This window comes from Pseudarthrobacter sp. MOO14 (assembly GCF_058267675.1).
Genome location: NZ_CM177849.1, coordinates 341,831 through 566,825, shown reverse-complemented (window position 1 = coordinate 566,825; position 224,995 = coordinate 341,831). Strand labels below are relative to the sequence as shown.

The following is a 224,995-nucleotide window of genomic DNA, read 5'->3' as shown; positions in this document are numbered from 1 at the left end:
TATGCGGCATGCTGATCCAAACCAGGGCCACTATTCCGCAGCCGAACTCGAGCGGCGCGGTTTCCTTACCGGACTCATTACCCAGAACGTCGACCGGCTGCACCAGGACGCGGGCAGTTCAAACGTCGTCGACCTCCACGGCCGGTATGACCAAGTGATCTGCCTGGACTGCGGGCGGACGTATTCCAGGCGCCTCCTTGCCGGTGTTTTCGAGGAACTCAACCCCGGCTTCCTGGAGCGGGCGGCAGCTTCCGGACTCGTGGAAATGGCGCCCGACGCTGACGCCACCGTCGAGGACCAGGCGCTCATCCACAGCTTCGTGGTGGCGCTCTGCCCTGCCTGCGGCGGAACGCTGAAGCCAGACTTTGTCTACTTCGGTGAAAACGTGCCCAAGGACCGGGTGGAGCGGTCCTACGCGATGGTGGACGAGGCAGCCGCCCTGGTCGTGGCCGGTTCTTCCCTGACGGTCATGAGCGGCCTGCGGTTCGTGCGGCACGCCGCCAAGCAGTCAAAACCGGTGGTCATCATCAACCGGGGTGCCACCCGCGGTGATGACAAGGCAACCATCAAACTCGAAGCCGGGGTCAGCCAGGCATTGGGCTACCTGGCAGCTGAACTTCCTCCCCTGTAGTGCGGGAAGGCCCCGGGCGGGCCGATTCGCGTTTGCGGTCCAACGTCGGGTAGAGTTTATGTTCGTTGGTTGCGGCGTTACCGCCGGAAACCGCGCAATTTGGGTCTTTAGCTCAGCTGGTAGAGCGCCACGTTTACACCGTGGATGTCATCGGTTCGATCCCGGTAGGACCCACTCATGTGAAACCCCGTTGTCCCGCCTTCCCGGTGGGGCGGCGGGGTTTTTGCTTTTCGGTTTCCAGTCCCGTTGTCAGTGCCCTGCCATACGTTGCAGGGATGGAACACGTCATAGTGCACACAGACAGCGAGGGAATGCCGACGGCGGTGGTGAGCCGCGGCAGGGAATGGGCGGTGGGTGCTGCGCCGGTGAGGTGGTACGAACGCGTCAATTGGTGGGAGACCAGCCGCCGGATGCCGAAGGGCAACAGCGGCGTGGATGTGGAGGTCCTGCAGTTGCAGGTGCGGCTGGGTAACAACAGCCGGTCCGCGTTGACCACCATGTATCTCCAGCGTGACGGCCTGGGCGGCGGCTGGCGGCGCAGGGAGTCGGCAGCGGATGCGGCCTGACCGGCCCCGCTTGGTCCGCCGGCTTCGGGGCATTGGAAAACCCTCCACCGCGACTATTGGGGGATGCCGCGGTGGAGGGCCTGGGATGAATATACCGTGAACTCCCGGAAACAAAAAGTCCCGAGGCGCCCGCGTTATCGCCCAGGCGTCGGCGGGCACGGCAGGTCCGCCCAAGCCAGCCACTATGATGGGTTGTGTTCAGCTGAATGGACAGAGCTGATGAGTGCATGCGCCTACCGAAGGAGAATCATGGCCGATTCCCGCACCCCACGTTCCTCCGACGGGCCTGCAAGCGCTTCGCCTGCGCCTGCCGTTACCCGGGCTGCCGCCGTCCTGGAGGCACTGGCTGCGTCCGCAGGGGGACGGCTGACCCTCAGTGACCTTGCCCGCGAGCTGGGAATCCCGAAGTCCTCCACCTCCAACCTGCTGTTGGCGTTGGAGGACGCCCGCCTCATCAGCAGGCAGGGCTCCGAATTCATGCTGGGGCGCAAGCTGGTTGAACTTGGCGCGGCGTATCTCAGCCGCATGGACGAGGTCCAGGAGTTCTACCGGTACTGCGAGCAGGCGCCCACCCTTTCCGGTGAGACGGTGCGGATTGCCATGCTGGACGGGACCAATGTCATCTACCTGGCACGCTACGAGGGGCATCCGGCCGTCCGGCTCACCTCCAACATCGGCGACAAAATGCCGGTCTCCCTCTGTGCTGTGGGCAAGGTCTTGATCGCCAGGCTTCACGACCACGACATCGACGCCTTGTTCCCCGATGACGCCGAGCTGCCCGTCCTCACCCCTAAGTCCCTGCGGACCGGTCGCGAGCTCAAGGATCAGCTGCGGTCCATCCGGGAGCAGGGCTACGCCTTCGAGGACGAGGAATCCACTACGGGCGTGGTCTGCCTGGGCGTGGCCGTCCCCACCCGCGGCTCCCACGGACCCAGCCTGGGGTTGTCGGTGACGGCGCTGAAGGCAACCTATACCCCCGAGCAGGGTGCGCAGATGGTCAAGGAACTTCAGGAACTTGCACGGTCCTTGGGTAATCCCATGAGCTAGGAAGGCGTCCCGCAGGGACCGTGCATGTACTTTTTGGCTTAACCGCTTGCCTGTTGTCCAACTTGCTGTACTCTGTTCAACATAGTGATCGACATCTCGGGTGTCGTTGCTGACCCGCCAGGCCAACGGGGGCCTGGCGCGTGATGAGGGAGTTCTTGTGACAACTCGTACTAATGCACCGCAGGCCGCGGACGGCACCGCCGTCGACGCCGACCAGCTGCGAAGGGCAACTCTTGCAAGTTCCGTGGGGTCCGCACTGGAGTACTACGACTTCTATATCTACGGCCTGGCGTCCGCGCTGATCTTCGGCCCGCTTTTCTTCGCCCCGCTGGGTGAAAGCGGCGCCGTTATTGCCTCCTTCGCCACCTACGGTGTGGGATTTGCGGCCCGGCCCTTCGGCGGCATCGTCTTTGGCCACATTGGTGACAGGTTTGGGCGCAAGATGGTCCTGATCCTCACCATCGGCCTCATGGGAATGTCCAGCTTCGCCATTGGACTCCTGCCCACTTTCGACCAGGCCGGAATGCTGGGTGCGGTCCTCCTCGTGAGCCTCCGCATCATCCAGGGCCTTGGCGCCGGAGCTGAACAGGCGGGTGCCACCACGCTGATCTCCGAGGTGGCACCGCGCCGCCGTCGTGGTTTCTTTGCCGCGCTGCCCTTCGTTGGCATCCAGCTGGGCACCCTCTTGGGCGCCGGAACATTCGCCTTGATGGCCATGGCCGACAAGTCCGTCCTGCAGGGCTGGCTGTGGCGTGTGCCGTTCCTTGCCAGCATCATCCTGATCGGCATTGCGGTGTTCATCCGCCTTCGCCTGAAGGAGACGCCGGTCTTCCAGGAACTGGAAAAGCACAAGGCTGTGGTGAAGAACCCGGTGTCCCAGATCTGGCGTCATTCCAAGAAGAACGTCCTGGTGGGGATCGGCCTGCGTATGGGTGAAAACGGAAACTCCTCCATTTACTCGGCCCTGCTGGTTTCGTTCATCAGCATGCCTGCCGGTGTCTTCCCGGGCGACAAGTTCATCGGACCAACCGGACTGCTGATCGCGGCCGGCTTTGCCGCCGTCATGGTGGTCGCATTCGGTGCCTTGTCCGACCGCTACGGCCGCGTCCCCGTCTACCGCTACGGTGCCCTGTTCCAGGCGGTCATCGCGCTCCCGGCCTTCTACCTGGTGACCCTCGGCAATGTCACGCTCGTCTGGGTGGTCATGGTGGTGGGCATCGCCCTCGGCGTCCAGGCCATGCTCGGGCCGCAATGTGCCCTTCTGCCCGAGCTGTTCGGTTCCCAGCACCGCTTTACCGGAGTTGCCCTGAGCCGCGAACTCTCGGCCGTCCTCGCCGGCGGCTTCGCCCCGATGATCGGCGTCGCCCTGCTGGCGGCCACCAACCACTCCTGGCTGGTTCCCGCCCTGTACTCCCTCGTCCTCGCTGTGATCTCGTTCATCACCACGTTCTTCACGCCGGAAACCGGCGGCCGGGACCTGGTCCTCGTCGAAGACGCCAGCTGACGCCGGCCTGACGCCCGGTCCGGATCATCCGGGCCGGGCGTTTGGCGTGTGCGGGAGACAAGCCGGCCGGCATCGCGGAGGTCGGGAGGTTCCGAGGGGCGCCGTTGATGCTGCGGCCTGATGGGCAGCAGTCCGGCGCCACAAAAAGAACGGCCGCTGCATCCCCTGGGCAGGGGATGCAGCGGCCTTGCCGGTGCCTTGGCCAAGGGTCAGTAGAAGTGGACCGTGTCCACGAGGTGGGGGAGTTCGCCGCCGTCGAGGAAGGTTCGCAGGTTGCTGCAGAAACGGTCGGTGATCAGCCTGTTCTCCGCGGCGCTCAAAGCTGACGTATGCGGCGACACCAGAACCTTCGGGTGGCCCCAGAGCGGGCTTTCGAGGGGGAGCGGTTCCACTGCGAAGACATCAAGGCAGGCGTAGGAGACCTGGCCATTATCCAGGGCCTCGAGCAGCGCGTCCTCATCCACCACGGTGCCGCGTCCGACGTTGACGAAGACGGTGCCGGGTTTCATGACAGCAAATACGTCCCGGTTGAACAGCTTCTCCGTATACGGGGTGCCCGGAAGGGTGTTCACCACGGCATCGGCGGTGGCAAGGAGGCCGGGAAGGCCGTCGTTTCCGGTCACCTGGTCGATGCCTTCCAGGGGCTCCGGGGTCCTCTTGGTTCCGCTGACGGCCATGCCCAGGGCGCGGGCAAGCCGGGCCGTCTCAAGGCCGATCTCACCGAGCCCCGCAATGACCAGCCGGGAACCGCTCACCAGCCGCGTGGGAGTGCGGAGTTCCGGCCAATTCCTGGCCTGCTGGTCCAGCGCCAGCTCGGCGGTGCGTTTGAACCCGTTCAGGATGCCCATCGCTGCGAACTCGGCCAGGGGAAGCGCGTGCACGCCGGCGGACGTTGTGACCTTGAACTTTTGCAGTGTCTGCTGGTCCAGGCCAGACGCTTTAACCGCGCCGCCTGCGCCGGCTGCCATGGCGTGGACCCACTGCAGGTGTCCGTTGTCCGTGGCAATCCGGGCCAGGCCCGACGGGCTTTCGTTGGGGAATCCGTAGAGGACCTGTGCGCTGTTCAGCATCGCCCAATAGCGTTCTTCCTGTTCCGGGGTCCGCCGGAAATCCGGATCTCCGGCGTGGTCCGCCGGGAAGCGCTCCGGCGGCAGGAGGTCGGGCTCGTACAGGACGGTCACGGACGGATCAACGGCCCTGATCCGGTCCACCAGCTCGGCTTCGAGCGGCACGGCAATGGCCACGGTAGTTATGGAAGTCATGGTGTTCATCATACTGAATCATGGCTAGGATATTGAACAAATCTTTAAAGCACGATGACGTGAGGCTGGGTAAATGGAGGACAAACGCGCAGGCTTTGCAGGCCTGGGATTGATGGGCGGACTGATGGCGGCAAACGCCCTCCGCAGCGGATGGCAGGTCACGGGCTGGAACCGGTCTCCAGGGGCAGCGGCCCGGTTGCGGGACCTCGGCGGAACAATTGTCCCCGCGGTGGAAGACCTGGGCCATCTTCCCGTCATCGTTTTCATGCTTCCAGACCTGCCACACATCGAGGAGGCGGCGGCCGGGCTCCTTGCCCGGTGGAAAAAAGAGCCGCCGGCGCCCCAGACCGTCCTGCTGGTCATGAGCAGTGTCTCGCCCACCGCCGTCCAGGTTTTCGGGCGCCGCGTCACCGAGCTCACCGGCGGGCGCGCCCAGGTTGTCGACGCCCCGGTCAGCGGCGGCACCAAGGGCGCCGCGGACGGCACCCTCGCCATCATGGCCGGCGGCGAGGAGTCCGCGTTCCGCAGGGCAGAGCCGCTCCTGCAGGCCATGGGCACCACCGTCCGCCGCCTTGGTCCCCTTGGCGCAGGGTCGCTCGCCAAGGCGTGCAACCAGCTGGTCGTGGGGACGACGACGGCGGCGCTCGCCGAGGCTGCCGAACTGGCAGAGCGTTCCGGGCTCGAACCGGCGGCGCTCTTCGACGTCCTGTCGGGCGGTTTGGCCGGCAGCAGGGTGCTGGATATCGTCGGACCGCGCCTGGTCAGCAAAGACTACGCCCCCACGGGCCCGGCAAAATTCATGCACAAGGATCTTTCCTTCGTGCTCGACGCAGCCCGCGCAGCGGGAACGGCAACCCCGATCGCCACGGCCGCCGCCGAACTCTACGCCGAGCTGAAGCGCCAGGGCCTTGGCGACCAGGACCTCGCAGTAGTGCGCCAAACCATCTCCAACCTCAGCCATAGGGCCGCAGTTGCGGCGGAAGGAACAGCTGCTCCATGAGTTCACTTTTTGATTTGTCGGACCGGGTTGCGTTGGTCACCGGGTCGAGCCGGGGGATTGGCTCGTCGCTGGCCCGGGCGTTGGCGGACGCCGGTGCAACGGTTGTGTTGAATGGCATCAACGGGGAGCGGCTCAAGGAGGCCGAGGCGGCGATGGCCGCCGATTATGCCCCGGGCCGGGTGCATAGTGTCGCGTTTGACGTTACCGATGGCGAGGCGGCAGCCCGGGGTATCGCGTGGATCGAAGAGCATGTGGGTGCGTTGGAGATTCTGGTGAATAATGCCGGGATCCAGCATCGGGTGCCGATGCTGGACCTTGAGGTGGCGGATTGGGAGCGGGTGATTTCCACGGACTTGACCAGTGCGTTCCTGGTGGGGCGGGAGGCGGCCCGGTGCATGATTCCGCGGGGCCGGGGCAAGATCATCAATATCTGTTCGGTGCAGACGGACCTGGCCCGCCCCACGATTGCCCCGTATGTTGCGGCCAAGGGCGGGCTGCGGAACCTGACCCGGGCGATGACGGCCGAGTGGGCCGGGTCCGGCCTGCAGGTCAACGGGATCGCGCCGGGGTATATCCACACCGAGATGACGCAGAACCTGGTGGATGACGAGCAGTTCAATGCCTGGATCCTGGGCCGGACCCCGGCCCGCCGCTGGGGCACGCCGAGGGACCTGGCCGGGCCGGTGGTCTGGCTGGCCTCGGACGGGTCGGATTTTGTGAACGGGCAGACCATTTTCATCGACGGCGGAATGACGGTGGTGGTCTGATGCCCGCGAACACACCCGTCCAGGCAGGGGCCCACATGCTGCCCGGCTCCGGGCCGGCCGTGGTGGCCCACGCCGCGGGGGATCTCCGGGTCGATGTGGTCCCGCTGGCCCGGCCGGCGGATGACCAGGCCGTGGTTGAGGTCTTGTATGGCGGGATCTGCGGGTCGGACCTGCATTACTGGCTGCACGGGGCGGCCGGGGAATCCATCCTGAAGGCGCCCTTGGTGCTGGGCCACGAAATCTCCGGTGTGGTGGTCCGCGCCGCGGCCAACGGCCAGGGGCCGCAGCCCGGAACCGCCGTCGCCGTCCACCCCGCCACCCCCGGTCCGGGCGCGGCCCGGTACCCTGTGGACCGGCCCAACCTCTCACCCGGGTGCACGTACCTGGGCAGCGCCGCCCGCTACCCGCACACCGACGGCGCCTTCAGCCGGTACGTGAACCTGCCCGTCCGGATGCTCCGGGCCCTGCCCGAGGGCATCGACCTGCGCACAGCCGCCCTGGTCGAACCCGCGTCCGTGGCCTGGCACGCCGTCTCCCGGGCCGGGGACGTGGCCGGGAAGACCGCGCTGGTGATCGGCTCCGGCCCCATCGGTGCCCTCGCCGTCGCGGTCCTCAAACGCGCCGGAGCCGCGCACATCACCGCTGTGGACCTCCATCCCAAGCCGCTGGAGATCGCCAAGGCCGTCGGCGCGGACCAGGTCATCAACGCCGCAGACACCGAAGCGATCGCCGCCGTGGAGGCCGATGTGGTGATCGAATCCTCCGGCAACCACCACGGACTGGCCTCCGCCATCCGCGGCGCGGTCCGCGGCGGGACCGTGGTCATGGTGGGGCTGCTGCCCACCGGCATGCAGCCGCTGCCCATCTCGCTGGCCATCACCCGCGAGCTGGACCTCAAAGGCTCCTTCCGCTTCAACGACGAAATCGACCAGGTCATCGCGGCGCTTGCCGACCGGTCCCTGCACATCAGCCCCGTCATCACCCACCAATACCCCGTGGAGGACGCCCTGCACGCCTTCGAGGTCGCCAAAGACTCCACCAGCTCCGGCAAAGTCCTCCTCAGCTTCGACGGGAACGGAAGCAGCTGACCGTTACTGCCGGACGGGGATGAACACCCGCGGTTGCTCCGTCCAGGTGTCAGCCATCTGTGACATGGTCCGCCGCATGATCCGGTCCGATGCCTCGCGGGCAGCGGGAGCGTCGCCCTTGGCGATCGCGTCTGCCACATCTTCGTGCCACTGCAGGGCGGCCTGGTGGGGATGGTCCGGCATCAGGCCGTGTACCGTCCGGCCCGTCAGTGTTTCGGCCACCTGCCCCATCAGGTTGGCGAACATCTCGTTGCCGGAGCCGGAGAGCAGCAGCGAATGGAAGCGGATATCCAGTTCCAGGAAGCGGGCAACCTCGCCCTTGTTGCCGGCCTCCCGCATGGCGCGGGCAACATCCACGAGTTCCAGGCGCAGCGGCGCCGGCGCGTTCTCTGCCGCCAGTTCGGCGGCTGCAGGTTCGACGGCGGCACGGAGTTCGGCGAGGGAGCGAAGCTGGGCTCCGCGCGCATCGCTGGCCAGCCGCCACCGGATCACCTGCGGGTCAAAGGGGTTCCAGCGGCTTGAGGGCAACACCCGGATCCCCACCCGCTTGGTGGTTTCCACCAGCCCCAGGGACTGCAGGACGCGCACGGCTTCACGGATTACGGAGCGGGAAACCTTCAGTTCATCCTCCAGCTGCTCGGCGAGCATGACGTGTCCGGCGGGGAGATCCCCTGAGATGATCCGGGTGCCCAGGTTCTCGATGGCACGGTGGTGGAGGCTGCTGGTCATGCTGTAAGCCTAGTTGCTGGCGGATGCGGGATTGCCGGCTGACCCGGACGGCCGGGACAGGGGAGTGCGGCAGTCCTAGACTGGCAGCGACACAATCGGTTTCATGACGCGGACGTTACTTTCGCGTCACCGCCAGAATATATATGCTTTATTCCGACCCCCTGATATGCCCCGGCGTCCCACCCCGCACCGGAACCTGGATCCGGGGCAAACAATGAATTGGAGTTATTGATGTCTGCACACATCGGTGTCACCGGCCTCGCAGTGATGGGCGCCAACCTTGCCCGCAACCTCGCCCGCAACGGGTTCACGGTTGCCCTGCACAACCGGTCGGTGGAAAAGACCGACGCACTGCTGGAGAAGCACGGCTCGGAGGGCGATTTCATCCGGACCGAATCCTTGCAGGAGCTGGTCAATTCCCTGGAGAAGCCGCGCCGGGTGCTGATCATGGTCAAGGCCGGAAAGCCGGTCGATTCGGTGATCGAGCAGCTGGAACCGTTGCTGGAACCGGGCGACATCATCATCGACGCCGGCAACTCACACTACGAGGACACCCGCCGCCGGGAAGCCGCGCTGGCCAAGAAGGATCTGCACTTCGTGGGCGTCGGCGTCTCCGGCGGCGAAGAGGGTGCCTTGAACGGTCCGTCCATCATGCCCGGCGGCTCCAAGGAGTCGTACAAGGCCCTGGGTCCGCTGCTGGAAAAGATTTCGGCAAAGGTGGACGGTGAGCCCTGCTGCGCGTGGATTGGCACCGATGGCGCCGGCCACTTCGTCAAAATGGTCCACAACGGCATCGAATACGCCGACATGCAGGTCATCGGCGAGGCCTTCGACCTCCTGCGCTCCGGTGCCGGCATCGAACCGGCCGAGCAGGCAAAGATCTTCTCCGAGTGGAACCAGGGCGAACTCTCGTCCTTCCTGATCGAGATCTCCGCCGAGGTCCTGGGCCACGTCGATGCCAAGACCGGCAAGCCGTTCGTGGATGTCGTCGTCGACGCCGCGGGCCAGAAGGGCACTGGACGCTGGACCGTGATCTCGGCCCTGGAGCTCGGTTCCCCCGTGTCCGGCATCGCCGAATCGGTCTTCGCCCGTGCGCTCTCCTCCCAGGCTGCCCAGCGCAAGCTTGGCCAGGAGCTGCTGGCGGGCAACGAGGCAACGGTTGAGATCCCCGAGACGTTCGTTGAGGATGTCCGCCAGGCGCTCTACGCCTCCAAGCTGGTCTCCTACGCGCAGGGCCTGGACATGCTGACCTCGGCAGCCAAGGAATACGGCTGGGACCTCAAGCTGGACGAAATCGCTTCCCTTTGGCGCGCCGGCTGCATCATCCGCGCGGAGCTCCTCAAGGACATCACCAAGGCCTACGCTGCTGAGGAGAAGCCCGCAAACCTGCTGTTCGCACCGGCGTTCACCAAGGCCATTGGCGACGCCCTCCCGGCGTGGCGGCGGGTAGTAGCCACCGCCGTGCAGCTCGGCATCCCGGTGCCGGTGTTCTCCTCCTCGCTGGCGTACTACGACGGCCTGCGCCGCAAGCGCGTTGCCGCCGCCCTGATCCAGGGCCAGCGCGACCTCTTCGGCGCCCACACCTACGGCCGTGTGGACACCGAAGGCACGTTCCACACCCTCTGGGGCGAGGACAAGTCCGAAATTTCGGCAGTCGACACGCACTAGCCCACAGGTCTTCCGGCGCGGCGGCCGGCGCTTCCCGATACTCTGGGGGCGCCGGCCGTCGGCATTTTCGGCCGCACCGCCCCTCATCCGCGCAGCCCGCCCTCCCTCCGGGGCGGCGTCCCAAGGAGTCCGCCATGAACCAGCCCGTCGCTTTCGTTACCGGTGCGTCCACTGGAATCGGCTTCGAAGCTGCCCGGAAGCTCGCAGCCCGCGGATTCACCGTGTACGCCGGTGCCCGCCGGGTGGAGAAGATGGAACCGCTCAAGGCCGACGGCGTCCGGACCCTGGCGCTCGATGTGACGGACGAGGCGTCGATGGTCGCCGCCGTCGGGGAAGTCTTGTCGGCCCACGGCCGGATCGACGTGCTGGTCAACAACGCCGGCTACGGATCCTACGGCTCGCTTGAGGACGTCGAATTGGCGGAGGGCCGCCGGCAGTTCGACGTCAACCTGTTTGGCTTGGCACGGATGACGCAGCTCGTGCTGCCGGCCATGCGGGCCGCCGGCCGGGGGCGGATCATCAATATCTCCTCGATCGGCGGAAAGATGTACGAGCCCCTGGGCGCCTGGTACCACGCCACCAAGTTCGCCGTTGAGGGCCTTAGCGATTCGCTCCGGGTAGAACTCAAGCCACACGGCATCGACGTCTCCATCGTCGAACCGGGCGGCACCCAGTCCGAGTGGGGCGCCATCTCCGCGGAGGGCCTGCTGGCGAATTCGGGGACCGGACCGTACGCCGCCCAGGCCAAGGTGGTGGCGGCAGCGCTGGCTTCAACCGACGGTTCGGCGTTGTCCTCGCACCCCGCCGTGATAGCGGACGCAATCGTTCATGCCGCCACCTCGCCTCGGCCCAGGACCCGCTACCCGGTGGGCAAGGGCGCACGGGCCATCCTGCTGCTGCGCCGGCTGCTTCCGGACCGCGCCTTCGACACCGTGCTGTGGAACATCTACAAGCGCTTCCCCGGCTAACAGGACAGCGGGCCAAGCTAGGGCCCGAACTTCGTCCAGGCAACGCCGGACCCTAGATCCGGTACTCGATATCGTATTCGGCCGGATCCACTGCGGGTTTGGTTTCCCGCTGCGCATCGCGGTGCCGCCACTTGGCAGGAACGCCGGTAACGATCGACTCCGGCGGCGCGTCCTTGACCACGACCGCGTTGGCACCGACCGCGCTGTCCCGGCCAATGGTAATGGGCCCCAGGATTTTGGCTCCCGCACCGATCGTCACGCGGTCCCCGATGGTGGGGTGGCGTTTAATCCGGGCCAGAGAGCGGCCGCCCAGCGTGACGCCGTGGTAGATCATCACGTCCTCGCCAATTTCCGCGGTCTCACCGATCACCACCCCCATGCCGTGGTCGATGAAGAACCTGCGGCCGATGGTGGCACCCGGATGAATCTCGATGCCGGTGGCAAACCTGCCCAGCTGCGACAGGAGCCGTGCCGGAAAACGCAGGGCAGGGTTCTGCCACAACCGGTGGGTCAGCCGATGGATCCAGATGGCGTGCAGGCCGGAATAGGCGAAAAAGTTCTCAAAAGAACCTCGAGCCGCCGGGTCGTGGGACCGGGCGGCCTCGAGGTCTTCTTTCAGTCTTGCGAAAAAGCCCACAAAGTTCTTTCTACAGGAAACGGGCGGGCAGCTCAGTCTGCTTAGCCCCGGATGTCGTCATAGAGCACGGTGGAGATGTAACGCTCACCGAAGTCGCAGACCACGGCCACGATCAGCTTGCCCGCGTTTTCGGGGCGCTTGGCCAGTTCCAGCGCACCCCAGACGATGGCGCCCGAGGAGATGCCGCCCAGGATGCCTTCCTTGATGCCCAGCTCGCGGGCAACCCGGACCGAGTCCTCAAGCGAAGCGTCGATGACCTCATCGTAGACGGTGGTGTCCAGCAGTTCCGGAACAAAGTTCGCGCCGAGGCCCTGGATCTTGTGCGGGCCAGGAGCGCCGCCGTTCAGGATGGGGGAGTCCTTGGGTTCCACGGCCACGATCTGCACGCCGGGCTTGCGCTCCTTCAGCACCTGTCCGACGCCGGTGATGGTTCCGCCGGTGCCGACGCCCGCCACGAAGATGTCAACGGCACCGTCGGTGTCGGCCCAGACCTCTTCTGCGGTGGTCTTCCGGTGGATCTCCGGGTTGGCTTCGTTGGCAAACTGCTGTGCCCAGATGGAGTTCTCCGTGTTGGCCACGATCTCCTGGGCCTTTTCCACGGCTCCGCGCATACCCTCGGAGCCCGGGGTCAGCACGATCTCGGCGCCGAAGGCGCGCAGCATGACGCGGCGTTCGGTGGACATGGTTTCCGGCATGGTGAGGATGACCTTGTAGCCGCGCGCGGCACCGACCATGGCCAGGGCGATGCCCGTGTTGCCGGAGGTGCCCTCGACGATGGTGCCGCCGGGCTTCAGTGCACCCGACTTTTCCGCGGCGTCGATGATGGCGACGCCGATACGGTCCTTGACGCTGTTGGCCGGGTTGTAGAACTCCAGCTTGACCGCAACGGTGGCGTCCAGTCCCTCGCTGAGCCGGTTCAACCGAACCAGCGGGGTCCCGCCGACCAGTTGCGTTACATCGTCATAGATCCGTGCCATGTACATACGCCTATCTCTAAGGGGTGAATACTGAGGTCAGCCTAACGAGGCCGCGTAACGCAGGCTAAGCGTTAAGCCATGCAGAGTAATATTTCCTGGCCTTGGCCAGCTTGGGGTTGATGATCACCTGGCAGTACCCCTGTTCCGGGTGCTTGGCGTAGTAGTCCTGGTGGAATTCCTCCGCCACGTGGAACCGCGGCAGGCGGCTGACTTCGGTGACGATGGGGTGCTTCCACAGCGCCTGGTTGCGTTCGATCGCTTCCTCGAACAGGATCTTTTCCTCCGTGGTCTCGTAGAACATGGAGGAACGGTACTGGGTACCCACGTCGTACCCCTGGCGGTTGAGCGTGGTGGGGTCGTGCAGGGCAAAGAACATGTCCAGGATGACTTCGGCCGGAATGACCTCCTCGTCGAAGGTCACGGCCACAACCTCCGCGTGGCCGGTGGTGCCGCTGCACACCGAGTAGTAGTCGGGATGGGGATCGTGGCCGCCGGTATAACCGGACACCACCGAGGTGACGCCCCTGGTCTTCTGGTAGACAGCGTCGAGGCACCAGAAGCAGCCCCCGCCAAGAACAAAAGTTTTCATGACCTCTTCAATGGTTGACGGCCCCGGATGATTCCCGCCGGCCCTTCCCGGCACCGCAACATGCGGCGCCGGGAAGGCGATGGGGTAAAACTAAGACTATGGAACCTGTGGACACCGACGTTACCGGCCAGGCAGATCACGACGGCGAAGCCTCCTCCGACGCGCTGGGCCACGACAGTGCCCCCGAGGCTCCCACCCTGGCCGAATTGTTGCTTGCCGTTGAGGAACTGTGGCCCGAATCGCTGGCGGAGAACTGGGACGAAGTGGGGCTCGTGGCAGGCCACCCGTCCGCGCCCGTCAGCAAGGTGATGTTCGCGGTGGACCCCACCCTGGAGGTCATCGAAGAAGCCGTTGAGTGGGGTGCCGGCCTCCTCATTACCCACCATCCGCTGCTGCTGAAAGGTGTCACGTCGGTGGCGGCAACCACGGCGAAGGGACGGGCTGTCCACCGGCTGATCGAGTCGGGGACGGCACTGCTGACCGTGCACACCAACGGCGACTCCGCCGTCGGCGGCGTTTCCGATGTCCTGGCCGACGCGCTGGGACTGCAGGATGTTGCCCCGCTCACCGCGGCGGCCAACGGGCTGCCGGAGGAAGGCATTGGGCGGGTCGGCGACCTGGCGGACGCCATGAGCCTGGGCGATTTCGCTGCACGGGTGTTCGGCATCCTTCCCTCCGTCGCCGGGGGTGTGCGCGTTTCCGGGGACAAGGACGGCGTGGTGCGGCGGATTGCAGTGTGCGGCGGCGCCGGCGATTCCCTGTTCAACGAGGTCAGGGCCAGCAACGCGGACGTGTACGTCACCGCGGACCTTCGCCACCACCCTGCGTCCGAGGCCCGGGAAGCTGCCCTCAACGGCCGGCCCTACCTGGTGGACGTCTCGCACTTTGCCAGTGAATGGCTCTGGTTGCCGGCCGCCGCCGCAGCCTTGGGCAACGTCCTGGCGGACCAGGGGCACGACCTGGAGATCCGGGTCAGCACCACCAACAGTGATCCTTGGGACTTCATCCTCACTCCGGGCTGAGCCCGGCAGCGAGGCAACGGTTCAGCCCAGGCGATAGAGTCTAGGAAGCGCCCATAGGGTGCCCGGCCCCTGGCCGGAAAGGATCAAGCGGAGGTAACAGTGGCGAAGGCAGCACCGGCGGAACAGTTGAAGTTGCTCGAACTGCAAGGACTGGACGCCAGGCTGACCGGCCTCGCCAACCGCCGTCGGACGCTCGAAAATGATCCCCGGATCAAGGACCTCGAAGCGGCCCTGTCCGTGGCCAACGGAGAACTGGGCGCGGCCAAGGTGGCCGTGCATGACGCCGAAGCCGCGCTCAAGCGGGCGGAAGCCGACGTCGAACAGGTCGCTTCGCGCATCGAACGCGACGAGGCCAGGCTCAACAGCGGAACCGGGCTCTCCAAGGACCTTGTGGCCCTGCAGAAGGACATTGAATCGCTGAACAAGCGGCGCTCAGACCTCGAAGACGTGGAACTGGAAATCCTGGAGCGGCTGGACGCGTTGCGGGAACGGCAGGCCGCCCAGCAGGCGATCGTTGATGACATCCAAGGCTCGTTCGGCACGATCCGGGCAGAGCTGGACGCAGCCCTCGCCGAGGTGGCCGCCGAAGCCGAAGGGCTCGTGGCCCGGCGCGCCGAATTTGCGGCAGGCCTTGACGCAGGCATGCTGGCCGTCTACGAAAAGACCCTCGCCAAGCGGGGCGTGGGCGCCGCGCGGCTCTTCCACGGGACATCGGAGGCCTCGGGGATGAAACTCAGCCCAGGCGACCTTGCCGAGATCAAGGCGGCCGCGGCGGATGACATCGTGTTCTGCCCGGATTCCGGCGCCATCCTGGTCCGCTCGGACGACTGGGCCTGAACCGCCGGCGCCTCAGCCCGGCAGGATGATGTTCAGGGCATGGGGCCTGCGTGCCGTACCCGGCACCAGCTCCGCGTCCCATTTTTCGCGCGCAACCTTCAGCAGGTCCGAGGCCGCAGCCGGAGCCTTCCCGCGGCGGGCCAGGAGGTGCCGGGCCAGTTCGCCGCGGGTGTGCTTGGCGAAATGGCTCACCACTTTCCGGACTCCTGCGGCTTCGGTAAAGACGTTCACCGTGACCGTACGCTCCGGCGGCGCCGCCCAGGCGGCCGCGTAGGTGCTCGAACGGCAGTCAACCACCAGATGGCCCTCCGCGGCGCGGCCCAGCGTGTCATCCAGCTGTGCCTTCCAGAACGAAGCCAGCCGGCCGACGTCGGGCAATGCCGTCCCCATGGAAAGCCGGTAGGCGGGCACGCTGTCGCCAAAGCGGATTGCCCCCCACAGCGCGGAGACCACCAGCACGGACTCGTCGGCCTTGCGCCGCTGCGCGGGCGTCAGGCTCCGGTATCCCAGGGCGTCATACAGAACCCCCGAGTAGATGCTGTGTGCCGGCGCGGCCGGCTCAGCGTGGAGGCGGGTGTTGCGTTCGACGTCGTCCCGCAGCGAGGCGCCCACGCCCAGCAGCGAGAGGGCGTCCGGGTGCCCGCTGACCGCTTCCAGCGCCGCCAGGACCTTGGTGCGGCAGGGATTGAGCTCAGGGAAACTCAGCGAGGGCCAGTCGACGGCGGACCCGCGGCGCGCGGGTGTCTTGCCTTCGGAAGGGGGTAGCAGAATCAGCACCGTCCGATCCTACCGGCGACAAAAGCGGTCGGAGGCGCCCGGTAGACTGGATCCGGATGGGACAGCCAGACGGCCGCGCGCCACGCAAGTGGCTCGAGGAACGTCCGGGCTCCGCAGGGCAGGGTGGTGGGTAACGCCCACTCGGGGTAACCCGCAGGCCAGTGCCACAGAAAACAGACCGCCTGCATGTCCGGCCTTGGCCGGAGAGGGCAGGTAAGGGTGAAACGGTGGTGTAAGAGACCACCAGCTTCCCGGGTGACCGGGAAGGCTAGGTAAACCCCACCCGGAGCAAGGCTAGACAGGACACGTTCGAGGGCTGCCCGCCCGAGTGTCCGGGTAAGCCGCTGGAGGGTGCCGGCAACGGTACTCGTAGATGGATGGCCGTCGCTCCCTTGCCGGCAACGGCAGGGGAGAACAGAACCCGGCGTACCGGCTGTCCCATCCGCAAAACCGGGTTTGACCTTGGGCGCTGTGTTGGGGATGCTGGACCGTGCCCGTTATTACTGATCTCCGGCCGGCCGCCGGAACGGCCGGAACCCTGCCCGGCCTGCGCTCCCAAATTGTCGCCTTTGCGGGCTTCCTTGGACTGTCTGCTGCGGCGTGGGTGCTTGCCTCGATCCCCATCATCCTCAATTCCACGGGCTGGTATGCCGGCTCGCTCAAGGCGCCGTGGATGCCGCCGTCGCTGATGTTCCGGATCACCTGGATGGTGCTGTACGTCGGGGTGGCCGCCGCGGCGTGGCTGGTCTGGCGCAAAGGTGGATTGACCGGCCCGGCCCTGGCAGGGTACTCCGTCCAACTCGTGCTCAACGCCGCGTGGCCGGTGGCGTTTTTCGCGATGTACCCCATGGCAGGCGCCGCGGCTTTGTGGGCGGCATTCCTCGTCATCTGCACCCTGGCCGCGACCCTGGCGTTCCTGATCGTCCGGTTCGGCCCGGTGGACGCCACCGCAGGGCTGCTGGTGTTGCCGTACTTCTCCTGGGTGGTCTTTTCCGCCAGCCTCAACTTGTATGCTGCCATCCACAACTGAGCCCACGGGGTGAGCCGTGTGAGTGATTTCACGCAGCGCAGGCGTGTTCGGGGGGCTGCGCCAAATTAGAATGGATCCCGGACGCAGGAGTTCTACCGCCGAAAGTTGCGTTCGCAGCCGGCGGTTTTTCTTTGCACGCGATCCAGGTGCCTGGGGGCCGACCCCTGCAGGTGCCGGTGCCCCTGGACATCATCAGGTGGCCTACATCTGTGTACGAGGACGTACACGGCTGACCCGAGGAAGGTATTTCAGTGAGCCAGACGTCTGATTCTTGTCTTGATACGTGGATGGGCCGGGAGGCCCTCGCCGAGGCCATGATCCCGGTGATCGGCAGGCTGTACCGGGAAAACAACGTGGTGACCAGCATCCACGGCCGGAGCCTGATCAACAAGTCCACCATGAACATCCTCAAGGCACATCGCTTCGCGCGCCGGATGAGCAAGGACGAACTGCTCCTGGAGGACACGGCACCGCTGCTCAACACGCTGGCCGGGCTGGACCTGGGCGCCGCCGCGATCGACATCGCCCGCCTGAACCAGAAATTCAAGGAAGAGGGCAACGGGGCCACCCTTGAAGAGTTCCTCCGCGCCGAACTCGCCGAGATCGTTGGCAAGCGTGGCGGCGACGAACGCACCAGCACCGATGTGGTGCTCTACGGCTTCGGCCGCATCGGCCGGCTCCTGGCACGCCTGCTGATCGAAAAGGCCGGTGGCGGCCACGGCCTGCGCCTGCGCGCCATCGTGGTCCGCCGCGGGTCCGACAACGACCTTTCCAAGCGGGCCAGCCTGCTCCGCCGGGACTCGGTCCACGGTTCCTTCGAGGGCACCATCCGGATCGATGAAGAGGCCAACACCATTACGGCCAACGGCGTCCGTATCCAGGTGATCTACTCGAACGATCCCGCCACCATCGACTACACCGCCTATGGAATCAAGGATGCCCTGGTGGTGGACAACACGGGCCGCTGGCGCGACGCCGAAGGACTGTCCCAGCACCTCCAGAGCAAGGGTGTTGCACGCGTCCTGTTGACGGCTCCGGGAAAGGGTGAACTGAAGAACATTGTCCACGGCATCAACCACCGGGACATCGACGACTCCGACCGGATCGTTTCCGCAGCCTCCTGCACCACCAACGCCATCACTCCGGTCCTGAAGGCCATCAACGACAAGTTCGGCGTGATCCACGGGCACGTGGAAACCGTGCACTCCTTCACCAACGACCAGAACCTGATCGACAACTTCCACAAGGGCGACCGCCGCGGACGCTCGGCCGCGCTGAACATGGTCATCACCGAAACCGGTGCCGCCAAGGCGGTGGCCAAGGCCCTGCCCGAGCTCCTGGGCAAGCTGACCGGCAGCTCCATCCGCGTTCCCACCCCGGACGTCTCCCTGGCCATCCTGAACCTCAGCCTGGAGAACGGCACCACCAAGGATGAGGTGAACAACTACCTGCGCGAGATGTCGCTGCACTCGGACCTGCGCAAGCAGATCGACTACATCGACTCGCCCGAGGTGGTCTCCACCGACTTCGTGGGTTCCCGCCGCGCCGGCATCGTTGACGGCCTGGCCACGGTGTCCACGGACAAGAACCTGGTCCTCTACGTCTGGTACGACAACGAATTTGGCTACAGCTGCCAGGTGGTCCGGGTCATGGAGGAGATGGCCGGCGTGAACCCGCCGTCGTTCCCTGCCAAGGAAAGCGCGGCCGCCCTGGCCGCCATCGCCGTCTGACCAAAAGCGACACGTCCTGCCAATTCCCGGCTGGTTCACTGGAATCAGCCGGGAAACCGGACCAGACTGGTGGCATGGACAACGAATCGACGCTTCAGCACGAGACCACCCTCGAACACGCACTCGACGTGGCGAAGGCCAACCACAAGGAAGCCCTCAGGCTCCTGGAGGGCGCCCGCGCCGCCCACCAGGCCGGGGACGCCAGCGAGGAGCGCGTCCGCCAACTCGAGGAACTCCTGGCCACCGCGGAGGAGGACCTCCGGAGGGTCACGCGCGAGCAGTAGATGCCGCGGGCGGGTGAGGGATCACCCGTCCTCCACAGTGTGGATATCGGCCGCCGGCCGGGCTCCCCGTCCTAGGCTCGTGGGGTGCCTCCCACTAGTGATCCGGTATCACCGCCGTGACTGTCAGCTGGTCCGACTATCGCCGTGCCCGCCGCCGGTCCCGGCAGGCTTGGGGTCTGCTGGCCGCCTTCGCCGTCTCAGCGGTGGCCGCGCTTTTCTGGTTCTTCACCGCCGGACAGTTCGCGGCAGCCGGACCTGCGGCCGCCGGGCCGACGGAGGCGCCGGTGTTCGATGCCGCCTGGATGAAGCCGGTGGCGGAGCCCCATCCGGTACCGGGAGGGGCCGCCGTTTCTGCCCTGGATGGCCTGGCCGTGAAGGGCAGGGCGCCGAATACGGGCTACAGCAGGGAAGCCTTCGGCCAGGCGTGGCTGGATGCGGACCGGAACGGGTGCGATACCCGCAACGACATCCTGCGGCGCGACCTCGCGGGAGTCATCTTCGCCGACGGTTCCACGTGCCAGGTATCGGGCGGTCATTTCCAGGAGCCGTACACCGGACACGCCATTGAATTCCGCCGCGGCGCCGACACCAGCAGCGCGGTGCAGATCGACCATGTGGTGGCCCTGGGCGACGCCTGGCAAAAGGGAGCACAGGGCCTGACCCCGAAGGAACGCCAGAGCCTCGCCAACGATCCGCTCAACCTGATCGCCGCCGACGGGCAGGCGAACCAGAAAAAGGGTGCCGGTGACGCCGCAACCTGGCTTCCGAAAAACACTGCGATCCGCTGCCACTATGTAGCCCGGCAGATCTCCGTCAAGGCCGCCTACGGCCTGTGGGTGACTGCGGCGGAGAAGGATGCCATGAAGAAAGTGCTGGCATCCTGCCCCGGGCAGCCAACGATCACCGCCGGCTGAGGGGCGGCCCGGGAACCGCTTAGTGGCCGAACGGGTCGGGATCGACGCCGGGCATCCAGGTCAGCCCTGGCACGCCCCACCCGTTCTTCTTGGCCTGTTTCAGGGCCTTCCGGGCGTAGCGGTCCATCAACCGGTTGACGTACAGCTTGCCGTCCAGATGGTCGAATTCATGCTGGATGACCCTGGCAAACCAGCCCGTCGCCTCGAACTTCACCGGCTCGCCGAAACCGTCGAAGCCTTCCACCCGGGCCCACTCGGCCCGCTTCAGCGGGTACTGCTCGCCCGGGAAGGACAGGCAGCCCTCTTCTTCCTCGTCCGGGTCCGGGGCGGCGCCGGAAACCTTGGAGAGGGTGAGGACAGGGTTCACCAGCACACCGCTCAGTGGCGCGCCGTCGTCGTTGGCGTACTTGTAGACGAAGATCCGCTTGCCCACGCCGACTTGCGGCGCCGCGAGACCCACGCCGTTGGCGGCGTCGTTGGTCTCGAACATGTCGGCAATCAGGCTGCGCAGATCGTCGTCGAAAACCTCGACTTCGGCTGCCCGGCGGTGCAGGACGGGCTCGCCCCAGATGGTAATCGGCAGAACGGTCATAGCATTAGTCCTTCGGCTTCGGGGCCGGCAGCGCCGGCGTCCCTGCACGTATCTTGGTGGGACACAACAAAGGAGGCCGCACCGGATATCCGGTGCGGCCTCCTTGTTGACGGCTGCAAGTGCCGCCCCGTGAGGGTGAGCGACGGGGGTTGAACCCGCGACCTCCTGGACCACAACCAGGCGCTCTGCCAACTGAGCTACGCCCACCATGTGTTTCAAGGTCAGGCCGTGTTACCGGCTCCCTGGAAACGCAACTCAAATAGCTTACCTGCTCGGAAGGGGTGCTTTGTCCACTTTCGGCGATTTCCGCGAAATTTCCTCCAAACGTGGCGCAGATTACTCGCCGGCAGGGTTGGCAGCGTCGCCGCTGGTGATGCGCCTGGCGATCTTCTGGGCGGTGGCGCTGTCAGGGCCCGGCGCCGGCACGAACACCGCTTCGCGGTAGTAGCGGAGTTCATCAATGGAGTCCTTGATGTCGCCCAGTGCCCGGTGGCCGCCCTTTTTCGCCGGTGACTGGAAGTACGCCCGCGCGAACCAGCGGCGGGAGAGTTCCTTGATGGTGCTGACGTCAATCACCCGGTAGTGCAGGTGCTCCACGACGGCGGGCATGTCGCGGGAGAGGAACACCCGGTCGGTGCCCACGGAGTTGCCGCCCAGGGGAGCCTTCCGCGGATCCGGAACCCACGCGGAGATGTACTCCATGACGGCGGCCTCAGCCTCCGCCATGGTCTTGCCGTGGGGGAGTTCCGCCAGGAGCCCGGACTTGGTGTGCATGTCCCGGACGAAGTCGGACATCTGGGCGACGGCCGCGTCCTCGGGCTTGACCACCACGTCGACACCGTCCCCGAGGATGTTCAGTTCCGAATCGGTGACCAGGGCTGCCACCTCGATGAGGGCGTCGTTCTTGATGTCCAGGCCGGTCATTTCGCAGTCGATCCAGACGATTCGTTCGTTAGATATAGGCACCGGACCAGCCTACCGTTACCGCCCCGGACGCCCCGCCGATGCTAGGATTTCGGGTACGCGGCGGGTCGCCCCGCCGCCTTCGAAGATGTTCCGGCCGCCCACGCGGTCCGCCGGGTAACAGCGGAAACGCAAGAAGATTGGACATTCCTGAGATGACGGCGCCTGTGCCCGCAACGGGGGAGATGGCGGCGGCTGGTACTGCCCCGGCGGGCGGTGCCGAGGTGGACAATCCCCGCTCTCCACTGCTTGCCGGCTTCCTCGGGTCGATGTTCATGATGTTCGGTTCCGCCGGCGTGGGCTGGCTCGCGCCGGTCTCCGAACTCCGCCGCATGCCGCTGTTCATCTGGATGCGCACCGAAGCGCCGGGCGTGGCCCTGTCCATCGTGCTAGTCGCGGCAGGGGGCATGCTGCTGGTGCGCGCCTGGCTGCGGCTCGGCCAAAAAGTCCGGGTGTGGGGCGGCCAGGCCCGTCGCGCCACGTTGGCGGCGGTGGTGGCGTGGGGGCTCCCCATGATGTTCAGCGTCCCGTTGTTCAGCCGCGACGTCTATGCCTACATCGGCCAGGGGCGGCTGATGGTGGAAGGGTTCAACCCGTACGAAAACGGCATTTCCGCCCTGTCCAACTACTTCCAGCTGGGAGCCGACAAGCAGTGGACCGAAGCTCCGGTTCCCTACGGCCAGCTGTTCCTCTGGATCGAGCAGTTCGTTGTGTGGGTGACCAACGTCCAGCCGGAAGCCTGCATCATGCTGTTCCGGCTGGTTGCCTTGGCCGGCGTGGTGCTCTGCGTGATCTACGTGCCCCGGCTCGCAGAGCTGCACGGCATCAACCCGCACAGGGCCTTGTGGCTCACCGCGGCCAACCCGCTCTTCCTGACCAACTTCATTGCCAGCGTGCACAATGACTCACTCATGATCGGGCTGGCCCTTGCCGGGCTCTACTACTCCGCGACCCGCCGGGAGGTCCGGGGCGTCGCGCTGGTCACGCTGTCCATCGCCGTCAAGCCCATCACCATCGTGTTCCTTCCGTTCATCGGCCTCCTCTGGGCGGGCAGGAACGCGGGGTGGCTGCGAAAGATCGCATTCTGGGCGCTCACGGCCGGCCTGAGCCTGGCGTTGCTGGCCCTGATGAGCCTGGTCAACGGCTTCGGCTTCGGCTGGATCAACGGACTCTCCGCCCCCGGCAGTATCTCCATCTGGTATGCCCCGGTGGGCCTGCTCGGCATGGTGGTGGGGTCCCTTGCCAACGCGTTCGGCCTCGACGGCTCAGTCCCGGCGGGCTGGGTGTTCGACGCCGGCAAGCTGCTTGCCGTGGCCATCCTTGCCTGGCAGATCCTCAAGGGCGACCATGACCGGCTGATGCGCCGTCTCACGCTCGGCCTGGCCGCCGTGGTCCTGCTGGCCCCCATCATCCAGTCCTGGTATGTAGTGTGGCTGATTCCGTTGTTCGCCGTGACGGGCATTCGTAATGACTGGCAGGTCAAGGCCCTGTACTTCGTGGTGTCGTTCTTCATGATCTACGCAATCTCGGACCAGCTGGACGTCTTTCCCTACCTGCAGACCCAGGACCTGGGCTTCGCCCTCCTGCTGGCCCGGATTGCGGCTGCCCTGACCGCCTTGCTCTTTGGGCTTTACCTGATCTTTTGGGATCCCGGCACCCGCCGGCTGTTCCGGAAGTCGCACGAGCCCGTCGTCGAACGTCCCGTCATTTAGCGGGGACGCTGCGGCCGGCCGGCGCTGATCCTCCGCAGGGCCTCCCTGCGGGACAACGGACTCATCTCCTGCCCGTGCAGGGCGACGAATTCCTGCACCCACTCCGGCGCCGTTTTGGCGTACTCGCGCAGCGCCCAGCCGATCGCTTTGCGGATAAAGAATTCCCGGTCCGCCAGGTTCGGTTCAATGACATCGGCAAGCAGCACCGTATCGGTGGCTTCCTTGGCCCGCAGCTGCGATGTGATGGAAGCGCGCCGAATCCAAAAGTCCGGATCACGGCTCCACGTCCTCAGCACCGCGGACATCTCGGCCGGGTGAGCCAGCAGCAGGTTGCAGATCCTGCCGGACACGCCGTCTGCGAAATCCCACCATGCTCCGGTGCGGATGATTTCCTCGTACACCGGCAGCGTGTCCAGGTCTTTGGCAACCAGCCGGTTGCCGGTCAGGTCGATGGCTGCATAGCGTTCTTCCCGGAACGCTGCCGTGCGCCACAGTTGCAGCGCTGTGGCGCGCAGCCCGGCGGCTGATGCCGGAGGAAACTCTGCCGTAGCGTGCGCCGCGATCCGCCGGACATCCGGGACCCGGACACCCAGCGACGGAACGGAAGACTTCATGTACGCCTGCGCGCCGGCGGCACGATCGGGGTCGGACAGCTCCCACAGTGCGCTCCTGACGGCGGCGATAAGGTGCTGGTCGGGTGCCGCTTCCATGGGGCAACTCTAGCCAGCCGGATTCCGTTGCGATGACGTATGCTGTTTTAGCGCTAACAAAGATCATCGCGGAGGAAGCCATGCCCGGAACCGAAGTCCGCATTACCCACGGACCCTACACCGCCGTCGTGACCACCCGCGGTGGCGCCCTCCGGGAGCTGCGCTGCGGGGACCGGAACCTGGTGGTGGGCTTTGGGCCGGAGGGCGGGGTCCCGGACTACCGGGGCGTCATCTGTGCACCGTGGCCCAACCGGCTCGCTGACGGTGCCTATTCGTACGCCGGCCAGTCCTATTCGGCCGCCATCAATGAGCCGGAGCGCGGATCGGCCCTGCACGGGCTGGCCATCCATCAGGCCTGGGACATTGTGGAGGCATCGACGGACCGGGTGGTGTTGGGCTGCCGCGTTCCGGCCGGGCCGGGCTACCCGGGCAGCCTGGAACTCACGGTCGCCTATTCCCTCTCCGATGTCGGCCTCCGCGGTACGGTCACCGCCGTCAACACCGGTACCCGGGCCGCGCCGTATGGAGTGTGCCCCCATCCCTACCTTGTCGCCGGCCCTGCTCCACTGGATGACTGGTCCCTGGAACTTCCGGCAGCTGCCTACCTCGAGGTCACCCCGGACCGGCTGCTCCCGGTGGCCATCCGGCAGGTGGAGCAGGATGCTTTCGACTTCCGCCTCCCGCACAGGTTGGGACCGGTCAGGATCGACCACGCTTTCACCGGTATCTCCCGCGACGCTGCCGGACTGGCGCGCGTGCGCGTCATGGATCCATCGGGCACGGGCGTGGAGCTTGAATGGGGGCCGGAGTGGCCTTGGGTCCAGGTGCACACGGGAGACAAGCCTGTCGGTCCGGACCGGCTGGGCCTCGCGGTTGAGCCCATGACCTGCCCGCCGGACGCGTTCAATTCCGGAACGGACCTGATCCACCTGGAGCCGGGAGAGTCCCACTCGGCGGGCTGGACCATCCGCGCGGTGGACCGGCGGGGCTAAAGGCGGCCGGCTGCTGCGGTGAGGGTTGCTGCGGCCGTGGGCTCCGCCCAGCCGGCACGAACCAGCCAGGACGCGCACAAGGACGTCCACTGTCCGGGGCCGGGGTCACCGGCTGCCAGTCCGAGTCCGTGCCGCCCTTCCGGGAAGACGTGCAGTTCGGCAGGAACGCCGGCGGCGATCAGCGCCTTGGCGTAGTTCAGGCTGTTGGCCACCGGGACAGCGTCGTCGTCCGCGGTGTGCCAGAGGAAAGCCGGCGGGGTCCGGGCTGTCACGTTCCGGTCCGCGGAGAGGTCCGCAAGAAGGTTCGACGGCGGCAGCCCGCCCAGGAGGTTGTCCACCGACCCCTGGTGCGTGTCCTGGATCAGCGACACCACAGGGTAGCAAAGGACCGAGAGGTCCGGGACGGCGGCATCGACGTCGAGGTCCCGGTTGCCGGTGGCTGCTGCGGTGGACAGCGTGGCCGCCAGATGGCCGCCGGCCGAGAATCCCAGGACGCCCACACGCTCGTGGTCAACGGCCAGGCCGTGCGGTCCGCTCCGGATGGAGAGCATGGCCTCCTTGGCGTCTTCAAGGGGCGCCGGGTGGCGGTCCGGCGCCACCCGGTAACGCAGGACGAAAGCGTGGATACCCAGCGCTGCGAGCCATTCCGCAACCGGCTCCGCCTCGTGGTCCGCCTGGCGCGCGTAACCGCCGCCGGGCAGGACAAGGATGGCCGGGCGGGGGCCCGCGGCTTCAGTGCAGGCCGGAACCGCGGTGATCCTTCGCGGCATCATACGGCGGCGGCCTCGGTGCTGCGCCGCAGCGTGACCTCGCCGGTAACGGCTTCGTCGGGCGCTGCTTCCTGGTCCTGGCCGGCCGGGCGGGGGCGGGTGGCCCTGGTTGCCAGCCGTCCAATATCTTCGAGCGGCAGGCGCACGGTGGACAGGGCCGGCCGGAAGTCCCGCAGCGTTTCGATGTCGTCGAAACCTGCGATTGACGCGTCGCGGGGAATCCTCAGCCCCTCGGACCGCAGTGCTGCTGCGGCGCCGATCGCCATCACGTCGTTGACCGCGAAAATGCAAAGCTTCGGCGCGGCAGGGTTGCCGGCGGAGGCTGCCTTGATCCGTGCGGCCAGTTGCAGGCCGGCCTCGTAGCCGCCCGAACGGTTGAAAGCGCTCCTGAGCACCTCTGCCGGGCGGTGTCCGGCGCGTGCCAGGCCTTCCTGGAAACCCCGGACCCGGTCATCGGAGGTGTACAGGCCGTCGGGCCCGCCGATGATGACGAAGTCGCCATCCCAGCCGGCGGCAAGCTCGGTGGCCAGCCGGCCCGCAAGCTCCTGGTTGGGGACTTCGACGACGTGGTAGCCCTCCAGTGCGGTGGCGCCCACCACGGGATGCCCCACCACTGCCACCCTGCCGCCGTTGCGGCAATAGCGGTCCAGTTCGGCGGCCAGCTGTGCGTTGCCCTCCTGGTCCTCGGCGCGGCAGGAGCGCGAACCGGCGATCACGATGGAGTCGGCACGGCGGGCGGCGAAGGCGGCCACGGCCTCCTTTTCTTCAGCGGGGCCGCCCCCCGTCGTGGCAAGGAGCACCATTTTCCGCTGTTCCCGAGCGGCATCCTGCACGCCGCGGGCAATGGCGGCGAAATACGGGTCGGCGATGTCGTGGACAATCAGGCCGATCAGGCCCGAGCTGGATTTGGCAAGGCCCTGGGCTTGCGCATTGGGGATGTACCCCAGTGAGTCCGCCGCCTGGCGGACGCGCTCGGCAATGTCCTTGCCTGGGGTCCGGGCGGAGCCGTTCAGCACGCGGGACGCCGTGGCAGGCGAGACGCCGGCGAGGCGGGCAACCTCGGTAAGGGTACTAGCAGCCACAGCATCTCCTGGTGGTCGGGGCGGCCTGAACGGCTAAGGACATTATGACAGTTCAAACTACTTCCGGAAAGCGCTTGCCAAGCGGAACGGCGCGGTGCATCATGGGAACAGAGGGAATGCGCTTTCCCGATTCTTCTTGAGTACACCTTGCTCACTCACCGTGGAGGACACATGGGCTTCGAAACTAAAACGATCCGTATTGCCATGAACGGCATCACCGGCCGCATGGGCTACCGCCAGCACCTGCTGCGGTCCATCCTGCCCATCCGCGACGCCGGCGGCTTCACGCTGGAAGACGGCACCCGGGTCCAGGTGGAGCCCATCCTGGTGGGCCGCAACGAAGCCAAAATCCGCGAGCTGGCGGAGCAGCACAAGGTGTCCGAGTGGACCACGGACCTGGACGCCGTGATCAACGACCCCACCGTGGACGTCGTCTTCGACGCGTCCATGACCAGCCTGCGCGCCGCCACGCTGAAAAAGGCCATGCTGGCAGGCAAGCACATCTTCACGGAAAAGCCGACGGCAGAAACCCTGGAGGAGGCCATTGAACTGGCCCGCATCGGCAAGGAGGCCGGCGTGACGGCCGGCGTTGTGCACGACAAGCTGTACCTTCCCGGCCTGGTCAAGCTCCGCCGTCTGGTGGACGAAGGCTTCTTCGGCCGGATCCTGTCCATCCGCGGCGAGTTCGGCTACTGGGTCTTCGAAGGCGACATCCAGGCGGCCCAGCGCCCGTCCTGGAACTACCGCAAGCAAGACGGCGGCGGAATGACCACCGACATGTTCTGCCACTGGAACTACGTGCTCGAAGGCATCATCGGCAAGGTCAAGAGCGTCAATGCCAAAACCGCCACCCACATTCCGGCACGCTGGGACGAAGCCGGCAAGGAGTACAAGGCAACCGCCGACGACGCCTCCTACGGCATCTTCGAGCTCGTTACCCCGGCCGGCGACGAAGTCGTCGGCCAGATCAACTCCTCCTGGGCTGTCCGGGTATACCGCGACGAACTGGTGGAATTCCAGGTGGACGGCACCCACGGCTCGGCCGTCGCCGGCCTGAACAAGTGCGTCGCCCAGCAGCGTGCCCACACTCCCAAGCCCGTCTGGAACCCCGACCTTCCGGTGACGGAGTCGTTCCGCGACCAGTGGCAGGAAGTACCGGCCAACGCCGACCTGGACAACGGCTTCAAGCTGCAGTGGGAGGAATTCCTCCGCGACGTCGTCGCCGGCCGTGAACACCGCTTTGGCCTGCTCTCCGCCGCCCGGGGCGTCCAGCTCGCCGAGCTGGGCCTGCAGTCCAACGACGAACGCCGCACCATCGACATCCCGGAGATCACGCTCTAATGACTTCCCTCATCCTTCCCTCCGAAGACGGCGGCACCAGGGAGTACCGGCTGCAGGGCGGCGCCACGTGGGCCCGCCCCACGGCACCCCTGACCGCACGCCGGGCGTACGCCGCCGCCCACGTCATCCCCGAAGTCCTCGCCGACAACACCCCGGGTACCCCCGCGCGGCTGGACTGGGACGCCACGCTGGCCTATCGCCACGAGCTGTGGTCCTACGGCCTGGGCGTGGCCGACGCCATGGACACCGCCCAGCGGGGCATGGGCCTGGACTGGTCCGCCACCCAGCAGCTCATCAAGCGGACCGGGGTGGAAGCTGCCTCCGTGGTTTCGTCCGGCAACGCGGCCACCGCCGGCAAGTCCGTCCGCGACCTCGTCTCCTGCGGCGCCGGCACCGACCAGCTGGACATCGACGCCCTGCCCTCCGGCGAGGCCGGCATCAAAGCCGTCCTTGAGGCCTACCGCGAGCAGATCGCCGTCGTCACCGAGGCCGGGCCCAAGGTCATCCTCATGGCCTCCCGCGCCCTGGCAAAAGTGGCACGCGGCCCCGAAGACTACCTGGAGGTGTACTCCACCCTGCTGCAGGAAGTGGACCAGCCGGTCATCCTGCACTGGCTGGGCACCATGTTCGATCCCGCCCTCGCCGGCTACTGGGGATCGGACGACGTTGCCACGGCCACCGAAACGTTCCTCGGCCTCATTATGGACAACTCCGCCAAGGTGGACGGTGTCAAGGTCTCGCTGCTCGATGCCGGCCACGAGGTGGCCCTGCGGGCGGCCCTGCCCGAGGGCGTCCGGCTCTACACCGGCGACGACTTCAACTACCCGGAACTGATCGACGGCGATGGCAGCCACCACTCCGACGCCCTGCTGGGCATCTTCGCGGCAATCTACCCCGCCGCTTCGGTCGCCCTGCAGAACTACGACGCAGGCAACGCCGCCAAAGCCCGCGAAATCCTCGACTCCACGCGGGAACTGGGCAAGCACATCTTCAGCGCCCCTACGTTCTACTACAAGACGGGCATCGCGTTCATGTCCTGGCTCAACGGCAAGCAGCCCGGTTTCCAGATGGTGGGCGGCCTGCATTCGGGCCGCTCGGTCTGCCACCTGGCCAGGACCTTCGAGCTCGCGGACCAGGCCGGACTGCTGAAAGACCCCGCACTGGCGGCCTTCCGGATGTCCGACTACCTGCGCATCAACGGGGTGGGCGTATGAGCGACTTCGCGCGCCTGTCCATCAACAGCGCCACCACCAAGAAGTGGACGCTCGCCCAGGTGGTGGAGGGGTGCGTCAACGCCGGCATTCCCTCGATCGGCCCCTGGCGGGACCGGGTGGAGGAGGCCGGCCTGGACAAGGCGGCCCGCCTGATCAAGGATGCCGGCCTGCGTGTATCCTCGCTGTGCCGCGGCGGGTTCCTCACCGCGGCGGACGCCGACGGCCAGGCGGCTGCGCTCGCGGACAACCGCGCGGCGATCCTTGAGGCTGTGGCCCTGGACACCCGGGAACTCTTCCTGGTGGTCGGCGGCCTGGCCCTGGGGGAGAAGGACGTCGTGGCGGCGCGGCAGCGCGTTGCCGACCGGCTCGCCGACCTGGTCCCGTTCGCTGCGGAGCACGGCGTACGCCTGGTGCTGGAGCCGCTGCACCCGATGTATGCGGCCGACCGTGCCCTGATTTCCACATTGGGGCAGGCGCTGGACCTCGCCGCGCCGTTCGATCCCTCAACGGTGGGCGTCGCCGTCGACACCTTCCATGTCTGGTGGGACCCGAAACTGAAGGCGCAAATCGGGCGCGCCGGCCGGGAAAACCGCCTCGCCTCCTACCAGGTGTGCGACTTCAACATGCCCATCGCCGCGGACCCGCTGCTGTCCCGCGGGTACATGGGCGACGGCGTGGTGGACTTCGCCACGATCGGCACCTGGGTGCGGGACGCCGGCTACACCGGAGACATCGAGGTGGAGATCTTCAACCAGGAGATTTGGGACACGGACGGCAATGCCGTCCTGGCCACGGTCAAGGAGCGGTACGCGGAGCTCGTCCTCCCGTTCGCCTGACCGGATACAGACCGTGGGCTCCTGCCGGCGTTTTCCGCAGGCAGGAGCCCGCGCCCCATATGGAAGGACCCGGACCGCCGCAGGCGGTCCGGGTCCTTCGTGGTTTCGCGGACCGACCTAGGCGTGCGCCAAGGCGACGCTGCGGTAGCGGGCCAGCACGCCGGCGTCGTCCGTTCCCACGGGCAGCTCGACGGCGTCCGCGGACCAGGCGGGGAACTGCCCGGTGAGTGCGGCGGCGGCCTGGCGGGCCGCTCCGTCCGCGACATACTCGCCCGGGAGGGGAACCGTGACACGGGTTCCCAGCAGGCGCGCTGCGACGTCCTGCACTGCGTCGGACTGGGCGCCGCCGCCCACGAGGAGGATCCTCCGCGCGGCCACGCCCTGGTCCTGCAACGCTGCCAGGCCGTCAGCCAGGGAGCAGACCACGCCTTCGACGGCGGCGCGCGCCAGGTTGGCGGGGGTGTAGTTGGCCCGCGTGATGCCATGCAGGGTGCCGGTGGCGTCCGGGAGGTTGGGCGTCCGTTCCCCGTCGAAGTACGGGACCAGGGCCAGGCCTCCGGCGCCCGGTTCGGCAGAGAGTGCCAGCCTGTTGAACTCCGCCAGGTCGACGCCCAGCAGGGCGGCGGTGGCATCGAAAACACGCGTGGCGTTCAACGTGCACACCAGCGGAAGGTAGTGGCCGGCTGCATCGGCGAACCCGGCCACCAGTCCCGATGCATCCGCCGGCGCCGTGTCCGAGACGGCAAATACGGTTCCGGAGGTGCCCAGGGACATGACGACGTCGCCCAGGTCCGCTCCGGCGCCGAGCGCGGCGGCCGCGTTGTCCCCGGCACCGGCTCCGAGCAAGGAGCCGGCGGGGGTGCGGCCCGCCTGTTCCAGTGGCCCGAGAACCTTGGGGACGGCGGGGACGTGTCCCAGCGCGGATGCCAGGACGTCCGGCAGGTACCGGCCCTCCGCCGACGAGTAGTACCCGGTGCCCGAGGCATCAGAGCGGTCCGTTGCCAGTGCGGCCAGGCCCGACGCGCCGCTGCCGGGCCCGTAACCGGCGAGCCGCCAGGTCAGCCAGTCGTGCGGGAGGCATACGGCCGCGACCTTGGCGGCGTTGTCCGGCTCGTTCTCCGCAAGCCAGCGCAGCTTGGTCACTGTCAGTGAGGCCACGGGGACGGTGCCCGTGGCGTTGGCCCAGTACCGAGCGCCGGCAACGGGGTCTCCGCTGCCGGCGCCGTTGATGAGCTCCACCGCTGCCCCGGCGCTGCGGGTGTCGTTCCACAGCAGTGCCGGACGGACCACGTCACCGTCTGCGTCGAGGCAGACCATTCCGTGCTGCTGGCCGCCGACGGAGATGGCGGCCACGTCATCCAGGCCGCCCGCTTCGGCAACGGCTTTTTGCAGCGCCGTCCACCAGTGGTCCGGATGGATCTCGGTGCCGTCGGGGTGGCCGGCGCGGCCTTGGCGGAGCAGTTCTCCGGTGTCCGCGTCGCGGATTACCACTTTGCAGGACTGGGTTGAACTGTCGATCCCTGCGACGAGTGCCATGGCCTAGCGGGCGCCCAGGAGGTGTTCGATGGCAAGCTGGTTGAGGCGGACGAACGCGAAGGAGCGCTCGGCGGCCTTGTCGGCGTCGAAGTCCTCGAAGGAGGCGGCGTCGGCGAGCAGGTCCGCGGTGCTTTCGCCGGCGTTGAGCGTGGGCTCGCCGAGTTCGAAGACGCCGGAGGCCTTGAGCGCCTCCTGGACTTCGGGGTTGGCGCGGAAGGCGAGGGCCCGCTCCTTGAGCAGCAGGTACATGGACATGTTGGCCTTCGCGGATTCCCAAACGCCGTCGTAGCCGTCGGTGCGGGAAGGCTTGTAGTCGAAGTGGCGCGGGCCGTCGTACTTCGGTCCACCCCCCGGGAAGCCGTTTTCGAGCAGGTCCACCGTGAAGAAGGCGCTGGTCAGGTCGCCGTGGCCGAAGACGAGGTCCTGGTCGTACTTGATGCCGCGCTGTCCGTTGAGGTCGATGTGGAAGAGTTTGCCGGCCCAGAGGGCCTGGGCGATGCCGTGGGTGAAGTTCAGCCCGGCCATCTGCTCGTGGCCGGTTTCCGGGTTCAGGCCCACGATGTCGCCGTGTTCCAGTTGGGCGATGAAGGCCAGGCCGTGTCCGACAGTGGGCAGGAAGATATCGCCGCGGGGTTCGTTGGGCTTGGGTTCCAGTGCGATCCGCAGGTTGTAGCCCTTGTCCTTGATGTAGCCCGCTGCGGTGTCCACGCCCTCCTTCATCCGGTCAAGCGCGGCGGCCAGGTCTTTGGATCCGTCGTACTCGCTGCCTTCGCGGCCGCCCCACATGACGAAGGTTTCGGCGCCGAGTTCCGCGGCGAGGTCAATGTTGCGCAGGACCTTGGAGAGGGCGAAGCGGCGGATGGAGCGGTCGTTCGAGGTGAAGCCGCCGTCCTTGAACACCGGGTGGCTGAACAAGTTGGTGGTGACCATTGGAACCTTCAAGCCGGTCTCTGCCAGGGCTGCGCGGAAGTTCTTGTGGATCAGCTCCCGCTCGGAGTCGGTGGCGTCAAAAGGGACCAGGTCGTTGTCGTGGAAGGTGATGCCATAGGCGCCCAGTTCGCTGAGCCGGTGGACTGCTTCCACGGGATCCAGCGCGGCGCGGGTGGCCACGCCGAACGGGTCGGCGCCGGTCCAGCCGACGGTCCAAAGGCCAAAGGTGAACTTGTCAGCGGGGGTGGGGGAGTGAGTCATGATGCGTCCTTGCAATCGAGTGCTCCGCCGGATGCGAAGCTTTAGTTTATTGCCTGAACTATATGGGTGGACGTAGGGTGGGGTCAAGGGTCCGGCGGGCACATGACGGCCGGGCCCACGTGCTGACGGAGGAGCTTTGTGATGGTGATACCGGCACCTGCCGTGGCGGGATCCGGGGGGTCGGCCCCTGGAAGCGTGGGTGACGTCCGGCGAAGCAACCTGGCCTTGGTGCTGGGGCGGATCGCCGAGTTCCCGCGGGGGGCCCATCCCAGCCGTGCCCAGCTGGCAGCCGCTACCGGCCTGACCAAGGCATCCGTGTCCAGCCTGGTGCTGGATCTCCTGGATGCCGGCATCATCCGCGAGATCGGCTTCAACCCGCAGGGGCGCGGGCGGCCGGGTGTCGGGCTGGAACTTAACCCCGGCCGGGCAGTGATGGGGATGGAGATCAATGTGGACTACATCTCCGCTGCAGTGGTTGACTTGGCCGGAAAAGTGCTGGTCCGTGAAGTGCAGGAACGCGACAACCGCAACAGCGTGGACGGTCCCGTCATGGCGGCGCTCGCCGTTTTGGCCGCCCGGGTTCGGGGTGCGGCCGGGGGACACGGCGTCGAGGTCCTGGGCGGCGGGCTCGCCGTGCCCGGGCTGGTGGACCCTGCCGCCGCACGGGTGCTCACGGCACCCAACCTGGGCTGGGCCGGCGTCGACCTTGACCTTGGCGCCCTCCTGCCGGAAGCGCCGTTGGGGGTTGCCCTCTTCAACGAAGCCAACGCTGCGGCCTTGGCCGAGCTGCGGCACCGGCCCGATAGGGCATCCGATTTCCTCTTTGTCTCCGGTGAGGTGGGCGTCGGTGGCGGCCTGGTGATTGGGTCCGAACTCTTCACGGGCCCCGGCGGCCACGCCGGCGAAGTGGGCCACATCGTGGTGGACCCCGACGGCGCGCGATGCTCATGCGGCGGGACGGGCTGCCTGGAAACCGTGGCCGGCCAGGATGCCATCTTCGAGGCGGCGGGGATTGGACCCGTGGAACATTCGCGTTCGGCCGCCATGGCCAAGCTCCTCCAGGCGCTGGACGCACGGCAGCCCGGGGCGTTGGCCGCCGTCGAGCGTGCGGGGCGCTGCCTGGGCATAGCGCTCGCGTCAACAGCCCGGGTGGTCAATATTGCCTCTGTCGTCCTCGGCGGCCACTTCGCCGTCCTCGAACCATGGCTCCGCAGTCCGCTGCTTGAGAGCCTGCAAAAGTACGCTCCAGGCAGGTACGCGGCCGGCCAGGTCTCGGTATCGGCCGTGGGGGAGTCGGGGGCGCTCCTGGGTGCTGCCGGCAGTGTCATCCGGTCGCTCGTCGAAGCGCCGCACAAGCTGCTGGCATAGCAAGGGTTAATGCAAAAAACGCCCCGGTCCGAAGACCGGGGCGTATCCGGGTGCCCCAGGAGGGAATCGAACCCCCGACCGGCGGATTAGAAGGCCGCTGCTCTATCCCCTGAGCTACTGAGGCAATGGGTTCCGGCCTGTACGCCGGCGCCTCGAAAAGTTTACCTTGCCGGAGCTGCCGGCGCTGTCATCCGTCACGCACTGTCCCTCCACAAAGGCGCCTGCACCCTCGTTGTCCACATACACCAACCTCCCCCTCCTTCCGTCCGCCGCCGGGCGCAATGCTGGTCATGCCTGCACAGGGCAGCACCATTGAGACAGGACGAAGAGATGAGCGAAACGATCACCATCCGGGGCTTCGTGGCCACCGAGATCACGAGTTCCACCACGCCGGGGGGAGTGGCCACGGCCTCTTTCCGCGTCGGTTCCACCAGCCGCCGTTTCGACCGGGAAACCAAAACCTGGCATGACGGCCACACCAACTGGTTCACCGTCCAGGGCTACCGCCAGCTCGCGGGAACCCTTGGATGCAGTATCAGGAAAGGACAGCCCGTCATCGTGGTTGGCAAACTGAAGATCCGCACCTGGGAGAAGGACGGGCGCATCTACCACTCCACCGTCATTGACGCCGACACCGTGGGGCACGACCTTTCGCTGGGCTCGGCCAACTTCATCCGGACATCGTCACGGCCGGCGCTCTCGCTCGTGGAACAACCACCAGCCCCCGAGCCCGGCCCCCACCCGGGCTTGGACCAACTCCCGGATGAGCCCGAGGACAGGGACGACGAACACCCGGACGATGAAGGCCATCTGTCAGTGGTCATCGAGGACAGTGATGGTGCCATGGCCTCGCTTGACCTCGAAACGGGGGAACTCGCAGAAGTCTAGGAACCACGCATCAGCCTTCAGCGCGTCCCATCAGGTCCCGGGCGGGCGGAGCGGCGGCACCCCCCCCCCGGCCGTCCACCGCCCGTCCGCTTACGGGGCCATGGCAGAATGGCACCATGCGGCACACCCTTTCCCACCGGCAGTACAACCGGGCCGGTGCAGCGCTGGCGTGCGCCGTCCTGGCCACACTCTTGACAGGGTGCGTTGCCGGTCCTGCATCGAACGATCCCGCCATGGCCCAGCCCGGCAACCCGGCTCCGTCAGCTGCCGCCCAGGCCACGCAGGGACAGTCCGCGCGGCCCCAGGCCTCGGCGGCCACTGGTGAAAACAGCGGCGGGGCGCTCGCGGACACCTCCGGAGCTTCGTCGCAGGCCGCCGACGCCGCGGCCACCGAGACGGTGAAGCGGACGGTCACCGACGCCCTGACCAAGTTGGCCGCCGGTGCCCCCAAACCCGCCACGGGGCAGGTAAGCGACGCCCTGGCGGGAGCCGGCATTTCACCGGGCGTGCTCCAGGTCTCGCAAAGCCGCACGCCGACCGGGCTGGAAGCGGATGCCATCGAGGCGGCGGTGCTGCAAGGCAAGGACTGCGTGATCGGACAGGTCCGGGAAGGGGCCGTGACCGTCACCGTCCTGCCCGTCCTTGCCAGCGGGAAGTGCTTCGTCGGGTCCTGATCGATCCGAAGGATCCCTGCAAATGTGAGATCTGCCCGCCGACCCACTAGATTTGAGACCATGGCGGAATTTATCTACACAATGACCAAGGCCCGCAAGGCCGTTGGCGAAAAGCTCATCCTTGATGACGTAAGCATGTCCTTCTTCCCGGGTGCCAAGATTGGTGTTGTGGGCCCCAACGGTGCCGGTAAGTCCACCATTCTCAAGATCATGGCCGGGCTGGACACGCCCTCCAACGGTGAGGCCAGGCTCAGCCCCGGATACAGCGTGGGCATCCTGCTTCAGGAACCGCCGCTGAACGAGGAAAAGACCGTCCTGGGCAACGTCCAGGAAGGCGTTGGCGAGATCTACGGCAAGATCCAGCGCTTCAACGAGATCTCCGAGGAAATGGCCAACCCGGACGCCGACTACGACACCCTCCTCGAAGAGATGGGCAAACTGCAGGAAGCCATTGATGCCGCCGACGCCTGGGACCTCGACTCCCAGCTCGAACAGGCCATGGACGCCCTCCGCTGCCCGCCGGCCGACGCCGACGTTACCAACCTTTCCGGTGGTGAGCGCCGCCGCGTGGCACTGTGCAAGCTCCTGCTGCAGAAGCCGGACCTGCTGCTCCTCGACGAGCCCACCAACCACCTGGACGCCGAAAGCGTGCTGTGGCTCGAGCAGCACCTTTCGAGCTACCCGGGCGCCGTCCTCGCCGTCACCCACGACCGGTACTTCCTCGACCACGTGGCCGAGTGGATCGCCGAGGTGGACCGCGGACACCTCTACCCCTACGAAGGCAACTACTCCACCTACCTGGAGAAGAAGCGCGCCCGCCTTGAGATCCAGGGCAAGAAGGACGCCAAGCAGGCCAAGCGCCTCGCGGAGGAACTGGACTGGGTCCGCTCCAACGCCAAGGGCCGCCAGACCAAGTCGAAGGCGCGTCTGGCCCGGTACGAGGAAATGGCTGCGGAGGCCGACCGCACCCGCAAGCTTGACTTCGAAGAAATCCAGATCCCGCCGGGACCCCGCCTCGGCGGCGTGGTGCTGGAGGCAAAGAACCTCCAGAAGGGCTTCGAGGACCGGACCCTCATCGACGGGCTGTCCTTCAGCCTGCCGCGGAACGGCATCGTGGGCGTCATCGGCCCCAACGGTGTTGGCAAGACCACGCTGTTCAAGACCATCGTGGGCCTGGAACCGCTTGACGGCGGCGACCTGAAGATCGGCGAGTCGGTCAAGATCTCCTACGCGGACCAGAGCCGTGGCGGCATCGACCCCAACAAGACCCTGTGGGAGGTCGTGTCCGACGGGCTGGACTTCATCCAGGTCGGCAACGTGGAGATGCCCTCCCGCGCCTACGTTGCAGCATTCGGCTTCAAGGGCCCGGACCAGCAGAAAAAGGCCGGCGTCCTGTCCGGTGGTGAGCGGAACCGCTTGAACCTTGCCCTGACCCTGAAGCAGGGCGGCAACCTGCTGCTCCTTGACGAGCCCACCAACGACCTCGACGTCGAAACCCTCAGCAGCCTGGAAAACGCTCTGCTGGAGTTCCCCGGCTGCGCCGTCGTCGTTTCCCACGACCGGTGGTTCCTCGACCGGGTGGCCACCCACATCCTCGCCTACGAGGGTGACGAGGAAAACCCCTCGAAGTGGTACTGGTTCGAGGGCAACTTCGAATCCTACGAGGAGAACAAGGTCGAACGCCTCGGACCCGACGCTGCCAAGCCGCACCGTGTGACCCACCGCCGCCTCACCCGCGACTAAACCGCGGCCGACAAAGCGGCCTACCCACGAAGACATAAGGGCGGCACCCGAGAGGGTGCCGCCCTTATGTCGTCCAGGGATTCCCTATGACCCGGATTCGGGCGTTCCCGCCGTGTCGAGCGGGACCCGCACCATGCCCTCCTGGGCCACGGAGGCGACGTGCTGGCCTGCCCTGTTGAAGATCCTGCCGGTGGCCAGGCCGCGGGCGCCCTGGGCGCTGGGCGACTCCTGGACGTACAGCAGCCAGTCGTCCACCCGGGCGGGACGGTGCCACCACATGGCATGGTCCAGGCTGGCAACGTTCATCCCGGGGGTGATCCAGCTCAGTCCGTGCCTCCGGAGGATTGACTCGAGCAGGGTGTAGTCGCTGGCATAGGCCAGGGCCGCCCGGTGCAGGTTGGGGTCGTCCGGCACGGGACCGAGGGTCTTCATCCAAACGGCGTTGCGCGCCTCGCGCGGACCATTGGCCGAAACGTACAGGGCAGGGTCTACATGCCGGATGTCGAAGGGCCGCTCATACGCCCAATGCCGCGCCACCGGATGGTCGAACTTGCCCAGCAGGTCCGCAGTGCTGGGAAGCGACTCCGGATCCGGGATCCCGGCCGGCATGGCGGCCGCGTGTTCAATGCCCTCCGCTTCAACCTGGAAGGAAGCAATCATGGACAGGATCGGCACACCGTCCTGGTAGGCATGGACACGCCTGGCCGAAAACGACCTGCCGTCCCGCAACCGCTCCACACCGAACGTGATGGGCTTGTTGGCGTCGCCGGGCCGCAGGAAGTAGCCGTGCATGGAATGGACCAGCCGGTCCGGATCAACCGTCCTGGTGGAAGCAACAAGCGACTGCGCCAGCACTTGGCCGCCGAAGACCCTGTGATGCGGCTGCCGCTGGGAGGGGCCGAGGAAGATGTCCTCGTCCGTCCGGGCGCCTTCGAGATCACCAAGGTCCAGCAGTTCGATCAGCGATGAGGTGGGATCGCCGCTGGGGGGCGCCAGCAGTCCGGCTTCGGCTTCAGTCATGGTCCGACTCTAGACGGCGGCCGCGGAACCACTCAACCTGCCCGCAGCCGGTAGTGTTCTTGTTGTGTCTGATCTCCTCACTTCGTCCTTCCGTTTCGCCGATCCCAGGGATCTTGCGGACCTGAAGACGTTCGCCACCCGCGCCAAGGCAATTGACGACGGCGCCATCCGGCTCCAGGCCGCCGGCTCCGTCCTGGCGGCCTACGTGTGCGTCCTGCGGCCCCGGCTGCTTGGTGAATCGACCCCCACCATCCTGGGCCTGCGCACCATGGCGCTGGCGGAGCCGTCAGCGACAGACGTCACGGTGCCCCTGGCGGCCGTCCTGGACCGGCTTGCCCGCGCCGGCGCATCCGACGTCGACCTGCCGGTTCCGCCCACCACCGTCACCGAATCCTGGACCGGGGTAGGCGCCCCGCGTGGCGGATGGGAGCCGCTGGGCGCCATCAGCGACGCCCGCCTGCGGGAGGCCGCCGAGTCGGGCATCGGCGAAGTGGCGGGCATCGTGCCGGACAAGCCCGGCGCCCTGATCGTCAACAACGCCCGGGCTGCCGTGTGGGGACGCGAACTGGACCACTCCGGCCTGCCGGCCGGCGCAGCTTTCGCAGCACTTGCCCTGGGGTTCCTTGCCGACGGCGAACAGGCACTCTACCGTGCCGGCCGCTGGTTCAGGCTCAGTGGCCCGCGCGGGCACGTCCTGGCGCGCACCGGCAGCGGCCTCCTGTAAACCCGGGCTCCCGGCGGGCGGGCATCACGCGCCGGACGGACTGTTCACCATGGACAGGGCCGCACGCTCCATGTACTCCCACAGTGTTCCCTCATAGAGCGGCGGCAGGTCCAGGGTGTCCACTGCCGCGCGCATGTGGAACAGCCACCGGTCCTTTGCCTCCGGCGTGACCTTGAAGGGCATGTGCCGCATCCGCAGGCGCGGATGCCCGCGCTCCTCACCGTAGGTTGTGGGTCCGCCCCAGTACTGCTCAAGGAACATCAGGAACCGGCGCTTTGCCGGAGCCAGGTCTTCCTCCGGGTACATCGGCCGAAGCAGCGGATCGGCGGCGACCCCGTCGTAGAAAACATCAATGAGCTTCACGAACGTCTCGTGGCCGCCCACGGCTTCGTAGAAACTGTCGGTGTACGCCGGCTGGCTGAAGGGGTCGTTCTGCATCAGCTGGGGCCGCTGTGGCTGGAGGGGGCCCGGGACCCCGGGGCGTGGTTCGATGGGAAGAGTCATGCTACTCGCCGGCTTTCTGGTCAGTCTTTGGGGTCTCCACGTGGGCAGAGGCCTGGTCGGTGGTACCGTCCTCGGACTCATGCAGCGGAAGGTAACGGCCCTGCGAGCGGTTTCCCACGCGCAGGATCTCGCCATTGCGCAGGTACCAGATGGCGCCGTCGTCGGAGCGGACCCGCGTGATCCGGAGCCCCATGGACTCCACGACGCCCACCACCTCGCTGGTTTCGATGACATCGCCGATGCCGTACTGGTCCTCGATGGTGATGAAGATCCCGGCCAGGAAGTCGCGGATCAGCTGCTGGGCGCCAAAGCCGATGGCCACACCCAGGATTCCCACGCTGGTCAGCAGGGGAGCGATGTTGATGTCCAGGTTCTGCAGGACATACATGCCGGTGATGACTGCCACCAGGACCCCGACGATGCTGTTCAGCAGCGACCCGATGGTTTCCGCCCGCTGGACGCGCCGTTCGTGGTCCAGGGCCCTGAGGGCAGGTGCCACCCACTTGAACGTGGGTTTCTTGAAGAAATTGCTTCCGGACGCCACCCGCTTGGTGATGCGCGAGATGATGAAGGTGGCAACAAGCCAGACGCCGACACCGACACCGACGCTGATCACTATGCCCGGAACGCTGACGCCGCCGGGCTGGCTGGAGACCGGGGGAATGATGGACAACATACTGACCATGGGGGGAAATAGCTCCTTGGGGGTTTGCGCTGTTCTCTTTCAACCCTAGCGCCGTAGCGTGGAGCAATGCGCATCCTCATCCTGGGCGGTACGGCCTTCCTCTCCAAGCACATTGCCGCGCAGGCGTTGGCCGCGGGACACGCCGTCACCTGCCTGGCCCGGGGAACCGCGGGTGGACCGCCGCGGGGCACGGCATGGGTGCAGGCGGACCGGTCCGCCGGCGCTGCGGCATATGCCCAGGTGGAGGGCGAGTGGGATGCCGTGATCGAGGTGGCGCGGGACCCCGGACCTGCCCGCGGCGCACTCAAGGCGCTGGCCGCCCGGACGGGGCACTGGACCTTCGTTTCCAGCTGCTCGGCCTACGCGGACCATTCGGTTCCGGGCGCGGCGGAGGACGCACCCCTCCTGCCTCCGCTCGCTCCGGGGATCCCGTCCGCGCCGGAGAACTATGGAGAGTCCAAAGTGGCCATCGAGGCGGCCACCCTTGAGGCGACTGCCGGGAACGCCCATCTGTGCCGCGCCGGCCTGATCAGCGGCCCCGGCGACCCGTCCGACCGATACGGCTACTGGCCCGCGCGCTTCGCCCGTAACCAGGAGCCGGTACTGGTCCCGGATATTGCCGCCCATCCTACCCAGGCCATTGACGTCCGGGACCTGGCCGCCTGGATCCTGGCCGCGGCCGTACAGGGCACCACCGGTGCTTTGAACGCCTGTGGGGAAGAGGTGCCGTTCGGCGCCCTGGTGGATGCCTGCCGGGAGACAGGAGGCCACCAAGGTGCCCTGGCCCCTGCCGCCGAAGCGTGGCTGGTGGCGCAAGGGATCAACTACTGGTCAGGCCCGGACTCCCTGCCGCTCTGGCTCCCGCCCGGCCACGAGGGTTTCATGGCCCGGAGCAACCAGGCCGCCAGGGCCGCAAGAATGGTGCTGCGGCCCTGGCGGGAAACCCTGGCGGACACATTGGCCGACGAACGCGCCCGGGGGCTGGACCGGCCCCGCAAGGCAGGCCTGTCGCCCGAGGTGGAGCAGCGGCTGATCGCTATGCTCCACCAAGGCGGTGCCTAGCCTGCCACCGTAACGGGCTGGTGCCCCACCGGGAAGTTCACGCTCCGGGCAATGAAGCACACCTGGTTCGCCTCATGGTGCAGCCCGCCGGCCAGCTCAACCTGGCCGGCGTCGGCGACGGTGACCCTGGGGTGCAACGTCACTTGTTCGAACTGGCCGCTGCCGTCGCGGTTGAGCCGCATTACCCCGGAGGCCTCGTCCCGATAGTCAGTGACCACCACGCCATGCTTCACGGCCACGTGCAGGTAGGACAGCATGTGGCACTGTGCCAGGGCCGCCAGGAGGAGCTGTTCGGGGTTGTACCGTTCCCGGTCCCCATGGAATGTCGGGTCCGCCGAGCCCTTCAATACCGGCAGGCCCGGGATGAGCACGTCATGGTCCCGCGAGTAGCTCCGGTACGACGACGTGCCGCCACCCCGGTTGCCGGTCCACTGGACCGTCAGCGTGTAGGTGTGTTCGCCGATGCTCACCCCGCGCTGCCGTCCGGCAGCACGTCGGCTGCGCGGGCGCGCAGGGCCCGGGCCACGCCGTCGCGGTTTTCCAGCATCATCCGCCGCAGCGCGGCGCTTTCCGCGGGCAGCGACGCCAGGAAGGCGTCGGTCTGGTCGATGGTGGCCTGCGTGGTCAGCAGCGCCGGGTAGAGGCCGACGACGATCTGCTGGGCGAGTGCGTGGGTCCGGGTCGCCACGATGGCCGGCACCGCCGCGAAATACTTCTCCGCGTACGGCTCCAGCAGCGACCGGTCCCGGACCCGCATGAAGCCGGCCACGGCCGATCCCTGCAGGGCGTTGGACAGGTCACCCTTGACCACGATCGACTCCCAGGCGGCCGCTTTGGCCTCCGCCGTGGGAAGCGCGGCCTTTGCCAGGGCCGCGGCGTTCTGCCCGCTGGACGTGTTGTCCCGTTCCAGCTCGGCGTCGATGCCCTCCTGGCCCATCCGGCCGCCGGCCACCAAGGATGCCACGAGCTCCCACCGGAGGTCCTGGTCGACGGCCAGCCCGTCCAGGACCGCTGAGCCGTCCAGCAGGGCCGCTACCCGGTCGAGCTGGGACGCGCTGCCGGCAAGGAGGGCAAAGGACTTCACGAACTGCAGCTGCGCGTCGGAGCCGCCGGGGACTTCCGATGCCAGCTCCCACAACCTGTCTGCGGCTGCCACCATGGTGGCTTCGCGGTGTTCTTCCGTCACGTAGAAATTCAGGGTGGTGGCCAGCTGGCGGAGCTGGACCAGGATGACGGACGAATCGGTCTCCGCGGCCACATTGGCCAGGATCAGCTCCACGTACTTCCGTGCCGGGGCCTGGCCGTCCCGGGCCGCATCCCATGCCGAGTTCCAGACGAGGGTGCGGGGCAGGCTGGCCTCGAAGTCCTTGAGGTGTGCAGTGGCGGTGGCCAGGGATTTCGGGTCCAGCCGCACCTTGGCGTAGGCGAGGTCATCGTCGTTGACGAGGATCAGGTCCGGCTGCGCCAGGCCGGCCACGCCCGCCACCTCCGTGCGTTCGCCGTCGACATCCAGCTCCTCGCGGTGCACCCGCTCCAGCTTTCCGGCGTCGTTGAGGTTGTAGAACCCTACGGCAAGGCGGTGCGGCCGGAGGGTGGGCCACTCCGGAACGGCGGACTGCACGATCGCCAGGGACTTCAGCGTCCCGTCCTGGTCCACCTCCAGCTCGGGGGTGAGGGTGTTCACGCCCGCCGTCTCGAGCCACTGCCGGCCCCAGCCGTCAAGGTCGCGTCCGCTGGCCTTCTCCAGCTCCACCAGCAGGTCGCGCAGCTCGGTGTTGCGCCAGGAGTGCTTGGCGAAGTACTCCCGGACGCCGGCCATGAACTGTTCAGGACCCACCCAGGCCACCAGCTGCCGGAGCACCGAGGCGCCCTTGGCGTAGGTGATGCCGTCGAAGTTGACCTCGACATCCTGCAGGTCGTTGATCTCGGCGAAGATCGGGTGCGTGGTGGGCAGCTGGTCCTGGCGGTAGGCCCATGACTTCTCCACGGACGCGAACGTGGTCCAGGCACTGGTGAAGGACGTGGCCTCCACCGCGGCCAGGTGGGACATGTACTCCGCAAAGGACTCGTTGAGCCAGAGGTCGTTCCACCACCGCATGGTCACCAGGTCCCCGAACCACATGTGGGCCAGCTCGTGGAGCACCGTAATGGCGCGCCGCTCGATCTGCGCGCCGGTGACCTTGCTGCGGAAGACGTAGCCCTCCAGGATGGTCACCGCGCCGGCGTTTTCCATGGCGCCGGCATTGAATTCCGGCACGAACAGCTGGTCGTACTTCTCGAACGGGTAGGGGCAGCCGAACTGTGCTTCGAAGAACCCGAAGCCCTGCCGGGTCAGTTCGAAGATATTGTCCGCGTCCAGGTACTGCATGAGCGACTTCCGCGCGAACACGCCCAGCGGGATGACGCGTCCGTCCGAGCTGGCCACCTCGCTGCGGACGGACTGGTACGGTCCGGCGATCAGCGCGGTGACGTAGGACGACAGGCGCGGGGTGGGCGCAAAGGCCCATACGGACCTGGCTCCGCCGTCCTCTGCGGGCGGGGCCTGCACCGGCTCCGGGGTGGGGGAATTGGACACCACATCCCAGTGCGAGGGTGCCGTGACCGTAAACGCGAAGGTTGCCTTCAGGTCGGGCTGTTCGAAGACGGTGAACATGCGGCGCGAATCCGGAACCTCGAACTGGGTATAGAGATAGACCTCGTTGTCCACCGGATCCACGAACCGGTGCAGGCCTTCGCCGGTATTCATGTAGGGCATGTCAGCCACGACGGTCAGCTCGTTGTGCTCCTCCAGCCCGGGCAGTTGGATCCGCACGCCGTCGGACATGGTTGCGGGATCGAGGGCGCGGCCGTTCAGCGTCACGCTGTGCACGGTCCGGGTCACAGCATCAATGAAGCTGGACGATCCCGGCACGGCCGTGAATTTCACGGTGGTGGTGCTGCCAAAGACCTCTCCGCCCCGGGTCAGGTCGAGGCTGACATCGTAGGACTCGGCGGTGATCAGTTCGGCGCGCTCACGGGCTTCGGCGCGCGTCAGGTTCATACCTGGCAAAGGAGGGCCTCCAGAGAAGTTTCGGTTGCCGGCCGGTGGTCCCGGTTCCGGCACTGTGCTGCATTCTTTCATCCTTGCAGTCCTTGGCAAGTTGCCCGGGTCACAGCTTGCCCGGGTCACAGCGCGCCGCGGCCCCGGCCGCGTCATTTCCTCCCGGGGTTGCGGGGGTAGCGTTGGACGCATGGGAAAGCTGCTGGATTCGGTGGATGCCAAGGCGCTGCGCTTTGCCCTCGGGTTCCCCGTCGCGCTCGCCGCCGCCTTCGCCTTCTGCGCCTGGCTGCTCCGGCCTGACCTTCCAGACCCGCTCGCGGTGCGCTGGACGGCCGACGGCGGTGCCGCCTTCGCCCCATTCGGCGCCTATGTGGGCGCAGGGGCCGGGGCGATTGTGGTTGCCGGCTGGGTGGTCCTGCTGCAGGCGGTGCCCCTGGGCAGGCCCGTGCTGATGCGCCGGATCATGATGGGCACCGGCTTCTTCCTCAGCCTCTTTATCACCTCGGCCCTGGCGGCAGGCCTCATCGGCCAGGTGGGACTCGCTGACGCCCGGCAGTCACGCGTGGACATGACCGTCCTGGCGCTCGGGAGCGGCGCTGCTGTTTCCCTGGGCGTCACCATGGCCATGGTCTACAAGGCTGACCGGCAGTGGTCCCCGGACGACGACCGTGCCCTGCAAACCGCCATCGCCAGGGAAACGGACCCGGATCTCGCCTTGGACACCATCCGGTTGTGGGTGCACGCCCGGAGCTCGGTCTTCGTCATGATCGGCATCGCCACGCTGTTCCCGGCAGCGCTGCTCGCCGTCGTGCTGCCGTGGCTCGGGATCCTGCTGGTCCTCCTGGCCGCTGTCAGCACGGCGTTCCTGTTCGCCCGCGTCAAAGCTGACCGCGGCGGCCTGAAGGTCCTGCTTGCCGGAGTGGTACCTGTCATGGATGTCCCCGCCGGCGCCATTTCGGCCGCCAGCGCAGCCGAGGTGAGGGCCGCTGACTACGGCGGGTGGGGCTACCGGCACCATCGCGGCACCGCGGCGATGCTGGTCAGCAGCGGGCCCGCCGTCGTCGTGCGCAAGACGGACGGCCAGCGCCTGGCCGTAAGCGGCGGCACCCTGGACTCTGCGGCACGGCTGGCCGATGTCCTGACCAGGGTCGCGGCCAGGGCACGGCGCGGGGGCGGACCGCCGGCGGTTGGGCAGCCCGGGTCCTGACCCCGGAGCAGTCCTAGTATCCTTATCGGTGTTGTTCCGGCCCCCACCCGGCCGGCCGCCAGCCCACCGAACCGAACGGATCTTGCTCGTGACAACTTCCCCTGCCTTCCCGCGGGTCCACATCGCTACCGACCACGCCGGGATGGAGCTCAGTGCCCACCTGGTGTCCCACCTGACGGGCAAGGGGTACGAGGTGGTGGACCACGGGCCCAAGGTCTACGACGCCCAGGACGACTACCCCTCCTTCTGCATTAACGCCGCCCTCGCCGTGGTCGCCGACCAGCAGGCAGGCGTGCACGCCTTGGGCATCGTGCTGGGCGGTTCCGGAAACGGTGAGCAGATTGCCGCGAATAAGGTCAAGGGCGTACGTGCCGCCCTGGCGTGGAACCTTTCCACCGCCACCCTCGCCCGCGAGCACAACGACGCGAACGTGGTGGCGGTGGGCGGCCGCCAGCACTCGGTGGAAGAAGCCACCGAACTGATTGAGGCCTTCCTTGCCGAGCCGTTCAGCAACGATGAGCGCCATGTCCGCCGGATTGGCAAGATCGCAGCCTATGAGGCCACGGGCGAGGTCATCGAGTAGTGCCTGAGGGACATTCGGTCCGCAGGCTCGCCCGGCAGTTCGGAGACGTCTTCCTTGGCGAGACCCTGGCTGTTTCCAGCCCGCAGGGCAGGTTTGCCGGGGGAGCGGCCCTGCTTGACGGGCACGCCCTCGTCGCCGCCGAGGCACACGGCAAGCACCTGTTCCTCCACTTTGACAACGCGTTGGTACTGCACGTCCACCTCGGCCTGTACGGCGCCTGGAGCTTCGGCGGCGACAGAACTTTCGCCGGCGCCTCCAGTATTGGCGCGCCCCGCCGGGTGGGGGAGCGGGAAGCCTTTTCCGGCGGGGATGACGACGGCGGCGCAGCGTACGAGGGTCCGCCGCCACCGGTGGGGGCCGTCCGGGTCCGGCTGGCCGGGAGCCATGGCTGGGCGGATCTGCGCGGGGCAACCACCTGCGAAACCATTACCGCCGCGGAGGCGGACGCCGTCCTGGCCCGGCTCGGACCGGATCCGTTGCGGAACCTGCGGGGCGACGCGGGCCGGTTCGCGGCGAACCTTCGGGCCCGGAAGACGCCGCTGGCTGCGCTGCTGATGGACCAGAAGATCATTGCCGGGGTAGGCAACGTCTACCGCGCCGAAGTTCTGTTCCGGCGCCGGCTGGATCCGTGGCTTCCCGGCGGCGCCGTCGCGGACGGCGATGCCCGGAAGCTGTGGCGTGACGTCGTCGCCGTCATGGCCGACGGCGTCGCTGACGGGCGGATCATCACCACGCCGCCAAAGTACTGGAAACTCAACGGAACCACGGCGGCCAAGGCCGCTGCGGCCGGGAATCCCGTGCCGCCCAAGGGCGCGCACTTCCCCGCCCGCGAGGACGTCCACTTCGTCTACAAGCGGCAGGGCCTGCCCTGCAGGGTGTGCCGGACCACCGTGCTCGTCACCGACCTCGTGGGGCGAAACCTCTACTGGTGCCCCTCCTGCCAGCGGCCGGCCGAGTAGGAAAAACGAAGAAGGCCCCTCCATGGAGGGGCCTTCTTGTATTTATGGAGGGGACGACGGGAATCGAACCCGCGTAATCAGTTTGGAAGACTGAGGCTTTACCATTAAGCTACGTCCCCGAAGGAAGATCCGCTTTTCGCGGAAACTCCGGGCTGGCTGTTGAAGCCGGATACAACTAAACCTAATCCATGGCCTACGTGTCAAATGTGCATTCGCGACGCGTATCACCGTAGACTTGCCTGTGCACTTACGGGGTGTAGCTCAGCTTGGCTAGAGCGCCTGCTTTGGGAGCAGGAAGTCGCAGGTTCAAATCCTGTCACCCCGACTCTGCGGCCAGGACCAGCAGGCCTGGACATCCAACGCGTTTTGCAGAAACCCATCCCACAACCCAGGAGTACTTAGACCGTGAAGAGCGCTGTCGAGAACCTCACCCCCACGCGGGTCAAGCTCAATGTTGAGGTCCCCTTTGAGGAACTGAAGCCCAGCATCGACTCGGCCTACAAGACCGTTGCCTCGCAGATCCAGGTCCCCGGGTTCCGCAAGGGCAAGGTTCCCGCCAAGCTCATCGACCAGCGCGTCGGCCGCGGCTACGTCCTGGAGACCGCCATCAACGATGGCCTCAACGGCTGGTACCAGGCTGCCGTGCAGGAATCCGGCATCCGCCCCCTGAGCCGTCCGGAGGTGGAGATCACCGAGGTGCCCGATCCTTCCGCAACCGATGGCGGCCTGAAGTTCGCCGCTGAGGTTGACGTCCGCCCCGAAATCGAACTCCCGGATTACTCCGGCATCGAGGTCCAGGTCGCCGCCGCGGAATCCTCCGAGGCTGACGTGGACAAGGCCCTGGACGAGCTGCGCGGCCGCTTTGGCACGCTCAAGTCCGTTGACCGTCCGGCCGCCGACGGCGACTTCCTGACCATCGACATCACCGCCACGATCGACGGCGAAGAGGTTGACTCCGCTGCCGGCCTGTCCTACCAGGTGGGTGCCGGCACCATGCTCGAGGGCATGGACGAGGCCGTCACCGGGCTCAGCGCGGATGAGGACGCCATTTTCGACACCACCCTGGTGGGTGGCGACCACGCCGGCGAAGCCGCCCAGGTCAAGGTCGTCGTGAAGGCCGTCAAGGAGCGTGAACTGCCGGAGGCGAACGATGATTTCGCCCAGCTGGCCTCCGAATTCGACACCCTTGCCGAGCTCCGCGAGGACCTCGCCAAGCAGGCTGCCGACTCCAAGATCGTCGAGCAGGGCGTCGAAGCCCGCGACAAGGTCCTCGACAAGCTCGTCGAGCTGGTTGAGGTCCCCGTTCCCGATTCGGTGGTCGAAGAGCAGCTTGAAGCCCACTTCCAGGAGGGCAACGGCCACGGCGACGGCGAACACGACACCGAAGAGCACCGCGAAGAGGTCCGCGCCAACACGGCCCGCGCCTTCCAGAACGAAATCATCCTCGACGCCATCGCGGAGAAGGAAGAAGTCAACGTCAGCCAGAACGAGCTGATCGACTACATCGTCACCACCGCCAGCCAGTACGGCATGGACCCCAACCAGTTCGCCCAGATCATCGATCAGAGCGGCCAGGTCCCCATGATGGTCTCCGAGGTCCGCCGCCGCAAGGCACTGGCCGTCGTCCTGGGCCAGGCCACGGTGACCGACACTGAGGGCAACGCAGTCGACCTGAGCGACTTCGTCCGCCCCGGCGGCGAGGAAGTTCCTGCTGCGGAAGCCACTGAAGCTGACGCCACCGACGCGGCGGAAACCGAAACTGCCGAGGCAGCGGAAACCACTGCCGAGGCCAAGGCATAGTCCTTCCCAGCCGCAGCGAACGGCCCCTGGATCCTTCCGATCCGGGGGCCGTTCGCGTTGGGCGGCAAACCGGAGCGGGGCGCTGTCCGCCGATCGTGCGCCGTCAGCGAACAGCAGTCAGTGCGCGAACAAATCATCCGGGAAACCGGTTAGTGTCCAAGTAGTGATTTTCAGTGATGTCACCGTCACCAGTGAGAGGTAAATAAACATGTCACAGCACTCAGAGGCCCCCCGGATGGCGACCGTCGATCCTGCAGCCCAGGACAACTACATTTACAACCGCCTCCTCAAGGAGCGGATCATCTGGCTGGGCTCGGAGGTGCGTGACGATAACGCCAACGCAATCTGCTCGCAGCTGCTGCTCTTGTCCGCGGAGAATCCCGAAAAGGACATCTACCTCTACATCAACTCGCCCGGCGGATCCGTGACGGCAGGCATGGCCATCTACGACACCATGCAGTTCATTCCCAACGACGTCGTCACCGTGGCCACCGGCCTGGCAGCCTCCATGGGCCAGTTCCTGCTGTCCTCCGGCACCAAGGGCAAGCGCTACGCCACGCCGAACGCACGCGTGCTGATGCACCAGCCCTCCGGCGGCATCGGCGGCACCGCCTCGGACATCAAGATCCAGGCCGAGCTCATCCTGCACATGAAGAAGGTCATGGCGGAACTGACTGCCGAGCAGACGGGCCAGACCGTGGAGACCATCCTCAAGGACAACGACCGCGACAAGTGGTTCACCGCCACCGAAGCCCTTGAATACGGTTTCTTCGACAAGATCGCCGCGCACGCCGGGTCGGTTTCCGGCGGCGGCGGAACGTCCAACGGATCCTCCGGCGAATCAGCCCCGCAGAACTAACCGGCATCCAGAACCCCTTCGATCAGGAGTAAACACAATGAACTACAACTTTGGGTGGTCCGCCGGGAATCTTCCGTCCAGCCGCTACGTCCTGCCGCAGTTCGAGGAACGCACGCCCTACGGCTTCAAGCGCCAGGACCCCTACACGAAGCTCTTTGAGGACCGCATCATCTTCCTCGGCGTGCAGGTGGACGACGCATCTGCCGACGACATCATGGCGCAGCTGCTGGTGCTGGAGTCCACCGATCCGGACCGTGACATCACCTTGTACATCAACTCTCCGGGTGGCTCGTTCACGGCCATGACTGCCATCTACGACACCATGCAGTACATCCGTCCCGAGATCCAGACGGTCTGCCTGGGCCAGGCCGCCAGTGCGGCGGCCGTTCTGCTGGCCGCCGGTACCCCCGGCAAGCGGCTGGCACTGCCCAATGCCCGCGTCCTGATCCACCAGCCGGCGCTCTCCGGCGGCCAGGGCGGCCAGGCCTCCGACCTTGAGATCCAGGCGGCAGAGGTCATGCGGATGCGCTCCTGGCTGGAGGACACCTTGGCCCACCACTCCGGACGCACGTCGGAGCAGGTCAACAACGACATTGAGCGCGACAAGATCCTGACGGCCGCTGAAGCGCAGGCCTACGGCCTGATCGACCAGGTGCTCGATTCCCGCAAGATCAAACCGCAGGCGATCACGCGGTAGCAGTGCCATTAGCCGGTGCGGCCAAGTTCATTTGGCCGCACCGGCCTTTTCATTCCACCCTTGGCGTCGAATGTGACCTAGAGTGGAAGATGTCACAAACCGGTCCCCGCTGGCCGGAAGAGATTTTTCAGCAACGGCGCAGGGCTGCCTGGCAGCAGGATACTAAGGGGTTCACATATGGCTCGGATTGGCGAGAGCACTGATCTGCTGAAGTGCTCTTTCTGCGGAAAGAGCCAAAAGCAGGTCCGCAAGCTCATTGCCGGGCCCGGTGTCTACATCTGCGATGAATGCATCGAGTTGTGCAACGAAATCATTGAAGAGGAACTCGCCGAAGTCGCGGACCTGGGCAGCTTCGAACTTCCAAAACCGCGGGAGATCTTCGACTTCCTGCAGGAATACGTCATAGGCCAGGAGCCCGCCAAGCGTTCCCTCGCCGTCGCGGTCTACAACCACTACAAGCGCATCCAGGCCGGGCACGCGCCCAAGTCCGGGAGCCTCGGCGACGCCGGGCACCATGACGACGTCGAGATCGCCAAATCCAACATCCTCCTCATCGGTCCCACCGGCTGCGGCAAGACCTACCTTGCCCAAACCCTGGCCAGGCGCCTGAATGTTCCGTTCGCCGTGGCAGATGCCACCGCTTTGACGGAGGCGGGTTACGTCGGCGAGGACGTCGAGAACATCCTGCTTAAGCTCATCCAGGCTGCGGACTACGACGTCAAGAAGGCCGAGCAGGGCATCATCTACATCGATGAGATCGACAAGATCTCGCGGAAGAGCGAAAACCCTTCCATCACCCGGGACGTGTCCGGCGAGGGCGTCCAGCAGGCACTCCTGAAGATCCTGGAAGGCACGGTGGCGTCGGTCCCGCCGCAGGGCGGCCGGAAGCATCCGCACCAGGAATTTATCCAGATCGACACCACGAACGTCCTGTTCATCGTGGCCGGTGCCTTCGCCGGGTTGGAAGAGATCATCGGCTCGCGCTCCGGGCGCAAGGGCATCGGGTTCGGCGCCCCGCTCAACGAGGCCAGCAAGAAGGTCGACTCATACGGCGAAGTCATGCCGGAGGACCTGTTGAAGTTTGGCCTGATCCCCGAATTCATCGGCAGGCTTCCTGTCATCACCACCGTCTCCAACCTGGATCGTGACGCCTTGATCCAGATCCTGTCCACGCCAAAGAATGCCTTGGTGAAGCAGTACCAGAAGATGTTCCAGATTGATGGCGTGGAACTGGTGTTCGACGACACCGCCCTGGACGCCATCGCGGAGCAGGCCCTTGAGCGCGGCACCGGTGCCCGCGGCCTTCGCGCCATCCTGGAGGAAGTCCTGCTTCCGGTGATGTTCGATCTGCCAAGCCGCGAGGACGTTGCCAGCGTGGTCATCACCGAGGATGTGGTGCTGCGGGGCGCCGAACCCACCCTGATTCCGCACGCGGCCAAGCGCCGCAAGTCTGCCTGACCGAGAGGATTTTCGTGACTGCACCCGCCAAGAACAAAGCCGATTTCTGGTTCGACCCCCTGTGCCCGTTCGCGTGGATTACGTCCCGCTGGATTGGCGAGGTGGAGGCCGTCCGTGACATCGAGACCGAATGGCACGTCATGAGCCTGGCCGTCCTGAACGAGGGCCGCGATCTTGAGCCGGCCTACCGGGAATCCATGGACAACGCCTGGGGTATGGTCCGCGTGATCATCGCGGCCCGCGAAGGGCACGGCCCGCAGGTCATCAAGCCGCTGTACGACGCCATGGGAACCCTGATCCACGAGCGTGGGGAGAAGGACCGGTCGGAGGTCATTGCCAAGGCCCTCGCCGAATGCGGCCTCCCAGAGTCCCTCGCCGAGGCCGCGGCCACTGACGCTTTTGACGCTGAGCTCCGGGCCAGCCACGAGGAAGGTATCTCCCTGGTGGGCCAGGACGTTGGGACGCCGGTGGTGGCCTTCAACGGAACAGCCTTTTTCGGCCCCGTCCTGACCCGCATTCCGCGCGGCGAGGTTGCCGGGCAGCTGTGGGATGCCACCACCGCGATCGCCGGCTATCCTCACTTCTTCGAGCTGAAGCGCAGCCGCACTGAGAGCCCCGAGTTCGACTAGAACCCGGTTCGATTGCATGCCAAGGGCCCCGGGGGAACTACATGACAGTAGTTCCGCCGGGGCCCTTGCACGTGGCCCGGCACGGGAGAACAATGGTTCTTACCCACTTCGAAAGAAGCGGGACGCAGGAACCAAAGATTCAGTGATATGCAATTTCGACGCAGCCATCGGCAAAGTCGAATGCAAGCTGCCAGTGACGGAGCAGTAAGACCTGGAAACTCAGCGGATCCTGCCAGACCATCGGACAAACGTCACCAGATGGCCGAAAAGTCGAAGCCCCACCAACGGCAAAACGCTGATGGGGCTTCCCCTTTGCCCTGGAACCAGGGCGGCCTGACGGGACCGGGTGTCAGGCCTTGGCGGGCTCGTCGCTCGCGGCGAGGGCAACGTCGGTGACCGCAAGATCCCCGTCACCCACCACCAGGGTAATTTCGCGGGCGTTTGATGCCGCCTTCAAATCCGCCAGCCCGGCCCGCAGCTGTGCCGTCAGGGCCTCAGTTGCGGTGATCGTGGCAGACAGCACCTCGGTCCGCTGCTTGACCTTCGCCTCGGATTTGGCCTTGCGGACTCCGCTGAGGGCAATCCCCACCGTGGCCAGCATGGTGGTGTCACCGCCGGGAATCTCCAGCGCCGACGGCCATGCTGCGCGGTGGACTGAGCCGCTGCGCCACCAACTCCAGACTTCCTCCGTGGCGAACGGGAGGAAGGGGGCAAAGAGCCGCAGCAGGGCGTCCAGGGTGGTTGCCAAAGCGGCCAGCACCGACGCCTGCTCTGATTCGCCGGCGGCACCGTAGGCGCGGTCCTTGATCAGTTCCACGTAATCGTCCGTGAACTGCCAGAAGAACGATTCCGTGAGTTGCAGGGCCCGGGCATAGTCGTAGTTCTCAAACGCCTTGGTGGACTGGGCAACGACGTCGGCAAGTTGCGCCAGCAGTGCGCGGTCCAAGGGGTTGGTCAACACCGAAAGATCGTCAGAGAGGACAGAGTTTTCGGTGGCGCCCAGGTTCAGCACGAACTTGGAGGCGTTGAGCAGTTTGATGGCCAGGCGCCGGCCGATCTTCATCTGCGCAATCTCATAGGCGGTATCGGCCCCGAGGCGCGCAGAGGCGGCCCAGTAACGGACCGCATCCGAGCCGTACTCATTCAGCACATCCGTGGGGACAACGACGTTGCCCTTGGACTTGGACATCTTCTTGCGGTCCGGGTCCAGGATCCAGCCGGAGATGGCCGCGTGCTTCCAGGGCGCACTCTCCTGGAGGGCGTCGGCGCGGACCACAGAGGAAAACAGCCAGGTGCGGATGATGTCATGGCCCTGGGGGCGGAGGTCGAACGGGTACACCTTCGCGAAGAGGTCCTCGTTGCGGCTCCAGCCGCCCACGATCTGCGGGGTCAGGGATGACGTGGCCCAGGTGTCCAGGACGTCGGCATCTCCGGTAAAGCCGTTTGCCTGGTCGCGCTGCGTCTCGTCGAAGCCGGGCGCGGCGTCCGCTGCCGGATCCACGGGGAGCATGTCGTCCGAGGGGAGGATGGGGTGGTCGTAATCCGGGTTGCCCTGCCCGTCCAGCGGGTACCAAACCGGAATGGGCACGCCGAAGAACCGCTGCCGGGAGACCAGCCAGTCGCCGTTCAACCCGGCGATCCAGTTCTCGTAGCGGGACCGCATGAACGAGGGGTGGAAGTCGATCTCCTTGCCGCGGCCGATCAGGCGTTCGCGGCGGTCCTCGTCGCGGCCGCCGTTGCGGATGTACCACTGGCGTGAGGTCACAACCTCGAGCGGCTTGTCGCCCTTCTCGAAGAAGTTCACCGGGTGGGTGATCTTCTTCGGCTCACCGTCCAGCAGGCCGGCTTCCTTGAGCAGTTCCACCACGGCCTCCTTCGCGGAGAACGCCGTCTTGCCGGCAATGGCCGCGTACGCCTCCTTGCCGGACTCGCTGGTGATCCACTCGGGGGTTTCGCCGATGATGCGGCCGTCACGGCCCATGATGGCGCGCGTGGGCAACTGCAGTTCGCGCCACCAGGTGACGTCGGTAAGGTCGCCGAAGGTACAGACCATGGCGATACCCGAGCCCTTGTCCGCCTTTGCCAGCGGGTGGGCCTTGACCTCCAGTTCGACGCCGAACAGCGGCGACGTCACGGTCTTGCCGAACAGCGGCTGGTACCGCTCGTCGTCGGGGTTTGCCACCAGCGCGGCGCACGCGGCCAGCAATTCCGGACGTGTGGTCTCGATGAAGATCTTTTCGCCGTCTTCGGTGAAAAAGGGGTAGCGGTAGTACGCGCCGGGAACCTCGCGGTCCTCCAGCTCTGCCTGCGCCACCGCCGTGCGGAACGTCACGTCCCACAGGGTCGGGGCCTCGGCCATGTAGGCGTCGCCGGCGGCCAGGTTGGCCAGGAAAGCGCGCTGTGACACGGCACGGGAGGTGTCATCGATGGTGCGGTACGTCAGGTCCCAGTCGACGGACAGGCCCAGGGTCTGGAACAGGTTCTCGAAGACCTTCTCGTCCTCAACAGCCAGTTCCTCGCAGAGTTCGATGAAGTTCTGCCGGGACACGACGTCGAAATCGCGCTGGTTCTTGGCTGGCTGGGCCGGTGGCCGGTAGTCGGCGTTGTACGGAACAGCGGGGTCGCACCGCACGCCGTAGTAGTTCTGCACGCGCCGCTCGGTGGGCAGGCCGTTATCGTCCCAGCCCATGGGGTAGAAGACGTTCTTGCCCGTCATGCGCATGTAGCGCGCCTGGACGTCCGTCTGGGTGAAGGAGAACATGTGCCCCACATGCAGGGAACCCGACGCGGTGGGCGGGGGAGTATCGATCGAGTAGACCTGCTCCCGGGTGGTGTCGGGGTTGAACTTGTAGGTTCCTTCGGACAGCCAGCGCTGGGTGAGCGTGGCTTCCAGGCCTTCGAGGGCCGGCTTGTCCGGAACGTTGATGGGGGCGGTGGTGGGCGTGTCTGTACCCTGCGTGTCTTCAGCCATTGGGCAATTCTTTCATGCCCGCTTCAATCCCACCCAACCAACGCCGGGCCGCCCGGTCCCGTTAGGGTGGTGCCATGACTGAGGACTTGCAGAAAAAGGCAGCATTGGTGACCGGAGCGAGCAGCGGAATCGGGGAAGCATCCGTCCGTGCCCTGCGCGCAGAAGGCTGGACAGTCTTCGCCGTCGCGCGCCGGGCAGACCGCCTCGCCACCCTGGCGGGTGAGACAGGCGCCATGGCCATCCCGGCCGATATCGCAGAGGACGACGACGTGTCCCGGCTTCTTGCCCGGGTCACCGATGCGGGCGGCATCGATACGCTCATCAACATCGCCGGCGGCGCCCGCGGCGCCGACAGGGTAGGAGATGCCAGCACGGAGGACTGGGAGTGGATGTTCCGGGTCAACGTCCTGGGAACCATGAAGCTGACCCGCGCTTTCCTGCCGATGCTCCGCGCCACCGGCCGGGGCACCGTGCTCAACCTGACGTCGACGGCGGGACTGGACGCCTATGAGGGCGGCGGCGGCTACAACGCGGCCAAGTTCGGCCAGCACGCCATGACCAATGCCCTCCGCCTGGAGGAAGCGGAGCACAACCTGCGCGTCATTGAGGTGGCGCCGGGCCTGGTGCAGACCGAGGAATTCGCGCTTAATCGGCTGGGCGATGCGCAGGCCGCCGGGAAGGTCTACCAGGGGGTGGAAAAGCCGCTGACCGCGGCGGACGTCGCGGACGTGGTCCGATACGCCGTCTCCGCCCCGCACCATGTCAACCTGGACCAAATCGTTGTCCGGCCTGTGGCGCAGGCCGCGACACACAAATTGATCAGGAAGGGCTAGGAGCCCCCGACGTGCAGGGTGGCAACCACCGCCGCATGGTCGGTGCCCGGAACCGGCTGGACTGAATAGTTCGTGGCTCTGATGTCCGGGCTGGTCACCACATGGTCCAACGTGATCCCGGGCAGCCGGTAGTCGCGCATCGGCCAGGTGGGCACGAGCCTCGTTCCCAGCGAGGCGGCCACGTCCACGAGGCTTCGGGTCCGGCCGGTTCCTGCCAGCAGCGACCGGAATTCGTGATGGTCGCAGGTGGCGTTGAAGTCGCCGGCCAGCAGCAGCGGTCCGGAGCCGGTGTCCACCCTCCCCACGGCCGAGAGGTCGCTGCGCCATTGCCTGACGGCCGCGCCTACGGGCGCCAAGGTGTGAACGGCCACCACCCGCAGGGCCGTCCCGCTGTCATCGGCCAGTTCGAGGCTGGCCACGGGCATGGTGAATTGGGTGCCGGGCAGCACTCCGGACTCTTTGAGCTTGTAGGTGGAATAGATGGCGGCGCCGCCTGCGCCCTCCCTGGCGTGGGCAACGCGGTGGGGGAGCAGCTGGTCCAAGCCGGCCGCCGTCAGCCTCCGTGCCAGCGCGGGCGTGTACTCCTCCACGGCCAACAGGTCCACGCGCCGGTCACGGACCATCCCCACGATGCTGGGTGCGTCCGCACCGCCCAGTTCTGCGTTAATGGTCATGGCTACCAGCGTGACCGGCGCTGCGGCCTCGACCGCAGGCTCCCTGATGTCCAGTGGAACAAGCCACAAAACCTGGACCCCCAGCAGGATGGCTGCCACAGCCTGCTGCCAGCGGCGCCGCCCCGCGAAAGCCAAGGCAAGTGCTGCGGCGCCCGGGACTGCGAGCCACGGAGTGAAGGCCACCAGTTGCACCCCAAGCACCGGCCAATCGGCTGGTATTGCACGGAGGGCTGTTCCCGCCGCCACAGGCAGGACCGCTGGAAGAAACAGCCACCTGCACACCGCAGCCGCCCGCGCGCCGGGGGAAGAACCTTTCGATGCTGTCATGGGGCGAGTCTAGGCACCCCATGCCCCGGGTGTGATCGTGTTGGACATGGAGGTGGGCTGGCCGATCCTGCGATGCCGGCCAAATCACCCACCAGCGGCAACCGGATGCAGCCGATGGCACCGTGCCGCCACCCCGGCCTTCGGAATGGCACTGGACGCGGCGGAAATAGTAGACTGGCCAGTGGCTATGACCCGGCAATCACCGGTGAGCTTCCGGAAGAACACGCTGCCGCCCGTCAACGGCGGCCGCGCCAGTAGAACCGGACGGGTAAGCCCGTCACAGCAGTCAACGAGAGGCCGGTGCGGCGCCCGTTCCGCGAGGGACACGCAGTGCCGGTAAGTGAGGTGGTACCGCGGTGAGCGTGCAGTCCCAGGACGGCACGGACGCCGTCCTCGCATCCTGAACGGAACAGCCGGCCCGCGCCGGAGGTTCACCGCGCCCAACCCAGGATGTCGAACATGACGTTTTACCCCAAGGCCTCAGCCTCCAGCACCCCAGCCAGCGGCAATGCCGGCGTTTCCGCCTCCGTGAAGTTTCCGGAGATCGAAGAGCGCATCCTGAAGTACTGGGACCAGGACGGAACGTTCCAGGCCAGCATCGACCAGCGCAGCGCGGATACCCCCGGCGGCGAGCCGGGCAGCAATGAATTCGTGTTCTACGACGGCCCGCCGTTCGCCAACGGCCTGCCGCACTACGGCCACCTCCTCACCGGTTACGCCAAGGACCTCGTGGGCCGCTACCAGACCCAGCGCGGGCGCCGCGTCGAGCGCCGCTTCGGCTGGGACACGCACGGACTGCCCGCCGAGCTCGAAGCCATGAAGCAGCTGGGCATGACGGACAAGACCCAGATCGAAGCCATGGGCATCGACAAGTTCAACGACGCCTGCCGGGCATCCGTCATGAAGTACGCCGACGAATGGCGCAGCTACGTCACCCGCCAGGCACGCTGGGTGGACTTCGACAACGACTACAAGACCCTGAACGTCGAGTACATGGAGTCGGTGCTCTGGGCCTTCAAGCAGCTGCACGACAAGGGCCTGACCTACAACGGCTACCGCGTCCTGCCGTACTGCTGGAAGGACGAGACCCCACTGTCCAACCACGAGCTGCGCATGGACGACGACGTCTACAAGAACCGCCAGGACCAGACGGTCACCGTCACGTTCCCCATCCTGGCCGGCGACTCCGCGCTGTCCAAGCAGCTCGACGGCGTCCAGGCCCTCGCCTGGACCACCACGCCCTGGACGCTGCCCACCAACGCCGCGCTCGCCGTCGGCCCCGCCATCACCTACGCGGTGCTCCCCGCCGGACCCAACGGCGTCAAGGCTGCCTCGGCCGAGGCCCCGGTGACGGGCAGCTTCCTGCTGGCGGCAGACCTGCTGGGCAACTACGCCAAGGACCTCGGATACGGCAGCTTCGAGGACGCCGAAGCGGCGGTCGTTTCCACCCACACCGGTGCCGAACTGGAAGGCCTGGAGTACCGGCGGCTCTGGGACGACTTCGCCGACAACGAAAAGTACGGCATGGAGAACGCCTGGCGCTTCCTGGTGGCCGACTACGTCACCACCACGGACGGTACCGGCATCGTGCACCAGGCTCCGGCCTACGGCGAGGACGACCAGAAGGTCTGCGAGGAAGCCGGCATCCCGGTGGTGCTCTCCGTTGACGAGGGCGCAAAGTTCCTGCCCCTGTTCAAGCACGGCGACCTCCACGACATTGCCGGACTGCAGGTCTTCGAGGCCAACAAGCCCATCACCCAGGTGCTCCGCGCCCAGGGCCGGCTGGTCCGCCAGGCGAGCTACGAGCACAGCTACCCGCACTGCTGGCGCTGCCGTAACCCGCTGATCTACCGGGCCGTGTCCTCCTGGTACGTCGAGGTCACCAAGTTCAAGGACCGGATGTCCGAACTGAACCAGGAGATCAACTGGATCCCCGGCAACGTCAAGGACGGCCAGTTCGGCAAGTGGCTGGACAACGCCCGTGACTGGTCCATCAGCCGCAACCGCTACTGGGGCAGCCCCATCCCGGTGTGGCAGTCCACGGATCCCGACTACCCGCGCACCGACGTCTACGGTTCCCTCGCCGAACTCGAAGCGGACTTCGGCCGCCTGCCCCTGAACAAGGACGGCCAGGTGGACCTCCACCGCCCGTTCATCGACGAGCTCACCCGGCCCAATCCGGACGATCCCCGCACCCCGGAAGAGGGCCAGTCCGTGATGCGCCGGGTCGAGGACGTCCTGGACGTCTGGTTCGACTCCGGCTCCATGCCCTACGGCCAGGTCCACTACCCGTTCGAGAACGAAGCCTGGTTCAACACGCACAACCCGGCAGACTTCATCGTGGAGTACATCGGACAGACCCGCGGCTGGTTCTACATGCTGCACATCCTCTCCACGGCGCTGTTCGACCGCCCGGCGTTCCGGAACGTCATCAGCCACGGCATCGTGCTGGGCTCCGACGGGCAGAAGATGTCCAAGAGCCTGCGCAATTACCCGGATGTCTCCGAAGTGCTGGACCGCGACGGCTCCGACGCCATGCGCTGGTTCCTGATGTCCAGCCCCATCCTCCGCGGCGGCAACCTGATCGTCACGGAGCAAGGCATCCGCGACGGCGTCCGCCAGGTCATCCTGCCGCTCTGGAACGTGTACAGCTTCTTCACGCTCTACACCAACGCCGCGGACGGCGGCCGGGGTTACGACGCCACGCTGCGCTACGACGGCTACGCGGACACCCTGGACCAGTACCTGCTGGCCAACACCGGCGACCTGGTCCGGAACATGACGGCCCAGCTGGACTCTTATGACATCTCCGGTGCCTGCGACTCGCTGCGCAGTTACCTGGACATGCTCACCAACTGGTACGTCCGCCGCAGCCGGCAGCGGTTCTTTGATGAGGACAAGGACGCCTTCGACGCCCTGTACACGGCCCTCGAGACCGTCACCCGTGCCGCGGCGCCCCTGCTGCCGCTGGTGTCCGAGGAAATCTGGCGCGGCCTGACCGGCGGCCGGTCCGTGCACCTGGCAGACTGGCCGGACGCGGGCCTCTTCCCCGCAAACCCCTCCCTCGTCGAAGCCATGGACCGGGTCCAGCAGATCTGCTCGACAGGATCCTCGCTCCGCAAGGCAGCCAACCTGCGCGTCCGGCTGCCCCTGCAGGAGCTCACCGTGGTGGCACCGGGTGCCGGTGCGCTGGACGGTTTCGCCGCCGTCGTCGCCGATGAACTCAACTTGCGCGCAGTCCGCCTGCTCGACGCCGAGAACGCGTCCCCGGAGGAATTCGGCATACAGCAGAAGCTGGTAGTCAACGCCCGCGCCGCCGGCCCGCGGCTGGGCAAGAACGTCCAGGCCGCGATCAAGGGCGCCAAGTCCGGCGATTGGTCAGTGGACGACGACGGTGTGGTCACCGCGGGCGGGTTGCGCCTGGAGCCCCAGGAGTACAACTTGGAGACCGTCGTGGCGGATTCCGATGGCGGTGACGGCGGTTCCAAGGCCGTGGCCGTGCTGCCCGGTGGCGGCTTCGTGGTGCTGAACACCGAAGTGACCCCTGAACTTGAGGCCGAAGGCCTGGCCCGCGACATGGTCCGCGCCATCCAGCAGGCCCGCAAGGATGCCGGACTCAATGTCAGCGACCGGATCCGCACCACGGTAACCGCCGCGCAGAACGTCGTGGCCGCCCTGCTGGCGAACGCCGAACTGGTCAAGGGCGAGACCCTGACCGTTGACCTGGCTGCCGAACCGGCAGACGTGGACGAACCCGCCGTCGTGGTGGAAAAAGTGGAGGCCTAGGACATGACCGACGAATTTTCGGTGGAAAGCGTCTACGCGGAACTGCTGGGCCGGGCGCCGGAAAACAAGATGGAGCCTCGCCTGGCTCCGCTGTTCCGCGCCATGGAGGTCCTCGGCGAACCCAACAAGGCGTTCCCGATCATCCACGTGACGGGAACCAACGGCAAGACCTCCACGTCGCGGATGATCGAGTCGGTGCTCCGCGCCCATGGCCTGAGCACGGGGCGGTACACCAGCCCGCACCTGTCCAAGGTCACCGAGCGGATCAGCATCGACGGACACCCCGTGCCGGATGAGACGTTTGTGCGGATCTGGGACGAAATCCGGCCCTACCTGCAGATTGTGGATTCGGAACTGGAAGCCGAGGGCCAGCCGCGGCTGACGTACTTCGAATGCCTCACCATCCTTGGCTTCGCCATCTTCGCTGACCAGCCGGTCAACGTGGCCGTCATCGAGGTGGGCCTGGGCGGCATCACCGATGCCACCAACGTCGGGGACGGCCAGGTGTCGGTGATTACCCCGATCTCCTTGGACCACACCGACCTGCTCGGCGACACCACGGAGGACATCGCCCACGAAAAGGCAGGCATCATCAAGCCGGGCGGCTACCTCATCAGTGCCGCCCAGCCCATCGACGCGGCCCAGGTCCTGCTGGAGAAGGCCAAGGAAGTTGGCGTGCCCTTCCGCTTCGAGGGGGTGGAGTTCGGTGTCGAGTCACGCACCGTGGCCGTGGGCGGCCAGATGGTCACCATCCAGGGCATCGCCGGGCGCTACCCTGACCTGCTGGTGCCCCTGCATGGATCCCACCAGGCCCAAAACGCCGCCGTGGCGGTCGCCGCACTGGAGGCGTTCTTTGGCGGCGAAAAGGAACTTGACTTCGAGGTCCTGCAGGAAGGATTCGCTGCAGTGACCTCGCCCGGCCGCCTGGAAGTGGTGCGCACGGCGCCCACCATCGTCGTGGATGCCGCACACAACCCGGACGGCATCCGGGCCTCCGCCGCCGCCCTGCAGGAAGCATTCACGTTCACCAAGCTGGTTCCGGTAGTGGGCGTACTCAAGGAGAAGGACGCCGAAGAGATCCTGCGCGAACTCAAGGAATCCCTGGGCGGCCTGGCAGACGAGTACTGCTTCACCCAGTCCAACTCCCCGCGCGCAGTTCCGGCAGCCGAACTCGCCGAGCTCGCCATTGACCTTGGCTTCGGCGAAGACAAAGTGCACATCGCCGAGAAGCTGGACGACGCCCTGGAATGGGCTGTTGAGCGGGCCGAAGCCAACGACGACCTCTCCGGCGCCGTCCTGGTCACGGGCTCCATCACCCTGGTGGCTGAGGCACGGATCCTGCTCGGGAAGACTGAGGCGTAATCCATGGCCAGACTGACAAAGGCACAGCGCGAGTGGCGCCCCGGGATGCCAAAGAAGCGACGCTCCACCAAGGTCATGTTTGCCTCGACGGTGCTGCTCCTGGAAGCGTTCGTCATGTTTTTCGCCACCCTCGCGGTGTTCGGCCTGCGCCGGGAGGAGTTCCCGCCCGCCCTCATTTTGGGCGTGGGGCTTGCCCTGAGCGCCGTCATGGTGGTGGCCTGCGCGGTCCTCAATAAGCCCTGGGGCGTGGCGCTGGGGTGGATCCTGCAGGTCATCCTGATCCTGACCGGGATCTTTGAGCCGGCCATGTTCCTGGTGGGCGCCCTGTTCGCCATTGCCTGGTGGTACGGCATCCGCACGGGCATCCGGCTTGACCGTGAAGCTGCGCAGCGCGCCCGCGAGCAAGCTGAATGGGAAGCCTCCCACCCGGACCAGGCCGCCGGCCCGGCCCAGCCATAGTCCCCGTAGACTTGACCTGAAACCCCACCCGAACCATTGGAGCAGTTGTGACCACAGAGCGCACCCTCGTCCTGATCAAGCCCGACGGCGTCGCCCGTAACCTGACCGGCGCCATCCTGGCCCGGATCGAAGCCAAAGGCTACAGCCTTGTTGAGCTGAAGAAGGTTGACGCCACCCGCGAACTGCTGGAGCAGCACTACGAAGAGCACGTGGGCAAGCCCTTTTACGAGCCGCTGGTGGAGTTCATGCTCAGCGGCCCGGTCGTGGCAGCTATCTTCGAAGGCCACCGCGTCATCGAGGGCTTCCGTTCACTGGCCGGGACCACCGATCCCACCACGGCGGCGCCGGGCACCATCCGGGGCGACTTCGGCCGCGACTGGGGCCTGAAGGTCCAGCAGAACCTGGTGCACGGCTCGGACTCCACCGAATCCGCCGGGCGCGAGATCAAGATCTGGTTCCAGGGCTGACAGGCCCCGGAACAGAAAGAAGCCCTTGGTTCTTCGGAACCAAGGGCTTCTTTCGTCTGCGGCCTAGAAGCCGGAGGTACCTGCGAACACCTGGATGAACGCAAAAAAGATGGTGGCGATGACGGCAACATACAGCAACGCCGTGATGATCCAGCCGGAGTCACCGAGGATGCGGGTTGCCCGGGCGGGCAGGGGGATCACTCCTGCTGTGATGTTCCTGATGGTGGTCCAGACGAAGAGCGGGATCATGGCCGACCACACGATCATGCAGAACGGGCACAGGATGTGGATGGAGTACAGCGCCTGGGACCACAGCCACACGACGAATGCGAAGCCCAGCGTGACGCCCGCCTGCAGGCCAACCCAGTACCAGCGGGCGAAGGTGGCGCCGGCGAGCAGGGCCATGCCTACGGTAATGATGATGGCGAAGGCCACGATTCCGATGAACATGTTGGGGAACCCGAACAGTGAACTCTGCCAGGTCTGCATGACCTGGCCGCATGAGATCCACGGATTCACATCGCAGACGGTGGTGTGGTTGGGGTCCTTGAGAACCTCGAGCTTCTCCAGGACAAGGGTTCCGGAGGCAAGCCATCCCACAATTCCAGTGATGACCAGAAGCCAGCCGAACGGCCGGTTCCGGGTCATCCGGGGAAGGTTTTCGGCAGCAGCGGTGCGCGGCGCAACGGCTCGATCGCTTTCGTGGGCGCTGACGGGGGAGATGCTGGGCATGGGTGTGGCGTCCTTTTCATCCGGTGCTCCTGTGCCTGATTGTAACGCCGGTGGCTGGTCCCGCCACCCAGGAAGGCAGGAGCAGCGCGGGCCTCCGCGGCGATCCGGCCCGGGTATGAGAGAATGAACGTGGCTGGAAGCCGATCCACATTCGGACTCCGGTCCGGTGGTTTGTTCCCAAGACCGCCAATGATGAGCAGGGCAGGCTTCGGAATTCTCCGGCACTCCCGCGACTCCATTGAGCGGCACCTGGTTGTGGCACGCAGAACAACGGGTTTCAGAACATCCACCGGCTCCTGTGGGCTGCCGCACCCCAATGACGGTGCGAACCCGGGAGCATCCATTTGACTTCTGTCAACGCCTGCGGGTTTTGACAATATGTGCCCCAATGGGTGCCGGATGTGGCGGTACGTCAGGGGCAGGAGTGTAGCCACATATGGATATTGATCGAGAACTGGCCGTTAACGACGAAGCAGTGGCCCCAGCGGCCGCTGCTGCACCGAAGAGGGCTCCACGGGTCCGGCGCAAGGCGGCGCCCAAGGCTGCCGAAGCCGTAGCGGGCGAAGCTGCCGCACCAGAGCCTGCGGCCGACGCGCCGGTGGAAGAACCAGCCGCGGAGAAGAAGGCCCCGGCCCGCCGCACCCGCGCCCGGAAGAAAGCCGACGCCGCCGAACCCCTGCCCGCGTTCGCCGACGACGCTGCGTCCACCGCCGCCGCAGCCGTTGCCGCGGTTGAGGTATCCGCACCGGCGCCGGCCGATGAGGGCCCGGCTGCCGGCCCCGCCCCGGATGCCGCGGCGGACGTCGAAACGAAGCCTGTGCGCCGCCGTCGGGTAGCCACCCGCAAGGTCGCTTCCCCGGCTCCGGCCCCGGAAACTGCAGCGGCGGAAGCTGCTGCCGCCGCTCCGGTGCAGGACGCCGTGGAAGAAACCGCAACGGAGGAAACCCCCGAGGCGTCTGTTGCTGCCCCGGAAGCCGCCGCCCCCGCCGTCGAGGAGGTCCCGCAGGCGCCGGTGCAGGCACAGGAGCCCGCCGCCGCACCTGCAGCTCCCGAGGCCGGAAGCGACGCCGCGTCCACGGCGGCAGCAAGCCCCTTTGGTTCGCTGTTCCTGGAACCAGGTTCCGCCACGTCAGTCCTCTTCCAGGCGCCGGACCTGAGCACCGTGGTCCGCCCCGCGACGCCCGCGGCGGAAGAGACCGACGAGGAAGAGGCCGACGACGCAGACGATTCCGCCAGCCGCCGCCGGCGCCGCAGCCGTGGCCGCCGTGGCCGCAGCCGCATCGGCGAGCGGACAGATGAAGACGTCGAGGGCGGCACCGGTGACGCCGATGCCGAAGACGAAGCCGACGAGGACGCCAACGGGCCGCTGGAAGACGGCGTGACCTCCCGCCGTCGCCGCCGCCGCCGCCGCGGTGACCAGGACCTGGAGTTGACCGGTGGGGAAGGCGACGATCCGCCCAACACGGTGACGAGGGTCCGTGCGCCGCGCGCGGTCAGCGAAGCGCCGGTCAACAACCGGGTCACCAGCGTCAAGGGCTCCACCCGCCTTGAGGCCAAGAAGCAGCGCCGCCGCGAATCCCGCGACACCGGCCGCCGCCGCACCGTGATCACCGAAGCCGAGTTCCTGGCCCGCCGCGAATCCGTGGACCGCCAGATGATCGTCCGGCAGCGCGACGACAGAATCCAGATCGGCGTCCTCGAAGACGGCGTCCTGGCCGAGCACTTCGTGTCCAAGACGCAGCAGGACTCGCTGATCGGCAACGTCTACCTGGGCAAGGTCCAGAACGTGCTGCCGTCCATGGAAGCTGCTTTCGTGGACATCGGACGCGGCCGCAACGCCGTGCTGTACGCCGGCGAGGTCAACTGGGAAGCCGTCAACCTCGAAGGCAAGCAGCGCCGGATCGAAAACGCCCTGAAGTCCGGCGACACTGTCCTGGTTCAGGTGACCAAGGACCCTGTGGGCCACAAGGGCGCCCGCCTCACCAGCCAGATCTCCTTGCCCGGACGCTACCTGGTGTACGTGCCCGGCGGCTCCATGACCGGCATTTCCCGCAAACTGCCGGACGTCGAACGCAACCGCCTCAAGCGCATCCTCAAGGACCGCCTCCCCGAACACGCCGGTGTCATCGTCCGCACCGCCGCAGAGGGCGCCTCCGAAGAGGAACTCACGCACGACATCAACCGGCTGCGCGCACAGTGGGAAGGCATCGAAAGCCAGTCCACCTCCACCAAGGTCCTTGCCCCCGAACTGCTGTACGGCGAACCGGACCTGACCATCAAGGTGGTCCGCGACGTCTTCAACGAGGACTTCTCCAAGCTGATCGTCTCCGGCGAGGAAGCCTGGGACACCATCGAGGCCTACGTCACCTACGTCGCCCCGGACCTGGTGGGCCGCCTCGAGAAGTGGACCAAGGACCAGGACATCTTCTCCGCCTGGCGGATCGATGAGCAGATCCACAAGGCACTCGAGCGCAAGGTGTTCCTGCCCTCCGGCGGTTCCCTGGTCATCGACCGGACCGAAGCCATGACCGTGGTGGACGTCAACACCGGCAAGTTCACCGGCAGCGGCGGCAACCTCGAGGAAACCGTCACCAAGAACAACCTCGAAGCTGCCGAGGAAGTGGTGCGCCAGCTGAGGCTGCGCGATATTGGCGGCATCATCGTGATCGACTTCATCGACATGGTGCTCGAATCCAACCGGGACCTGGTCCTGCGCCGCCTCGTCGAGTGCCTGGGCCGCGACCGGACCAAGCACCAGGTTGCCGAGGTCACGTCCCTGGGCCTGGTCCAGATGACCCGCAAGCGCATGGGCACGGGCCTGCTGGAAGTCTTCGGCGAGCAATGCGAGGCGTGTGCCGGACGCGGCGTCGTGACCCATGACGATCCCGTGGAGCACCGCCGCGCCAACATCGTGGCGGCCGAACACCACGTCCAGCGCGCCGACAACCGTCCCGAAGCCCGCGGGGAGGCCCACCGCCCCGACGGACAGCGGACCGATGCCGGCCAGCCCGGTGCACGCCCCGAGCGGAAGCGCCGCCGTGGACGCGGCGGCCAGCAGGCCGAGGCAGTACCGGCGCCGGCAGTGCACGTGCACACTGTGCAGCCGGATCCCAGTGACGCCGAGCGGCACGCCAAGGCTGAAGCCACCCGGCTTGCGTTGGCCAACATCGCCGCGGCGGCCCACGCGGCGCACCTCCACGACGACGAGCTGGCAGCTGCCCGGCACGCGCCGGCGGAGCAGGCTACGGCCCCGCAAGCACCGGTCCAGCCTGCACCGGCAGCTGACGGGGAAAAGCACGACGCCGATACGCACGGGCGTCCCGCGGCGGTCCTGACGTTCGGCGGCGAGAAAGTCCCGCTTCCGTTCGTGGAGCACGCGGAGGAGCAGCAGCCCAAGCCCGCCCTGACGCTGGACCGGCTCGCGGAAGCATTCGCGCACCTCGGCCAGCCGGTTTCCGCCGTCGAGGACGCTCCGAAAAATCCTGCAGCGGCTGAACCGGCAACGGAACAGGCCGCACAGGAGCCCCGGCCGCAGGGCAGCGAAGCCCCTGCGCGGGCCGCGGAAGCACCGGCTGAAAAGGACTACTCCGACCACACGCTGGAGCAGACAAGGCAGCGCAGGCCGCGCCGCCACCGGGCCGCCAGCCGAGCCCAGGGCGCCGCGAACGAAACCGCCGTCCAGCACCATGAGAACGTCCAAGCCGCAACTACCGGGCACTCACACGCAGCCAAGGCCCCCGAGCCCGCGAACCAGCAGCCTGCTGATAGCGGCAAGCGTTCCGAGGAACCCATCATCCTCGGCGTGGGCGTCCCGGCTTCGGAGCTCTAAATTCCGGCAAGCCACGGCGTCGAAAGGTGAAGTCCCCGTCTCGTGGACCATTCCCCCCGAAAGTACAGGGGGAACAGTGCACGGGGCGGGGACTTCCTGCATCTGGCCGCTGTCACCTTTAGCCGGGCACCGCGCCACCGGCTAGGCTGGGAAACCGACACGGGGTGCCGCGCAGAAGGCCGGCTGAGATCCACACCCGTTGAACCTGTCCGGCTAGTACCGGCGAAGGGATGTCTGTTGTCTTCGACCCTCTCCATGCCCCTGCCAAGTGCCTCCACTGACGCCTCCGGCACCCCTGCGGGCCGCGACATCCCACGGGTCCTCTCCATTGCGGGCTCGGATCCATCCGGCGGAGCAGGAGTCCAAGCGGACCTGAAGAGCATTGCAGCGCACGGCGGATATGGCATGGCCGCCATCACGGCACTGACGGCGCAAAATACCCGTGGCGTTGTGGCCGTCCACGTCCCGCCTGCTGCGTTCCTGGCGCAGCAGCTCGATGCCGTCAGCGACGACATCACCATCGACGCCGTCAAGATCGGCATGCTCGGCGACGAAGCGGTGATCCGCACGGTCCAGCAATGGCTCGACAAGGTGCGTCCCGCCGTCGTAGTCCTGGACCCGGTGATGGTGGCCACCAGCGGCGACCGCCTGCTGAAGGAAACCGCCGAAGCCGCCCTCCGCGACCTGCTCCCGCTTGCCCACCTCATCACCCCCAACCTGCCCGAACTGGCCATGCTGGTGGGCGAAGAGCCAGCGGGGGACTGGGAAGGTGCGCTGGACCAGGGCAGGCGCCTGGCGGATGCCACCGGCGCCACCGTCCTGGTAAAAGGCGGACACCTGTCAGGCGAAGGCTGCCCGGACGCCCTGGTGAACACCGCCGGTGTGCTGGCCCGGGACGTGGTGGAAGTGCCCGGCCCCCGCGTCAACACCCGCAACAGCCACGGGACGGGTTGTTCGCTGTCCTCTGCCATGGCCACGGTCCAGGCCCGGTTGGGCGACTGGGAAGGGGCGCTGCGGACGGTCAAGCCCTGGCTGGCCGGAGCGCTTGAGGATTCCGGCAGGCTGGAGGTCGGCCACGGGAACGGGCCCGTGCACCACTTCCACCATGTGCGGCCCCACCTGCCGGAAGGCGGCTTCGCGGCCAGGCTCTGGGCCGAAGCCCGGCAGGACCTGGCGGATATTTACGCCCTGGACTTCATCCAAGGCCTGGTCTCCGGCGAACTGGCGGAAAAGGACTTTGCCTACTATCTGGCCCAGGACGCCCAATACCTCAACGGCTACTCCCGGGTCCTGGCCCGTGCCAGTGCCCTGGCCCCCTCCGAAGAGGAGCAGCTGTTCTGGGCGGGCTCGGCCCGGCAGTGCCTGGAGGTTGAATCGGAACTGCACCGCTCGTGGCTCAGCACCCGGCCCGGGCAGACGGGCCTGGGACCCGTCACCAAGTCCTACGTTGACCACCTCACAGCCGTCTCGGCGTCGGGCAGCTATGCCGTCCTTGCCGCCGCCGTCCTGCCCTGCTTCTGGCTCTACGCCGAGGTTGGCAGGACACTGCACGCCCGGTTCCTCGCGGCGGGCGAACCGGACGGGCACGCGTACGCCGCGTGGCTCCGCACCTATGCCGACGAGGGCTTCGCCGAGGCCACCCGGCAGGCCATCGCCATGGTGGATGCGGCCGGACGGAAGGCCTCCGACCATGAACAGGCCGCCATGGTCACGGCGTTCAAGCAGTCCTGCCGGCTCGAAGTGGAATTCTTCGACGCGCCGCGCATTCACTCCTGACGTCCAACGGCGGCGCCCCGGCTACAATGGATACGCACGGTTGCGGCGCTGCATGCCATGCTGTGGTTACTATCACAGCCGGCCCTCCGGAACCAGCCTCATTTGCGGCTGGAGACGGATTTAGCGTATTCTGGATCTTCGGTGCTTACGCCAACACTTGGGTTATGACCCCACGGCGTTGAGGCACAGCGAGAAACCAGGCTTTTATTGAGTCGGTTCCGCACGCAAATTTTGTTATAAACGTCGAGAGAAGTGAGTTCCCAAGTGGTGTACGCGATTGTCCGCGCAGGCGGCCGCCAAGAGAAGGTTTCCGTTGGAGACTTCGTTACCCTGAACCGCGTCGCCGGTGGAGCCGGCAGCACCATTGAGCTGCCCGCACTGCTCCTGGTTGACGGTGACAAGGTCACCTCCGCAGCCAAGGACCTGGCCAAGGTAACTGTTACGGCTGAAATCCTCCAGGACCTGCGTGGTCCTAAGATTGTCATCCAGAAGTTCAAGAACAAGACCGGCTACAAGAAGCGCCAGGGTCACCGCCAGGAACTGACCAAGGTCAAGATCACCGGCATCAAGTAACCACCGGTTACTGTTCAGGCATTTCAACAGATTCCCCAGAATTTAGAGGCAGGCATTTCAGATGGCACATAAAAAGGGCGCGAGCTCCACTCGCAACGGTCGCGATTCCAACGCACAGTACCTCGGCGTCAAGCGCTTCGGCGGCCAGGTCGTTTCCGCAGGCGAGATCATCGTCCGCCAGCGTGGCACCCACTTCCACCCGGGCGCCGGCGTAGGCCGCGGCGGTGACGACACCCTGTTCGCACTGACCCCGGGCGCCGTTGAATTCGGCACCCGCCGCGGACGTCGCGTGGTCAACATCGTTGCTGCTGCAGCCGCAGAGTAACAACCAGTTTTGAAGCGGTGGAGCGGGCCTGAGGGCCCGCTCCACTGTTCTTTTAACCGCATTACAATCGTTGTGGCGTCCCCGGGCGCCGCGTAAACAGCATTCTGAGGAGATCCACGTGGCCAGCTTTGTAGACCGGGTAGTACTTCACGTATCCGGCGGAACCGGCGGCCATGGATGCGTTTCCGTCCACCGTGAGAAGTTCAAGCCCCTTGGCGGGCCCGACGGCGGTAACGGCGGCAACGGCGGCGACGTGATCCTCCGGGTGGACCACCAGACCACCACCCTCCTCGACTACCACCACGCGCCGCACCGGCACGCCAGCAACGGCGGGCCCGGCATGGGCGACTGGCGCGGCGGCAAGAACGGCGAAACCCTGGTCCTTCCCGTTCCCGACGGCACCGTGGTCAAGTCCAAGGACGGCACCGTTCTGGCCGACCTGGTGGGTGAAGGCACCGAATATGTGGCCGCCGCCGGCGGCATCGGCGGACTCGGCAACGCAGCCCTGTCCTCCCAGAAACGCCGTGCTCCCGGTTTTGCCCTGCTGGGAATCGAAGGCGAATCCCGCGATGTGGTCCTGGAACTGAAGTCCATTGCAGACATCGCGCTGGTGGGATTCCCGTCCGCGGGCAAGTCCAGCCTGATCGCCGCGATGTCTGCCGCCCGGCCCAAGATCGCCGATTATCCCTTCACCACCCTCATCCCCAACCTGGGCGTCGTCCAGGCAGGCGACGTCCGCTTCACGATTGCCGATGTCCCCGGCCTGATTGAAGGCGCCAGCGAAGGCAAGGGCCTCGGGCACAACTTCCTGCGCCACGTTGAGCGCTGCGCCGCCCTGGTGCATGTGCTCGACTGCGGCACGCTCGAATCCGACCGCGATCCACTCTCGGACCTCGCCATCATCGAAGGCGAACTCGAAAAGTACGCGGTGGACATGAGCTACGCAGGCTCCGACGGCCAAGTGGTCCCCCTCAACCACCGCCCCCGCCTCGTCGCACTGAACAAAGTGGACCTGCCCGACGGCAAAGACATGGCAGAATTCGTGCGCCCGGAACTGGAATCGCGCGGCTACCGCGTCTTCGAGGTCTCCGCCACCAGCCACGAGGGCCTGCGCCAGCTCGGCTTCGCCATGGCCGAAATTGTCCAAGCCGCCCGCGACGCCGTCGCCGCCGAACCTCCCAAGGTCCAGCCGGTCGTGCTCCGGCCGCGCGCCGTCAATGAAACCGGGTTCAAGATCCGCCGCGAGGAAAAGAACCTGGAGCCGCTGTTCCGTGTCCTCGGCGAGAAGCCCGAGCGCTGGGTCAAGCAGACCGACTTCACCAACGAGGAAGCCATCGGCTACCTTGCCGACCGGCTGGCCAAGCTGGGCGTGGAAACCGAACTGTTCAAGCAGGGCGCCAAGCCGGGGGATACCGTGGTCATTGGCGAGGACGACGGCGTTGTCTTCGACTGGGAGCCCACCATGATGGCAGGCGCGGAACTCCTGGCTTCACCCCGTGGCACGGACGTCCGGTTCGCCGATATCGGCGACCGCCCCACGCGCAGCCAGAAGCGTGAGGAACAGCAGGAACGCCGCGACGCCAAAGCCGCCGCCCGTGCCGAACTCGAGGCCGAGCGCAAAGCCGGTATCTGGACCGAGTCCGTCAGCGGACGCCGTGCTGCCCGCCCCGTCCAGGACAGTGGAATGGAAGCGGACGATGACCTCTAGGGTCGTGGACGCGGCGCCGGTTGCGGGCTCCGCGGACAGAAGCCTGCTGGCAGATGCCCGCCGCATCGTGGTGAAGGTGGGGTCCTCCTCACTGACCAGCATCAAGGGCGGCATTTCCGAGGAGTCGCTCACCGCGCTGGCCGACGCCCTCGCCGCCAAGCGCAACGCGGGTGCCGAAATCATCCTGGTCTCCTCCGGCGCCATCGCCGCCGGGTTGGCCCCGCTGGGGTTGGAAAAGCGTCCCCGGGACCTGGCCACCCAGCAGGCGGCGGCCAGCGTGGGCCAGGGCCTCCTGATGGCCCGTTACACCCAGGCGTTTGGCGCCCACGGCGTCACTGTCAGCCAGGTCCTGCTCACGGCCGAGGACCTGATGCGCCGCAGCCAGCACACCAACGCCCTCCGCGCCATGGACCGGCTGCTCAGCCTCGGAGTGGTCCCCGTCGTGAACGAAAACGACACCGTGGCCACCCACGAGATCCGCTTCGGCGACAACGACCGGCTCGCCGCCCTGGTGGCACACCTGGTGCGCGCCGACGCGCTTGTGCTGCTGTCCGACGTCGACGCCCTCTACGACGGTCCGCCGGCCCACGGTGCCAAGCGCATCCCGCTGGTCACCGGAGCGCAGGACCTCGAGGGCGTGTCCATTGGCAAAGCAGGCAAGGCCGGGGTGGGCACCGGAGGAATGATGACCAAGGTGGAAGCCGCCAGCATGGCGGCAGGCTCCGGCATCCACGCGCTGGTGACATCCACGCCCAACGCCGCCGCCGCCCTGAACGGCGAGGACGTCGGCACCTGGTTCTCCGTGAACGGCTCGCGCAAGCCCGTCCGCCTCCTCTGGCTGGCACATGTCGCGTCCGTGCAGGGCCGCCTGGTCCTGGACGACGGCGCGGTGCGGGCCGTGCGCCACCATCACACGTCCTTGCTGCCGGCGGGCATCTCGGCGGTGCATGGCGACTTTGAAGCGGGCGACGCCGTCGAACTGGCCGGTGCCGACGGCACCGTAGTTGCCCGGGGACTGGTGAACTACTCATCCCAGGAGCTGCCGCACATGCTGGGGCGCTCCACGAGGGAGCTGGGCGAGGAACTCGGCAGCGGCTATGACCGCGAAGTTGTTCATGTAGATGACCTGGTGCTGGTCCAGGCCCCCGGCTCGCCTAAACTTGGACTATGACTGACGCCCTGATCCACGCTGCCGTTGATACCGGAACCACTGCTGACCACGCGCAGACGGGCCCGGCGGCAGGACAGGAGACAGGGGTGCCGGCCGCCGCAGCGGACGTCGAAGCGGCAGTCCACGCCATCGCGGACCGATCCCGCCACGCCGCCCGCGGCATGGCCACCGCCAACCGGGCATGGAAGGACCGCGGCCTCCGCGCCGTGGGCGCGGCCCTGCAGGAGAACGTGCAGGCAATCCTCGCAGCCAATGCCATGGATGTCCGGCGCGGCCGGGACAACGGCACCTCCAAAGCGCTCCTGGACCGGCTCACCCTCACCGAAAGCCGTGTTGACGGCCTGGTGGCGGCCCTCGAGAACCTGGCCAACCTCCCGGACCCCGTGGGCAACGTTGTCCGCGGCCAAACCCTCCCCAACGGACTGCGCCTCCGCCAGGTCAACGTGCCCATGGGCGTTGTGGCAGCCATTTACGAAGCACGCCCCAACGTCACTGTGGACATCGCCGGCCTGGCGCTCAAGAGCGGCAACGCCGTCATCCTGCGCGGCGGCAGTGCAGCAGAAGCCACCAACCAGGTCCTGGTGCGGGTACTGCGCGAAGCCCTCGAATCCGTAGGCCTGCCGGCCGACGCCGTCCAGACCGTGGACCAGTTCGGCCGCGCCGGCGCCAATGTCCTGATGAAGGCCCGCGGCCGGGTGGACGTGTTGATTCCCCGCGGCGGCCGCGACCTCATCCAGACGGTGGTGACCAATTCCGCCGTGCCGGTCATCGAGACGGGAGAGGGAAACGTCCACATCTTCCTGGACGAATCCGCTGACGAGACCATGGCGGTGGAGATCCTGCTCAACGCCAAGACCCAGCGGCCCAGCGTCTGCAACACCGTCGAAACCCTGCTGGTCCACTCCGGCGCGACCGTGCTGCCCGCCGTCGCAACAGCCCTTCGAAACGCCGGGGTCCGATTGCATGTGGACCAACGGATCGGTGCAGCCTTGCCCGCCGGGATCGACGCGGAGCCGGCCACGGACGAAGACTGGGCCACGGAATACATGGACCTGGACCTTGCCGTGGCCATGGTGGACAGCCTCGACGAAGCCGTGCAGCACATCCGCACATGGTCCACGGGCCACACCGAAGCGATCCTCACCAACAACCTCGCCAACGCTGAACGGTTCATCGCAGAGGTGGATTCCGCAGCGGTCATCGTCAACGCCTCCACACGCTTTACCGACGGCGGTGAACTCGGCCTGGGCGCCGAGGTGGGGATCTCCACCCAGAAGCTGCACGCCCGCGGCCCGATGGGACTGACCGAGCTGACCACCACGAAGTGGATTGTCCAGGGCGAAGGCCAGGTCCGCGGGTAGCAACGCGGTAACATAGACCAGAACCTTAGAAAGCAGCGGAAGGTTCCGCTGCCTGAAAATCCTTGACCATAGGGGAGAAAATGCTGCTCCAGCAGATCGTCACGTCCATCGCCGCGGCAGGCGACGCAGCCCATGAGGAGCCCGCCCCGCTGCTGGCAGAGCCGTGGGTCTTCGGCGTGTCAATGTTCGCCATCCTGGTGGTCCTGATGTTCATCACGCTGTCCTACAACAACCTGGGCAACCGGCACGCGGCCACCGAAGAGCACGCGGATCCGCACCGCCAGCACCCCAACAAGCACGATCGCGGGCAGGGCCACTAACATTTCGCACAACCTGCACCGCAATGGTGCCCGGGGAAGGCTGCGGCTTGGTGTCATGGGTGGGACGTTCGATCCCATCCACCATGGGCACCTGGTGGCGGCCAGCGAGGTCGCGGCCGAATTCGACCTCGACGAGGTGGTCTTCGTGCCTACCGGGCAGCCATGGCAAAAGTCCCATAAACAGGTCAGCGAGCCTGAGCACCGTTACCTGATGACCGTGATCGCCACGGCCTCCAATCCACGTTTCACCGTCAGCAGGGTCGACGTGGACCGGCCGGGTCCCACGTACACCATCGACACCCTGCGCGACCTCCGGGCCCAGCGGCCGGACGCCGACTTGTTCTTCATCACGGGTGCTGACGCCTTGGCGCAAATCCTGTCCTGGAAAGACATTGACGAGCTCTGGTCGCTGGCCCACTTCGTGGGAGTCACCCGCCCGGGGCACGTCCTGGACGGGATGGGCCGTAAGGACGTCAGTCTCCTGGAAGTGCCTGCCATGGCCATTTCGTCCACGGATTGCCGTGCCCGCGTGGCAGCGAACCATCCGGTGTGGTATCTGGTCCCGGACGGGGTGGTGCAGTACATCGCCAAGTACGACCTCTATGCCGATCCGCCGGCAGGCGCGGATGAACCACTTTCCGAAGCACGCGAACCAGCCAGTACTGAATGAGTTCTCAATGAGTCAGGAACAGCCTCCCATCCGCAGCCGCCGGGAACTCCGGAAGGCCAGGGACGCCCAACAGGGCACCCCGGCCACCACGGAGCAACGCCCGCCTGCCGCGAATCGGCCGGCCGAGGGTGCGCCCGAACCTGCCAGGCGGGCACCTGCCGCGCAGGACCCTGCGGTCCGCCCTGCTTTGACCGCAAGCGCCGAGCCTGCCGCGCGTCCAGAGGCTGTTCCAAGCCAGTCCGCCCCCCAGCGCTCATCCCAGATCCGTGCCCGCGACCGCGCCGCATTGCGCACCATCAAGGAGCTCGAAGAGAAGGAGGGGCAGCTGTCCGCCGGCGGTCCGCCCACCCGGCGCCAGCTGCGGTTGCAGCAGCTCAAGGAGCAGGCACTGACGGCCGCGAATCCAGTGGTTCCACCCGCGGCCGGCCCAACCTCCCCGCCGGCCGCCGGAGCGCCTGCGCCCACGGCCAAGCCCGCCGGCGGAAAGAACAGTGCGCCAGGTGACACCGTCAACCCGGGACCTACGACGGAAGCCGGCAGTTCCGCCCCGGACGGCATGACCGTGGAGCAGGCCTTGGAAGCACGGGCCCTCATCGCCGCACAGGCGCGGAACCAGATCGCCAAAATGGAGCACATCGCCTCCCAGGACCCCGAAGCGGTGGACCCGGAAATCCTCGCCGAACAGATCGCGCTGGCCGAGAGGGCCGCTGTCATGAACCGGCGGGCGATGGCCCGGCAAAAACTCGCCGAACAGGCGGGAGGCCAGGCCCAGGCCGCGGATCCAGCGAAGCAGGCAGCGGCTGCGGGCACCCAGGACAAATCCGGCCCATCCACTGCCAGCAACCTTGCCATGGTCACGCCGCTTGAGTTCGTCCAGGTGCCCGGCGTGGAGCGCCCGGTGATGAAACCGCCGGCAACTTCGCATGTTCCGGTCACCACCCGGCCCGGTACGAAGGTCCAGGCTGGCGGCAAACGCCGGCCGGCAGCCCGTACCAAAGCAGCGCCAGCCGAGTCCGGCACCGGCCGGTCCCAGGTGATTGCCAGGGCCGAAGCGGCCGCAAAGGCGGCCGGCCGGCCCAAACCGGCTGCGCGGCCGGAGGGCCAGTCCGAAGACCTCTTCGAAGACCTGCCCCGGGTACCCGCACGGTCCGCCTACGGCCTTGATCCGCTGGACGCCGCAACAGCAGGGCTCACCAGGGCGCGGCGCAACCGGGTCCTCCAGTTCTGCATCCTCGCGTTCGGGATCCTGGCACTGGTTGCCGGCATCATCCTGATCGTCACCGGCATGTCCCGCTGATCCCACCAGCGGCAACAAACACTTTACCCAAACAAGGAGTCCCGTGACTGCAACACAAACGTCCATCGCCATGGCCCGTACGGCCGCCAAGGCTGCCGCTGACAAGATAGCCCACGACATCGTGGCCCTTGACGTGAGCGAACGGCTGGCCCTGGCCGACGTCTTCCTCATCGCCTCTGCACCCAGCGAACGCCAGGTCAACGCGATAGTGGACGGCATCGAGGAAGAACTTGCCAAGCAGGACCTCCGCCCGGTGCGCCGCGAGGGCCGCTCCGGTGGCCGGTGGGTGCTCCTGGATTACTCGGACATCGTCATCCACGTCCAGCACGAGGAAGACCGCGTGTTCTACGCCCTCGAGCGGCTCTGGAAGGACTGCCCGGTGGTGGACCTGCAGCTCGGCGACGACGTCCCCGCCCAGGCCGGTGCGGTGGCCGACGGCGAGTAGGCGAGACGCCAGATCCCTGAATATTCCCGATTTGGAATTTTCGGAATTGCTGTTCTAAGATATTTGAGTTGCTTCGGGGGAGACCCCGAACAAAGCTTCTCGGAGCGGCAACATTCCGGGGCTGTGGCGCAGCTGGTAGCGCACCTGCATGGCATGCAGGGGGTCAGGGGTTCGAGTCCCCTCAGCTCCACCGGACATCCGCCGGAACCATCACGGTTCCGGCGGATTTTTTTGTACTGCTGTGTTCACGGCAGCCGCCGTCAGCTTCCGGCGGCGGTCAATCGCCGCCGGTGCCGCGGGAAAAGCCCGATTGGCGTCCAGCGGAAAAGTGCATTACTCTGGTCAGGTTGCTCCGGGGAAATCGACCGAAGGGACGCGAAGTACGGGGCTGTGGCGCAGCTGGTAGCGCACCTGCATGGCATGCAGGGGGTCAGGGGTTCGAGTCCCCTCAGCTCCACCGTGCAAAGTAGGAAAAAGGGAACCATCACCTGGTGATGGTTCCCTTTTTCATTGCTCCCTGGAAGCGGGCCGGCCCCGGTGCAAAACCCTTCCCGCGCAGGTCAAACCGGCGTACAACTGATCATGGAGGGCACAGCGTCCCGCCGCTGGTCTTCATTCACCAGAGTCCAGCCCCGGGACGTCGCTGACGAGGAGGTCGCAGATGTCCCAGGCGAATGATTCCGGCTACGGTGCGAATGGCGAAGGGGTTCCCCGCGGAACGCCGCTGTCGCGTGACACAGCCATCCGGGGACCGGCCAGGCCGGCTCCGTATATTGGGGCCGGCCTCCTGCTGGCGGCAGCCATTCTCCTCCCGCTGATGCCGCAGCTGTACTCCTTTGACGCACCCCGGCTGGGCGGCATGCCGTTTTTCTACTGGTACCAGCTGGCATGGGTGCCAATTTCCGCCGTGCTGACCGGCACAGCCTATTGGCTGGTCACCAGGGAAGACCGACGACGGCGGGCTGAGGCACGGGCCGGCGGCCCGCCGAGGGCGGGTGGCGCCTCCGCCCGGCCCGGCCGGGGAGGGGACCGGCCATGAACGGGCGCGAAATCAACTGGACCGCCCTGGTCATCGTTGTGCTGCTGTTCGTCGTCGTGGCCGTGATGGGGTTCCTCGCTGCCAAGTGGCGGCGCGGATCCGAAGTGGAGGGCCTGCACAGCCTTGACGAGTGGGGCCTGGGCGGCCGCGGGTTCGGAACCTGGATCACCTGGTTCCTGCTGGGCGGGGACCTTTACACCGCCTACACCTTTGTGGCGGTCCCGGCGGCCATGTGGGCCACGGGCGCGGTCAGCGGCTTCTTCGCCGTCCCCTACACGATCGTCCTCTACCCGATCATCTTCATCATCATGAGCCGGCTGTGGTCGGTCTCCCACCGCCACGGCTACGTCACCTCGGCCGACTTCGTGGGCGGCCGGTACGGCAGCCGTTGGCTTTCCCTGGCGGTGGCAGTCACCGGAATCGTAGCCACCATGCCGTATATCGCGCTGCAGCTTGTCGGCATCAAGGCGGTGCTCACGGTCCTGGGCCTGGGCAGCTCCGGCAACGTGCTGTTGACCGACCTGCCATTGATCCTGGCTTTTGTGGTCCTGGCCGCCTACACGTACACCTCGGGGCTGCGTGCACCGGCGATGATCGCCGTGGTCAAGGACCTGCTGATCTACCTCGCCGTCATCGTGGCCGTGATCTACCTGCCCATCAAGTTTGGTGGCTGGGACACGATCTTCAATTCCGCGCAGGCCAAACTGGGCACCGTCAACCAGGCCACGGGCAAGCCGGCCGGCGTCTTCATTCCAGGCGCCGCCAACTACTCCGCATACTGGTCACTCGCCCTTGGTTCAGCCATGGCACTGTTCATGTACCCGCACTCCGTGACGGCCGTGCTGGCCTCGAAGGCACGGAACACCATCCGCCGCAACGCCGCGATCCTCCCGCTGTATTCGCTGATGCTCGGCTTCCTGGCCCTGCTGGGATTCGTTGCCATCCAGGCCGGGACCAAGCCCATCGACCTGGATGGATCGGTCAACCCGCAGCTGGTGGTCCCTCAGTTGTTCCTTGACCACTTCCCGGCCTGGTTCGCGGGAATCGCGCTGGCCGCCATCGCCATCGGTGCCCTGGTGCCGGCAGCGATCATGTCGATCGCCGCCGCGAACATGTTCACCCGCAACATCTACCGCGACTTCATCCGGCCCGACGTGGACGCCAGGACCGAAGCGAAAGTATCCAAGATCGTCTCCCTGGTGGTGAAGGTGGGCGCACTGGTCTTCGTCATCGCCATGGACCAGTCCGCCGCCATCAACATGCAGCTGCTGGGCGGCATCTGGATCCTGCAAACGTTCCCGGCGGTAGTGGCCGGCCTGTACACCCGCTGGTTCGACCGGTGGGCCCTCCTGGCCGGCTGGGCAGTGGGCATCGTGTTCGGAACAGTCTCCGCCTATAACGTGGTCAACCCTGTCACCAAGGCGCACTTTGGTGGCTCGGTGGCCGCCTTCCCGGGGACGGACTTCAGCGTGTACATCGCGGTGTCCGCGTTCGCGCTCAACCTGGTGGTCGCCGTCGTCCTGACTGTGGTGCTGCGGGCACTGAAGGTCCGGACGGGGGAGGACCTGACGCGGCCCACGGACTACGCCGCCGATGAGACCGACCCGAAGGTCGTGCAGATCGAGCAGACCCAGCATTACACCCAGCCGGGCGGCCCGTCGCCAGTGGCTTAGCCGCCCATCCGGGCCTGGTGTCACAACCAGTCGTGGCGGCGCAGTGGCGGCTCAGCCCCGCCCGGCCGGCGGGCAAGGACCTGGTTGACGCCGGTCAGCCCGTTTTCGAAGCCCAGGGCGCTGGCCGCCATGTAGAGGCGCCATACCCTGGCGCGCCCCGCCCCGGCGAGGGCTACAGCTTCGTCCCAGTTCTCTTCCAGCCGCCGGACCCAGGCCCGGAGGGTCAGGGCATAGTGGCGGCGAAGGGCCTCGACGTCGAGGACTTCGAACCGGGCTGTTTCCAAGGCGGCCACCATCTCGCCCAGGCTGATCATTTCCCCATCGGGGAAAACGTACCGGGGAATGAACGAGTCGGGATCGGGGCTGGTGGGGCCGGCATTCCAGGAGATGGCGTGGTTCAGCAGCCGGCCGCCGGGCTTGAGCAGCCCGAAGAGCGCTGCGGCGTAGGAGGGGGTCTGGGCCCGGCCCACGTGCTCGGACATGCCAATGGAGCTGATGGCGTCGAACGGTCCGTCGTGCACATCCCGGTAGTCCTGCACCCGGATCTCCACGCTGCCGGTGAGGCCGGCATCTGCAGCCCGCTTGGCGGCCAGGGCGGCCTGTTCCGTCGACAGCGTCACCCCCACCACGCTGACCCCGTACCTGGCGGCCGCGTGGAGGGCGAAGCTGCCCCAGCCGCACCCCACGTCCAGGACCCGCATCCCGGGCTGGAGGCCCAGTTTGCGGCAGACCAGGTCCAGTTTGGCCTCCTGCGCGGCGTCCAGGCCCACGTCCGGCGCCTGCGGATCCGGCGCGCCGGCGGCCGGCCATACCGCGCAGGAATAGACCATGGAGGATCCCAGCACCAGGGCATAGAAATCATTGCCGACGTCGTAGTGATGGGAGATGGCGGCAGAATCCCGGCCCCGGGAATGCATCCGGCCCTTCCGTGCAATGCGGGCCTCCTCCGGCGGCGGAACCGGGTTGGGACCCACCGCGCCCAGCCTGACCGCAGTCCGTGCCAGCAGCAACAGTTCGCGGGCAGTGGGCGGACGGAAGGGGCCGGGCTCGGCAAACTTCCCTGCCGAGCTCAGTGCCCCGAAGGCCGCGAACACGTCTCCCGGAGCGTCGATCTCACCCGCTACATACGCCCGGCTCAGTCCCAGTTGCCCCGGTGACCACAGCATCCGCCGGAGTGCCCGGCGTGACCTGAACTCCAAGACCGGGGCGTCCGCGGGCCCGGCCTCGGAGCCATCCCAGGCCCTCAGGCGCAAGGGGATCCGATCCGTCCCCAGCACCACCCCCAACGCTGTTGCCAGCCGGTCAGCATGTCCCGTGGCCTTGGTGGCTCCCGCAGTGTCCATGGGCCCACCCTAAGGCTGTGCTGCCCTCCGCGACTATCATTGGGGAGTGATTCCTGAGCCGACCGATGTGGTGGTCATCGGGGCGGGCCAAGCCGGCCTGTCCGCCGCCCTACCACCTGCAGCGCCGGAGATTCGATTTTGCGGTGCTCGACGCCGAGGACGGTCCGGGCGGTGCCTGGCGGCATCGGTGGAAGAGCCTGCGCATGGCAACGGTCAACGGAATCAGCGACTTGCCGGGGATCCCCAAACCGGACGTCGATCCAACCGAGCCCAGCTCCCAATTCCTGACCCGCTACTTTGGCGGCTACGAGGCCGCCCTGGGCCTTGCCGTGCACCGGCCCGTCAAAGTGCGTGCTGTCCGGCGGGAAGACGAGGACCCGGCCGGACGGCTGAGGGTGGAGACGTCCGACGGCGTCTGGAGCGCCAGGGCCCTCATCAACGCCACAGGCACCTGGAGCCGCCCGTTCTGGCCCATCTACCCGGGCCGGTCCTCATTCCGCGGCCGCCAGCTGCACGTTGCCGACTACGTCTCCGCCGCTGAATTCACGGGCAAGCACGTGATTGTGGTGGGCGGCGGCATCTCCGCCGTCGGCCTGCTGGACGAGATTTCCCGGGTGACGTCCACCAGCTGGTTCACGCGCCGGGAACCGGTCTGGCGGGACGCCCCTTTCGATGCCCGGGCCGGGCACGACGCAGTGGCCCTGGTGGAGGACCGTGTCCGCCGGGGCCTCCCGCCGCAAAGCGTCGTATCGGCGACCGGACTCATCTGGACTCCGGCGCTCCGCGCAGCACGGGAGCGCGGCGTCCTTGACCGGCAGCCCATGTTCACGTCCATCGAACCGGACGGAGTCCGCCGCGCCGATGGCAGTTTCCTGAAGGCGGACGTCATCCTGTGGGCCACCGGCTTCAGGGCCGAACTGGAACACCTTGCCCCGCTCCACCTCCGCGGACCGGGCGGCGGGATCGCGGTGGAAGGAACCCAGGTGGCAGCTGAGCCGCGCGTCCACCTGGTGGGCTACGGTCCGTCGTCGTCCACCATCGGCGCCAACCGGGCCGGCCGGGCTGCAGTGGCAGCCATCGCGGCACTGCCCGGGATGGCTCCGGCGGCGGAAACGGTAACGTGGGGGTGACTCCGGGGAACCCGGGGCCGGCACGGACGACAGAAGGCGGCAGGACAGCGGTGGCAGCACATACCCTGGCGGAGATTTTCGATGTCCTGCGCCGGCGGCCCGATGTTGAAGCGCCCAACCTCCACGCCTGGGACGCCACGGACCGGCTGCTCCTGGACACCGCTGTGCAGCTTGGCCGGTCCGGCAGCACCATTGCCGTCATCGGTGACCGTTACGGCGCCCTGACCTTGGGCGCCTCCGCAGTCCTCGCCCCGGCCTCCCTGCGCGTGCACCAGGATCTGGTGACGGGGGAGCGGGCGCTGCGGTTGAACGCCGCGCAATGCGACGCACAGTTGCCGGGATACGCCGGTGACGGCACGGAGTTCGTCCAGCTGCCCCTCGGGCCTGAGCTCCTGGCAGGCGCGGAAACTGTCCTGCTGCAACTGCCCAAGACCCTGGCGGAGCTGGAGGAGATTGCGGCTGCCGTCGCCCGCCATGCGGCCCCCGGGGTGCTGCTGCTGGCCGGCGGCAGGGTCAAACACATGTCCCTGGGCATGAACGCGGTCCTGGAACGCTTTTTCGCGTCCGTCCAGCCGCAGCTCGCCCGGCAAAAGTCGCGGCTGGTCCTGGCCGCCGGACCAAAGCCGGCCGCACCGCCACGCTTTCCGGTGGTGGAGCACCTCGCTGAGCTGGACCTTGACGTTGCCGCCCACGGCGCTGTCTTCGCCGGCGCCAAACTGGACATCGGCACCCGATTCCTGCTGACGTTCCTGCCCGCCATGAAACCGGCACGGCACGCCGTCGACCTCGGCTGCGGCACCGGCATCCTCGCCGCCATGTACGCCCGCCAGTTCCCTGGCGCCGCCGTGACGGCCACCGACCAGTCCGCGGCCGCCGTGCAGTCGGCCCTCGCCACCGCACGGGCGAACGGCCTGGCGGACCGGATCACTGTCTTGCAGGATGACGCGCTCAGTACCTTCCCCGACGGCGCTGCCGATGCCGTCCTGCTGAACCCGCCCTTCCACGTTGGCGCCGGCGTCCACGCGGGCGCCGGGATCAAGATGATCGAGGCGGCAGGACGCGTCCTGGCCGCCGGCGGGGAGCTGTGGACGGTCTTCAACCGGCACCTTGCCTACCTGCCGGCGCTGGAACGGCACGTCGGACCCACCGTCGTGGAAGGCATGAATCCTAAATTCACCGTCACGCGAAGCGTCCGCCGTCCCCGCTGATCCGGGCCGGCGGCTGCCACCCGTTGACCGGCGCCCACCGCCAACCCGCCGCTGACGTGGACCGTTCCCGCGCCGCGCCGCCGCCCGGCCATGTGGGCGGGCGCCCGCCCGTAACGTACGATTCAAAGCATCACCGTATGCAGGTAGCCGAAGACGTTTAGGGGACACCGTGTCTGAGATCCGCCAATCTTCTCCGAGGCGCGGAACCAACTTGCCCAGGATGGGGGATTTCAACCTCACCGTCATCCTCGACGCGATCCGCAGGACCACCGGCGGTTTGAGCCGCGTGGAACTCGCGCAGATCGTGGGCCTGTCCCCGCAGACCATCTCCAATATTTCCCGGCGCCTGCTGGACCAGAACCTGATCGTGGAAGCCGGCAAAGAGGGCAGCGGACCGGGCAAGCCACGCACCATCCTGCGGCTCAACCCTGGCGGAATGTACGCCTTGGGTGTCCACCTTGACCCGGCAGTGACCACGTTCGTGGTCCTGGACCTCGTGGGGGCGGTGGTCCGGCATTCACGCATCAAGACCCCGGGCGGGAACGATCCCTCCGCCGTCATCACCACCATCGCCGCGGAACTGGCGCAGCTCGTCACCGATTCCGGCGTGGACCGCAGCCGCATCGCAGGCGTGGGCGTGGCCGCTCCCGGCCCCATCGACCTGGACAACGGCACCGTGGTGGACCCGCCGCTGCTGCCGGGCTGGGACCGGGTGGAACTGCGTGAGGCGCTGGCCAGGGCCACCGGCTACTCGGTGCTGGTGGACAAGGACGTCACCAGCGCGGCCGTGGCGGAAACCTGGGCGGGCGGCCCCAGCGGCGCGGGGAGCTTCGTCTTCATGTACATGGGGACCGGCATCGGCTGCGGCATCGTCCTCAACGACGAGGTCATTCGCGGAACCTCCGGCAATGCCGGCGAGATCGGCCACATCGTGGTGGATCCGGACGGCCCTCCCTGCGACTGCGGCCAGCGGGGCTGCGTCAAATCCTCCTGCATCCCGCAGGTGCTGGTGGCAGAGGCGGAAGCGGCCGGCATCCTGGAAGGGCCCCCCGCCAGCAGTGCCGCCGAAATCAAGCAGAGCTTCGCCGATCTCTGCGCACGCGCCTACGGCGGGGACGAACGGGCCTCCGCCATCCTGGACAAGTCAGCCGTCCTGGTGGCACGCGCAGTTTCAGTGGTCACCAACACCCTGGATGTTGAACGGGTTGTCTTCGGGGGACCGTTCTGGACGTGCCTGTCCCAACGCTACCTGGAGCTGATCCCGTCCCTCCTGGATACCAACAGCGCCGCCCGCCTGATCCACCCCATCGAGGTTGTGGGCACCGGCGTAGGCGAGGACGTGGGCGCCATCGGCGCAGCATCGCTGGTCCTGGAACATACCCTCGCGCCCCGCGCCCAGCGGCTGCTGCTGGAAAGCTGACCGGACCATGCTTCGCCGGGTATCCGCCACGGTGTCCCTGCTGGCCGCCGCAGCACTGGCCCTCGCCGGCTGTACTCCCGCCGATCCTGCAGGCGGCAAGACGATCAAGGTGGCCTACCAGAAGACGGATTCCTTCACCGCACTGGACACCATGTTCCAGGACGCCAAGAAGGAGTTCGAAGCAGCGCACCAGGGCATCACAGTTGAACTCCAGCCCATCCAGGCAAACGACGACGACTACGGCACCAAACTGGCCCTCGCGCTCAGGTCGCCTGCCACCGCCCCCGACGTTTTTTACGAAGACACTTTCAAGGTCCGTTCGGACGTGGATGCCGGGTACCTCTTGAACCTGGACAGCCGGCTGGCGGCGTGGGAAGACTGGGACAAGTTCGACGCCGGCGCGAAGGAAGCCGGGAAGGCGGACGACGGCGGCACCTACGCAGTGCCGCTGGGCACCGACACACGGGCCATCTGGTACAACAAGAAAGTCTTTGAAGCCGCGGGCATCGCGCTGCCCTGGCGCCCGGCCACCTGGCAGGACATCCTGGACACCGCCAGGAAGATCAAGGCCTCGAACCCCGCCGTGATCCCGTTCAACATGTACGCCGGCAAAGGCACCGGCGAGGGAACAGTGATGCAGGGGTTCTACGAGCTGCTCTACGGCACCGGTGCCGGCCTCTATGACCAGGATGCGAAAAAGTGGGTCGTCGGCTCAGCAGGCTTCAAGGATTCACTCGCCTTCCTCCAGACGCTTTACCAGGAGGGCCTCGCAGTGCCGCCTGCCGATGCGCTGGACCCGAACGTCTGGAAGAAGGTGTTCGGGGACTGGTTTCCGAAAGCACAGTTGGGCGCCACCGTGGAAGGCTCCTATACGCCGTCGTTCTGGCAAAAAGGTGGAAGCTATGAATGGCCGGCGTACGCGCAGGACATGGGCGTGGCCCCGTTCCCCACGCAGAACGGCGGGGCACCGGGTGCCGTGAGCATGTCCGGCGGCTGGACCTTGGCCGTGGGCGCGGAAACCAAGCAGCCTGACCTCGCCTTCACGTTCCTGACCACGGCGCTGAATGCAAAGAACTCCCTGCAGTTCACGGTCGCCAGTTCACAGATCGCCGTCCGCACCGACGTCGCAGCCGATCCGGGCTACCAGTCCGCCAACCCCTTCGTCAAAGACGTGTCCAGCCTGGTGTCGGTGACCCGATACCGCCCCGCCACCTCGGACTACCCCCGGATCTCCGCTGCCGTCCAGGAGGCCACCGAAGCCGTCATCACGGGCAAGAGGACCCCGGAGCAGGCGGCCGCCGACTACGACACGGCCGTGGCAGGCATCGTGGGCGGCGACAAGACCGTCCGGAAGTAGCGGTGGCACGCCACCACCAACGTCGGCAGCTCGCCCGCTACCTGCCGGTCCTGCCGGCCGTCCTGCTGCTTGCTGTCTTCCTGGCGGGCCCGGTGCTGTGGGCGTTCCAGGCCTCGCTGACCAATGCCGGACTGACCGGCCGGCATGCCAGGAACCCGGAATGGGTGGGTCTGGAGAACTACCAGCGGCTGTTGCAGGACCCGGTGTTCCCGCTCTCGCTGGCCCTGACGGTGCTGTTCGTGGGCGGCTCCGCCGTTCTGGGCCAGAACGTCCTGGGACTGGCCCTGGCGGTCCTTCTGCGCCGGGCACGGCCCGCAGTCTCGGCGGTGGTGGGTACCGCCGTCGTTGCCGCCTGGGTCTTGCCCGAAATCGTGGCGGCTTTCGCTGCCTACGCCTTCTTCAGCCGCGACGGGACGCTCAACCAGTTGCTCGGTGGGATGGGACTGGCGGAGGTCGACTGGCTCTACGCCGTGCCCATGCTGGCCGTGATCATGGCGAACGTGTGGCGTGGCACCGCCTTCTCCATGCTGGTGTACCGCGCGGCGCTGGGCGGGGTACCGGCCGAGCTCACCGAAGCGGCACACATGGACGGTGCCGGCGCCTGGCAGCGGCTGGTGTTCATCACCCTGCCGGTGATCCGGGGCAGCATCGCCACCAACCTGATGCTGGTCACGCTGCAGACCCTGGCCGTGTTCACCCTGATCTGGGTCATGACCGCGGGCGGTCCGGCCAACGGCAGCTCCACATTGCCCGTCATGGCCTACCAGGAGGCCTTCAAATTCGGCGATATCGGCTATGGCACGGCGGTCGCTTCGGTGCTGATCCTGATCGGGGCAGTGTTCGGGGCCGCCTATCTTCGACTCTTGCGGGAGCAGAAGCCGTGACCGCCGCACGGACTGCCCTCCGGCCACGGGCCCGCCGCCGTCCGCGGGGGAGCGCGGTGGCGGATGCCGTCCTGCTGGTGATCGGCGCGTGCTTCGTGCTGCCGCTGCTGTGGCTGGTCCTCGGTTCGCTGGACCCGGCCGCCGGGCATGGCACCAAAGTTCCGCTGCGGCCTGCCCTGGACAATTTTTCCGCAGTCCTCACCCCGGAGCTGCTGTTCCGGCCGCTGTGGAACAGCCTGGTGCTTTCTGCAGGGACCGGTGCCGTGACGCTGGCAGCGGCCGTATTGGCTGCCTATCCGCTCTCCCGTTTCCGGTCGCGGTTCAACACCCCGTTCCTGTACGGCATCCTGTTCGGCACCTGCCTGCCGGTGACGGCCATCATGGTTCCGGTGTACGGATTGTTCGTTCAGCTTCAGCTGTTGGATTCCTTGCCCGCCACAGTGCTGTTCCTGTCCGCGACCAGCCTGCCCATGGCCATCTGGATGACCAGGAACTTCATGGATGCCGTGCCCTTGGCCGTGGAGGAGGCCGCCTGGGTGGACGGGGCATCCCGGCTGGCTGCCTTGCGTTCAATCGTGCTGCCGCTCATGGGCCCGGGCCTGGGCGTGGTGTTTATCTTCGTGTTCATCCAGGCCTGGGGGAACTTCTTCGTACCGTTCGTGCTCCTGCTCTCTGAAGCCAACCAGCCGGCGGCGGTATCGATCTTCAGCTTTTTCGGCCAGTACGGGGCCGTGGCGTATGGCCAGCTGGCCGCCTTCTCCATCCTGTACTCCCTGCCGGTGCTGGCCCTCTACGGCATCGTGGCGCGCGGCGCCGGCAACCCGTTGGCGCTGTCGGGAGCTGTCAGGGGTTAGTCGATGTCCTCCAGCACCACCCCGAAGGGGAGGGTATCGTCCAGGTGGGCTTGGTGTCCGTGGTGGGTGTCCACTACGCGGACGCCGTGCAGTTTGTCCGCCGCGGACTGCATCAGGACCGGCCTGACGGTGTCGACGAACAACTGGTTCTTGCCGGCGAGGTACTCCTTGTAACTGTCTGGAAGCTCGGTCATGGCAAAAGGATAGACCTGCCTGGCCCGCATGGGGAGGGGTGCCCATTGCCGTTCCGGGCCCCGCGGTCTTGGATAGGATGGCGGGCGGGACACGGCCGGCCCGGCCCGCGACTCCATCACCGTCACCAGGGGGAATACCAGTGCTTTCGACCAGCGTGCCCGCAAGAATCGAACCGGCGGAGCTGGCCAGGGCGCAGCAGGTGGTCGCGAACATTTCCCGCAGTTTCGACGCCAAGGTGGTGGGGCAGTCCCGGCTGCGCGAATCGCTCCTGGTGGGCCTGCTGACCGGCGGCCACATCCTCCTCGAAAGCGTCCCGGGACTGGCGAAAACCACTGCGGCGCAAACGGTGGCCGAGGCCGTCAGCGCCGAGTTCCGCCGCATCCAGTGCACCCCGGACCTGCTGCCCAGCGACATTGTGGGAACACAGATCTACGACGCCGCCAAAGGAACTTTCGTCACCCAGCTGGGTCCGGTGCACGCAAACATCGTGCTGCTGGACGAGATCAACCGCTCCAGCGCCAAGACCCAGAGCGCCATGCTGGAGGCCATGCAGGAACGCCAGACCTCCATCGGCGGCCAGGACTACCGGCTGCCCTCGCCGTTCCTGGTCCTGGCCACCCAGAACCCGATCGAGCAGGAAGGCACCTACCAGCTCCCCGAAGCCCAAATGGACCGCTTCATGCTCAAGGATGTGCTGGACTACCCCTCGCCTGCGGAGGAAGCGGAGATTATCCGCAGGATCGATGCCGGCATCTTCACCGCGGACCAGAAGCCTGCTGCCGCCGCCTCCCTCGACGCCATCACCGAAATCCAGGCCCTCGCCAGGCGTATCTACATTGATCCTGCGGTGATCAACTACATCGTGGGGCTGGTGTACGTGACCCGGCATGCTTCGCAGTACATCGACTCCCGGCTTGCCGGATTCATCGAATTCGGCGCCAGCCCCCGCGCCAGCATCGCCTTCAGCCAGGCGTCCCGCGCGGTGGCCCTGTTGAATGGCCGCGACCACGTCATCCCCGAGGACGTCAGGTCGCTGGCCCACCGGGTGCTGCGGCACCGGCTGATCCTGAACTTCGACGCCGTGGCCGAGCAAGTGCCGGTCGAATCGGTGATCGACGCCATCGTCGCAGCCGTCCAGACCCCCTGACCCCGCATGCCAAGCCTGCTCCAGCGCGTGAAGTCGAAGATGGCCATCTTCGCGCACCGGAAAGCCCGGGGAATGCTCGACGGCGAATACGGTTCCGTCTTCCGTGGCCGCAGCCTCGACTTCGATGACCTGCGCGCCTACGTTCCCGGTGACGAGGTCCGCGACATCGACTGGAAGGCCTCGGCGCGCCACGGCTCACCCCTGATCCGGCGCTATGTGGCAGTCCGGAGGCAAACAGTCCTCCTCGTTACCGATACCGGGCGCAACATGGCTGCGGAGGCCAAATCCGGGGAGGCAAAGAAGGACATTGCCATCCTCGCACTGGGAGTCCTGGGCTACCTTGCCCTCCGCCATGGTGATGTGGTGGGCCTGGTCTGCGGCGACTCTTCCACCACCCGGTCCCTGCCCGCTAAGGGCGGTGAGGAGCACCTGGAGCGGCTGCTGAGGCACGTCGACACCAACACCAGGCTGGACGGCCCCCCGAGCAGGCTCCAGGACCAGTTGCAGCACGTGGCCGGCAACGTCAAGGGCCGCCACCTGTTGTTCGTCGTCGCGGATGAACTGCCCGCTGATGACGCCACGGGCCAGCTCCTCCGCAGGCTCCGCGCGCAGCACGAGATCCTCTGGCTGACGGTCCGGGACGCGGACCTGGCGCCGTCCAGCCAGGAAATACGGGAGTCTTCCACAGCCGATTCCTACAGCGTCGCCGATTCCGCGGTCCTGGCCTGGCAGCCTGCGGCGACGGCCGGCGTGGCGGCCGCCTATGCCACCGCGGCCGCCCAGCGCGATGCGGAGCGCAAGGCCATGCTGCGTGCTGCGGGGATCGTTGAGGGGGATGTGGCCGCCAGCGACGACGTCATGACCGGCCTGTTTGCCCTGCTGGAAAGGCACCGGCGTGCAGGCTGACCCCGGATTCTACGGACCGCTGCCGTACAACCCCGCATGGGTGTGGTGCGGAGCGGCAATCCTGGCCCTGGTGGCCGGCTGGTACGCCTTCGTGTGGTTAAGCTCCCGTGCCGGCCCCGCTTCCGGTTCCGCACCGGCGCGTCCCGCCCTGACAGACCTCCCGTCGCTCAAGGCCGCCTACCTGCAGCGCATCCGTGACGTGGAACGCGATGCTGCAGCAGGCACCCTCGACGCCCGGGCCGCGCACCAGCAGATCAGCATGCTCCTGCGCGGATTCGTCCGGGACGCCACCGGGGTGGACGCCACCCGGATGACGCAGCAGGACCTGGCGCAGCACCCGCTTCCTGCGGCCGCGGACGCCGTCGAAGCCCTCTACCCGGCCGAATTCGGGCCCGGTCCGCTGCCCTCCGTGGGCGCCTCCGCGGCACGGACTTCGGCGGTGGTGCGCGCATGGAGTTGATGTTGTGGTGGGTGCTGCTGCCGGCTGCCGCTGCCGTGGCGTGGGCCGTGTGGGCCGGGCTGCGGCGCAACGGACGGGAAGACGTTCGACGCCGTCCGGTGGCCCACGCGGACCGGCTCACCGCGCTGCCGGAATACCAGGCAGCCCTTCGGCGGCACCGGAGATGGCTGCTCGTGGCCGGGACCGCGTGTGCCCTGCTGCTGGCCTCGACGGCGGTGGCTGCTGCCCGCCCCGTGGACGTGGCAACCACCAGGCCGGAGCAGCACAACCGGGACATCATGCTCTGCCTGGACGCATCCGGCTCCATGAGCAACGCCGACGCCGCAGTGGTGGACGTCTTCGCCGGCCTGGCCAGGAAGTTCGACGGCGAGCGGATCGGCCTGACCATTTTCGACAGCAGCGCTATCCAGGTGTTCCCGCTGACGGACGATTACGCTTACGCCCAGGAGCAACTCCAGGCCGCCAAGGACGCTTTCGACGGCAAGCCCGGCAGCTCCGGATTCCTGGACGGCACCTGGAGCGGCCGTGGTTCCTCGCTGATCGGCGATGGCCTGGCGTCCTGCCTGAACAGTTTCCAGGGCGCCACCGGCCCGGGTGCCGCCGGACCGCAGCGCTCGCGGTCGGTAGTGCTGGCCACTGATAACTTCCTTTCCGGCAAACCCATCATGACCCTGGAGCAGGCGGCGCAACTGGCCAAGGAAAGGTCGGTGCACGTCTACGCACTGAATCCGGGAGACGTTGACTACGGCGCCGGGACGGACCAGCCGGGCGCCCGGCTGCGGGCTGCGGCGGAGTCTACGGGCGGCTCCTACTACGCCCTGGACAGCCCTGACGCCGTGGCCGGTATCGTGTCCGGCGTCGAAAAGACCAAGGCTGCTGCAATCCAGGGAGCGCCGCGGGCCGTGCTGACGGAGGTTCCCGGAGTACCGCTGGCCACCGCAGCTCTGTCTGCACTGGTACTCTGCGCTGCACTGTGGCAGGTGCAGCCACCGCTGAGGCGCGGCCGGCATGGCACGCCGCCACGTCCCGCCGGGCCGGGGCGCCGTGCATGGTTCAGGCGTTCCGCCGTCGTCCTGCTCGTCGGGGCAGCAGCCCTGCGGCCCGGCCTGCCCGGCGGTAACGTGCCGGCCGCCTCGACGGACCTCAACGTGTTCTTCGTGGTGGACACCACCACCAGCATGGTGGCCGAGGACTACGGCGGCGCAACCCCGAGGCTGGAAGGCGTCCGCAAGGACATCAAGGCCATTGCGGAACAGCTGCCGGGCGCGCGTTTTTCAGTCATCACCTTCGACACCACCGCCCATGTCCGGATGCCGTTGAGCACCGATACCCTGGCCCTTGAGACCATCACCGACGTCCTCGAGCCCCAAGTCACCGCTTACGCCAAGGGCAGCAGCATCACCGCCGCCAGGCAGGTCCTCGCAGAGCGGCTGGCCGCCGCCCGGGACAGCCACCCCGGCCGCCCGCGGCTGGTGTACTACCTGGGTGACGGGGAACAGACCAGTGGCACGGAACCGGAGGCAATGGCTTTCGACGCCGGACTGGTGGCTGGGGGAGCGGTCCTCGGCTATGGCACGGCGGAGGGCGGCCGGATGAAGGAAAACACCGGCCTGGACGCCGGCGACGGCTCTGCCGGCGGCGCTGGGACAGGACCGCACGGCGGATATGTCCAGGACAACGGCGCAGGGGACGCACGCTCCGTCATCGACGAGGGACGGCTCCGGACCATTTCGGCGCAACTGGGCGTACCGTACGTGCATCGGGACACGGGCGCCCCGGTGGCGGACATGATGCGGCAGGTGCACCCGGGAAAGGCGGAACACTCGGACGGCGACGGTTCCGTCGCGGCCCGGACCGAGGTGTACTGGCTGTTGGCCGCCGGTGCGTTCCTGCTGGCCCTGCCCGAAGCGGCGGCGGTCCTGCGCCGGCTGCGCGGGCTCCCGCGGCCGGCACGGGCGGAGGCCGTACGGTGAGGCCTCCGGTCCGCCGCCGTCGCCTGCTGCTCTGGTCGCTGCTGCCGGTGCTCCTGGCGCTGTGCGTGGCGGCAAAGCTCCTCAGCCTCGGCGTCCTCGCCGAGCATGCTGCCGTACGGTACGCGGCCGGGGACGCTTCCGGCGTGGACGCCGCCGCCGGTGGCCTCGGCGTGGCCAACGTGGTGGAGCCGCACAAAGCGCCGTTCGCCGCCGGCGGCGCTGCGGTGCTGCGCGGAGACTACGGGGCCGCCCGGACCGACTTCGAAACGGCGCTCCGCACCGTCCCGGCCGGTTCCGGGGATGAATGCCTGATCAGGGTCAACCTGGCCCTGGTGATCGAACGCCTTGGTGACGAACGGCTGGAGGCCGAGGATCCGGCGTCGGCCGCTGCCCTGTACCAGGCCGCACTGGCCGCGGCGAAGGAGGCACCGGGTTGCTTGTCGCCGGACGCGCCAGCCGGGGCCGGTGGACGGTTGGGGCAAGCCGCCGAACGGCTGGAAGGAAAGCTTAGCTCGGCCGCCCAAGGGCCAGGCCCAACAGCGGCACCGTCGGCGGAGCCCGCGCCTGACCCTTCGGCAGAGGCGCGGCAAAGCCAGCTGGACCAACTTCGGGACAGTGCGCGGCAGGCCGAGCGGGAACGGAACAGCGGCCGTGAACGCGAGCAATACCTGGACGACTCCAGCGGAACGGCGCCGGACCGGCCCTGGTAGGGCTGGTCCGCCGGCGAAGGAAATTCTGCAGAGGGTGTGGAACACGCCGTAAAACTGCGTCTTATTCGGTTGCCGACTTGAATGAACCCTCCGTGCCCCCATAGAGTCGTAGACAAGTTACCGCGGTAACGTGTCAGCGATCCTCCGTTCCGGAGGGTGTGGGTGCCCCCATGTGGGCCTGACATTTGCTCACGGACTACTTCATTCCAGGCGTAACAGTCGCGGCTGCGTCCTCAATGGAGTCCCTCCGTGTTCCCCAAACTCAATTCATTGAGGGTTTCCCTGTAGATTTACCGGCAGGCAACCCCAGTGGCCCAAAGCCAAGGACGCAAATGTCACCACCAAGCCTCATTGAAGCACACCCAAACCTCTCGGACACCGCCCCGGTGGCACTCTCCTATGAGCTGTTCCCGCCGCGCTCCCCGGCCGCCGCCGAGACGCTCTGGACCACCATCCGTGAACTCGAAACCACGGCGCCCGACTACGTCTCCGTGACGTACGGTGCCAGCGGATCCAACCGTGATACCGCCGTCGAACTCATTAACCGGCTCCTGCTCGAGACCACCCTCCGGCCGCTGGCACACCTGACCTGCGTTGGAAACACGCCGCAGGAGCTGGCCGGAATCATCGGCGAACTGCTGGACATCGGAGTGCGGGGCATCCTCGCGCTGCGGGGCGACCTGCCCAAGGACGGCGTCCGGCCCTCCGACGGTGCACTGCGGTACGCCCAGGACCTGATCGAGCTGATCAGGCGGGTGGAGCAGCGGCGTTCAGCCCTGCTCTGCGCCGGAAAGATCGCCGTCGGCGTGGCCGCGTATCCCTCCCGGCACCCGGAATCGCCCAGCGAGGAACACGACGTCGAGGTGCTGCTGGCCAAGCAGCGTTCCGGCGCCGACTTCGCCATCACCCAGGTGTTCTTCGAGACCGAGCAGTACGCGAACCTCCTCACCAGGGCACGCCGCGGCGGAGTCACCATCCCGATCATCCCCGGCGTCATGCCGCTCACCAGCCTCCGCCGGCTCACCCGGCTCGGTGAACTGGCCGGCGTCGAACCGGCACCCGCACTGATGGAACGCCTGGCCGCCGCCGACAGCGACCTCGAACGCCTCCACATCGGCGTCGACGCCACGGTGGACCTGGCCAATGCCGCCCTGGATGCCGGAGCCCCCGGTATCCACCTCTACACCTTCAACGAGCACCAAAGCGCGCTCGAAGTGCTGGACAAGCTGGCCCTGCCGCGCCACAGCCGCCTGGGCACCCGCCGGGACTCCGCCGCCCGGCCCCAGCTCGCCAGCTGAGCACTTCCCGGCCGAACCCCACAGACCACCCCCGCACGCTCCACACTTCCTAGGAGAACTCCATGCCTGAACTGACCGCGCCCAAAAACACCCCGTTCCCGTCGGCATCGCTGCTCGGCTACCCGCGCATCGGCCGCCGCCGCGAACTCAAGAAGGCCGTTGAAGCTTACTGGGCAGGCAAAATTGACGCCGCCGCCCTCGACGCCGCCGCCAAGGACATCCAACTGACCATCGCCCGGCGCCTGCAGGACCTTGGCCTGACCGAAGCCGCCGCCGTGCCGGGGACGTTCTCCTATTACGACCAGGTCCTGGACACCACCGCCCACCTGGGCGCCGTCCCGGCCCGCTTCGGCAAGCTCCTCGACGCCGAGGGCCGCCTGGACATCGACGCGTACTTCACCCTGGCCCGCGGCAACAAGGACCAGCAGCCGCTGGAAATGACCAAGTGGTTCGACACCAACTACCACTACCTGGTCCCGGAGATCGGCCCGGAGACCGAATTCACCCTTGCCTCCACCGCCAAGGTGGACGAGTTCGCGTTCGCGCTGGAGAACGGCATCGAGACCCGCCCCTACATCGTGGGTCCGGTCACCTACCTGCTGCTGTCCAAGGCGTCAGACGACGCACCGGCCGGCTTTGCGCCGCTGTCGCGGCTGGCGGACATCCTCCCCATCTACGTCCAGCTCCTCGAACAGCTCGCTGCCGCCGGCGCCAGCTGGGTCCAGCTCGACGAGCCCGCCCTGGTGGTCGACCAGGACCTCCCTGCGGCCCAGATCGAAGCCGCGGTTGCCCGGGCCTACGAGGTACTGACCGCTGCGGCCAACCGCCCGCAGATCCTGGTCTCCACCCCGTACGGTTCCCTCGACGGACAGCTTGGCACCCTTGCTGCCACCAACATCGACGCCCTGCACATCGACGTTTTCAAGGGCGCCGTTCCGTCCGCCGCGGTGCTGGCAGGACTGGGCAACAAGACCCTGGTTGCCGGCGTCGTTGACGGGCACAACATCTGGCGCAACGACCTCGCAGCGTCGGCGGCGAAGCTGGACGAGCTGAAGGGCGCCGCCGCCAAGGTCGCCGTCTCCACCTCCACCTCCACCCAGCACGTTCCCCACGACGTCGAGGAAGAAACCCAGCTGTCCGCGCAGCTCCGCAGCTGGCTGGCGTTCTCCGACCAGAAAGCCGCCGAAGTCAAGATCCTGGCGTCCTGGCTGGCCGACCCCGCGGCCGCACAGGCAGCCATCGATGACGCCACCGCCGTGATCGCTTCGCGTGCCACCGCCCACGGTGTCCGCCGCCAGGATGTGCGGGCCCGCACCGAAGCATTGACGGCTGCCGACTTCAGCCGTTCCGAATACGCCGTCCGCGAAGCCGCCCAGGAAGCGGCGCTGCAGCTGCCGCCCCTGCCCACCACCACCATCGGCTCCTTCCCGCAGACCTCGGAGATCCGTTCCGCCCGTGCCCGCAACACCAAGGGCGAGCTGAGCGACGACCAGTACGAGCGGCTCATGAAGGACGAGATCAAGCGCGTCGTGGACCTGCAGGAAGAGCTGGGCTACGACGTCCTGGTGCACGGCGAGCCCGAGCGCAATGACATGGTCCAGTACTTCGCCGAGAACCTCGAAGGCTTCGACGTCACGGTCCACGGCTGGGTCCAGTCCTACGGCTCCCGCTGCACCCGCCCGTCCATCCTGTGGGGCGATGTGACCCGCACCGCCCCCATCACGGTTAAATGGGCGGAATACGCCCAGTCCCTCACCGCCAAGCCCATGAAGGGAATGCTGACCGGGCCCGTCACCATCCTGGCCTGGTCCTTCGTCCGCGACGACCAGCCGCTGGGCGAGACCGCCAACCAGGTTGGCCTGGCGCTGCGCGATGAGATCGCCGACCTCGAAGCCGCCGGCATCAAGGTCATCCAGGTGGATGAGCCCGCCCTGCGCGAGCTGCTCCCGCTGCGCAAGGCGGACCAGGCCGGTTACCTGAAGTGGTCCGTTGACTCCTTCCGCCTGGCCACCGCCGGTGCCGCAGACGCCACCCAGATCCACACCCACCTCTGCTACTCGGAGTTCGGCGTGATTATCGACGCGATCGACGGCCTGGACGCCGACGTGACCTCCATCGAAGCAGCCCGCTCCCGCATGGAGGTTGTCCACGACCTCGAGTCCCACGGTTTCGGCCGCGGCGTTGGCCCCGGCGTCTACGACATCCACTCGCCGCGCGTTCCGGGCGAAGCCGAAGTCACCGAGCTGCTGTCCACCGCCGTCAAGCACGTCCCGTCCCGCCAGCTTTGGGTCAACCCGGACTGCGGCCTGAAGACCCGCGGCTACGCCGAGACAGAAGAATCCCTGCGCAACCTGGCCAAGGCAACCCAGACGGTCCGCGCCGGCCTGCTGGAAGCGGCCAAGTAGGAAGTTTGAGAAGCGGGCAGGCGGCCGGTCACATCACGTGGCCGGCCGTCGCCGGTTTCTTCATCCGCCATGCGCCGACCGTCAGCCACACCGCCGACACCACGATGGCCGCAATGCCCACCAGCGTCGGGACCGCATTGTCGGCGGAGAACCCGGATTCCCCGATAATCCACCCTTGCGCCATATAGGCCAGCCCGGCCAGCGCCATCGCATAACCGGCTGTCCGGGACATTCGGTGCGAAGCGGCCACCACGAAACCCAACAACACCAACGCCGTGCCCAGCAGGATACTTTGATAGCTGCGCATGCCCCATTCCAGCCAGCGGATGCCCTCAGCCGTGGCGAACCGCGAGGCCTTCGCCGGTTCGGGCGAGGCAGCCCAGGCGTCCACGGCCTGTTTCAGGGCCACCCCGTCCACCGCCTGCAGGGCCGCGTACAGCGCAATGGCCGCAGCAGCGAAAAGGGCACCAAAGCGTGCGGTCCACGCGAGCGACCGGCGCTGGCCACCGAGCACGGTGCCCAGGCAAACCAGGCCCGCGCCCACCAACGCCATGCCCACGAACTGGCCCAGATGCACGGCGGTCCAGATTCCACTGTTGGCGTAGGCGGTGAAGGATGCCACGTGATCATTCGCGTCGTGGGATTCGGCGTGCAGGACGCCGGCGAGGATCGACACCACGACGCCGGCCAGCAGCAGCGAGGACGCCAGCCGCCGGGTTCCGCGACTGTCATTAAACACATCCATGGCGCCTGCACTCCTTAGTGCCGGGGTGTCACAACAGCGCCGGCAACCTCACGACTCCCAGACGATCTCGTCGTCGACCACGCCGTCCTGGTCAGCGCAGGCCACCAGGACCTCATCGGTGAAGTGCTCGCCGAGGGTGAAGTCCAGGACAAAGTAGCGTTCGGGCTGGCCGGGGTAGATGCCCACATGGCCGAGCTTCAGTGCTTTGAGGAACACCTCATTGGTGAGCTGGCTGCGGTCCTGGACACCGAACACCTTGTGCAGATGTTCTTCCTTGAGCGCGTTGCAGTGGAAATGCAGGTATTCCTGCGGGCTGGTGCCCTCCTGCTCAAGTTCCTCGGCGATCATCTCGCGGACCTCGTCCACCAGTTCGGGCAGGAAACGCAGCCGGTATTCGACTTTCCGGAGCGCGGCTTCATCGAAGTGGTCGTGGGCATTGATGTTCAGGTCGAGTTCCAGCGGGTGGCCGCGCAGCTCGTGCCGGGCGGCGAAGAGATGATCCATGCCGTGGTTCAGGTCGATCTCTCCAAAGTGCTGGCTCGCTACCTTGTTCATATTCTCAACATAGACCCGAAGTCCGGCCCATTCCAGCGTTCGGGGCTAATTCACTGCGGTGCGCATGCCGGCAAGGGTTTCAGCCAGCAGGTCGACGAACAGCTGCACCCGTGCCGTTTTCCGGTCATTGATCAGAAGCGCGAACACGTTGCGTGCCAGCCGGATCTCGGGGACGTCCAGCACCACCACCCCAGCTGGTTTGTTCCGCAGCGCGAGCTCCGGGACAAGGGCGGCGCCCAGCCCGGCAGCTGCCATTTCCAGGCTTGCGTGGAAGTCGTCGCTGTGCGCCACCACGCGCGGGTGCAGGTTGCAGCCGGCGAAGAGCCGCTCAATCACCATGGCATCACTGGTGCCGGGGTGGTGCATGATCCATGGCATGTCGGAGAGATGGTCCGCTGCCACCTTCGCGTCGGCGCGGAATCCCCAGCCGGCAGGCAGCACCACCCGGAAGTCGTCGTCGCCAATCCATTGCCGGTTGATCGTGTTGGGCCACGCGAAGCCGGTCTGGCCCACCTGGAACACCACCGCCAGGTCGAGGTCGCCGCCCGTCCGCAGCCCCTGGATGGTTTGGCCCGGTTCAGCCACGGACACCCGCAGGTCAATGCCCAGCTTCTTCCAGGCCGGATTTTTCAGGATCCGGGGCAGGACATAGGTGGCGAGGCTGGGGAAGATTCCCAGCCGGAGCTCCTGGCTTCCCGTGTCCTGTGCCCTGGACGCGGCCGCCATCAGGGCTTCGATGTCCGTGAGCACTTTCGCGGCGTGGCGGGTCATGACGACGGCGGCTTCCGTAGGGACCACGGCCCGCGCCGAGCGCTGGAAGAGCGTGACGCCGGTGTCCCGCTCCAGGGCGGACATCTGCTGCGAAACAGCGGAGGCAGTATAACCAAGTGTCGCGGCGGCCGCGGCGAATGAGCCAAGCCGCGTGACCTCCAATAAGGTCTTCAAGTGCACGGGGTTTACCACCAGCCCACAGTACTGCACCCATCCGCCGCCGCCACGGTACCGAATTGCCCTCTGTACACCCGGTCCGGCGGCAGATGTCCAACAGAGGAGCACGAATTGTCACCTAATCCAGCAGTAGATGCAGGCGGGCGACGGCGCATCGCCGTCATCGGCAGCGGCGTGGCCGGACTTACGGCCGCCTACGTGCTGAACCGGCAGGACAACGTCACCTTGTTCGAGGCAGATTCACGCCTGGGCGGCCATGCCCACACCCACGACATGCGCCAGCCGGACGGCAGCGCCATCGGCGTCGATACTGGTTTCATTGTTCACAATGAACGGACCTATCCCACGCTGCTGCGCTTGTTCGCCGAACTGGGCGTGGAAACCCAGGACTCGGAGATGAGCATGTCCATCCGCTGTGACGGCTGCGGACTCGAATATGCCGGCGCCCGGGACGGCGCACGCGGCATCATCGCCAAACCGTCGAGCCTGCTGCGCGGCCGCTACCTGCTGATGCTCCTGGAGGTCACCCGCTTCTACCGGAAGGCGCGCGAACTGCTCAGGACCGCGCCGCCGTCGGCCGTCAGCGGCGAGGTGGACGTTCCCGACCTGACGCTCGGCGCCTTCCTGGAGCGGGAAAAATTCAGCCCCTACTTCATCTCGCACTTCATGACCCCGGTAGTGAGCGCCGTCTGGTCCTGCGACCCCACCACCGCATTGTCCTACCCTGCGCGGTACCTCTTCACGTTCCTCGGCCACCACGGGATGCTGGGCATCAAAGGCTCACCGCAGTGGCGCACCGTCACCGGCGGCTCCGCCCGCTACGTCGAAAAGCTGGCTGCGACCCTTCCCGATGTCCGGTTGGAAACCCCGGTCACTGCCCTTCGGCGGACCCCTGACGGTGTGGAACTGGCAACTGCCGCTGGGCTGGAAGCCTTCGACGCCGTCGTCATCGCCACCCACCCGGCGCAGGCACTGGGGTTCCTGGCCGACGCCACGCCTGCGGAGAAGGAAGCGCTCGGCGGCATGCCGTACTCGGTCAACCACACCGTCTTCCACCGGGACCCCGCAGTCCTGCCCGCGGCGGAGAATGCCAGGGCTTCATGGAACTACCGGCTTCCCGGCTGCGACGCCCGACCGGACAAAGTCCTGGTCAGCTACGACCTGACGCGCCTGCAGCGGCTTGAACCGGCCGACGGCAGGCCGTACCTGGTCAGTCTTGGCGAGTCCGAACTGATTGCCGACGTCGCCGTCCTGGACAGGATGGTCTACGAGCACCCGCAGTACACCCCCGAGTCCCTGCAGGCCCAGCAGGCCATCAAGGCTCTCAGCAACGACCGGATCGCCTATGCCGGGGCCTATCTTGGCTGGGGCTTCCACGAAGACGGCGCCCTCTCCGGGGTCCGTGCCGCGGAGCAGCTCGGCCGCACCTGGCCGGTGGCCAGGGCCGATGACGGCGGAAACTCCTCCGGCGAGGGGGAGCGGGAACTGCTTGCCGCGGAACCGGCGTGACCATGGGTGCCGCCATCTACCGCACCGCCATCGCGCATGTGCGGCAGACCCCGCTGAAGAACGCGTTCACCTACCGCAGCTACAGCTGGTTCGTGGACGTGGATGACATGCCACGCCTGCCCCGCCTGCTCCGGCCACTGGCGGAATTCCGCGCGGGAGACCATCTGGGCGATCCCGGGGCCAGCTTCAGGGCCAACGTGGAGCGTTACCTGCGGACGCAGGGAATCGAGCCCGACGGCGGCCCCATCCACATGCTGACCAGTGCCAGGGTTTTTGGCTACGTCTTCAACCCGCTGACGCTTTTCTGGTGCTACGGCACCAACGGAGAGCTGCGGTGCGTGGTGGCCGAGGTCCACAACACCTACGGCGAACGGCACTGCTACCTGCTCCGGACAGACCCCTCGGGACGCGCGTCAGTGCCGAAGGCTTTCTACGTTTCACCCTTTAACGACGTTGACGGCGAATACCGGATGAAGCTTCCCGCCCCCGGAGAGCGGCTGGCGGTGTCAATCGTCCTGGAACGCGAAGGGCACCGACCCTTCGTGGCAACCATGGACGGCAAGCGTAAACCGGCCACCATCCGGAACATCCTCGCGGCAGCCGTTGCAGTGCCTGCCGCGCCGATGCTGGTATCCGCACTTATCCGGATTCAGGGCGTTAAGCTCTGGGCAAGACGCCTGCCCGTCGTCGCCAGACCACATCACCCCCCACAGGAGGCAGTTCAATGACAATGACGGACGATAACGGCACCGCCTCGGCTGAGCGGCCGGCGGACCATCACGGTTCCGCCGCACCGTACACCGTGCCGCGGCCACCCGCGTCCATCGATGCGGGCATCTGGCCGGGAATCGCCGCCGTGCCTTCGGGTTTCAAGGCGAACGGTGCCGCGCGGATTGCGGACGGGATCTTCAAGGCCGCGGTGCGGCGCCTTCCGCTCGAGGTGCGCTATCCCGATGGCCAGGTGCTGGGTTCTGCCCCGGCCGGCTCGGGCGCACCCGTCATGACCATCCACCGGCCCGCGCAGTTTGCCCTGCGGCTGGGCGACGGGGGCTTGATCGGCCTGGGCGAGTCCTACATGGCCGGCGACTGGGATGCAGACAACCTGACAGCAGTGCTGGAGGTCTTCGCGGATCGGGCGGGCACCCTGATACCGGCTCCGCTGCAGAAACTGCGGTCCATTTTCCTGCCGCGCCAGCCGCGGACGGAACGCAACTCCCTGAAGAACACCCGCTCCAATATCTCCCGTCACTACGACCTCTCCAACGAACTGTTCGCCACGTTCCTCGACGAGACCATGTCCTACTCCAGCGCGCTCTTCCCGGCATCGGGAAGCGCCGTGAAGGACATGCCGTGGGAGGGCTTCGCCGCCGCCCAGCAGGCGAAGATCGACCGGCTGCTGGACAAGGCCGGCGTCGGACCCGGAACCCGGGTGCTTGAGATCGGCACCGGGTGGGGCGAACTGGCGCTGCGTGCAGCCGCCCGCGGCGCCACCGTCTACTCGGTCACGTTGTCCAGCGAGCAGCAGGCGCTGGCCCGGAAACGGGTGGCGGAGGCAGGCTACGCGGACCAGGTGACCATTGAGCTGAAGGATTACCGTGCCGTGGAGGGCGAATACGACGCCGTCGTTTCGGTCGAGATGATCGAGGCCGTCGGTTACGAATATTGGGCCACGTACTTCCAAACCATCGAGCGTGTCCTTGCCCCCGGCGGAAAGGTGGCCATCCAGGCCATCACCATCGCGCATGACCGGCTCCTGGCCACCCGGACCGGATACACCTGGGTGCACAAATACATCTTCCCGGGCGGCGTGATTCCGTCGGTGCGGGCCATCGAGGAAGTCACAGAGAAGCGGACCGGACTGCAGGTGCGTGAACGCCTTGCCTTCGGCGAACACTACGCCGAGACGCTGCGCCTCTGGGAGGAACGGTTCATGGCGCGGAAGGACGAGGTTGCTGAACTCGGCTTCGACGCCGTCTTCCAGCGGATGTGGCTCTTCTACCTTTGCTATTCAAGGGCCGGTTTTGCCTCGGGCTACCTGAACGTCCAGCAAATTGTGCTGGACCGGAGGAAGAACGCTGCCGTCAACGGAGGCCGCTGATGACCGCTGCACTTGCCGAAACGATCGCAGAGGTGCTGCGGCCCGTGGTGGGCGGGGACCTGCCTGTCCGCCTGAAGGCCTGGGACGGTTCGGAAGCGGGGCCGGTGGACGCCCCGGTGGTCCGGCTCAACAGCCCGGACGCCATCCGCCGGTTGCTGTGGAACCCCGGCGAACTTGGCGCCGCACAGGCTTACGTCACGGGTGAACTGGACATTGACGGTGACCTCAATTCGGCGCTGCAGCAGCTGTGGGAAGTGGTCCGGCAGCGCCGGTTGTCCGGCATCCGCCTTACGCCCGGAGTCATCGCCGGCATCGGCAGGATCGCCCGCTCGGCCGGGGCCCTGGGGACACCGCCGGCGCCCCCGGCAACGCAGGCCAAGGTCCGGGGACGGCTGCACAGCCTGATCCGTGACCGCGCCGCGATCAGCCACCACTACGATCTCAGCAACGACTTCTACGGCCTGATCCTGGACCCGCAGATGGCCTACTCCAGCGGTTACTGGACGGAAGCTCCCGGTCCCGGCTACGGCGTCGAGGATGCCCAGCGCGACAAGCTGGACCTGGTGTGCCGCAAGATCGGGCTGGAACCGGGTATGCGCCTGCTGGACGTTGGCTGTGGATGGGGTTCCCTCAGCCTGCATGCCGCGCGGCAGTATGGAGCCAAGGTAGTTGGTGTCACTCTCTCCGTGGAACAGAAAGCATTCATCGACGCCCGGATCAACGAGTACGGCCTGGCGGACCAGGTGGAGATCCGGGTACAGGATTACCGCGAGATCCCGGACGGGCCATTCGACGCCGTTGCCTCCTTGGAGATGGGCGAACATGTGGGGCAGAAGAACTATCCCGTTTACGCCCAGGCCTTGTTCGAGAACCTGGCGCCGGGCGGGAAAGTGCTGGTACAGCAGATGTCCCGGCGCGGCCGCCACCCCGGCGGCGGTCCGTTCATCGAATCATTCATCGCGCCGGACATGCACATGCGCCCGGTGGGGGAGACGTTGAACTTCCTCGAGGGCGCAGGGTTTGAGGTGGAGGGGGTCGAGGGCATGCGCAGGCACTACGTCCGCACCCTTGACGCCTGGTACGCGACGTTCGAGCAAAACCTGGACCGGGCCGGGGAAATGATGGGCCCGGAAGTGGTCCGTGTCTGGCGGCTGTACCTGGTGGGGGCCCTCCGCAGCTTTGCCGAAGGCCGGATGGGCGTAGAGCAGATCCTCTGCAGCAGGCCCGCCCCGCTGTAGCGGCTCCCGCCGCTTCCACCGGCACCAGGCGGGGGGTGCGATTGGTCACCTCAAGGGGTTCCGAAGGTCACTTCGGGACCCCTTTTCCGTGCCCGGAAGCCCTGTGGACAACGCCGCGACACGCCGTCGATTTCGCGACACGCTGGCCGTTAATTGTGGCTAAGTAGTCCACAGGGTGTGGACGGAACTTCCAAAAATCCCGGGATCCCGGCCATTTTATGGGGCCCTGCCTGTGGATTAACGGTGCATTAAATGACATACTTGTAATACATCATCTTGGGGTCCAAAAGAGGCGCCTGCACTACATGTAGTATCTACATACGGCTTGGACGGGGACACCGCACCAGCAAGAGATTTCAACTAAGGGGACAGCGACAATGACCGTAACGGTTTACACGAAGCCTGCGTGTGTTCAGTGCAACGCCACCTACCGTGCGCTCGACAAAAAGGGCATCACCTACCAGAGCGTCGACATCTCCCAGGACGCCGAGGCGCTGGAGCGCCTGAAGGCACTGGGCTACATGCAGGCTCCCGTTGTGGTCACCGACCAGGACCACTGGTCAGGCTTCCGCCCGGACAAGATCGAGGAACTGGCACTGTCCGCCGTTTCCTCCGTAGCCTAAGGTTTCCGCTTTTCCCGACAGCAACAAGCTGAGGTGACGTCCATGGTGGCACCCACAGCACAGCGTGACCATGCGGCTCAGCGCATGGAGGCGTCCGCATTGGCCGGTGCACAGGCTGATGCAGGGCCGGTCAGTACCGGCAGCCAGCTCATCTACTTTTCCTCCGCATCCGAGAACACCAGCCGCTTCGTCAGGAAGCTAGGCCGTGAGGTGGCCCGGATCCCGCTCTACGCGAAGGACGCACCCCTCCTCGCCACCCGGCCGTTCGTGCTGGTGGTGCCTACTTACGGTGGCACCGGGGGAGAGGGGTCCGTTCCCAAGCAGGTCATCCGGTTCCTCAACAACCCGCAGAACAGGCAACTGCTCCGCGGCGTGATTGGTGCCGGCAACACGAACTTCGGGGACAACTACTGCATGGCCGGTGACATCATCGCCGCCAAGTGCAAAGTACCCCACCTTTATCGATTCGAACTTATGGGAACGCCGGAAGACGTCACCCGGGTCAACCAAGGATTGGACACGTTTTGGACACGACTGTCGCAGACACAGAAGTAACCAGGGCCGGGAAGCCCGAGATGCCGGCCGCCTACAAGGGCCTGGGCTACCACGAGCTGAACGCCATGCTGAACCTCTACGGTCCCAGCGGCGAAATCCAGTTTGAGGCGGACCGCGAGGCCGCCCACCAGTACTTCCTGCAGCACGTGAACAACAACACCGTGTTCTTCCATGACCTGGAGGAGAAGCTCGACTACCTGGTGAAGAACCAGTACTACGAGCGCGAAACGCTGGACCAGTACACGATGAACTTCATCCGTGAACTGTTCAACCGTGCCTACAAGAAGAAGTTCCGCTTCGAAACCTTCCTCGGTGCCTTCAAGTTCTACACCTCGTACACGCTGAAGACCTTTGACGGCAAGCGTTTCCTGGAGCGCTACGAGGACCGTGTGTGCATGGTTGCCTTGCACCTGGCCCGCGGCAACGAGCAGCTCGCCCTGCAGATGGTGGACGAGATCATCGAGGGCCGCTTCCAGCCGGCCACCCCCACCTTCCTGAACGCCGGCAAGAAGCAGCGCGGCGAGCTGGTCTCCTGCTTCCTGCTCCGCATCGAAGACAACATGGAGTCGATCGGCCGCTCCATCAACTCCGCGCTGCAGCTGTCCAAGCGCGGCGGCGGCGTGGCCTTCGCCCTGACCAACATCCGCGAGGTGGGCGCGCCCATCAAGCAGATCGAGAACCAGTCCTCCGGCGTCATCCCCGTGATGAAGCTCCTCGAAGACAGCTTCTCCTACGCCAACCAGCTCGGAGCCCGCCAGGGCGCCGGTGCCGTATACCTGCACGCCCACCACCCGGATATCTACCGCTTCCTGGACACCAAGCGGGAGAACGCGGACGAGAAGATCCGAATCAAGACCCTCTCCCTGGGCGTCGTCATCCCGGACATCACGTTCGAGCTGGCCAAGAAGGACGAGGACATGTACCTGTTCTCGCCGTACGACGTCGAACGCGTCTACGGCATGCCGTTCTCCGACGTCTCGGTCACCGAAAAGTACTACGAGATGGTGGACGATTCCCGGATCAAGAAGACCAAGATCAAGGCGCGCGAGTTCTTCCAGACCCTCGCCGAAATCCAGTTCGAGTCCGGCTACCCGTACATCATGTTCGAAGACACCGTGAACCGGGCCAACCCGATCGACGGCAAGATCATCATGTCCAACCTGTGCTCGGAGATCCTCCAGGTCTCCCAGCCCACCACGTACAACGATGACCTGTCCTACGCCGACACCGGCAAGGACATCTCCTGCAACCTGGGCTCGCTGAACATCGCCAAGACCATGGACTCGCCGGACTTCGGCCTCACCATCGAGACTGCGATCCGCTCGCTGTCCGCCGTCTCCGACATGTCCAACATCACCTCGGTGCCGTCCATCGCCAAGGGCAACGACCAGAGCCACGCCATCGGCCTGGGCCAAATGAACCTGCACGGCTACCTGGCGCGGGAGCGGGTCCACTACGGCTCCGAAGAGGGCCTGGACTTCACCAACATCTACTTCTACTCGGTGGTGTACCACGCGGTGCGCGCCTCCAACCTGCTGGCCATCGAAACCGGCCAGACGTTTGGCGGCTTCGAGAAGTCCAAATACGCCTCGGGGGAGTTCTTCGATAAGTACACGGAGCAGGAATGGGTTCCGCAGACCGAGAAGGTCCGCGAGCTCTTCAAGAACGTGCACATCCCCACGCAGGCTGACTGGCGCGAGCTGAAGGCTTCGGTCATGGAGCACGGCATCTACAACCAGAACCTGCAGGCCGTGCCGCCCACCGGCTCGATCTCCTACATCAACAACTCCACCTCCTCCATCCACCCGGTGGCGTCCAAGATCGAGATCCGCAAGGAAGGCAAGCTGGGCCGCGTGTACTACCCGGCGCCGTACCTGACGAACGACAACCTGGAGTACTACCAGGACGCGTACGAGATCGGCTACGAAAAGGTCATCGACACCTACGCCGCCGCGACCCAGCACGTGGACCAGGGCCTGTCCCTGACGCTGTTCTTCAAGGACACCGCCACCACGCGCGACATCAACAAGGCCCAGATCTACGCCTGGAAGAAGGGCATCAAGACGATCTACTACATCCGTCTCCGCCAGCTCGCGCTGGAAGGGACCGAGGTGGAAAATTGCGTTTCCTGCATGCTGTAACCAGAATCGGTTGAGTTCTGCTTAGGAGAGAGATGGAAACGACGACGGCGGCGGGCGGCTTGGTCTACGGCATCCGGCTTCGGCGGGAGGTCGAGTACCGCTACGTCGGTATCACCACCAAGACGGCCAGTCGTCGTTTCCATCAACACCTCCGGGCAGCAGCGGAGGGCCGAAAAACGCCGTTCTACGATTGGGTCCGCAAGCACGATCCCGCCGACCTGATCGCGGACGAACTGGATTGGATCGAGGGCTTGCAGGATCTGGGCCGGGCCGAGATGGAGTGGATCAGCTTCCTGCGCCGCGAGGGTGATCGCCTGCTGAATCTTTCCGATGGCGGACTTGGTCCCACGGGCGTCATCTGGACGGACGAGATGCGGGCGGCAGCCAGTGTACGTGGTACCGGGCGTAAGGGGTCGAGCCGGCCGGGTGCAGCGAACCCCTTCTACGGCGGAAAGCACAGCGTGGAGCAGCGCAGCAAGTGGTCACAGGACCGCAAAGGTACGAATTCCGGGACCGCTAACCCGAATTACGGCAGGTTCGGGCCGGACCATCCAGGGTTCGGACGCACTGTCGGCGAAGAAGCCCGAAGGGCACTTTCTGAAGCCAGGAAGGGCGCCGGGAATCCGAACTTCGGGAAGAAGGCCAGCGAGGAAACCCGTGCGAAAATGTCAGCGGTTCGGAAGGGCCGTCCAATGCCTTCCAGCCAGCGCAGCGCACACACTAGACATCACACCAACAAAGGCATCGAGAAAGCCGACTGCAAGTATTGCGTCGAGGACTCAGCCAAACCAAGTCTCTCTTCAGAAAGCGAGTCGGAGTCATGACCGAAAAAGTGAAGCTTCTCAGTCACGTCGAGGCCATCAACTGGAACCGCATCCAGGACGACAAGGACGTGGACGTCTGGAACCGCCTGGTGAACAACTTCTGGCTGCCGGAGAAGGTGCCGCTGTCCAACGACGTCCAGTCCTGGAACACGCTGACGCCGGCCGAGCAGCAGCTCACCATGCGCGTGTTCACCGGCCTGACCCTGCTGGACACCATCCAGGGCACCGTTGGTGCTGTCTCCCTGATCCCGGACGCGCTGACTCCGCACGAGGAAGCCGTGTACACGAACATCGCGTTCATGGAGTCCGTGCACGCCAAGAGCTACTCCTCCATCTTCTCCACCCTGGCCTCCACCAAGGAGATTGACGAGGCTTTCCGGTGGTCCACCGAGAACGAGAACCTTCAGAAGAAGGCCCAGATCGTCATGGACTACTACCAGGGCGACGATCCCCTGAAGCGGAAGGTGGCCTCCACGCTGCTGGAGAGCTTCCTGTTCTACTCGGGCTTCTACCTGCCCATGTACTGGTCTTCGCGGGCCAAGCTGACCAACACGGCTGACCTGATCCGCCTGATCATCCGCGACGAAGCCGTGCATGGCTACTACATCGGCTACAAGTTCCAGAAGGGCCTGGAGAAGGTTTCCGAGGAGAAGCGCCAGGAGATCAAGGACTACACCTTCGAGCTGCTCTTCGAGCTGTACGAGAACGAGGTGCAGTACACCCACGACCTTTACGACGGCGTGGGCCTAGCCGAGGACGTCAAGAAGTTCCTGCACTACAACGCCAACAAGGCGCTGATGAACCTCGGCTACGAGGCCATGTTCCCGGCCTCCGTCACCGACGTAAACCCGGCCATCCTGTCGGCGCTGTCCCCGAACGCGGACGAGAACCACGACTTCTTCTCCGGATCCGGTTCGTCCTACGTGATCGGCAAGGCTGTCAATACTGAAGATGAGGACTGGGACTTCTAAATCGGGTGTGAGAGAAGCTGGTTGGCGGTTTGCGGCTGGTTATGAGTTGACGACTTAGTTGGCACCACTGACAAGATGGTTGGCGCTGTGACAAACAGGGGCGCGGCGCCAACTATCTTGGCCAGCTTCAGTCGCTTGGCCACTTTGACCTTGGCTTGTAATCGGCGCCGCGCCCGGTGTACGTCCACCGGCAGTTCACACTGAAATGTTTCCGCAACCGGTGCAAATGGCAATCAGATCCGGGGATGGCCGCCAGCCCCGCCGCGCTGCGAAAGATCATGAATCCGTTGAGCCTGCATTCTCGTAGTCTCCGAAGCAAGATCAGCTCAAGCACCTTGCACGGGGGCCAGTCGGGTGGTTCAGTGCAGGCATGTCAGCAGCACCGACCGGGCCTCAGAGTAGTAAGCCGGTTGCCTCTAAGGAGGAAGCCCGGCGCAGGATCAACCGAGTCGCGTACTGGTCGCTGCCCTTCATGATCGCCTTCGGGGTCTGGAATCTAATTCCGAACCGTCCTGATGCTTGGCGATTTGCAGTTATGCCCGTCGAGATCGTGTTTGTCGTCGTCTACGGAACGGCCGTTATCCGGTTCTCACTGTGGCAGCGTGACGAATACTGGCGGGAACGGGGCCGGGACCCCAAGCACCCGGAGAGGTTTCCGAAAGACCGGCCCGGAGGTGGTCCGGGCTAGGGCAGGTGCATTCACCGTATGGGGACGTTGCCAGACCAGGGGACGAGCTGGCAGTCGGGAGCGGAATCGCCAGGTTCAAACATAACGGTCGATCCAGGGAATCCAGGGCGGCTCGCACCGGCGGCTCCGCTGGTCGGTCGCAGCGAGCGATCCCCCAATCCCTCCTTGCCCGGCCCAGTCCAGCGACGGGCCTGCATGTACGTGGGGGACGGCGCTGCCGGGGCTAGACTCGATTCATAAGCGAGCTTGGGGGAAGCAACGCATATGCGCATGGCAACAGGTTGTTTGGTATCCGCAGTCCTCATCGTCGCGCTGGCCGGATGTGAGTACACCGGCCCGGAGAGCGCGCCGGTCAGTTCCCAGGCCCAGGCCGGCGGCACGCGAATGCTGTCCTTTGAGGAAAACGTTGATGAAGTTGCGCGCGCACTCATGGTTTCTTCGGATGAACCAGGGATGCCGACGGTTGGGGAACCATTAGGGAAACTATCGGTTGACCTCGCGCCAGGGGACTACGTGATCAAGAGTGCATGTGCTGGTGTTCACGGTGTCACAGTCTCCATTGTCCAAGGCGAGAAGCCAACGATAGGGGTGCCCTACACGTGTGACTCTGTCTTGGAGCGATTTGTCCGGCACGCCGGCGGCCCGATCACCATCAGTACCGTCTCGCCCGTGGACAAGCCTGCCGCCGCCGGTGTCATGCTTGAACTCAACACTGATCCGCGCGCGTCAGAGTTTGAGGACATGTCGGAATGGGTGGCTCGGCAGCTTCAACCCAAACTGCCTGGACAGTTGGCGGGTGCCGCCAGCTCAAGCTCGCCCACGAGCCAAGGATTATCGGCAGAACCGGGCAGCTACGAAGTGCAGTTCCTTTGCGACGGAGCGGCCGACGTTGAGTTTTCAGTGGCCAGTTGGACAGGGGCGGAAGTTTTGAGCCCGATGAGCATCCCTTGCAACGGAAACGTCTTCAAGGCCCCTGTTGAGCTCCGGACTCGGGGAGCAGAATTCAGCATGGTCCCGAGCAGCGGGACCAAAACCCGTTATGCCTTCAAGCTTGTTCCGAACCCGTAGTCGCTTCCGGCGGAAGTGGTGCCGTCCGCCCGTGTGGTCGGGGGCCAGCTGATGGGCGGAGCTCTTCGTCCGGATAATGGTCTGCCTATCGCGTTTCGAGTGGGTCGGAATTGGACATGGGGGGAGCCCGGAGGGAGGCGTGTGCTGCAGCCGGCACACCAGCTTCCGGCCCACCTTGATTGGACTTACGCAATCACTGGTGAGCTCCTTCGCGAGGTCCAGAGCGAGATAACCAGGGCTGTACCCCAAAGCAAGAACAGGGGATCCCACAACCATGCGTGTCCAATCATCGCGTTGAGGTCATAGCCACCTGAAGGATGGATCAACCCTCCTAGGACGGCACTGCTGACGACGGTGTTCACGCCCCCGTAGCTGACCAGGAGCAGGCCTCCGGCCCAGCTCACCGCACGCCAGAATCTTCGCCAGGGCATACGGTCATAGGCGACGACGACGGGGATCGTCGCTGCCAGCAACTTTCCTATCCCAACGAGGCCAAGCACTAGCCCTGCCTCAAGCGGGGCCTCCACGGACAGCTGGACCGCCCATTGGCCCACCGTGGCTACAAGCCATCGCCCACCCAGAGCCCAGTACAAGCTGAATCCGGCATGGACGATACCGGCTATGCATGCCAACCAAGCCAACGATCGGCTGAAGGACATGTTTCTCTCAAGCGTCACCTGGATCACTGTAGCTAATTGCTGAAGATCGGCGTCGGCTTGGAGGGCGCCGAGACGAACTGCGGCGCGCCGACAGCGGAGTCTCGAAGCTGGGCACCGACCAACGTGGTGGACGATTCTGGCATGCCCATGCGTGCCGCTGGGGGAAAAATGGGGCGCCAAGCCCGGACCATTCTTCGTCGCTCTCGTCCTGCGGGCGCGGCGGGGTGGCTCCGGGACGTGCAGGTCCTGGAAAAAGCCACGGTCGTCCTTGGTCCACGGGCGGCGACCAACCAGCGGAACGACGGCGTGAGCCGCCCTGGATCCCCTCATCCGTCCGGGACGGATGGGTAGCATTTCAGCCTCTATGCTCATGGCAGGACGACGACTCGCTTTGCGAACTTGGGGGATCTGATGAAACCTAAACTTGGGATGCCGTGGCCGTTGATGTTATCTGGCGGGTTACTCTTTCTCTCCGTCGCGGCCATGGTCCTGCTTGGCCAAATGGGGCGGCCCTACTTTGTTTATGCGGGGGGTGTGGCGGCGGGCGCCACTGTACTGTTGGGAACCTGCCTTCTTGCCGACGTCCGCGGATCGGCGCAATGGCTGGGGCAGGTCGCTCAGAACAATGCCTCGCTGTATGCAAAGGGGTCGGCTCCCGACAGCGGTGTCTACCGGATAGTGGGCGCAGGGATTGCTGTGCTGGGGGTTGCCATCGGCGTGGTCCTCCTGCTGAATCTGCCGTGGTGACTCGATCGGGACCGCCAACCTGCGACGAAGACTAGGACAAGCGCATGCAGGGTGGGCTGGTGTTCCTCTATTAGCCTGTGGCGCCTACATTTCATGTCCGCCGCCGCCCACCGTTTGACGGGCTTTCTGTCGCCGTTCGTCGGCTTGGAGGATGCCGTCACGGACGGCAGCGCGGATGATGCCGTAGAGGATGTAGAAGAACACTGCCACGAAGACGACGGACAGGACCAAGCTGTCGAGTGCCATTACTCTCCGTCACCTTCCGGCCAGTACTGCCGGGCGCCGGCCGCGGCATCGCGGAGTTGGGTTCCGTCAAGGTCAATGGAGGTTTCGGGCATGCCCATGTCGGTCCATTGGGTGACCAGGCGCATGGCTCCCGCCGGCGGCAAGGGCCACAGCCAGAGGGTTCCGCTGGCCGCCATCTCGTCGTCCCCGCCGCTGCCGCCTTGGCCTTGAAAGAGAACCACCGGCGGCTCCGGCTGGGGTGCGTCGGGTGCAGGGTGGGGTCTGTTCAGCATCGCCCCGGTGGAGGCTTTGGAGCCGTCAGCAAACTCCACTCCGCAGAGAAGGGCCGCGAGAGGCATGTTGGCCTTGGCCCACCGGGCGTGCGGCTGGCTGAAGAAGGAAGCGTTGAGCTCAGCCCATTCTTCGTCGTTCTCGTCATGCCGACGCAACTTCCACGACAGATCAAAAAGGCAACCCGTGGAATACACCTTGACGGCTTCAACAGCCATGACGAACGTTGGCGACATATGAAGGAAACGGCCAACCCCCACCACCGCGGGCAGCTCATGCCGCGGGGCGCCCGCCCATACGGGCGGTACGTAACGGATGGTACGGCCCCGGGGTGGTAATTCGGGTACGGGCAGGTCCTGGAAGAAGGTCAAGGCGGTTCCTTGGGGTGCTGGCGTCGACTGACCAGCGGAACAGCAGTGCGAGCCCGCCGTGGATCCCCCAATCCGTCCTTACGCGGCCCAGTCTACCGGCCGGTCTTGCCGGATCCACCGCGAGGACCTCGCGTCTTGACTGTCGGCTGGCGGCGCTTCGGTACGAAGGGACCGCTACGTCCGTGCTGCAGCCATATCAGATGTTCGCGACTCCAGGTCCGGGGCGCGTGATGTCTTCGCGCAACTCCGGACCGTGAGAACACGAAAAGGGTGCGCCCCGTTCGCTGAGCGCACCCTTTCGATCCTCCACAACCCGGATCCCCATCCGTTACCCCTATCATAAGCATGCTGATAGTTAGCTGGTCAAGACATGGCAAACTTGTAGCGTTGGCAAAGACTGCCCGAGAACGTAGCTGACTTGGTCACGGCCCACGGCCCACGGCCCACGGCGCAGAGATCACGGCCGATGATGTAGAGATGGCCCTGGAGGCCGTTCAGCGCGAGCGGGGCAGGACTCCGAGCGCGCCGAATTATGGGACGATGCCGACGAACCGGAATGGCGCGAATCGCTTGACGATTTGGTGGAGCGGCTCCGCGCAGCCCTGCGCTATCGTCGGCTGCAGGCCGGGAAGCGGGCGTGGCGAGGAGTCCGCCGCCGGAAGGATGCGGATAAGGGGTGCGCCCGTTCACCGAGCGCACCCCCTTTATCCCCTCACAGCCGTCTCCCGTCGGCTGCATCTATCATAAGCATGCTTAGCTTTGTTCGCGCAATACCCATTGTCTCTGAATGGCGACATCGACAAAAGAGCTTGGCCCTTGACGTGAAACGCGGGGGAGGAGGCCGGGTTCGCCAAACGATACGCTGGGATCATGACAATGGGGGAAACGGCGCAGGAGCCGCTGGTACACATTCAAGACTTCAGGATGGACTTCGGGGACACCACGGTCATCCGGGACCTGTCCTTTGATGTCCACGCCGGAGAGACCTTCGGGTTCCTTGGCAGCAACGGTTCCGGGAAGACCACCACCCTGCGGGCGCTCCTGGGTATTTACCGGCCCACGGCAGGGACGTTGCACATCGGCGGGAAGGTCTTCGAGCCCAGGGACGGGGCCAGCCTCGGATACCTGCCCGAGGAGCGCGGCCTGTACAAAAAGGAACACGTCCTGGACGTGATGGTGTACTTCGGCCGGCTCAAAGGATTGTCAAAGGCCTCGGCCCGGTCCTGGTCCGAGGCCTACCTGGAACGGGTCGGACTGGCGGGCAAAGCCAAGACCCGGCTCGACAAACTCTCCAGCGGCCAGCAGCAGAAAGTCCAGCTCGGGGTTACCATCATGAACAACCCGGGACTGCTGATCCTGGACGAGCCCACCAAGGGCTTCGATCCGGTCAACCGGCGGCTGCTGATGGACATCATCGAAGAGCACAAGCGGGCCGGGGCGACCGTCATCATGGTCACCCACCAAATGGAGGAAGTCGAGCGGCTCTGCGACCGCGTCATCCTGCTCAAGGACGGCGTCTCCCGCGCCTACGGAACAGTGGAAGAGGTACAGGAAGAATTCGGCGGCACCGTCTACCGGGTCACCCACGACGGTTCGCTGCCTGCGTCGGCCCTGTTCGACGTCGTATCGCAGGAGAACGGCCGGGCTGAACTCTCGCCGCGGCCCGGGGCAACGGAGGAATCCGTTCTCCGCGCGCTCGTGGACGCCGGCGCCGGGATCCGGTCCTTTACCCCGGCAAGGATTTCCCTGGATGAAATCTTCATCCAGGTTTACGGCGAACAGCATGAACTGGCGGAAGGCTGAGATGGCAATGGGACAGCACAACCTCGGCACCGTCATCTCCTTCGAGTTCTTCCGGACCATCAAGAAGCGCGGATTCGTGATCGCCACCCTGGCGCTCCCGGTCATCCTCGTGCTCATCTTCGCGCTGGTGTACGCGTCCAACGCCAGCACCAAGGACACCGCGGCCGCACAGAAGAGCGCAAGGTTCGCGTTCACCTACACCGACGCGTCCGGAATCATCGTGCCAGCTGCTGCGAAACTGGCCGGCGGGACGGTAGCCGGCGACCCGGCGGCTGCCATCGCAGCTGTAAAAGAGGGCACCTCGGAGGCTTACTTCGCCTACCCGGCCGACCCTGCGAAGGAATCGGTGAAGGTTTACGGGGCTGACAAAGGCATGTTCGAGAATGATAAATACCAAGCAGTGGCCAAAGAGCTTCTGGCGGTCTCAGCCCAGAACCAGGTGGGCTCACCCGAGCTGACCGCTGCCCTGACTGGAGCCGTTAAGTTTGACTCGCAAACGTTCAAGGACGGCAGCGTCGCGCCAGGCGTCGGCGGAATCATCCCGCCTTTGTTGTTCCTGGTCGTCTTCTACATTTCGATGATCCTTCTTTCGAACCAGATGCTGAACTCCACCCTGGAGGAGAAAGAAAACCGTGTCACCGAGATGATCCTGACCACGCTGAACCCAACCACACTCATTACCGGCAAGATCATCTCGCTGTTCGCCGTCGGGCTGGTCCAGATCCTGGTGTTCCTGGCGCCAGTGGGACTGGCTTACCTGTTCTTCCGGGACCGCCTGGCCTTGCCGGAGGTTGACTTGTCCTCCTTGGTCTTCGAACCCGGCCCCATGATCACCGGTGCGCTGCTCACGCTGGGCGGGTTCACGGTCTTCACCGGCGTCCTCGTAGCCATCGGGGCGATCATGCCAACCGCCAAGGAAGCCGGAACCGTCTTCGGTCCCCTCGTGGCGATGATGTTCATCCCCTTCTACACATTCAGCCTGATCATCTCCAATCCGGGTGCCCTGATCGTCCAGATCTTCACCTACTTCCCGCTGACCGCTCCCGTCACCGCCTTGCTTCGCAACGGGTTCGGAACCCTCAACCCTGTTGAAGCGACCATCGTCGTCGTCGAACTCTTCGTCGTCGGGACCCTGATCCTTCGACTGGCCGTCCATCTGTTCAGGTACGGATCCATTGAATACGGCCGCAAACTCTCCATTGCCGGAACGTTCCGCCGCAACGAGCTGGCCGCCACATGACCCTGGTCCTGGCTCGGGGAAAGGTGCCATGACACCCGGTGCCGCCGGCGACGTCCTGATCAGGAGCGGCGTGATCCTGACAGGCCGGGCGCTCTTCAAGGGCTGGGCCATCACCACGACATTGTGGCTCATCGGCCTGTATATCGTGCTGGCCGCCACCTCGCAGGGGTTCCTGCTCGACCTTGCCATGATGGTCCTGATGTACGGGTATGGCATCGCGCTGGTGACGGGAGTCCCGCTGGCATGGATCCTTGGCCGCCTGCTCCGACCCATCCGAAACCAGTGGATCCATGTTGCCGCGTTCTTCATTGTGCCGACACTGGGCTTCTGGGCGCTGGGATCCGTGCTCGGCTTCGGTTGGTCCGTCGGTGCCCTCGGCCTGTGGGCAACCGTTGGGCTCGCCGCTGCCCTGGGTCGACTGGCCGTCTGGCGGGATGTGGCCGTCAGATGACCGCGGGCCGGCCCGCCGCCCGGGAAGTGAGGCATTGAGGAGCCGCTCAAGCTGGGGTGTCATCCTTCTCATCGGTGCAGCCCTGTCGGTAACGGGTTTCTGCATACTTGACGATGCATTTTGGGCCGCCAGGCGCGAGCACCAACTGTTGTTTGTCGGCGCCCCCTTGAACTCCCTGGCCGCTTGGCTTCTCGTCGTGGCGGTTCCCATCGGCGCCGCAGGCCTGCTGCTCCTTCTTCCGGTGCTGATCGGCCGTATTCGCGGGAGAGCGGTGCGACGGCTCGCCGGATGGGCCACCGTAGGAGGGGCCGCAGCGGCTGCGACCTGTTTTGGGGTGGGTGCCGTTTTCGCCCTCCTTGGGGCCACGGGGATCGGGGATACGGTCAGGCTGGAAGCCGTGGACGGACCGTCGGTGCTCGTTACCCAGGACGGATTCGACGGAGACGTGGTGGACATTTATACGGAGAACGGCAGCTTCTACTACAAATGGGCCCGCAGCGCCCCGGAGTTGTCCGGGTGGCCGCGGGTAAGGGACCGGGAGTGCAGGCTCGACGCGGGTGAGGCGGTGCTGCGGCTGGTGTGCGGGGAGAAGACGGTGAAAATCGACGTCGAAGAACCGGCCAGGTGAAACCGGGGGCCAGGAGCTGCCTCTATGACACACGCCAGCCGGTTACCCGCACTCCAGCCACCGCCCCCGTCCAGGGTGTGTCACCGTGTGCAGGCAGGGAAAGGTGCGCCGAAACATAGCCCTGTTGCAGTGTGATGACCTGTGACGTGGATCCCGGGCAATCAACGGTGATTTCGACAGGCCAGAGTGTGACTTTGGGATTCTCCTGGCGGATGTAGATCGTAGCGTTTGGGGCGCCGATGCAGGCAGCCGTGACGGTGTATTCTCCAGCCGTGATGACCTGTTCAGTGGTGCCAAAACCGCTGGCGGGCCCGTCCAAGGGCCCTTCTTGAAAGAGCAGGGCGTCCCCCGGGACAGCCTTGAGGAGTCCGTCCAAATCCCGATAGTTCCCCACCTCGCGCTCAAGGACCTGGGGGTCGGGGCTTGCGACGGATTGCGCCGTCACGGCTGTGGCCGTGCCGTCAGTTTCGGTGCCGGGGCCGTGCGCCGGATCCGGGTAGTCGTAGGAACACCCGGCCGTTCCGGCCGCCGGCACCAGAAAGCAGAGGCTCATAGCCAGCCGGCGCCGGAAGCCTGTCATTCGCACGCTTCCATGGTGGGCGCGGCCACCGGTGAACGCAACCAACACCGGCGGACAAGGTGGGGCTGGACCGGCGGCGTTTGGGGGGGGCGGCACCCATGGTCTCGTGGATGCTCCGGCCGCCGGTCCTGTCCTGGTGCCAAGATCCTGCCCTCGCCGGCAGGATCTTGTTTTCAACGGTAGGACTGGAACCCCAACGGCCGCCCACGATCCCCGCAAATTTGGCTCAAGATTCGGACCCGGGGCGCCGGCGATCAGGGCGGCAGCGCGCCGGTGCCGGCCCCGGACCAAGCCCTCAGCGCAGCCCGGCGAGTGCCGCAGAAATTGCCGAAAGCCGCCTGGTCGAGGCAAGTCCCAGATGATACACGTGCAGTTCGTCGGCGCCGGCCGCATGAAGTGCGCCCCACTCGCCGGCCAGCCCGCCGCCGTCGGGCGCCTTTGGCGGCAGCGCCAGGACGTACGCGCCGGTGCGCACACCGTTGGCTGACATGGCTTGGACCGTCAGCGCACCGTCGTCCGGGTTGCCCCAGCAAGGCACGACGGCGGTCACGTCACCACGCTGCCTCCACAGCCGGCTCCTGCGCAGCGCCTCCACCGGCAGGAACGGTCCCGTGTTCCAGGGATCCGGGGACGCGTGCAAGGAGATTTGGGGATTGGAGCCGGAGGCTGCAACGGCCGTCAGGCACTGATCAAGAAGCGCTGCGGCGGCGTCCCACCTGACCTCCAGCAGCGGAAGGAAGTCCTGCGCCCCGGCCGCTGTGGCTGCGGTGAGCCCGGGATCCTCTGATTCCATGACTGCTGCCCGCACCCGGTCCTGCTCCACGTCAGCCGGCAGGCCGCGAGCCTCATGGGAAGCCTTGCATGCCTCGCAGAAACACAGCGACAGCAGAGCCTGCACCCATGGTGAGTACTCCGCGCCCTCCGTCTTTTCGTGCCTGTTCTGGTGGCTGAATCCCAGCGGCCCCACAGCTTCCAGGATGAGGCCGTCGGGCTGCCCGTGGGCCAGGACCTGGGCCACGATGCCGGCGGCGTAACCGCGGACCTCCGGGTGCGAGGGGCACAGGGCATAGCTGTAGACCTCGCCGAAGGCGTTGCGCACGCACATGCCGGGGTTGTTGCCCCCGGCTGCGCTTGAGTGGGTCAGGACCGTCCATGCGTCCACCGGGATGTTGGCGGCACGGAGTACCGAAGCGGCCTCACCGAACGCGTTGTCCGTGCCCGTCCATTCGCTCGCACTGCCCGGGACGATGGGGTTGGCTGCGAACACATCCGCGGCGGGAACATAGAGTGCCGCGGATTGGGCGTCCACCACGCGGCGGCCGGGGTGCCTTGGCGTGCCGGCCCGCACCGAATGGTAAGCCGCCGCAAGCGCCACGCGATCCACGCCGCTGGCCTTGATCCAGTGAACGGCTCCGGGGTCACCCAGCACGTCCCAGGGATAGAGGTAGCCGGTGGCCCGCGGCGCCTGCGTGCCTACCACCGGGGGAGGTCCGCCGTGAAGTCGGGAACGAAGCGCTGCATGTATCCGGTGTCATCGCGGGCCGTCATCCGGGCGTCCAGGTACTGCTGGTGCAGTTCGGCCAGTTTGTCCCGGTCCAGTTCCACGCCCAATCCCGTGCCTGTGGGAACCCGGACGCTGCCGTCCTCGAAGCGCAGGGCGCCGGGCTTGACCACATCGTTGTGCCCGTTCCAGGGATAGTGGGTGTCACAGGCGTAGGTCAGGGCCGGGGTGGCCGCGGCCACGTGCACCATGGCGGCGAGGCTGATGCCCAGGTGGGAGTTGGAGTGCATGGACAATCCTATTCCGAACGTCTCACAGATGGCTCCGAGCTCCCGGGTGTGGCGCAGGCCGCCCCAGTAGTGGTGGTCGCCGAGGATGACCTGGACTGAGTCCAGTTCGACGCTCCGCTTGATGTGCTCGAACGCAACGACGCACATGTTGGTGGCCAGGGGCATGGTGGCTACGGCGGCCACCTGCCCCATTCCCTCAAGGCCCGGCGTCGGGTCCTCCAGGTACTCCAGCAAACCCTCGGTTTCCCGGGCAACCCACTGGGACGTCTCCACTGTCCATGCTGTGTTGGGGTCGAGCCGCAGCGGCATGTCCGGAAACGCCTCGCGAAGGGCCCTGATGGCTTCGATTTCCTCCGCCGGCGGGAAGACTCCGCCCTTGAGTTTGATGGACTTGAACCCGTAATCGGCAATCATCTTTTGTGCCTGCCTGACGATGCCCGCGGGGTCCAGCGCCTCACCCCACTCGTCGCCGATGGCAGGTTTGCCGTCCATGGCCGGATGCTCCTTCCACTTGTAGAAGAGGTAGGCGCTGAAGGGAACTTCGTTGCGGACGGTGCCGCCCAGCAGTTCACTGACAGTCCGGCCCGTGGCGTGTCCCTGGATGTCCAGCGCGGCAACCTCGAAGGCGGAGAAGACGGCTGCCCGTTCGAACGCGGACAGGGCGGGGTCGAGGGCCTGGTTGATCAGCTGTTCCATCCGGGTGGTCTCGAAGACATTCACGCCTTTGATGGCGTTGGCCCCTACAGCAAGGTTGTCCAGCCGGCTGCGGCCGCCGGCGCATTCGCCCAGCCCCAGCAGGCCGTTGGCTGTCCGGACCTCAATGACCACCCGGTGGACCAAGGGTTCGTGCACTCCGACGGCGTTCAGCAGCGGAGGGTCTGAGAACGCAATGGGCGTGATGGTGATATCTGTGATGATGAGGTCCGCCGCTACGGGTGTGGACGCTGCGTGGATGGTGGTGCTGGTTTTCATAAGGTTTCTTTCGTGGAATGGGCGGCGGGGGAGTGAAGGGTATGCCCTACCCCTTGGTGGCGCCCGAAGTGATGCCGCGGATCATGGAGCGTTGCAGGAAGAGGTACACCAGGAGGCTGGGAATCATGGCCATCAGGGCGCCGGCCAGCAGCACGCCGGGGCCCACCGTGGTGTCATTGCGCAGCACCGAGAGCGCGACGGTCAGGGTGTAGTCGCTGGGGTCATTGGCGGCGATGAGGGGCAGCAGGTACTGGTCCCAGACCATCATGAAGCCGAAGATTCCGATGACGCCGAGGGCGGGTTTGCAGAGCGGAAGGATGATGGTGAACAGCATCCGGAATTCGCCCACTCCATCCAGCCGGGCGGCTTCCTCGATCTCGCCCGGGATCTCCTTCATGAATTCGCTCATGATGAAGATGGAGAAACCCCAGATGCCCACCGGGAGGATGACGGCCAGGACGGAACCGCGCAGGCTGATCCCCAGCAGCGGCAAGTCTCCAAGGACCAGGGACAGCGGGATGCCGATGATCTCTTCCGGCAGCATCATGGTCATCAGGACCAGGAGCAGCACCAGCGCCTGTCCCCGGAACTTCCTCCGGCTCAGGCTGTAGGCGGCGAACACCGATACTGTCATCTGCAGCAGGAGTCCGCCGCCGGCCACCACCAGGGAGTTCAGCAGGTAACCCCACAGCCCTTGTTGCGTGGCCGCCTCAAAATTCCGCAGCGTGAAGCTCTTGGGCAGCAGCGATATGTCCGTGGGGCTGGAATTCCGGTCAAAGGCACCGGAAATGATGGCCACGAAGGGCAGCGCAAAGATGCAGAAGACCAGCACGCAGAGCAGGACGCGGAGGACCATGTTCGGCCCCAGCCGGGGAGACCAGCCCAATGCGGTGTCGAATCGCGCGCCGGCGGAAGGCTTGGCTGGGCGCGCCTTGGGGCGGGAAACGGTATGGGTCATCGTACGGCCTTCCTTTTGCCAACAAGCTGTGTCCCCACCGTGAGCAGCAGGGTGACCACCAGCAGTAGGACGGCGGCCGCAGACGCGACCCCGATGTCATTGCGTTGGAATCCGAGAGAGTACATGCGCGTCATCCAGACTTCGGTGGACCCGGCGGGACCGCCGCCGGTGAGTACGTAGACCTCGGTGAAACTTCGAAGGCTCCGGATGGCGGCCAGGGTCAGGACAATCACCAGCGATGGGCGCAGGGCCGGCAAAGTGATATAGCGCAGACGCTGCCAGACGCTGGCTCCGTCCACCCCCGCCGATTCGTAGAGGGAACGGTCCACGCCGGTGAGGCCGGCGAGGATGATCACCATGTTGTAGGGTGCGCCGCTCCAGATGCCGACGACGGCGATGGACCACAGTGCCGTGTCCGTACCGTTGAGGAACTGCAGCGGACCGAGTCCCAGCCAGCCCAGGATATTGTTCAGCGGTCCGTCAGCGGTGGGAAAGTACAGGATCCGCCAGATCTCGCCTACGACGGCCAGGGCCGTCACAACAGGCAGGAAGATGGTGGTGCGCAGGATCCACAGCGACCGGGCCTGGCCTTCAAGGAGGAGGGCCAACGCGAACCCGACCACGAGGGCGCCCAGCGTCTGGGTTACGCCGAGTACCACCGTGTGGCCCAGGGCTTCCATGAACCGGGCGTCCGTCAGGACGCTGATGTAGTTGTCCATGCCGACAAACACGTCCCCCAGGAACGGCTGGACCTTGAAGAAGCTCAGCCGGATGCCCTCGACCATGGGGATGAACTTGAAATAGAGGCCCAGCACGGCCGCCGGCACCAGGAAGAGCCAGATGGCCAGGAGTTGCTTGCCGTTGCTGCGCTTCCTGCGCACCGGCACCTGCCCCGTGTCCGGAGCTCCGGTCAGCGACCGTGCTGGTTTGGTTGGGGCTGTGGTCATGACTTCGCGTTCTGGCTTGTCAGTTCGTTGTTGATGGCGGTGTCAAGGTCCTTGAGGCCGGACGACACGTTGTCTGCAGCGCAGTCGGAGGCGATCTTGTTCAGTGCTTCCGCGGCGGCCTGCTTGATCGGGACGAAGTTGATGGCGGACGGGAAGGCCTTCGAAGAGTTCTTCAACGCATCCTGGACCACGGCCCAGCGCGGATCGTTGTAGACGGCGGCGGCATCGACGCCCGAATTCACGGGAACCCGGACGATCGGCTGCTTGCCGGCGGTCATGCCCGCCTTCTGCCCCTCCGCCGAGACGAGGTAGTCGATGACCTGCTTGGTCTGGTCCTTCTTGCCATTGGTGGCAGTGACGTAGATGTTCTCGCCTTCTGCCAGGACGGTGTTGTCCTTGCTGCCCTTCGGGGTCTCGATGACCTCGTACTTGTCCTTGCCGAGCGAGGCATCGAACGAGGAGAAGTTGTAGGGGCCGGTCAGGATGATGCCTGTTTTGCCGGTCTGGAAGAATGGGGTCGCGGCGCTCGTGGCCGCGGTGAGGGCGCCCGGCTGGGTGTTGCCCGGGGTGCAGAACTGCTGCTTGATCCACGTGACGCCCGCTTGGGCGCCGGAGGCGGAGGCCGAGTACTTGCCGTTGCCGTCGTCCTTGAGGTAGGCCCCGCCGTCCTGCCAGAGGTAGGAGGAGGCCCACCAGCCGAAGTAGCCGCGCTCTGTGGAGCCGGGAACAGTCATGCCATAGGTGTCGGCCTGGCCGTTGCCGTCGGGGTCCTGCGTGGCGAAAGCGGTTGCGAGCTTTGCCAGGTCCTCCTGCGTCTTGGGGATGGGCAGGCCCAGCTTTTCACGCCAGTCTTTGCGGATCATCGTCACCATGGTCTGGCGGGAAAACGGTACGCCGTAGGTGGAGCCGTCCAGGCCTTGTGTTTCCTTCCACAGGGAGTCCGGGATCGTGTCATTTCCTGCGACGGAGGACTTGTCAATCTTCTGCAGGTAGCCCTGGGATGTGTAGTTGCCCAACGCAGCTGAGTCGTTGATGACGATGTCGGGCAGTTTCTTGGACGCCGCCCTGGTCTGAAGCTGCTGGTCCAGGTCCGGGACACCCTGGAAGTTGACCTGCACACCCGTCTTGGCGGTGAACTCCTTGAACAGTGCGGAGTAAGTGGTGGCGGCATCGGTTCCGGCTCGCGCCCACACCTCGATGGGTTGTCCATCATCCTTCGCCGCCGGTGCCGAGGATCCGCTGCCGCAACCGGTCAGCAAGGCAGCCGAAGCTATGGACAGCGCCAGCGCCGCCCGGGAGCGGGACTTGAATTTCGAATCCACTCTGATTCTCCTTTTTACATATATAAATGACTGTTACTATGTGAAACGTACTTCACGAGAGTATGATCATGGTCACAGGCTGTCAACCACTGGAGGAAATCTTGGCCGCACGATCGAAGCCCGTCACTGTTGCCGTCACCGGAGGGGCGGGAATGATGGCCACGCTGCTGCGGCCTTATCTGGCAGAGGCCGGATATGCCGTCCGCCTGCTGGACCTGGCAGAGGCTGCCGACCCCCGTGCGCACGAGTCGGTATACGTGGGATCGGTAACGGACCCCGACTTCATGAACGCCGCCCTGGCCGGAGTCACCGGGGTTGTGCATTGGGGCGGCCTGCACCGAGAGATGACGTGGGAGGAAATTGTGTCCACCAACATCACGGGCACCCAGGTGACGCTTGAAGCGGCCCGTCGCAACGGCGTCGACCGTGTCCTCCTGGCCAGCTCCACGCACGCCGTGGGATTCCATCCCACGCACGCGGCGGCAGAGGATGCTGTCCTGGCGCCGCGCCCGGACACCTACTACGGCGTCAGCAAAGCCGCCGTGGAGGCGCTGGGCAGCCTGTACGCCGACAAGTTCGGCATGAAGGTGGTCAGTGCGCGCATCGGCACCGGCGGTGCGCGGCCGGACAACCTGCGGACCCTTGGTTCGTGGCTCTCCCCGGCGGATTCCTTCCGCCTGGTGGAGGCGGCACTCAGCGATGCGGGCGCGCCCGGCCACCATGTGGTGTGGGCGGTATCCGCCAACAGCCGGGGATGGGCGAACCTGGAAGCCGGCCGTGCCATCGGATTTGAGCCGCGGGACAATGCGGAAGAATTCGCCGGCGACGTTGACACCACGACTCCCGATGAATGGGCTGCACTCCTTGGCGGCGCCTGGGCGGGCAGTGACCATAAGGTGGGAATAGACAACTACCCGCACCTGGCCGTCAAATGAGTTGCGGCGAGCCGGGACTGTGGCGACAGGGGGAGCACTGATGGCATCACTCGAGGTCCAGGAGAGTCCGCGCGGGGAGGCGCCGGGCGGCGACGTGAAACTGGTAAAGTCCGCCGAGCGCACCATCGCGATCCTCGAGCTGGTCGCTGCGGCCCCGCAGCCGCTGACAACCGCCGAGATCTTCAAACTGACCGGCTATCCGCGCTCCAGCCTGCACTGGCTGCTGCTGACTTTGCTTGAGCTGAACTGGATCGAGCAGACGCCGGAGGGCGCCTACCGGATCGGGACGCATGCACTCCTGTGCGGCACCGCGTACCTTGACCGTGATCCTGTGATGGAACATGTCTCCGGCATCCTGGAAAAAGTCCGCAACGCGACCACTTTCACAACCCACTACGCCCGCCTGGACCGTTCCGACGTCATCTACCTGGCCACCCGGCAGGCAGTGGACCGCCGCCGGCTTTCCTCCCGGGTGGGCCGCAAGCTGCCGGCCCAGGTGACTGCGCTGGGAAAGGCCATCCTGTCCGAATACACCGACGAGGAAGTAAGGCAACGGCTTGGTCCGGGACCCTACGCCCCGCTGACCCCCAACACGGTGCCCGACTTCGGGGCCCTGCAGGCAGAGCTCGCCGAATTCCGGAAAACCGGGCACGCCGTGGAGTGGGAACAGAACACGGTTGGGCTGTGCTGTGTCAGTGTGGTGGTCCCGTACCGCATCCCCGGCACGGACGCCATGAGCTGCTCCATGCCGATCGAGCTGGCCACCGATGACGTCATCGAAAAGACCGTGGAGACCCTGCACTCAGCGGCCGGCGAACTGGCCCGCACTTTGCGCGCCGCAGGCATCCGCTAGGCCTTCCCTCAGGGCCTGGCCGCCGATCCGCCGGGCCCCTGGCGGCAGCAGGGCGCTACGCCTCCCCGGCCCCGGCGTACAGGGCCAGCAAATCCCGGCTGAACTCGTGGGGCGAGGTTTCGCAGGGGCTGTGGCCACCCCGGTACACCCCGATCCGCGCCTTGATGGCCTGGGCAAACTGCCGGTGCAGGCTCAGCGGCCACAGGTCGTGGTCACCGACCGCTACGAACTTGGGCAGGGATGCCCCGGCCAGCTCCTGCCGGACATCCGGAACATGCTGCATGAGGGTGTAGATGTCCCGGATTGAGGCCCGCCGGGTGAAACGGAATCGATAGTTCACGAACCGCTGCCTGCCCCGCGGGACCCTCGCCACCCGGCCGCTGCGGATGCCCCAGATGAGCAGGGCGGCCCCTGCCCGGCCGTTCACCCACGTGCTGAACCGGCCGATCCTGCCCACTCCCTTGAAGCCATGTCCCGGTTCGGGCGGGCAGGCCAGCAGCGTCAAGGACCGGAAAAGCCCGGGCCGCTCCACATAGGCGAGCTGGGCGATGATGGCGGCGAACGAGTACCCAACCACATGGGCCGGCGTTGCCGTCGTCTCCAGGACGGCCACAAAGTCATCCACGAACAGCCGGTAGTCGTAATGGTTGCGTGGCGGAACCAGATTCTCCGGGCCGGCCCCGGCTGACTGGTATTGGCCTGCAAGGTCGTAAGCGAGAACAAAGTAACCCGCCGCGGCGAGGTCCGGCATCATCAGGGAAAAATCCTCTTTCGACCCCGTGGCGCCGGGGACCAGCACGACGCAGGGATCATCCGGATCGCCCAACGCGACAGCCGCAAGCTTGCCGCTCGGCACGTCGATGGTAAAGTCCACCGAGCCTGGCGGCGGGACTGCCCAGTCGACGTCGCCGAGCCCCGCATCCAGCAGTGCGGCCGCGTCCGCCCGGGCACGACCGAGGTCCCCCGGGTCTTCCCCGTTCCCGCTCCGGCCAGGCTTTGCCATGGTCCCAACATAGTCCGGTAAACCCTACGTGGGGCTGCCCCCGAGAATCCGGCGTGCATCGGCCTGCGCTTGGAGTTGGGCCGTGCTGACCACGTCACCCGCCACGTTGCCGCCGGCGGAGGCCATGGTGCGCAGTTCCGCAACCGTCCGGGGCGGGTTCTCGCTGTGCGCGACCACGTGGCAGTTCCGGCACAGCGGGACGAGATCGGCTACGGGGTCAAGCTGATAGCTGTTCCCCAGCATCTCTGCCGGAACCAGGTGGTGCACGGCAACCATGGCGGCACCGGCCACTCCGTAGGTGGCTTCAAAGGAAAAGCCGCAGGCCGCGCAGGACGTGCCGTGGAACGCCAAACACAACCTGCGCGCATCCGGGTCCCGCTCGTAACGGTTCACTTGGACGTGGCGGACGGCAGAAGGGTGAAAGGTTCCACCGGGGAGTTCATCGGGATCCGTCATCGCAGGACCTTGGATACGCCACAGCCTGTGAAGGGCCGGCTCGGACTTGGGCGGGACTTCCACCAAGGAGTGCGCGGACTCACCGGCAAGGAAACCGCCCGGAAACGCGGACTCAATGATTTCAGGGCCGGTCTGTTCACCCAAGGGCAGCAGCGAGTCGAAGACCACCGTGATGAACCAGCCAGTGTCTGAGGCATGGTCGGCTGCGGGGACCTGGTAAGGCTCGGACTCCACCAGCCCATGGCCGATCAGGCCATTGCCCTGCCCGCCGCCGCGCAGCAGCAGCCAGGCGTCCGTTCCCGGGATTGCTTCCGGCCGGGAATCGAGTTTCCACCGGTCCACGAACCTGCCGGATTCCATGACCTGTTCGACGGCGGCACGATAGTCCCGGCGATGCAGGTCATCGGCGTCCACGGCCAGTATTACTGCAGCCACCGTTCACCTTGCCTTGGCGCGCGGGGCCGGCCCCCACCGTGCAGCGGGATTTAGATCGGTTCCTTGGCCAGCGCCTTGGTCTTGGCGGGTGTTTCGCGCCCCAGCCTTTCATCGAGCGTGACCCGGAGCCTGGCCGCAGCGACCTGGACCCGGCGCTCGGCGGGGGTTGCCTTCTTTGTGGCCGAGGGGGCAGCGGCTTCCCGTGCGGGGTGGACATAACGCTGCTCAGGCGCCGTTGCGCTCATGGTCCAACCTCCTCGGCATTTTCTTCGTCTTTCGTTTCATTCTCGCCCAAGATGGCGCGGCCGTCCACGCCGGCCGCCTCCTCCCATGGGCCCGTGTCCGTCTCAGTGTCCTCTCCGTTCTCTTCCCCGGAGACGCTCTTCCAGGCCATATCGAACAGCTCGAGCTCCTCGGTGCGCGCGAGCCCGCTCCGTGCCAGCACCTCCAGGGTGGCCAGCCCCAGCGCTTTGGTTCCTTCGCCCGGGTCCAGGGCCCTGTCCAAGGCCCACGGGGTCCGCCGCCACCACTCGGCCCGGCGGGACTTTTGGCCCTTTGTCCGGCTTGGTCCTGGTTCCATCCTGATTCCACGCAGTAAGGAGAGGGACATGGGTACTCTGGCCAGCCGGATTGGTGCGATCGTGCTTGCGCTGGGTGCCCTCCTGGTGGCGGTGCCGGCGGCGAGCGCCGCGGGTGCGCCCGTGGCCATCGTTGTGGAGGACACCGCAGGGGTGCTGGACCAGAACACGCTGGTCCCCGCCGTCGAAAGTATCCAGTTCTACGAACCCACCCGTATCGCAGTCTTCACCTACAACGGAACCGCCGCGGACAACCTTAACGAAAAGGTCCTCGCGTTTGCCCGGTCCCGGCATCCGGAATGGATCAGTGCGGATGGGCAGAAATGGGCGGACGGGTTGTTCATTTTCGCGCTCGATCCTGTGGGCCGCCACGTGGGCACATACATGGGTGAGGACCGGAAAGTGTCCTTGGAGCAGCGTAGCGACATCCAGGACGCGTCGAAGGAACTCTTCCGTGACGCCCAGTGGACCGACGGCACCGTGGCCGGCATCCGCCGGGCCGCCGAGCTCATCAACCAGCCATGGTACCGCTCTGCCGGGTTCCTCATCACAGTGGGGGTAACGGGCGGGCTGGCGGCGCTGGGCGCAGCCGCATGGCTTACAGTCCGCGGCGTGACACGGGCCAGGTGCCGCAGGCAGATTGATCGGGGGGACCGCAGCTATTCCAACGTCAGCATGGACCTGGAGGTCACGGAGCTGAACGCGGGCACCATCCCCGAATCGTCGCGCTATGGCAGCCAGGTCCTGGAGAAGCACCGCACTTTCCTGAGCCGGTACGCAGCCACCACGGACTTGTCCAACCAGGTGCATGCGCTCCCGCGGCGAGCGCTGAGCCGGCGGAAAAGCCTCAACCTTGCCCGCGAATTCGCCGACAACGCAGCCCGGCTGGATGCCCTGGATGACGTCATCGCGGACAGCAACGCCCTGCTGAACCGCGCCGCCACCTGGGCCACGGCCTGGGACCGGCAGCTTGCACCGTTCCGCGAGGACTTAGCCGGGCTGGAGCAGCTCCTGAGCAAGAGGCACGGGCAGGGCGAGTCCGCCAGCGCGGCGGCCCTGAGGTCCTTCAGGGACGAAAGCCTGCGGGAGATCGAGCGCTGGACGGCTGACCTGGCCGACGGAACAATCACGCCGGAGCAGGCACTGGACCGGCTCTACGATGCCCGTTCCCGGCTGTCGGAGCTGTTGGAGCAGCACGCCGAAACGGTCATCCAGGGGTTCGCCAGGAATGAGAACGAGGCGCGCTTGATGCGGGAGAAAATGGACGCCGCCCATGAAGGGCCCACCCACCACGGGCAGCGCAGGTACGAACCCAGCATCCTTGGCACGTGCTATCCCACATACCAGTTCTTCTCCGTTGCCACCTTCAACTCCGGGTTCAGCACCGGCATCGGCAGTGTCAACTCGGCCAGGGGCGGCGGCAGCACCACCGGGTACGGCAGCACCGGCGGGAGCTTTTCCGGGTCGGGCAGTTCGTCAAGCTTCTAGTTTCGGGGGCGGTATCCGGGGGCCTACGCGACGCTGCGCGCACCCAACCGGCCGATTCCGCGCCGGATGCTGTACCGGGTGGGTGCTGCGGGAGCGAGGACGAGTCCCGCTGGTGGCACCACGTCACGGATCAGTCCGGTCCCGGCACATTCCCGGACTTCTTCTATGGCTGCGGCCGCCGACCGTTTGTCCGTGAACGGGCCGGAGACAGCCAGAACGTGGCCGTCCGGCATCACAAGCCGGAATCGGATCCGGGAGTCGTCATCTGCAAACAGTTCGAACGTACCTGCCATAAGCCTTCTGCTCCTCAGGGATTCCTGCCTCGGTCGGGGATGGGTTGGCCGTTGTCCGGCCCTCCGGCGCGGATGTACAACCACAGCGGTGTTCCGGCCCAGACCACCATCCCAGAGGACACGGCCCGCGTTTAGGGGCCCAAAGTCCCGGTTGGCCGGTTCCGGCTGCCGGGCAGGGCCCACGGCAGGGCGCCGAATACCAGGGCCACCAGCGGCAGGCTCCCGTCAAAGAGCAACACGCCCAGGCCTCTTCATGCCTGGGCTCCGCCATATGGGGAGCCGGCGTAGACAGCACCATTCGGCCCGGCTGTCAGGCGGTTCCGTTGGTTCACCCAAAGAGGTACCAAGTGCCCTGTTCTGTGGCGCCGGTCCTTGCACGTTTCCCGGGCCGCCGCTGAACCGGACTCCTCCCGAGGAACAGTGGGCCCCGGGCCTGCAGGCCAGCCTCCGCCAACTGCGCCGGGACATAGCCCGTGACGGGTGGCAACTATCTGCCCGCGGCACACAGCCCTGGGATCTGACCTTCAGCCGTGCCAGGAGTTGATCGACGGCGTCTGCCCTGCCTTAGGCAACGGGCCAAACCACCTTGGTCTGCCACGTGGCCGGATCCGGCTGCTTTTCCGGATCGCTCAAGTAGTATTCCCACACCATCCCGCCCGGGGTGGCGCCGTCTTCCTCCATGCGCTGCCGGATGGCATCGTAGGTGGTGCCCAACGTGTCATACGGGCCGCTGTGGATGGCCTCATACGCATCGGTGTCGGGAAGCGTCCCGCTGGCCACCTCGTCTGTTCCGTGAAAGCGTCCCGCGACGGGGAAACCCGCTTCGACGTCCACTGATTCGCCAGGCATACCGTGGTACAGCGCGAACGGCGGGCCTGCAGGGCTGGCGCCCTGCATCTGGACAGCCGCCATGACGGCACCGAAGGCCCTGCCAAAAAAGCCTGTCAGTGCGTCCATCGGGACGCGTTCGCGGACCACTGCCACAGCCTGCTCCGCAACGTGGGTCTTCCGCGGTTCCTGCCCATTTCCGTTCATGCCACCAGCATTGCCGCGAAGTTGGTTACATGACAGGGCCAAAGGTCACACCGCCACAAGGAGCGACGAGCCCGGTGCCGGGTCCAAATGCCCTACCCCAGGCAGTGCCGGACCGGTAGGTTCGGCTCTATGCGTGAACACCATCGGTACACAGCTTTGAAGTGTCCTGAATGAGGAAGCCGGCCGCCCCGCCCACGGCGTCGGGCGGGCGCCTCGATGGAGTTGACCCCGAAGGGCCCGCAAAGTCCCCCGCGGAGAAGGCGTGGCGTTTCACCAAGCAGTATCCCGTCGTCGCGCTGACGTGCCTGGTGCTGGCGGCCACGCTGGTGCTGATGCAATCCGGCCTGGAACTGCAGGTCCGGATCCTGGCCTCTGCCTATGCCGCTGTGATCGTGGTACTGCGTTCCGCCGGGATGGTCCGCGCCCTGCGGGAAGGGCGCTGGGGGATCGACCTCCTGGCGCTCATGGCGATCGGCAGCACCGTGGCAGTGGGCGAATACCTGGCCGCCCTGGTGGTCATCCTCATGTTGACCGGCGGGGAAGCGCTCGAAAACTTCGCCCAGGGACGTGCCGCCCGGGAGCTGCGGTCCCTGCTGGACCGGGCACCCCGCTTCGCGCACCGCGAGCGAGCCGGCACCGTGCTCGAAGATATCCCGATCGGCGAGGTGGTGCCGGGGGACGTGCTGATGGTACGCCCCTCCGAGCTGGTGCCGGTGGACGGCACGCTGCTGTCTGAAACGGCCAGCCTTGACGAATCTTCGCTGACGGGCGAGAGCCTTCCCGTGGAACACGCACGGGGGCAGGTGCTGCTCAGCGGATCGGTGAACGGTGTGGCAGCAATCCGCATGCGGGCATCGGCCACCGCGGCCGACTCCCAGTACAGCCGCATCATCGCCCTGGTCGAGGAAGCATCAAACAGCCGGGCCCCGGTGGTGAGGCTCGCTGACCGGTACGCCGTCCCCTTCACCCTCCTGGCACTGGCCATGGCCGCCACGGCCTGGATCCTGTCAGGTGAAGCGCTCCGCTTTGCACAGGTCCTGGTGGTGGCTACGCCCTGCCCGCTTCTGATCGCGGCGCCGGTGGCTTTCCTGGCCGGCACCAGCCAGGCCGCGCACAAGGGCATCATCATCAAGAACACCCGGACCCTCGAGCAACTTGCGAAGGCGCAGACAGCGGTTTTCGACAAGACCGGAACCCTCACCTCCGGGCGTCCCGTCCTTGACGAGGTCCGGGTGGCCCCGGGCAAGGGCGGGTCCCTGGGCAGCCACCGGATCCTGCAGCTGGCTGCCTCGGCTGAACAATACTCCTCGCACGTCCTGGCAGGCTCGGTGATCGAGGCGGCACAGTTGGCCAACCTGGAGCTCCTGCCGGTACAGCAGGCGGCCGAAACTGCCACCCACGGGGTGGAAGCTGTCTGCGGCGGCCGGCGCGTGGTGGTGGGCAAAGCAGCTTTGGTCAGCAATGTCTCGACCGGGTTCCGTGAAACACCGGTCCACAGCGGCCAGCTGGCCATCCACGTGGCCGTGGACGGCGAGTACGCCGGTGCGCTGGTCATGAAGGATCCGTTACGCCGCAACGCCGTGGATACCCTGGCACAGTTGAACTCCCTGGGAGTGCGGAACACCATGCTGCTGACCGGGGACGCGCAAGCCACCGCGGCGCACATTGCCGAGGAAGCGGGAATCGGCCGCGTGCAGGCGGAATGCCTGCCGGAGGACAAAGTCAACACCGTGGCCGCCATCAGGGAACGCCCGGTCATCATGGTGGGCGACGGCGTCAACGACGCGCCCGTCCTGGCCGCCGCCGAGGTAGGAATAGCCATGGGCGCCAAAGGCGCAACGGCCGCCAGCGAATCGGCCGATGTGGTAATCATGCTCGATGACCTGTCCAAGGTGGCCCAGGCCGTCGCCATCGGCAAACGGACGGTAGCCGTGGCCCTGGTGAGCATCTGGACCGGGATAGGGCTCAGCCTGGTCCTGATGGCCATCGCCATGACTGGGTACATTCCCGCCGTCGCCGGTGCCCTCCTGCAGGAGCTGGTGGACCTGGCCACCATCCTGAACGGCCTGCGCGCCCTCCACGGTGCCGACCCGACGCGGATGGCAGGCTCCAGGCGCCCTTCGCCTGCTGCCGGCGTTGTCCGCCCGTCAGCATGACTTTCGGCCCTTCCGCCCAAATGCACCAGCGGCCAACGTGGTGGTATGAACGCAGAAACAGTGGCCAAGCCCGTCATCGTTGGCGTGGACGGTTCCGAATATTCCTCCGCCGCCCTGCGGTATGCCGGCAAGCTGGCCGCCCGCCTGGGGACCCGCCTTGAGGTCATCACATGCGTCGGGATGCCCGACTACCTGGTGACCTCACGCCTCGAGGGGGCAGACCGGCAGTTCACCGCGAGACTGGAGGACGCCGCCGAACGGCTCGTGGAGGACGCCCTGGGCCGGGCCTTCCCGGGCGAGCGGCCGGCGAACGTCGATGTGGACGTCAAATTCGGGCCACCGGCGAAGGTGCTGGTGGACGAAAGCCGCCGGGCGCAGATGCTGGTGGTGGGCAGGCATGGAGAGGGCGGCCTCCTTAAGCAGTCCATGGGGTCCGTCACCAAGGCGTGCGCAGCGCACTCCGCCTGCCCGGTGCTCCTGGTGGGCCAGGAGGCGGACGCTGTGTGAGGACCGCGGAGGGCCTGACATCTGCAAGGGCCGCGCAACTCCTGGAACAGGCCGGCCCCAACCAGCTGCCCACTGAAAAACCCGTCCCGCAATGGCGGAAGCTCTGGGCCGAGATGACGCACTTCTTCGCCCTCATGCTCTGGTGTGCCGCCGGGTTGGCCTTCATTGCCGACATGCCCCAGCTGGCGGTGGCGATCGTCGTCGTCGTGATCGTCAACGGCGTGTTTGCCCACATCCAGCAAGAACGCGCCCAGCACGCCGCAGCCAAGCTGCGCGCCCTGCTGCCGGCCGACGTCATGGTCCGCCGGGACGGGAAGGTGCAGACCGTCCACGCCAGCGCACTGGTGGTGGGCGACGTGGTCCTGCTCGCTGCCGGAGACCGGCTCCCCGCCGACATGGCCCTCATGCTGGCCTCGGCATGCGCGGTGGATGAATCGATGCTGACCGGCGAAAGCGAATCGGTCTCCAAAGCGGCGGGAGACCGGGTCTGGGGCGGCACCTTCATGGTCAACGGTTACGGGGAAGCGACCGTCACGGCGACCGGCGCCAACACCAGGCTGGCCGGAATCGCCGACCTCACCAGCAAAGCGGTTTCGCCCCCCACACCACTGTCCCTGGAACTGCGCCGGATCGTCCGGGTCACCGCGGCGATGGCGCTGGGAATCGCCGCCGTCTTCTTCATGGCCTCATTGCTGGTGGGTTTCCAATGGCGCGATTCGTTCCTCTTCGCCATTGGCGTTGCCGTGGCGCTGGTACCGGAGGGGCTCCTTCCCACCGTGACTCTCTCCCTTGCCATGGGCGCACAGCGGATGGCTGCACGCAACGGACTGGTGCGCAACCTCGAAGCAGTCGAAACGCTCGGGTCCACAACATTCATCTGCACCGACAAAACCGGCACCCTGACCCAGAACCGGATGAACGCCGTCGAAGTCTTCACCGCGGACGGATCCGTCCACGTGACCGGCGACGGGTATGGCCCCGACGCCGACGTGCAGGGACACGGAATGGACAAGGCGGCCGCCGCCGCACTCGCAGCACGGGCGGCGTCGCAGGGCCGGGCCGAGCTGCACGGCGGGCAGTGGCGCGCGCAAGGAGATCCGATGGAAGCAGCCCTGGACGTCCTGGCCCGCAGGCTGACTGGAACCGGACCCGGGGCAGCCCCTGCGCGGCGGTTGCCTTTTGACCCGGTGCGGCGCCGGGAATCTGCCCTTGTGGGAGCGGACCTGTTCTGCAAGGGCGCCCCCGAAACTGTGCTCCCGGTGTGCGGCTCGGTGCCGCCGCACGTCAAGGAACATGTTGAAGTGATGGCATCACGTGGCTTGCGCGTCATCGCCGTCGCGCGGCGGAGACTCGGGGGAGTGCCGGCAACATGGCAGACCGGCACGCCGGCCGACCTTGAAACCGGGCTGGAATTCCTCGGCCTGATTGGCCTCCAGGATCCGCCTCGCCCCGATGTGGGCGACGTGATTGGGATTGCGCGCCGGGCCGGCCTGAAGATCGCCATGGTTACCGGTGACCACCCGGGGACCGCGGCAGCGATTGCCCGCCAAATCGGCCTGACGGGATCACCCGAATGTGTCCTTGAAGGTTCGGACCTTCCCGCGGACGACCAGGTTCTGGGGGCCCTTTTGGACCGGGACGGGGTAGTAGTCAGCAGGGTATCGCCCGAGCAGAAGCTCCGCGTCGCCAGGGCCCTGCAGGCCCGCGGGCATGTGGTGGCCATGACCGGCGACGGCGTCAACGACGGCCCTGCCCTCCGCGAAGCCGATATCGGCGTGGCCATGGGGCTCAGCGGGACCGACGTGGCGCGGGAGGCATCGGACCTGGTGCTCCTTGACGACCACTTCGGCACCATCGTCGCAGCCATCGAGCAGGGCCGTGCCACCTACGCCAACATCCACCGCTTCCTCACCTACCACCTCACTGACAATGTGGCGGAACTGACCCCCTTCGTCATTTGGGCACTTTCCGGCGGGCAGTTTCCGCTGGCGTTGGGGGTGCTCCAGATCCTTGCCCTGGACATTGGCACCGACCTGCTGCCGGCCCTGGCGCTCGGGGCGGAGGCGCCGGGCAAACGTGTCCTGTCCCGTCCGCCCGAACGCCGGCACCTCATGGACAGGCGGCTGATCATCAGGGTTTTCTGCATCCTGGGGCCGGTGGAGGCCATGACGGAAATGGCGGTGTTCGCCGCTGTCCTTGGCGCGGGCGGCTGGACCCGGGGGCAACCACCGGCTCCCGGCCTCCTGGCGGCCGCATCCGGCGCCGCCTTCATGGCGGTGGTCCTGGGGCAGCTCGCCAACGCCTTCGCGTGCCGGAGCGCCACCGTGCCGCCGTGGAAGCTGGGATGGGGGACCAACAGGCTGCTGGTGTGGGCCGTGCTGGCTGAACTGGCCATCCTGGCAGCATGCCTCTACGTGCCCTATCTTGCGGCAGTGCTGGGCCAGGCCCCGCCTACCCCCATGGGCATGGCCCTCGCCCTCCTCGCCGCCCCCGCCGTCCTGGCAGCCGACTGGATCCACAAAGCTGTCCGGAACCGCCTGCGGCCGGCCCAGGGGTCCGCCGTGGCGTAAGTACTGGTGCCGCTGAGGGGGCGGCACCGGGACCAAAGACTCTGCCTGCCCTGCCCGGCGGCCGCCAGAATCGAGCCATGAGTGCCCCCGCAGAAGCCGTCCTGGCCAACGTCAATGTCACCTGGATCGAAGACACCGGGCTCGCGGACATACCTTCGGTTGGCGGCAAGAACGCATCCCTGGGTGAGCTGAGCCGGTCCCTTCAATCCTCGGGAGTGCGGGTTCCCGAAGCATTCGCCACGACTGCCGCCGCCTACCGGACCTTCCTGGCAGCCAACGGCCTGGAACTGGGGATCCGGCAGCACATGGATGACCACCGCGCCGGCCGGGCAACGCTGCGTCAGGCGGGCGCAGCCATCCGGGAACTGTTCCTGCAAGCGAGTTTTCCCGACGCCATCGCCGCAGACATCCAGGAACACTACCGTGACCTGTGCAGCCGGACGGGGCAGGCCCAGGTGCCCGTGGCCGTGCGCAGCAGCGCCACGGCAGAGGACCTGCCCGATGCCAGTTTCGCCGGGCAGCAGGAGACCTTCCTGAACGTGGCGGGCGAGCGCGGCGTCCTTGATGCCTGCAGGCGCTGCTACGCATCGTTGTTCACCGACCGCGCCATCAGCTACCGGGAGATGAAGGGCTATGACCACCTGGACGTCGCCCTTTCCGTGGGGGTCCAAAGAATGGTCCGGTCCGACGTCGGCGCTTCCGGGGTGATGTTCTCGATTGACACCGAATCAGGCTTTCCCGACGTTGTGGTGATCAGCGCCGCCTGGGGGCTGGGGGAGACCGTGGTCCAGGGCACCATCAACCCGGACAAATACCAGGTGTTCAAGCCGCTGCTGGCCGACCCGCGGTTCAGTCCCGTCATCGAACGGGCCGTGGGCGCCAAGGAGCGCAAGATGGTGTACAGCCAGGGCGGTGATGCACGGACCCGGACCGTTGACACCAGTGAACGCGAGCGGCGCTCGCTGGTGCTGAGCGACCCGGAAATTGTCCTCCTGGCCCGGTGGGCCGCCGCCGTCGAACAGCATTACGGGCGGCCGATGGACATGGAGTGGGCAAAGGACGGCCTGACCGGTGACCTTTTCATGGTGCAGGCGCGGCCGGAAACTGTCCAGGCGCGCAGAAGCGCCTCCACCTTCCGGACCTACCACCTCCTGCACCCCGGCCCGGTCCTGGCAACCGGGGCGGCGATTGGCGATGCCATCGCCAAGGGCGCGGCGTGCGTGATCCGCGATGCGAAGGACATCGAGTCTTTCGTTCACGGTTCCGTGCTGGTCACCCGGATGACCGACCCCGACTGGGTGCCGGTCATGAAGCGCGCCGCCGGCATCGTCACCGATCACGGCGGGACCACGAGCCATGCCGCGATCGTCAGCCGTGAGCTTGGCGTGCCGGCCGTCGTCGGAACGCGCAACGCAACGGAGATACTGTCCGACGGCGCCCCGGTCACCTTGTCCTGCGCGGAAGGGGAGGAGGGGCGCGTCTATGAAGGACTGTTGGAGTACTCAGTGGAGGATGTGGACATGGCGGGTCTTCCCGCCACCCGAACGGATGTGATGGTCAACATCGCCAGCCCGGCCGCGGCGTTCAAATGGTGGCGGCTGCCTGCAGCCGGGGTGGGACTGGCCCGGATGGAGTTCATCATCAACAGCCTGATCCGCGTCCACCCCATGGCCTTGGTCCATCCGGAAAAAGTGACTGATCCGCAGGAAGCAGACCTCATCAGGCGGCTCACCAGCGGCTACGACGACCCGCAGGAGTACTTCGTGGACGTGCTGGCGACGGGAATCGCCAAGATCGCCGCTCCCTTCCATCCGAAACCGGTGATCGTCCGGCTCAGCGACTTCAAGAGCAACGAATACAGCCACCTGGTGGGCGGCAGGTTCTTCGAACGTCCCGAGGAGAACCCCATGATTGGCTTCCGCGGCGCCTCCCGCTACTACAGCAACCACTACCGGGAAGGGTTCGCTCTGGAGTGCAGGGCCCTCAAACGGGTCCGGGAGCAGGCAGGATTCCGCAATGTCATCGTCATGGTCCCCTTCTGCCGCACAGTCGGCGAAGCGGACCAGGTCATCGAGGCGATGGCGGAGCACGGCCTGGTCCGTGGCGCTGACGGCCTGCAGCTCTACATGATGTGCGAGATCCCATCCAACGTGATCCTGGCCGAGGAATTCGCCAAGCGCTTTGATGGCTTCTCCATCGGGTCCAACGACCTTACCCAGCTGGTCCTGGGAGTGGACCGCGACTCCGAGGAGCTTGCCGGCCTCTTCGATGAACGCGACCCCGCCGTGACGGCGCTCATTGCCGAGGCCATCCGCAAAGCCCACGCGGCCGGCATCAAGATCGGAATCTGCGGGCAGGGGCCCAGCAACCATCCGGACCTTGCCGAATTCCTGGTCGGCCAGGGCATCGACTCCGTTTCGTTGAACCCGGACACCTACGTCAAAACAGTTCCGGTCATCGCCGCAGCGGAAGCTGCGGCCGGCAAGGCGTCCTAAGCCCGCTGTAAAAAGTGCCTGGTCCCCGCGGGGGCCAGGCACCGGCGTCGTCCGCCCGGCGCTGCTCAGCCCCTGGTGATGGGGATCTTCGACGCGCTGGCTTCGACCGCCTGGTCAGGCATCGGGGCACGGACCTCCAGGACGCCGTCCTTGTAGGCGGCGGTGACGTCCGCCTGTTGGACGCCACCGGGAAGCGGAATACGCCGGACGAAGGACCCGTACCGGAACTCGGAGCGGTAACTGCCCTTGTCCTTGTGTTCCTTCTTTTCCTCCCGCTGCGCCTTGATGGACAGCACGCCGTCGGAAACGGTGACGTCAACATCCTTTTCGGGGTCGATGCCGGGCAGCTCAGCCCGTACTACGAGGGTATTGCCGTCCACCATCTCCTCCACCCGGATGGCGGAAGTTCCCACGTCACCTTCGAAAAGCCGTTCGATGACGTCCAAGGGTGAGCGCCGTGAATCGAACCATTTCATCAGGTCAGTCATTACTGCCTCCTGCTCAAGTGGAAGCCGGACCATCGGATCGCCCGGCATTTCCACCATCCCCTCTTGGCAGGACAGCAGCCAGAGTCCAAGGTCCCAGCGCCGGTTCACCCGGCACGGGCGCGCCTGTGCCGGGTAAACCGGCCCACCCCTTCGATGGCCGCGCAGCCTGCCAGGCCAACCCCGACCGCGAGGGCCAGCAGGCCCGGGGGAGGCCAATCCACCCGGAAGAAATGCCGGGTCAGGGGCACACTGAACAGGAGGACCAGGCCCGCGTACATACCGGCCAGGATCAGGACCTTGGTGCCGTTGAGCGGCCGCGACGCCATCACCAGGATCCACGCAGCCAACAGACCCAAGGTTACGGTGGCTGCGGACTGCGCGTTCTCCCGGGTGTGCCCGCCGAAGCCTGTGGCGAGTGCGCTGACGGCCAAAACGCACACGGCGGTGCAGAATCCCGCCGGCACGGCAAAGGCCAGGGAACGGCGGAGGAACCCGGGGGCGTAGCGCTCGCCGCCCGGCTGCAGGGCCAGGAAGAAGGCCGGCAGGCCGATGGTCAAGCCGTCGAGTGCGGACAACTGCCGTGGCAGGAACGGAAAGGCCAGCAGCAGGATGCCGCACACCACGGAGATGACCGTGGCGTAGACGGTCTTGCTGAGGAATACCAAGGAAACCCGCTCGATATTGCTGATCGCCCGGCGCCCCTCATCCACCACCGCGGGCAGCCTTTCGAAGCGGCCGTCAAGGAGAACCAGCCGGGCCACCGCCTTGGTGGCCGGCGAGGCCGAGTCCATGGCGATGCCCAGGTCCGCCTCTTTCAGTGCCAGGACGTCGTTTACGCCGTCTCCGGTCATGGCCACCGCGTGCCCGCGCCGCTTCAGGGCCCTGACCAGATCCCGCTTTTGGGACGGCGTGACGCTGCCAAAGAGGCTCTGCGCGTCCACTATGTCCTCCAGTTGGGCCGGATCCCCGGGAAGGAGGCGTGCGTCGTACGCGGCCCCGTTGCCGAAGCCAACTCCCCGTGCCAGGGCCGCCACCGTCCGGGGGTCGTCGCCGGAGATGATCTTCACGGTGACGCCTTGCCGTCGGAAGTAGTCCAGTGTCGCGGCGGCGTCCGCCCGGATTCTTTCGCGGAAAGTTATCAGCAGCACCGGCTCCAGTGTCGTGGGGAGACCCGTCTCGCCCGCGTGCGGCGGCAGGATGTCCGGAAGGTAGGCCAAGGCCAGCGTCCGAAGGCCGGTGGAGGCCAGGGCGGCGGCCTCCCCGTGTGCCGCCGCGCAACCAGGGGAGCCTCCGAGGACGGCGTCCGGCGCGCCGAGGATCCACGTGCCGGCCGCGCCGGATTCCGGCCCCACAGTGACAGAACTCCATTTCCGGGCGGACGAGAAGGGGATGGCGGACCGTTCCGCCAGCGGCGGGGCCGCGGGAAAAGCCGCACCAATGGCCGCTGCAGTGCTGCCGCCTTCCGATTGGGCCCCGAACCACTCCAGCACCGGCTGCCAGCGTGCTGCCCGGAAGGCCCCCTGAGCGTGGACGGCGTCGAACACCATGGAGCCTGAGGACAGCGTGCCCGTCTTGTCGAGGCACAGGACATCCACCCTCGCCAGCACTTCCACGGCCGCCAGCTCCTGGATCAGGACCTTTTGGCGTGCCAGCCGGAGGCCTCCAACGGCGAATGCCACGCTGGTCATCAGCAGCAGGCCGAGGGGGATCATCGCCATGATCCCGGCAACTGCCCCCACCACGGCGGGGATCCACCGCCCCGAGCCGAAGGCACCCGTCCACCCGCCCCGGTCCTGCATCTGCGCGTTTACCAGCAGCAACGCAGTGGGCAGCAGCAACCATGTGATGACGACGAAGACCTTCCCCAGGCCCCTGCGGATCTCCGACGTGACCAGCGAGAACCGGCGTGCCTCCGCCGCGAGGCGGTACGCGAACGTATCCGGCCCCACCCTGAGCACGGTGGCCCGGCCGCTGCCCGCCAGGATCAGCGACCCGGAGAGCAGCACGGCGCCGCCCATCTTGGGAACCGGCTCGGATTCGCCGGTCAACAAGGATTCGTCCACCTCCAGTGAGGCTCCGCCCAGCAGCAGGAGGTCAGCCGTGACCTGGTCGCCGCCGGCCAGGACAACGGTGTCGTCGGGGACCAGCCCCGCCGACGGGATCCGTTCCCGTGCGCCGTTTCTTATCACCGTGTTCGTCGCCGCCTGCGTGATGGCCAACCGGTCGAGCGAACGCTTGGCCCGGTACTCTTGGACTATCCCGATCAACGAGTTGCTGATGGCCGACAACCCAAAGAGGGCGTCACGCCACTGGCCCAGGACGAACAGCAGGATGAAACAGCCGCCCACAACGGCGTTGAAAAGCGTCAACACGTTCGCCTGGACGATCGCTCGGACCGTTCGGCTGGTGGCCGTGGGCACGCTGTTGATCCGGCCGGCAGCGGTCCGCTCCTGGACTTCACCGGTGGTCAACCCCTCACGGGCACGGCGGCCCTCCACATCGGGGGCGGAGGCCCCGGCTTTCCCGGCGGCCGGCATGGCATGCTCCACCAAGCGGGCGCGCTCAATCGCCGTGCTGCGGTACGTGCATCCGCGTGATGATGGTGGGGCATGGCGGCTGTGCCAGCACCGCGTGCACCGTGGAGCCCAGCAACAGCCGCTCGAAGCCGCCCTTGCCGCGGCTGCCCAGCACCAGCAGGCGCGCCCCGGAGGCGGCCCGGACCAGGGCAGCCGCGGGCTCCACGACGGTTTCCATCACCGTGTGCACGGTGAGGTCAGGGTAGTCCTGCCGCAGGCCTGCCTCCGTTTCGCCCAGGACAATCTGCTCCTCCTCGAGCACATGGGTGGCAAAACTGCTTGAGGGCAGTCCCGCCGCGATCCAACGGTTGGGCCCGGTGAACGCGTAGAGGACCGTCAGCTCCTCGCCCAGCATGTCGGCCTCGGCGGCAGCGTAGGCCACCGCCTGCGTTGACTCCTCGGAACCGTCCACCCCCACGAACACGCCGCGGCCGGCCTCTTGCCCCCCGCCGATGACCGCAACCGGACATTCGGCCGTTGCAGCAGCCTGGAGGGCACGGTCTGTCAGTGCGCCACGTGAGTGGCCGCTGGTACCCAGGACAAGCATTGCGGCCTCTTTCGAGTATGCGCCCAGCGCCGAGCCCACCCCTCCTTCGAGGAGTTTCAGCGAAAGGCTCAGCCCCGGGTAGGCGGCACTGACCTTCTCGCCGGCCTCCTTGAGCAGGCCCAGGCCTGATTCACGCAACACCTCAAAGTAGGGCAGTACTTCGGAGGCCATCCACCGGTCATCGACCACGGTGACGACGGCGAGGGGAGCCTTGAGCCTGTCGGCCCGTGCGGCGGCCCACATCAGGGCGGCGTCGGACGCCGGTGTGTTGGTGATGCCGACGGCGATTGGCTTGGCAGGTGCCATGGGGGCCATCCTTTGGAGTGTTGTGGCGTTGGCTGGGGCGAGGTCGAAAGTCGGGTTCCTGGCCGCTGCGATCTTCAGTCCGCTGCCGGCTCCCGGGGCGGCCACCAGTGCGTAGGTGCCGCGATGACGAACCTCCGGCCGCTGATGTCGTGGGGCGTAACCCGGATCAGGGTGTTCTTCTGACCCGGTTGCCACGGTGAGAGTCCGGCATCCATGGCGTCCTGGGTCTCCTCGGCATCGGAAACCACTGTGGCGTGCCCCTTGAGGATGACACTCCACGCGATGGTTCCGTACTGGTTCATGCCGTCCGCCTCAACAGCCACGGCCTTGCCGTCGAAGGAGGAGAGTTTTGTTGCCCCACCCGTCCGCATCAGCAGGGTTCCGTTGGTGGTGACAAAGTTCATGGGAAAGTTCTCGACCGAGTCGCCGTCCGTGAACGCGATCCTGCAAACGGATGTGGAATGAAGGAGTTTCCAACAATCGTGGACACCGAGTTCCTTGATTTCCGGATCTGCCCCTGCTGTGTTCATGGCCGTAGCCTAGGTCCGCGATCATTCGGCCGGTAGGGGAAAAGGTCCCGCCGGTACAGGGGGCTGGCGGCGGTGAGCCGGACTCAGCGTCAACGGCAGGGACTGCCTGCCGTTGACGCGGCCCCTAGACTACTCCCAGAGGATGTCTTCGAACACTTGATTCGCGCTACGGGCCTGCTGCCTTGCGGGCTTTTGCCGCCGGAGGTGGGACGTGAGCACTGAGCAGCCGTGGCGCTCCCCAATGCGGGACCAGTTGGAAGACCTGCTGCGGGATTTCACAGCCAGGGGCGATGAGCTGCTGGATACCCGCGAGCGGATCAACGGCCTCTTGGCGGCCGTCATAGCCGTCGCGGAGGACCTGAGCCTTGAAGCGGTCCTGGACCGGCTGGTGCGGTCTGCCTGCGCCCTGGTGGGTGCCGGCTACGGGGCGCTTGGTGTCATTGGCGAGGACCGCCGGCTCAGCCACTTCATCACGGTGGGAATTGATGAGGCGGGCATCCGTTCCATCGGAGACCTGCCCACCGGGCACGGTGTCCTCGGGCTCCTGATCCGCGAACCCAAGCCGCTGCGCCTTCATGACCTCGGCCAGCACCCCATAGCGTCGGGTTTTCCACCCAACCATCCGCCGATGAGGACATTCCTGGGTGTGCCGGTCCGCGTCCGGGACGAGGTATTCGGAAACCTGTACCTGACCGAAAAGCAGGGCGGCGTTGATTTCACGCAGGAAGACGAAGACCTCGCAGTGGCCTTGGCGGCCGCAGCCGGGGTCGCGATCCAGAACGCCCGCCTCTTTGAAGACAGCAGCCGCCGGCAGAAATGGCTGGAGGCCGGCATGGAACTGAGCAGCCGACTGATCATGGAGCCCCATGCAGGGGATGCGGAAAGCCTGGATATCGTGGCCGGGACCGCCCTCAAGGCAGCCGACGCCTCGGTGGCCTTCATCGGAGTTCCGGCCGGCGACGGCGTGATCCGGTGCCGGTCGTGCCTTGGCGTGCAGGGCATCAAGGCAGGGCAGGAACTGGTGGTTTCCAGTGCAGTAACCGGAGTCTTCGCAACCGGCGAATCTTTCGTGGCTCCGGAGCCGCGCCAGGTCTTCGAGCACGCGATTGTCGAAACGCTGGGGCCTGTCCTTGTCTGCCAACTGGGGCACGGCAACAGCGGCAACGGGGTGCTTGTCCTGGCCCGTGCCCACGGAGCTGCCGCTTTTACCCAGGCTGACGCCGAATCCAGTTCGATCTTTGGGAGCAGGATCGGCTTGGCCCTGGACCTGGCACGCGTGAGTGCCCTGCGCGAGCAGGACCTGCTCCTGACGGATCGGGAACGGATTGCCCGCGACCTGCACGACCTTGTCATCCAGCGGTTGTTTGCTGCCGGCCTGAGCATCCAAAGCCTGCGACGCTTCACCACAGACCCCGTGGCCCATGATCGAATTGCTGCGGTCACCAAGGAACTTGATGACACCATCCGCAAGCTGCGGGACACCATTTACTCGCTTCGCACGGCAGATGTGGAACGGGAACCCCTCACCGGCCGGATCCTCCGGGTTGTCCGGGAAAGCTCGCGCAGCTACGGGCTGATTCCCAAGGTGTCGCTCGACGGTCCGGTGGATTCGGTCAGGGAAGATGTGGCTGCCCAACTGCTGCCCGTGCTCTCCGAAGCGCTCAGTAACGCGTTGCGGCACTCCGGTGCCGAGGAGATCCAGGTCAGCCTCACCGTTTCCGGCGATGACGTCCAGCTGTGCATTCAGGACAACGGCCATGGATTCAGCGGACCCGCCACGGAAAGCGGGCTTGCCAACATGCGCTACCGCGCCGGGCTTCTTGGCGGCCGCTGCGACATCGACAGCATCCCCGGCGAGGGCACGTCAGTGAAATGGGTTGCCCGCCTGTCCTGAGTGCGCGTCGGCCGGCGGCGCGGCACCCCTGTTGGGGGTACCCGGTCAGGCGCCGTCCGTACTGTTCCGGGTGACGTAGACGGCGGCCTGCGTCCGCCGTTCAAAACCGAGCTTGGCCAGGATGGACGAGACGTAGTTCTTGACCGTCTTTTCCGCCAGGAACAGTTCATCGCCAATCTGCCTGTTGGTCAGGCCCTGGCCGATCAGGGCGAGCACTTTCTTCTCCTGGGTGCTCAGCCCGTCCAGGCGGGGGTCCGTGGGTGCTGTGGAAAGGCCCGCGATGATCCGTTGCTCAACGCCCGGTTCAAACAGGGACTCGCCCGCCGCCGCCCTCCGGATGCCGGCAAGGAGGTCATCGCTCCTGATCTGCTTCAGGATGTACCCGGATGCGCCGGCCAGGACGGCGCCGCGAAGGGCCTGCTCGTCGTCGTAACTTGTGAGGATCAGGCAGCGCAGGCGTGGATCAAGGGACCTGACGTCGCGGCACACCTCAATTCCGGTGCCGTCGGGAAGGCGCCCGTCAAGGACGGCAATGTCGGGGTGCAGGGCCGGGATACGGCGGGTGGCCTCGGCCGCCGATCCGCTTTCGCCAACCACCACGAAACCCTCGCCCTCAAGGAGGTCCCTCAGGCCCTGCCGGACAAGTTCATGATCGTCAAGGATGAACACCCGGACCGGCCCGGAGGACCCGGTGGCTTCACTGCCGGCAGTTTCATGCATGTGCACCCACGCTCCCAAACGCTTGCAGGACCAAACCGCACCTGTGCGGGCAGCTCCCCGGAGCGGCCACACCCCATTCTTACCCGCAACCGGCCCCGCCGGAAGGGACCAAAGTCCGCCGCGCCGGTCCTGCCGCTGCCGGGTGCACCGTCCGGACCGCGGAGCTGCTGTATGCCGCATGACTTTTGGCCCTGGTCCGGCGGCCGGCTCCGGTCCACGCTTGGTCCGAAGGGCAACGGGAGGAAATGTGGCAACAGCAGGGAACCAAGGGCCGTCCGCGGCACCTGAACGGCGCCCCAGGATCATCGTCGCAGTTGATGGTTCCGACGCGTCGGTCGCGGCGTTGCGCGTGGCGCGGGCGGTGGCTGAACCCCTGGGGGCTCCGGTTGAAGCATGGGCGTGCTGGGATGTCCCGGCCGGTTACGGGATTTACCTGGCCGTAGGCATTGAGGGTTTCAAGTATGCCGCCGAGCAGGTGCTGGGCCAGGCGATCCGGGACGCATTCGGACAGGCGCCGCCCTTTGTGCACCCCCGGGTGGTCCGCGGGAAGCCCGGCCCCGTTCTCCTGGACGCGAGCCGCACCGCATCGCTCCTGATCGTGGGACGGCGGGGCCACGGCAGCTTTGTCCTTGGCTCGGTCAGTTCAACCCTTGTCAGCCATGCCCACTGCCCGGTACTCGTGGTCCACGCCGCGGAAACCGGTGCCGCGGAAGAAGTTGCGCTGACCGACGCGACGGCACAGCCCTGAAGCGCCCCTGAAGCCCTGCACCGCCGGCCCGCTTGAACGTCGACCCGCCTGGCCCGATGCCGCCCGGGACGCTTGGCCCCGCACAGCCGGGACGCCGGCGTCGTCCTGCTATTCGCTGGTGGTGCCTTCCATCCGGGTGGCGTGCGGGGCTGCCTTCCGCGGCGACCAGTGCAGATCTTTGATGGCCCAGTACCCGGCACCGTTCATCACCGTGAAGCCGGCAATACCAACGACAGGGGCGTGGGCCACCAGGCCAAGCAGCAGGATGCAGACCCCGGCCGCGAAGAGCACCACTGCGCGCCGGAAGCTTGTCCGGCGGGACAAGGCGAAGGCGTCGTGGTTCAGCAGTACGGCGAGCCTGGGGTCGTCTTGCTCCAGGCCGTGCCCGATCAGTTCGAGTTCCCTTTTCTCGAATTCGGAAAGAGGCATCGTGGGCTCCCCGTGTCCGTTTCCTGCGGACTTTGGCTCAGGTGCCCGGGCGGCCGCGCAGGACGGCCAGCCTGTTCTGGTACTCCGCAACGTCGATCTCCCCGCGGGCGAAACGCTCCGCCAGCAGGTCTTCCGCCATCCGCGGAGACGGAGGCTGTGGATTGTGCGGGGAGGGGGCCCGCAATGATCGGGCCAGCAGCACAATGCCGGTGATGATCGCTCCCCAGACCACCAGCATGCTGATGCTCATCAGGGCATAGCCCCACAGGCCCATGCCGTCGTTCCAGCCGTACACTTCCCCGACCTCCGATTCACAGAAGGCCGCCGCCAACCGGCTGCCTTCCCTTCCAGTATTGGATTGCGGGGTGGGCGCAGGCAGAGCCATTAGTCCCGTTCCGGCCGGCACCGGAGCCCTGCGCCGGCAGATCCGCCGCCGCTCGTGAGCCAGCGGGAAAACGATCTAGAAACCCTGCCGGCGCAGGCGGTTGTCGACGGCGACCGCCAAGGATGCGAGCATGGCCAGGCCGAGGATCCGCAGCCAGGCATCCAGTCCGATGGGGGCGGTATGGAAGAGTTCGTTCATGAGGGGAACGTAGGTGAGGGCCACCTGTCCGGCGGACTGGAGGCCCACCCCTAGGAGGAGCCAGCGGTTGCCGAATGGCCTGATCCGCCAGGCCGGCCGGGTAAGGGACCGGCAGCTGAAGAGGTAGGAGACCTCAACGGCCACGAAGAGATTCACGGCGGACGTCCGGGCCTTGGCAACGGATGCACCGACGGTGAGCTCGTGGCCAAAGAGCCACCAGGTGCCCGCCACCAGGAGCGCTGAGACGAGCATGACGCGCACGGTGAGGGCCCAGGTCAGGAGCGGACGGTCCGGTGCCCTCGGCGGCCGGGTCATCAGTCCGGGCTCTTTCGGTTCGAAGGCGAGCATCAGCCCAAGGGCAACGGCTGTGGTCATGTTTATCCAGAGGATCTGGGTAGGGAGGATGGGGAGCGTCCCGCCCGCCAGGATGGCCGCCAGGATCACCAGCCCCTCTGCCATGTTGGTTGGCAGGGTCCAGACCATGAACTTGACCAGGTTGTCGAAAACGTTCCGTCCTTCTTCAACGGCAGCCTCAATGGTGGCAAAGTCGTCATCCGTCAGGACAATGTCCGAGGCTTCCTTGGCCACCTCGGTTCCGCTGCGCCCCATGGATATGCCAACATTGGCCTGCCGGAGGGCGGGCGCATCGTTGACGCCGTCCCCGGTCATGGCCGCCACATGGCCCCGGGACTGGAGGGCCTGAATAAGGCGGAGCTTCTGTTCCGGGGAAACCCGGGCGAACACCGTGGCGCGTTCCACCGCATCCGGCAGCCGGTCGGCTGGAATGGTGTCCAGCTCCGCGCCGGTGAGCGCTGCTCCGGGTTCTGGACCGTTGGTCAGTCCTACCGCCGCGGCGACAGTCAGGGCGGTCCGGACGTGGTCGCCGGTGATCATCTTGACGGCCACCCCGGCGCGTCGGCACGCCAGGACTGACGATGCCGCCGCTTCACGCGGCGGATCGTGCATTGCCTGGAGCCCGGTCAGGGTCATGCGTCCTTCCAACTCCGTGCCGTCTAGGGCTCCGGTAGCCGCGGGGAGGCGCATCATGGCCGTTGCCAGCACACGCAGTCCACCGTCGGCGAGCGCATGTGCAGCATTGACCACGGCCTGCCTGCGGAGCGGCCTGGCGCCGCCTTGTGCGTCCATCTCGCCACCGCAGAGTTCAAGGACACGTTCCACGGCACCTTTGACAAACACGAACCCGGTACCGTCCGGATGCGCGGAGCGATGCATCGTGGCCATGAACTGACGCTCAGGAGTAAAGGCCAGTTCGGCGTGCCGCGGCCAGCCGGCGAGGAACCCCGCAAGCGAGATGCCTCCCTTCCCGGCGGCCACCAGCATCGCGGCCTCGGTGGGATCTCCGCGCACCTGCCAGGTTGCTCCCTCGCGGCGGACACCGGCGTCATTGCAGGCTGCCCCGGCCAGGAGGCACCATCGCAGTGCCTCGTCCCGGATCCCGTCGCGCCCCAGGGACACCGGCGGCTGCGCTGTGCCGCCGGTGTGGATGGTGCCTGGGGGAATGATGTGTCCCTCCGGGCTGTAGCCGGTGCCTGTCACGCCATACCTGCCGGCAGGGGTCCAGAGGACTCGGACGGTCATCTGGTTTTCGGTGAAGGTTCCTGTTTTGTCCGAACAGATCACGGTGACACTGCCGATCGTCTCCACAACCGGAAGCCGGCGGACCACGGCACGGCGCCTCGCCATCCGGCGGACGCCGATGGCAAGGGCCACCGTGACAGCGGCTGGCAGGCCTTCGGGGATGGCCCCAACGGCAAGGGCGACGGCTGCGGTGAACATTTCTTCGGGCGGTTCACCGCGTGCCACGCCGGCAAGGAAAGCCACGCCCGCCAGGGCAAGGATGGCCGCGGTAAGCGTTGTGCTGAACCGTGCCAGCTTGCGCGTAAGGGGCGTGGCCTCGGGCCGGATGTCGCCGATGAGCCGGTGGATTTCGCCGAGTTCGGTTTCGCCGCCGATAGCGACAACGATCCCTGCCCCGGTTCCGGCAGTCACCAACGTGCCGCTGTACAGCATGTTCCGCCGGTCTGCCACGGGTGTGGCCCGGGGGAGCACCACCTGGTCCTTGGCAACCGGTTCGGATTCGCCGCTCAGGGCGGATTCATCCACCCGCATCGCTGAAAGGCGGACCAGGCGCAGGTCGGCGGGGACCCTGTCGCCCGCTTCCAGCAGCACCAGGTCTCCGGGCACCAGGTCTTCGGAGGGAATGCTCAACCTTTCGCCGCGCCGCACGACTGCCGCATGGGTGCGAACCATGGAGTGGAGGGCATCGAGGGCCGCGTCGGCCCGAACCTCCTGGATGAAACCGATGAGCGTATTGACCAGAACCACGGCGAGGATCACCCCGGCGTCCAGGAACCCGCGAAGGAACGCGGTCACCGCGGCGGATGCCAGCAGGACGTAAACCAGCGGGTTGTTGAACTGGCGCCCGAGTTTGCCGGCAATACCCCCGCGCCGTGACCGGGGAAGCATGTTCGCGCCGAACTGCGCCCGCCGGCGGACCACCTCGGCCGGGTCCAGGCCTGTGGCGGTGTCCGTGCCAAACAGCAGCACCAGGTCGTGGACGGGCAGTCCATGGTGGGCCGGGCCCGGGGTGCCTGCCGGGGTGGTCCCTGCCGGCGTCTTGTTGCCCATGATGGTGGTGCGGCCGGAGGCTAGCGCGCCAGCAGGGCATCGAGAGTGACAAAACCGTAGCCAGCGGCCCTGATGCGGTCGATGACCCGGGGGAGGGCGTCCGCGTCGAGCGTGGTGCCGTCGTCGGGGTTTGAACCGATGTGCATCAGGACGATCTCCCCGGGCTGCAGCCCGGCCTGGACACGGTCGGCCACCGACTGGACGCTGGCGCCGCCACTGGTTCCTTTCCACCCCAAAGTGTCCACCGTCCATCGAACAGCCACATATCCCAGGGCGTTGACGGCCGCGATGGTCCGCGCATCACGGTCCCCGTAGGGGAACCGGAACAGGGGCCTGGGGTCGGCGCCCGCGGCCAGGATGGCCTGTTCTGCACTTCGCACCTCGTTGACGATGGCGTCCCCTGCCAGCCCGGTGAACCCTGGATGCGTCATGGAATGGTTTGCCACCCGGTGCCCGGCTGCGGCAATCTGTGCCACTCCCTGCAGGTTGCTGGCAGCCCAGTTTCCGGTCAGGAAGAAAGTGCCGGCAACGCCCTTGGCCGCGAGGGTGGACAGGATTCCAGCCAGCCCTGCCGCGTTGGCTCCGGCATCGAAGGTGAGTGCGACGTTGGGGCCTGCCCCGGGAACGACTGTGAGGTCCTGGCCGCGGAGGGCTTCGGGAAACTCCGGGAGCGGGGGAGCCGGGGGTGCCGGGGGTGCCGGGGGTGCCACCGGTTCATCCGGTACCTCGGAGGGCCCGGCCGGCGGGATCGTGGCTGGAGGTTCCACCGGTGTCCCGCCCGCTTCGGGCGTGTCCGTTTCTGCCGGCGGCGCAGTGCCGGGGGCAGCATCCGCGCTGGCTGATGCGGACCGGATGGGTTGGGTTGCGGTCGGGGCGTCAGACGCCCCCGGCGGGGTGGGCAGGGGCGGGCCGGCCGCCGGTGCCGGGCGAAACAGGGCCAGGGCGACGGCGAGGACCACCAACGCGCCGGCGATCGCCAGGGCGAGCGTCCGTCGTCGTACGTCATCCGCCGGCACTTGCCTCACCCGCCCGGCACGCCGGTGGCTGTTGGCGCCGTCGCCGTCGCCGTCAGGAGGCCTTGGAATCGGCGGTGCTGGCCTCCGGGGTGTGAACCACCAGGACCGGGCAGTGGGCATGGGCGACGACGGCGGAGCTCACCGAGCCCAGGAGCAGGCCGCCGAACCCGCCGTGCCCGCGGCGCCCCACCACGACCATGTCAGCCTCGCGGCTGGCGTCGATCAGCGCCTCCCGCGGATGGCTCCGGACCAGCGTGGCGGTGACGTTCGACGGCGTGTCGGCGCCGAAGGCCTGCGTCACGGCGCCGTCGAGGACTGCTTTAGCGCCTTCCTCGAAGCCTTCCACGCCCATCATCACGTAGCCGGTATACACCTGGGGGTAGTCCCAGCAGGCTACCGCCTGGACTTTGGCGCCCAACGGGACAGCCATCCGCTGGGCCTGGCGGAGGGCTTCAACGGACGCCTCCGATCCGTCGACGCCCACCACGATGTTGGTTATCGGTGCCCCGGCAACGCTCATGTCTGCTCCTTCATCGGACCCGGCTGGTCACGCCCATCATCGTTCGCCCCGGCGGCCGGGAGGTAGGGGCGAAGGTCACTGCGCCGGCCCCACGCTTTGGGGCCCGCCCGCCGGCGGCGGCCCGGCCGCGGCGGGTGGAAGGCCCGCCGGGGGAGCGGCCGGGGCCAAGCCGGGCTCACCGGCACCTTGGTCCAGCCGGAAGGGCGGGTACTCGTCACGCATCAGTGAGGTGTACACCAGGACCCTGTAGATCCAGCGGTCCACGCCGAGGATGAAATCGAACAATGGACGCTGGTAGCGGCCGGTGAACAACAGGATGACCGCCGCAATCAGCACCAGCAGGCCCAGGAGGGACAGGCCCGATCCGCGTTCATACGTGCCACCGATGATGTCGTTCCCTGCCTCCCACCGCCACACGGCGCCCGTGGTGCCCGCGAATGCGGCCACGAGGAGAAGATGCGGGATGGCCAGGAGCCACCATTTCACCAGGACCAGGCCGCGGGAGAGCCGCTCAGGGTAGTCCACGTCGAAGTCGGCAGGATAGTTGGTGCGCCTCAGCGTGAAAGGCGGGTAGAGATCGGTGCCGACGGCGGCGTAGGCGTAGAAGGCCACCCGCCAGTTCCAGCGCATCACGCCGACGTTGAAATCGAACAGTGCCCGCGGGTAGTGGCCGGTGAACAGGATGGCGAATCCTGCCACGATCGTGGTGATGACGAAGGCGAACCAGAGGAAGAACAGCAGGATGAAGTGTGGAATGGCCAGGAACCACTTGACCAGCCACAACCAGCGGGAGAGGCCTGGATCCAGTTCGCCGACCAGCCTCGCCGGGTAGCCCGTGGGGGGAACAGGTACCGGAGCGAAGGCTTGTGGTTCATGGAATGCCCCGTACGGCGCCGGTGTGCCGGGTACTGCTGGTCCGACGGCCTGGCCGGGCCCGGCCATGGCCATCGCCGGGCCTGCGGTTGCCGGTGCTCCCACCGGCGGGCCGCCCCTTGGGGGTCCTGCGTGCCGCCCCAGCCCAGCCGCGCCGACAATGATCAGGGGTATCCCGATCAGCAGGGCAATAATCCCGGCCACCAGCAGGGCCGTGGCCGCCGGACGGAAGAGGTCTGAGTGGAAGCCCGCCTGCAGTTGGACGTCCACGCCGGAGGAGGCGTCAGCGTTCATCACCACGATTTCCCAGGCCCCCGGTGCCAGGTTCCAGGTGAGTTCCTGCTGGCCGGAGCCGGAAACCGAGGCGCTCCAGATGCCTTGGTCCGCCGGCGGTGTGGCAGGACTGGTCCCGGGAACATCACGGTAATCGGCCCGGAACGGCCGCTGGGAGACGTTGAGCAGTTCGGAGTGGTGCACGCCGGCCAGGTACTTTTCGACGTCGGCCTGCGGTGCGATGCCAATGAAGACCGCCTTGCCCGGCGTCTCGGATTCTGCCCGCAGCCGCAGGGTACCAATGTCAAAGGGAAGCCGGCCGGGCACTTCCTGCCCCATGGTGTCGCCGCGTGGGGAAGTCAGGGCGAAGGAGTTCACCGAGAACCGTGACGTACCGGACGTGAGGAATCCGTCTCCCTGGATCGACCCCACCGCGGAAGCCACGGCGCCTCCCGCCAGTGCTGCAAGGCCCGGGAGTGCCAGCAGGATCCCAAGGATCAGCATGATGATTGCGGCGGGTTTTTTCATGGCGCCGGACCTTCCGGGTGGGGTCATGGACAGGTGGGGAAGAAGACCTGCAGGCTCTGCGGCTAGATGGTGTCCTTCATGGCCTGGGTCCGGGTAATGATGGTGGGGCAAGGAAGGTGCTTCAGCACGCCATGGGCGGTGGAACCAAGGAGCAGGCGCTTGAAGGCGCCCCGTCCGCGGCTGCCCACCACCAGGAGGCGGGCCCCTGCGGCGGCGTCGACCAGGGCGTCCACCGGGCCCTTGTCCGATACAAGGCGCTGGTGCACCGTCAGGTCGGGGTAGTCTTCCTTGAGCCCCGCGACGGTTTCGGAGAGGACAACGCGTTCCTCATCGACGATCAGGTCAGCGAGGGCGCCGGGTGTCAGGCCGGCATCGACGACCGGATTCGGGACGTTAACGGCGTAGACGACCGTGAGTTCGTCGCCATTGCGGTCTGCTTCGGCAGCGGCGAACGCGACAGCCTGGGTCGATTCCGCCGACCCATCCACGCCCACCACGACGCCCGTCCTGCCCTCAAGGTCCTGGGTTCCGATAACGGCGACCGGGACTTTCGCCGCGGTGGCAACCTGGAGCGCCCGGTCGGCCAGGGTGCCGCCGAGGTGTCCGCTCCCGGAGCCGATGACCATCATGGAGGCCTTCTTGGAGTATTTGGCCAACGATCCGCCCACGCTCCCGGTGAGCATTTCCGTGGCGGGCGTGATCGGGACGGATCCTTCAAGGCGCGCGGCGGCGGTCTTCAGGAGTTCCTCGCCAGCGTGCTGCAGGGTCCCGAACCAGGGGTAGGGCTCGGCGATCCACCGGTCATCGACGACGTGGAGGATCACCAGGGGCAGCTTGGCGTCGTGTGCACGACGGGCAGCCCACAAGACTGCGGCCTGGCTTTGTGCTGAATCGTTGGTGCCCACGGCGATGGGTTTCTGGGATGACATGGCCGCACTTCCTGCTTGTCGTGAAAGGGTCTTCCTGCCCTTCAAGACTGGCCCCCGCCCCACCGGCACTCTAGGGCCTAAAGTCACCGAAGCAGGCGTGCAGGAGGGCCGCTAGGCCGAAGGTGCCGGTGGATCGCCGGCCGTTGCTTTGCGTCCGGACAGCGTCCTGTAGATGGTCCATCCGACGGCGGCCAGCGGGACTGCGAGCAGCGCCCCGACCACGCCGGCCAAGGTGGCCCCGGCCGTCAGCGCCAGGATGATGACCAGCCCGTGGATCCGCAGGACCCGGCCCATGAAGACAGGCTGCAGGATGTGGTGTTCGAACTGGTTGGCAGCCACCAGGATGATCAGCACGATGAGCGCCGGTACCGGCCCGTTTTCCACCAGGGCTACCAGTACGGCGAGGCTGCCGGCGGTGGTTGCCCCGATGATCGGAATGAACCCGCCCAGGAAGACCACGGCGGCCAGCGGCACGGCCAGGGGGACCCGAAGGATGAGCAGCCCCACCAGCACCAGGATCGCATCGATAGCGGCAATGATGAGGGTGCCCCGGACGTAGCCGCCGAGCACCAGGAGGCTGCGTTCCGCGGCCAACTGTGCTTTTCCTTGATGGTTGCCGGGAAGGAACCCGATCAGGAACGACCGGATCCTCTCGCCGTCCTTGAGGAAGAAGAAAAGGATGACGGCCGTCAGGACCGTGCCGGCAGCTATCTCCCCGGCGGTCCTGAGTCCGGTCAGCGCATCGGCTCCCAGGGTTCCGCCGGCAAGGAACTTCTGGAATTCGTTGCGGGCCGCGTCGATTTGCGCGCCGGTCAGTGCGACGGGTCCCGTGGTGATGAATTGCTGCAGTTGGCCAATCCCTGCTTCCGCCCGTGCTGCCAGAACCGGGGCCTGCTGGCGGACCAGTGCAACGATGCCGCCCACCACTCCGGCCGCGACGGCGATGATCACCAGGAAGGATGACAGCACGGCCAGCGACCGGGGGAACCCGCGGGCGGCGAGCCACCGCACGGCGGGAGCCATTGCCGACGCCAGGATCAGGGCGACCAGCACGGGTACGGTCACCAGCGGAACCCGGGTGGCGGCCACCACGGCCACCCAGGCGAGCGCCAGCAGCGAGAGCGCCTGGACGGCCCTGATGCTGGCCCTGCCCAAACCATCCGCCCAGAGCGCTGACATCCTTGCCGCGGGGGACTGGGGCCGGGACGGTTCTGCCCCGTGACTGTCCGGGGATACATTGCTGCGTTCCATCGGTTCTCCTTGCTTGCGGTCAACGCCCGGCCCACGACATGATGCACCTTGGTTACCTTGTACCCCGCGTCCCCCTCAAAGTCGAAACAAGCGCACGTGTTGACTGGGGCCGCCTGTTCACAGGCATGACGTTTACTCAGTAACCTTATTGTTCCCCGACCGGGCAACCCGAAAGGCGCCAGATCCATGGATTCCAAAGAATTGCTCCTTGAGTCCTTTGGCCGCCTCCCGGGCCTGGTCCGGCAGGTGCTCGACGGGCTCGACGAGGAACAGCTCCAGCACCGCCCCTCCGGCCGCGGCAACTCCATCGCCTGGCTGGTGTGGCACCTGGGGAGGGTGGAGGATGCGCAGGTCGCCTCCGCCTCGGAGTTGGAACAGGTCTGGACGTCGGAAGGCTTCGTGTCGCGTTTTGGCCTCCCGCTGGCGGAAGGCGACACGGGCTATGGCCACTCCAGCGGCCAGGTGGATGCTGTCCGGGCATCCGGTGAGCTCCTGCTTGAGTACTGTGAAGCAGTCCACCGGCAGACCACGAAGGTCCTCGAAAGCCTGGAAGAACAGGACCTGGACCGCGTGGCGGACTGGCGCTGGGATCCGCCGGTGACCCTTGGGGTGCGGCTTGTCAGCATTCTGGGGGACTGCCTCCAGCATGCCGGCCAGGCGGCCTATGCCAAGGGGCTGGATGATGCAGGGGCCAGCGGCGGCAGGGCCTGAAACTCTCCGTGCAGGAGGGGCGGGCGGCACCACGGCGATAGGGTTAACCCATGACGGCAGCAGCTGAATCCACGGTCACCTTCGACGGCCGCTTCGCCCGTGAACTGGCGGAACTTGCCGTTCCCTGGCAGGCCGAGGAAGCTCCGGATCCCGAACTCCTGGTCCTGAATGAAAAGCTCGCAGCAGGCCTGGGCCTTGACCCGCAATACCTCCACGGTCCCGAAGGGGTGCGCCTCCTCGTGGGCAACCACGTTCCCGCCGGTGCCACCCCGGTGGCGCAGGCTTACGCGGGCCACCAGTTCGGCGGCTACTCCCCATTGCTCGGCGACGGACGCGCGCTCCTGCTGGGGGAAGTCACGGACCGCGCCGGCCGCCTGCTGGACATCCACCTCAAAGGCTCGGGGCGCACCCCCTTCGCCCGCGCCGGGGACGGCCGGGCCGTCGTCGGGCCAATGCTGCGCGAGTACGTTGTCAGTGAGGCCATGCACGCCCTGGGTATTCCCACCACGCGCTCCCTCGCCGTCGTGGCGACGGGGCGGCAGGTCCGGCGCGAGGGCATGCTGCCCGGTGCTGTCCTGGCACGGGTGGCCAGCAGCCACTTGAGGGTTGGGAGTTTCCAGTACGCACGGGCCACGGAGAACATGGACCTGCTCAAGCGGCTGGCTGACCACGCCATCAGCAGGCACTATCCGGACGCTGCAGTCGCCCCAAACCCCTATCTGGCACTGTTTGCGTCCGTCTGTTCCGCCCAGGCCGGGCTGGTGGCCCGGTGGATGCTGGCGGGATTCGTGCACGGGGTCATGAATACGGACAACATGACCATCTCAGGGGAAACCATTGATTACGGCCCGTGTGCGTTCCTGGATGCCTTCGATCCCGCCGCCGTGTTCAGTTCCATCGATGTCAGTGGCCGTTACGCCTACGCCAACCAGCCAGTCGTTGCCGAATGGAACCTTGCCCGCCTTGCCGAGGCAATGCTGCCGCTCGTTGACGAAGACGAGGACAAGGCTGTTGCTGCAGCGGTGGAGGTGCTCGGTGGATTCCGTGGACAGTACAGCACGGCGTGGACGGGCGGCATGAAAACCAAACTGGGTCTTGCCGCTGGAAACGCCAGCGACGACGCCTTGTCCAGCCTTATTGACGATGTGGTGGCCATCCTCAAGGACGGCCCGGTGGATTACACCCTGTTCTTCCGTAACCTTGGCAGGGCGGCCCGCGGCGACCTGCGCCCGGTGCGCGGCATGGTGATGGATTTGGCCGGCTTCGACGCCTGGTCGGAGCGGTGGTTGGCGCTGCAACCCGACGCAGGGCTGATGGACAGCGTCAACCCGGCGTACATTCCACGGAACCATCTGGTGGAGGAAGCCCTCGCCGCCGGCACGGAGGGAGATCCTGCCCCGTTGCAGCGCCTGCTTCAGGCCGTGACCGATCCTTTCACCGAGCGGGCCGGGCTGGAACGCTACATGGACGGTGCCCCGGCGGACTTCGGGACCTATACGACCTTTTGCGGGACCTGATCCGACGACAACAGGAGGGTGCCAACCGGAGACCCGGCTGCCACCCTCCTGTTGGGAGCAGGCTTTACTGCGCGAAGACTAGGCGACGCGGACCACTGAGTAGCCGCTGAGCCAGCTGATGGAGTGCACCTGCGTGGTGTAGCCGTTGACGCCGCCACTCACAACCTGGCCGTTGCCGGCGTAAACGCCCACGTGGCCCGAGGTGATGATGAGGTCGCCGGGTGCCGGGCTCCCGACCACGCTGCCGTACTGGAAGAACTGCGTGGGAGCCAGGTCGCCGACGCTCTTGCCGACGGAGCGCAGGGCCTTTTCAACCATGGCGGTGCAGTCCTGGCTCACGCCGACCTGGCCGTAGGCGGAGGCCAGGATGGCAGCACCGGTCCCGCTGCCGGTGGTGGACGCCACCGGCGTTGCTGATGCGTAGGACATGTTCATGCCGGTGTTCGCCGGTGCGGTGGCGGCTGCCGCCTGGACGGGGGCCGCTGCCGGCGCCGGGGCAGGTGCTGCCACGTAGCCGGCGCCGGGGATCTGGATCTGGTCACCGGGGTAGATGATGGACGACAATCCCAGGCCGTTGGCAGCCAGGACGTCATTGAGGCTGACACCGTACGCGGCCGAAATCGCGCCGAGGGTGTCCCCGGAAACGACGGTGTGGACGGTTGCTGCCGCGGCTGCCGGAGCAGTTGCAGGAGCTGCGGCGGCCTGGACGCTGGCCTGCTCAGTGGTGTCCGCGCCCGTCACGCCCGCATGGGCCGGGGCGCCGACGCCGAACGCGATGCCGGACGCGGCGGCAACAGCGAGGGCCGGACGGCCAAACGAACGGGCCTGTGATTTGGCCGTCACGGCGAGTCCCTCGAGCGCAATGGAGCGGGCCGGGGTCGCGCGGTGGCGGGCAGTGCTGAGATTCTTTGACACGATTGATCGCCTCTCCCATGCCTGCGGGGTGAGCTGTCGGGTTCGGGTTGGAGATACCCGGCCGAACATATCTCCGCGGTGGGCGGAGGAGCTGTCCGACTTAACCCCAAGACCTGAAAGGTCGTGGAAACTTGGTTCCCCCGTCCCTGCCAGCATGAATGCGGTTGAATCCCGGTATCAGCGGCAGGGCTCGGCAAACTGATGGGAGTGTCCCGTTTGGGGAGGGACACCAGAAGACCATAACCCGCCGACCCTCCCATTGTCACGTTTAGATAACATGCGAGGTTCTTCTCTCGTATTCAACCAACGATTGGATGGGTCCGATCCACCCACGCCGGGCTCCCGCCGGTCCGGCACCGGACCAAACGGGTAACAAAGCAGGCACGGCCGCCTTTCCGCTCCGGCGTGCCGCCGGTATGCTTCGGGACTATGCCCCTGTTCGTGACCATGCCCACGTCCCCACTGGTGGGGGGACTGCTCGCCATCGCAGTGGCAGCGGCCACGGTCCTGCCTGCCACGGCAGACGAGCCTGCACCTCCCGGTGGGTATCCGTCCTGGGCTGACGTGCAGCAGGCGCAGTCTTCCGAGGCAGCGAAAGCGGCAGAGATCACCACCATCAATGGGCTCCTGGACGGCCTCCAGACCCAGGCTGAAGCCGCCGGCAACACGGCGGTCCGGGCAGCGGCCGACTACGCCGCAGCCGACGCCGGGCTGCAAGCGGCATCGGTAAGGCTGGATTCATTGTCCGCCCAGGCTGCCCGCGCCAACGACGAACTGGCCCGGCATCGCAAGGAAATCGGAGCGCTTGCCGTCCAGGCGTACAAGACGGGCGGGACCAATACCGGATTCTTCGTGGCCCTTGATGCCCTGCGGAACAACAGCGTCCAAGGGCTCAACCTCGTCCAGCTGGTGGGCGACAAGACTGCTGCTCTGGTGGAGAAAGCTGCGGCTGCCGGAAAAGTTGCCGCATCCCTGGCAGAGCAGGAAAAAGTGGCCCGCACTGAGCGGGAACGACTGTCCGGGGAAGCAAAAGCCAAACTGGACGCAGCCCGCTCCGCCCAGGACGCGCTTGCCCGGCAGGTAAATGACGAACAGCAGCACAGCACCGAACTGACCGCCCAGCTGGCCTCGCTGAAGGGAACGACGGCGGCACTTGAGGGGGAGTATCGCCAGGGCCAGGCGGCGCTGGCTGCCTATGAAGCGGCCCAGGAGGCCAAGCGCGCCGCTGCGGCGGAGCAGGCCCGCCGGCAGGCCGAAGCCGCGGCGCAGGCTGCCGCGGCCGCAGCCCGGCAGCCCAAACCCGCGGCTGCAGCTCCGGCCGGCAACGCGGCGGTACCGGCCCCGCCGGCCGACCCGGTTCCCGGCAGTCCGCCGCAGCCTGCCGTGCCCGGCCCGCCGCCCGTCGTCGTTCCCTCCGTCCCGGGCGGTGCCGTCAATGATCCTGCCGGCGCCAAGGCCTATGCCTCGGGACGCCTGGGTGCCCTCGGCTGGGGCGCCGACCAGTTCCAGTGCCTGTCCCAGCTGTGGACCAAGGAATCCGGCTGGCTGACCACGGCCACGAATGCCTCATCCGGGGCCCATGGCATAGCCCAGGCCCTGCCGCCGGGAAAGTACGCCAGCGCCGGAAGCGACTGGCTGACGAGTTACCGGACGCAGATTGACTGGGGGCTCGGCTACATCCGCGACCGCTACGGGTCCCCGTGCGGCGCCTGGAGCCATTCCGTCGCCCTGAACTGGTACTGACTGACGCGCTAGGCTTTCCGCATGCCAGATTTCGGACGGTTCAGGGTGCTGCTCGAAGAGGAGCGGGCCCGGAGGTTGGCCCTGTTGCCGGCGCTGCGGGCTGATATCGACGCGGCCAACGCGGCCCGGCAGGACTCCAACGTCGATGACGAACATGATCCCGAGGGCGCCACGATCGCCTTCGAACTGTCGCAGGCGTCGGCATTGTTGAAGCAGAGTTCAGCCGGGCTGGACCAGGTGGAGGCAGCCCTGGAGCGGCTGGCCAACGGCACCTATGGAACCTGTGCGGTCTGCGGCGAGCCCATCGCGGCCGGCAGGCTCGAGGCGCGGCCTTGGACCCCATTCTGTATCCTTCATGCCTCTGCGGGGCGGGGGCGGTGACCGAGGTGCCCGACGTCGCGGCTGCTGCTGAATTTATCGACCGGACCCTTCGGAACGAGGGTGCCTGGTACCGGGCCGACGAGGTGGGCTACCGGCTGGGCGGAGCCCTGGCCTCCTACGGGTCTTCGATCGGCGCAGTCCGCGGCACAGTCCGGGACGCCCTTCGGAAGTTCAAGGACATGGGCCATGACACCACGGTCATGCTGGCCTCCGCCCTGTGGGGCCAGCCGAAACCAGGCTCGCAGCCGGTCTTCGAACGCCGGCTGGCCGCCGTTGTCCTGCTGCAAACAAAGGTGCAGGTGCTGCGGCATTCGGACCTCACCCGGCTGGAGGGCTTTCTCCGCTCGGCCCAGGCGGCAGAGCTGGCCGGGCCTTTGGTCTCCGACGTCCTGGTGCCCTTGCTGGCCGGCTTGGACCACCGAGACCGCCAGCGGGCCGCGGCTGTCCTGGCGCGCTGGCGCGAAGACCCTGAATCCCAACTTCAAACGGCAGCACGCCTCCTGGAGAAAGAGTTGACGCAATGACCTGCAGGCCACAGAGGAGAGCCCATGAATGAAGCGTTTGACCTGGAACGATTCGTCGCCGCCCAAGACAGTGGGGGAACCTACCGAAGCGCGCTTGGCGAATTGCAGCTCGGCAACAAGACCGGGCACTGGATGTGGTTCATTTTCCCCCAAGTTGCCGGGCTGGGGCAGAGCGCCACGTCGCGGACTTACGCCATCTCGTCCCTGGCAGAGGCACGGGCCTACCTGGACCACCCCGTCCTGGGCCCGCGCCTTCTTGAGTGTGCCTTGGCTCTCACCACGCATTCCGGCCGTTCGGCGTCGGACATCCTTGGCGGAATCGATACGCAGAAGCTCCGTTCGTCCATGACACTGTTTCTCCGGGCTGCGCCCGGAGAAACAGTGTTCAAGACGGTCCTGGCCCAATTTTTTGATGGCGAGCCGGATCCTGCCACGGATGAGCTCCTGGCCGGCCAGGAGGCCGCCGAATAACCGGAGGGCCCGCCGTGTTGGGCGGCCGGGAGCCTAGGGCGTGGGGCTGCCGCCGTTGACATTCAGTGTCTCGCCGACCACGTAGCTGGACTCGGGTGAGGCCAGGAAGACGTAGGCGGGGGCCAGTTCAGCGGGCTGGCCGGCGCGGCCCAGGGGAGTGGATTGGCCGAACTCGGGCAATTCTTCCTTGGGCTGGCCGCTGCTGACCTGCAGCGGAGTCCAGATGGGCCCGGGCGCCACCGCGTTGACCCGGATTCCCTTGGGCGCAAGCTGTTGAGCCAGGCCCTTGGTGAAGTTGTTGATGCTGGCCTTGGTGGTGGCATAGTCCACCAGGGTCGGCGACGGGTTGTAGGCCTGGATGGACGTGGTGTTGATGATGGTGGAGCCGGCGGGCATGTGCGGCACGGCAGCCTTCGTGACCCAGAACATGGCGTAGACGTTGGTCTTGAGCGTGTGGTCGAACTGCTCATCCGATATGTCCTGCAGATCCTCCTGTGCAACCTGCTTTCCGGCGTTGTTGACCAGGACGTCAACCCCGCCCAGCACTGCCACGGCAGTATCCACCAGTTCGCGGCACGCTGCGGAATCCTTCAGGTCGCCCGGCACCTTGACCGCCTTCCGGCCTGCGGCCTCAATGATCCCGGCGATGCGCGCGGCGTCTTCCTCTTCCTGCGGCAAGTAGGAAAGGACGACGTCGGCGCCTTCCCTGGCGAAGGCGATGGCCGTCGCGGCGCCGATCCCGGAGTCCGCGCCGGTAACGATGGCCCGGCGGCCTTCCAGCCGGCCGGTGCCGCGGTAGGTTTCCTCACCCAGGTCGGCCTTGGGCTCCAGGTCGGCGTCCAGGCCCGGTTCGGGCTGGTGCTGCTTGGGCGGGGAGATCTTTTCGTAGGCGGTCACGGGATTGCGGAAGGTGTACTGGTCAGTCATGGTGGTCCTCCTGTTCGGGTGGGACGCGGGCCCGTTGGCGGCCCGGGACATGAAGCAGCCGGCAATTGCGGAAAGGTAACCAACAAAAACTAAGCTTGCTTACTGTTCCAGCCTAGGCAAATCCGGCCGCCATGCCAAGCGGCTCACCGCGGGACCTCCACCAGCCGGACCCCGGCAAGGGCGCCATCGTCGAGTACCGCCTCCATATAGGTGCAAACCGGCTGGCGCCGGCGGTCCGTAGGCGACCCGGGGTTCAGCAGCCGAAGCCCGCGCGGTGACACCGTGTCCCAGGGGATGTGGCTGTGGCCGAAGACCAGCACATCGGCGTCCGGGTACAGCGCTTCGCACCGGAGCTCGCGTCCTGTGGCCGGCCCGGTCTCATGGACCATGGCAAAGCGGACCCCATCCAGGGTGGCAGCTGCCGTTTCCGGCAGGCGCCGGCGCAGTTCGGGACCGTCGTTGTTGCCGTAGACGGCCAGCAGCCGCTTGCTCCGGCGTTCGAATTCGTCCAGCAGGGCTGCCTCCACCCAGTCGCCGGCGTGGAAAACCACATCGGCATTCTCGACGGCGGACCACACCTGCACCGGCAGGTCCCTGGCGCGTTTTGGTACGTGGGTGTCGGCGAGCAGGACGAGGTTCAGCGGCATACCGGAAATCCTGCCATGCGGCACTGTTCCGGTGCGCCCGCGGGTCGTACCCTTGGGTCGTGGAGGTGATTGCCATGGAGGCAGCCCAAGGCGACCGGATCGTGGTGCGCGGCAGGAACGTGGGGTCCGCGGACCGGCACGGGGTGATCCTGGAGGTGCGCGGCCAAGGCGGCGGCCCGCCCTACCTGGTCCGGTTCGACGACGGCCACGAAACAGTCATGTACCCGGGCGGTGATTTCGCCGTCGACCACGTGCAGGGCACCTGACGTCCCGCCGCTTCACCTGTCAAACTGGGGCAATGGACCATTACCCGCCCTCCAGCCTGTCCTCCACTCCGCCGCCGCGGACCGGCCCCCGCGATCCGGGCGACGCCTGGGTGGAAGGTGACCGCGGCCGGTTCTGGGGCAGGTTCGGAGCGGCCGGGGTTCTGGCCTGGGATCCCGCCAGGGGAGTCCTGCTGCAGCACCGCGCGGTATGGAGTCACAACGGCGGAACCTGGGGCCTGCCCGGCGGGGCCCTGCACCAGGGCGAAGAGCCGGTTGACGGCGCCCTCCGGGAGGCCTACGAGGAAGCGTCGGTTCCGCCCGGCAACGTCGACGTTCTCTTTACCTCCGTGCTGGACCATGGCTACTGGTCCTACACCACCGTGGTGGTCCGTGTGCGGGAGTCCTTTGAACCGGTCATCAGCGATCCGGAGAGCATTGCCCTGCTCTGGGTTCCGGTGGCTGAAGTCCACGGCATGGAACTCCACCCCGGCTTCGCAGCAGCCTGGCCGAACCTGATGGCACAACTGGACGCCGGGGAATCCTGGTAAACGGCGGCGTTGCAGCCGGGCCTAGTAGCCTTCGCCGTACTCGGCGGTCACCAGGATGGGCAGGTGGTCTGAATTGCCGCGCGGAAGGGTTTCCACGCTGGCGATATCCAGCCCCAGGGAGGTGGCGAAGTCGAAATGGCCCTTGAAAACCTTGTACCGGGTGTAGGTGCGCCGGTTGCTCAAGGAGAGGGCATAGCCGGAGTTCTTCATGTGCATATCCAGGTTCTTGGTGAAGAACGGATAATTGAAGTCGCCCACCATCAGCGTCATCAGGCCTTTGCCCATGCTGAGCAGTTCCGCGTGGGCCGCGTGGATCTGCTTTCGCCGCAATGAGTTCGACGCCGTCAGGGGTGCTGCGTGGAACGAGCCGATCACCAGTTCGTGTTCGGTCTGGTTGTCCATGACCCGCGTGCCGATCAGCCGCTCATGGGCCGGAGCAAGGACCCTGTCGTGCATCGATTTCTTCAACGCGAAGGACTGCGTGTCCAGGGCCGTGAACCTGCTGGTCCGGTAGTAGATGGCCAGGCCCAGCCTGTTGCCCTTGGTGGCATCCGCCAGATGGAGGGGGCCCAGGGTCTCCGGGAGGTCGCTGGAATCCACCTCCTGGAGGCACAGCGCATCGACGTCGTGATTCCGTGCCAGGGCGAGAAGTTCGCCGCTTGCGGCATGCTTGCGGAGGTTGTAGCTGATGACGCGCATGAAACACCTCTTTTGAGGGTTGCTGACAGGACCAGTTCCTGAGTGTAGTCCGCTTGGCTGTGGTACCCGCCAACATTTCGTTGCCTGCCGCGTCGCGGCGCACTCACTGGCGATAGGGTTAGTGGCAATTCACTGAACTTTGCTTAAGGGGCCAGCTTTGACTGCAGACCTGCCTGAACTCGCCGAGGGCAACTTCTATTACCAGGAACTGGGCGGGGGCCGGTTCCGGTCAACCATCCATGCCCAGGGTGCCTGGAACACCCACGAGCAGCACATGGCGCCGGCCTCGGGCCTGATGGCTGACCTCCTGGAACGGCACCAGCCGCGCGACGACATGCGGATGGCCCGGATCAGCTACGAGATCCTGGGACTGATCCCCGGTGGCGACTTCCGGATCGAGACCACCACGCTGCGGCCAGGCAGGACCATTGAACTTGTGCAGGCCGAACTGGTGGCCGGCGGCCGGACCGCCATCCGTGCCACGGCGTGGCGCATGCTGACCAGCGACACCAGCCCCATAGCGGAGGTCGAAGACACGGCCATACCCGGCCCGGACGAATGCAAGCCGTACGATGGTTCGGCGGTCTGGCCGGGAGGCTACATCCGTTCCCTGGAAATGCGGGTGGCTGAGGGGCACCGCCCCGGCGCCGGGAAAGTGTGGCTCCGCACCGGGCACGCGCTGACCGACCGGGCCGACAGTGGCGACCTGGCGCGGCTGATGGGAATGGTGGACACGGCCAACGGAATCGCCGCCAGGGTCCCGCCCGGCAAGGACAGCTATGCCTTCCCCAACCTGGACCTGCAGATCCACATGTACCGCCGGCCGCAAGGGGAGTGGCTGGGGCTGGACAACGCCGTTTCCTTCGGCTCCGACGGGATTGGGCTCACGTCCACGGTGCTGCACGACCGGGAGGGACCTTTCGGCCGGGCGGAGCAAATCCTCACCCTGCGCAGGACCTGACGCCGCCGGGGCCTTTCCGGCCCCGGAAACCGGCCGTCCAGCTATGGTGCCGGAATGTATCGCTGAGTATCGTTGTGTATCGTTCGCGATTGACGAAGGAGTGCATCATGCGTGGTTCAAACCCTGCAGGCGGGTTCGGCGGGAACAACCTGGACGGAATGTGGCAAGCGGTCGAAGAGTTTCGCTCCAGGTTCGAGAAACGGGCTGGAACCCGGGCCGGGAAAGGCGAGGTCCGGGCGGCGATTCTGGCGCTGCTCGCTGAGCAGCCCATGCACGGTTACCAGGTCATCCACGAGATTGAGGAGCGCAGCGGCGGCAGCTGGAAGCCGAGCGCAGGGTCCGTCTACCCCACCTTGCAGCTCCTGGCAGATGAAGGGTCCATCAGGGCCGAGGAATCCAACGGCAGGAAGATCTACTCGCTGACCGATGCCGGCCGCGAAGAGGCGGCTGACTTGCACGGGTCCGCGCCCTGGGATCCCGCGGCCGCCACCTTCGGAACCGGCGGCGCCTCCCTTCCGAAGGCCGGGATTGAGCTGGCCCAGGCCGCGGCGCAGGTGGGCAGGACCGGTTCACCGGACCAGGTGCAGCAGGCAGTGGCGGTGCTCGACGAGGCCCGCCGGCGGCTGTACGCCATCCTCGCGCAGGACTGACCCGGGTGGCGCTGACCGTCCGGGACCGGGCCGACCCGGCGTCGCCCATGCGGGAACACCGCGGCCGGTACCGGCGGATCCTCCGGTTTGCCGCCTGGCATCTTGCCACCACGTGGTGGTTCGAACTGCTGCTGCCCAGGGTGGGGCTGGGCAGCATCTCCGGGCGGACACGGTCCCGCCGGATGCAGAACTTTGCACGCCGGTTCCACGACCTGGCCATCGACCTCGGCGGCCTGATGATCAAGGTGGGGCAATTCCTGTCCTCCCGGCTCGACGTCCTCCCGCCCGAAATCACCAAAGAACTCGAAGGGCTTCAGGACGAGGTGCCGCCCGTGGCCTTCCCGCTGATCGCCGCCCTGGCAGAGCGTGAACTGGGTGCCCCCGTGGGCCGGGTCTACGCCAGCGTGGACGAATCCGCGATTGCGGCTGCCTCCCTGGGCCAGGCCCACCGCGCCCGCCTGAATCTCCTGGACGCCGAAGATACGGGCCTGGACGCCGTCGTCATGAAGGTACAGCGTCCGGGCATCGGCGCGATCGTCGACGTCGACCTCGCCGCCCTTCGGAAGGTGGCCGGCTGGCTCAGCCATGTCCGCCTCGTCTCCCGCCGCGCGGACATGCCGGCGCTGGTGGAGGAATTCGCCCAGATCAGCCTGCAGGAGATTGACTACCTGCACGAGGCCGTCAACGCCGAACGCTTCGCCGCAGACTTTGCCGGCGACGCCAGGGTAGCAGTGCCGGAAGTCGTCTGGGAGCGCACCACCCGCCGCGTACTCACGCTCGAGGACGTCACGGCCATCAAAATCACCGATGCGGGAGCGCTCCGGACCGCCGGCATCGATCCCGCCGCGGTGGCCCCCGTTTTCGCGTCCATCATGTTCGACCAGCTGTTCACCAACGGGTTCTTCCATGCCGACCCGCATCCGGGCAACATCTTCGTCACGCCTGTCCCTGCGGGGACGGGGGGACCTGGCTGGAAGCTGACGTTCATCGACTTCGGCATGATGGGGGAGGTCACGGCTTCCACGCGCAGCGGCCTGCGGAAGCTCCTGATCGCTGCGGCCGCGCGCGACGGCAAGGGACTCGTGGCGGCGATCAACGACGTCGGCGTGCTGATGCCGTCGGCGGACAGCGCAGGACTGGAACGGGCCATGACCCAGCTTTTCGCCCGCTTCGGCGGCATGGGCTTTGCCGAACTCCGCGAGGTGGACCCCCGCGAGTTCCGCGACTTCGCGGTGGAATTCGGTGACGTGGTCCGCTCGCTGCCATTCCAGCTGCCGGAGAACTTCCTCCTGATCATCCGCGCCATGTCCCTGACGTCAGGGGTATGCAGCGCCCTGGATGAGCGCTTCAACCTCTGGGACTCCGTGGAACCCTACGCCGCGCAGCTGCTGCGGAACGAACGCGGCAACGTGGTCCAGGACGTGGCCCGGCAGGCCCTCGATGCCGCCGCTACCGCCTTCCGCCTGCCCGGCAGGCTGGACGCCCTGGCCGGCCGGCTCGAGGAAGGATCGCTTGAGGTCGCAGTCCCGCGGCTGGAGCGGCAGGCTGCCCGGCTGGAAAGGGCGGCGCGGCGCTCCGGTTCGGCCCTGGTGTTCGGTGCGCTGCTGGTGGCGGGCGCCATCGTCCGCTCTGACGACCTGGTTTTCGGCAACGTCCTGATGGCCGTTTCTGCGGTTCCCTTGATGCACGCACTGTGGGCAGGGCGCCGGGGCCGTTAAGGCCCGTGCCGTCGTCGGGCGTAACCTAGGGGAGGCCCGTCCGCCGGCGGCCATTGACCCCAGGGAGTTCAGCAACAATGCACCACACCGGTACCGACGCCCGCCCGCTGACTGTGGTGCGGCAGGACGTGTCCCTCGGCGCGGGACGTGACCTCGAATTCGGGCTGGAGCTGCTGGCCAGGGCCAGGTCAGGCAGCCTCGGTCCCACCCTGCGCCTGTACCGGCCCGCTCCCACCGTCGCCTTCGGGCAACGGGACACCCGGTTGCCCGGATTTGATGCGGCCGCACGGGCCTGCCTGGCCAACGGATTTGAGCCCTTGGTCCGCAGGGCCGGGGGACGGGCCGCCGCCTACCACCAGGGGACCTTGGTGGTGGACCACATCGAACCGGACGCCGACGCAGTAGCCGGGTCCAAAGCCCGGTTCGCCTATTTCGGTGAGCTCTTTGCCCAGGCCCTGCGACGCGTCGGGGTCCAGGCCGCGGTAGGGGAAATTCCCGGCGAATACTGCCCCGGCGAGTTCAGTGTGCACGGAACCGATGCGGCCGACAGCTCCCGCCGCGTGAAGCTGGTCGGCACCGCCCAACGGGTGGTTTCCGGTGGCTGGCTGTTCAGCTCGGTGATTGTGGTGGAGGATTCAGGCCCGATCCGGAAGGTGCTCACGGACAGCTATGCCGCCCTCGGCCTGGACTGGGACCCGTCCACGGCCGGCGCCGCCGACGACCTGGTACCCGGGCTGGATGTGGCGGCCGTGGAGCATGCCCTCCTGGAAACGTATGCGGGCCACGCCACCCTGGAAACTGCTTCCTTCAGCAGCCTGGGGGCGTGACCCGCATCGGTTTCTTCGGCGCGAAGCCGGCTGTCTCCTGCCGCTTAGGCAGCGAGCCTGCTTTGGACCTCAGCAGCTGACGGGTTGGTGGCAGCGGAGCCGTCCGGGAACAGGACGGTGGGAACGGTGCGGTTGCCGCCATTCAGTTTCTCCACGAGTTCGGCGGTGCCGTCCACCTCTTCGATGTTGATTTCCGTGTAGCCGATGCCCTTTGCGTCCAGCTGCTTCTTCAGCCGGTTGCAGTAGCCGCACCAAGTAGTGGAAAACATGGTGATGGTGCCGGATTCGGGAGTGAAGTCCACGCGGATCTCCTAAACGTCGCTTGAAAGGTTTCCTTACGGTCAACGGTAGCGTGGCCGCCGGTATTCCCGGACTTTGCGGGGCGGCGGGGCGGCAGCATGACAGTATGTGGCGACGGTGGCATGCTGGTCCCATGTGTGGACGCTACGTAATGGCACGCGCCGTGGGGGACCTGCTGGCCGAGTTCGACGCCGAGTTGGAGGATGAGGTCAGCATCCCGCCGTCGTGGAATGTAGCGCCAACGGACGCGGTCCCCATCGTCCTGGAGCGGTTGGTGGAGGATGCCGCAGGGGCCCGGCAGGTACGGCAGTTGCATGTGGCCCGCTGGGGCCTGGTCCCGTCCTGGGCCAAGGATCCCGGGATCGGGTCGCGCATGATCAACGCCCGCAGCGAATCGGTGCTGGAGAAGCCTGCGTTCAGGAAGGCCGTGAAGTCACGCCGCTGCGCAGTCCCCGCCGACGGGTACTACGAATGGAAGCAAGGGCCCGGGAAGTCCAAGCAGCCCTATTATGTGCACCCCGGTGAGGACCACGGGCTGGTATTCGCCGGCCTTTACGAGTGGTGGAAGGACCCGTCCATTCCGGAAGGGGAACCAGGGCGCTGGCTGCTGTCCACTTCCATCCTCACGGCTGACACCCCACCGCCCGGGACTGAATCCACCATCTTCGGGAAGCTGACGGAACTGCACGACCGCGTGCCCCTGCCCATGGACAAGGCCACCACGCAGGCTTGGCTGGACCCGCAGGCTGACGACGCAGCCGCCCTTGTGGACATGGTGCGGGCCGGGGTCAAGGAAGCGGCCGCCGACTGGCACGTGGAGTCCGTGGGCAAGGACGTGGGGAACGTCCGCAACAACGGACCGGACCTGATCCGCCCTGTGGAGGCACTGTTCTAGCAGCCACTGCCCAGGGTGCGGACGCCGTCACACGGTGACCGTGCCGGCGTCGTCCACGGTCCACGTGGGGTTGTAGGCGACTTCCCAGCGGAAGCCGTCAGGATCCGTGAAGTACCCCGTGTAGCCGCCCCAGGGCTGGGTAACGGGTTCGGCGATGATGGCTGCCCCCGCCGCTGCGGCCTCTTCCATGACCCGGTCCACGTCCCCGGCGCTGGCGAGGTTATGGCTGAGGGTGATGCAGGGAACCCCGTCCGGCGGGCTGACGCCTGCCTCCGCCTGCATCTGCCGGGCGTCCCAGAGGGAGAGCACCAGCCCGTGGTTCACCTGGATGAACAGCACCTCCCCGGCAACCTCGCGGTGGACCGGCCAGCCGAGGCCGTCGATGTAGAAGGCCCGCGACCGGTCAACGCTGCGGACGCCGAGGGAGATAAAGTCGACTCTTGGCTCCATGCTTCGATACTGTCAGATGATGGCGACAATTCAAGGAAACGATCGGGATGCCCAGGCCGACAAGGAACAGCTCGCAGCTGTCCGGGTTGCCGTCGATGAGGTGGATGACCAGATTGTCACCCTCATTGCCCGCCGCGAGCGGCTGATCCGGATCGCCGGCACCCTGAAAGGCGACGACGCCGAGGTGCGGGCCCCCGGCCGGGTGGAGCGGATCATCGAGCACGTCCGGGCCGCGGCAGAGAAAAAAGACATTGACCCGGACATCGTCGAGTCAACCTACCGGGCCATGATCTCCGCGTTCATTGAACTCGAACTGAAGATCCATAAGGAAAACAGCTAAGGAAACCCCTACAGGGCTTCCTCCACCGGAACCCCATGCTGGAATTCCCGCCCGTCCGCCTCGCTGAAGGCTGACAGGACGTGTCCTTTCCCGAGCCCGTTCAAGGCCGTGGCGGGAAAGCTCCCGGTAATGGTGTTTTCCGAGTGGGATACGCCGGACAGGTCGTAATCTTCTTCGATTCCCTGGTCCCGGTTGAACGCGTAGCAGGCAATGGCCTCCCCGTTCATGAATTCAATGCACAGCCGCCGCTGCGTTGAATAGTCCGGCGTGGCTCCCATCAAGCCCACCACGTAGGCGCCGGACTCCGGAATGGCGCCATCGATATCGAACGTGGCCACCAGGGTGGAGTCCTGGGTCTTGATGCTTGCCTGCTTCAGGAGTGCGTCATCGGTACTCATGCCATCATCCTGCTCCCTGCCGCACGGTCCGTCCACCCCCGCCTATGTTTTGCCGGCTCCCCGGCGTAGACTTGATTTATTCGAACACATATTCGAATGGAGCATTTGGGAAGAACCGTCCGGGAGGCGCGCATGGGCATGTTCAGCGAGTCCATAGACGTGGCATGTTCCCCCTCCGGGCAGCCTGAATCGTTAACGTGGGCAGGCAGGGACTATCTCGTCTGCGCCGAGCCCGTCCGGTGGTATGAACGCCGCCAGTGGTGGGCTGAAGACGCCAGGGCTCCCCTGGGGAGCGGCCCTGGCGTGGTGGACCACGAAATCTGGCGAATCCAGGTGCTTCCCGCTGCTGGGAACAATGCTTCAGAACCCCTGACCCTCGACCTCACCCGGCATGTTGGCAGCGGCCGGTGGCGGCTGCTGCGGATCCATGACGCCCTTCGCCCCAGAACAGCATGAGCTTCACCCACCTTCACGTTTCCACAGCATTCAGCGCCCATTACGGCGTCTCCTGGCCGGAGGAACTTGCACAGGCCGCCGCAAGCGACGGCGCCACTGCCCTGGCCTGCACCGACCGGGACGGCCTTTATGGCACCATCAAGCACCTCAAAGCCTGCATGGCTGCAGGCATCGACCCCATCGTGGGGGTGGACCTTGCAGTCTTCGACGACGACGGGGACCACCGCACGCAGGTAGCCGGGCGGGTGGTTGTGCTCGCCCGCGGGCACAACAATGGCGCGGGTTACCGTGCTCTATGCCGGCTGGTTTCCGATGCCCACGCCCGGACCTCCGGGAAGGCCGGGGGAACAGTGCCGGTAGCGGTCACCCGCGCCGAATTGGCCTCCCGGACCCTCGACCCGGCAACGCTCAAACCGGTGCTGACCGTGCTGATTGGACCGGATTCCGACGTCGGCAAGGCCATGGGAGGCAGGCGGTACCTCCGTCCCCGAACCCTTTTCAAACAATGGCTGGATGTCATGCCCGCGGGAACCGTCGTTGCAGAAATCGTCTCCCAGCTCAGCGCGCCCGGCTTCCCCCTCAGCACTGCCCATGCAGTCCGCATGCTCCGGCTCGCCGAAGAACACCACGTCCCCGCCATCCTCAGCAACGCGGTGCGGTATTGCGCTGCGGACGGGGCGCCAACCGCGGATGTCCTTGACTCTGCCCGGACGCTGAAGTCCCTGCCGGAGCTGGCAGGGGAACCGCTGCTCCAGCCCACAGGCCAGGGGTGGCTGAAAACCGCGGAACAGATGCTCGGCCTGGGCAAGGAAATCATTACCGCAGCAGGGTATGGGGCCGCTGACCTCAAGCAACTGATGGCCCAAACCGAGGCGCTCGCCGACCTCTGCCGGATGGACCCCACCTCGGACATGGGATGGAAGCAGCCTGTGGTGCCGGAGGCATCAGTCATTGGCATTACCCGGGATCCGCATATGGAACTCATCCAGCGGTGCCATGCCGGAATTGGCAGGCGGTTCCCGGGGATCGGCGGACACGACGAAAAAACGATGCTGGCTCGGCTTGAGCATGAGCTGGGGATCATCCGGAACCTGGGGTTCTCGTCCTACTTCCTGACTGTGGCAGAGGTATCCCGGATGATCCAGGACATGGGAGTCAGGGCGGCAGCCCGTGGGTCCGGGGCGTCCAGCCTGGTCAATTATTTGATCGAGGTAAGCCACGTAAATCCGCTGCAGCACGATCTCATCTTTGAACGGTTCCTCTCCAACGACCGTGCCACCCTGCCGGACATCGACATCGACGTTGAAAGCGCTGAACGCCACAACGTCTACCGCCAAATCTTCGAACGCTTCGGCTCAGAGCGCGTCACCCTGATGAGCATGCAAAACGGCTACCGGGCCCGCGGGGCAGTGCGCGACGCCGGGATGGCGTTGGGGATGGACGATGACGAGGTGGGGGAGATTGCCAAGCAGTTGTGGCGGTTCTCTGCCAGGAAATTCCGCGAAGCGCTGCAGGAAAAACCCGAACTCAAGGAGTTCGCCGGCCGGGTGGAGCACAAAGACGCCGACGGAAACCAGCAGCTGGACCTTCTGGTCGACCTGACGGAGCGGCTGGACCGGCTGCCCCGGCATATCTCGATGCACCCCTGCGGTGTCATCCTGGGAGACGCCACGCTCCTGGACCGCACCCCTGTCCAGCCCAGCGGCCTGGGCCTGCCCATGAGCCAGTTCGATAAACACGACATGGACCCCATGGGAATGCTCAAACTCGATGTCCTCGGCGTCAGGATGCAGAGCGCCATGGCCTTCGCGGTCCGGGAAGTGATCCGCCTGCACCCTTCCAAGGCCGAGGTGGTGGCTGCTGGCCGCCACCCGGCAGGTCCGGATGGCAGGGGACCTGACTACATCGCCGCTGACGGCCGGATCGACCTCAACGCCGTCCCCCTCGATGACGAACCGACCTATGAGCTGATCCGCAGCACCCACACCCTCGGGTGTTTCCAGATCGAATCCCCGGGCCAGCGGGAACTGATTGGAAAGCTGGCACCCCGGGAGTTCAACGACCTCATTATCGACATCTCCTTGTTCCGGCCGGGACCCATGAAATCGGACATGGTCCGTCCCTTCCTGGAACACCGCCATGGGTTCGCCCCGGAGGTGTATCCGCACCCGGACCTCAAGCCCGTTCTCCAGGAAACCCATGGAGTGACGGTCTTCCATGAGCAGATCCTCAAGACGTTCAATGTCATGACCGGTTGTGGGCTGGCCCGCGCGGACGAATTCAGGCGCGCCTTGGGCAACGAAGCGCTGGAGACTGCGGTGGAGGAATTCTTCCGCCGCGAAGCCCGTGCCCGCAATTACGCTCCTGACGTGGTGGACAAGGTCTGGGGAACCCTCAAGGCCTTTGGCAGCTTTGGTTTCTGCAAGGCCCACGGTGCCGCTTTTGCCGTGCCCACCTACCAGTCTGCCTGGCTCAAGGCCCACCATCCGGAAGCGTTCCTCGCCGGGCTCTGGGAGCATGACCCGGGAATGTATCCCAAGCGGCTGCTGGTAGCCGAAGCCCGGCGTCTTGGCATCCCCATCCTGCCCCTGGACATCAACCGCAGCCAGGCGGAGTACCGGGTGGAACGGGTGGAGGAAGGCAAGGACCAGGGAAAATTGGGTATCCGATTGAGCCTGAACGGTATTTACGGGCTCTCAGCGACGGAATTGAAGCGGATTGTCGCCGGACAGCCCTACGACTCTTTGGCGGACCTCAGGGCGCGCTCGCGGCTCAGCAAGCCCAGCATCAGGCGCCTGGCGCAGCTGGGCGCCTTCGATTCACTGCACCGTGAAGCGGGAGGCCACGCAAACCGGGCCGATCTTGTGCAACACCTCCAACAACTCCAAGCAGGCAAAGGGGCACGGAAGGGAGTTGAAGTCCTTGAAGGGCAACTTTCCCTGCCCTTGGGGGATGTTGAACTGCGAAATATCAAACCCGGACTCCCGGCACCCACCCTGGTGGAGAATGTCAGGGCCGAACTCGATCTCATGGCCGTCGATGTCAGCAGCCACCTGATGGACAGCCACCGGCCGTTACTGGACAAGCTTGGCGTCACCACTGCTGACTCACTCCTCAGCCTGCGCAACGGCACCGAGGTCCTGGTGGCAGGTGTGCGGGTGGCCACCCAGACCCCTCCCATGCGCGGCGGAAGGCGGGTTGTGTTCATCAGCATCGACGACGGTACAGGCTGCGTGGACTCAGTCTTCTTCCATGAGGCCCAGGAGAGTGCAGGGCCCCTCCTTTTTGGCACCCGTTTGCTGTTGATCCGGGGCACCACCAGAAGGACCGGACCCCGGGGCATCAGCCTGAGCGCGAGCATGGCCTGGGACCTGGCCAGGACCGCGACTTTGCCGTTCCCGGAATCAACACCGCATCCGGACTCTGACGGTCCACATCCCCTTGACGGCATCAGCAGGGCACTGGCCATCACCGGTTTCAGCGGCTGAACCAAGCCCCGGGCACCACCTGCCGCGTTGGTCGGCCCCAGTCGGAACCGATAGCATTGACGATGGCTGGCTGTGGTCCCCGTATGCCACAAGCTATGAAGCCTGAACTTTGAATAGGAGACACCCGTGTCAGATGCCCAGCAGATCACCCTTCTCGTCGATGGCGAAGAGATCAAGGTGACTACCGGGACAACCGGTGCGGAACTCTTCTTTGAGCGCCGTGACGTTGTTGTAGCCCGCGTCAACGGCGAATTGAAGGACCTGGACCAGGAACTTCCCGAGGGCGCCGAGGTGGAGGGCGTCACCATCGATTCCCCCGACGGCCTGAACGTCCTGCGCCACTCCACCGCCCACGTGATGGCGCAGGCAGTGCAGCAGCTGCGTCCCGACGCCAAGCTTGGCATCGGCCCCTACATCACCGACGGTTTCTACTTCGATTTCGACGTGGCCGAGCCTTTCACCCCTGAGGACCTCAAGACCCTCGAAAAGATGATGCTCAAAATCGTCAACCAGAACCAGAAATTCGTCCGCCGCGTGGTCAGCGAGGACGTGGCCCGCGAGGCCATGAAGGACGAGCCCTACAAGCTTGAACTGCTGGGCAAGAAGGACGGCGCTGCCGAGGCCGGCGAGGGTGTTAACGTCGAGGTCGGCGCCGGTGACATCACCATTTACGACAACGTGGAGCGCAAGGAAGGCACCACTGTCTGGTGCGACCTCTGCCGTGGCCCGCACCTGCCCAACACCAAGCTCATCTCCAACGCCTTCGCGCTGACCCGGTCCTCGTCTGCCTACTGGCTGGGCAACCAGAAGAACCAGCAGCTGCAGCGCATCTATGGAACCGCCTGGCCCACCAAGGACGCGCTGAAGGCCTACCAGGAGCGCATTGCCGAGGCCGAACGCCGCGACCACCGCAAGCTCGGCTCCGAACTTGACCTCTTCTCCTTCCCGGACGAACTTGGCTCCGGCCTGCCGGTGTTCCACCCCAAGGGCGGCATTATCCGCAAGGAGATGGAGGATTACTCCCGCCAGCGCCACGTCGAGGCCGGCTACGAGTTCGTCTACACCCCGCACATCACCAAGGGCCACCTGTACGAAGTCTCCGGGCACCTGGACTGGTACAAGGACGGCATGTTCCCCGCCATGCACGTGGACGCCGAACTCAATGAGGACGGCAGCGTGCGCAAGCCCGGCCAGGATTACTACCTGAAGCCGATGAACTGCCCCATGCACAACCTTATCTTCCGCGCCCGCGGCCGGTCCTACCGCGAACTGCCCCTTCGACTGTTCGAATTCGGTTCGGTGTACCGGTACGAGAAGTCCGGCGTGGTGCATGGCCTGACCCGCGTCCGTGGCATGACACAGGACGACGCCCACATCTATTGCACCCGCGAGCAGATGAAGGACGAGCTCACCAAGACCCTGACCTTCGTCCTGGACCTGCTCAAGGACTACGGACTGAACGACTTCTACCTGGAACTGTCCACCAAGGACCCGGAGAAGTACGTGGGCGACGACGCCACCTGGGAGGAAGCCACCAGGACCCTCGCCGAGGTGGCACAGGAGTCCGGGCTGGAACTGGTGCCGGACCCGGGCGGAGCCGCGTTCTACGGACCCAAGATCTCCGTGCAGGCCAAGGACGCGCTCGGCCGGACCTGGCAGATGTCCACCATCCAGTTGGACTTCAACCTGCCCGAACGGTTCGAACTCGAGTTCCAGGCCGCGGACGGAACCCGCCAGCGCCCCGTGATGATCCACCGTGCGCTGTTTGGATCCGTGGAGCGCTTCATGGGCGTCCTGACCGAGCACTACGCCGGCGCGTTCCCCGCCTGGCTGGCCCCGGTCCAAGTGGTGGGCATCCCCGTGGCGGAGGCCTTCAACGAGTACATGTTCGACGTCGTCGACGAGCTTAAAGCGGCGGGAATCCGCGCCGAGGTGGACACCTCCTCGGACCGGTTCCCCAAGAAGATCCGCACTGCCAGCAAGGACAAGATTCCGTTCGTGCTCATCGCCGGCGGCGACGACGCGGAGGCAGGAGCCGTGTCCTTCCGCTTCCGCGACGGCAGCCAGGACAACGGCGTGCCCGTGGCCGAAGCGGTCAAGCGGATCACCGAAGCAGTCCGCAACCGGACCAGCTAGCCGAACGGAAGCAGCAGAGTGCAGGAGAACACAGGCGCAGGGTATCCAGGTGATGCCGGCGTTACCGACGATTTCGACCTCGCCGGTGTCCCGGACGCCTTCCAGCGCCTGTGGACTCCGCACCGCATGGCCTATATCAAGGGCGGCCAGCACCAGTTCAAGAACGAAGACGATTGCCCGTTCTGCACAGGGCCCGCCCGCACAGACGAAGAAGCGCTGATCGTCTACCGGGGCAGGACCTGTTACGTGGTGCTGAACCTGTTTCCCTACAACCCCGGCCACCTTCTGGTGTGCCCCTACCGGCATATCCCGGACTACACGGACCTGACCCGTGAGGAAACGGCCGAATTCGCCGAGCTCACCCAGACGGCCATGCGGGTCCTGCGCAAAGTATCCAATCCAGGGGGCTTCAACCTTGGCATGAACCAGGGCGTTGTCGGCGGAGCGGGCATTTCCGCCCACCTGCACCAGCACATCGTTCCGCGCTGGGGCGGGGACGGCAACTTCTTCCCGATCATTGCCCAGACCAAGGCCATCACCCAGACCCTCGACGAGGTCCGTCAACAAGTGGCCCAGGCCTGGCCCGGGGAGTCGGATGCTGAATAGGCACGCCCGCGGATTCTTCACCGCACTGTTCACCCCGCTGGCCCGTTGGCTGCTTCGAATGGGCGTGTCCCCGGACGCGGTCACCATTGCGGGAACCCTCGGCGTGGCCGTGGGGGCTTTGGTGTTCTACCCGCTGGGCCAGCTCTTCTGGGGAACGCTTTTTATCACGGCCTTCATCTTTTCCGACGTCCTGGACGGCATCATGGCCCGGATGCAGGACGTGAAGAGCCGCTGGGGCAACTTCCTTGACTCCACCCTGGACCGGGTCGCCGATGGCGCGCTCTTTGCCGGGGTAGCCGTCTGGTTCTACACCGGCGGCAGCAATGTCATCATCGCCACGGCAGCTTTGGTTTGCCTTGTCCTGGGCATGGTTGTCTCGTACGCCCGGGCCAAGGCCGAGTCGTTGGGGTTCACCGCCAATGTGGGGATCGCGGAGCGGGCTGAACGCCTGGTGTCTGTCCTGGTGGTGACCGGCCTCACGGGGTTGGGCCTGCCCTCGGTGGTGCTCCTGGCGACACTGGTCCTCTTGGCGGCGGCAAGCCTTGTGACGGTGGTCCAGCGCATCACTTCCGTGCGCCGGCAGGCGTTGGCGGAGCCCACGCCCGCGGATTAGACATGATTAAGCCTGCCGTGCGGCGGGGGACTAGTATATAAGTGCCCGGTCAAGCGACCCGGCAATCCGTGCGTGCACCTCCGGCAGCTGCCGCCGCATGCCCGGCGAAGATCATCTGTCTACCCATAGGGGTTTTTGTGTCTACACCTGATGTAAGCAACGAGGCCGGTTCGTCCGCGAACAGCGTCACGGGCAGCAGCCGCGTGAAGCGTGGCATGGCCGAGATGCTCAAGGGCGGCGTCATCATGGACGTCGTCAACGTCGAGCAGGCCCGCATCGCCGAAGACGCCGGTGCCGTGGCAGTCATGGCGCTGGAGCGTGTTCCGGCCGATATCCGCGCCCAGGGCGGCGTGTCCCGCATGTCCGATCCCGACATGATCGACCAGATCATTGACGCCGTGTCCATCCCGGTCATGGCCAAGGCCCGCATCGGCCACTTCGTCGAGGCCCAGGTCCTGCAGTCCCTCGGTGTGGACTACATCGACGAGTCCGAGGTCCTGACCCCGGCCGACTACGTCAACCACATCGACAAGTGGAACTTCAAGGTTCCCTTCGTCTGCGGTGCCACCAACCTCGGTGAGGCCCTGCGCCGCATCAACGAGGGCGCGGCCATGATCCGCTCCAAGGGCGAGGCCGGCACCGGCGACGTCTCCAACGCCACCGGCCACATGCGCAAGATCCGCTCCGAGATCGCCAAGCTCGCCGCCCTCCCCGAAGACGAGCTCTACGTCGCGGCCAAGGAACTGCAGGCACCGTACGAACTGGTCAAGGAAGTTGCCGCTGCCGGCAAGCTGCCCGTCGTGCTGTTCACCGCCGGCGGCATCGCCACCCCGGCCGACGCCGCCATGATGATGCAGCTCGGCGCCGACGGCGTGTTCGTCGGCTCCGGTATCTTCAAGTCCGGCAACCCGGCCCAGCGCGCCGCCGCCGTCGTCAAGGCCACCACCTTCTTCGATGACCCCGACGTCATCGCCAAGGCCTCCCGCGGCCTGGGCGAAGCCATGGTGGGCATCAACGTCGACGAAATCCCCCAGCCGCACCGCCTCGCCGAGCGCGGCTGGTAAGTCGCTTCCGCGCCCGGTGGGCGCTGATCCTCGGCGTGCTATTCCCCGCCTTCCGCTGCCGCCATTTTTGGTGGTGGCTGGGGGCGGGGCCCCTTTTACGCACGCTGCCGGATCACACCGCCCTGCGCCTTGCGCTCCTGGATAAAGTACGACGGCGGCCGGTCACCTGTTCGGGTGGCCGGCCGCCGTCGTTTGATTATTGGGCCTAGTCGAGGCCGCGGCGCTTGAGCAGCGGTTCGAGCCTGGCATCCCGGCCCCGGAAGGCCCGGAAGGACTCCAAGGGGTCGCGGCCGTTGCCGCGGGAGAGCAGCTCCTGCCGGAAGCGTTCGCCGTTCGTCCTGGTAAGGCCTCCGTTCTCCTTGAACCAGTCAACGGTTTCGGCGTCCAGAACCTCGCTCCAAATGTAGGAGTAATAACCTGCCGCGTAGCCCGCCCCCGCGAAGATGTGCTGGAAGTACCCGGTCCGGTACCGCGGCGGAATCAGGCGGTGTCCGACTCCGGCCACTGCAAGGGCCTTCGCCTCAAAGGCCAGTGCGTCATCAGGGATATCTCCCGGCTCCAGCACGTGCCAGGCGAGGTCGAGAAGTGCCGCGCCGAGGTACTCCGTGGTGGCGAAACCTTCTCCCCACAACCGCGATTCTTCCAGCCGCTCCACGACGGCCCGGGGCAGCGGCTCACCGGTGGCGTGGTGCCGGGCGTAGTTGGCGAGCACTTCGGGCCACATGATCCACATTTCGTTGACCTGGGATGGGTACTCAACGAAATCCCGCGGCACGGACGTCCCGGCGAAGCGCGGATAGGTGACCGCTGACAACAGGCCATGGAGTGCGTGGCCGAATTCGTGGAACAAGGTGCGCAGCTCATCCAGGGTCAACAGCGTGGGTTCACCGGCCGCCGGTTTGGAAATATTGAGGGTGTTGATCACCACGGGCCTGGTCTCCAGCAGCGCGGACTGTTCAACGAGCGAGTTCATCCATGCCCCGCCGCGCTTGGTTTCGCGGGCGTAGTAGTCACCGAGGAACAGGCCCAGGCCGGCGCCGTCTTCATCGCGGACCTCCCAGATCCGTACGTCCGGGTGGTAGCCCTGGAGGTCGGTCCGCTCGTGGAACGTGATCCCGTACAGTGCTGTGGCGGCGAAGAAGACGCCGTCCGTGATGGCCCGGTCCAGTTCGAAGTACGGGCGTAGGGCCTGTTCGTCGACGTCGTACTTGTCCCGCCGCACCATGGCCGAATAGAAAGCCCAGTCCCAGGGTTCCAGGGGGTGGCCGGCAATTTCCGCCAGGGCTGCCGCCTCGGCGTCGGCATTGCGGACGGCAGCCGGGGCCATCCGGTTCAGCATGGTGTGGACCGCCTGGAAGTCAGGCGCCGTTTGCCGGTCCGCCACGAGCTCGGCGTAATTGGCGAAGCCCAACAGCCGGGCTTTCTCGGCCCGCAGGCCGGCCGTGGACCGGGCCAGGTCCAGGACGTCCAGGCTGCTGCCATCGCTTCCCCGCGCCACCGATGCTTCGAACAGGCGGCGCCGGACATCCCGGTCCTGCAGCGCCGCCAGGGCCGGCTGGTTGCCGGGCTGGATGAGGGTGAGCAGGAATCCGCTGTCGTGGCCGGCAGCCCGGGCCGCCTCCGCGGCGCTTGCCACGTCGTCCGCCGGCAGGCCCGCCAGGTCGCTGGCATCATCGAGCAACAGGGCGGCCGATTTCATCCCTTCCTTCACCCGCTGCCCGAATTCGGTGCCCAGCTGGGCCAGCTCGGCGTTGATGGCCCGCAGGCGTTCCTGGCCGGCGTCGTCCAGCTGGATGCCGGACTGGCGGAACTCCTTGAGGTATTCCTCCACCAGCCGGCCTGATTCGGCGTCGAGACGGTCGGTGTCGATCGCGGAAAACCTGTCGAACAAGGCCCGATTGAGATATATCTCGTCCTGGTGGGCTGACAGGAGCGGCGACAGTTCCGTTTCCAGTTCCCTGATCCGCGGCGAGGCGTCGGCGGAAACCAGCGTGAAGAAGGCAGCTGCCGCCCGGTTCAGCAGTTGCCCCGAGCGCTCCATGGCAAGTGCAGTATTTTCGAAGGTCGGGGCCTCTTCAGAGTCTGTGATGGCGTTGATCTCGCGCACGTGTTCCGCCAACCCTGTCCTGACGGCCTCCCCGTAGTGCTCAGCGGTGAGGACTGCAAAGGGCGGCAGGCCATACGGCAAGGGACTCGGGGTCAGCAGCGGGTTCGTCATGGGGTAAACCTTTCACAGCAGGCCACGCTTCTCAATTATCCGAAAAGGCGGCTGCGGCGCGTGGCCCTCCCTAGAATTGCGAGTGCGTGCCACGAACGGCCCGCACTTTGCGTGTCCTTTGCCTGGATCCGCAGCAGGTTGCCACCACGAAGGGATCCGGCCAATGACCAAGCCTGCCAAGAGGCCACGGGCCGCCATCCTGGGAATGCCCCTCCGCTGGATGGGTCCCGGGGCGGTGCTGGTGTTGGCAGTGGCGTACGCCTTGTTCTGGTATGCGGTGCGTCCGGCGGGGGAACCTGTCCTTGGCTACGTGGGTCAGCTTTTCGGCGGGGAGTCGGTCCTGCTGTACTCGATTGCCTTGGTCCTGGTCAGCACGCTCCCGCACGTCGAACCGATTTTTGGCGGAGTTGACCACGCGGCCATCTGGCACCGGAGGGCGGCAATCTCGGCAACTGTCCTGTTGTTGCCGCACATTGAATTTGCGGCCAGCCCCGAGGCCACCAGCTTGGGCAAGATGCTGGCCGTGGTGGCCATCTGCGGCCTTATGGCGCTGGTGGTGTGGGCTGTCCTCCCGCGGTGGCGGACCATGCTTCCGGCGGCCGCCCGCCGCGTCGTCATCGCCTCGCTGCAAACCCGGGCCTTCCAACTGGCAGGCCGCGTGCTCGGTGGCTATGAACGCTGGCGCGGCTTCCACCGGCTGACCGGACTGTTCGTGGCTGCCGGATTCCTGCACGGCCTGCTGGATGCCAGCGCCTTCGAGGCGGCCCCCGCGTTGCGGTGGAGCTACGTGGCCATCGGGGCGACGGGTCTGGCGTTCTATGCCTATCGGGAGCTGCTTTCCCGCCACTTCCTGCCGCACCACGATTACCAGGTATCGGGCGTCCGGACGGTCGCTGCGGACCTGGTGGAGGTGGCCCTCCGTCCCCTGGGCCGCCCCCTGGGTTTCAAACCCGGGCAGTTTGCCATGATCTACCTGGAAACGGCAGAAGGCTGGCAGCGGCATCCATTTTCCATTTCCGGGCCCGCGGGCGAGGGCGGCATCAGCATCACGGTGAAGGCTCTGGGGGACCACACCACCAGGCTTCCGGACGTCATCCAGCCGGGGATGCCGGCGGTGGTCGGCGGCCCCTACGGACGTTTCGACCGGCACCGCGGCACATTTGACCAGGTCTGGATCGCCGGCGGCGTGGGCATCACGCCGTTCCTCAGCTGGCTCCGGTCACTCGACGGGGAACTGCATGAAAACGTCCATTTCTTCGTCACGTCGGCGGGACCCTCCCCGTTCGCCGACGAGATCGCCGCCGTCGCCAGGAACCATCCGCGGCTTATGGTCCACATGGTGGACACCGCGGCGGACGGCCGCCTGACCCCTGAGTTGGTCCTGGAAGCCGTGGGCACCGAACCGCGCAGGCTGTCGGTGTTCATGGGCGGCCCGGACACCATGCTGCGCCAGTTCCGGAAGGCCTTCCGGGCAGCCGGAGTCCGCCGGGCCAACATCCACCGCGAGTATTTTCAATGGCGCTAGGCGGCGGCGCCCGCGTGCGGCAGTGACTTTAGCGGGGCCTGCGGGCTGCGTGCTCCCGCGCCAGGACAGCGTAGGCATCGTCCGGTGTTCCGGGGGAGAAGCTGCCGAACTTTCGTTCTGCCGCGGTCCGGATCAGGAAGTCTGCAATGGCCGGGTTCTTCGGCAGCAGGGAACCGTGCAGGTAGCTGGCCACAATATTGCGGTACCGGGCACCTTCGTGGCCGTCAGTGCTGTTGTTTCCTGTGCCCTTGGGAACCGTGCCCAGGGGCCTGACCCCGCTGCCCAGGGTGGTTTGCCCGCTGTGGTTTTCGTAGCCAAGGACTTCGCCGAACTCGCTGGTTGACACCTTGACATTACCGATCAGGCGCTCGTCCGTGCCGTGGGTTTCGACGTCAAGGATGCCGATGCCCGGAATCACTGCACCGGTGCGGGTCTTGAAGAAGCGGCCAAAAAGCTGGTAGAGGCCGCAAATGACCAGCATGGGCGCCCCTTCTTCGGCCAGTTCCCGCAATTCGCCGGCCCGGGCCTGCAGATCGTCCTGGATCACCAGCTGCCCGCTGTCCTGGCCGCCACCACCGACGATGATGTCCACATTGTCGGGAAAAGGATCGCCCACGTTGTATTCAAGGACATCGGGCGTGTAGCCGTGCCAGGCGATCCTGCGTTGCAGGACCAGGGCGTTGCCCCAGTCGCCGTAAATGTTCATGTCCCGCGGGTAGAGCTGCACCACGCGGAGCGTGCCCTTGGACGGAGCGGCAGCGGTCGAGGCTTCGGCTGGGTTCACGAGACAACCTCCACGGTGGTGATTTTGGCCAGCTCACGGCGGATGGCCAGCATGGCGGTGTATGTGCAGAAGATCCGCTTGGGCTTCCCGCGTCCTTCCCTGATGAAAGCCGCCAGTGCGGGGGCGGTCTCGGGCTGGACAGCGCCGATACGGACGTCGTCGTACTGCAGCCGGAGGGCCATGTCATAGGCCCTGGAACCGGTCAGCTGGTCAACACCTTCGGCCCGGAGCGAATCGAATTCCACATCCCACAGCCAGGACATGTCCCGGCCGTCGGCGTAGTTGTCATTGATCGCGATCATGGTGGCATACCCGCCGGCCGGGAAGGACTTGAGCCCCAGCCGGAATCCGCTCGGGTTCTTCACCAGGACAAGGTCGAGTGGCAGTCCATCGACGGTCAGGCTTTCGCCGCGTCCAAACGCGGGCGCCACCCGGGAGAGCGCCTCCAACAACGTGGCGTGGTTGGCGGTGGCGGCTCCGCCGCCGCAAATGCTGCGGGCCAGCGTCAATGCCGCCGCGGCGTTGAAGATGTTGTATACGCCCCGCAGCTTCATCGCCGTGGTGACCGTTCCGCCGTCGTACGCAAACTCGGCGCTGTCCGCGCCCACCTTCAGCAGTACGACGTCGGCCGGCGGCTTTGCGGGCAGGGCCGCCGGAGCAGGGCTGCCGGGGGCTGCGCGCATGTCGTCGTCGTTGGGAAAGGTTCCCAGCAACGATTCGTCCAGGCCGAAGTACTTGACCTCCTGGCCGGTGAGGGTGTCCGCGATGCGTGCCACCCGCGGGTCCTCACGGTTCAGGACAACGGTTCCGGTGGTCTTGGCGGCGATGTGCTGGAGCAGCTGGGCGGTCTTGTCGATCTCGCCAAAGCGGTCCAGCTGGTCGCGCAGCACATTCAGCAGCAGGCAGTAGCGGGGCGGGACGCTGTTCACGAAGTGCACCGCGTGGGCTTCGTCGAGTTCCAGGACCGCGACGTCGGCGTCCAGCCGGCCACGCCAGTCCACTTCGCCCAGGAGCGCCGCCGCCACGCCGCGGGTGAAGTTGCTGCCGGTGCGGTTGGTGAAAACCTTCAGACCCTGGCTTTCGAGCAGTTCAACCACCATTTTCGTGGTGGTGGTCTTGCCGTTGGTGCCGCTGACGACGGCCACGCCGTGGGGGAGGGTGCTGAGCGTCCGCCGCATGAACCCGGGATCGATTTTCTCGACCACCAGGCCCGGCAGGGCCGAGCCGCCGCCCCGAAGCCGGGATACCCGGCGGACCAGCTTGCCGAGCGGAACACTGAAGAAGACCATGTTTTGAATATATCCCAGCAACGGCATGCAACCGCTGCCGGAAAGGTGCTGCCGGACCGCGGGCCGCGGGCCTGGCCGTATGCTGGAGGGATGACAAATCCCCCTTCAGCGGCTCCTGCGCGCGCGGGAGCAGGCCTGCGGATCGGTGTCCTGGCCCTGCAAGGCGATTTCCGCGAGCATCTCCACGCGGCCGAGGCCACCGGCGCCCGCGGCGTGCCGGTGCGGCGCCCCCGGGAGCTGGACGGCCTGGACGGCCTCATCATCCCCGGCGGAGAATCGACCACCATCGACAAGCTCGCCCGGGCCTTCGAGCTCGCCGATCCGCTCCGGAAGTACATCGCCGAAGGGCTCCCCGTCTACGGCTCGTGCGCCGGGATGATCCTGCTCGCCTCGGACATCGCGGATCCCGCAACCGATCTCTCCGGCGCCCCGCAGCAGACATTCGGAGGACTGGACATCACCGTCCGCCGCAACGCGTTCGGGCGCCAGCGGGAGTCCTTCGAAACCGACCTGGACTTCAAGGGGCTGGACTTCAGCGCCACCGAATCCGGGGTGGCCCCTGTGCACGCCGTCTTCATCCGTGGCCCGTGGGTGGAGCGGGTGGGCCCGGGAGTGGAAGTCCTCGCCCAGGTTGAGCCGGCGGACCCGGAGCACGCCTCCCACGCCGTCCCGCTGCCCGGGGCGGCTAGAATTGTGGCAGTGCGTTCCGGCCAGCTGCTGGCCACCTCCTTCCACCCGGAAGTGACTGGCGAAAAACGCGTACACGAACTTTTTATCCGCATGATCAGAGGAGAAGCGTAAAGCATGTCAGGCCACTCCAAATGGGCGACGACCAAGCACAAAAAGGCGATCATTGACAGCCGCCGCGCAAAGTCGTTCGCCAAGCTGATCAAGAACATCGAAGTAGCCGCCCGGATGGGCGGCCCGGACCTCGCGGGCAACCCGGGCCTGGAACTGGCGGTAACCAAGGCCAAGAAGACCTCGGTCCCCAACGACAACATCGATCGCGCCATCAAGCGCGGCGCCGGCCTCACCGGCGAAGTGGTGGACTACACCGAGATCATGTACGAGGCCCGTGGCCCCCAGGGCTCGGCGCTGCTGATCGAGTGCCTCACGGACAACAAGAACCGCGCGGCCTCCGAGGTCCGCCTGGCCATCTCCCGCAACGGCGGCACCATTGCCGATCCCGGGTCGGTCAGCTACCTCTTCACGCGCAAGGGCGTGGTTAACCTGCCCAAGAACGGCCTGAGCGAGGACGACGTCCTGATGGCCGTGCTGGACGCAGGCGCCGAGGAAGTGAAGGACAACGGCGAGACCTTCGAGATCCACTCGGAACCGGGTGACCTGCAGGCCATCCGCGAGGCGCTGACGGAAGCCGGCATCGAATACGACACCGACGAGGTGGAGTTCGTCCCGTCGATGCAGGTGGAACTCGACGTCGACGGCGCCCGGAAGTTCCTGAAGCTGGCAGACGCCCTCGAAGACCTCGACGACGTCCAGAACGTCTACAGCAACGCCGACCTCAGCGACGAAGTCCAGGCTGCCCTGGAATCAGAGTGACGTCCCGCCTTGCCAACTAAGACCCGGCACCGGCGTTGACGCTCCGCGTCCTGGGCGTCGACCCCGGCCTGACCCGTTGCGGGATCGGCGTGGTGGACGTCGAGCGGAACCGCAGGGCCACCATGGTGGCCGTCGGTGTGGTGGGCACCTCGCCCGAGGAATCGCTGGACCGGCGGCTGCTGGTGATCGCCACCGCCATCGACGAGTGGCTGGACCGGTACGAACCCGAGGTCCTCGCCGTCGAACGCGTCTTTTCGCAGCTGAACGTCAGCACCGTCATGGGCGTGGCGCAGGCGTCCGGCGTCGTCATCGCGGCGGCCGCCCGCCGCGGCATCCCGGTGGCCCTCCATACGCCGTCGGAAGTGAAGGCGGCGGTCACCGGGAGCGGTTCGTCCAACAAGGACGCCGTGACCAAGCTGGTCACCAAGATCCTCCGCCTCGAGGCGCCGCCGCGGCCGGCTGATGCCGCCGACGCGCTGGCTCTGGCCATCACCCACGCGTGGCGGGCCGGGAGCGGTGCGGCCGTGGCGACCACCGGGCCGGGCAGTTCGTCCTTGACGCCGGCCCAGCGGGCGTGGGCCGAAGCTGAGGCCAAGGCGCGCCGCGCACGCTGAATGTCCCTGCCGCTTGCTAGGGTATTCGTAGATATGTTCGGATAGCCGGGTGCTCACTGCGAGGCCGGCGATACAACGGGAGCCCGGCCTTGATCAGTTTCCTCCGCGGAACCGTAGCGCACGTCGGCCTGTCCACGGCCGTCATCGACCTCAATGGCGCAGGCATGAGCGTGAACGCGACGCCGCAGACCCTCAGCCGGCTGCAGGTGGGTGAACAGGGGCAGCTCTTCACGTCACTGATCGTACGGGAGGATTCGCTGACGCTTTTCGGCTTCGCCTCCGACGACGAACGCGAGGTTTTCGACGTCCTGCTCAGTGTCAGCGGGGTCGGACCCAGGCTTGCCCTTGCCGTGCTGGCGGTCCATGAGCCGGAGGCTATCCGCGTCGCCGCGCACACGGGGGACAGCAAGACGTTCACCAAGGTTCCGGGGATCGGTCCCAAGGTGGCGGGCCGGATCGTGCTGGAGCTGGCCGGCAAGCTTGTTCCGCACGGGACCGCTCCCTCGGCCGGTGCCGCAACCCCCGCCGAGGCCGCCTGGAAGCCGCAGGTAATCGCGGCGATGACCAGCCTTGGCTGGTCTGAAAAAGACGCGTCGGGCAGCATCGAGAAGGCCTTGGCCGACGAACCCGAGGTCTCCTTCCGCGGCAATGTTCCGGAGATCCTGCGCACCACGCTCCGCTGGTTGGGCCAGGACGGTGCCCGGGCAGGCAACCGCGTAGGCAGCCGTGGCTGAACCGTCCCTGGTTGCGGCGGGGGAGGAGCCGGAAGAGCGGGCCATCGAGGCGGCGCTGCGGCCTAAGAACCTCGATGATTTTGTTGGGCAGCACCGGGTCCGCAAGCAGCTGTCCCTGGTGTTGCAGGCCTCCCGGATGCGCGGGCGGACGGCGGACCACGTGCTGTTTTCGGGGCCTCCCGGCCTCGGCAAGACCACGCTGGCCATGATCGTTGCCGCGGAGATGAATGCGCCCTTGCGGCTCAGCAGCGGCCCCGCCATCCAGCATGCCGGCGACCTCGCTGCGATCCTGTCCTCCCTGTCGGAGGGCGAGGTGCTGTTCCTGGACGAAATTCACCGCATGTCCCGGCCCGCAGAAGAAATGCTGTACATGGCCATGGAAGACTTCCGCGTGGACATCGTGGTGGGGAAGGGAGCCGGCGCAACCGCCATTCCGTTGGAGCTCCCGCCGTTCACCCTGGTGGGCGCCACCACCCGGGCCGGGCTGCTCCCGGGCCCGCTCCGGGACCGGTTCGGCTTTACCGGCCACCTCGAGTTCTACTCCGTTCCCGAACTTGAGCTGGTCCTGCGGCGCTCCGCCGGCCTGCTGGACCTGAAAGTGAACTCCGCGGGTTTCGCCGAAATCGCAGGCCGTTCCCGTGGCACCCCCCGCATTGCCAACCGGCTCCTGCGCCGGGTCCGGGACTGGGCGCTGGTGCACGGCATCGAGCAGATCGACTCACGGGCAGCTTCAGCCGCCCTGGACATGTACGAAGTGGACAAGAAGGGCCTTGACCGGCTGGACCGGGCCGTCCTTGAGGCCCTGATCACCAAGTTCGGCGGCGGCCCCGTAGGCCTGTCCACGCTCGCCATCGCCGTCGGTGAAGAAACCGAAACCGTGGAGACGGTGGCGGAACCCTTCCTGGTCCGCGAGGGCCTGCTGGGGCGGACCCCCCGCGGCCGGATCGCCATGGCGCCCGCCTGGACGCACCTGGGCTACGCCATCCCGTCGGGAGTCTTCGCGCAGGAACAGCTGGACCTTTTCGATTCCGGGGAAGAAGCCGCCGGCGCCGGCGAATGGGCCCCGGAAGGCCAATAGCAGGCTGCCTTCAGCTTTTCCCTTTAGACTGGTATGACGCCCGGCACGTTCGGCGCTTTGTTTCGCCGGTGGCCCTGACGCCTCCGTCGCTTGGGGAAGGAACCGTCAGGCTTTGCCTGCATCTACATCCCGCCCCGGCTGAAGCGAGGCCGACGTCGCTGGAAAACCGGCAACACCCACGCAAAAGAACGGAATTCCCCTTGGATCCAATGTCAATTCTCCTGTTCGTCATGCTCGGCGTCTTCATCTTCATGATGTTCCGCCGCAACAAGAAGACGCAGCAGCAGCAGGCAGAGCTCCAGTCGAAGTTTGCCCCGGGCGTGGAGGTCATGACCAGCTTCGGCCTTTTCGGCCGGATCGTGGACATCGACGAAGCAGAGAACAAGGTCACCCTTGAACTGTCCCCCGGAAACCTTGCCACCGTGCACCGCCAAGCGGTGACCAAGGTGGTCGAGCCTGCAGCTGAGCCGGCCGCCGCCTCGCCTGCCGTCCCCGACGATGCTTCCTCGCTCACCACCCCGGAGACGGGCAGCCCAGTGACGGGCACTGAGACTCCCGAGGAAACCCTGAAGCGCCTCAACGACGAGGGCAAGAAGGACAGCTAGGCCCGCTGGCTCCTTTCCTCCCTCTACCGCTGCGGATTGCCGCCGGCGCAGGCTGCAGCCCGCGCCGGCGGTTCTTCCGCGAATAAGAGAAAGATCGACAATGGCACGAACTGGCCGCAAGAAACCAGGGCTGCGCGTCCTGGTCTGGCTTGGCGTACTCCTGGCAGCACTGACCGCCGTCCTGGCGGGCGGCACCATCGCCGGACAAGCCAGCTGGGCACCCAAACTGGCCCTGGACCTCGAAGGCGGCACCCAGATGATCCTGGCGCCGAAGGTTGAGGGTGGTTCGGACATTAACGAACAGCAACTCAACCAGGCCGTGGCGATCATCCGCCAGCGCGTGGACGGCTCTGGCGTCTCCGAAGCGGAAATCAGCACCCAGTCCGGCCGCAACGTGGTGGTCAGCCTTCCCGGCACGCCCTCGGCTGAAACCCGGAACCTGATCCAGGCATCCGCCGACATGAACTTCCGCCCCGTGATCCTCAACGGTGACGGAGCAGCGGTGCCGCCGGAATCACAGACCCCGGACGACCAGCTGCCCAAGCCGACCGCTGCGCCGGCCAACAGCAGCGACACCAACTGGATCACGCCGGAAATCTACAAGCAGTTCGAAGCGCTGGACTGCAACAGCGCCGCAGCCGAGAAATCACAGCGGTCAGATCCCACCAAGCCATTGGTAACCTGCGAACCCGCCACCGCCAAAACCCCTGCCATCAAGTACATTTTGGGGCCGGTGGAGGTCAAGGGAACGAACATCGTCACCTCGTCCTTCCAGCTGCAGCAGGGCGCGCAAGGCGCGGTCACCAATGACTGGGCCGTGAACATCCAGTTCGACGCCGAAGGCACGGCCAAGTTCAAGGACGTCACCGAGCGCCTGAACCAGTTCTACGTCGCCGCTGGGGGCGAGTCTGGCACCGATCCCAAGTCCCAGTTCGCCATTGTGCTTGACGATCAGGTCATCTCCGCTCCCCGCTCGCTGGCAGTCATCACTGACGGACGCCCGCAGATCACGGGCGGCTTCACCGAGCAAACCGCCAAGGCGTTGTCCGACCAGCTGCGCTTTGGGGCTCTGCCCATCAGCTTCGACATCCAAAGCGAGCAGCAGATTTCGGCCACCCTCGGTGGTGAACAGCTGCGTATGGGCCTTTTGGCCGGCTTGATCGGCCTCCTCCTTGTGGTGGTCTACTCGCTGTTCCAGTACCGGGCGCTCGGATTTGTCACCATCGCATCCCTGGTGGTGGCCGGAGCCCTGACCTACCTGGCCATCGCGATCCTCGGCTGGACCGAGAACTACCGGCTGTCCCTGGCGGGCGTCGCGGGCATTATCGTCGCCATCGGCCAGACGGCGGACTCGTTCATTGTTTACTTTGAACGCATCCGTGACGAACTGCGTGAGGGCCGCGGCCTGGTGTCCGCCGTCGAAAACGGCTGGAAGCGCGCCAAGCGCACCGTCCTGGCCTCCAAGGCGGTCAACCTCCTCGCTGCGCTGGTCCTGTATTTCGTCGCTGTGGGCAACGTGCGGGGGTTCGCTTTCACCCTTGGCCTGACAGCCATCGCCGACCTCATCGTGGTGTTCATGTTCACGCACCCCACGCTGCAGCTCCTGGCGCGCACCAAGTTCTTCGGTGAGGGCCATAAGTTCTCCGGCCTGGATCCGGAGCGGCTCGGAGCGGTGCCCCTGTACCGCGGTGCCGGTCGCATCCGGACCCCGGAGGACCGGCCCATGGCGGTGCGCGGCAAGAATGCCGGTGCCGCAGCCGAGGCCGAACGACGCATGACCATCGCCGAACGGCGCCTGGCGGAGAAGCAGGAACAGCTCGCCGGCTCGTCGAAGACCTCCGCGAAGGAGAACAAGTAATGTCAGGCTTCGCCAGTTTTGGTAACGAGCTCTACACCGGAAAGCGCTCCTACGACTTTGTGGGCGCCAAGAAGATCTGGTTCCTCATCGCTGCCGTGGCAGTGGCCCTGTCCATCCTCATCCCGGTGGCCAAGGGCGGCTTCAACCTCGGCATCGAATTCCGGGGCGGCTCTGAATTCACGGTCTCCAATGTTAAGACGACCGACGCCATCGTGGGTGAGCGCGCCGTCACCGATGTGGTGGCCGGCAGTGTCCCCCGCGTGGCGAACGTCGCGGGCAACACCATGCGGATCCAGACCGACAAGCTGACCGATGACGAAACCCTCAAGATCAAGCAAGGCCTGACCACGGCCTACGGAGTCACCGACAACGAAGTGACATCCACGTTCGTCGGTCCCACCTGGGGTGCTGACGTGACCAAGCAGGCGTTGATCGGCCTGGCGGTCTTCGTGCTCCTCGCGGCGTTGCTGATGGCCCTCTACTTCCGCACCTGGAAGATGTCGCTGTCGGCTCTTGCCGGCATGGCGGTGACGATGTTCATCACCGCCGGGGTCTACGCCCTCAGCGACTTTGAGGTCACGCCGTCGGCCATCATCGGCTTCCTCACGGTTCTCAGCTACTCGCTGTATGACACCGTGGTGGTCTTCGACAAGATCCGGGAAAACACCTCCGGCATTGATGCCTCCACCCGCCGGACTTTCGGCGAGGAGGTCAATCTTGCCGTCAACCAAACCCTGGTCCGTTCCATCAACACCATGATGGTGGCCATCCTCCCCGTCGGAGCCATTCTCTTCATCGGGGCCGGGCTTTTGGGTGCGGGAACCCTGCGCGACCTGTCGCTGGCCTTGTTCGTCGGCATCCTCATCGGCACCGCCGCGACCATCTTCGTGGCCGCCCCGATGTACGCGTGGCTCCGCCAGGGCGAACCGGACCTCGTCAAGCAGGCGCGGCGCGTGGAACAACGGCGGGCGGGTGCGGCGGAACGGCCAGTTCCGGCCTCGCCGGCCCAAGCCTGATCCGCCGCCGACGGCACCCGTTACTCCCGAAAGACCGGGCAACGCATCCTCTGCGTTGCCCGGTCTTCGCATATGCGGGGCCGGTTATAAAAGTCACTGCCTTGGGGAATAGACTGGGGTAATTAAATGGTGGTGAGGGGTGCTTCATTGGAAGAACGATCGGCGTCGGCGCCTACGGCAGAGGATGATAAGAATCCTGCCGGTGTACAGGCCGGTATGGCATCTTCGGCGCGCCCCGGTTCGTTGGTTCCCGTGGACAATTCAGGCTCGCGCGCCACGTTTCCCGGCCGCCGTGAGCGCACCAGGTCCCGGCTTGCCCGCCTGACCGGACGGGGGACGGCCACATACTCGCCCATCCTCGAACCACTGCTGCGGACGGTCCGGGCCAACAATCCCAAAGAGGACTTCGACCTCATCCAGCGCGCGTTCGACGTCGCCGAGCGAAGCCACCGCGGGCAAAAACGCAAGAGTGGCGACCCCTACATCACCCACCCAGTGGCCGTCGCCACCATCCTGGCAGAACTAGGGCTCAGCGGCACCACCCTGGCAGCGGCCCTGCTGCATGACACCGTGGAGGACACCCCGTATACCCTGGCGGACCTGAAACGGGACTTCGGGCCCGAAGTGGCCATGCTGGTGGACGGCGTGACCAAACTGGACAAGGTCAGTTTCGGCGAAGCCGCTCAGTCCGAGACGGTCCGCAAGATGGTCGTCGCCATGGCCAAGGACATCCGGGTGCTGATGATCAAGCTGGCGGACCGGCTGCACAATGCGCGCACTTGGCGGTTCGTGTCCGCTGAGTCGTCAGCCCGCAAGGCGCGGGAGACCCTGGAGATTTTCGCTCCGCTCGCGCACCGCCTGGGCATGAACACCATCAAATGGGAGTTGGAGGACCTGTCCTTCGCGGCGCTCTATCCCAAGGTGTACGAAGAGATTGTCCGGATGGTGGGGGACCGGACCCCCGAGCGGGAAAAGAGCCTGGGCGTCATCCGCGACCAGATCACCGAGGACCTGCGTGCCGCCCGCATCAAGGCCACCATCACCGGCCGGCCCAAGCACTATTACTCGATCTACCAAAAGATGATTGTCCGCGACAAGGACTTCGACGACATCAATGACCTCATGGGTGTCCGTGTCCTGGTGGACTCCGTCCGGGACTGCTATGCAGCCCTGGGCACCATGCATTCGCGCTGGAACCCGTTGCCCGGCAGGTTCAAGGATTACATCGCGATGCCCAAATTCAACATGTACCAGTCCCTGCACACCACCGTGATCGGCCCCGGCGGCAAGCCGGTGGAAATCCAGATCCGGACGCACGAAATGCACCGCCGGGCCGAATACGGCGTGGCCGCACACTGGAAGTACAAAGACCAGCCGAACCGCACCGCCGTCGGCCCCGGAAGCCCGCGCGACGGCGACATGGGCTGGCTGCGCTCCCTGGTGGACTGGCAGCAGGAGACATCCGATCCCGGAGAGTTCCTGGACTCGCTCCGCTTTGAAATCAACGCCCGCGAAGTGTTCGTCTTCACCCCCAAGGGCGAGGTCATGGCGTTGCCGGCGGGATCGACGCCCGTTGACTTCGCCTACGCCGTGCACACCGAAGTTGGGCACCGCACCATCGGCGCCCGCGTCAACGGGAAGCTGGTTCCGCTCAACAGCGAACTGAACCACGGCGACTGGGTGGAGATCTTCACCTCGAAGGCCGAGGGCGCCGGCCCCAGCCAGGACTGGCAGCACTTCGTCAAAAGCGCGCGGGCCCGCAACAAGATCCGGCAGTGGTTCAGCAAGGAACGCCGCGAAGAGGCGATCGACCGCGGCAAGGAACTGCTGACCCGCGCCATGCGGAAGCAGAACCTTCCGCTGCAGCGGCTGATGACCCACGAGGCCCTGGCTGCCGTGGCCGAGGAATTCAAGTACACCGACATCTCCGGCCTCTACGCGGGCGTGGGTGACGGCCACACCTCGGCCCAGTCCGTCATGGAAAAGCTCATCGAGAGCCTGGGCGGCAACGAAAGCGCCGATGACGACGTCGAAGAAGTCAGCATCCCCACCCAGGTCAGCAAGGCCCGCTTCTCCGATTCCGGCGTTGTGGTCCGCGGCGTGGGCGACGTCTGGGTGAAGCTGGCCCGTTGCTGTACCCCCGTGCCGCCGGATCCCATCCTCGGGTTCGTGACCAGGGGTTCGGGCGTTTCCGTGCACCGCACCGACTGCACCAACATCTCGGACCTCAAGGACCAGCCCGACCGGATCGTGGACGTTGACTGGGCGCCCACCCAGTCAAGCGTGTTCCTGGTGGAAATCCAGGTAGAGGCGCTCGACCGCAAATCGCTGCTCTCCGATGTCACCCGCGTCTTGTCGGAGAACCACGTGAACATCCTGGCGGCCAGTGTCCACACGTCCACCGACCGGGTGGCCATCTCAAAGTTCGCTTTTGAAATGGGCGACCCCAAGTACCTCAGCCACGTGTTGAGCGCGGTCCGACGGATCGACGGCGTGTTCGATGTCTACCGCACCACCGGGAACAAGCGCCGGAGCTAGCAGCGCCAGTTTTTCCAGCGCTGCCCGCTTGTGGGGAACCCGGGGTGTGGCTTCGATGGCACGGACAAGCAGCCGGAGTCCCACGTCCTGCTGCGGCCTGGCCAGTAAGGCCGTGAGGGCAGGCAGGGCTCGTTCCGCATCCACGTGCAGGGCAATATCCAGCGCCGTCCGCAGCGGGGTGGAGACCATCAGCCCGCCCAGGCTGATGACATCGAGCGGACCAAGCTTCACTTCGTGAAGGGTGCAGCCGCGCGTGTTCCGCAGGCTCGATACCCTCCGTTTCGTATCCACCAGCAGTGCCAGCCGGTCAGGTTCCGCGGCACAACCGAAGATCCAGGCAGCGGTCATCCGGCCGGCCACCACACGTTGCCGTACCGCCGCGGGGACCACTGCGGCGGCCGCCCGGGCCCGGAGCTTCGGCGAGGCGGGCATCCCGGGCAGGGTGTAGCCGTGTTGGTGGAACCGGGCCAGCAGTCCGTCGGCGGCGAGGGACTGCAGTTCGGGCGCAGCAAAGGGAGCCCCTGGGGCGTAGAGCTCCGGAAAACGGGGCGCTGAGGCGGCGTCTGTGCCCTGGAGTTGGCTGCCTGCACCGGGAGTGCCCGCAACGGAAGTGCCCGCAACGGAAGTGCTGGGTTGCCCGGGAGCCGGAGGAACTGGTGCTGTGGCCATGTCCCCATCCTGCCCGGATGGCCGTTAACGAGCACAGGCCCGGTCCGGGTTATGTGGATAACCGGACCGGGCCCGCGTCAGTCAGGGGAAGCGTCAGGACAGCTCGCTGGCCGAGCGCTGGATCTGGTCCAGCCATGCCTGGCGGGCTTCGAGGGCTTCCTGGGCGGCCTTGATCTTGCGCTGGTCGCCGCTCTTCTCTGCCTTTGCGAGGTCCTCCTGGAGCCCTGCAATGGCGGACTCCAGCTGTGACAGGGCGCTGTTGGTGCGGGCCTTGCGCTCCGGGTTGGACCGCTGCCACTGCTCTTCCTCGGCGTGGCGGACGGCGTCCTCCACCTTCCGCAGGCCTGCTTCAATCCGGCCCATGTCTGCCCGGGGCACCTTGCCTGCTTCTTCCCAACGGTCACGGACGGACTGCAGTGCCTTCTTTGCGGCCGCGAGGTCATTCACCGGGAGGATCGCGTTGGCCTCAGCCAGCAGCTCCTCCTTGACGGCGAGGTTGGCCGTGTACTCCTGGTCAATCTCGTCGTTGGCAGCCTGGCGGGAGGTGAAGAACACGTCCTGGGCGGCGCGGAACCGGGCCCACAGTGCGTCGTCGTCCTTCCGGCTGGCGCGCGGCGATGCCTTCCACTGGTCCATCAGCCGGCGGTACTCTCCGGCGGCGAAGCCCCAGTCCGTCGAGGTGGACAGCGCCTCAGCCTCGGCGATCAGCTTCTCCTTGGCGGCCTTGGCCGCCGAGTTGTTGCTGTCCAGCTGCGAGAAATACGCCCTGCGGTGGCGGTCGAAGACGGTACGTGCAGCCCTGAACCGCTTCCACAGTGCATCCTCGTTGCTGCGGCCCAGCCGGACACCGCTCTTCTGCGCGGCCTTCCAGTTCTCGAACAACTCGTTCATCCGGGCACTGGAAGTCTTCCACTGCGTCTGCGCGGGATCCTGGCCGGAGATCTCCTCCGCTTCAGCCACGATGGCTTCCCTGGCCGCGAGTTCGGCGGCGCGGACGGCGTCGTGCTCGGCCTTTTCGGCTTTCTCGAGTTCCGTGATCTGGCCGGCCAGCTTTTCCAGCCTGGCCTCGGCGGCGCGGAGGTCGCCCACCATGTTTCGCTCGGCGAGCTGCTCGTGCAGGTGGGTCACGGTCTTCTGCATGTCAGTGCTGGGAGCCTTGGAGCTGACCCGCTGTTCCAGGAGCACGATCTGTGCCACGACGTCGTCGTACTTCCGGGCGAAGTAGATCAGGGCTTCCTCGCCGCTGACGCCGGGGTACTGCCCAACCGGGTGCTCACCGCCGTCGATCGTCAGGTAAACGTGGCCGTCCCCTTCCACCCGGCCCCACTTGGAGGCCTCGGCGACGGACGTGCTGGGAGCGGCAGGAACGGGTGCGGCGGCAGGAGCGGCTGCAGCAGGCTTCGGGCGCGACGCAAACGCGGCAGGAGAAGGCGCGGAAGGCCGGGGGCCCGCAGCAGGTGCTGCGGAAGGCGTTTCCTCGGGAGCGGCCTCTTCCGGGGCTGCGGATGCCGGTGGGTTGGTTGCTTCGGTGCCGGCGCCTTCGCTGATGTCCGAGGCCGCCGCCACGGTCAGGTCTGTTGCTGTTTCGTCGGATTTCTGACTGTCTGTCACCGCTAAAAGTCTTTCGCTTGGAGGGAAATACTCACGTACTGCACCGTGTCCGCTTGGGCCCGGCGTCCTACTTCAGAGAAAACGAGTCTATCGTGACTGGTTGGATCGGTGCGCCGTCTGTGTCACTGGCCCCGGGCTTAATACCTGCGGCGGCAATCTTGGTCACTGCGTCCAGCCCGGAGGTCACTTTGCCCACCACCGTGTAGCCGCCGGCAGAGTCAGGATTGATGACAGTGTCCTTGTAGACAATGAAGAACTGCGTGCCGTTTCCGTAGGCGTTGTTGCCGCTCCGCGCCACGGCGATGGTTCCTGCGGGATATTTGTTGTCGGCAGGGGCATTTTCCAAGGGGCCCCAGGTGTAGTTCGGGTCACCCTGGCCGTCACCGTTGGCGGAGCCGCATTGCAGGACACCGAACTGGTCCGCCGTGGTCAAGCGGTGGCAGGTCTTGCCGTTGAAAAAGCCTTGGTCGCTGAGTGACTTGAACACTGCGGCCGCTTGGGGCGCCTTGGTGCCGTCCACTTCCACGCCAAGGGGGCTGCCGTTCAGCGACAGCTCACCGGAGAATGTCTTGCCGGCGGCGGTCTCGGCTGCGGGAATGTTCGCCCCGTTGGATACTTGCGGAGACGGGGTGGCGGAGGCGCTTGCGGACGCCGACGGGTCGGTCAGCCCGGCCTGCGCGGCAGCGTATTCGTCCTCGGTGGGATTTCCGGCGAAGGCGGTGAGTTGAAGCACGACGGCGAGCGCGACGGCGGCGGCTCCCGCGCCGGCGGCCACGAGGTTGTCGCGTTTGCGCCGCTTCTCCTGGCTGCGCCGCAGCTCGCGCTTGGCCTCCATTTGCTGGATGCGCCGTTTTGTTTCGCGGGCACTGCGTGAACTGGCCGCCAAGGGTCCTCCTCGTCGTCGGGCTGCTGATGCCCGGCGGATGGCCGCCGGGCGCAGGTGGGGCCGCCATCAGCGCCGGTCCGCTGCATTAGAGATGCACACGGATGGCGCATAAACTGGCTGCCGCACATAGTTTATGCATGGCTGGCTGTGCTGCCGCCGAACGTCGCCTTGGAGCGGCGCGCGGGCAGCCCCCGGCGCACCTTTCACCGTAAGGAGAACTTTCCCCATGGCACGCACCGCCTCCCTGTCCGGATTCCCCGAGTGGCTTCCCGAGGAGCGGCTGGTGGAGCTGCACGTGCTCGATACCCTGCGCCGGGTCTTTGAACTGCACGGGTTTGCCTCGATCGAAACCCGCGCCGTGGAAACGGTGGGCCAGTTGTTGCGCAAGGGAGAGATCGACAAGGAAGTGTACGGACTCAGCAGGCTGCAGGAGGACGAGAGCGACAACCCCGTCAAGGGCGGCAAGGCCGATCCACACGCCCTTGCCCTGCATTTTGACCTGACGGTTCCGTTTGCCCGGTACGTCGTTGAAAACGCCGGGTACCTGGCGTTCCCGTTCCGCCGGTACCAGATCCAGAAGGTGTGGCGCGGCGAGCGGCCCCAGGAAGGCCGGGCCCGGGAGTTCACCCAAGCGGATATCGATGTTGTGGGCGACGGTGAGTTGCCGTTCCGCTACGACGTGGAGATTGCCCTGGTGATCGCTGAGGCGCTCAGCGCGCTTCCCATCCCGGACTTCCGCCTCCGGATCAACAACCGCAAACTGGCTGAAGGCTTCTACCGGGGGATCGGGCTCGATGACACCGCGGGCGTGTTGCGCAGCATCGACAAGCTCGAAAAAATCGGTCCTGCCAAGGTGGCGGAGCTCCTGAAGACAGAGCTCGGTGCCACCGACGAGCAGGCAGCCAAGGCGCTGCAGCTGGCGGCCATCCGCACGGAAGACACCTCGTTCGTGGCGAAGGTCCGCGCCCTGGGCGTCAGCGACGAGCTCCTGGACGAGGGCCTGGATGAACTGGAGCAGGTAATCGATGCCGCCGTGCAGCGCGCCCCCGGCAAGGTGTTGGCGGACCTGAGCATCGCCCGCGGCCTGGACTACTACACGGGCACTGTCGTGGAGACCGTCCTGGTAGGCCATGAACAGCTGGGATCGATCTGCTCCGGCGGCCGCTACGATGCACTGGCGTCCAAGGGCAACCGGAAGTTCCCCGGGGTGGGCCTGTCCATCGGCGTCACCCGCCTTGTGTCCCGGATCCTCAGCCAGGACCTGGCCAGGGCCTCCCGTTCCGTGCCCACCGCCGTGCTGGTGGCCCTGAGCCACGACGACAGCTGGGGCGCAGCGCAGGACGTTGCTGCTTTGCTTCGCAGCAGGGGCATCCCCACGGAGGTCGCGGCGAAAGCGGAGAAATTCGGCAAGCAGATCAAGTTCGCCGACCGGCGCGGAATCCCGTTCGTATGGTTCACGGACGACGACGGCACGCACCAGGTCAAGGACATCCGGACCGGTGAACAGGTGGTGGCAGCCCCGGAGAGCTGGGCCCCGCCGCTGGAGGACCTCACCGTCCAGGTGAGCACCACGGCCACCGCACCGGCGTCGGCCTAGCGGCCGCGCGGCCGGCCGTGCTGGCGCTGCCTGAAGCGCAGCACCAGCCAACGGCCGGCCATACCCGCGGCCAGGACCGCTGCCATGGTCAGCAGGGGAGCCGGCGGCAGCGTGAAGGCCAGCACCACGCACCCCAGGAAGCCCGCCGCGTTCAGCCAGCGCGGCGCATAGGCCGGATGCGAACCGAGGGTGTAGGCGGAGGCGTTGGCAACGGCGTAATACACCAGCACCCCGAAGCTTGAGAAGCCCACCACGGTCATTACGTCCGTGGTCAGCAGGAGCAGGATCACGACGGCGGCCACGGCCAGTTCCGCGACGAACGGAACGGTGTGCGCCCCGCCCACCCTGGCCAGGGTGCGGGGAAGGTCACCTTCCCGCGCCATGGCCAGCGTCGTGCGTCCGACGCCGGTGATCAGCGCGAGCAGGGCGCCCAGGCATGCGGCGGCGGCGCCCACCTGCACCAGTGGTGCACCCGCCGCCAGCTGCGATGCCAATACCGCGTCCAGGAGGGGAGTCCTGGCAGCAGCGAGCCGGTCTCCCAGGTGGGCCTGCAAAAGTAGGGCCAGCAGCAGGTAGATGGTGAAGGCGGAGGCCAGCGCGGCCAGAATGGCCCGCGGAATGGTGCGGGAGGGATCTTTGACTTCTTCGCCCAGTGTGGCGATCCGCGCGTACCCGGCGAAGGCGAAAAACATCAGCCCGGCTGCCGGCAGGACCCCCGCCGGGCCACCGGAACCCGGACCGGCCGCGTCCGCCGCGGGATGCGGGCCAAGGACTGCGGCAACTCCGACGAACACCAGGGACGCCACGACCACGCACAACAAGATCCGCGTGAGCTGGGCAGTGCGGGTAATCCCCAAGAGGTTGATGCCGGTCAGGGCAACCACGGCAGCGACGGCCACCGGCACGGCATAGCCCGGTGCGACGTAACTGCCGAAAGTCAAGGCCATGGCCGCGCAGGACGCGGTCTTCCCCGTGACGAATCCCCATCCGGCGACAAAGCCGGGCCACTCACCCAGTTGCTTCCGGCCGTAGACATAGGTGCCGCCGCTGGTGGGGTACCGCGCGGCAAGCGCCGCGGAGGCAACAGCGTTGCAGTATGCCACGATACCGGCGAGGACCACGGACCAGGCCAGCAGGTTGCCGGCCAGGGCTGCGGCGGGGGCGAACACCACGAACACGCCGGCGCCCAGCATGGAGCCAAGGCCTATGGCGGTGGCATCGAAGGCGCCGAGCCGGCGTTGGAGCTGCTGGGGTTGGGCCATGAGGCGGCAGTACCTTTCCAGCGGGTAAACTCGGACGGGATCGTTCCCGGAACGATCATATTGAACTTCCCACTGTTTTCCCGCAGAAAGGCGTGCTGTGCTGCGCACACATGACCTCGGATCCCTCCGTTCCGAGCACATTGGACAAACCGTAACCCTGGCCGGCTGGGTGGGCCGCCGTCGTGACCACGGTGGTGTGGCCTTCGTGGACCTGCGCGATGCTTCCGGCGTCTCGCAGGTGGTGGTGCGTGAAGAAGAGGTCTTCCATGGCCTGCGCAACGAGTACGTCCTGCAGGTCAAGGGCACTGTTTCCCGCCGCCCCGAGGGCAACGAGAACCCGGCGCTGGCCACGGGCGAGATTGAGGTCATCGCCGAGGACGTCACCATCCTCAACACGTCGGACCCGCTGCCCTTCCAGATTGACGAGCACGTCGAGGTGGGCGAGGAAGCGCGCCTCAAGCACCGCTACCTCGACCTCCGCCGTCCGGGCCCCAGCCGGAACCTGCGCCTGCGCTCCGAGGCCAACCGCGTGGCCCGTGAATTGCTCCACGACGAGGGCTTCGTGGAGATCGAGACCCCGACGCTGACCCGCTCCACGCCGGAAGGTGCCCGCGACTTCCTGGTTCCGGCCCGCCTGGCACCGGGTTCCTGGTACGCCCTCCCACAGTCCCCGCAGCTGTTCAAGCAGCTGCTGCAGGTGGGCGGCTTTGAGAAGTACTACCAGATCGCCCGCTGCTACCGGGACGAGGACTTCCGCGCGGACCGCCAGCCGGAATTCACGCAACTGGACATCGAGGCCAGCTTCGTGGACCAGGACGACATCATCCGGCTGGGCGAGAACATCGTCAAGGCCGTATGGCAGCTCATCGGTGCCGACATCCCCACCCCCATCGAGCGCATCACCTATGCGGACGCCATGGCGCGCTTCGGTTCCGATAAGCCTGACCTTCGCTTCGGGCAGGAACTGACCGAGCTCACCGAATTCTTCAAGGACACCAACTTCGGCGTCTTCAAGGCCCCCTACGTCGGCGCAGTCGTGATGCCCGGCGGCGCTTCGCAGGCACGCCGCGCCCTGGATGCCTGGCAGGAATGGGCCAAGCAGCGCGGCGCCAAAGGCCTGGCCTACGTCCTCTACAAGGAAGACGGCGAACTCGCGGGCCCCGTGGCCAAGAACCTCACCGACACCGAACGCGCCGGCCTGGCCGACGCCGTCGGCGCCAAGCCCGGCGACTGCATCTTCTTCGCCGCCGGCGAGAAGACGCCATCGCGTGCCCTGCTGGGCGCCGCGCGCGTGGAAATCGGCCACCGCACCGGCCTGATCGACCCCACCGCATGGGCTTTCTGCTGGGTCGTGGACGCACCGATGTTCGAGCCTGCCGCCGCCGCCATCGCCTCCGGTGACGTCGCCGTCGGTGCCGGCAAGTGGACCGCCGTCCACCACGCCTTCACCTCACCGAAGCCCGAGTTCCTGGACACCTTTGACAAGGACCCGGAATCGGCGCTGTCCTACGCTTACGACATCGTGTGCAACGGCAACGAAATCGGCGGTGGCTCCATCCGTATCCACCAGCGTGAGGTCCAGGAACGGGTCTTTGAGCTCATGGGCCTGGACAAGGAAGACGCGCAGACCAAATTCGGCTTCCTGCTGGAGGGCTTCAAGTACGGCGCACCCCCGCACGGCGGCATCGCCTTCGGCTGGGACCGCGTTGTTTCGCTGCTCGCCGGCGTGGAGTCCATCCGCGACGTCATCGCCTTCCCGAAGTCCGGCGGCGGCCATGACCCCCTGACCGAGGCTCCGGCGCCCATTACGCCGCAGCAGCGCAAAGAGGCCGGCGTGGACTTCAAGCCGGAGGCTAAGAAGCCGGAAGAAAAGAAGTAGACGAAGGACGGCAGCCGCAGGGCGCCGTCCGTCACCGAAGGTTCCCCGGGGAAACCGGGGGACCTTCGGCCGTTAAGGAAGGAATGCCGGTGGCGAGCCCGGACGATGTGAAACCCAGTGCCCTGGAACTCGAATCTGCCATGGATGCAGCGTGGCCGGCCCGGGAACGGCAGGAGGCCGGAAACTGGGTGCTCCGGGCGGCGGATGGCGTCACGCAGCGGGCCAACTCCATCTGGCCGCGTGTCCTGGAGGACGGCCACTCCGACGGCGACCTGGCCGCCTTGCTCGCCGAAGCAAGGGCCTGGTACCGCCTCCGCCGGCTGCCCGTGATCTTCCAACTGTTCGACCACCCCGCCACGGCAGCGCTCCAGGACCTGCTCGACGCCGAGGGGTTCACCCGCCAGTCCGAGACCGTGGTCATGACACGCAGCGCGGCCGCGGGCGGTACCCCTGAAGGCGGCCATAACGGCGCGGCGGTTGAACTGGCACCGATGCCGTCCGAGGACTGGCTGCGGGTCTGGTGGGAGGTGGACGGCCGCGGCGGCAAGGATGCCTTGGGCACCGCACGGGCAATCCTCGAAGGTTGCCCGTCGCTGTACGCCCTGGCGCGGGACAGCGACGGCCGCGCCGCCGCCGTCGGACGCCTTGCCATGCCTGCCGGCAGCACCCTCGGTGGGGTGTATGGCATGGCCACACGGACTGGCGCGCGCCGCAAGGGGTTTGCGGCAGCCATTCTCCATGCGCTGCTGCATGCCGGCGTCGACCACGGTATGACGGACTTCTGGCTGCTGGTGACGGCGCAGAACCATGGTGCCCGGGAGCTCTATTCAAGGGCGGGCTTCAGTGAGTACGGGCGCTACCTGTACCGCCAGGAGCGGCCCCGCCGGCCGCTGACGGGCTGCTGACCAGGCGGCGGCCCACGTTAGCCGGACGGGTCGGTTACCGTGACCCGGACGGAGCAGGCGTGCGCCGCCGCCTTCTTCAGCACGGCCGCCCGCGGCTCAGTGACGTTGAGATGTGCGAGCCGGGGCAGCGGGAGATAGGGCCGCAACGGCGGTTGCTGCAGGACAAGGTCAGCCAGGGCCCGGTCACCGCCCGGCACCACGTACTCGAACGGCGCACCACCGAATACCCCAGCCGCTTGTTCCGCCACGGAGGCCACCAAGGCATCCGCCTGGTTGGAACGGCGCCGGGCAAACCGCTGCTGGGACTGGCCGCCCGCCGCGGTACGCGACTGAACGTACCGGGTCCCGGCCTTGGACGCCAGCAGCATGCCTTCGCATGCCACCCCGACGCCGTAGCCGCCCCGACGCACCAGGAGCAGTCCCAGCCGGCGCGGCTGGGACGCAAGGGCGGCCAGCCGATCCACCGGGCCGTTGCCGCGTCCGGGACGGCCGTCAGCCGGCCACGGCGCCTGCAGGAGCGCCTCAGTGCCGTCAGCGGCCAAAAGCCGGAGACCGTCGTCGTCATCCCGCAACCGGAAGCCGCCGTGGGAGGAGCCGAAGCGTTCCACCCAGCCGGCCAGCCGGGCGCCGGCCACGAATGCCGTCCGGACCGATGGCGGGCCGCCGGCGGAAGCGGTGGCGGGCATAAGTGTTCCTTCGCTGTGGTGGGGGCGGGAAAATGCAGGAGGGGACTGGAAGTAGCCTATCTATGTGGATGATCTCTTCGGGCACGGCCCAGGAAACGACGACGACGACGATGCCGTCGCCGAGGCAGGCGCCGGTACCGGAGGACAAGGCGCGCGAGGACAGGGTGCACGCGGACAGGGATCGCCGCGGAGCCCGCTGGCGGTGCGCATGCGGCCGCGCAGCGTGGATGAGGTGGTGGGCCAGCAGCACCTGCTCGGCCAGGGCTCACCCCTGCGGCAGCTGGCGGCGGGAGCCGACGCCGCAGGCCCGGCGGGTCCCAGCTCGCTGATCCTGTGGGGACCCCCGGGCACCGGCAAGACCACCCTTGCGCATGTCATTGCCCGCGGGCCCGGACGAAAATTCGTTGAACTGTCCGCCATCACGGCAGGGGTCAAGGACGTCCGGCGCGTCATGGACGACGCCCTGACGGCCCGCGACCTCTACAAGACCACCACCGTGCTCTTCCTGGACGAGATCCACCGGTTCAACAAGGCCCAGCAGGATGCGTTGCTGCCAGGGGTCGAAAACCGCTGGGTGGTCCTGGTGGCGGCCACTACCGAGAACCCGTCCTTTTCCGTGGTCTCCCCGCTGCTGTCACGGTCCCTGCTCCTGACGCTCAAGCCACTCACGGACGCCGATATAGAGGGCCTGCTGGTGCGGGCCGTGGAAGACCCCCGCGGTCTCGGCGGCAAGGTCAGGCTTGGCGACGAGGCCCTTGACCACCTGGTCCGGCTCTCCGGCGGCGACGCCCGCCGGGCGTTGACGGCGCTGGAAGCCGCGGCGGGGGTTGCCTTCGGGGACGCGGACGACGTCGAACGTTCCGTCCCGGAGGGCAGCGGCACCACCGAGCCGGTCACGGTGGAGTTGCGCCACACCGAGCGTGCCCTGGACGCAGCCGCGGTACGGTACGACCGGGCCGGCGACCAGCACTATGACGTGGCCAGCGCCTTCATCAAGTCCATCCGGGGCTCCGACGTGGATGCCGCACTGCATTACCTCGCGCGGATGCTCGAAGCGGGGGAGGACCCCCGGTTCGTCGCCCGGCGGATCGTCATTTCCGCGGCAGAGGATGTGGGCATGGCGGATCCCACCGCGCTCCAGACGGCGGTGGCCGCAGCACAGGCAGTGCAGCTGATCGGGATGCCGGAAGGGCGGATCATCCTGGCCGAGGCAGTGGTCCACCTGGCCACCGCGCCGAAGTCCAACGCCGCCTATATGGGCATCAACAAGGCGATCGCCGATGTGCGGGCCGGCCTCGGGGTCGGAATCCCCGCCCACCTGCGCGATGCACACTATCCGGGCTCCAAGCAGCTGGGCCATGGTGTGGGCTACAAGTACGCCCACGATGCTCCGCACGGGGTGGCCAGCCAGCAGTATCCGCCGGATGACCTGGTGGGGCGGGACTACTACCAGCCAACGGGCAATGGAGCCGAACGGGACATCGCCGTGCGGCTGGAGCGGCTGCGGAAGATTGTGAGGGGCACGTAGCTGCCGTGGTAGGCTATATGTTTGTCTGGCAAGGCCCGGCGCACAATCTCCCCAATTTTACCGTTGAGAAGGTTATGCCCTGTGCCCAGTAGCAAAAGGCAGCGGTTGGCCGATGCTCTCCATCGTGGAGGCCAGTAACACTGACACACCGCAGATATTGGAAGGACACAAGTGGCTAACAACACTCGTGCTCGCCGTCAGGCCCGCCTCTCGCGGTCCCTCGGCATCGCTCTGACCCCCAAGGCCGCCAAGTACATGGAGCGCCGCCCGTACGGCCCCGGTGAGCATGGCCGCGCCCGCAAGAAGCAGGACTCCGACTACGCCGTACGTCTGCGCGAAAAGCAGCGCCTGCGCGCCCAGTACGGCATCCGCGAAGCACAGATGACCCGTGCCTTCGAAGAAGCCCGCCGCACCAAGGGCCTGACCGGTGAGAACCTCATCGAACTGCTCGAAATGCGCCTTGACGCCCTGGTCCTGCGTGCCGGCTTCGCCCGCACCATCGCCCAGGCCCGCCAGCTGGTTGTGCACCGCCACATCATGGTTGACGGCGTCCGCGTTGACCGTCCGTCGTTCCGCGTCGGCGAGGGCCAACTGGTCCACGTCCACAGCCGCAGCGAGACCATGGTTCCGCTCCAGGTTGCCGCCGCCGGTGCCCACCGCGACGTCCTGCCTGCCGTTCCGGCCTACCTGGACGTCAAGCTGGAAGCCCTGCAGGCCCGCCTGGTCCGCCGCCCCAAGCGTTCGGAAATCCCGGTGACCTGCGAAGAGCAGCTCGTCGTCGAATTCTACGCACGCTAAATCCCAGCAGCGTATCCAAAGAAGCCCGTGGCAAGCGCCACGGGCTTCTTTGTATGTAAGGTACTTGGGGGACATCTGCGCATCGGGCCTTCCGGGCCCGGCCAGGATGGAACCCGACCACGGAATTTCGAGGAGATGAACGTCTATGTCTGGTGGCGATATTGCCGGCCTGATCGCTGCCGGGGTGTTCGCGCTCCTGGTGCTGCTGCTCGCGGTACCCATCCTGAAGCTGGGAAGTGTGTTCGACGAGGTGCGCACCGCCATCAAGTCCATCAGTGACGGCGCCACGCCCCTGATGGACGAGGTCACCGCCACCGTTTCGACCACCAACCAGCAGTTGAAGAAGGTCGACGGCATCTCGTCCAACGTCTCGGATGCATCCGCCAACATTTCCGCCCTGTCTTCGCTGGTCGCCGCCACGGTGGGTTCGCCGCTGATCAAGGTGGCCGCGTTCAGCTACGGCGTGCGCAGCGCCTTCGCGAACCGCAGGAAGCCCGCAGCCGGCCGCCGCAGCCGCTAGATTCGAAAAGAACGAACATGAAAAGAATTGTTTGGATGGGAATTGGCGTAGCCATCGGCGTCATCGCGTTCCGTAAAGTCACCGAGGCGCAGGCCAACCTCGGACCCGAAGGCCTCAACCGTGCTGTTGGGCGCCTGGCAGACGGCGTCTACGACTTCGCTGATGCCGTCCGGGCCGGAATGCGCGAGCGTGAGACCGACCTCCGCGCCGCACTGGGCGTCGACTCCGCGGAACTGGTGCGCCGCTGAGCCCCGGGGCAAGCAACGGCAGCCAACGAAAACCGGCAGGAACCAATCCGGATCCCGCCACCTGAATTAACTTTCCGCGCCCGGCAGGAGCCGCGGACCACGAAGGGTAAGAAAACAGCTCATGAAGTCGCAGGAGATCACTAAGCGCTGGGTGGACTTTTTTGTCAGCAAGGGCCACACGGCGGTTCCCTCCGCATCGCTGGTATCCAGCGACCCCTCGCTGCTGTTCACGGTGGCCGGCATGGTCCCGTTCATCCCCTACCTCACCGCCCGTGAGGAACCGCCCTACTCCCGTGCCACCAGCGTGCAAAAGTGCATCCGCACCGGTGACATCGAAGAAGTGGGCAAGACGGCCCGGCACGGCACCTTCTTCCAGATGTGCGGCAACTTCTCGTTCGGTGACTACTTCAAGGAAGACGCCATCAAGTTCGCGTGGGAGCTGCTCACCACGAGCGTTGACGACGGCGGCTACGGCCTTCCGCCCGAGCGGCTGTGGGTGACCGTCTACGAAGAGGACGACGAAGCCGAGGAACTGTGGCTCAAGAACACCGGCGTCCCCGCTGAACGCATCCAGCGGATGGGCAAGTCGGACAACTACTGGTCCACCGGCCAGCCGGGTCCTGCCGGGCCCTGCTCGGAGATCTACTACGACCGCGGACCGGCCTACGGCATCGAAGGCGGCCCGCTGGCTGACGAGACCCGCTACATCGAGATCTGGAACCTTGTGTTCATGCAGTACCAGATCGAGAACGTGCGCTCCAAGGTGGACTTCGACATCGTGGGCGAGCTGCCCAAGAAGAACATCGACACGGGCCTGGGCATGGAACGCCTCGCCATGATCCTGCAGGGTGTCGAGAACATGTACGAGACCGACCAGGTCCGGCCGGTCATCGACAAGGCCGCGGAACTCTCCGGCAAGGAGTACACCTCCGCTGAGACTCCCGAGGACCCCCACCACACGGACGACGTCCGGATGCGGGTTGTGGCCGACCACATCCGCTCGGCCCTGATGCTGATCTCCGACGGCGTCACCCCGTCCAACGAGGGCCGCGGCTACGTCCTGCGCCGCCTGATCCGGCGTGCCGTGCGCTCCATGCGCCTGCTGGGCGTCGAACAGGCCTGCCTGCCGGAGCTGCTGCCGGCGTCGCGGGATGCCATGAAGGGCGTGTACCCCGTCGTTGACACCGACTTCGCCCGGATCAGCCGCATCGCCTACGCCGAGGAGAAAGCGTTCCTGCGCACCATTGCGTCCGGTACTGCGCGGCTTGAGGACGCCGTGAAGGAATCCAAGGCAGCCAACAAGCCGCTGTCCGGCGAGGACGCCTTTACCCTCCATGACACCTACGGCTTCCCCATCGACCTCACGCTCGAGATGGCCGAAGAGGCGGGCTTGAAGGTTGACGAGGCTGCCTTCCGCAGCCTGATGCAGGAACAGCGCCAGCGCGCCCAGGCAGATGCCAAGGGCAAGAAGGGCGGCCACGCCGACGTCACCGTGTTCCAGGAGCTCCTGGGCCAGGGTGAGACGGTCTTCACCGGCTACACCGAACTCGAAGGCGAGTCCCGTGTCCGCGGCCTCCTGAGCGCCGGACGCAAGGTCCAGCAGGCTGCCACCGGCGACGAAATCGAACTCGTGCTCGCCGAAACCCCGTTCTACGCCGAGGCCGGCGGCCAGGCTGCCGACACCGGCCTCATCACCGGTGACGGGTTCGTCGTCGAGGTCCTGGACGTCCAGCGCCCCATCAAGGGCCTGAGCGTACATAAGGCGATTGTCCGCGAAGGCGAGATCGGCGCGGACTCGCTGGTGCGCGCCGCCGTCGACCGTGAACGCCGGCACGCCGCCGAGCAGGCCCACACGGGCACGCACATCGTGCATGCCGCCCTGCACCAGATCCTCGGGCCGGAGGCCACCCAGCGCGGCTCCTTCAACAAGGCCGGCTACCTGCGCTTCGACTTTGCCTGGGGCGAAGGCCTGAGCACGGCGACGCGTTCGGAAATCGAAGAGGTGTCCAACCTTGCCATCCGCAACAACTACGCGGTGGAAACGAAGATCATGGGCCTGGCCGAGGCCAAGGCCATGGGTGCCATGGCCCTCTTCGGCGAGAACTACGGCAGCGAAGTACGCGTGGTGGAAATCGACGGCGCGTGGTCGCGCGAGCTTTGCGGCGGCACCCACGTTGCCAACACCTCGCTGATCGGCAGCCTGTCCCTCCTGGGCGAACAGTCCGTCGGTTCAGGCAACCGGCGCGTGGAAGCCTTCGTGGGCATGGAAGCCTTCCGCCACCTTGCCGCCGAGAGGGCCCTGGTGACCGAACTGACCGACCTGCTGAAAGTCCCGTCCGGCCAGCTCGCCGACAGGATTTCCGCCACGCTGGCCAAGCTGAAGGCCACCGAGAAGGAACTGGACCGGCTCCGCAAGGAACAGTTGGCCGCCTCTGCCGCGCGGCTGGTGGACACGGCCAAGGACGCCGGGGGAGTGAAGGTGCTGGCCCACGACGCCGGCACCGTCAGTGGAGCCGACGACCTCCGCGGCCTGGCCCTGGACCTGCGCAACCGGCTCGGCTCGGCGGCCTCCGCGGTTGCCGTCGCCGGTGTCGCCAACGACCGTCCGCTGATCCTGGTGGCCACCAACGAGGCAGCCAGGGAGGCCGGCGTCAAAGCCGGTGCGCTGGTCCGGATCGCCGCCGGCGTTCTCGGCGGTGGCGGTGGCGGCAAGGACGATGTTGCCCAGGGTGGAGGGACCGACGCCGGAAAGGTTGGCGCCGCGCTGGCCGCCGTCGTCGACGCCATTTCCGCGCGCTAATCCTGTCATGACCAATCCTGCAGCTGCCGGCGGCTACCCCCAGGGCGTCAAACTGGGGGTGGACGTGGGCACCGTCCGGGTAGGGGTGGCCCTGTGCGACCGCGACGGGATCCTGGCCACGCCCTACAAGACCCTTGACCGGAACGCCAAGAAGAACTCGGACGTGCGGGTCATCGCCAAACTGGCGGAGGAACAGGGAGCCGTCCAGGTTTTCGTGGGACTGCCGCGCACCATGAAGGGCGAAGAACACGCGTCCGCCAGGATGGCCACGGACTACGCCCTGCTGCTGGTTGAAGAGCTTTCCGCCCGCGGTTTGGCGGTCCCGGTGAACCTCGTGGACGAGCGGCTGAGCAGCGTTACGGCGCACCGGAACCTGCACGAAGCTGGCATGAGCAGCAGGAACCACCGTAAAGTAGTTGATCAGGTCGCGGCGGTGGGTATCCTTCAGCACGCCATCGACATGCAGAAAGCCAGGGGAGCGGATGTCGGCTCACGCGTGACAGCGCCATCCCCGACCGTGGACCTGGGGGCCGGTGGGGTGGACGAACCAGTCCGCGCCATCTCCGCAGACACGGCCCGATTTTCAGATAATGGAAGGCAACAGTGAGCCCTGCCAACATTGACGACACTTCCGGCCCGCAGGACGCCGGGGCCGCGAGGCCGTTGACCCGCAAGGAACTGCGCGCACGCGAAAAGAGCCTCAATACCGGCGGCCACGACGCCGTCCCCGAGCAGGCCTATGAGACGGGCGAGGTCCCGCCGCCTCCCGTCACGCCGCCGGCAACCGCACCCTCGGCCGGAGAACCAACCTTTGCTCCGCTGCCTGGCGCCGAGGACGTGCCGGCTGCCCCCGATGCGCCGCCATCCATCCAGGACGGACCGCACCCCGGTGACTCCCACCCCGCTGGAGCCTGGAGTAACGGGCCTTCCGCCGGAACCCACCACGACGCCGTTGCGCCGCCGCATGACAACGTGCAGGTTGGCGACGACGTACACCAGCACGAGGAGCTGGCGCATGTCCCGGATACGGAGCACCCCGGGGACGCGTACGCCTACGCGGACGTTGCACACCACCAGGACGTACAGCACCACGACGACGTGGCCCACCACCCGGACCACGCCCCCTTCGCCGACGGCCACCATGACGCCGACGGGCACCATTACGGGGAAATCCCCGACGACCATTCATACGACGCCGGATACCACGACGATGCGCATCCGGATGCTGCCCACCCGGATGCCGCCCATGAGCTGCTTCCCGTGTCCTCGGCAGCCCAGTCGGTGCCCCGGCCCTCGAAGAAGGTCCGGCGCCGGCGCAGGTTGCTGGCGCTGTTCCTGACGCTCGCTGTGTTCGTGACGGCCGTGGCCGTGGGCGCGCAGTTCCTCAAGCCCCTCCTCGGCAGCGGCAAGCCATCGGACTTCCCCGGACCGGGGACCGGCGAGGTCCACGTGACCGTGGCAAGCGGCGAGGGCACCCGGTCCGTAGCTGTGGACCTTGAGAACCAGCGGGTCGTCGCCAATGCCGACACCTTCATGCAGGCGTTCCATGCCTCCGGCGCAACGCTGTCGCCGGGCGACTACGTCTTCAAGACCGAAATGAAGAACGCCGACGCCGTTGATGTCCTGGCCGGCAAAGACAAGTCCAAGGTCATCTACTTCGCCCTGAGCGCAGGTCTGCGGATCGGTGAGTCGCTGCAGGCAGTTTCCGAGGGTTCGGGCGTTTCCATCCAGCAGCTGCAGGCCCTGAGCAACCAGCCTGCCCAGTTTGGATTGCCGGCAAACGCGAAGAACCTTGAAGGTTACCTCGCCCCCGGAGAATACCGCTTCCCGCTCGGAACCCCGGCCAAGGACATCCTGCAGGCCCTCGTGAAAGCCACCACCGATGAGCTGGTGTCGCAGGGAATCACCGACCCCGCCAAGCAGTACGAGGCCGTCATTGTGGCCAGCATTGTCCAGGCCGAGGGTGGCCAGGCCGATTACGGCGACGTGGCCGGTGCGATCTATAACCGGCTCAAGCCGAACGACCAGACAGGCGGTTTCCTCCAGGTGGATTCGGCGGTGACTTACGGCTTGGGCACCAAGAGCCTGAACTTCACGGATGACCAGCGCAAGGACAAGTCCAACCCGTACAACACCTATGCCAACCCCGGACTCCCGCCGGGCCCCATTGGTTCGCCCGGCAAGACTGCCATCGACGCGGCAGCACGGCCCAAGTCCAATGACTACCTGTACTGGGTGACCGTCAACCTGGACACCAACGAAACGAAGTTCGCGAAGACGCTCGCCGAACATAACGTCAACGTTGAGCAATACAACGCGTGGTGCAAGGCCAACGCGGGCCGCTGCACATGAGCCTGCGGGCTGCCGTCCTGGGCCACCCGATCAGCCACTCAAAGTCTCCCGCGCTGCACCTTTCGGCGTATGAGCGGCTGGGCGCGGCCATCAGCTACACGGCCATCGACGTCACCGAGCAGTTGCTGCCGTCGTTCATGCGCCAGATCCGGAACCAGCCCGGCTGGCGCGGGCTCTCCGTGACCATGCCGCTGAAGACCGCCATGCTTGATGAAGTGGACGAAGTCCGCGGAGTGGCCCAGACCCTGGGGGTCGTGAACACAGTCACCTTCGAGGAATCCGGCGGCGCAGTGAAGACGGTAGGTTCCAACACCGACGTCCCGGGGATCGTGAATGCCCTGCGCCACGCCGGGACGGCTGCGGCGCCGTCCGCCGTCATCCTCGGCGGCGGCGGCACGGCGGCGTCGGCTGTTGCTGCCCTCAAGGAACTTGGCACCACCACGGTCCAGGTGTACGCCCGTGATTCGTCGCGTACGTCGGACGTCCGCGCCGCTGCAGACAGCCTGGGGGTCGCGCTGGAGGTCCGCCCCCTCACCGCCGCCGCGCGCCCGACGTCGGAAGCCGACGTCGTCATCTCCACCTTGCCGCCACGCGCGGCCGACGGGCTCGCCGCCGAAATCGCCGCCTTGAAGACGACGACGCGGGGAGTCCTCCTGGACGTCGCCTACGATCCCTGGCCCAGCCTGGTGGCCTCTGTGTGGCAGGCCGGAGGCGGCCGCGTGGTGCCCGGCCTGGAGATGCTGTTGTACCAGGCGGTGGAGCAGGTGCGGCTTTTCACCCGGCGCGGGGAAGACGTTAACGCAGCTGTCATAGATGTGATGTGTGACGCAGTCGGCCTTGCCCGACGGGCGTTCTGACCGCCCTACGTGGCAGGATGGAAATTATGCGTTGGTTGACTGCCGGTGAATCCCATGGCCCGGCTTTGATGGGAATTATTGAGGGCGTCCCGGCTGGTGTGGAAATCACCAGCGGGGACATCGCAGACTCCCTGGCCCGCCGCCGGCTCGGCTACGGCCGCGGCGCACGGATGAAATTCGAGCAGGACGTGGTCACCATCCTTGGCGGTGTACGGCACGGCCGCACCCAGGGCGGTCCCGTCGCCATCCAGGTGGGCAACACCGAATGGCCCAAATGGGAGCAGATCATGTCTGCCGACCCCGTTGACGCTGAACTCCTCGCCGACCAGGCCCGCAACGCACCGCTGACGCGGCCCCGTCCGGGCCACGCCGACTTCACCGGCATGCAGAAATACGGGTTTGATGAAGCGCGTCCTGTCCTGGAACGCGCCAGCGCCCGCGAAACGGCAACCCGGGTTGCCCTCGGCACCGTGGCAGCCCGGTTCCTCCGGCACCTCGGCATCGAACTGGTCAGCCACACTGTCTCCATCGCCAGCGTCACCGTGCCCGAAGGCCGGCCGCTGCCGTTGCCCGGCGATGTCATCGCGTTGGACACGGATCCGCTGCGCTGCTTCGACCGCGAAACCTCCGACGCGATGGTTGCGGAGGTCGACGCCGCGCACAAAGAAGGCGAAACGCTGGGAGGCGTGGTCGAGGTCCTCGCCTACGGGCTTCCGCCGGGACTTGGCAGCTACGTGCACTGGGACCGCCGGCTCGATGCCCGGCTGGCCGCAGCGCTCATGGGCATCCAGGCCATCAAGGGCGTGGAGGTGGGCGACGGTTTCCTGACCGCTGCACGCCGGGGTTCAGCCGCCCACGACGAAATTGTCCGTGACGGCAAGGGCCGGATCGGCCGTGCCAGCAACCGGGCCGGCGGTATCGAAGGCGGCATGAGCATCGGCGACGTCCTCCGGGTCCGCGCCGCCATGAAACCGATCGCCACCGTGCCGCGCGCCCTGCGCACCATCGACGTCAGCACCGGCGAACCGGCCAAGGCCCACCACCAGCGCTCCGACGTCTGTGCCGTCCCGGCTGCGGGCGTCGTGGCCGAGGCCATGGTGGCACTGGTCCTGGCCGAAGCCGTCATGGAGAAGTTCGGTGGTGACTCCGTGCCGGAAACCGCCCGCAACATCAAGGGTTACCTGGACAACATCCCGGCTTCCCTGGACTCGATCGGCCAGTAGTGCTCCATCACAGCAGTACCGGCCCCGCAGGCGGCCGGCCGATCGTGCTCATCGGCCCCATGGCCGTCGGCAAATCGGCCATCGGCCAGCAACTGGCGCAACAGCTGGGCGCCCGCTTCATTGACACCGACGCCGTCATCGTTGCCGGCCACGGTTCCATCGCCGATATCTTCGCGGGCCGCGGGGAGCACGCGTTCCGCGAAATCGAAGCCCGGACCGTCGCCGACGCCGTTGAGGACGCGGCCGGGACCACCACGGTGATTTCCCTGGGCGGCGGGGCCGTACTGGACTCCGGGACCCAGCAGCTCATGGGCCGCTGCACCGTGGTCTACCTCGAATGCGACGCTGATACGGTGGCAGGCAGGATCGCCCGGAACTCGGGCCGGCCACTCCTCGCCGGCGACGCCATGGGCCGCTGGACAGCAATGTTTGCCACCCGCAGGCCGGTCTACGAGAGGCTGGCCGACATCACCCTGGACGTCCGCCACGGCTCCATACCCGAGCTCGGCGCACGGCTGGAAGCAGCACTGCGGCACCACGCAGCTGCCAAACAGGAAGTTGAGAAGTGAACACTCAATCAACAGTCATCAACGTCACCGGCGAAGGTGCTGGAAACAACTACGGCGTCGTCGTGGGGCGCGGCCTGCTTGGAGAACTTCCCGCCCTGTTGGGTGAACGCGTCCGCCGGGTGCTGGTGATCCACCCCCGCGCGCTGCGCCTCACCGGAGACACCGTCCGCGACGAGCTGGCCGAGGCCGGCTTCACCTCGCTTACGGCGGAAATCCCGGACGCCGAGGAAGGCAAGCACATCCAGGTCGCGGCATTCTGCTGGCAGGTCCTGGGCCAGAACGACTTCACCCGCTCGGACGCCATCGTGGCTGTGGGCGGGGGAGCAGTCACCGACCTCGCCGGCTTCGTTGCCGCTACGTGGCTGCGCGGCGTCAAGGTCATCCACATGCCCACCAGCCTGCTGGGCATGGTGGACGCCTCGGTAGGCGGCAAAACCGGCATCAACACCGCGGAAGGAAAGAACCTGGTCGGGGCGTTCCACCCGCCCGCGGCCGTCCTGGCCGACCTGGACACGCTGGAAACGCTGCCGAAGAACGAGATCATTTCCGGGCTTGCCGAGGTCATCAAGTGCGGCTTCATTGCCGACCCCGCCATCCTCGATCTCGTGGAGAAAGACCCGGCCGCAGTGGTGGACCCCCGCTCCGACGCGCTGCGCGAGCTGATTGAACGCGCCATCGCCGTCAAGGCGAAGGTGGTTTCCGAGGACCTCAAAGAATCCGGGCTCCGGGAAATCCTGAATTACGGACACACCCTGGGCCACGCCATCGAGCTGGTGGAACGCTACTCGTGGCGGCACGGCGCAGCCGTGTCCGTCGGCATGATGTTTGCGGCCGAGCTTGCCCGCAGCGTGGGCAGGCTCAGCGATGCCGACGCCGACCGGCACCGAAGCATCCTGGACGGCCTTGGGCTGCCGGTCACCTATCGCCGGGACCGCTGGCAGGGTCTGCTGGATGGGATGCGCCGCGACAAGAAGTCCCGCGGCGACCTGCTGCGTTTCGTGGTGCTGGACGGAATCGCCAAGCCGGGCATCCTTGATGTGCCGGACACCTCGCTGCTGTTCGCCGCGTACCAGGAAATTGCGTCCTGATGCAGGGCGACATGAATGGCACGGCCGACTGGCCCCAGGCCGGATTTCCCGGCATCCGCATAAACCCGGATACCCTGATGCCCCAGATCGTCAACGAGGACGCTGTCCGGGAAGCCCTGTCGGCCTCCACCGACCCCGCGGACCACATTTTCGTCCTGCTGGTCGAGGGCCATGCCTCCGAGGCGGCTGAACTGCTGGCCGAAGCACGGTTCAAGGACCCGGAATCGTTCCGGCTGCGCGTCTTCGAAGCCGAGGTACTGAGCGTCACCCACCGGATGGACCGCGCCATAGAGCTGTTCCGGCAACTCCTGGCCGAGGTGCACGGCACGCCCCGCGAAGCGCTGGCACTGCAGTTCCTGGGCAAGGCCCAGTACGCAGCCGGCCAGACCTCGGCCGCCGTTGAGTCGTTCTCCAAGGCGCTGGACCTGCGGGTGGCGCAGTCCGCGGATGCTGCCCAAATCTATTCCTCCACCGTGGCGCTCCAGCGTGCACGGGACATCCTGGAATTGGCCTGCTGAGGAGGCAGGCGGCGGCAGCGGACAAGCTGCCCGGTATTTACCGGTAGAATGGTTGTGGAATTTTTGCATCCACGCGATTTTTGACAAACACGTGCAGGCGGGCCGCTTTGGTTTGCCCGCCCGGCATACAGCACCTGGCCCACACGGCCGGATAAAGGAACCAGAGGAAACCAGTGGCAACCACTAACGACATTAAGAACGGAACGGTCCTGAAGCTTGAGGGCCAGTTGTGGAACATCATCGAGTTCCAGCACGTCAAGCCCGGCAAGGGCGGCGCCTTTGTCCGCACCAAGATGCGCAACGTGATGTCCGGCAAGGTTGTCGACAAGACCTTCAACGCCGGCCTCAAGATTGAGACGGCCACCGTCGACCGCCGCGACTACCAGTACCTGTACCAGGACGGCGCGGACTTCGTGTTCATGGACACCTCCGACTACGACCAGATCACCGTTTCCGGGGCCACGGTGGGGGACGCCACCAACTTCATGCTTGAGAACCAGATGGTGAACATCGCCATCCACGACGGCAACCCGCTCTACATCGAACTGCCGCCGAGCGTCGTCCTCGAAATCACCTACACCGAGCCGGGCCTGCAGGGCGACCGCTCGTCCGCCGGCACTAAGCCTGCCACCCTGGAAACGGGTTACGAGATCCAGGTGCCGCTGTTCATCGAGAACAACACCAAGGTCAAGGTGGACACCCGCGACGGCAGCTACCTGGGCCGGGTCACCGAGTAGTGAGCGCCCGCGGTAAAGCCCGCAACAGGGCACTGGATGTTCTTTTCGAGGCGGAGCAACGCTCTGTTTCGGCATTTGACGTGCTCCGCGCACGCCGGGAAAAGACCGACCAGGTGGTCAACCCCTACACCTTGGAAATCGTTGAGGGCGTAGTGTCCCAGCAGGCAGCCATTGATGAGTTCCTGGAGACCTACTCGCAGGGCTGGAGCCTGGAACGGATGCCGTCAGTGGACCGCATCATCCTCCGCATCGGTACCTGGGAGCTCCTGTACAACGACGACGTCCCCGACGGAGTGGCGGTCAGCGAAGCCGTTGCACTGGCCAAGACGCTGTCCACGGATGAGTCTCCGCAGTTCATCAACGGCCTGCTCGGGCGCTTGCAACAGCTGAAGCCTTCGCTGCTCGCCTAGCGAAGAGCCCAGGTTTGCGGCGTCAGCCGAACGCCAAGGGGCCCGCCGGACATCCGGCGGGCCCCTTCTGCGTTCTCAACGGGCGATGGCCGCCCGGAGCTCCAGGATCCGTTGGAGCTGGTGCCGCTCCTCGGCCTGGTGAAGAGGCAAATCCCGCCCGCTCAGGATCCGCTGGCGGATATTCGCGAGCTGTGTGGCCGCCTTCAGGAACTGCTTCATCTGCGGTTTCCGGCCCGCGGTGGCGGCCCAGGACAACGCCGTGCGCCTTCCGGCGGGGGTCGCCAGGAGCTGCACCTCGTCCGGCGTGAACCAGCCCGCGGCCGAATACTCCAGCAGCCGCTGCCGGGTCAGGCGCTTCTCGGCAACCCGAAGGAAGATGATGCCTGCCACCGCCAGCAGGAAGATCGGAACCTGGACCATGATGTAGTCCAGCAGGAAGCCCCTGCCCATGCTGTTCCACCTGTTGTGCAGGAACATGGCCGGCAGCAGCCCTGCCAGGAAGGCTCCCACGGACGCTCCGGTATGCCACTTCCGCGCGGCGAACCCCATCACCAGTCCCGTGGTTCCGGTGAAGATCGCGTGCGCGAAGGGCGACATCACGCCGCGGAGGAAGAAGATCTGGGCGAGGTCGCTGGCCGGGGAAGCCGATTCGGCCACGGCCCTGCCGAAGTAGAGGATGTTCTCGGTGAAGGCGAACCCGCCGGCGATGGTGAAGGCAAAAACGACGCCGTCAACGGGCCCGTCGAATTGCCGTCGCGCTGCCAGCAGGATGATCAGCAGGCCCAGGGACTTGGCAAATTCCTCGACCACCGGCGCCTGCACGGTGGCCATATACGTCTGCAGGTCCGCCTGGTCCGTGAACTGGAACGCGATCACAAAGAACGGCTGGATGAGCAGGGTCACCGCAACGGATACCGCAGCACCCCACACGAAGGCGAACAACAGCAGCCGCTTCGGCTCCGGTTCCCACCTGTCGATAATGTGGACCGCCGCCAGGACCACGGACAAAGGAACCAGGGACGCGAGGAACCCGATCAGGAATCCGGCGGCGCCGGTATTGGACAGCAGGAACGGGACCACCAGGAACAGGCTCAGGAACGCGAGCACACCGCCTGCGATGGACAGTCCCGCCAGTCCGGTCCGTGCCCGGGATACCCGCAGCGCAGTCTCCGGGAGGTGCGGACCGACCGTGGCCAGGGGCTGGCCGCCGTGCCCCGGTGCCGGGCGGTAGTGTCCTGGATGGACCTGGCCCATCCAGCTGGGGTTGGCCTGCCGGGGGACCGGCCCGGGTGCTTCGCGGTAGGGGTCCTCGGGGAGCCCTGGTGTTGGTTGCTGCGGATACGTCGGCATAACGGAAAGCCTAGGCGGGGGGCGCCGGGGCGCCAAGGAACCACGAATCCGCGCCAGCCGATGTGACCAGCAACGCGTCTCCCGGGCGCAGGCACGGCGAGGCGATGTGGTAATTTTGAACAGCAAATGTTCCTTTTTTAATTCCGTCCTGTGAGGCGGGGAAAGGGGAGACGAGCGTTGACTTCTGTCACCAGCGCACCGGTTCCAGCCAGGGTTGTCCTCAGCCAGGCGGACATCGACCGGGCACTCACTCGTATCGCCCATGAGATCCTCGAAGCCAACAAGGGATCCCGGGACTTGGTCCTGCTGGGCATTCCCCGCCGCGGATACCCGCTGGCCGTCCGGCTGGCCGAAAAAATCGCGGCTGCCGACGCCACCGTGGACGCCGCCGCCATCGTGGGCCAGCTTGACGTCACCATGTTCCGCGACGATCTTTCCCACCAGGGGACCCGGCCGCCGTACCCCACCAAACTGCCCCGGACGGGGATCGACAACAAGGTAGTGGTGCTGATCGACGACGTCCTGTACTCGGGACGCACCATCCGCGCCGCCCTGGACGCCCTCGTTGACCTCGGCCGCCCGCGCATCGTCCGGCTGGCCGTCCTGATCGACCGTGGCCACCGCGAACTTCCCATCCGTGCTGACCATGTGGGCAAAAACCTGCCCACCTCCTCCGCCGAAAAGGTACGGGTCCGGCTTGAGGAGACCGACACACCCCAAGGCGGATCACCGGTCAACGAAGTCGTGATCGAGGGCGGCGCATGAAACACCTCCTGTCCACCCAGGACCTCAGCCTTGAAAATGCCATCCGCATCCTGGACACCGCCGAGGAAATGTCTGCCGTGGGCGAGCGGGAGGTCAAGAAACTCCCGGCCCTGCGCGGACGCACGGTGGTCAACCTTTTCTTCGAGGACTCCACCCGGACCCGGATCTCCTTTGAAGCCGCAGCCAAGCGGCTCTCTGCCGATGTGATCAACTTCGCCGCGAAGGGGTCCTCGGTATCCAAGGGAGAATCCCTCAAGGACACCGCCCAGACGCTGTCCGCCATGGGGGCCGACGCCGTCGTCATCCGCCACTGGGCTTCCGGCGCGCCGCATCGGCTCGCCGCAACGGACTGGATCGACGCCGGCGTCATCAACGCCGGTGACGGCACCCACGAACACCCCACCCAGGCCCTCCTGGACGCCTTCACCATGCGCCGGCACTGGGCGCGGCTGGCCGGTACGGCGTCGGAGGGAACAGACCTCAAAGGCCTGCGCGTCGCGATCGTCGGCGATGTCCTGCACTCACGCGTGGCACGGTCCAACGTCTGGTTGCTCCGGACCCTGGGCGCGGAGGTCACCTTGGTGGCGCCACCCACCCTGCTGCCGGTCGGCGTCGAACAATGGCCCTGCAGTGTCAGCTATGACCTCGACCAAACCCTGGCAAATGGCGTGGACGCCGTCATGATGCTCCGCGTCCAGGGCGAACGCATGAACGCCTCGTTCTTCCCGAGCACCAGGGAATACTCCCGCCGCTGGGGCTTCGACGACAACCGGCTCCGCGCCCTGGACGACCTCGGCATGACAGACACCATCATCATGCACCCAGGTCCCATGAACCGGGGCCTGGAAATCAGCGCCGCCGCAGCCGACTCACCCCGGTCCACCGTCCTGGCACAGGTCCGCAACGGCGTGTCCGTTCGGATGGCCGCACTGTATCTGCTGCTCTCCGGGGATTCCCGCGAACCAGCCGCAACCCGGGCCCCGGCCTACACCACCGCCGCGCCCATCAAGGAGAGCATCTGATGACGACCACCACTGGAACCTACCTCATCAAGGGCGCCTCCATCCTGGGCGGCGAAGCCTCGGACGTGCTGATCCGTGACGGCATCATCGCCGAGATCGGCCACGGCCTGGATGCCGGCGGAGCCACGGTGATCGACGCCGCCGGCTGCGTGGCGTTGCCCGGCATGGTGGATGTCCACACCCACCTGCGCGAACCCGGCCGCGAGGACGCCGAAACAGTCGAAACCGGAACCCGCGCAGCGGCCCTGGGTGGCTACACGGCTGTCCATGCCATGGCCAACAGCACCCCCGTCGCCGACACCGCCGGCGTCGTCGAGCAGGTCTACACCCTGGGCCGGGCCGCAGGCTGGGTGGACGTGCGCCCGGTCGGGGCCGTCACGGTCGGACTGGCGGGGGAGCAGTTGGCGGAACTTGGCGCCATGGCCGACTCCCGCGCCCGGGTCCGGATGTTCTCCGACGACGGCATCTGCGTCCACGATCCCGTCCTGATGCGCCGGGCGCTGGAATACGTCAAGGCGTTCGACGGCGTCGTGGCCCAGCACGCGCAGGAACCCCGCCTCACCGCCGGGGCACAGATGAACGAGGGCGACGTCTCCGCGGTTCTCGGCCTGACCGGCTGGCCTGCCGTCGCCGAGGAAAGCATCATCGCCCGCGACGTCCTGCTGGCCCAGCATGTTGGCTCGCGGCTGCACGTCTGCCACGTATCCACGGCAGGCTCCGTGGAAATCATCCGGTGGGCCAAGGAACGGGGCATCGACGTCACCGCCGAGGTGACCCCGCACCACCTGCTGCTGACCGATGACCTCGTGCGCAGCTACGACCCCGTCTTCAAGGTCAACCCGCCGCTGCGCACCGATGCCGACGTCCAGGCATTGCGTGCCGGGCTCGCAGACGGCACGATCGACGTTGTGGGTACCGACCATGCACCGCACCCCAGCGAGCACAAGGAATGTGAATGGGCGCAGGCCGCCATGGGCATGACTGGACTTGAAACGGCCCTCTCAGTCGTGCAGCACGCCATGATCGAAACCGGACTGATGACTTGGGCGGACTTCGCCCGCGTCACCTCCACGGCCGCGGCGAAGATCGGGCGGCTGTCCGACCAGGGACGGCCCGTCGAAGCCGGCGAACCCGCCAACCTCATTTTGGTGGACCCGGCAGCCCGCTGGACCGTCGATCCGTCCACGATGGCCACCATGGGCCGCAACTCGCCGTTCAAGGGCCGGGAATTGCCGGGCAAGGTGGTTGCCACCTTCTACAAGGGACACCCCACGGTGCTCGAGGGTGCACTGAACACGCCCCACCCCGACGCCGCAGCCACCACGGCGGGCGTTGCCTGATGGACAAAATCCTCCCCGGACTTGCCATGCTGGCGGTCGTCGCCGTCGTCTTTGTCCTCCTGGGCATCGGGTGGCGCAACCGGCTCAGGCGCCAGGCCGACGTCGAACAGCTGCCCGAGGTGCCTGCGGCACCCGGTGAACCCGCCGCCGTCGCCGAAGGGCAGTACGTTGCCACCACCACCGCCGGTGACTGGCTCGACCGGATCGCCGTCCACGGCCTCGGGATCCGCACCAATGCAACCCTCGCGGTCTACCCGCACGGCGTCCTCTACGAACGGGCCGGAGCGCCGGCGCTCTACATCCCTGCCGCTTCCCTGACCGGTGTCCGGCAGGACAGCGGCATGGCCGGGAAGTTCGTCGAGAAAGACGGCCTGCTCGTGCTGGCCTGGATGCTCGGCGCGCATGAGCTTGACACCGGCTTCCGGACCCGACGCGCCGCCGACAAAGACGTGCTTTACCAGGCCCTTCAGGAATTGATTTCGTCAGCCCCAGCGGCTGGTGCCACCAGTGGAAAGTAAGACAGTGAAAGCGAATACATTGACAGCAACCACCTCCGCTCCTGTGTCAGCCCCCGCTGCGCTGGTTCTCGAAGACGGCCGCATTTTCCGAGGCACCAGCTACGGCGCCACCGGCACCGCCCTGGGCGAGGCCGTCTTCGCCACCGGCATGACCGGCTACCAGGAAACCATTACCGACCCGTCCTATGCCCGCCAGCTCGTGGTACAGACGGCACCCCACA

At 66.4% G+C, this 224,995-nt stretch carries 210 protein-coding genes, 7 tRNA genes, 1 other RNA gene, 1 pseudogene and 2 riboswitches (2 of these 221 cut by a window edge); of the genes and pseudogenes, 146 read left to right on the top strand and 73 right to left on the bottom strand.

The window, feature by feature from the left end:
* The 5 genes from AC4EEV_RS02630 to AC4EEV_RS02610 all read left to right on the top strand — a co-directional run.
* Positions 1 to 631: the 3' portion of an NAD-dependent protein deacetylase gene (locus AC4EEV_RS02630; RefSeq protein WP_133832861.1), read on the top strand. It extends 290 nt beyond the left edge of the window; 631 of the gene's 921 nt are visible here — the last part of the coding sequence; its start codon lies off the left edge, out of view; its stop codon occupies positions 629 to 631.
* Between the two features lie 101 nt (positions 632 to 732).
* Positions 733 to 805: transfer RNA gene (locus AC4EEV_RS02625), tRNA-Val, on the top strand.
* A gap of 101 nt (positions 806 to 906) precedes the next feature.
* The gene (locus AC4EEV_RS02620) at positions 907 to 1,197 is read left to right on the top strand and encodes a hypothetical protein (RefSeq protein WP_166651777.1); all 291 of its coding nucleotides are present in this window, start codon (positions 907 to 909) and stop codon (positions 1,195 to 1,197) included.
* A gap of 249 nt (positions 1,198 to 1,446) precedes the next feature.
* The gene (locus AC4EEV_RS02615) at positions 1,447 to 2,244 is read left to right on the top strand and encodes an IclR family transcriptional regulator (RefSeq protein ID WP_018763965.1); all 798 of its coding nucleotides are present in this window, start codon (positions 1,447 to 1,449) and stop codon (positions 2,242 to 2,244) included.
* A gap of 157 nt (positions 2,245 to 2,401) precedes the next feature.
* Entirely contained in the window at positions 2,402 to 3,748 is a 1,347-nt protein-coding gene (locus AC4EEV_RS02610) for an MFS transporter (RefSeq protein ID WP_491330089.1), read from the top strand.
* A gap of 209 nt (positions 3,749 to 3,957) precedes the next feature.
* On the opposite strand, the gene AC4EEV_RS02605 is transcribed toward AC4EEV_RS02610, so the two are convergent.
* Complete coding sequence (locus AC4EEV_RS02605) at positions 3,958 to 5,022, bottom strand: D-2-hydroxyacid dehydrogenase (RefSeq protein ID WP_491330088.1); 1,065 nt, start codon at positions 5,020 to 5,022, stop codon at positions 3,958 to 3,960.
* A 61-nt stretch (positions 5,023 to 5,083) separates the two neighbouring features.
* Here AC4EEV_RS02605 and AC4EEV_RS02600 point away from each other — a divergent pair, with 61 nt between their 5' ends.
* From AC4EEV_RS02600 to AC4EEV_RS02590, 3 genes are read left to right on the top strand one after another with little or no spacing between them, the layout of a single operon-like run.
* Positions 5,084 to 6,010: an NAD(P)-dependent oxidoreductase gene (locus AC4EEV_RS02600; protein ID WP_491330087.1), complete on the top strand. Its 927-nt coding sequence runs from the start codon at positions 5,084 to 5,086 to the stop codon at positions 6,008 to 6,010.
* Entirely contained in the window at positions 6,007 to 6,777 is a 771-nt protein-coding gene (locus AC4EEV_RS02595; RefSeq protein ID WP_491330086.1) for an SDR family oxidoreductase, read from the top strand. The genes AC4EEV_RS02600 and AC4EEV_RS02595 overlap by 4 nt, the downstream gene beginning before the upstream one ends.
* Entirely contained in the window at positions 6,777 to 7,865 is a 1,089-nt protein-coding gene (locus tag AC4EEV_RS02590) for an L-idonate 5-dehydrogenase (protein ID WP_491330085.1), read from the top strand. Before AC4EEV_RS02595 ends, AC4EEV_RS02590 begins: the two co-directional genes overlap by 1 nt.
* 3 nt (positions 7,866 to 7,868) lie before the next feature.
* Here AC4EEV_RS02590 and AC4EEV_RS02585 read toward each other — a convergent pair whose 3' ends face one another.
* Positions 7,869 to 8,594 carry a FadR/GntR family transcriptional regulator gene (locus tag AC4EEV_RS02585; protein WP_491330084.1) on the bottom strand — a complete coding sequence of 242 codons (726 nt, stop codon included), beginning with the start codon at positions 8,592 to 8,594 and terminating at the stop codon, positions 7,869 to 7,871.
* Positions 8,595 to 8,825: 231 nt separating this feature from the next.
* On the opposite strand from AC4EEV_RS02585, the gene gnd reads away from it, so the two are divergent.
* Together gnd and AC4EEV_RS02575 are read left to right on the top strand one after the other, a co-directional pair.
* Entirely contained in the window at positions 8,826 to 10,262 is a 1,437-nt protein-coding gene (gene gnd, locus AC4EEV_RS02580; RefSeq protein ID WP_491330083.1) for an NADP-dependent phosphogluconate dehydrogenase, read from the top strand.
* A 134-nt stretch (positions 10,263 to 10,396) separates the two neighbouring features.
* A complete protein-coding gene (locus AC4EEV_RS02575) occupies positions 10,397 to 11,230 on the top strand; it encodes an oxidoreductase (protein WP_491330082.1) in 834 nt (277 codons plus the stop codon).
* A gap of 52 nt (positions 11,231 to 11,282) precedes the next feature.
* On the opposite strand, the gene epsC is transcribed toward AC4EEV_RS02575, so the two are convergent.
* The 3 genes from epsC to msrA form a co-directional block, all read right to left on the bottom strand.
* Positions 11,283 to 11,867 carry a serine O-acetyltransferase EpsC gene (gene epsC, locus AC4EEV_RS02570; RefSeq protein ID WP_018761618.1) on the bottom strand — a complete coding sequence of 195 codons (585 nt, stop codon included), beginning with the start codon at positions 11,865 to 11,867 and terminating at the stop codon, positions 11,283 to 11,285.
* A gap of 41 nt (positions 11,868 to 11,908) precedes the next feature.
* Positions 11,909 to 12,844, bottom strand: coding sequence for a cysteine synthase A (cysK, locus tag AC4EEV_RS02565; protein ID WP_026264549.1), 936 nt, complete (start codon positions 12,842 to 12,844; stop codon positions 11,909 to 11,911).
* Positions 12,845 to 12,908: 64 nt separating this feature from the next.
* A complete protein-coding gene (gene msrA, locus AC4EEV_RS02560; protein ID WP_018761616.1) occupies positions 12,909 to 13,433 on the bottom strand; it encodes a peptide-methionine (S)-S-oxide reductase MsrA in 525 nt (174 codons plus the stop codon).
* 98 nt (positions 13,434 to 13,531) lie between these two features.
* Between msrA and AC4EEV_RS02555 the strand changes: the two genes are divergently transcribed.
* Positions 13,532 to 14,455 (top strand): Nif3-like dinuclear metal center hexameric protein, encoded by a 924-nt coding sequence (locus AC4EEV_RS02555; protein WP_206073876.1) that lies wholly within the window; start codon positions 13,532 to 13,534, stop codon positions 14,453 to 14,455.
* 99 nt (positions 14,456 to 14,554) lie between these two features.
* Complete coding sequence (locus AC4EEV_RS02550) at positions 14,555 to 15,292, top strand: zinc ribbon domain-containing protein (protein WP_491330081.1); 738 nt, start codon at positions 14,555 to 14,557, stop codon at positions 15,290 to 15,292.
* A 12-nt stretch (positions 15,293 to 15,304) separates the two neighbouring features.
* Here the strand turns inward: AC4EEV_RS02550 and AC4EEV_RS02545 are convergent, their stop codons facing one another.
* Positions 15,305 to 16,069 (bottom strand): YaaA family protein, encoded by a 765-nt coding sequence (locus AC4EEV_RS02545; protein ID WP_018761613.1) that lies wholly within the window; start codon positions 16,067 to 16,069, stop codon positions 15,305 to 15,307.
* 57 nt (positions 16,070 to 16,126) lie between these two features.
* Between AC4EEV_RS02545 and rnpB the strand changes: the two genes are divergently transcribed.
* From rnpB to AC4EEV_RS02520, 5 genes are all read left to right on the top strand, one after another.
* An RNA gene (gene rnpB, locus AC4EEV_RS02540) (RNase P RNA component class A) lies at positions 16,127 to 16,514 on the top strand.
* A 45-nt stretch (positions 16,515 to 16,559) separates the two neighbouring features.
* Positions 16,560 to 17,099, top strand: a complete 540-nt coding sequence (locus AC4EEV_RS02535; RefSeq protein ID WP_165837974.1) for a TspO/MBR family protein — start codon at positions 16,560 to 16,562, stop codon at positions 17,097 to 17,099.
* Positions 17,100 to 17,386: 287 nt separating this feature from the next.
* A complete protein-coding gene (locus AC4EEV_RS02530) occupies positions 17,387 to 18,829 on the top strand; it encodes a glyceraldehyde-3-phosphate dehydrogenase (RefSeq protein WP_018761611.1) in 1,443 nt (480 codons plus the stop codon).
* Positions 18,830 to 18,903: 74 nt separating this feature from the next.
* Positions 18,904 to 19,113: a hypothetical protein gene (locus AC4EEV_RS02525; RefSeq protein WP_018761610.1), complete on the top strand. Its 210-nt coding sequence runs from the start codon at positions 18,904 to 18,906 to the stop codon at positions 19,111 to 19,113.
* A 116-nt stretch (positions 19,114 to 19,229) separates the two neighbouring features.
* A complete protein-coding gene (locus tag AC4EEV_RS02520) occupies positions 19,230 to 20,027 on the top strand; it encodes an HNH endonuclease family protein (RefSeq protein WP_491330080.1) in 798 nt (265 codons plus the stop codon).
* Positions 20,028 to 20,046: 19 nt separating this feature from the next.
* Here AC4EEV_RS02520 and def read toward each other — a convergent pair whose 3' ends face one another.
* The 3 genes from def to orn all read right to left on the bottom strand — a co-directional run bounded on the left by def (position 20,047) and on the right by orn (position 21,543).
* Complete coding sequence (gene def, locus AC4EEV_RS02515; RefSeq protein ID WP_491330079.1) at positions 20,047 to 20,619, bottom strand: peptide deformylase; 573 nt, start codon at positions 20,617 to 20,619, stop codon at positions 20,047 to 20,049.
* Between the two features lie 134 nt (positions 20,620 to 20,753).
* Positions 20,754 to 20,826 (bottom strand) — tRNA-His (locus AC4EEV_RS02510).
* A gap of 129 nt (positions 20,827 to 20,955) precedes the next feature.
* On the bottom strand, positions 20,956 to 21,543 hold the full coding sequence (orn, locus tag AC4EEV_RS02505) for an oligoribonuclease (protein WP_491330837.1): 588 nt from the start codon (positions 21,541 to 21,543) through the stop codon (positions 20,956 to 20,958).
* A 194-nt stretch (positions 21,544 to 21,737) separates the two neighbouring features.
* Here orn and mptB point away from each other — a divergent pair, with 194 nt between their 5' ends.
* On the top strand, positions 21,738 to 23,294 hold the full coding sequence (gene mptB, locus AC4EEV_RS02500) for a polyprenol phosphomannose-dependent alpha 1,6 mannosyltransferase MptB (RefSeq protein WP_491330078.1): 1,557 nt from the start codon (positions 21,738 to 21,740) through the stop codon (positions 23,292 to 23,294).
* On the opposite strand, the gene AC4EEV_RS02495 is transcribed toward mptB, so the two are convergent.
* Positions 23,291 to 24,004: a DNA alkylation repair protein gene (locus AC4EEV_RS02495; protein ID WP_491330077.1), complete on the bottom strand. Its 714-nt coding sequence runs from the start codon at positions 24,002 to 24,004 to the stop codon at positions 23,291 to 23,293. The genes mptB and AC4EEV_RS02495 overlap by 4 nt on opposite strands.
* Positions 24,005 to 24,084: 80 nt before the next feature.
* On the opposite strand from AC4EEV_RS02495, the gene AC4EEV_RS02490 reads away from it, so the two are divergent.
* Positions 24,085 to 24,996 (top strand): aldose 1-epimerase family protein, encoded by a 912-nt coding sequence (locus AC4EEV_RS02490; RefSeq protein ID WP_491330076.1) that lies wholly within the window; start codon positions 24,085 to 24,087, stop codon positions 24,994 to 24,996.
* Here the strand turns inward: AC4EEV_RS02490 and AC4EEV_RS02485 are convergent.
* Complete coding sequence (locus AC4EEV_RS02485; RefSeq protein ID WP_491330075.1) at positions 24,993 to 25,769, bottom strand: alpha/beta hydrolase; 777 nt, start codon at positions 25,767 to 25,769, stop codon at positions 24,993 to 24,995. The two genes, AC4EEV_RS02490 and AC4EEV_RS02485, sit on opposite strands and share 4 nt — an antisense overlap.
* Positions 25,766 to 26,848, bottom strand: coding sequence for a LacI family DNA-binding transcriptional regulator (locus AC4EEV_RS02480; RefSeq protein WP_109044442.1), 1,083 nt, complete (start codon positions 26,846 to 26,848; stop codon positions 25,766 to 25,768). Before AC4EEV_RS02480 ends, AC4EEV_RS02485 begins: the two co-directional genes overlap by 4 nt.
* Positions 26,849 to 27,019: 171 nt before the next feature.
* Here AC4EEV_RS02480 and AC4EEV_RS02475 point away from each other — a divergent pair, with 171 nt between their 5' ends.
* Genes AC4EEV_RS02475 through AC4EEV_RS02465 form a run of 3 tightly spaced genes read left to right on the top strand, consistent with a single transcriptional unit; the run spans position 27,020 to position 30,239 of the window.
* Positions 27,020 to 28,189, top strand: coding sequence for a Gfo/Idh/MocA family protein (locus AC4EEV_RS02475; protein WP_491330074.1), 1,170 nt, complete (start codon positions 27,020 to 27,022; stop codon positions 28,187 to 28,189).
* Positions 28,189 to 29,403 carry a dihydrodipicolinate synthase family protein gene (locus AC4EEV_RS02470; RefSeq protein WP_491330073.1) on the top strand — a complete coding sequence of 405 codons (1,215 nt, stop codon included), beginning with the start codon at positions 28,189 to 28,191 and terminating at the stop codon, positions 29,401 to 29,403. Before AC4EEV_RS02475 ends, AC4EEV_RS02470 begins: the two co-directional genes overlap by 1 nt.
* Positions 29,400 to 30,239 (top strand): sugar phosphate isomerase/epimerase family protein, encoded by an 840-nt coding sequence (locus AC4EEV_RS02465; RefSeq protein ID WP_491330072.1) that lies wholly within the window; start codon positions 29,400 to 29,402, stop codon positions 30,237 to 30,239. The genes AC4EEV_RS02470 and AC4EEV_RS02465 overlap by 4 nt, the downstream gene beginning before the upstream one ends.
* Before the next feature lie 117 nt (positions 30,240 to 30,356).
* On the opposite strand, the gene xylB is transcribed toward AC4EEV_RS02465, so the two are convergent.
* Together xylB and xylA are read right to left on the bottom strand one after the other, a co-directional pair.
* On the bottom strand, positions 30,357 to 31,775 hold the full coding sequence (gene xylB, locus AC4EEV_RS02460; protein ID WP_491330071.1) for a xylulokinase: 1,419 nt from the start codon (positions 31,773 to 31,775) through the stop codon (positions 30,357 to 30,359).
* Between the two features lie 3 nt (positions 31,776 to 31,778).
* A complete protein-coding gene (xylA, locus tag AC4EEV_RS02455; RefSeq protein WP_491330070.1) occupies positions 31,779 to 32,966 on the bottom strand; it encodes a xylose isomerase in 1,188 nt (395 codons plus the stop codon).
* Positions 32,967 to 33,107: 141 nt separating this feature from the next.
* On the opposite strand from xylA, the gene AC4EEV_RS02450 reads away from it, so the two are divergent.
* Positions 33,108 to 34,334, top strand: a complete 1,227-nt coding sequence (locus AC4EEV_RS02450; protein ID WP_491330069.1) for an ROK family protein — start codon at positions 33,108 to 33,110, stop codon at positions 34,332 to 34,334.
* 51 nt (positions 34,335 to 34,385) lie between these two features.
* Here AC4EEV_RS02450 and AC4EEV_RS02445 read toward each other — a convergent pair.
* Positions 34,386 to 34,458, bottom strand: a tRNA-Arg gene (locus tag AC4EEV_RS02445).
* Positions 34,459 to 34,664: 206 nt separating this feature from the next.
* Here AC4EEV_RS02445 and AC4EEV_RS02440 point away from each other — a divergent pair.
* From AC4EEV_RS02440 to ettA, 3 genes are all read left to right on the top strand, one after another.
* Positions 34,665 to 35,222: a single-stranded DNA-binding protein gene (locus AC4EEV_RS02440; RefSeq protein ID WP_018761595.1), complete on the top strand. Its 558-nt coding sequence runs from the start codon at positions 34,665 to 34,667 to the stop codon at positions 35,220 to 35,222.
* Positions 35,223 to 35,338: 116 nt separating this feature from the next.
* A complete protein-coding gene (locus AC4EEV_RS02435) occupies positions 35,339 to 35,896 on the top strand; it encodes a DUF6993 domain-containing protein (RefSeq protein WP_491330068.1) in 558 nt (185 codons plus the stop codon).
* Positions 35,897 to 35,956: 60 nt separating this feature from the next.
* A complete protein-coding gene (gene ettA / locus AC4EEV_RS02430; RefSeq protein ID WP_018761593.1) occupies positions 35,957 to 37,639 on the top strand; it encodes an energy-dependent translational throttle protein EttA in 1,683 nt (560 codons plus the stop codon).
* 84 nt (positions 37,640 to 37,723) lie between these two features.
* On the opposite strand, the gene AC4EEV_RS02425 is transcribed toward ettA, so the two are convergent.
* Complete coding sequence (locus AC4EEV_RS02425; protein ID WP_133831679.1) at positions 37,724 to 38,659, bottom strand: acyl-CoA thioesterase; 936 nt, start codon at positions 38,657 to 38,659, stop codon at positions 37,724 to 37,726.
* Between the two features lie 64 nt (positions 38,660 to 38,723).
* Here AC4EEV_RS02425 and AC4EEV_RS02420 point away from each other — a divergent pair, with 64 nt between their 5' ends.
* Positions 38,724 to 39,383, top strand: a complete 660-nt coding sequence (locus AC4EEV_RS02420) for a DUF8185 domain-containing protein (protein WP_018761591.1) — start codon at positions 38,724 to 38,726, stop codon at positions 39,381 to 39,383.
* Positions 39,384 to 39,407: 24 nt separating this feature from the next.
* Here AC4EEV_RS02420 and AC4EEV_RS02415 read toward each other — a convergent pair whose 3' ends face one another.
* On the bottom strand, positions 39,408 to 39,887 hold the full coding sequence (locus AC4EEV_RS02415; protein ID WP_133831677.1) for a globin: 480 nt from the start codon (positions 39,885 to 39,887) through the stop codon (positions 39,408 to 39,410).
* A 1-nt stretch (position 39,888) separates the two neighbouring features.
* Positions 39,889 to 40,572, bottom strand: coding sequence for a mechanosensitive ion channel family protein (locus AC4EEV_RS02410; RefSeq protein WP_018761589.1), 684 nt, complete (start codon positions 40,570 to 40,572; stop codon positions 39,889 to 39,891).
* A gap of 66 nt (positions 40,573 to 40,638) precedes the next feature.
* On the opposite strand from AC4EEV_RS02410, the gene AC4EEV_RS02405 reads away from it, so the two are divergent.
* Positions 40,639 to 41,634, top strand: coding sequence for an NAD-dependent epimerase/dehydratase family protein (locus AC4EEV_RS02405; protein WP_491330067.1), 996 nt, complete (start codon positions 40,639 to 40,641; stop codon positions 41,632 to 41,634).
* Here AC4EEV_RS02405 and AC4EEV_RS02400 read toward each other — a convergent pair.
* On the bottom strand, positions 41,631 to 42,104 hold the full coding sequence (locus tag AC4EEV_RS02400) for an OsmC family protein (RefSeq protein WP_491330066.1): 474 nt from the start codon (positions 42,102 to 42,104) through the stop codon (positions 41,631 to 41,633). The two genes, AC4EEV_RS02405 and AC4EEV_RS02400, sit on opposite strands and share 4 nt — an antisense overlap.
* Positions 42,101 to 44,674, bottom strand: coding sequence for an aminopeptidase N (gene pepN, locus AC4EEV_RS02395; RefSeq protein WP_491330836.1), 2,574 nt, complete (start codon positions 44,672 to 44,674; stop codon positions 42,101 to 42,103). Before pepN ends, AC4EEV_RS02400 begins: the two co-directional genes overlap by 4 nt.
* A gap of 190 nt (positions 44,675 to 44,864) precedes the next feature.
* On the opposite strand from pepN, the gene AC4EEV_RS02390 reads away from it, so the two are divergent.
* The 3 genes from AC4EEV_RS02390 (at position 44,865) to AC4EEV_RS02380 (ending at position 47,423) form a co-directional block, all read left to right on the top strand.
* Positions 44,865 to 45,881 carry a hypothetical protein gene (locus AC4EEV_RS02390; RefSeq protein ID WP_133831674.1) on the top strand — a complete coding sequence of 339 codons (1,017 nt, stop codon included), beginning with the start codon at positions 44,865 to 44,867 and terminating at the stop codon, positions 45,879 to 45,881.
* Between the two features lie 88 nt (positions 45,882 to 45,969).
* The gene (locus tag AC4EEV_RS02385; RefSeq protein WP_018761584.1) at positions 45,970 to 46,464 is read left to right on the top strand and encodes a ribose-5-phosphate isomerase; all 495 of its coding nucleotides are present in this window, start codon (positions 45,970 to 45,972) and stop codon (positions 46,462 to 46,464) included.
* Entirely contained in the window at positions 46,464 to 47,423 is a 960-nt protein-coding gene (locus tag AC4EEV_RS02380; protein ID WP_491330065.1) for an Fpg/Nei family DNA glycosylase, read from the top strand. The genes AC4EEV_RS02385 and AC4EEV_RS02380 overlap by 1 nt, the downstream gene beginning before the upstream one ends.
* A gap of 45 nt (positions 47,424 to 47,468) precedes the next feature.
* On the opposite strand, the gene AC4EEV_RS02375 is transcribed toward AC4EEV_RS02380, so the two are convergent.
* A tRNA-Gly gene (locus AC4EEV_RS02375) sits at positions 47,469 to 47,542 on the bottom strand.
* A 131-nt stretch (positions 47,543 to 47,673) separates the two neighbouring features.
* Here AC4EEV_RS02375 and AC4EEV_RS02370 point away from each other — a divergent pair.
* The 6 genes from AC4EEV_RS02370 (at position 47,674) to AC4EEV_RS02345 (ending at position 52,866) form a co-directional block, all read left to right on the top strand.
* Positions 47,674 to 47,748: transfer RNA gene (locus AC4EEV_RS02370), tRNA-Pro, on the top strand.
* 80 nt (positions 47,749 to 47,828) lie between these two features.
* Positions 47,829 to 49,223: a trigger factor gene (gene tig / locus AC4EEV_RS02365; RefSeq protein ID WP_018761582.1), complete on the top strand. Its 1,395-nt coding sequence runs from the start codon at positions 47,829 to 47,831 to the stop codon at positions 49,221 to 49,223.
* A gap of 235 nt (positions 49,224 to 49,458) precedes the next feature.
* Positions 49,459 to 50,082: an ATP-dependent Clp protease proteolytic subunit gene (locus AC4EEV_RS02360; RefSeq protein WP_491330835.1), complete on the top strand. Its 624-nt coding sequence runs from the start codon at positions 49,459 to 49,461 to the stop codon at positions 50,080 to 50,082.
* Positions 50,083 to 50,119: 37 nt separating this feature from the next.
* The gene (locus AC4EEV_RS02355) at positions 50,120 to 50,779 is read left to right on the top strand and encodes an ATP-dependent Clp protease proteolytic subunit (protein WP_018761580.1); all 660 of its coding nucleotides are present in this window, start codon (positions 50,120 to 50,122) and stop codon (positions 50,777 to 50,779) included.
* A 177-nt stretch (positions 50,780 to 50,956) separates the two neighbouring features.
* The gene (gene clpX / locus AC4EEV_RS02350; protein WP_018761579.1) at positions 50,957 to 52,237 is read left to right on the top strand and encodes an ATP-dependent Clp protease ATP-binding subunit ClpX; all 1,281 of its coding nucleotides are present in this window, start codon (positions 50,957 to 50,959) and stop codon (positions 52,235 to 52,237) included.
* A 14-nt stretch (positions 52,238 to 52,251) separates the two neighbouring features.
* Positions 52,252 to 52,866 (top strand): mycothiol-dependent nitroreductase Rv2466c family protein, encoded by a 615-nt coding sequence (locus AC4EEV_RS02345; RefSeq protein ID WP_285317905.1) that lies wholly within the window; start codon positions 52,252 to 52,254, stop codon positions 52,864 to 52,866.
* Between the two features lie 349 nt (positions 52,867 to 53,215).
* Here the strand turns inward: AC4EEV_RS02345 and valS are convergent, their stop codons facing one another.
* Entirely contained in the window at positions 53,216 to 55,837 is a 2,622-nt protein-coding gene (gene valS / locus AC4EEV_RS02340) for a valine--tRNA ligase (RefSeq protein WP_133831670.1), read from the bottom strand.
* 74 nt (positions 55,838 to 55,911) lie between these two features.
* Here valS and AC4EEV_RS02335 point away from each other — a divergent pair, with 74 nt between their 5' ends.
* Positions 55,912 to 56,670, top strand: a complete 759-nt coding sequence (locus AC4EEV_RS02335) for an SDR family oxidoreductase (protein WP_018761576.1) — start codon at positions 55,912 to 55,914, stop codon at positions 56,668 to 56,670.
* On the opposite strand, the gene AC4EEV_RS02330 is transcribed toward AC4EEV_RS02335, so the two are convergent.
* Complete coding sequence (locus tag AC4EEV_RS02330; RefSeq protein ID WP_026264537.1) at positions 56,667 to 57,671, bottom strand: endonuclease/exonuclease/phosphatase family protein; 1,005 nt, start codon at positions 57,669 to 57,671, stop codon at positions 56,667 to 56,669. The genes AC4EEV_RS02335 and AC4EEV_RS02330 overlap by 4 nt on opposite strands.
* A gap of 459 nt (positions 57,672 to 58,130) precedes the next feature.
* Between AC4EEV_RS02330 and ileS the strand changes: the two genes are divergently transcribed.
* From ileS to ndk, 4 genes are read left to right on the top strand one after another with little or no spacing between them, the layout of a single operon-like run.
* Positions 58,131 to 61,457 (top strand): isoleucine--tRNA ligase, encoded by a 3,327-nt coding sequence (gene ileS, locus AC4EEV_RS02325; protein ID WP_491330064.1) that lies wholly within the window; start codon positions 58,131 to 58,133, stop codon positions 61,455 to 61,457.
* Positions 61,458 to 61,460: 3 nt separating this feature from the next.
* Positions 61,461 to 62,819 (top strand): bifunctional folylpolyglutamate synthase/dihydrofolate synthase, encoded by a 1,359-nt coding sequence (locus tag AC4EEV_RS02320; RefSeq protein ID WP_491330063.1) that lies wholly within the window; start codon positions 61,461 to 61,463, stop codon positions 62,817 to 62,819.
* 3 nt (positions 62,820 to 62,822) lie between these two features.
* Positions 62,823 to 63,278, top strand: coding sequence for a DUF4233 domain-containing protein (locus AC4EEV_RS02315; RefSeq protein ID WP_491330062.1), 456 nt, complete (start codon positions 62,823 to 62,825; stop codon positions 63,276 to 63,278).
* A gap of 47 nt (positions 63,279 to 63,325) precedes the next feature.
* Entirely contained in the window at positions 63,326 to 63,745 is a 420-nt protein-coding gene (gene ndk, locus AC4EEV_RS02310) for a nucleoside-diphosphate kinase (protein WP_018761571.1), read from the top strand.
* 63 nt (positions 63,746 to 63,808) lie between these two features.
* On the opposite strand, the gene AC4EEV_RS02305 is transcribed toward ndk, so the two are convergent.
* Entirely contained in the window at positions 63,809 to 64,477 is a 669-nt protein-coding gene (locus tag AC4EEV_RS02305) for a vitamin K epoxide reductase family protein (RefSeq protein ID WP_018761570.1), read from the bottom strand.
* Between the two features lie 436 nt (positions 64,478 to 64,913).
* Here AC4EEV_RS02305 and AC4EEV_RS02300 point away from each other — a divergent pair, with 436 nt between their 5' ends.
* From AC4EEV_RS02300 to mctP, 15 genes are all read left to right on the top strand, one after another.
* A complete protein-coding gene (locus tag AC4EEV_RS02300; RefSeq protein WP_491330061.1) occupies positions 64,914 to 68,306 on the top strand; it encodes an Rne/Rng family ribonuclease in 3,393 nt (1,130 codons plus the stop codon).
* Between the two features lie 150 nt (positions 68,307 to 68,456).
* A riboswitch (TPP riboswitch) is annotated at positions 68,457 to 68,554 on the top strand.
* 7 nt (positions 68,555 to 68,561) lie between these two features.
* Entirely contained in the window at positions 68,562 to 70,082 is a 1,521-nt protein-coding gene (gene thiD / locus AC4EEV_RS02295) for a bifunctional hydroxymethylpyrimidine kinase/phosphomethylpyrimidine kinase (RefSeq protein ID WP_285318352.1), read from the top strand.
* A gap of 264 nt (positions 70,083 to 70,346) precedes the next feature.
* A complete protein-coding gene (gene rplU / locus AC4EEV_RS02290; protein WP_018761567.1) occupies positions 70,347 to 70,655 on the top strand; it encodes a 50S ribosomal protein L21 in 309 nt (102 codons plus the stop codon).
* A 61-nt stretch (positions 70,656 to 70,716) separates the two neighbouring features.
* Entirely contained in the window at positions 70,717 to 70,980 is a 264-nt protein-coding gene (gene rpmA, locus AC4EEV_RS02285; RefSeq protein ID WP_009372867.1) for a 50S ribosomal protein L27, read from the top strand.
* A gap of 118 nt (positions 70,981 to 71,098) precedes the next feature.
* Positions 71,099 to 72,688, top strand: a complete 1,590-nt coding sequence (gene obgE, locus AC4EEV_RS02280) for a GTPase ObgE (protein WP_109044463.1) — start codon at positions 71,099 to 71,101, stop codon at positions 72,686 to 72,688.
* Entirely contained in the window at positions 72,678 to 73,859 is a 1,182-nt protein-coding gene (gene proB, locus AC4EEV_RS02275; protein ID WP_109044464.1) for a glutamate 5-kinase, read from the top strand. The genes obgE and proB overlap by 11 nt, the downstream gene beginning before the upstream one ends.
* Positions 73,856 to 75,220: a glutamate-5-semialdehyde dehydrogenase gene (locus AC4EEV_RS02270; RefSeq protein ID WP_491330060.1), complete on the top strand. Its 1,365-nt coding sequence runs from the start codon at positions 73,856 to 73,858 to the stop codon at positions 75,218 to 75,220. Before proB ends, AC4EEV_RS02270 begins: the two co-directional genes overlap by 4 nt.
* An 80-nt stretch (positions 75,221 to 75,300) precedes the next feature.
* A complete protein-coding gene (locus AC4EEV_RS02265) occupies positions 75,301 to 75,540 on the top strand; it encodes a hypothetical protein (protein ID WP_018761563.1) in 240 nt (79 codons plus the stop codon).
* Positions 75,541 to 75,595: 55 nt separating this feature from the next.
* Entirely contained in the window at positions 75,596 to 76,210 is a 615-nt protein-coding gene (gene nadD / locus AC4EEV_RS02260) for a nicotinate-nucleotide adenylyltransferase (RefSeq protein ID WP_018761562.1), read from the top strand.
* A 7-nt stretch (positions 76,211 to 76,217) separates the two neighbouring features.
* Positions 76,218 to 77,507, top strand: a complete 1,290-nt coding sequence (locus AC4EEV_RS02255) for a hypothetical protein (RefSeq protein WP_491330059.1) — start codon at positions 76,218 to 76,220, stop codon at positions 77,505 to 77,507.
* 43 nt (positions 77,508 to 77,550) lie between these two features.
* A complete protein-coding gene (rsfS, locus tag AC4EEV_RS02250) occupies positions 77,551 to 77,952 on the top strand; it encodes a ribosome silencing factor (RefSeq protein ID WP_491330058.1) in 402 nt (133 codons plus the stop codon).
* A 117-nt stretch (positions 77,953 to 78,069) separates the two neighbouring features.
* Positions 78,070 to 78,142: transfer RNA gene (locus AC4EEV_RS02245), tRNA-Ala, on the top strand.
* A 194-nt stretch (positions 78,143 to 78,336) separates the two neighbouring features.
* Positions 78,337 to 78,409: transfer RNA gene (locus AC4EEV_RS02240), tRNA-Ala, on the top strand.
* A gap of 204 nt (positions 78,410 to 78,613) precedes the next feature.
* Entirely contained in the window at positions 78,614 to 78,991 is a 378-nt protein-coding gene (locus tag AC4EEV_RS02235; protein ID WP_491330057.1) for a DUF3311 domain-containing protein, read from the top strand.
* On the top strand, positions 78,988 to 80,664 hold the full coding sequence (gene mctP, locus AC4EEV_RS02230) for a monocarboxylate uptake permease MctP (protein WP_109044468.1): 1,677 nt from the start codon (positions 78,988 to 78,990) through the stop codon (positions 80,662 to 80,664). The genes AC4EEV_RS02235 and mctP overlap by 4 nt, the downstream gene beginning before the upstream one ends.
* Positions 80,665 to 80,684: 20 nt before the next feature.
* Here the strand turns inward: mctP and AC4EEV_RS02225 are convergent, their stop codons facing one another.
* On the bottom strand, positions 80,685 to 82,007 hold the full coding sequence (locus AC4EEV_RS02225) for a class I SAM-dependent methyltransferase (RefSeq protein ID WP_491330056.1): 1,323 nt from the start codon (positions 82,005 to 82,007) through the stop codon (positions 80,685 to 80,687).
* A 46-nt stretch (positions 82,008 to 82,053) separates the two neighbouring features.
* On the opposite strand from AC4EEV_RS02225, the pseudogene AC4EEV_RS02220 reads away from it, so the two are divergent.
* From AC4EEV_RS02220 to AC4EEV_RS02195, 6 genes and pseudogenes are all read left to right on the top strand, one after another.
* Positions 82,054 to 83,137, top strand: a pseudogene (locus AC4EEV_RS02220) (FAD-dependent oxidoreductase).
* A gap of 50 nt (positions 83,138 to 83,187) precedes the next feature.
* Positions 83,188 to 84,345: a class I SAM-dependent methyltransferase gene (locus tag AC4EEV_RS02215; RefSeq protein WP_109044470.1), complete on the top strand. Its 1,158-nt coding sequence runs from the start codon at positions 83,188 to 83,190 to the stop codon at positions 84,343 to 84,345.
* Positions 84,346 to 84,565: 220 nt separating this feature from the next.
* Positions 84,566 to 85,765, top strand: coding sequence for an ROK family transcriptional regulator (locus AC4EEV_RS02210; RefSeq protein WP_133831660.1), 1,200 nt, complete (start codon positions 84,566 to 84,568; stop codon positions 85,763 to 85,765).
* A 7-nt stretch (positions 85,766 to 85,772) separates the two neighbouring features.
* Entirely contained in the window at positions 85,773 to 87,122 is a 1,350-nt protein-coding gene (locus AC4EEV_RS02205) for an extracellular solute-binding protein (RefSeq protein ID WP_133831659.1), read from the top strand.
* A gap of 2 nt (positions 87,123 to 87,124) precedes the next feature.
* Positions 87,125 to 88,006 (top strand): carbohydrate ABC transporter permease, encoded by an 882-nt coding sequence (locus AC4EEV_RS02200; RefSeq protein ID WP_109044473.1) that lies wholly within the window; start codon positions 87,125 to 87,127, stop codon positions 88,004 to 88,006.
* Complete coding sequence (locus AC4EEV_RS02195) at positions 88,003 to 88,860, top strand: carbohydrate ABC transporter permease (protein ID WP_491330055.1); 858 nt, start codon at positions 88,003 to 88,005, stop codon at positions 88,858 to 88,860. Before AC4EEV_RS02200 ends, AC4EEV_RS02195 begins: the two co-directional genes overlap by 4 nt.
* Here the strand turns inward: AC4EEV_RS02195 and AC4EEV_RS02190 are convergent.
* A complete protein-coding gene (locus AC4EEV_RS02190) occupies positions 88,857 to 89,084 on the bottom strand; it encodes a hypothetical protein (RefSeq protein ID WP_109044475.1) in 228 nt (75 codons plus the stop codon). The genes AC4EEV_RS02195 and AC4EEV_RS02190 overlap by 4 nt on opposite strands.
* 110 nt (positions 89,085 to 89,194) lie before the next feature.
* Here AC4EEV_RS02190 and AC4EEV_RS02185 point away from each other — a divergent pair, with 110 nt between their 5' ends.
* The 7 genes from AC4EEV_RS02185 (at position 89,195) to metE (ending at position 97,954) form a co-directional block, all read left to right on the top strand.
* Positions 89,195 to 90,202 (top strand): AAA family ATPase, encoded by a 1,008-nt coding sequence (locus tag AC4EEV_RS02185; RefSeq protein WP_109044476.1) that lies wholly within the window; start codon positions 89,195 to 89,197, stop codon positions 90,200 to 90,202.
* 6 nt (positions 90,203 to 90,208) lie between these two features.
* Positions 90,209 to 91,108, top strand: a complete 900-nt coding sequence (locus AC4EEV_RS02180; protein WP_491330054.1) for a DUF58 domain-containing protein — start codon at positions 90,209 to 90,211, stop codon at positions 91,106 to 91,108.
* Positions 91,098 to 91,568: a hypothetical protein gene (locus AC4EEV_RS02175; RefSeq protein WP_109044478.1), complete on the top strand. Its 471-nt coding sequence runs from the start codon at positions 91,098 to 91,100 to the stop codon at positions 91,566 to 91,568. The genes AC4EEV_RS02180 and AC4EEV_RS02175 overlap by 11 nt, the downstream gene beginning before the upstream one ends.
* The gene (locus AC4EEV_RS02170; RefSeq protein WP_491330053.1) at positions 91,559 to 93,541 is read left to right on the top strand and encodes a vWA domain-containing protein; all 1,983 of its coding nucleotides are present in this window, start codon (positions 91,559 to 91,561) and stop codon (positions 93,539 to 93,541) included. Before AC4EEV_RS02175 ends, AC4EEV_RS02170 begins: the two co-directional genes overlap by 10 nt.
* Entirely contained in the window at positions 93,538 to 94,251 is a 714-nt protein-coding gene (locus tag AC4EEV_RS02165; RefSeq protein ID WP_491330052.1) for a hypothetical protein, read from the top strand. Before AC4EEV_RS02170 ends, AC4EEV_RS02165 begins: the two co-directional genes overlap by 4 nt.
* A gap of 332 nt (positions 94,252 to 94,583) precedes the next feature.
* Positions 94,584 to 95,549 carry a methylenetetrahydrofolate reductase gene (locus tag AC4EEV_RS02160; RefSeq protein WP_491330051.1) on the top strand — a complete coding sequence of 322 codons (966 nt, stop codon included), beginning with the start codon at positions 94,584 to 94,586 and terminating at the stop codon, positions 95,547 to 95,549.
* 62 nt (positions 95,550 to 95,611) lie between these two features.
* Positions 95,612 to 97,954 carry a 5-methyltetrahydropteroyltriglutamate--homocysteine S-methyltransferase gene (gene metE / locus AC4EEV_RS02155; RefSeq protein ID WP_491330050.1) on the top strand — a complete coding sequence of 781 codons (2,343 nt, stop codon included), beginning with the start codon at positions 95,612 to 95,614 and terminating at the stop codon, positions 97,952 to 97,954.
* Positions 97,955 to 97,982: 28 nt separating this feature from the next.
* Here metE and AC4EEV_RS02150 read toward each other — a convergent pair whose 3' ends face one another.
* The 3 genes from AC4EEV_RS02150 to AC4EEV_RS02140 are packed head-to-tail and all read right to left on the bottom strand — an operon-like array spanning position 97,983 to position 100,217.
* Positions 97,983 to 98,699 carry a hypothetical protein gene (locus tag AC4EEV_RS02150; protein WP_491330049.1) on the bottom strand — a complete coding sequence of 239 codons (717 nt, stop codon included), beginning with the start codon at positions 98,697 to 98,699 and terminating at the stop codon, positions 97,983 to 97,985.
* A 48-nt stretch (positions 98,700 to 98,747) separates the two neighbouring features.
* Positions 98,748 to 99,254 carry a DUF2004 domain-containing protein gene (locus AC4EEV_RS02145; protein ID WP_018761541.1) on the bottom strand — a complete coding sequence of 169 codons (507 nt, stop codon included), beginning with the start codon at positions 99,252 to 99,254 and terminating at the stop codon, positions 98,748 to 98,750.
* 45 nt (positions 99,255 to 99,299) lie between these two features.
* Positions 99,300 to 100,217: a LysR family transcriptional regulator gene (locus tag AC4EEV_RS02140; RefSeq protein ID WP_026264521.1), complete on the bottom strand. Its 918-nt coding sequence runs from the start codon at positions 100,215 to 100,217 to the stop codon at positions 99,300 to 99,302.
* Positions 100,218 to 100,313: 96 nt separating this feature from the next.
* On the opposite strand from AC4EEV_RS02140, the gene AC4EEV_RS02135 reads away from it, so the two are divergent.
* From AC4EEV_RS02135 to AC4EEV_RS02090, 10 genes are all read left to right on the top strand, one after another.
* Positions 100,314 to 101,711, top strand: a complete 1,398-nt coding sequence (locus AC4EEV_RS02135) for an NAD(P)/FAD-dependent oxidoreductase (RefSeq protein WP_491330048.1) — start codon at positions 100,314 to 100,316, stop codon at positions 101,709 to 101,711.
* Complete coding sequence (locus tag AC4EEV_RS02130; protein ID WP_491330047.1) at positions 101,708 to 102,439, top strand: DUF1365 domain-containing protein; 732 nt, start codon at positions 101,708 to 101,710, stop codon at positions 102,437 to 102,439. The genes AC4EEV_RS02135 and AC4EEV_RS02130 overlap by 4 nt, the downstream gene beginning before the upstream one ends.
* Positions 102,436 to 103,809: a class I SAM-dependent methyltransferase gene (locus tag AC4EEV_RS02125; protein ID WP_491330046.1), complete on the top strand. Its 1,374-nt coding sequence runs from the start codon at positions 102,436 to 102,438 to the stop codon at positions 103,807 to 103,809. The genes AC4EEV_RS02130 and AC4EEV_RS02125 overlap by 4 nt, the downstream gene beginning before the upstream one ends.
* Positions 103,809 to 105,047: a class I SAM-dependent methyltransferase gene (locus AC4EEV_RS02120; RefSeq protein WP_491330045.1), complete on the top strand. Its 1,239-nt coding sequence runs from the start codon at positions 103,809 to 103,811 to the stop codon at positions 105,045 to 105,047. Before AC4EEV_RS02125 ends, AC4EEV_RS02120 begins: the two co-directional genes overlap by 1 nt.
* A gap of 377 nt (positions 105,048 to 105,424) precedes the next feature.
* Positions 105,425 to 105,670 carry a glutaredoxin-like protein NrdH gene (nrdH, locus tag AC4EEV_RS02115; protein WP_013601222.1) on the top strand — a complete coding sequence of 82 codons (246 nt, stop codon included), beginning with the start codon at positions 105,425 to 105,427 and terminating at the stop codon, positions 105,668 to 105,670.
* Between the two features lie 84 nt (positions 105,671 to 105,754).
* The gene (nrdI, locus tag AC4EEV_RS02110) at positions 105,755 to 106,225 is read left to right on the top strand and encodes a class Ib ribonucleoside-diphosphate reductase assembly flavoprotein NrdI (protein WP_026264518.1); all 471 of its coding nucleotides are present in this window, start codon (positions 105,755 to 105,757) and stop codon (positions 106,223 to 106,225) included.
* Between the two features lie 20 nt (positions 106,226 to 106,245).
* The gene (nrdE, locus tag AC4EEV_RS02105) at positions 106,246 to 108,366 is read left to right on the top strand and encodes a class 1b ribonucleoside-diphosphate reductase subunit alpha (protein ID WP_109044486.1); all 2,121 of its coding nucleotides are present in this window, start codon (positions 106,246 to 106,248) and stop codon (positions 108,364 to 108,366) included.
* Between the two features lie 32 nt (positions 108,367 to 108,398).
* The gene (locus AC4EEV_RS02100; RefSeq protein WP_109044487.1) at positions 108,399 to 109,190 is read left to right on the top strand and encodes an NUMOD3 domain-containing DNA-binding protein; all 792 of its coding nucleotides are present in this window, start codon (positions 108,399 to 108,401) and stop codon (positions 109,188 to 109,190) included.
* The gene (gene nrdF / locus AC4EEV_RS02095) at positions 109,187 to 110,161 is read left to right on the top strand and encodes a class 1b ribonucleoside-diphosphate reductase subunit beta (protein WP_018761532.1); all 975 of its coding nucleotides are present in this window, start codon (positions 109,187 to 109,189) and stop codon (positions 110,159 to 110,161) included. Before AC4EEV_RS02100 ends, nrdF begins: the two co-directional genes overlap by 4 nt.
* 952 nt (positions 110,162 to 111,113) lie before the next feature.
* Positions 111,114 to 111,917: a hypothetical protein gene (locus AC4EEV_RS02090; protein WP_018761530.1), complete on the top strand. Its 804-nt coding sequence runs from the start codon at positions 111,114 to 111,116 to the stop codon at positions 111,915 to 111,917.
* 185 nt (positions 111,918 to 112,102) lie between these two features.
* Here AC4EEV_RS02090 and AC4EEV_RS02085 read toward each other — a convergent pair whose 3' ends face one another.
* A complete protein-coding gene (locus AC4EEV_RS02085; protein ID WP_018761529.1) occupies positions 112,103 to 112,576 on the bottom strand; it encodes a DUF3995 domain-containing protein in 474 nt (157 codons plus the stop codon).
* Positions 112,577 to 112,987: 411 nt separating this feature from the next.
* On the opposite strand from AC4EEV_RS02085, the gene AC4EEV_RS02080 reads away from it, so the two are divergent.
* Positions 112,988 to 113,323, top strand: a complete 336-nt coding sequence (locus tag AC4EEV_RS02080) for a hypothetical protein (protein WP_491330044.1) — start codon at positions 112,988 to 112,990, stop codon at positions 113,321 to 113,323.
* An 84-nt stretch (positions 113,324 to 113,407) separates the two neighbouring features.
* Here the strand turns inward: AC4EEV_RS02080 and AC4EEV_RS02075 are convergent, their stop codons facing one another.
* Both AC4EEV_RS02075 and AC4EEV_RS02070 read right to left on the bottom strand, forming a co-directional pair.
* Positions 113,408 to 113,569 (bottom strand): hypothetical protein, encoded by a 162-nt coding sequence (locus tag AC4EEV_RS02075; RefSeq protein WP_018761527.1) that lies wholly within the window; start codon positions 113,567 to 113,569, stop codon positions 113,408 to 113,410.
* Positions 113,569 to 114,057: a hypothetical protein gene (locus AC4EEV_RS02070; RefSeq protein ID WP_491330043.1), complete on the bottom strand. Its 489-nt coding sequence runs from the start codon at positions 114,055 to 114,057 to the stop codon at positions 113,569 to 113,571. Before AC4EEV_RS02070 ends, AC4EEV_RS02075 begins: the two co-directional genes overlap by 1 nt.
* Positions 114,058 to 115,080: 1,023 nt before the next feature.
* On the opposite strand from AC4EEV_RS02070, the gene AC4EEV_RS02065 reads away from it, so the two are divergent.
* From AC4EEV_RS02065 to AC4EEV_RS02050, 4 genes are all read left to right on the top strand, one after another.
* A complete protein-coding gene (locus AC4EEV_RS02065) occupies positions 115,081 to 116,013 on the top strand; it encodes an ABC transporter ATP-binding protein (protein WP_491330042.1) in 933 nt (310 codons plus the stop codon).
* Positions 115,961 to 117,253 carry an ABC transporter permease gene (locus AC4EEV_RS02060; protein WP_491330041.1) on the top strand — a complete coding sequence of 431 codons (1,293 nt, stop codon included), beginning with the start codon at positions 115,961 to 115,963 and terminating at the stop codon, positions 117,251 to 117,253. The genes AC4EEV_RS02065 and AC4EEV_RS02060 overlap by 53 nt, the downstream gene beginning before the upstream one ends.
* A gap of 28 nt (positions 117,254 to 117,281) precedes the next feature.
* Positions 117,282 to 117,704, top strand: a complete 423-nt coding sequence (locus AC4EEV_RS02055) for a hypothetical protein (RefSeq protein WP_491330040.1) — start codon at positions 117,282 to 117,284, stop codon at positions 117,702 to 117,704.
* A gap of 196 nt (positions 117,705 to 117,900) precedes the next feature.
* Complete coding sequence (locus AC4EEV_RS02050) at positions 117,901 to 118,332, top strand: hypothetical protein (RefSeq protein ID WP_491330039.1); 432 nt, start codon at positions 117,901 to 117,903, stop codon at positions 118,330 to 118,332.
* Between the two features lie 22 nt (positions 118,333 to 118,354).
* On the opposite strand, the gene AC4EEV_RS02045 is transcribed toward AC4EEV_RS02050, so the two are convergent.
* The 6 genes from AC4EEV_RS02045 to AC4EEV_RS02020 form a co-directional block, all read right to left on the bottom strand.
* A complete protein-coding gene (locus AC4EEV_RS02045) occupies positions 118,355 to 118,912 on the bottom strand; it encodes a hypothetical protein (RefSeq protein WP_491330038.1) in 558 nt (185 codons plus the stop codon).
* A gap of 295 nt (positions 118,913 to 119,207) precedes the next feature.
* Complete coding sequence (locus tag AC4EEV_RS02040; protein ID WP_491330037.1) at positions 119,208 to 120,392, bottom strand: hypothetical protein; 1,185 nt, start codon at positions 120,390 to 120,392, stop codon at positions 119,208 to 119,210.
* Positions 120,386 to 121,675, bottom strand: coding sequence for a glucarate dehydratase family protein (locus AC4EEV_RS02035; RefSeq protein ID WP_109044493.1), 1,290 nt, complete (start codon positions 121,673 to 121,675; stop codon positions 120,386 to 120,388). Before AC4EEV_RS02035 ends, AC4EEV_RS02040 begins: the two co-directional genes overlap by 7 nt.
* Before the next feature lie 46 nt (positions 121,676 to 121,721).
* Positions 121,722 to 122,633: a carbohydrate ABC transporter permease gene (locus AC4EEV_RS02030; RefSeq protein ID WP_018761517.1), complete on the bottom strand. Its 912-nt coding sequence runs from the start codon at positions 122,631 to 122,633 to the stop codon at positions 121,722 to 121,724.
* A complete protein-coding gene (locus AC4EEV_RS02025; protein ID WP_018761516.1) occupies positions 122,630 to 123,580 on the bottom strand; it encodes a carbohydrate ABC transporter permease in 951 nt (316 codons plus the stop codon). The genes AC4EEV_RS02030 and AC4EEV_RS02025 overlap by 4 nt, the downstream gene beginning before the upstream one ends.
* The gene (locus tag AC4EEV_RS02020) at positions 123,577 to 124,902 is read right to left on the bottom strand and encodes an ABC transporter substrate-binding protein (RefSeq protein WP_133831640.1); all 1,326 of its coding nucleotides are present in this window, start codon (positions 124,900 to 124,902) and stop codon (positions 123,577 to 123,579) included. The genes AC4EEV_RS02025 and AC4EEV_RS02020 overlap by 4 nt, the downstream gene beginning before the upstream one ends.
* A gap of 101 nt (positions 124,903 to 125,003) precedes the next feature.
* Between AC4EEV_RS02020 and AC4EEV_RS02015 the strand changes: the two genes are divergently transcribed.
* Positions 125,004 to 125,837: an NAD-dependent epimerase/dehydratase family protein gene (locus tag AC4EEV_RS02015; protein ID WP_240617685.1), complete on the top strand. Its 834-nt coding sequence runs from the start codon at positions 125,004 to 125,006 to the stop codon at positions 125,835 to 125,837.
* Positions 125,838 to 125,877: 40 nt separating this feature from the next.
* Positions 125,878 to 126,690, top strand: a complete 813-nt coding sequence (locus AC4EEV_RS02010) for an IclR family transcriptional regulator (protein WP_109044495.1) — start codon at positions 125,878 to 125,880, stop codon at positions 126,688 to 126,690.
* 55 nt (positions 126,691 to 126,745) lie between these two features.
* Here AC4EEV_RS02010 and AC4EEV_RS02005 read toward each other — a convergent pair whose 3' ends face one another.
* The 4 genes from AC4EEV_RS02005 to AC4EEV_RS01990 are packed head-to-tail and all read right to left on the bottom strand — an operon-like array spanning position 126,746 to position 129,164.
* The gene (locus tag AC4EEV_RS02005) at positions 126,746 to 127,693 is read right to left on the bottom strand and encodes an alpha/beta fold hydrolase (protein ID WP_491330036.1); all 948 of its coding nucleotides are present in this window, start codon (positions 127,691 to 127,693) and stop codon (positions 126,746 to 126,748) included.
* A gap of 24 nt (positions 127,694 to 127,717) precedes the next feature.
* On the bottom strand, positions 127,718 to 128,584 hold the full coding sequence (locus AC4EEV_RS02000) for an HNH endonuclease (protein WP_491330035.1): 867 nt from the start codon (positions 128,582 to 128,584) through the stop codon (positions 127,718 to 127,720).
* A 50-nt stretch (positions 128,585 to 128,634) separates the two neighbouring features.
* A complete protein-coding gene (locus tag AC4EEV_RS01995) occupies positions 128,635 to 128,829 on the bottom strand; it encodes a hypothetical protein (protein WP_491330034.1) in 195 nt (64 codons plus the stop codon).
* Complete coding sequence (locus AC4EEV_RS01990; protein ID WP_491330033.1) at positions 128,826 to 129,164, bottom strand: hypothetical protein; 339 nt, start codon at positions 129,162 to 129,164, stop codon at positions 128,826 to 128,828. Before AC4EEV_RS01990 ends, AC4EEV_RS01995 begins: the two co-directional genes overlap by 4 nt.
* Before the next feature lie 28 nt (positions 129,165 to 129,192).
* Between AC4EEV_RS01990 and AC4EEV_RS01985 the strand changes: the two genes are divergently transcribed.
* Positions 129,193 to 130,650 carry a DUF5129 domain-containing protein gene (locus tag AC4EEV_RS01985; protein ID WP_491330032.1) on the top strand — a complete coding sequence of 486 codons (1,458 nt, stop codon included), beginning with the start codon at positions 129,193 to 129,195 and terminating at the stop codon, positions 130,648 to 130,650.
* A 23-nt stretch (positions 130,651 to 130,673) separates the two neighbouring features.
* Here AC4EEV_RS01985 and AC4EEV_RS01980 read toward each other — a convergent pair whose 3' ends face one another.
* Complete coding sequence (locus AC4EEV_RS01980; RefSeq protein WP_491330031.1) at positions 130,674 to 130,943, bottom strand: YegP family protein; 270 nt, start codon at positions 130,941 to 130,943, stop codon at positions 130,674 to 130,676.
* Between the two features lie 564 nt (positions 130,944 to 131,507).
* The gene (locus AC4EEV_RS01975) at positions 131,508 to 131,978 is read right to left on the bottom strand and encodes a GyrI-like domain-containing protein (protein WP_285317958.1); all 471 of its coding nucleotides are present in this window, start codon (positions 131,976 to 131,978) and stop codon (positions 131,508 to 131,510) included.
* A gap of 170 nt (positions 131,979 to 132,148) precedes the next feature.
* Between AC4EEV_RS01975 and AC4EEV_RS01970 the strand changes: the two genes are divergently transcribed.
* The 4 genes from AC4EEV_RS01970 (at position 132,149) to ppsA (ending at position 139,706) form a co-directional block, all read left to right on the top strand.
* Positions 132,149 to 134,134: a heavy metal translocating P-type ATPase gene (locus AC4EEV_RS01970; RefSeq protein WP_491330030.1), complete on the top strand. Its 1,986-nt coding sequence runs from the start codon at positions 132,149 to 132,151 to the stop codon at positions 134,132 to 134,134.
* Positions 134,135 to 134,179: 45 nt separating this feature from the next.
* Entirely contained in the window at positions 134,180 to 134,641 is a 462-nt protein-coding gene (locus AC4EEV_RS01965; RefSeq protein ID WP_018761504.1) for a universal stress protein, read from the top strand.
* The gene (locus AC4EEV_RS01960) at positions 134,638 to 137,211 is read left to right on the top strand and encodes a cation-translocating P-type ATPase (protein WP_491330029.1); all 2,574 of its coding nucleotides are present in this window, start codon (positions 134,638 to 134,640) and stop codon (positions 137,209 to 137,211) included. Before AC4EEV_RS01965 ends, AC4EEV_RS01960 begins: the two co-directional genes overlap by 4 nt.
* 77 nt (positions 137,212 to 137,288) lie before the next feature.
* Complete coding sequence (gene ppsA, locus AC4EEV_RS01955; protein ID WP_491330028.1) at positions 137,289 to 139,706, top strand: phosphoenolpyruvate synthase; 2,418 nt, start codon at positions 137,289 to 137,291, stop codon at positions 139,704 to 139,706.
* 65 nt (positions 139,707 to 139,771) lie between these two features.
* Here ppsA and AC4EEV_RS01950 read toward each other — a convergent pair whose 3' ends face one another.
* From AC4EEV_RS01950 to AC4EEV_RS01935, 4 genes are all read right to left on the bottom strand, one after another.
* Positions 139,772 to 140,194 carry an Hsp20/alpha crystallin family protein gene (locus tag AC4EEV_RS01950; protein WP_018761501.1) on the bottom strand — a complete coding sequence of 141 codons (423 nt, stop codon included), beginning with the start codon at positions 140,192 to 140,194 and terminating at the stop codon, positions 139,772 to 139,774.
* A 104-nt stretch (positions 140,195 to 140,298) separates the two neighbouring features.
* On the bottom strand, positions 140,299 to 142,731 hold the full coding sequence (locus AC4EEV_RS01945; RefSeq protein ID WP_491330027.1) for an HAD-IC family P-type ATPase: 2,433 nt from the start codon (positions 142,729 to 142,731) through the stop codon (positions 140,299 to 140,301).
* A 25-nt stretch (positions 142,732 to 142,756) separates the two neighbouring features.
* On the bottom strand, positions 142,757 to 143,623 hold the full coding sequence (locus tag AC4EEV_RS01940; RefSeq protein WP_491330026.1) for a universal stress protein: 867 nt from the start codon (positions 143,621 to 143,623) through the stop codon (positions 142,757 to 142,759).
* A gap of 74 nt (positions 143,624 to 143,697) precedes the next feature.
* Positions 143,698 to 144,153: a pyridoxamine 5'-phosphate oxidase family protein gene (locus AC4EEV_RS01935; RefSeq protein ID WP_018761498.1), complete on the bottom strand. Its 456-nt coding sequence runs from the start codon at positions 144,151 to 144,153 to the stop codon at positions 143,698 to 143,700.
* A gap of 241 nt (positions 144,154 to 144,394) precedes the next feature.
* On the opposite strand from AC4EEV_RS01935, the gene AC4EEV_RS01930 reads away from it, so the two are divergent.
* Positions 144,395 to 146,047 carry a GAF domain-containing sensor histidine kinase gene (locus AC4EEV_RS01930; RefSeq protein ID WP_491330834.1) on the top strand — a complete coding sequence of 551 codons (1,653 nt, stop codon included), beginning with the start codon at positions 144,395 to 144,397 and terminating at the stop codon, positions 146,045 to 146,047.
* 45 nt (positions 146,048 to 146,092) lie between these two features.
* Here AC4EEV_RS01930 and AC4EEV_RS01925 read toward each other — a convergent pair whose 3' ends face one another.
* Entirely contained in the window at positions 146,093 to 146,767 is a 675-nt protein-coding gene (locus AC4EEV_RS01925) for a response regulator (protein WP_018761496.1), read from the bottom strand.
* A 247-nt stretch (positions 146,768 to 147,014) separates the two neighbouring features.
* Between AC4EEV_RS01925 and AC4EEV_RS01920 the strand changes: the two genes are divergently transcribed.
* Positions 147,015 to 147,515 (top strand): universal stress protein, encoded by a 501-nt coding sequence (locus AC4EEV_RS01920; protein WP_018761495.1) that lies wholly within the window; start codon positions 147,015 to 147,017, stop codon positions 147,513 to 147,515.
* 108 nt (positions 147,516 to 147,623) lie between these two features.
* Here AC4EEV_RS01920 and AC4EEV_RS01915 read toward each other — a convergent pair whose 3' ends face one another.
* The 8 genes from AC4EEV_RS01915 to AC4EEV_RS01880 all read right to left on the bottom strand — a co-directional run bounded on the left by AC4EEV_RS01915 (position 147,624) and on the right by AC4EEV_RS01880 (position 156,566).
* Positions 147,624 to 147,944: a DUF3040 domain-containing protein gene (locus tag AC4EEV_RS01915; protein WP_018761494.1), complete on the bottom strand. Its 321-nt coding sequence runs from the start codon at positions 147,942 to 147,944 to the stop codon at positions 147,624 to 147,626.
* 37 nt (positions 147,945 to 147,981) lie between these two features.
* Positions 147,982 to 148,239 (bottom strand): SHOCT domain-containing protein, encoded by a 258-nt coding sequence (locus tag AC4EEV_RS01910; RefSeq protein ID WP_026264502.1) that lies wholly within the window; start codon positions 148,237 to 148,239, stop codon positions 147,982 to 147,984.
* Between the two features lie 165 nt (positions 148,240 to 148,404).
* Positions 148,405 to 151,176 (bottom strand): cation-translocating P-type ATPase, encoded by a 2,772-nt coding sequence (locus AC4EEV_RS01905; RefSeq protein ID WP_491330025.1) that lies wholly within the window; start codon positions 151,174 to 151,176, stop codon positions 148,405 to 148,407.
* Positions 151,177 to 151,196: 20 nt separating this feature from the next.
* Positions 151,197 to 152,192, bottom strand: a complete 996-nt coding sequence (locus AC4EEV_RS01900) for a polysaccharide deacetylase family protein (protein ID WP_491330024.1) — start codon at positions 152,190 to 152,192, stop codon at positions 151,197 to 151,199.
* A 52-nt stretch (positions 152,193 to 152,244) separates the two neighbouring features.
* Complete coding sequence (locus AC4EEV_RS01895; RefSeq protein ID WP_018761490.1) at positions 152,245 to 152,712, bottom strand: universal stress protein; 468 nt, start codon at positions 152,710 to 152,712, stop codon at positions 152,245 to 152,247.
* A 75-nt stretch (positions 152,713 to 152,787) separates the two neighbouring features.
* On the bottom strand, positions 152,788 to 154,386 hold the full coding sequence (locus tag AC4EEV_RS01890; RefSeq protein ID WP_491330023.1) for a DUF4389 domain-containing protein: 1,599 nt from the start codon (positions 154,384 to 154,386) through the stop codon (positions 152,788 to 152,790).
* A 62-nt stretch (positions 154,387 to 154,448) separates the two neighbouring features.
* Positions 154,449 to 155,315 carry a universal stress protein gene (locus AC4EEV_RS01885; RefSeq protein ID WP_491330022.1) on the bottom strand — a complete coding sequence of 289 codons (867 nt, stop codon included), beginning with the start codon at positions 155,313 to 155,315 and terminating at the stop codon, positions 154,449 to 154,451.
* A 111-nt stretch (positions 155,316 to 155,426) separates the two neighbouring features.
* On the bottom strand, positions 155,427 to 156,566 hold the full coding sequence (locus AC4EEV_RS01880; RefSeq protein WP_491330021.1) for an AI-2E family transporter: 1,140 nt from the start codon (positions 156,564 to 156,566) through the stop codon (positions 155,427 to 155,429).
* A 186-nt stretch (positions 156,567 to 156,752) separates the two neighbouring features.
* Between AC4EEV_RS01880 and AC4EEV_RS01875 the strand changes: the two genes are divergently transcribed.
* The gene (locus AC4EEV_RS01875; protein ID WP_491330020.1) at positions 156,753 to 157,277 is read left to right on the top strand and encodes a mycothiol transferase; all 525 of its coding nucleotides are present in this window, start codon (positions 156,753 to 156,755) and stop codon (positions 157,275 to 157,277) included.
* Between the two features lie 50 nt (positions 157,278 to 157,327).
* Positions 157,328 to 158,794: a protein adenylyltransferase SelO gene (locus AC4EEV_RS01870; RefSeq protein WP_491330019.1), complete on the top strand. Its 1,467-nt coding sequence runs from the start codon at positions 157,328 to 157,330 to the stop codon at positions 158,792 to 158,794.
* 78 nt (positions 158,795 to 158,872) lie between these two features.
* Here the strand turns inward: AC4EEV_RS01870 and AC4EEV_RS01865 are convergent, their stop codons facing one another.
* Positions 158,873 to 159,709, bottom strand: a complete 837-nt coding sequence (locus tag AC4EEV_RS01865) for a C40 family peptidase (RefSeq protein ID WP_018761484.1) — start codon at positions 159,707 to 159,709, stop codon at positions 158,873 to 158,875.
* Between the two features lie 3 nt (positions 159,710 to 159,712).
* A riboswitch (cyclic di-AMP (ydaO/yuaA leader) is annotated at positions 159,713 to 159,885 on the bottom strand.
* A 253-nt stretch (positions 159,886 to 160,138) separates the two neighbouring features.
* On the opposite strand from AC4EEV_RS01865, the gene AC4EEV_RS01860 reads away from it, so the two are divergent.
* From AC4EEV_RS01860 to AC4EEV_RS01845, 4 genes are read left to right on the top strand one after another with little or no spacing between them, the layout of a single operon-like run.
* Positions 160,139 to 161,452 carry a coiled-coil domain-containing protein gene (locus AC4EEV_RS01860; protein WP_491330018.1) on the top strand — a complete coding sequence of 438 codons (1,314 nt, stop codon included), beginning with the start codon at positions 160,139 to 160,141 and terminating at the stop codon, positions 161,450 to 161,452.
* Positions 161,453 to 161,473: 21 nt separating this feature from the next.
* Entirely contained in the window at positions 161,474 to 161,833 is a 360-nt protein-coding gene (locus AC4EEV_RS01855) for a TraR/DksA family transcriptional regulator (protein ID WP_491330017.1), read from the top strand.
* Positions 161,830 to 162,357, top strand: coding sequence for a DNA alkylation repair protein (locus AC4EEV_RS01850; protein WP_491330016.1), 528 nt, complete (start codon positions 161,830 to 161,832; stop codon positions 162,355 to 162,357). Before AC4EEV_RS01855 ends, AC4EEV_RS01850 begins: the two co-directional genes overlap by 4 nt.
* Before the next feature lie 24 nt (positions 162,358 to 162,381).
* Positions 162,382 to 162,828, top strand: coding sequence for a DUF1810 domain-containing protein (locus tag AC4EEV_RS01845; RefSeq protein ID WP_491330015.1), 447 nt, complete (start codon positions 162,382 to 162,384; stop codon positions 162,826 to 162,828).
* A 33-nt stretch (positions 162,829 to 162,861) separates the two neighbouring features.
* Here AC4EEV_RS01845 and AC4EEV_RS01840 read toward each other — a convergent pair whose 3' ends face one another.
* Both AC4EEV_RS01840 and AC4EEV_RS01835 read right to left on the bottom strand, forming a co-directional pair.
* Positions 162,862 to 163,755: a glucose 1-dehydrogenase gene (locus AC4EEV_RS01840; RefSeq protein WP_018761479.1), complete on the bottom strand. Its 894-nt coding sequence runs from the start codon at positions 163,753 to 163,755 to the stop codon at positions 162,862 to 162,864.
* Between the two features lie 143 nt (positions 163,756 to 163,898).
* On the bottom strand, positions 163,899 to 164,402 hold the full coding sequence (locus tag AC4EEV_RS01835; protein WP_491330014.1) for a metallophosphoesterase family protein: 504 nt from the start codon (positions 164,400 to 164,402) through the stop codon (positions 163,899 to 163,901).
* Positions 164,403 to 164,476: 74 nt separating this feature from the next.
* Here AC4EEV_RS01835 and AC4EEV_RS01830 point away from each other — a divergent pair, with 74 nt between their 5' ends.
* Positions 164,477 to 164,668, top strand: a complete 192-nt coding sequence (locus tag AC4EEV_RS01830; protein ID WP_491330930.1) for a DUF1918 domain-containing protein — start codon at positions 164,477 to 164,479, stop codon at positions 164,666 to 164,668.
* Between the two features lie 32 nt (positions 164,669 to 164,700).
* Complete coding sequence (locus tag AC4EEV_RS01825) at positions 164,701 to 165,216, top strand: NUDIX domain-containing protein (RefSeq protein WP_491330013.1); 516 nt, start codon at positions 164,701 to 164,703, stop codon at positions 165,214 to 165,216.
* 21 nt (positions 165,217 to 165,237) lie between these two features.
* Here the strand turns inward: AC4EEV_RS01825 and AC4EEV_RS01820 are convergent, their stop codons facing one another.
* Complete coding sequence (locus AC4EEV_RS01820) at positions 165,238 to 165,915, bottom strand: endonuclease/exonuclease/phosphatase family protein (RefSeq protein WP_018761474.1); 678 nt, start codon at positions 165,913 to 165,915, stop codon at positions 165,238 to 165,240.
* 157 nt (positions 165,916 to 166,072) lie between these two features.
* Here AC4EEV_RS01820 and AC4EEV_RS01815 point away from each other — a divergent pair, with 157 nt between their 5' ends.
* From AC4EEV_RS01815 to AC4EEV_RS01800, 4 genes are all read left to right on the top strand, one after another.
* A complete protein-coding gene (locus tag AC4EEV_RS01815) occupies positions 166,073 to 166,876 on the top strand; it encodes a thioesterase family protein (protein WP_491330012.1) in 804 nt (267 codons plus the stop codon).
* 107 nt (positions 166,877 to 166,983) lie between these two features.
* Positions 166,984 to 167,526: a PadR family transcriptional regulator gene (locus AC4EEV_RS01810; RefSeq protein ID WP_018761472.1), complete on the top strand. Its 543-nt coding sequence runs from the start codon at positions 166,984 to 166,986 to the stop codon at positions 167,524 to 167,526.
* 47 nt (positions 167,527 to 167,573) lie between these two features.
* A complete protein-coding gene (locus tag AC4EEV_RS01805) occupies positions 167,574 to 169,244 on the top strand; it encodes an ABC1 kinase family protein (RefSeq protein WP_491330929.1) in 1,671 nt (556 codons plus the stop codon).
* A gap of 77 nt (positions 169,245 to 169,321) precedes the next feature.
* Positions 169,322 to 170,071, top strand: coding sequence for a lipoate--protein ligase family protein (locus tag AC4EEV_RS01800; RefSeq protein WP_491330011.1), 750 nt, complete (start codon positions 169,322 to 169,324; stop codon positions 170,069 to 170,071).
* Positions 170,072 to 170,115: 44 nt separating this feature from the next.
* Here AC4EEV_RS01800 and AC4EEV_RS01795 read toward each other — a convergent pair whose 3' ends face one another.
* On the bottom strand, positions 170,116 to 170,373 hold the full coding sequence (locus AC4EEV_RS01795) for a mycoredoxin (RefSeq protein ID WP_018761469.1): 258 nt from the start codon (positions 170,371 to 170,373) through the stop codon (positions 170,116 to 170,118).
* A 131-nt stretch (positions 170,374 to 170,504) separates the two neighbouring features.
* On the opposite strand from AC4EEV_RS01795, the gene AC4EEV_RS01790 reads away from it, so the two are divergent.
* Positions 170,505 to 171,266 carry an SOS response-associated peptidase gene (locus tag AC4EEV_RS01790; RefSeq protein WP_491330010.1) on the top strand — a complete coding sequence of 254 codons (762 nt, stop codon included), beginning with the start codon at positions 170,505 to 170,507 and terminating at the stop codon, positions 171,264 to 171,266.
* A gap of 27 nt (positions 171,267 to 171,293) precedes the next feature.
* Here AC4EEV_RS01790 and AC4EEV_RS01785 read toward each other — a convergent pair whose 3' ends face one another.
* On the bottom strand, positions 171,294 to 171,716 hold the full coding sequence (locus tag AC4EEV_RS01785; protein WP_491330009.1) for a VOC family protein: 423 nt from the start codon (positions 171,714 to 171,716) through the stop codon (positions 171,294 to 171,296).
* A 16-nt stretch (positions 171,717 to 171,732) separates the two neighbouring features.
* Between AC4EEV_RS01785 and AC4EEV_RS01780 the strand changes: the two genes are divergently transcribed.
* A complete protein-coding gene (locus AC4EEV_RS01780) occupies positions 171,733 to 172,056 on the top strand; it encodes a chorismate mutase (RefSeq protein WP_109044521.1) in 324 nt (107 codons plus the stop codon).
* Positions 172,057 to 172,064: 8 nt separating this feature from the next.
* On the opposite strand, the gene AC4EEV_RS01775 is transcribed toward AC4EEV_RS01780, so the two are convergent.
* A complete protein-coding gene (locus tag AC4EEV_RS01775) occupies positions 172,065 to 172,454 on the bottom strand; it encodes a hypothetical protein (RefSeq protein WP_109044522.1) in 390 nt (129 codons plus the stop codon).
* A 132-nt stretch (positions 172,455 to 172,586) separates the two neighbouring features.
* On the opposite strand from AC4EEV_RS01775, the gene AC4EEV_RS01770 reads away from it, so the two are divergent.
* The 6 genes from AC4EEV_RS01770 (at position 172,587) to pdxS (ending at position 180,817) form a co-directional block, all read left to right on the top strand.
* Complete coding sequence (locus AC4EEV_RS01770) at positions 172,587 to 172,910, top strand: DUF6504 family protein (protein ID WP_491330008.1); 324 nt, start codon at positions 172,587 to 172,589, stop codon at positions 172,908 to 172,910.
* Positions 172,907 to 176,398 (top strand): DNA polymerase III subunit alpha, encoded by a 3,492-nt coding sequence (locus AC4EEV_RS01765; RefSeq protein WP_491330007.1) that lies wholly within the window; start codon positions 172,907 to 172,909, stop codon positions 176,396 to 176,398. Before AC4EEV_RS01770 ends, AC4EEV_RS01765 begins: the two co-directional genes overlap by 4 nt.
* A gap of 126 nt (positions 176,399 to 176,524) precedes the next feature.
* Positions 176,525 to 178,534 carry a threonine--tRNA ligase gene (gene thrS / locus AC4EEV_RS01760; RefSeq protein WP_491330006.1) on the top strand — a complete coding sequence of 670 codons (2,010 nt, stop codon included), beginning with the start codon at positions 176,525 to 176,527 and terminating at the stop codon, positions 178,532 to 178,534.
* Positions 178,535 to 178,552: 18 nt separating this feature from the next.
* Entirely contained in the window at positions 178,553 to 179,140 is a 588-nt protein-coding gene (locus AC4EEV_RS01755; RefSeq protein ID WP_109044526.1) for an HIT family protein, read from the top strand.
* On the top strand, positions 179,130 to 179,753 hold the full coding sequence (gene pgsA, locus AC4EEV_RS01750; protein ID WP_133831607.1) for a phosphatidylinositol phosphate synthase: 624 nt from the start codon (positions 179,130 to 179,132) through the stop codon (positions 179,751 to 179,753). Before AC4EEV_RS01755 ends, pgsA begins: the two co-directional genes overlap by 11 nt.
* A gap of 137 nt (positions 179,754 to 179,890) precedes the next feature.
* Positions 179,891 to 180,817 (top strand): pyridoxal 5'-phosphate synthase lyase subunit PdxS, encoded by a 927-nt coding sequence (gene pdxS / locus AC4EEV_RS01745; RefSeq protein ID WP_026264497.1) that lies wholly within the window; start codon positions 179,891 to 179,893, stop codon positions 180,815 to 180,817.
* A 205-nt stretch (positions 180,818 to 181,022) separates the two neighbouring features.
* Here the strand turns inward: pdxS and AC4EEV_RS01740 are convergent, their stop codons facing one another.
* Entirely contained in the window at positions 181,023 to 183,035 is a 2,013-nt protein-coding gene (locus AC4EEV_RS01740; protein ID WP_491330005.1) for a M3 family metallopeptidase, read from the bottom strand.
* Between the two features lie 163 nt (positions 183,036 to 183,198).
* Here AC4EEV_RS01740 and AC4EEV_RS01735 point away from each other — a divergent pair, with 163 nt between their 5' ends.
* Positions 183,199 to 184,560 (top strand): ferredoxin reductase family protein, encoded by a 1,362-nt coding sequence (locus tag AC4EEV_RS01735; protein ID WP_491330004.1) that lies wholly within the window; start codon positions 183,199 to 183,201, stop codon positions 184,558 to 184,560.
* Positions 184,561 to 184,588: 28 nt separating this feature from the next.
* Here AC4EEV_RS01735 and AC4EEV_RS01730 read toward each other — a convergent pair whose 3' ends face one another.
* Together AC4EEV_RS01730 and AC4EEV_RS01725 are read right to left on the bottom strand one after the other, a co-directional pair.
* Positions 184,589 to 185,344 (bottom strand): type 1 glutamine amidotransferase, encoded by a 756-nt coding sequence (locus AC4EEV_RS01730; protein WP_109044529.1) that lies wholly within the window; start codon positions 185,342 to 185,344, stop codon positions 184,589 to 184,591.
* Positions 185,341 to 186,633: a Mur ligase family protein gene (locus AC4EEV_RS01725; protein WP_491330003.1), complete on the bottom strand. Its 1,293-nt coding sequence runs from the start codon at positions 186,631 to 186,633 to the stop codon at positions 185,341 to 185,343. Before AC4EEV_RS01725 ends, AC4EEV_RS01730 begins: the two co-directional genes overlap by 4 nt.
* A gap of 90 nt (positions 186,634 to 186,723) precedes the next feature.
* Between AC4EEV_RS01725 and pdxT the strand changes: the two genes are divergently transcribed.
* The 9 genes from pdxT to AC4EEV_RS01680 all read left to right on the top strand — a co-directional run bounded on the left by pdxT (position 186,724) and on the right by AC4EEV_RS01680 (position 196,636).
* Positions 186,724 to 187,434: a pyridoxal 5'-phosphate synthase glutaminase subunit PdxT gene (gene pdxT, locus AC4EEV_RS01720; protein ID WP_109044531.1), complete on the top strand. Its 711-nt coding sequence runs from the start codon at positions 186,724 to 186,726 to the stop codon at positions 187,432 to 187,434.
* Positions 187,435 to 187,437: 3 nt separating this feature from the next.
* On the top strand, positions 187,438 to 188,193 hold the full coding sequence (locus AC4EEV_RS01715) for a YebC/PmpR family DNA-binding transcriptional regulator (protein ID WP_018761454.1): 756 nt from the start codon (positions 187,438 to 187,440) through the stop codon (positions 188,191 to 188,193).
* 35 nt (positions 188,194 to 188,228) lie between these two features.
* Positions 188,229 to 188,807: a crossover junction endodeoxyribonuclease RuvC gene (gene ruvC / locus AC4EEV_RS01710; protein ID WP_018761453.1), complete on the top strand. Its 579-nt coding sequence runs from the start codon at positions 188,229 to 188,231 to the stop codon at positions 188,805 to 188,807.
* Between the two features lie 89 nt (positions 188,808 to 188,896).
* Positions 188,897 to 189,541 (top strand): Holliday junction branch migration protein RuvA, encoded by a 645-nt coding sequence (gene ruvA / locus AC4EEV_RS01705; protein ID WP_285246180.1) that lies wholly within the window; start codon positions 188,897 to 188,899, stop codon positions 189,539 to 189,541.
* On the top strand, positions 189,534 to 190,619 hold the full coding sequence (gene ruvB, locus AC4EEV_RS01700; RefSeq protein WP_018761451.1) for a Holliday junction branch migration DNA helicase RuvB: 1,086 nt from the start codon (positions 189,534 to 189,536) through the stop codon (positions 190,617 to 190,619). The genes ruvA and ruvB overlap by 8 nt, the downstream gene beginning before the upstream one ends.
* 209 nt (positions 190,620 to 190,828) lie before the next feature.
* The gene (gene yajC, locus AC4EEV_RS01695; RefSeq protein WP_018761450.1) at positions 190,829 to 191,224 is read left to right on the top strand and encodes a preprotein translocase subunit YajC; all 396 of its coding nucleotides are present in this window, start codon (positions 190,829 to 190,831) and stop codon (positions 191,222 to 191,224) included.
* Positions 191,225 to 191,324: 100 nt separating this feature from the next.
* Positions 191,325 to 193,082: a protein translocase subunit SecD gene (secD, locus tag AC4EEV_RS01690; protein WP_109044534.1), complete on the top strand. Its 1,758-nt coding sequence runs from the start codon at positions 191,325 to 191,327 to the stop codon at positions 193,080 to 193,082.
* Positions 193,082 to 194,098 carry a protein translocase subunit SecF gene (gene secF / locus AC4EEV_RS01685; RefSeq protein ID WP_491330002.1) on the top strand — a complete coding sequence of 339 codons (1,017 nt, stop codon included), beginning with the start codon at positions 193,082 to 193,084 and terminating at the stop codon, positions 194,096 to 194,098. Before secD ends, secF begins: the two co-directional genes overlap by 1 nt.
* Before the next feature lie 147 nt (positions 194,099 to 194,245).
* Positions 194,246 to 196,636: a RelA/SpoT family protein gene (locus AC4EEV_RS01680; protein ID WP_285246179.1), complete on the top strand. Its 2,391-nt coding sequence runs from the start codon at positions 194,246 to 194,248 to the stop codon at positions 196,634 to 196,636.
* On the opposite strand, the gene AC4EEV_RS01675 is transcribed toward AC4EEV_RS01680, so the two are convergent.
* The 3 genes from AC4EEV_RS01675 to AC4EEV_RS01665 all read right to left on the bottom strand — a co-directional run bounded on the left by AC4EEV_RS01675 (position 196,517) and on the right by AC4EEV_RS01665 (position 199,802).
* Positions 196,517 to 197,305 carry a type IV toxin-antitoxin system AbiEi family antitoxin gene (locus tag AC4EEV_RS01675; RefSeq protein WP_491330001.1) on the bottom strand — a complete coding sequence of 263 codons (789 nt, stop codon included), beginning with the start codon at positions 197,303 to 197,305 and terminating at the stop codon, positions 196,517 to 196,519. The two genes, AC4EEV_RS01680 and AC4EEV_RS01675, sit on opposite strands and share 120 nt — an antisense overlap.
* 93 nt (positions 197,306 to 197,398) lie before the next feature.
* On the bottom strand, positions 197,399 to 198,916 hold the full coding sequence (locus tag AC4EEV_RS01670) for a DUF349 domain-containing protein (RefSeq protein WP_491330000.1): 1,518 nt from the start codon (positions 198,914 to 198,916) through the stop codon (positions 197,399 to 197,401).
* A 67-nt stretch (positions 198,917 to 198,983) separates the two neighbouring features.
* Positions 198,984 to 199,802: a peptidylprolyl isomerase gene (locus tag AC4EEV_RS01665; RefSeq protein WP_018761445.1), complete on the bottom strand. Its 819-nt coding sequence runs from the start codon at positions 199,800 to 199,802 to the stop codon at positions 198,984 to 198,986.
* A 226-nt stretch (positions 199,803 to 200,028) separates the two neighbouring features.
* On the opposite strand from AC4EEV_RS01665, the gene hisS reads away from it, so the two are divergent.
* A complete protein-coding gene (gene hisS, locus AC4EEV_RS01660) occupies positions 200,029 to 201,399 on the top strand; it encodes a histidine--tRNA ligase (protein ID WP_491329999.1) in 1,371 nt (456 codons plus the stop codon).
* Here the strand turns inward: hisS and AC4EEV_RS01655 are convergent.
* Positions 201,396 to 202,661 (bottom strand): APC family permease, encoded by a 1,266-nt coding sequence (locus AC4EEV_RS01655; protein ID WP_491329998.1) that lies wholly within the window; start codon positions 202,659 to 202,661, stop codon positions 201,396 to 201,398. The genes hisS and AC4EEV_RS01655 overlap by 4 nt on opposite strands.
* 97 nt (positions 202,662 to 202,758) lie before the next feature.
* Between AC4EEV_RS01655 and aspS the strand changes: the two genes are divergently transcribed.
* The gene (aspS, locus tag AC4EEV_RS01650) at positions 202,759 to 204,540 is read left to right on the top strand and encodes an aspartate--tRNA ligase (RefSeq protein ID WP_109044539.1); all 1,782 of its coding nucleotides are present in this window, start codon (positions 202,759 to 202,761) and stop codon (positions 204,538 to 204,540) included.
* An 83-nt stretch (positions 204,541 to 204,623) separates the two neighbouring features.
* Positions 204,624 to 205,445, top strand: coding sequence for a GNAT family N-acetyltransferase (locus tag AC4EEV_RS01645; RefSeq protein WP_491329997.1), 822 nt, complete (start codon positions 204,624 to 204,626; stop codon positions 205,443 to 205,445).
* 17 nt (positions 205,446 to 205,462) lie between these two features.
* On the opposite strand, the gene AC4EEV_RS01640 is transcribed toward AC4EEV_RS01645, so the two are convergent.
* A complete protein-coding gene (locus tag AC4EEV_RS01640; RefSeq protein WP_491329996.1) occupies positions 205,463 to 206,131 on the bottom strand; it encodes an acVLRF1 family peptidyl-tRNA hydrolase in 669 nt (222 codons plus the stop codon).
* Between the two features lie 64 nt (positions 206,132 to 206,195).
* On the opposite strand from AC4EEV_RS01640, the gene AC4EEV_RS01635 reads away from it, so the two are divergent.
* The 14 genes from AC4EEV_RS01635 to nusB all read left to right on the top strand — a co-directional run bounded on the left by AC4EEV_RS01635 (position 206,196) and on the right by nusB (position 219,779).
* On the top strand, positions 206,196 to 207,659 hold the full coding sequence (locus AC4EEV_RS01635) for a replication-associated recombination protein A (RefSeq protein ID WP_491329995.1): 1,464 nt from the start codon (positions 206,196 to 206,198) through the stop codon (positions 207,657 to 207,659).
* Positions 207,660 to 207,830: 171 nt separating this feature from the next.
* Entirely contained in the window at positions 207,831 to 208,457 is a 627-nt protein-coding gene (gene rpsD, locus AC4EEV_RS01630; protein ID WP_009357431.1) for a 30S ribosomal protein S4, read from the top strand.
* A 145-nt stretch (positions 208,458 to 208,602) separates the two neighbouring features.
* The gene (locus tag AC4EEV_RS01625) at positions 208,603 to 208,977 is read left to right on the top strand and encodes a DUF948 domain-containing protein (protein ID WP_018761438.1); all 375 of its coding nucleotides are present in this window, start codon (positions 208,603 to 208,605) and stop codon (positions 208,975 to 208,977) included.
* Between the two features lie 35 nt (positions 208,978 to 209,012).
* A complete protein-coding gene (locus AC4EEV_RS01620; protein ID WP_018761437.1) occupies positions 209,013 to 209,225 on the top strand; it encodes a hypothetical protein in 213 nt (70 codons plus the stop codon).
* 121 nt (positions 209,226 to 209,346) lie between these two features.
* Positions 209,347 to 212,025, top strand: coding sequence for an alanine--tRNA ligase (gene alaS, locus AC4EEV_RS01615; protein ID WP_018761436.1), 2,679 nt, complete (start codon positions 209,347 to 209,349; stop codon positions 212,023 to 212,025).
* A 7-nt stretch (positions 212,026 to 212,032) separates the two neighbouring features.
* Positions 212,033 to 212,632: a Holliday junction resolvase RuvX gene (gene ruvX / locus AC4EEV_RS01610; RefSeq protein WP_018761435.1), complete on the top strand. Its 600-nt coding sequence runs from the start codon at positions 212,033 to 212,035 to the stop codon at positions 212,630 to 212,632.
* Positions 212,629 to 214,377 (top strand): endolytic transglycosylase MltG, encoded by a 1,749-nt coding sequence (gene mltG / locus AC4EEV_RS01605; RefSeq protein WP_491329994.1) that lies wholly within the window; start codon positions 212,629 to 212,631, stop codon positions 214,375 to 214,377. The genes ruvX and mltG overlap by 4 nt, the downstream gene beginning before the upstream one ends.
* Positions 214,374 to 215,234, top strand: coding sequence for a shikimate dehydrogenase (locus tag AC4EEV_RS01600; RefSeq protein ID WP_491330928.1), 861 nt, complete (start codon positions 214,374 to 214,376; stop codon positions 215,232 to 215,234). Before mltG ends, AC4EEV_RS01600 begins: the two co-directional genes overlap by 4 nt.
* A gap of 23 nt (positions 215,235 to 215,257) precedes the next feature.
* The gene (gene aroC, locus AC4EEV_RS01595; protein ID WP_026264491.1) at positions 215,258 to 216,457 is read left to right on the top strand and encodes a chorismate synthase; all 1,200 of its coding nucleotides are present in this window, start codon (positions 215,258 to 215,260) and stop codon (positions 216,455 to 216,457) included.
* A 59-nt stretch (positions 216,458 to 216,516) separates the two neighbouring features.
* A complete protein-coding gene (locus tag AC4EEV_RS01590; protein ID WP_491330927.1) occupies positions 216,517 to 217,026 on the top strand; it encodes a shikimate kinase in 510 nt (169 codons plus the stop codon).
* On the top strand, positions 217,023 to 218,114 hold the full coding sequence (gene aroB / locus AC4EEV_RS01585; protein ID WP_018761430.1) for a 3-dehydroquinate synthase: 1,092 nt from the start codon (positions 217,023 to 217,025) through the stop codon (positions 218,112 to 218,114). Before AC4EEV_RS01590 ends, aroB begins: the two co-directional genes overlap by 4 nt.
* Positions 218,114 to 218,632 (top strand): tetratricopeptide repeat protein, encoded by a 519-nt coding sequence (locus AC4EEV_RS01580; protein WP_018761429.1) that lies wholly within the window; start codon positions 218,114 to 218,116, stop codon positions 218,630 to 218,632. The genes aroB and AC4EEV_RS01580 overlap by 1 nt, the downstream gene beginning before the upstream one ends.
* Positions 218,633 to 218,805: 173 nt before the next feature.
* Positions 218,806 to 219,369: an elongation factor P gene (gene efp, locus AC4EEV_RS01575; protein WP_018761428.1), complete on the top strand. Its 564-nt coding sequence runs from the start codon at positions 218,806 to 218,808 to the stop codon at positions 219,367 to 219,369.
* Entirely contained in the window at positions 219,369 to 219,779 is a 411-nt protein-coding gene (gene nusB, locus AC4EEV_RS01570; protein WP_018761427.1) for a transcription antitermination factor NusB, read from the top strand. Before efp ends, nusB begins: the two co-directional genes overlap by 1 nt.
* 75 nt (positions 219,780 to 219,854) lie before the next feature.
* Here the strand turns inward: nusB and AC4EEV_RS01565 are convergent, their stop codons facing one another.
* Positions 219,855 to 221,129: a PrsW family intramembrane metalloprotease gene (locus tag AC4EEV_RS01565; RefSeq protein WP_491329993.1), complete on the bottom strand. Its 1,275-nt coding sequence runs from the start codon at positions 221,127 to 221,129 to the stop codon at positions 219,855 to 219,857.
* A gap of 177 nt (positions 221,130 to 221,306) precedes the next feature.
* On the opposite strand from AC4EEV_RS01565, the gene pyrR reads away from it, so the two are divergent.
* The 5 genes in view from pyrR to carA are tightly spaced (each overlapping or abutting the next) and all read left to right on the top strand, a layout consistent with a single transcriptional unit that may run on beyond the window.
* A complete protein-coding gene (gene pyrR, locus AC4EEV_RS01560) occupies positions 221,307 to 221,894 on the top strand; it encodes a bifunctional pyr operon transcriptional regulator/uracil phosphoribosyltransferase PyrR (RefSeq protein WP_018761425.1) in 588 nt (195 codons plus the stop codon).
* Positions 221,891 to 222,916, top strand: coding sequence for an aspartate carbamoyltransferase catalytic subunit (locus AC4EEV_RS01555; protein ID WP_018761424.1), 1,026 nt, complete (start codon positions 221,891 to 221,893; stop codon positions 222,914 to 222,916). The genes pyrR and AC4EEV_RS01555 overlap by 4 nt, the downstream gene beginning before the upstream one ends.
* The gene (locus tag AC4EEV_RS01550; RefSeq protein WP_491329992.1) at positions 222,916 to 224,256 is read left to right on the top strand and encodes a dihydroorotase; all 1,341 of its coding nucleotides are present in this window, start codon (positions 222,916 to 222,918) and stop codon (positions 224,254 to 224,256) included. Before AC4EEV_RS01555 ends, AC4EEV_RS01550 begins: the two co-directional genes overlap by 1 nt.
* A complete protein-coding gene (locus AC4EEV_RS01545) occupies positions 224,256 to 224,774 on the top strand; it encodes a PH-like domain-containing protein (RefSeq protein WP_491329991.1) in 519 nt (172 codons plus the stop codon). Before AC4EEV_RS01550 ends, AC4EEV_RS01545 begins: the two co-directional genes overlap by 1 nt.
* Positions 224,755 to 224,995, top strand: the 5' end (the start) of a protein-coding gene (gene carA, locus AC4EEV_RS01540; RefSeq protein WP_109044550.1) for a glutamine-hydrolyzing carbamoyl-phosphate synthase small subunit. The gene runs 1,013 nt beyond the window's last position; only the first 241 of its 1,254 coding nucleotides appear in the window; it begins with the start codon at positions 224,755 to 224,757; the stop codon falls past the right edge of the window. Before AC4EEV_RS01545 ends, carA begins: the two co-directional genes overlap by 20 nt.

Excerpts from the sequence above, each read along its gene's own strand:
- AC4EEV_RS02620 (WP_166651777.1), top strand. The coding sequence starts at position 907 with ATGGAACACGTCATAGTGCACACAGACAGCGAGGGAATGCCGACGGCG.
- AC4EEV_RS02615 (WP_018763965.1), top strand. The coding sequence starts at position 1,447 with ATGGCCGATTCCCGCACCCCACGTTCCTCCGACGGGCCTGCAAGCGCT.
- AC4EEV_RS02605 (WP_491330088.1), bottom strand. The coding sequence starts at position 5,022 with ATGATGAACACCATGACTTCCATAACTACCGTGGCCATTGCCGTGCCG.
- AC4EEV_RS02600 (WP_491330087.1), top strand. The coding sequence starts at position 5,084 with ATGGAGGACAAACGCGCAGGCTTTGCAGGCCTGGGATTGATGGGCGGA.
- AC4EEV_RS02595 (WP_491330086.1), top strand. The coding sequence starts at position 6,007 with ATGAGTTCACTTTTTGATTTGTCGGACCGGGTTGCGTTGGTCACCGGG.
- AC4EEV_RS02590 (WP_491330085.1), top strand. The coding sequence starts at position 6,777 with ATGCCCGCGAACACACCCGTCCAGGCAGGGGCCCACATGCTGCCCGGC.
- AC4EEV_RS02585 (WP_491330084.1), bottom strand. The coding sequence starts at position 8,594 with ATGACCAGCAGCCTCCACCACCGTGCCATCGAGAACCTGGGCACCCGG.
- gnd (WP_491330083.1), top strand. The coding sequence starts at position 8,826 with ATGTCTGCACACATCGGTGTCACCGGCCTCGCAGTGATGGGCGCCAAC.
- AC4EEV_RS02575 (WP_491330082.1), top strand. The coding sequence starts at position 10,397 with ATGAACCAGCCCGTCGCTTTCGTTACCGGTGCGTCCACTGGAATCGGC.
- cysK (WP_026264549.1), bottom strand. The coding sequence starts at position 12,844 with ATGGCACGGATCTATGACGATGTAACGCAACTGGTCGGCGGGACCCCG.
- msrA (WP_018761616.1), bottom strand. The coding sequence starts at position 13,433 with ATGAAAACTTTTGTTCTTGGCGGGGGCTGCTTCTGGTGCCTCGACGCT.
- AC4EEV_RS02555 (WP_206073876.1), top strand. The coding sequence starts at position 13,532 with ATGGAACCTGTGGACACCGACGTTACCGGCCAGGCAGATCACGACGGC.
- AC4EEV_RS02530 (WP_018761611.1), top strand. The coding sequence starts at position 17,387 with ATGGGCCGGGAGGCCCTCGCCGAGGCCATGATCCCGGTGATCGGCAGG.
- AC4EEV_RS02525 (WP_018761610.1), top strand. The coding sequence starts at position 18,904 with ATGGACAACGAATCGACGCTTCAGCACGAGACCACCCTCGAACACGCA.
- def (WP_491330079.1), bottom strand. The coding sequence starts at position 20,619 with ATGACCGTTCTGCCGATTACCATCTGGGGCGAGCCCGTCCTGCACCGC.
- orn (WP_491330837.1), bottom strand. The coding sequence starts at position 21,543 with ATGACCGGCCTGGACATCAAGAACGACGCCCTCATCGAGGTGGCAGCC.
- mptB (WP_491330078.1), top strand. The coding sequence starts at position 21,738 with ATGACGGCGCCTGTGCCCGCAACGGGGGAGATGGCGGCGGCTGGTACT.
- AC4EEV_RS02495 (WP_491330077.1), bottom strand. The coding sequence starts at position 24,004 with ATGGAAGCGGCACCCGACCAGCACCTTATCGCCGCCGTCAGGAGCGCA.
- AC4EEV_RS02490 (WP_491330076.1), top strand. The coding sequence starts at position 24,085 with ATGCCCGGAACCGAAGTCCGCATTACCCACGGACCCTACACCGCCGTC.
- AC4EEV_RS02485 (WP_491330075.1), bottom strand. The coding sequence starts at position 25,769 with ATGATGCCGCGAAGGATCACCGCGGTTCCGGCCTGCACTGAAGCCGCG.
- AC4EEV_RS02475 (WP_491330074.1), top strand. The coding sequence starts at position 27,020 with ATGGGCTTCGAAACTAAAACGATCCGTATTGCCATGAACGGCATCACC.
- AC4EEV_RS02470 (WP_491330073.1), top strand. The coding sequence starts at position 28,189 with ATGACTTCCCTCATCCTTCCCTCCGAAGACGGCGGCACCAGGGAGTAC.
- AC4EEV_RS02465 (WP_491330072.1), top strand. The coding sequence starts at position 29,400 with ATGAGCGACTTCGCGCGCCTGTCCATCAACAGCGCCACCACCAAGAAG.
- xylB (WP_491330071.1), bottom strand. The coding sequence starts at position 31,775 with ATGGCACTCGTCGCAGGGATCGACAGTTCAACCCAGTCCTGCAAAGTG.
- xylA (WP_491330070.1), bottom strand. The coding sequence starts at position 32,966 with ATGACTCACTCCCCCACCCCCGCTGACAAGTTCACCTTTGGCCTTTGG.
- AC4EEV_RS02450 (WP_491330069.1), top strand. The coding sequence starts at position 33,108 with ATGGTGATACCGGCACCTGCCGTGGCGGGATCCGGGGGGTCGGCCCCT.
- AC4EEV_RS02440 (WP_018761595.1), top strand. The coding sequence starts at position 34,665 with ATGAGCGAAACGATCACCATCCGGGGCTTCGTGGCCACCGAGATCACG.
- AC4EEV_RS02435 (WP_491330068.1), top strand. The coding sequence starts at position 35,339 with ATGCGGCACACCCTTTCCCACCGGCAGTACAACCGGGCCGGTGCAGCG.
- ettA (WP_018761593.1), top strand. The coding sequence starts at position 35,957 with ATGGCGGAATTTATCTACACAATGACCAAGGCCCGCAAGGCCGTTGGC.
- AC4EEV_RS02425 (WP_133831679.1), bottom strand. The coding sequence starts at position 38,659 with ATGACTGAAGCCGAAGCCGGACTGCTGGCGCCCCCCAGCGGCGATCCC.
- AC4EEV_RS02415 (WP_133831677.1), bottom strand. The coding sequence starts at position 39,887 with ATGACTCTTCCCATCGAACCACGCCCCGGGGTCCCGGGCCCCCTCCAG.
- AC4EEV_RS02410 (WP_018761589.1), bottom strand. The coding sequence starts at position 40,572 with ATGGTCAGTATGTTGTCCATCATTCCCCCGGTCTCCAGCCAGCCCGGC.
- AC4EEV_RS02405 (WP_491330067.1), top strand. The coding sequence starts at position 40,639 with ATGCGCATCCTCATCCTGGGCGGTACGGCCTTCCTCTCCAAGCACATT.
- pepN (WP_491330836.1), bottom strand. The coding sequence starts at position 44,674 with ATGAACCTGACGCGCGCCGAAGCCCGTGAGCGCGCCGAACTGATCACC.
- AC4EEV_RS02390 (WP_133831674.1), top strand. The coding sequence starts at position 44,865 with ATGGGAAAGCTGCTGGATTCGGTGGATGCCAAGGCGCTGCGCTTTGCC.
- AC4EEV_RS02360 (WP_491330835.1), top strand. The coding sequence starts at position 49,459 with ATGGCGACCGTCGATCCTGCAGCCCAGGACAACTACATTTACAACCGC.
- AC4EEV_RS02355 (WP_018761580.1), top strand. The coding sequence starts at position 50,120 with ATGAACTACAACTTTGGGTGGTCCGCCGGGAATCTTCCGTCCAGCCGC.
- clpX (WP_018761579.1), top strand. The coding sequence starts at position 50,957 with ATGGCTCGGATTGGCGAGAGCACTGATCTGCTGAAGTGCTCTTTCTGC.
- valS (WP_133831670.1), bottom strand. The coding sequence starts at position 55,837 with ATGGCTGAAGACACGCAGGGTACAGACACGCCCACCACCGCCCCCATC.
- AC4EEV_RS02335 (WP_018761576.1), top strand. The coding sequence starts at position 55,912 with ATGACTGAGGACTTGCAGAAAAAGGCAGCATTGGTGACCGGAGCGAGC.
- AC4EEV_RS02330 (WP_026264537.1), bottom strand. The coding sequence starts at position 57,671 with ATGACAGCATCGAAAGGTTCTTCCCCCGGCGCGCGGGCGGCTGCGGTG.
- ileS (WP_491330064.1), top strand. The coding sequence starts at position 58,131 with ATGACGTTTTACCCCAAGGCCTCAGCCTCCAGCACCCCAGCCAGCGGC.
- AC4EEV_RS02320 (WP_491330063.1), top strand. The coding sequence starts at position 61,461 with ATGACCGACGAATTTTCGGTGGAAAGCGTCTACGCGGAACTGCTGGGC.
- AC4EEV_RS02315 (WP_491330062.1), top strand. The coding sequence starts at position 62,823 with ATGGCCAGACTGACAAAGGCACAGCGCGAGTGGCGCCCCGGGATGCCA.
- AC4EEV_RS02305 (WP_018761570.1), bottom strand. The coding sequence starts at position 64,477 with ATGCCCAGCATCTCCCCCGTCAGCGCCCACGAAAGCGATCGAGCCGTT.
- AC4EEV_RS02300 (WP_491330061.1), top strand. The coding sequence starts at position 64,914 with ATGGATATTGATCGAGAACTGGCCGTTAACGACGAAGCAGTGGCCCCA.
- thiD (WP_285318352.1), top strand. The coding sequence starts at position 68,562 with ATGCCCCTGCCAAGTGCCTCCACTGACGCCTCCGGCACCCCTGCGGGC.
- rpmA (WP_009372867.1), top strand. The coding sequence starts at position 70,717 with ATGGCACATAAAAAGGGCGCGAGCTCCACTCGCAACGGTCGCGATTCC.
- proB (WP_109044464.1), top strand. The coding sequence starts at position 72,678 with ATGACCTCTAGGGTCGTGGACGCGGCGCCGGTTGCGGGCTCCGCGGAC.
- AC4EEV_RS02270 (WP_491330060.1), top strand. The coding sequence starts at position 73,856 with ATGACTGACGCCCTGATCCACGCTGCCGTTGATACCGGAACCACTGCT.
- AC4EEV_RS02265 (WP_018761563.1), top strand. The coding sequence starts at position 75,301 with ATGCTGCTCCAGCAGATCGTCACGTCCATCGCCGCGGCAGGCGACGCA.
- nadD (WP_018761562.1), top strand. The coding sequence starts at position 75,596 with ATGGGTGGGACGTTCGATCCCATCCACCATGGGCACCTGGTGGCGGCC.
- AC4EEV_RS02255 (WP_491330059.1), top strand. The coding sequence starts at position 76,218 with ATGAGTCAGGAACAGCCTCCCATCCGCAGCCGCCGGGAACTCCGGAAG.
- AC4EEV_RS02235 (WP_491330057.1), top strand. The coding sequence starts at position 78,614 with ATGTCCCAGGCGAATGATTCCGGCTACGGTGCGAATGGCGAAGGGGTT.
- mctP (WP_109044468.1), top strand. The coding sequence starts at position 78,988 with ATGAACGGGCGCGAAATCAACTGGACCGCCCTGGTCATCGTTGTGCTG.
- AC4EEV_RS02225 (WP_491330056.1), bottom strand. The coding sequence starts at position 82,007 with ATGGACACTGCGGGAGCCACCAAGGCCACGGGACATGCTGACCGGCTG.
- AC4EEV_RS02210 (WP_133831660.1), top strand. The coding sequence starts at position 84,566 with ATGGGGGATTTCAACCTCACCGTCATCCTCGACGCGATCCGCAGGACC.
- AC4EEV_RS02205 (WP_133831659.1), top strand. The coding sequence starts at position 85,773 with ATGCTTCGCCGGGTATCCGCCACGGTGTCCCTGCTGGCCGCCGCAGCA.
- AC4EEV_RS02190 (WP_109044475.1), bottom strand. The coding sequence starts at position 89,084 with ATGCGGGCCAGGCAGGTCTATCCTTTTGCCATGACCGAGCTTCCAGAC.
- AC4EEV_RS02180 (WP_491330054.1), top strand. The coding sequence starts at position 90,209 with ATGCCAAGCCTGCTCCAGCGCGTGAAGTCGAAGATGGCCATCTTCGCG.
- AC4EEV_RS02170 (WP_491330053.1), top strand. The coding sequence starts at position 91,559 with ATGGAGTTGATGTTGTGGTGGGTGCTGCTGCCGGCTGCCGCTGCCGTG.
- AC4EEV_RS02160 (WP_491330051.1), top strand. The coding sequence starts at position 94,584 with ATGTCACCACCAAGCCTCATTGAAGCACACCCAAACCTCTCGGACACC.
- metE (WP_491330050.1), top strand. The coding sequence starts at position 95,612 with ATGCCTGAACTGACCGCGCCCAAAAACACCCCGTTCCCGTCGGCATCG.
- AC4EEV_RS02150 (WP_491330049.1), bottom strand. The coding sequence starts at position 98,699 with ATGGATGTGTTTAATGACAGTCGCGGAACCCGGCGGCTGGCGTCCTCG.
- AC4EEV_RS02145 (WP_018761541.1), bottom strand. The coding sequence starts at position 99,254 with ATGAACAAGGTAGCGAGCCAGCACTTTGGAGAGATCGACCTGAACCAC.
- AC4EEV_RS02125 (WP_491330046.1), top strand. The coding sequence starts at position 102,436 with ATGACAATGACGGACGATAACGGCACCGCCTCGGCTGAGCGGCCGGCG.
- AC4EEV_RS02120 (WP_491330045.1), top strand. The coding sequence starts at position 103,809 with ATGACCGCTGCACTTGCCGAAACGATCGCAGAGGTGCTGCGGCCCGTG.
- nrdH (WP_013601222.1), top strand. The coding sequence starts at position 105,425 with ATGACCGTAACGGTTTACACGAAGCCTGCGTGTGTTCAGTGCAACGCC.
- nrdI (WP_026264518.1), top strand. The coding sequence starts at position 105,755 with ATGGAGGCGTCCGCATTGGCCGGTGCACAGGCTGATGCAGGGCCGGTC.
- nrdE (WP_109044486.1), top strand. The coding sequence starts at position 106,246 with ATGCCGGCCGCCTACAAGGGCCTGGGCTACCACGAGCTGAACGCCATG.
- AC4EEV_RS02100 (WP_109044487.1), top strand. The coding sequence starts at position 108,399 with ATGGAAACGACGACGGCGGCGGGCGGCTTGGTCTACGGCATCCGGCTT.
- nrdF (WP_018761532.1), top strand. The coding sequence starts at position 109,187 with ATGACCGAAAAAGTGAAGCTTCTCAGTCACGTCGAGGCCATCAACTGG.
- AC4EEV_RS02090 (WP_018761530.1), top strand. The coding sequence starts at position 111,114 with ATGCGCATGGCAACAGGTTGTTTGGTATCCGCAGTCCTCATCGTCGCG.
- AC4EEV_RS02085 (WP_018761529.1), bottom strand. The coding sequence starts at position 112,576 with ATGTCCTTCAGCCGATCGTTGGCTTGGTTGGCATGCATAGCCGGTATC.
- AC4EEV_RS02080 (WP_491330044.1), top strand. The coding sequence starts at position 112,988 with ATGAAACCTAAACTTGGGATGCCGTGGCCGTTGATGTTATCTGGCGGG.
- AC4EEV_RS02075 (WP_018761527.1), bottom strand. The coding sequence starts at position 113,569 with ATGGCACTCGACAGCTTGGTCCTGTCCGTCGTCTTCGTGGCAGTGTTC.
- AC4EEV_RS02070 (WP_491330043.1), bottom strand. The coding sequence starts at position 114,057 with ATGGCTGTTGAAGCCGTCAAGGTGTATTCCACGGGTTGCCTTTTTGAT.
- AC4EEV_RS02065 (WP_491330042.1), top strand. The coding sequence starts at position 115,081 with ATGACAATGGGGGAAACGGCGCAGGAGCCGCTGGTACACATTCAAGAC.
- AC4EEV_RS02060 (WP_491330041.1), top strand. The coding sequence starts at position 115,961 with ATGAAATCTTCATCCAGGTTTACGGCGAACAGCATGAACTGGCGGAAG.
- AC4EEV_RS02055 (WP_491330040.1), top strand. The coding sequence starts at position 117,282 with ATGACACCCGGTGCCGCCGGCGACGTCCTGATCAGGAGCGGCGTGATC.
- AC4EEV_RS02045 (WP_491330038.1), bottom strand. The coding sequence starts at position 118,912 with ATGACAGGCTTCCGGCGCCGGCTGGCTATGAGCCTCTGCTTTCTGGTG.
- AC4EEV_RS02035 (WP_109044493.1), bottom strand. The coding sequence starts at position 121,675 with ATGAAAACCAGCACCACCATCCACGCAGCGTCCACACCCGTAGCGGCG.
- AC4EEV_RS02030 (WP_018761517.1), bottom strand. The coding sequence starts at position 122,633 with ATGACCCATACCGTTTCCCGCCCCAAGGCGCGCCCAGCCAAGCCTTCC.
- AC4EEV_RS02025 (WP_018761516.1), bottom strand. The coding sequence starts at position 123,580 with ATGACCACAGCCCCAACCAAACCAGCACGGTCGCTGACCGGAGCTCCG.
- AC4EEV_RS02010 (WP_109044495.1), top strand. The coding sequence starts at position 125,878 with ATGGCATCACTCGAGGTCCAGGAGAGTCCGCGCGGGGAGGCGCCGGGC.
- AC4EEV_RS02005 (WP_491330036.1), bottom strand. The coding sequence starts at position 127,693 with ATGGCAAAGCCTGGCCGGAGCGGGAACGGGGAAGACCCGGGGGACCTC.
- AC4EEV_RS01995 (WP_491330034.1), bottom strand. The coding sequence starts at position 128,829 with ATGAGCGCAACGGCGCCTGAGCAGCGTTATGTCCACCCCGCACGGGAA.
- AC4EEV_RS01990 (WP_491330033.1), bottom strand. The coding sequence starts at position 129,164 with ATGGAACCAGGACCAAGCCGGACAAAGGGCCAAAAGTCCCGCCGGGCC.
- AC4EEV_RS01985 (WP_491330032.1), top strand. The coding sequence starts at position 129,193 with ATGGGTACTCTGGCCAGCCGGATTGGTGCGATCGTGCTTGCGCTGGGT.
- AC4EEV_RS01980 (WP_491330031.1), bottom strand. The coding sequence starts at position 130,943 with ATGGCAGGTACGTTCGAACTGTTTGCAGATGACGACTCCCGGATCCGA.
- AC4EEV_RS01975 (WP_285317958.1), bottom strand. The coding sequence starts at position 131,978 with ATGAACGGAAATGGGCAGGAACCGCGGAAGACCCACGTTGCGGAGCAG.
- AC4EEV_RS01970 (WP_491330030.1), top strand. The coding sequence starts at position 132,149 with ATGAGGAAGCCGGCCGCCCCGCCCACGGCGTCGGGCGGGCGCCTCGAT.
- AC4EEV_RS01965 (WP_018761504.1), top strand. The coding sequence starts at position 134,180 with ATGAACGCAGAAACAGTGGCCAAGCCCGTCATCGTTGGCGTGGACGGT.
- ppsA (WP_491330028.1), top strand. The coding sequence starts at position 137,289 with ATGAGTGCCCCCGCAGAAGCCGTCCTGGCCAACGTCAATGTCACCTGG.
- AC4EEV_RS01950 (WP_018761501.1), bottom strand. The coding sequence starts at position 140,194 with ATGACTGACCTGATGAAATGGTTCGATTCACGGCGCTCACCCTTGGAC.
- AC4EEV_RS01945 (WP_491330027.1), bottom strand. The coding sequence starts at position 142,731 with ATGCCGGCCGCCGGGAAAGCCGGGGCCTCCGCCCCCGATGTGGAGGGC.
- AC4EEV_RS01940 (WP_491330026.1), bottom strand. The coding sequence starts at position 143,623 with ATGGCACCTGCCAAGCCAATCGCCGTCGGCATCACCAACACACCGGCG.
- AC4EEV_RS01935 (WP_018761498.1), bottom strand. The coding sequence starts at position 144,153 with ATGAACACAGCAGGGGCAGATCCGGAAATCAAGGAACTCGGTGTCCAC.
- AC4EEV_RS01930 (WP_491330834.1), top strand. The coding sequence starts at position 144,395 with ATGCGGGACCAGTTGGAAGACCTGCTGCGGGATTTCACAGCCAGGGGC.
- AC4EEV_RS01925 (WP_018761496.1), bottom strand. The coding sequence starts at position 146,767 with ATGCATGAAACTGCCGGCAGTGAAGCCACCGGGTCCTCCGGGCCGGTC.
- AC4EEV_RS01915 (WP_018761494.1), bottom strand. The coding sequence starts at position 147,944 with ATGCCTCTTTCCGAATTCGAGAAAAGGGAACTCGAACTGATCGGGCAC.
- AC4EEV_RS01905 (WP_491330025.1), bottom strand. The coding sequence starts at position 151,176 with ATGGGCAACAAGACGCCGGCAGGGACCACCCCGGCAGGCACCCCGGGC.
- AC4EEV_RS01895 (WP_018761490.1), bottom strand. The coding sequence starts at position 152,712 with ATGAGCGTTGCCGGGGCACCGATAACCAACATCGTGGTGGGCGTCGAC.
- AC4EEV_RS01890 (WP_491330023.1), bottom strand. The coding sequence starts at position 154,386 with ATGAAAAAACCCGCCGCAATCATCATGCTGATCCTTGGGATCCTGCTG.
- AC4EEV_RS01885 (WP_491330022.1), bottom strand. The coding sequence starts at position 155,315 with ATGTCATCCCAGAAACCCATCGCCGTGGGCACCAACGATTCAGCACAA.
- AC4EEV_RS01880 (WP_491330021.1), bottom strand. The coding sequence starts at position 156,566 with ATGGAACGCAGCAATGTATCCCCGGACAGTCACGGGGCAGAACCGTCC.
- AC4EEV_RS01875 (WP_491330020.1), top strand. The coding sequence starts at position 156,753 with ATGGATTCCAAAGAATTGCTCCTTGAGTCCTTTGGCCGCCTCCCGGGC.
- AC4EEV_RS01870 (WP_491330019.1), top strand. The coding sequence starts at position 157,328 with ATGACGGCAGCAGCTGAATCCACGGTCACCTTCGACGGCCGCTTCGCC.
- AC4EEV_RS01860 (WP_491330018.1), top strand. The coding sequence starts at position 160,139 with ATGCCCCTGTTCGTGACCATGCCCACGTCCCCACTGGTGGGGGGACTG.
- AC4EEV_RS01855 (WP_491330017.1), top strand. The coding sequence starts at position 161,474 with ATGCCAGATTTCGGACGGTTCAGGGTGCTGCTCGAAGAGGAGCGGGCC.
- AC4EEV_RS01845 (WP_491330015.1), top strand. The coding sequence starts at position 162,382 with ATGAATGAAGCGTTTGACCTGGAACGATTCGTCGCCGCCCAAGACAGT.
- AC4EEV_RS01840 (WP_018761479.1), bottom strand. The coding sequence starts at position 163,755 with ATGACTGACCAGTACACCTTCCGCAATCCCGTGACCGCCTACGAAAAG.
- AC4EEV_RS01835 (WP_491330014.1), bottom strand. The coding sequence starts at position 164,402 with ATGCCGCTGAACCTCGTCCTGCTCGCCGACACCCACGTACCAAAACGC.
- AC4EEV_RS01830 (WP_491330930.1), top strand. The coding sequence starts at position 164,477 with ATGGAGGCAGCCCAAGGCGACCGGATCGTGGTGCGCGGCAGGAACGTG.
- AC4EEV_RS01825 (WP_491330013.1), top strand. The coding sequence starts at position 164,701 with ATGGACCATTACCCGCCCTCCAGCCTGTCCTCCACTCCGCCGCCGCGG.
- AC4EEV_RS01820 (WP_018761474.1), bottom strand. The coding sequence starts at position 165,915 with ATGCGCGTCATCAGCTACAACCTCCGCAAGCATGCCGCAAGCGGCGAA.
- AC4EEV_RS01810 (WP_018761472.1), top strand. The coding sequence starts at position 166,984 with ATGCGTGGTTCAAACCCTGCAGGCGGGTTCGGCGGGAACAACCTGGAC.
- AC4EEV_RS01805 (WP_491330929.1), top strand. The coding sequence starts at position 167,574 with ATGCGGGAACACCGCGGCCGGTACCGGCGGATCCTCCGGTTTGCCGCC.
- AC4EEV_RS01800 (WP_491330011.1), top strand. The coding sequence starts at position 169,322 with ATGCACCACACCGGTACCGACGCCCGCCCGCTGACTGTGGTGCGGCAG.
- AC4EEV_RS01790 (WP_491330010.1), top strand. The coding sequence starts at position 170,505 with ATGTGTGGACGCTACGTAATGGCACGCGCCGTGGGGGACCTGCTGGCC.
- AC4EEV_RS01785 (WP_491330009.1), bottom strand. The coding sequence starts at position 171,716 with ATGGAGCCAAGAGTCGACTTTATCTCCCTCGGCGTCCGCAGCGTTGAC.
- AC4EEV_RS01780 (WP_109044521.1), top strand. The coding sequence starts at position 171,733 with ATGATGGCGACAATTCAAGGAAACGATCGGGATGCCCAGGCCGACAAG.
- AC4EEV_RS01775 (WP_109044522.1), bottom strand. The coding sequence starts at position 172,454 with ATGAGTACCGATGACGCACTCCTGAAGCAGGCAAGCATCAAGACCCAG.
- AC4EEV_RS01770 (WP_491330008.1), top strand. The coding sequence starts at position 172,587 with ATGGGCATGTTCAGCGAGTCCATAGACGTGGCATGTTCCCCCTCCGGG.
- AC4EEV_RS01765 (WP_491330007.1), top strand. The coding sequence starts at position 172,907 with ATGAGCTTCACCCACCTTCACGTTTCCACAGCATTCAGCGCCCATTAC.
- pgsA (WP_133831607.1), top strand. The coding sequence starts at position 179,130 with ATGCTGAATAGGCACGCCCGCGGATTCTTCACCGCACTGTTCACCCCG.
- AC4EEV_RS01740 (WP_491330005.1), bottom strand. The coding sequence starts at position 183,035 with ATGACGAACCCGCTGCTGACCCCGAGTCCCTTGCCGTATGGCCTGCCG.
- AC4EEV_RS01735 (WP_491330004.1), top strand. The coding sequence starts at position 183,199 with ATGACCAAGCCTGCCAAGAGGCCACGGGCCGCCATCCTGGGAATGCCC.
- AC4EEV_RS01725 (WP_491330003.1), bottom strand. The coding sequence starts at position 186,633 with ATGGTCTTCTTCAGTGTTCCGCTCGGCAAGCTGGTCCGCCGGGTATCC.
- pdxT (WP_109044531.1), top strand. The coding sequence starts at position 186,724 with ATGACAAATCCCCCTTCAGCGGCTCCTGCGCGCGCGGGAGCAGGCCTG.
- AC4EEV_RS01715 (WP_018761454.1), top strand. The coding sequence starts at position 187,438 with ATGTCAGGCCACTCCAAATGGGCGACGACCAAGCACAAAAAGGCGATC.
- yajC (WP_018761450.1), top strand. The coding sequence starts at position 190,829 with ATGTCAATTCTCCTGTTCGTCATGCTCGGCGTCTTCATCTTCATGATG.
- secD (WP_109044534.1), top strand. The coding sequence starts at position 191,325 with ATGGCACGAACTGGCCGCAAGAAACCAGGGCTGCGCGTCCTGGTCTGG.
- secF (WP_491330002.1), top strand. The coding sequence starts at position 193,082 with ATGTCAGGCTTCGCCAGTTTTGGTAACGAGCTCTACACCGGAAAGCGC.
- AC4EEV_RS01675 (WP_491330001.1), bottom strand. The coding sequence starts at position 197,305 with ATGGCCACAGCACCAGTTCCTCCGGCTCCCGGGCAACCCAGCACTTCC.
- hisS (WP_491329999.1), top strand. The coding sequence starts at position 200,029 with ATGGCACGCACCGCCTCCCTGTCCGGATTCCCCGAGTGGCTTCCCGAG.
- AC4EEV_RS01655 (WP_491329998.1), bottom strand. The coding sequence starts at position 202,661 with ATGGCCCAACCCCAGCAGCTCCAACGCCGGCTCGGCGCCTTCGATGCC.
- AC4EEV_RS01645 (WP_491329997.1), top strand. The coding sequence starts at position 204,624 with ATGCCGGTGGCGAGCCCGGACGATGTGAAACCCAGTGCCCTGGAACTC.
- AC4EEV_RS01640 (WP_491329996.1), bottom strand. The coding sequence starts at position 206,131 with ATGCCCGCCACCGCTTCCGCCGGCGGCCCGCCATCGGTCCGGACGGCA.
- AC4EEV_RS01625 (WP_018761438.1), top strand. The coding sequence starts at position 208,603 with ATGTCTGGTGGCGATATTGCCGGCCTGATCGCTGCCGGGGTGTTCGCG.
- AC4EEV_RS01620 (WP_018761437.1), top strand. The coding sequence starts at position 209,013 with ATGGGAATTGGCGTAGCCATCGGCGTCATCGCGTTCCGTAAAGTCACC.
- alaS (WP_018761436.1), top strand. The coding sequence starts at position 209,347 with ATGAAGTCGCAGGAGATCACTAAGCGCTGGGTGGACTTTTTTGTCAGC.
- ruvX (WP_018761435.1), top strand. The coding sequence starts at position 212,033 with ATGACCAATCCTGCAGCTGCCGGCGGCTACCCCCAGGGCGTCAAACTG.
- AC4EEV_RS01600 (WP_491330928.1), top strand. The coding sequence starts at position 214,374 with ATGAGCCTGCGGGCTGCCGTCCTGGGCCACCCGATCAGCCACTCAAAG.
- AC4EEV_RS01590 (WP_491330927.1), top strand. The coding sequence starts at position 216,517 with ATGGCCGTCGGCAAATCGGCCATCGGCCAGCAACTGGCGCAACAGCTG.
- AC4EEV_RS01580 (WP_018761429.1), top strand. The coding sequence starts at position 218,114 with ATGCAGGGCGACATGAATGGCACGGCCGACTGGCCCCAGGCCGGATTT.
- AC4EEV_RS01565 (WP_491329993.1), bottom strand. The coding sequence starts at position 221,129 with ATGCCGACGTATCCGCAGCAACCAACACCAGGGCTCCCCGAGGACCCC.
- AC4EEV_RS01555 (WP_018761424.1), top strand. The coding sequence starts at position 221,891 with ATGAAACACCTCCTGTCCACCCAGGACCTCAGCCTTGAAAATGCCATC.
- AC4EEV_RS01550 (WP_491329992.1), top strand. The coding sequence starts at position 222,916 with ATGACGACCACCACTGGAACCTACCTCATCAAGGGCGCCTCCATCCTG.
- AC4EEV_RS01545 (WP_491329991.1), top strand. The coding sequence starts at position 224,256 with ATGGACAAAATCCTCCCCGGACTTGCCATGCTGGCGGTCGTCGCCGTC.